Annotated in this window: 169 protein-coding genes, 6 tRNA genes and 5 pseudogenes (1 of these 180 running past the window's edge); 108 read left to right on the top strand and 72 right to left on the bottom strand. The window is 72.1% G+C overall.

Annotated features, from left to right (window positions below; translation table 11 throughout):
• The 5 genes from ACEZDG_RS11000 to ACEZDG_RS10980 form a co-directional block, all read right to left on the bottom strand.
• Nucleotides 1–207 carry the 5' end (the start) of an ATP-dependent Clp protease proteolytic subunit gene (locus tag ACEZDG_RS11000; RefSeq protein WP_380506251.1) on the bottom strand. Its footprint begins 456 nt before the window's first position, so the window shows 207 of its 663 coding nt (coding positions 1–207); its start codon is at nucleotides 205–207; its stop codon lies beyond the left edge, outside the window.
• An 82-nt stretch (nucleotides 208–289) separates the two neighbouring features.
• Complete coding sequence (locus ACEZDG_RS10995; RefSeq protein WP_380506918.1) at nucleotides 290–913, bottom strand: ATP-dependent Clp protease proteolytic subunit; 624 nt, start codon at nucleotides 911–913, stop codon at nucleotides 290–292.
• A gap of 289 nt (nucleotides 914–1202) precedes the next feature.
• Nucleotides 1203–2627, bottom strand: a complete 1425-nt coding sequence (tig, locus tag ACEZDG_RS10990) for a trigger factor (RefSeq protein WP_380506248.1) — start codon at nucleotides 2625–2627, stop codon at nucleotides 1203–1205.
• Between the two features lie 281 nt (nucleotides 2628–2908).
• A complete protein-coding gene (locus tag ACEZDG_RS10985; protein WP_380506245.1) occupies nucleotides 2909–4498 on the bottom strand; it encodes an MDR family MFS transporter in 1590 nt (529 codons plus the stop codon).
• 153 nt (nucleotides 4499–4651) lie between these two features.
• Nucleotides 4652–4725 (bottom strand) — tRNA-Pro (locus ACEZDG_RS10980).
• A 189-nt stretch (nucleotides 4726–4914) separates the two neighbouring features.
• Between ACEZDG_RS10980 and ACEZDG_RS10975 the strand changes: the two genes are divergently transcribed.
• Nucleotides 4915–4985, top strand: a tRNA-Gly gene (locus ACEZDG_RS10975).
• Nucleotides 4986–5054: 69 nt separating this feature from the next.
• Here ACEZDG_RS10975 and ACEZDG_RS10970 read toward each other — a convergent pair.
• The 5 genes and pseudogenes from ACEZDG_RS10970 to ACEZDG_RS10950 form a co-directional block, all read right to left on the bottom strand.
• The gene (locus ACEZDG_RS10970) at nucleotides 5055–5285 is read right to left on the bottom strand and encodes a hypothetical protein (protein WP_380506242.1); all 231 of its coding nucleotides are present in this window, start codon (nucleotides 5283–5285) and stop codon (nucleotides 5055–5057) included.
• Nucleotides 5286–6250: 965 nt separating this feature from the next.
• Entirely contained in the window at nucleotides 6251–6814 is a 564-nt protein-coding gene (locus ACEZDG_RS10965; RefSeq protein ID WP_380506239.1) for a hypothetical protein, read from the bottom strand.
• Nucleotides 6815–7099: 285 nt separating this feature from the next.
• Entirely contained in the window at nucleotides 7100–8182 is a 1083-nt protein-coding gene (locus ACEZDG_RS10960) for a helix-turn-helix domain-containing protein (RefSeq protein ID WP_380506236.1), read from the bottom strand.
• A gap of 30 nt (nucleotides 8183–8212) precedes the next feature.
• The gene (locus ACEZDG_RS10955) at nucleotides 8213–8857 is read right to left on the bottom strand and encodes a hypothetical protein (RefSeq protein ID WP_380506233.1); all 645 of its coding nucleotides are present in this window, start codon (nucleotides 8855–8857) and stop codon (nucleotides 8213–8215) included.
• A 639-nt stretch (nucleotides 8858–9496) separates the two neighbouring features.
• Nucleotides 9497–10365: pseudogene (locus ACEZDG_RS10950) on the bottom strand (hypothetical protein).
• Nucleotides 10366–10590: 225 nt separating this feature from the next.
• Here ACEZDG_RS10950 and ACEZDG_RS10945 point away from each other — a divergent pair.
• Nucleotides 10591–11349: a DUF6348 family protein gene (locus ACEZDG_RS10945; RefSeq protein WP_380506230.1), complete on the top strand. Its 759-nt coding sequence runs from the start codon at nucleotides 10591–10593 to the stop codon at nucleotides 11347–11349.
• A 22-nt stretch (nucleotides 11350–11371) separates the two neighbouring features.
• Here ACEZDG_RS10945 and ACEZDG_RS10940 read toward each other — a convergent pair whose 3' ends face one another.
• The 6 genes from ACEZDG_RS10940 to ACEZDG_RS10915 all read right to left on the bottom strand — a co-directional run bounded on the left by ACEZDG_RS10940 (nucleotide 11372) and on the right by ACEZDG_RS10915 (nucleotide 15973).
• Complete coding sequence (locus tag ACEZDG_RS10940; RefSeq protein ID WP_380506227.1) at nucleotides 11372–11569, bottom strand: hypothetical protein; 198 nt, start codon at nucleotides 11567–11569, stop codon at nucleotides 11372–11374.
• Between the two features lie 253 nt (nucleotides 11570–11822).
• On the bottom strand, nucleotides 11823–12980 hold the full coding sequence (locus ACEZDG_RS10935) for a PP2C family protein-serine/threonine phosphatase (protein WP_380506224.1): 1158 nt from the start codon (nucleotides 12978–12980) through the stop codon (nucleotides 11823–11825).
• Between the two features lie 165 nt (nucleotides 12981–13145).
• A complete protein-coding gene (locus tag ACEZDG_RS10930; RefSeq protein WP_380506221.1) occupies nucleotides 13146–13958 on the bottom strand; it encodes an Fpg/Nei family DNA glycosylase in 813 nt (270 codons plus the stop codon).
• A 12-nt stretch (nucleotides 13959–13970) separates the two neighbouring features.
• Nucleotides 13971–14456 carry a ribose-5-phosphate isomerase gene (locus tag ACEZDG_RS10925; protein WP_380506218.1) on the bottom strand — a complete coding sequence of 162 codons (486 nt, stop codon included), beginning with the start codon at nucleotides 14454–14456 and terminating at the stop codon, nucleotides 13971–13973.
• 64 nt (nucleotides 14457–14520) lie between these two features.
• The gene (locus tag ACEZDG_RS10920; RefSeq protein ID WP_380506215.1) at nucleotides 14521–15132 is read right to left on the bottom strand and encodes a biotin transporter BioY; all 612 of its coding nucleotides are present in this window, start codon (nucleotides 15130–15132) and stop codon (nucleotides 14521–14523) included.
• A gap of 205 nt (nucleotides 15133–15337) precedes the next feature.
• Nucleotides 15338–15973: a DsbA family oxidoreductase gene (locus ACEZDG_RS10915; RefSeq protein WP_380506212.1), complete on the bottom strand. Its 636-nt coding sequence runs from the start codon at nucleotides 15971–15973 to the stop codon at nucleotides 15338–15340.
• 206 nt (nucleotides 15974–16179) lie between these two features.
• On the opposite strand from ACEZDG_RS10915, the gene pepN (ACEZDG_RS10910) reads away from it, so the two are divergent.
• A complete protein-coding gene (gene pepN, locus ACEZDG_RS10910) occupies nucleotides 16180–18846 on the top strand; it encodes an aminopeptidase N (protein ID WP_380506209.1) in 2667 nt (888 codons plus the stop codon).
• A gap of 156 nt (nucleotides 18847–19002) precedes the next feature.
• Nucleotides 19003–20625, top strand: coding sequence for an outer membrane protein assembly factor BamB family protein (locus ACEZDG_RS10905; protein ID WP_380506206.1), 1623 nt, complete (start codon nucleotides 19003–19005; stop codon nucleotides 20623–20625).
• On the opposite strand, the gene ACEZDG_RS10900 is transcribed toward ACEZDG_RS10905, so the two are convergent.
• Complete coding sequence (locus tag ACEZDG_RS10900) at nucleotides 20618–21271, bottom strand: alpha/beta hydrolase family protein (RefSeq protein WP_380506203.1); 654 nt, start codon at nucleotides 21269–21271, stop codon at nucleotides 20618–20620. The genes ACEZDG_RS10905 and ACEZDG_RS10900 overlap by 8 nt on opposite strands.
• 67 nt (nucleotides 21272–21338) lie before the next feature.
• Between ACEZDG_RS10900 and ACEZDG_RS10895 the strand changes: the two genes are divergently transcribed.
• A complete protein-coding gene (locus tag ACEZDG_RS10895) occupies nucleotides 21339–22067 on the top strand; it encodes a WXG100-like domain-containing protein (protein ID WP_380506200.1) in 729 nt (242 codons plus the stop codon).
• A 76-nt stretch (nucleotides 22068–22143) separates the two neighbouring features.
• On the top strand, nucleotides 22144–24738 hold the full coding sequence (gene pepN, locus ACEZDG_RS10890) for an aminopeptidase N (RefSeq protein ID WP_380506197.1): 2595 nt from the start codon (nucleotides 22144–22146) through the stop codon (nucleotides 24736–24738).
• A gap of 48 nt (nucleotides 24739–24786) precedes the next feature.
• On the opposite strand, the gene malQ is transcribed toward pepN (ACEZDG_RS10890), so the two are convergent.
• A complete protein-coding gene (malQ, locus tag ACEZDG_RS10885; protein ID WP_380506194.1) occupies nucleotides 24787–26964 on the bottom strand; it encodes a 4-alpha-glucanotransferase in 2178 nt (725 codons plus the stop codon).
• 178 nt (nucleotides 26965–27142) lie between these two features.
• Between malQ and ACEZDG_RS10880 the strand changes: the two genes are divergently transcribed.
• A complete protein-coding gene (locus ACEZDG_RS10880; protein WP_380506190.1) occupies nucleotides 27143–31018 on the top strand; it encodes a beta-N-acetylglucosaminidase domain-containing protein in 3876 nt (1291 codons plus the stop codon).
• Complete coding sequence (locus ACEZDG_RS10875) at nucleotides 31015–31383, top strand: YrdB family protein (RefSeq protein WP_380506187.1); 369 nt, start codon at nucleotides 31015–31017, stop codon at nucleotides 31381–31383. The genes ACEZDG_RS10880 and ACEZDG_RS10875 overlap by 4 nt, the downstream gene beginning before the upstream one ends.
• Before the next feature lie 47 nt (nucleotides 31384–31430).
• On the opposite strand, the gene ACEZDG_RS10870 is transcribed toward ACEZDG_RS10875, so the two are convergent.
• On the bottom strand, nucleotides 31431–32000 hold the full coding sequence (locus ACEZDG_RS10870; protein WP_380506184.1) for an HNH endonuclease: 570 nt from the start codon (nucleotides 31998–32000) through the stop codon (nucleotides 31431–31433).
• A gap of 246 nt (nucleotides 32001–32246) precedes the next feature.
• Here ACEZDG_RS10870 and ACEZDG_RS10865 point away from each other — a divergent pair, with 246 nt between their 5' ends.
• The 7 genes from ACEZDG_RS10865 (at nucleotide 32247) to ACEZDG_RS10835 (ending at nucleotide 40640) form a co-directional block, all read left to right on the top strand.
• On the top strand, nucleotides 32247–33317 hold the full coding sequence (locus ACEZDG_RS10865; RefSeq protein WP_380506181.1) for a mechanosensitive ion channel family protein: 1071 nt from the start codon (nucleotides 32247–32249) through the stop codon (nucleotides 33315–33317).
• Nucleotides 33318–33547: 230 nt separating this feature from the next.
• Nucleotides 33548–34744, top strand: a complete 1197-nt coding sequence (locus tag ACEZDG_RS10860) for an ROK family transcriptional regulator (protein ID WP_380506178.1) — start codon at nucleotides 33548–33550, stop codon at nucleotides 34742–34744.
• An 83-nt stretch (nucleotides 34745–34827) separates the two neighbouring features.
• Complete coding sequence (locus ACEZDG_RS10855; protein WP_380506176.1) at nucleotides 34828–36207, top strand: ABC transporter substrate-binding protein; 1380 nt, start codon at nucleotides 34828–34830, stop codon at nucleotides 36205–36207.
• A gap of 89 nt (nucleotides 36208–36296) precedes the next feature.
• Entirely contained in the window at nucleotides 36297–37265 is a 969-nt protein-coding gene (locus ACEZDG_RS10850) for a carbohydrate ABC transporter permease (protein ID WP_380506169.1), read from the top strand.
• Between the two features lie 35 nt (nucleotides 37266–37300).
• Entirely contained in the window at nucleotides 37301–38197 is an 897-nt protein-coding gene (locus tag ACEZDG_RS10845) for a carbohydrate ABC transporter permease (protein WP_380506166.1), read from the top strand.
• Nucleotides 38197–39495, top strand: a complete 1299-nt coding sequence (locus ACEZDG_RS10840; RefSeq protein WP_380506163.1) for a 6-phospho-beta-glucosidase — start codon at nucleotides 38197–38199, stop codon at nucleotides 39493–39495. The genes ACEZDG_RS10845 and ACEZDG_RS10840 overlap by 1 nt, the downstream gene beginning before the upstream one ends.
• 86 nt (nucleotides 39496–39581) lie before the next feature.
• Complete coding sequence (locus ACEZDG_RS10835) at nucleotides 39582–40640, top strand: N-acetylglucosamine kinase (protein ID WP_380506915.1); 1059 nt, start codon at nucleotides 39582–39584, stop codon at nucleotides 40638–40640.
• 76 nt (nucleotides 40641–40716) lie between these two features.
• Here the strand turns inward: ACEZDG_RS10835 and ACEZDG_RS10830 are convergent, their stop codons facing one another.
• The gene (locus ACEZDG_RS10830) at nucleotides 40717–41091 is read right to left on the bottom strand and encodes a cupin domain-containing protein (RefSeq protein WP_380506160.1); all 375 of its coding nucleotides are present in this window, start codon (nucleotides 41089–41091) and stop codon (nucleotides 40717–40719) included.
• Nucleotides 41092–41202: 111 nt separating this feature from the next.
• Between ACEZDG_RS10830 and ACEZDG_RS10825 the strand changes: the two genes are divergently transcribed.
• From ACEZDG_RS10825 to ACEZDG_RS10765, 13 genes are all read left to right on the top strand, one after another.
• Nucleotides 41203–41652, top strand: coding sequence for a MarR family winged helix-turn-helix transcriptional regulator (locus tag ACEZDG_RS10825; RefSeq protein WP_380506157.1), 450 nt, complete (start codon nucleotides 41203–41205; stop codon nucleotides 41650–41652).
• Nucleotides 41653–41735: 83 nt separating this feature from the next.
• Nucleotides 41736–42434, top strand: coding sequence for a hypothetical protein (locus ACEZDG_RS10820; protein ID WP_380506154.1), 699 nt, complete (start codon nucleotides 41736–41738; stop codon nucleotides 42432–42434).
• Nucleotides 42435–42545: 111 nt separating this feature from the next.
• The gene (locus tag ACEZDG_RS10815) at nucleotides 42546–43892 is read left to right on the top strand and encodes a hypothetical protein (RefSeq protein ID WP_380506151.1); all 1347 of its coding nucleotides are present in this window, start codon (nucleotides 42546–42548) and stop codon (nucleotides 43890–43892) included.
• 17 nt (nucleotides 43893–43909) lie between these two features.
• The gene (locus ACEZDG_RS10810) at nucleotides 43910–44857 is read left to right on the top strand and encodes a glutamate ABC transporter substrate-binding protein (RefSeq protein ID WP_380506148.1); all 948 of its coding nucleotides are present in this window, start codon (nucleotides 43910–43912) and stop codon (nucleotides 44855–44857) included.
• A 79-nt stretch (nucleotides 44858–44936) separates the two neighbouring features.
• The gene (locus ACEZDG_RS10805) at nucleotides 44937–46247 is read left to right on the top strand and encodes a hypothetical protein (protein WP_380506145.1); all 1311 of its coding nucleotides are present in this window, start codon (nucleotides 44937–44939) and stop codon (nucleotides 46245–46247) included.
• A 34-nt stretch (nucleotides 46248–46281) separates the two neighbouring features.
• Entirely contained in the window at nucleotides 46282–48936 is a 2655-nt protein-coding gene (locus ACEZDG_RS10800) for a serine/threonine-protein kinase (protein WP_380506142.1), read from the top strand.
• A 393-nt stretch (nucleotides 48937–49329) separates the two neighbouring features.
• Nucleotides 49330–50388: a PP2C family protein-serine/threonine phosphatase gene (locus ACEZDG_RS10795; RefSeq protein WP_380506138.1), complete on the top strand. Its 1059-nt coding sequence runs from the start codon at nucleotides 49330–49332 to the stop codon at nucleotides 50386–50388.
• 3 nt (nucleotides 50389–50391) lie between these two features.
• On the top strand, nucleotides 50392–51768 hold the full coding sequence (locus ACEZDG_RS10790) for a vWA domain-containing protein (RefSeq protein ID WP_380506135.1): 1377 nt from the start codon (nucleotides 50392–50394) through the stop codon (nucleotides 51766–51768).
• 85 nt (nucleotides 51769–51853) lie between these two features.
• Complete coding sequence (locus ACEZDG_RS10785; RefSeq protein WP_380506132.1) at nucleotides 51854–52834, top strand: FHA domain-containing protein; 981 nt, start codon at nucleotides 51854–51856, stop codon at nucleotides 52832–52834.
• Between the two features lie 29 nt (nucleotides 52835–52863).
• The gene (locus tag ACEZDG_RS10780; protein ID WP_380506129.1) at nucleotides 52864–53268 is read left to right on the top strand and encodes a globin; all 405 of its coding nucleotides are present in this window, start codon (nucleotides 52864–52866) and stop codon (nucleotides 53266–53268) included.
• Nucleotides 53269–53378: 110 nt separating this feature from the next.
• Complete coding sequence (locus ACEZDG_RS10775) at nucleotides 53379–56777, top strand: FtsX-like permease family protein (protein WP_380506127.1); 3399 nt, start codon at nucleotides 53379–53381, stop codon at nucleotides 56775–56777.
• Nucleotides 56774–59533: an ABC transporter permease gene (locus ACEZDG_RS10770; protein WP_380506124.1), complete on the top strand. Its 2760-nt coding sequence runs from the start codon at nucleotides 56774–56776 to the stop codon at nucleotides 59531–59533. Before ACEZDG_RS10775 ends, ACEZDG_RS10770 begins: the two co-directional genes overlap by 4 nt.
• Entirely contained in the window at nucleotides 59530–60528 is a 999-nt protein-coding gene (locus ACEZDG_RS10765) for an ABC transporter ATP-binding protein (protein WP_380506121.1), read from the top strand. The genes ACEZDG_RS10770 and ACEZDG_RS10765 overlap by 4 nt, the downstream gene beginning before the upstream one ends.
• A 7-nt stretch (nucleotides 60529–60535) precedes the next feature.
• On the opposite strand, the gene ACEZDG_RS10760 is transcribed toward ACEZDG_RS10765, so the two are convergent.
• Both ACEZDG_RS10760 and ACEZDG_RS10755 read right to left on the bottom strand, forming a co-directional pair.
• Complete coding sequence (locus ACEZDG_RS10760; protein WP_380506118.1) at nucleotides 60536–61684, bottom strand: dihydrofolate reductase family protein; 1149 nt, start codon at nucleotides 61682–61684, stop codon at nucleotides 60536–60538.
• A gap of 40 nt (nucleotides 61685–61724) precedes the next feature.
• Nucleotides 61725–62525 (bottom strand): alpha/beta hydrolase family protein, encoded by an 801-nt coding sequence (locus ACEZDG_RS10755; protein ID WP_380506115.1) that lies wholly within the window; start codon nucleotides 62523–62525, stop codon nucleotides 61725–61727.
• Between the two features lie 173 nt (nucleotides 62526–62698).
• Between ACEZDG_RS10755 and ACEZDG_RS10750 the strand changes: the two genes are divergently transcribed.
• Together ACEZDG_RS10750 and ACEZDG_RS10745 are read left to right on the top strand one after the other, a co-directional pair.
• Complete coding sequence (locus tag ACEZDG_RS10750; protein ID WP_380506112.1) at nucleotides 62699–64291, top strand: CYTH and CHAD domain-containing protein; 1593 nt, start codon at nucleotides 62699–62701, stop codon at nucleotides 64289–64291.
• A gap of 25 nt (nucleotides 64292–64316) precedes the next feature.
• On the top strand, nucleotides 64317–64766 hold the full coding sequence (locus tag ACEZDG_RS10745) for a YchJ family protein (RefSeq protein WP_380506109.1): 450 nt from the start codon (nucleotides 64317–64319) through the stop codon (nucleotides 64764–64766).
• A gap of 160 nt (nucleotides 64767–64926) precedes the next feature.
• Here ACEZDG_RS10745 and ACEZDG_RS10740 read toward each other — a convergent pair whose 3' ends face one another.
• A complete protein-coding gene (locus ACEZDG_RS10740; RefSeq protein ID WP_380506106.1) occupies nucleotides 64927–65280 on the bottom strand; it encodes an SCO5918 family protein in 354 nt (117 codons plus the stop codon).
• A 308-nt stretch (nucleotides 65281–65588) separates the two neighbouring features.
• Here ACEZDG_RS10740 and ACEZDG_RS10735 point away from each other — a divergent pair, with 308 nt between their 5' ends.
• Both ACEZDG_RS10735 and ACEZDG_RS10730 read left to right on the top strand, forming a co-directional pair.
• On the top strand, nucleotides 65589–65792 hold the full coding sequence (locus ACEZDG_RS10735) for a cold-shock protein (RefSeq protein WP_034088259.1): 204 nt from the start codon (nucleotides 65589–65591) through the stop codon (nucleotides 65790–65792).
• Between the two features lie 130 nt (nucleotides 65793–65922).
• On the top strand, nucleotides 65923–66528 hold the full coding sequence (locus ACEZDG_RS10730) for an acyltransferase (protein ID WP_380506101.1): 606 nt from the start codon (nucleotides 65923–65925) through the stop codon (nucleotides 66526–66528).
• 15 nt (nucleotides 66529–66543) lie between these two features.
• Here the strand turns inward: ACEZDG_RS10730 and ACEZDG_RS10725 are convergent, their stop codons facing one another.
• Nucleotides 66544–67179: an NAD(P)-dependent oxidoreductase gene (locus ACEZDG_RS10725; RefSeq protein ID WP_380506099.1), complete on the bottom strand. Its 636-nt coding sequence runs from the start codon at nucleotides 67177–67179 to the stop codon at nucleotides 66544–66546.
• Between the two features lie 119 nt (nucleotides 67180–67298).
• Here ACEZDG_RS10725 and ACEZDG_RS10720 point away from each other — a divergent pair, with 119 nt between their 5' ends.
• The 3 genes from ACEZDG_RS10720 to ACEZDG_RS10710 all read left to right on the top strand — a co-directional run bounded on the left by ACEZDG_RS10720 (nucleotide 67299) and on the right by ACEZDG_RS10710 (nucleotide 71890).
• Nucleotides 67299–67946: a TetR/AcrR family transcriptional regulator gene (locus tag ACEZDG_RS10720; protein ID WP_380506096.1), complete on the top strand. Its 648-nt coding sequence runs from the start codon at nucleotides 67299–67301 to the stop codon at nucleotides 67944–67946.
• Between the two features lie 204 nt (nucleotides 67947–68150).
• Nucleotides 68151–69608: a ricin-type beta-trefoil lectin domain protein gene (locus tag ACEZDG_RS10715; protein ID WP_380506093.1), complete on the top strand. Its 1458-nt coding sequence runs from the start codon at nucleotides 68151–68153 to the stop codon at nucleotides 69606–69608.
• Nucleotides 69609–69643: 35 nt separating this feature from the next.
• A complete protein-coding gene (locus tag ACEZDG_RS10710; protein ID WP_380506090.1) occupies nucleotides 69644–71890 on the top strand; it encodes an RICIN domain-containing protein in 2247 nt (748 codons plus the stop codon).
• Nucleotides 71891–71945: 55 nt separating this feature from the next.
• Here the strand turns inward: ACEZDG_RS10710 and ACEZDG_RS10705 are convergent, their stop codons facing one another.
• The 6 genes from ACEZDG_RS10705 to ACEZDG_RS10680 all read right to left on the bottom strand — a co-directional run bounded on the left by ACEZDG_RS10705 (nucleotide 71946) and on the right by ACEZDG_RS10680 (nucleotide 76438).
• Nucleotides 71946–72242: a hypothetical protein gene (locus tag ACEZDG_RS10705; RefSeq protein ID WP_380506087.1), complete on the bottom strand. Its 297-nt coding sequence runs from the start codon at nucleotides 72240–72242 to the stop codon at nucleotides 71946–71948.
• Between the two features lie 129 nt (nucleotides 72243–72371).
• Nucleotides 72372–72722, bottom strand: a complete 351-nt coding sequence (locus ACEZDG_RS10700; protein WP_380506084.1) for a type II toxin-antitoxin system PemK/MazF family toxin — start codon at nucleotides 72720–72722, stop codon at nucleotides 72372–72374.
• Nucleotides 72719–72979: a hypothetical protein gene (locus tag ACEZDG_RS10695; protein WP_380506081.1), complete on the bottom strand. Its 261-nt coding sequence runs from the start codon at nucleotides 72977–72979 to the stop codon at nucleotides 72719–72721. Before ACEZDG_RS10695 ends, ACEZDG_RS10700 begins: the two co-directional genes overlap by 4 nt.
• Nucleotides 72980–73020: 41 nt before the next feature.
• Nucleotides 73021–73863, bottom strand: a complete 843-nt coding sequence (locus ACEZDG_RS10690; RefSeq protein WP_380506913.1) for a transglutaminase family protein — start codon at nucleotides 73861–73863, stop codon at nucleotides 73021–73023.
• A gap of 5 nt (nucleotides 73864–73868) precedes the next feature.
• Complete coding sequence (locus ACEZDG_RS10685; RefSeq protein WP_380506911.1) at nucleotides 73869–74840, bottom strand: alpha-E domain-containing protein; 972 nt, start codon at nucleotides 74838–74840, stop codon at nucleotides 73869–73871.
• 11 nt (nucleotides 74841–74851) lie between these two features.
• The gene (locus ACEZDG_RS10680) at nucleotides 74852–76438 is read right to left on the bottom strand and encodes a circularly permuted type 2 ATP-grasp protein (protein ID WP_380506078.1); all 1587 of its coding nucleotides are present in this window, start codon (nucleotides 76436–76438) and stop codon (nucleotides 74852–74854) included.
• An 81-nt stretch (nucleotides 76439–76519) separates the two neighbouring features.
• On the opposite strand from ACEZDG_RS10680, the gene ACEZDG_RS10675 reads away from it, so the two are divergent.
• The 5 genes from ACEZDG_RS10675 (at nucleotide 76520) to ACEZDG_RS10655 (ending at nucleotide 79139) form a co-directional block, all read left to right on the top strand.
• Nucleotides 76520–76592 (top strand) — tRNA-Ala (locus tag ACEZDG_RS10675).
• An 11-nt stretch (nucleotides 76593–76603) separates the two neighbouring features.
• Nucleotides 76604–76675, top strand: a tRNA-Ala gene (locus ACEZDG_RS10670).
• A gap of 22 nt (nucleotides 76676–76697) precedes the next feature.
• A complete protein-coding gene (locus ACEZDG_RS10665; protein ID WP_380506075.1) occupies nucleotides 76698–78047 on the top strand; it encodes an SDR family NAD(P)-dependent oxidoreductase in 1350 nt (449 codons plus the stop codon).
• 71 nt (nucleotides 78048–78118) lie between these two features.
• A tRNA-Trp gene (locus ACEZDG_RS10660) sits at nucleotides 78119–78191 on the top strand.
• Between the two features lie 108 nt (nucleotides 78192–78299).
• On the top strand, nucleotides 78300–79139 hold the full coding sequence (locus ACEZDG_RS10655; protein WP_380506073.1) for a hypothetical protein: 840 nt from the start codon (nucleotides 78300–78302) through the stop codon (nucleotides 79137–79139).
• Between the two features lie 44 nt (nucleotides 79140–79183).
• Here ACEZDG_RS10655 and ACEZDG_RS10650 read toward each other — a convergent pair whose 3' ends face one another.
• Both ACEZDG_RS10650 and ACEZDG_RS10645 read right to left on the bottom strand, forming a co-directional pair.
• Nucleotides 79184–79984, bottom strand: a complete 801-nt coding sequence (locus ACEZDG_RS10650) for a heavy metal-binding domain-containing protein (RefSeq protein WP_380506070.1) — start codon at nucleotides 79982–79984, stop codon at nucleotides 79184–79186.
• Nucleotides 79985–80010: 26 nt separating this feature from the next.
• Nucleotides 80011–81465, bottom strand: a complete 1455-nt coding sequence (locus tag ACEZDG_RS10645; RefSeq protein ID WP_380506067.1) for an MFS transporter — start codon at nucleotides 81463–81465, stop codon at nucleotides 80011–80013.
• A gap of 296 nt (nucleotides 81466–81761) precedes the next feature.
• Between ACEZDG_RS10645 and ACEZDG_RS10640 the strand changes: the two genes are divergently transcribed.
• Complete coding sequence (locus tag ACEZDG_RS10640) at nucleotides 81762–84236, top strand: lamin tail domain-containing protein (protein WP_380506064.1); 2475 nt, start codon at nucleotides 81762–81764, stop codon at nucleotides 84234–84236.
• Between the two features lie 34 nt (nucleotides 84237–84270).
• Here the strand turns inward: ACEZDG_RS10640 and ACEZDG_RS10635 are convergent, their stop codons facing one another.
• On the bottom strand, nucleotides 84271–85476 hold the full coding sequence (locus ACEZDG_RS10635) for a hypothetical protein (RefSeq protein WP_380506061.1): 1206 nt from the start codon (nucleotides 85474–85476) through the stop codon (nucleotides 84271–84273).
• Between the two features lie 86 nt (nucleotides 85477–85562).
• Between ACEZDG_RS10635 and ACEZDG_RS10630 the strand changes: the two genes are divergently transcribed.
• From ACEZDG_RS10630 to ACEZDG_RS10600, 7 genes are read left to right on the top strand one after another with little or no spacing between them, the layout of a single operon-like run.
• Entirely contained in the window at nucleotides 85563–88880 is a 3318-nt protein-coding gene (locus tag ACEZDG_RS10630) for a DUF4132 domain-containing protein (RefSeq protein ID WP_380506058.1), read from the top strand.
• Nucleotides 88877–92197: a DUF4132 domain-containing protein gene (locus ACEZDG_RS10625; protein WP_380506055.1), complete on the top strand. Its 3321-nt coding sequence runs from the start codon at nucleotides 88877–88879 to the stop codon at nucleotides 92195–92197. Before ACEZDG_RS10630 ends, ACEZDG_RS10625 begins: the two co-directional genes overlap by 4 nt.
• On the top strand, nucleotides 92194–93354 hold the full coding sequence (locus ACEZDG_RS10620) for an ATP-binding protein (RefSeq protein ID WP_380506052.1): 1161 nt from the start codon (nucleotides 92194–92196) through the stop codon (nucleotides 93352–93354). The genes ACEZDG_RS10625 and ACEZDG_RS10620 overlap by 4 nt, the downstream gene beginning before the upstream one ends.
• Nucleotides 93354–95771 carry a DUF5682 family protein gene (locus tag ACEZDG_RS10615; RefSeq protein WP_380506050.1) on the top strand — a complete coding sequence of 806 codons (2418 nt, stop codon included), beginning with the start codon at nucleotides 93354–93356 and terminating at the stop codon, nucleotides 95769–95771. Before ACEZDG_RS10620 ends, ACEZDG_RS10615 begins: the two co-directional genes overlap by 1 nt.
• Nucleotides 95768–96178, top strand: coding sequence for a hypothetical protein (locus ACEZDG_RS10610; RefSeq protein ID WP_380506047.1), 411 nt, complete (start codon nucleotides 95768–95770; stop codon nucleotides 96176–96178). The genes ACEZDG_RS10615 and ACEZDG_RS10610 overlap by 4 nt, the downstream gene beginning before the upstream one ends.
• Entirely contained in the window at nucleotides 96073–96930 is an 858-nt protein-coding gene (locus ACEZDG_RS10605; protein WP_380506044.1) for a VWA domain-containing protein, read from the top strand. Before ACEZDG_RS10610 ends, ACEZDG_RS10605 begins: the two co-directional genes overlap by 106 nt.
• A complete protein-coding gene (locus ACEZDG_RS10600) occupies nucleotides 96927–98957 on the top strand; it encodes a hypothetical protein (RefSeq protein WP_380506041.1) in 2031 nt (676 codons plus the stop codon). Before ACEZDG_RS10605 ends, ACEZDG_RS10600 begins: the two co-directional genes overlap by 4 nt.
• 160 nt (nucleotides 98958–99117) lie before the next feature.
• On the opposite strand, the gene ACEZDG_RS10595 is transcribed toward ACEZDG_RS10600, so the two are convergent.
• A complete protein-coding gene (locus ACEZDG_RS10595; RefSeq protein WP_380506038.1) occupies nucleotides 99118–99426 on the bottom strand; it encodes a hypothetical protein in 309 nt (102 codons plus the stop codon).
• Between the two features lie 314 nt (nucleotides 99427–99740).
• On the opposite strand from ACEZDG_RS10595, the gene ACEZDG_RS10590 reads away from it, so the two are divergent.
• Complete coding sequence (locus ACEZDG_RS10590) at nucleotides 99741–100448, top strand: hypothetical protein (protein WP_380506035.1); 708 nt, start codon at nucleotides 99741–99743, stop codon at nucleotides 100446–100448.
• Nucleotides 100449–100514: 66 nt separating this feature from the next.
• Here the strand turns inward: ACEZDG_RS10590 and ACEZDG_RS10585 are convergent, their stop codons facing one another.
• Nucleotides 100515–109001 (bottom strand): polymorphic toxin-type HINT domain-containing protein, encoded by an 8487-nt coding sequence (locus ACEZDG_RS10585; protein ID WP_380506032.1) that lies wholly within the window; start codon nucleotides 108999–109001, stop codon nucleotides 100515–100517.
• Nucleotides 109002–109419: 418 nt separating this feature from the next.
• Between ACEZDG_RS10585 and ACEZDG_RS10580 the strand changes: the two genes are divergently transcribed.
• The 6 genes from ACEZDG_RS10580 to ACEZDG_RS10555 all read left to right on the top strand — a co-directional run bounded on the left by ACEZDG_RS10580 (nucleotide 109420) and on the right by ACEZDG_RS10555 (nucleotide 118035).
• Complete coding sequence (locus tag ACEZDG_RS10580) at nucleotides 109420–113172, top strand: ricin-type beta-trefoil lectin domain protein (protein ID WP_380506029.1); 3753 nt, start codon at nucleotides 109420–109422, stop codon at nucleotides 113170–113172.
• The gene (locus tag ACEZDG_RS10575) at nucleotides 113169–113702 is read left to right on the top strand and encodes a LamG domain-containing protein (RefSeq protein WP_380506908.1); all 534 of its coding nucleotides are present in this window, start codon (nucleotides 113169–113171) and stop codon (nucleotides 113700–113702) included. The genes ACEZDG_RS10580 and ACEZDG_RS10575 overlap by 4 nt, the downstream gene beginning before the upstream one ends.
• 176 nt (nucleotides 113703–113878) lie before the next feature.
• Nucleotides 113879–114715 carry a hypothetical protein gene (locus tag ACEZDG_RS10570; protein ID WP_380506026.1) on the top strand — a complete coding sequence of 279 codons (837 nt, stop codon included), beginning with the start codon at nucleotides 113879–113881 and terminating at the stop codon, nucleotides 114713–114715.
• A gap of 20 nt (nucleotides 114716–114735) precedes the next feature.
• On the top strand, nucleotides 114736–115587 hold the full coding sequence (locus ACEZDG_RS10565) for a hypothetical protein (protein ID WP_380506023.1): 852 nt from the start codon (nucleotides 114736–114738) through the stop codon (nucleotides 115585–115587).
• A gap of 141 nt (nucleotides 115588–115728) precedes the next feature.
• Nucleotides 115729–117408 (top strand): class I adenylate-forming enzyme family protein, encoded by a 1680-nt coding sequence (locus tag ACEZDG_RS10560; protein WP_380506021.1) that lies wholly within the window; start codon nucleotides 115729–115731, stop codon nucleotides 117406–117408.
• Nucleotides 117409–117489: 81 nt separating this feature from the next.
• A complete protein-coding gene (locus ACEZDG_RS10555) occupies nucleotides 117490–118035 on the top strand; it encodes a YbaK/EbsC family protein (RefSeq protein WP_380506018.1) in 546 nt (181 codons plus the stop codon).
• 19 nt (nucleotides 118036–118054) lie between these two features.
• Here the strand turns inward: ACEZDG_RS10555 and ACEZDG_RS10550 are convergent, their stop codons facing one another.
• Both ACEZDG_RS10550 and ACEZDG_RS10545 read right to left on the bottom strand, forming a co-directional pair.
• The gene (locus ACEZDG_RS10550) at nucleotides 118055–119629 is read right to left on the bottom strand and encodes a Na+/H+ antiporter (protein WP_380506015.1); all 1575 of its coding nucleotides are present in this window, start codon (nucleotides 119627–119629) and stop codon (nucleotides 118055–118057) included.
• Between the two features lie 109 nt (nucleotides 119630–119738).
• Nucleotides 119739–120200: a MarR family winged helix-turn-helix transcriptional regulator gene (locus ACEZDG_RS10545; RefSeq protein ID WP_380506012.1), complete on the bottom strand. Its 462-nt coding sequence runs from the start codon at nucleotides 120198–120200 to the stop codon at nucleotides 119739–119741.
• Between the two features lie 59 nt (nucleotides 120201–120259).
• Between ACEZDG_RS10545 and ACEZDG_RS10540 the strand changes: the two genes are divergently transcribed.
• The 9 genes and pseudogenes from ACEZDG_RS10540 to ACEZDG_RS10500 all read left to right on the top strand — a co-directional run.
• Nucleotides 120260–120421: a hypothetical protein gene (locus ACEZDG_RS10540; RefSeq protein ID WP_380506010.1), complete on the top strand. Its 162-nt coding sequence runs from the start codon at nucleotides 120260–120262 to the stop codon at nucleotides 120419–120421.
• Nucleotides 120422–120691: 270 nt separating this feature from the next.
• Entirely contained in the window at nucleotides 120692–121093 is a 402-nt protein-coding gene (locus ACEZDG_RS10535) for a chorismate mutase family protein (RefSeq protein WP_380506007.1), read from the top strand.
• A 21-nt stretch (nucleotides 121094–121114) separates the two neighbouring features.
• On the top strand, nucleotides 121115–123223 hold the full coding sequence (gene pabB / locus ACEZDG_RS10530; RefSeq protein WP_380506004.1) for an aminodeoxychorismate synthase component I: 2109 nt from the start codon (nucleotides 121115–121117) through the stop codon (nucleotides 123221–123223).
• Nucleotides 123220–124185 (top strand): prephenate dehydrogenase/arogenate dehydrogenase family protein, encoded by a 966-nt coding sequence (locus ACEZDG_RS10525; protein WP_380506001.1) that lies wholly within the window; start codon nucleotides 123220–123222, stop codon nucleotides 124183–124185. The genes pabB (ACEZDG_RS10530) and ACEZDG_RS10525 overlap by 4 nt, the downstream gene beginning before the upstream one ends.
• Nucleotides 124178–125890, top strand: a complete 1713-nt coding sequence (locus tag ACEZDG_RS10520) for a class I adenylate-forming enzyme family protein (protein WP_380505998.1) — start codon at nucleotides 124178–124180, stop codon at nucleotides 125888–125890. Before ACEZDG_RS10525 ends, ACEZDG_RS10520 begins: the two co-directional genes overlap by 8 nt.
• A 5-nt stretch (nucleotides 125891–125895) precedes the next feature.
• On the top strand, nucleotides 125896–126525 hold the full coding sequence (locus ACEZDG_RS10515; protein WP_380505995.1) for a mycothiol-dependent nitroreductase Rv2466c family protein: 630 nt from the start codon (nucleotides 125896–125898) through the stop codon (nucleotides 126523–126525).
• Nucleotides 126526–126636: 111 nt separating this feature from the next.
• Nucleotides 126637–127980 (top strand): ATP-grasp domain-containing protein, encoded by a 1344-nt coding sequence (locus ACEZDG_RS10510; RefSeq protein WP_380505993.1) that lies wholly within the window; start codon nucleotides 126637–126639, stop codon nucleotides 127978–127980.
• 1 nt (nucleotide 127981) lies between these two features.
• Nucleotides 127982–129271: an MFS transporter gene (locus ACEZDG_RS10505; RefSeq protein ID WP_380505990.1), complete on the top strand. Its 1290-nt coding sequence runs from the start codon at nucleotides 127982–127984 to the stop codon at nucleotides 129269–129271.
• 28 nt (nucleotides 129272–129299) lie between these two features.
• Nucleotides 129300–130289, top strand: a pseudogene (locus tag ACEZDG_RS10500) (histidinol-phosphate transaminase); the annotation flags it as partial.
• 69 nt (nucleotides 130290–130358) lie between these two features.
• On the opposite strand, the gene ACEZDG_RS10495 reads toward ACEZDG_RS10500, so the two are convergent.
• Genes ACEZDG_RS10495 through asnB form a run of 9 tightly spaced genes read right to left on the bottom strand, consistent with a single transcriptional unit; the run spans nucleotide 130359 to nucleotide 139815 of the window.
• Entirely contained in the window at nucleotides 130359–131528 is a 1170-nt protein-coding gene (locus ACEZDG_RS10495) for an FAD-dependent monooxygenase (protein WP_380505987.1), read from the bottom strand.
• Complete coding sequence (locus tag ACEZDG_RS10490) at nucleotides 131525–132262, bottom strand: SDR family oxidoreductase (RefSeq protein WP_380505984.1); 738 nt, start codon at nucleotides 132260–132262, stop codon at nucleotides 131525–131527. The genes ACEZDG_RS10495 and ACEZDG_RS10490 overlap by 4 nt, the downstream gene beginning before the upstream one ends.
• A 38-nt stretch (nucleotides 132263–132300) precedes the next feature.
• The gene (locus ACEZDG_RS10485) at nucleotides 132301–132645 is read right to left on the bottom strand and encodes a hypothetical protein (RefSeq protein WP_380505981.1); all 345 of its coding nucleotides are present in this window, start codon (nucleotides 132643–132645) and stop codon (nucleotides 132301–132303) included.
• A complete protein-coding gene (locus ACEZDG_RS10480; protein ID WP_380506905.1) occupies nucleotides 132615–134525 on the bottom strand; it encodes an anthranilate synthase family protein in 1911 nt (636 codons plus the stop codon). Before ACEZDG_RS10480 ends, ACEZDG_RS10485 begins: the two co-directional genes overlap by 31 nt.
• Entirely contained in the window at nucleotides 134525–135148 is a 624-nt protein-coding gene (locus ACEZDG_RS10475; RefSeq protein WP_380506902.1) for an isochorismatase family protein, read from the bottom strand. The genes ACEZDG_RS10480 and ACEZDG_RS10475 overlap by 1 nt, the downstream gene beginning before the upstream one ends.
• A 55-nt stretch (nucleotides 135149–135203) precedes the next feature.
• Nucleotides 135204–135977 (bottom strand): 2,3-dihydro-2,3-dihydroxybenzoate dehydrogenase, encoded by a 774-nt coding sequence (locus ACEZDG_RS10470; protein ID WP_380505978.1) that lies wholly within the window; start codon nucleotides 135975–135977, stop codon nucleotides 135204–135206.
• 15 nt (nucleotides 135978–135992) lie between these two features.
• Complete coding sequence (locus ACEZDG_RS10465) at nucleotides 135993–137168, bottom strand: 3-deoxy-7-phosphoheptulonate synthase (protein WP_380506899.1); 1176 nt, start codon at nucleotides 137166–137168, stop codon at nucleotides 135993–135995.
• Nucleotides 137169–137221: 53 nt separating this feature from the next.
• Nucleotides 137222–137968: a DsbA family oxidoreductase gene (locus tag ACEZDG_RS10460; protein WP_380505975.1), complete on the bottom strand. Its 747-nt coding sequence runs from the start codon at nucleotides 137966–137968 to the stop codon at nucleotides 137222–137224.
• The gene (gene asnB / locus ACEZDG_RS10455) at nucleotides 137968–139815 is read right to left on the bottom strand and encodes an asparagine synthase (glutamine-hydrolyzing) (RefSeq protein WP_380505972.1); all 1848 of its coding nucleotides are present in this window, start codon (nucleotides 139813–139815) and stop codon (nucleotides 137968–137970) included. The genes ACEZDG_RS10460 and asnB overlap by 1 nt, the downstream gene beginning before the upstream one ends.
• A gap of 247 nt (nucleotides 139816–140062) precedes the next feature.
• Between asnB and ACEZDG_RS10450 the strand changes: the two genes are divergently transcribed.
• Nucleotides 140063–141160 carry a transaldolase family protein gene (locus ACEZDG_RS10450; RefSeq protein WP_380505969.1) on the top strand — a complete coding sequence of 366 codons (1098 nt, stop codon included), beginning with the start codon at nucleotides 140063–140065 and terminating at the stop codon, nucleotides 141158–141160.
• Here the strand turns inward: ACEZDG_RS10450 and pabB (ACEZDG_RS10445) are convergent.
• A complete protein-coding gene (gene pabB / locus ACEZDG_RS10445; RefSeq protein WP_380505966.1) occupies nucleotides 141132–143291 on the bottom strand; it encodes an aminodeoxychorismate synthase component I in 2160 nt (719 codons plus the stop codon). The genes ACEZDG_RS10450 and pabB (ACEZDG_RS10445) overlap by 29 nt on opposite strands.
• Nucleotides 143291–144022 (bottom strand): 50S ribosomal protein L11 methyltransferase, encoded by a 732-nt coding sequence (locus ACEZDG_RS10440; protein WP_380505963.1) that lies wholly within the window; start codon nucleotides 144020–144022, stop codon nucleotides 143291–143293. Before ACEZDG_RS10440 ends, pabB (ACEZDG_RS10445) begins: the two co-directional genes overlap by 1 nt.
• A gap of 209 nt (nucleotides 144023–144231) precedes the next feature.
• On the opposite strand from ACEZDG_RS10440, the gene ACEZDG_RS10435 reads away from it, so the two are divergent.
• Nucleotides 144232–146205 carry a helix-turn-helix domain-containing protein gene (locus ACEZDG_RS10435; protein WP_380505960.1) on the top strand — a complete coding sequence of 658 codons (1974 nt, stop codon included), beginning with the start codon at nucleotides 144232–144234 and terminating at the stop codon, nucleotides 146203–146205.
• On the opposite strand, the gene ACEZDG_RS10430 is transcribed toward ACEZDG_RS10435, so the two are convergent.
• Complete coding sequence (locus tag ACEZDG_RS10430; RefSeq protein ID WP_380505957.1) at nucleotides 146178–147344, bottom strand: IS701 family transposase; 1167 nt, start codon at nucleotides 147342–147344, stop codon at nucleotides 146178–146180. The two genes, ACEZDG_RS10435 and ACEZDG_RS10430, sit on opposite strands and share 28 nt — an antisense overlap.
• A gap of 404 nt (nucleotides 147345–147748) precedes the next feature.
• On the opposite strand from ACEZDG_RS10430, the gene ACEZDG_RS10425 reads away from it, so the two are divergent.
• From ACEZDG_RS10425 to ACEZDG_RS10395, 7 genes are all read left to right on the top strand, one after another.
• Nucleotides 147749–149047 carry an MDR family MFS transporter gene (locus ACEZDG_RS10425; RefSeq protein ID WP_380505954.1) on the top strand — a complete coding sequence of 433 codons (1299 nt, stop codon included), beginning with the start codon at nucleotides 147749–147751 and terminating at the stop codon, nucleotides 149045–149047.
• 9 nt (nucleotides 149048–149056) lie between these two features.
• Complete coding sequence (locus ACEZDG_RS10420) at nucleotides 149057–150355, top strand: ATP-grasp domain-containing protein (protein WP_380505951.1); 1299 nt, start codon at nucleotides 149057–149059, stop codon at nucleotides 150353–150355.
• A complete protein-coding gene (locus ACEZDG_RS10415; protein WP_380505948.1) occupies nucleotides 150352–151545 on the top strand; it encodes an ATP-grasp domain-containing protein in 1194 nt (397 codons plus the stop codon). Before ACEZDG_RS10420 ends, ACEZDG_RS10415 begins: the two co-directional genes overlap by 4 nt.
• Nucleotides 151542–152234 carry a serine O-acetyltransferase EpsC gene (epsC, locus tag ACEZDG_RS10410; protein WP_380505945.1) on the top strand — a complete coding sequence of 231 codons (693 nt, stop codon included), beginning with the start codon at nucleotides 151542–151544 and terminating at the stop codon, nucleotides 152232–152234. Before ACEZDG_RS10415 ends, epsC begins: the two co-directional genes overlap by 4 nt.
• Nucleotides 152231–153505 (top strand): ATP-grasp domain-containing protein, encoded by a 1275-nt coding sequence (locus ACEZDG_RS10405; protein ID WP_380505942.1) that lies wholly within the window; start codon nucleotides 152231–152233, stop codon nucleotides 153503–153505. The genes epsC and ACEZDG_RS10405 overlap by 4 nt, the downstream gene beginning before the upstream one ends.
• Nucleotides 153502–154455 (top strand): PLP-dependent cysteine synthase family protein, encoded by a 954-nt coding sequence (locus tag ACEZDG_RS10400; RefSeq protein WP_380505939.1) that lies wholly within the window; start codon nucleotides 153502–153504, stop codon nucleotides 154453–154455. The genes ACEZDG_RS10405 and ACEZDG_RS10400 overlap by 4 nt, the downstream gene beginning before the upstream one ends.
• An 87-nt stretch (nucleotides 154456–154542) precedes the next feature.
• Complete coding sequence (locus tag ACEZDG_RS10395) at nucleotides 154543–158553, top strand: amino acid adenylation domain-containing protein (RefSeq protein ID WP_380505936.1); 4011 nt, start codon at nucleotides 154543–154545, stop codon at nucleotides 158551–158553.
• A gap of 63 nt (nucleotides 158554–158616) precedes the next feature.
• Here ACEZDG_RS10395 and ACEZDG_RS10390 read toward each other — a convergent pair whose 3' ends face one another.
• On the bottom strand, nucleotides 158617–159468 hold the full coding sequence (locus ACEZDG_RS10390) for a helix-turn-helix transcriptional regulator (protein WP_380505933.1): 852 nt from the start codon (nucleotides 159466–159468) through the stop codon (nucleotides 158617–158619).
• 325 nt (nucleotides 159469–159793) lie between these two features.
• Between ACEZDG_RS10390 and ACEZDG_RS10385 the strand changes: the two genes are divergently transcribed.
• The 6 genes from ACEZDG_RS10385 to ACEZDG_RS10360 all read left to right on the top strand — a co-directional run bounded on the left by ACEZDG_RS10385 (nucleotide 159794) and on the right by ACEZDG_RS10360 (nucleotide 167092).
• Complete coding sequence (locus tag ACEZDG_RS10385) at nucleotides 159794–161797, top strand: FAD/NAD(P)-binding protein (RefSeq protein WP_380506896.1); 2004 nt, start codon at nucleotides 159794–159796, stop codon at nucleotides 161795–161797.
• A gap of 533 nt (nucleotides 161798–162330) precedes the next feature.
• A complete protein-coding gene (locus ACEZDG_RS10380; RefSeq protein ID WP_380505930.1) occupies nucleotides 162331–163806 on the top strand; it encodes a class-II fumarase/aspartase family protein in 1476 nt (491 codons plus the stop codon).
• 137 nt (nucleotides 163807–163943) lie between these two features.
• On the top strand, nucleotides 163944–164657 hold the full coding sequence (locus ACEZDG_RS10375) for a WXG100-like domain-containing protein (RefSeq protein ID WP_380505927.1): 714 nt from the start codon (nucleotides 163944–163946) through the stop codon (nucleotides 164655–164657).
• On the top strand, nucleotides 164657–165685 hold the full coding sequence (locus tag ACEZDG_RS10370; protein WP_380505924.1) for a hypothetical protein: 1029 nt from the start codon (nucleotides 164657–164659) through the stop codon (nucleotides 165683–165685). Before ACEZDG_RS10375 ends, ACEZDG_RS10370 begins: the two co-directional genes overlap by 1 nt.
• The gene (locus tag ACEZDG_RS10365; protein ID WP_380505921.1) at nucleotides 165678–166112 is read left to right on the top strand and encodes a hypothetical protein; all 435 of its coding nucleotides are present in this window, start codon (nucleotides 165678–165680) and stop codon (nucleotides 166110–166112) included. Before ACEZDG_RS10370 ends, ACEZDG_RS10365 begins: the two co-directional genes overlap by 8 nt.
• Nucleotides 166109–167092, top strand: a complete 984-nt coding sequence (locus ACEZDG_RS10360) for a hypothetical protein (RefSeq protein ID WP_380505918.1) — start codon at nucleotides 166109–166111, stop codon at nucleotides 167090–167092. Before ACEZDG_RS10365 ends, ACEZDG_RS10360 begins: the two co-directional genes overlap by 4 nt.
• Nucleotides 167093–167103: 11 nt before the next feature.
• On the opposite strand, the gene ACEZDG_RS10355 is transcribed toward ACEZDG_RS10360, so the two are convergent.
• On the bottom strand, nucleotides 167104–169221 hold the full coding sequence (locus tag ACEZDG_RS10355; RefSeq protein ID WP_380505914.1) for a restriction endonuclease: 2118 nt from the start codon (nucleotides 169219–169221) through the stop codon (nucleotides 167104–167106).
• 260 nt (nucleotides 169222–169481) lie between these two features.
• Nucleotides 169482–169554, bottom strand: a tRNA-Arg gene (locus tag ACEZDG_RS10350).
• A gap of 479 nt (nucleotides 169555–170033) precedes the next feature.
• Here ACEZDG_RS10350 and ACEZDG_RS10345 point away from each other — a divergent pair.
• The 6 genes from ACEZDG_RS10345 (at nucleotide 170034) to ACEZDG_RS10320 (ending at nucleotide 176237) form a co-directional block, all read left to right on the top strand.
• Nucleotides 170034–170930 carry a single-stranded DNA-binding protein gene (locus ACEZDG_RS10345; protein WP_380505912.1) on the top strand — a complete coding sequence of 299 codons (897 nt, stop codon included), beginning with the start codon at nucleotides 170034–170036 and terminating at the stop codon, nucleotides 170928–170930.
• 128 nt (nucleotides 170931–171058) lie between these two features.
• Nucleotides 171059–172723, top strand: coding sequence for an energy-dependent translational throttle protein EttA (ettA, locus tag ACEZDG_RS10340; RefSeq protein WP_380505909.1), 1665 nt, complete (start codon nucleotides 171059–171061; stop codon nucleotides 172721–172723).
• Nucleotides 172724–172842: 119 nt separating this feature from the next.
• Nucleotides 172843–173265 (top strand): acyl-CoA thioesterase, encoded by a 423-nt coding sequence (locus ACEZDG_RS10335; RefSeq protein WP_380505906.1) that lies wholly within the window; start codon nucleotides 172843–172845, stop codon nucleotides 173263–173265.
• Nucleotides 173266–173270: 5 nt separating this feature from the next.
• On the top strand, nucleotides 173271–174026 hold the full coding sequence (locus ACEZDG_RS10330) for a hypothetical protein (protein ID WP_380506893.1): 756 nt from the start codon (nucleotides 173271–173273) through the stop codon (nucleotides 174024–174026).
• 166 nt (nucleotides 174027–174192) lie between these two features.
• Nucleotides 174193–175350: a DNA polymerase III subunit beta family protein gene (locus ACEZDG_RS10325; protein WP_449341730.1), complete on the top strand. Its 1158-nt coding sequence runs from the start codon at nucleotides 174193–174195 to the stop codon at nucleotides 175348–175350.
• 185 nt (nucleotides 175351–175535) lie between these two features.
• Entirely contained in the window at nucleotides 175536–176237 is a 702-nt protein-coding gene (locus ACEZDG_RS10320; protein WP_380505900.1) for a class I SAM-dependent DNA methyltransferase, read from the top strand.
• A gap of 52 nt (nucleotides 176238–176289) precedes the next feature.
• Here ACEZDG_RS10320 and ACEZDG_RS10315 read toward each other — a convergent pair whose 3' ends face one another.
• Nucleotides 176290–177945 (bottom strand): bifunctional aspartate transaminase/aspartate 4-decarboxylase, encoded by a 1656-nt coding sequence (locus ACEZDG_RS10315; RefSeq protein ID WP_380505897.1) that lies wholly within the window; start codon nucleotides 177943–177945, stop codon nucleotides 176290–176292.
• 76 nt (nucleotides 177946–178021) lie between these two features.
• Nucleotides 178022–179725, bottom strand: coding sequence for an aspartate-alanine antiporter (gene aspT, locus ACEZDG_RS10310; protein WP_380505894.1), 1704 nt, complete (start codon nucleotides 179723–179725; stop codon nucleotides 178022–178024).
• A 289-nt stretch (nucleotides 179726–180014) separates the two neighbouring features.
• Between aspT and ACEZDG_RS10305 the strand changes: the two genes are divergently transcribed.
• The 3 genes from ACEZDG_RS10305 (at nucleotide 180015) to ACEZDG_RS10295 (ending at nucleotide 185081) form a co-directional block, all read left to right on the top strand.
• Nucleotides 180015–181079 carry an AAA family ATPase gene (locus tag ACEZDG_RS10305; RefSeq protein WP_380505891.1) on the top strand — a complete coding sequence of 355 codons (1065 nt, stop codon included), beginning with the start codon at nucleotides 180015–180017 and terminating at the stop codon, nucleotides 181077–181079.
• Nucleotides 181080–181182: 103 nt separating this feature from the next.
• Nucleotides 181183–183030, top strand: a complete 1848-nt coding sequence (locus ACEZDG_RS10300; RefSeq protein ID WP_380505888.1) for a vWA domain-containing protein — start codon at nucleotides 181183–181185, stop codon at nucleotides 183028–183030.
• A gap of 299 nt (nucleotides 183031–183329) precedes the next feature.
• Nucleotides 183330–185081 (top strand): bifunctional 3'-5' exonuclease/DNA polymerase, encoded by a 1752-nt coding sequence (locus ACEZDG_RS10295; RefSeq protein ID WP_380505886.1) that lies wholly within the window; start codon nucleotides 183330–183332, stop codon nucleotides 185079–185081.
• Here ACEZDG_RS10295 and ACEZDG_RS10290 read toward each other — a convergent pair.
• Nucleotides 185027–185386, bottom strand: a complete 360-nt coding sequence (locus ACEZDG_RS10290) for an ArsR/SmtB family transcription factor (protein WP_380505883.1) — start codon at nucleotides 185384–185386, stop codon at nucleotides 185027–185029. The two genes, ACEZDG_RS10295 and ACEZDG_RS10290, sit on opposite strands and share 55 nt — an antisense overlap.
• Nucleotides 185387–185480: 94 nt before the next feature.
• On the opposite strand from ACEZDG_RS10290, the gene ACEZDG_RS10285 reads away from it, so the two are divergent.
• The 4 genes from ACEZDG_RS10285 to hrpA all read left to right on the top strand — a co-directional run bounded on the left by ACEZDG_RS10285 (nucleotide 185481) and on the right by hrpA (nucleotide 191873).
• Nucleotides 185481–186458, top strand: coding sequence for a quinone oxidoreductase family protein (locus tag ACEZDG_RS10285; protein ID WP_380505880.1), 978 nt, complete (start codon nucleotides 185481–185483; stop codon nucleotides 186456–186458).
• Nucleotides 186459–186559: 101 nt separating this feature from the next.
• Complete coding sequence (locus ACEZDG_RS10280; RefSeq protein ID WP_380505877.1) at nucleotides 186560–186886, top strand: DUF4190 domain-containing protein; 327 nt, start codon at nucleotides 186560–186562, stop codon at nucleotides 186884–186886.
• 58 nt (nucleotides 186887–186944) lie between these two features.
• Nucleotides 186945–187427 (top strand): GNAT family N-acetyltransferase, encoded by a 483-nt coding sequence (locus tag ACEZDG_RS10275; protein WP_380505875.1) that lies wholly within the window; start codon nucleotides 186945–186947, stop codon nucleotides 187425–187427.
• 30 nt (nucleotides 187428–187457) lie between these two features.
• On the top strand, nucleotides 187458–191873 hold the full coding sequence (hrpA, locus tag ACEZDG_RS10270) for an ATP-dependent RNA helicase HrpA (RefSeq protein WP_380505871.1): 4416 nt from the start codon (nucleotides 187458–187460) through the stop codon (nucleotides 191871–191873).
• 1 nt (nucleotide 191874) lies between these two features.
• Here the strand turns inward: hrpA and ACEZDG_RS10265 are convergent, their stop codons facing one another.
• On the bottom strand, nucleotides 191875–192339 hold the full coding sequence (locus ACEZDG_RS10265) for a MarR family winged helix-turn-helix transcriptional regulator (RefSeq protein WP_380505868.1): 465 nt from the start codon (nucleotides 192337–192339) through the stop codon (nucleotides 191875–191877).
• 141 nt (nucleotides 192340–192480) lie between these two features.
• Here ACEZDG_RS10265 and ACEZDG_RS10260 point away from each other — a divergent pair, with 141 nt between their 5' ends.
• The 3 genes from ACEZDG_RS10260 (at nucleotide 192481) to ACEZDG_RS10250 (ending at nucleotide 196114) form a co-directional block, all read left to right on the top strand.
• Nucleotides 192481–193548, top strand: a complete 1068-nt coding sequence (locus ACEZDG_RS10260) for a hypothetical protein (protein WP_380505865.1) — start codon at nucleotides 192481–192483, stop codon at nucleotides 193546–193548.
• A 632-nt stretch (nucleotides 193549–194180) separates the two neighbouring features.
• A complete protein-coding gene (locus ACEZDG_RS10255) occupies nucleotides 194181–195038 on the top strand; it encodes a MerR family transcriptional regulator (RefSeq protein WP_380505862.1) in 858 nt (285 codons plus the stop codon).
• A gap of 95 nt (nucleotides 195039–195133) precedes the next feature.
• Complete coding sequence (locus ACEZDG_RS10250) at nucleotides 195134–196114, top strand: aldo/keto reductase (RefSeq protein ID WP_380505859.1); 981 nt, start codon at nucleotides 195134–195136, stop codon at nucleotides 196112–196114.
• 66 nt (nucleotides 196115–196180) lie between these two features.
• Here ACEZDG_RS10250 and ACEZDG_RS10245 read toward each other — a convergent pair whose 3' ends face one another.
• Complete coding sequence (locus ACEZDG_RS10245) at nucleotides 196181–196468, bottom strand: GlsB/YeaQ/YmgE family stress response membrane protein (protein WP_380505856.1); 288 nt, start codon at nucleotides 196466–196468, stop codon at nucleotides 196181–196183.
• Nucleotides 196469–196540: 72 nt separating this feature from the next.
• A complete protein-coding gene (locus tag ACEZDG_RS10240; RefSeq protein ID WP_380505852.1) occupies nucleotides 196541–197710 on the bottom strand; it encodes a PP2C family protein-serine/threonine phosphatase in 1170 nt (389 codons plus the stop codon).
• 151 nt (nucleotides 197711–197861) lie between these two features.
• On the opposite strand from ACEZDG_RS10240, the gene ACEZDG_RS10235 reads away from it, so the two are divergent.
• The 3 genes from ACEZDG_RS10235 to ACEZDG_RS10225 all read left to right on the top strand — a co-directional run bounded on the left by ACEZDG_RS10235 (nucleotide 197862) and on the right by ACEZDG_RS10225 (nucleotide 201342).
• Nucleotides 197862–198659, top strand: a complete 798-nt coding sequence (locus ACEZDG_RS10235) for an SGNH/GDSL hydrolase family protein (protein WP_380505849.1) — start codon at nucleotides 197862–197864, stop codon at nucleotides 198657–198659.
• Nucleotides 198660–198841: 182 nt separating this feature from the next.
• Nucleotides 198842–199054: a heavy-metal-associated domain-containing protein gene (locus ACEZDG_RS10230; protein ID WP_380505846.1), complete on the top strand. Its 213-nt coding sequence runs from the start codon at nucleotides 198842–198844 to the stop codon at nucleotides 199052–199054.
• Between the two features lie 8 nt (nucleotides 199055–199062).
• Nucleotides 199063–201342 (top strand): heavy metal translocating P-type ATPase, encoded by a 2280-nt coding sequence (locus ACEZDG_RS10225; protein WP_380505843.1) that lies wholly within the window; start codon nucleotides 199063–199065, stop codon nucleotides 201340–201342.
• A gap of 231 nt (nucleotides 201343–201573) precedes the next feature.
• Here ACEZDG_RS10225 and ACEZDG_RS10220 read toward each other — a convergent pair whose 3' ends face one another.
• Nucleotides 201574–202863, bottom strand: a complete 1290-nt coding sequence (locus ACEZDG_RS10220; protein ID WP_380505840.1) for a citrate synthase — start codon at nucleotides 202861–202863, stop codon at nucleotides 201574–201576.
• Between the two features lie 165 nt (nucleotides 202864–203028).
• Nucleotides 203029–205263, bottom strand: a complete 2235-nt coding sequence (recD2, locus tag ACEZDG_RS10215) for an SF1B family DNA helicase RecD2 (protein WP_380505837.1) — start codon at nucleotides 205261–205263, stop codon at nucleotides 203029–203031.
• 146 nt (nucleotides 205264–205409) lie between these two features.
• On the opposite strand from recD2, the gene ACEZDG_RS10210 reads away from it, so the two are divergent.
• A complete protein-coding gene (locus ACEZDG_RS10210; protein ID WP_380505834.1) occupies nucleotides 205410–205898 on the top strand; it encodes a glutathione peroxidase in 489 nt (162 codons plus the stop codon).
• A gap of 49 nt (nucleotides 205899–205947) precedes the next feature.
• On the opposite strand, the gene ACEZDG_RS10205 is transcribed toward ACEZDG_RS10210, so the two are convergent.
• A complete protein-coding gene (locus tag ACEZDG_RS10205) occupies nucleotides 205948–206304 on the bottom strand; it encodes a DUF2218 domain-containing protein (RefSeq protein WP_380505831.1) in 357 nt (118 codons plus the stop codon).
• A 184-nt stretch (nucleotides 206305–206488) separates the two neighbouring features.
• Between ACEZDG_RS10205 and ACEZDG_RS10200 the strand changes: the two are divergent.
• Nucleotides 206489–206701 (top strand): annotated as a pseudogene (locus tag ACEZDG_RS10200) (MarR family winged helix-turn-helix transcriptional regulator); the annotation flags it as partial.
• A gap of 88 nt (nucleotides 206702–206789) precedes the next feature.
• Here ACEZDG_RS10200 and ACEZDG_RS10195 read toward each other — a convergent pair.
• Nucleotides 206790–207836 carry an EamA family transporter gene (locus tag ACEZDG_RS10195; RefSeq protein ID WP_380506890.1) on the bottom strand — a complete coding sequence of 349 codons (1047 nt, stop codon included), beginning with the start codon at nucleotides 207834–207836 and terminating at the stop codon, nucleotides 206790–206792.
• Nucleotides 207837–208010: 174 nt separating this feature from the next.
• On the opposite strand from ACEZDG_RS10195, the gene ACEZDG_RS10190 reads away from it, so the two are divergent.
• Entirely contained in the window at nucleotides 208011–208811 is an 801-nt protein-coding gene (locus ACEZDG_RS10190; RefSeq protein ID WP_380505828.1) for a trypsin-like serine peptidase, read from the top strand.
• A gap of 25 nt (nucleotides 208812–208836) precedes the next feature.
• Nucleotides 208837–209778 (top strand): LysR family transcriptional regulator, encoded by a 942-nt coding sequence (locus ACEZDG_RS10185; RefSeq protein ID WP_380505825.1) that lies wholly within the window; start codon nucleotides 208837–208839, stop codon nucleotides 209776–209778.
• Between the two features lie 37 nt (nucleotides 209779–209815).
• Here ACEZDG_RS10185 and ACEZDG_RS10180 read toward each other — a convergent pair whose 3' ends face one another.
• Nucleotides 209816–210577 (bottom strand): ZIP family metal transporter, encoded by a 762-nt coding sequence (locus ACEZDG_RS10180; protein ID WP_380505822.1) that lies wholly within the window; start codon nucleotides 210575–210577, stop codon nucleotides 209816–209818.
• A 380-nt stretch (nucleotides 210578–210957) separates the two neighbouring features.
• On the opposite strand from ACEZDG_RS10180, the gene ACEZDG_RS10175 reads away from it, so the two are divergent.
• A complete protein-coding gene (locus ACEZDG_RS10175; RefSeq protein WP_380505819.1) occupies nucleotides 210958–211890 on the top strand; it encodes a hypothetical protein in 933 nt (310 codons plus the stop codon).
• A 63-nt stretch (nucleotides 211891–211953) separates the two neighbouring features.
• On the opposite strand, the gene ACEZDG_RS10170 is transcribed toward ACEZDG_RS10175, so the two are convergent.
• From ACEZDG_RS10170 to ACEZDG_RS10160, 3 genes are all read right to left on the bottom strand, one after another.
• Nucleotides 211954–212397, bottom strand: coding sequence for a DUF6278 family protein (locus ACEZDG_RS10170; protein ID WP_380505816.1), 444 nt, complete (start codon nucleotides 212395–212397; stop codon nucleotides 211954–211956).
• A gap of 29 nt (nucleotides 212398–212426) precedes the next feature.
• Complete coding sequence (locus ACEZDG_RS10165) at nucleotides 212427–213890, bottom strand: restriction endonuclease (protein ID WP_380505813.1); 1464 nt, start codon at nucleotides 213888–213890, stop codon at nucleotides 212427–212429.
• Between the two features lie 224 nt (nucleotides 213891–214114).
• Nucleotides 214115–214759, bottom strand: a complete 645-nt coding sequence (locus ACEZDG_RS10160) for a helix-turn-helix domain-containing protein (protein ID WP_380505810.1) — start codon at nucleotides 214757–214759, stop codon at nucleotides 214115–214117.
• A gap of 83 nt (nucleotides 214760–214842) precedes the next feature.
• Here ACEZDG_RS10160 and ACEZDG_RS10155 point away from each other — a divergent pair, with 83 nt between their 5' ends.
• A complete protein-coding gene (locus ACEZDG_RS10155; RefSeq protein ID WP_380505807.1) occupies nucleotides 214843–216171 on the top strand; it encodes an MFS transporter in 1329 nt (442 codons plus the stop codon).
• On the opposite strand, the pseudogene ACEZDG_RS10150 reads toward ACEZDG_RS10155, so the two are convergent.
• The 5 genes and pseudogenes from ACEZDG_RS10150 to ACEZDG_RS10130 all read right to left on the bottom strand — a co-directional run.
• Nucleotides 216171–217541, bottom strand: a pseudogene (locus ACEZDG_RS10150) (hypothetical protein); the annotation flags it as partial. The gene ACEZDG_RS10155 and the pseudogene ACEZDG_RS10150 overlap by 1 nt on opposite strands.
• 248 nt (nucleotides 217542–217789) lie before the next feature.
• On the bottom strand, nucleotides 217790–218149 hold the full coding sequence (locus ACEZDG_RS10145) for a hypothetical protein (RefSeq protein ID WP_380505804.1): 360 nt from the start codon (nucleotides 218147–218149) through the stop codon (nucleotides 217790–217792).
• Nucleotides 218150–218336: 187 nt separating this feature from the next.
• Entirely contained in the window at nucleotides 218337–222266 is a 3930-nt protein-coding gene (locus ACEZDG_RS10140; protein ID WP_380505801.1) for an ABC transporter ATP-binding protein, read from the bottom strand.
• A 92-nt stretch (nucleotides 222267–222358) separates the two neighbouring features.
• Nucleotides 222359–222811 (bottom strand): PPOX class F420-dependent oxidoreductase, encoded by a 453-nt coding sequence (locus ACEZDG_RS10135; protein ID WP_380505797.1) that lies wholly within the window; start codon nucleotides 222809–222811, stop codon nucleotides 222359–222361.
• 378 nt (nucleotides 222812–223189) lie between these two features.
• Entirely contained in the window at nucleotides 223190–223783 is a 594-nt protein-coding gene (locus tag ACEZDG_RS10130; protein ID WP_380505794.1) for an SACE_7040 family transcriptional regulator, read from the bottom strand.
• A gap of 88 nt (nucleotides 223784–223871) precedes the next feature.
• Here ACEZDG_RS10130 and ACEZDG_RS10125 point away from each other — a divergent pair, with 88 nt between their 5' ends.
• The 4 genes from ACEZDG_RS10125 (at nucleotide 223872) to ACEZDG_RS10110 (ending at nucleotide 230000) form a co-directional block, all read left to right on the top strand.
• Nucleotides 223872–225503 (top strand): carboxyl transferase domain-containing protein, encoded by a 1632-nt coding sequence (locus ACEZDG_RS10125; RefSeq protein WP_380505791.1) that lies wholly within the window; start codon nucleotides 223872–223874, stop codon nucleotides 225501–225503.
• A 15-nt stretch (nucleotides 225504–225518) separates the two neighbouring features.
• Nucleotides 225519–227639, top strand: a complete 2121-nt coding sequence (locus ACEZDG_RS10120; protein ID WP_380505788.1) for an ATP-binding protein — start codon at nucleotides 225519–225521, stop codon at nucleotides 227637–227639.
• Nucleotides 227639–228667 (top strand): hydroxymethylglutaryl-CoA lyase, encoded by a 1029-nt coding sequence (locus ACEZDG_RS10115; RefSeq protein ID WP_380505784.1) that lies wholly within the window; start codon nucleotides 227639–227641, stop codon nucleotides 228665–228667. Before ACEZDG_RS10120 ends, ACEZDG_RS10115 begins: the two co-directional genes overlap by 1 nt.
• A 145-nt stretch (nucleotides 228668–228812) precedes the next feature.
• The gene (locus tag ACEZDG_RS10110; protein ID WP_380505781.1) at nucleotides 228813–230000 is read left to right on the top strand and encodes an acyl-CoA dehydrogenase family protein; all 1188 of its coding nucleotides are present in this window, start codon (nucleotides 228813–228815) and stop codon (nucleotides 229998–230000) included.
• 63 nt (nucleotides 230001–230063) lie between these two features.
• Here the strand turns inward: ACEZDG_RS10110 and ACEZDG_RS10105 are convergent.
• Nucleotides 230064–230501: pseudogene (locus ACEZDG_RS10105) on the bottom strand (universal stress protein); the annotation flags it as partial.
• Nucleotides 230502–230686: the final 185 nt, after the last annotated feature.

Here is a 230686-nt window from a genome sequence, read left to right as displayed (position 1 = left end):
GATCAGCTGCGCCATGATGTCGTTCGCGGAGATGTCGTCCACCTGGGATCCCAGGAAGATGATGCGCTCCTCGAACAGCTTGGCGTACGGGTCGTACTCGCGGACGCCCTGCGAGGTGCGCTCCACGAAGCGCGGGACGATGTAGCGTCCCTCTGCGCGCATGTCCGCCACACGCCCGCGGGCGCTGGACAGGCTGGGGATGTTCATTACGGTGTGCCTCCGGGAGCGTTCGAGACGGCTCAAGTCGCGGTCGTTGACGGTTTTCAGCGGGCTGCGGCGTGGGCCGGAATCAGGTGGCCGCGCCGGTGCCGCCGCCGCCGGGGACGTCCGCGGCGCTGTACATGATGGCGTCGATCAGGCCGTACTCCACGGCTTCCTGCGGCTGGAACCAGCGGTCGCGGTCCGAGTCCTTGGTGATCTGCTCCACGCTCTGGCCGCTGTGCTGGCCGATCAGCTCCGCCATCCGGTGCTTGAGCCGGATCAGCTGCTGGGCCTGGATCCGGATGTCGGTGGCGGAACCGCCGAGGCCGGCCGAGGGCTGGTGCATCAGGATCTCGGCGTTGGGGAGCGCGAAGCGCTTGCCCTTGGCACCGGCCGTGAGCAGGAACTGGCCCATCGAGGCGGCCATGCCCATGGCGATGGTGACCACGTCGTTCTTGATGTACTGCATGGTGTCGTAGATCGCCATGCCCGCGGTGACCGAGCCACCGGGAGAGTTGATGTACAGGTAGATGTCGCGGTCCGGGTCCGCGGCGAGCAGCAGCAGCTGAGCCGTGATCTTGTTGGCGATCTCGTCGTCGACCTGCTGGCCGAGGAAGATGATGCGCTCGTTGAGCAGCCGGTTGTAGACCTGGTCGCCCAGACCGCCGCCGCCGATGTCACCGGCGGCCTGGGGCGCCATAAGGCCGGGCATCTGGAACTGGGGAGTCGTCACGTAATCCACCCGCTCATTGTGTTCGGACGGCTGAATCGTCCGCCGTCACTGCGTCTCTTACGAAGGTCTGCTACGAAGATCGGTCCTCGGGTACGACGGGTATTGATGGACCGACAGTCACCCTGCCCCTCGTACAAAGGACCCTAACGCGCAGGCAGGGCCTGGCCATCCCCTACACAGAACTGTTCGCTGTGAGCGCAGGGTCACCGAACACGGCGAAGGGCCCGGACGCGAGCGCGTCCGGGCCCTTCCAGAGTGCGTGCCGGGATCAGGCCTCGACGGTCTTGGCGGGGGCCTCGTCGGCGGTCTCGCCCGAGGTCTCGTCGGACGCGGCCTCGGCCGGGGCGTCGGCTGCGTCCTCCTCGTCCTCGTCGTCCTCGAAGTCGATGACGTTGCCCTCGGTGTCGACGACCTTGGCGGCCTCGACGACCACCGCGAGCGCCTTCCCGCGGACGACCTCGCCGACCAGCAGCGGCACCTGGCCGCCCTCGACGACCTGCTGGGCGAACTGGTCCGGCGTCATGCCGGAGCCCGCCGCACGGCGCAGCAGGTGCTCGGTGAGCTCCTCCTGGTTCACCGCGAGCTCCTCCTTGGACGCGATGGCGTCCAGGACGAACTGGGTCTTGATACCCTTCTTGGCCTGCTCGACCAGCTCCGCCTCGAACTCCTCGGCGGTCTTGCCCTGGAGCTTGAGGTAGCCGTCCAGGTCGATGCCCATCTGCGGCAGCTGGTGGTGCTCCAGGTTGTGCTTGCGGGTCTCCACCTCGTCCGCGAGCAGCTTCTCCGGGTACGGCATCTCGACGAGCTCCATCAGCTTGTCGAGCACCCGCTCCTGGGCCTGGGTGGCCTGGTCGAACTCCTTCATCCGGACCAGCCGGGTGCGGGAGTCCTCCCTGAGCTCCTCCAGGGTGTCGAACTCGCTGGCGAGCTGGGCGAACTCGTCGTCCAGCTCCGGGAGTTCCTTTACCTGGACGGTGGTCAGGCTGACCGTGACCTCGGAGTCCTTGCCCTCGGCGGTGCCGCCCTTGAGCTCGGTGGTGAAGGTCGCGGTGCCGCCGGCCTCGAGGCCGGTCAGGGCCTCGTCGATGCCGTCCAGCAGGCGGCCGGAGCCGATCTCGTAGCTGACGCCGGTGGCGGTGCCGTCGTCGGGAACCTCACCGTCGACCTTGGCCTCCAGGTCGACGACCACGACGTCGCCCTCGGCGGCGGCGCGCTCCACGGTCTTCAGCGAGGCGAAGCGGTCGCGGAGCTCGTTCAGCTTCTCCTCGATGTCCTCGTCGGACACGGTGATCGGGTCGACCTCGACCTCGATACCGGTGAAGTCCGGCAGGGTGATCTCGGGGCGGATGTCCACCTCGGCGGTGAACTTCAGGTCGCCGCCGTCGGCGATCCGCTCGACGCCCTCGAGGCCGTCGATGTCCGGCTGACCGAGCACATCGAGCTTGCTCTCGTCGACAGCCTGGGTGTAGAAGCGCGGCAGGGCGTCGTTGACAGCCTCTTCCAGCACGGCCGCCCGGCCGAAACGCTGGTCGATGACGCGAGCCGGGATCTTGCCCTTGCGGAAGCCCGGAACCGTGACCTGCTGGTTGATCTTCTTGTACGCCGCGTCGAGGCTGGGCTTGAGCTCCTCGAAGGGCACCTCGACGGTGAGTCGAACCCGGGTCGGGTTCAGAGTCTCCACGGCGCTCTTCACGGTTGGGTCTCCTTGGGGGCTTTGCGGTCGGGGTGTCCGCCGCACACCCGTTTCCAAGGGCGCACGGCGAGACGGGTGATAGGTCAGAGGCGACATCGCCCGCCGGGGTGGGTGGACGCTGAGCTCGCTCCTCGCCCTCGGGCGGCCGGTCCCTCGTGTGCGTTTCCTCCGGCCGGACCCCGGATTTCCCGGGGTATTTCCTGAGGTCGTGCACACGCAGACAGCCACCAGCGGTCCATCCTACCGGTACCACAATCTGCATTGGTCCCAGCGGGAGCAGGCTACGCGGTGGGGGCCGGTTCCCTGGTGCTTTCGGCGGTCCCGGGGAGGACTTCCTCGGCTGCGGGCGGGGCTTCGGCCTCGGCTTCGGCCGGGGCGTCGACCGGGGCGCTGTCCCCGGCTTCGGCCGGGGCTCCCGCCGGGGGCTTGCGGACCATGGTCGGGGCGGCGTCGCGGTCGGAGATGAACAGGGCCACCACCGCGGCCACGGCCGCCAGGCCGGAGGCCACCAGGAAGGCGGCGTGGTACGCGGTCAGGTTCGCGGTCGGCGTACCGGCCGCCGTGGTGGTCACCGTGCCGATGCCGGCCAGCACCGTGCCGAGCAGGGCCACCCCGATCGCCGAACCCAGCTGGCGCTGGGCGTTGAACAGCGTCGAGGCCCGTCCGGTCGCGGCCGGCGAGACCGTGGCGAAGGCGGCGGTCTGCGCGGGCATGAACACATGCGCCATGGAGAAGCCGGTGCCGAACATCAGCGCCCGGGCCGCCCAGACGCTGGTCTCCGGGGTGAGCAGCGACATCAGCGCCATGCAGAGGGCCACACCCGCGGCTCCGCCCGCGATCAGCCGGCTGGGCCCGAACCTCGGGTAGAGCCGGCTGGCGATCTGCGAGGCGATCATCACGCCGATGGCCTCGGGGAAGGTGTTCAGGCCGGTCTGGAAGGCGCTCGCGCCGACGGCGTTCTGGTAGTAGAGCGGGAAGAGGTAGAGCATCCCCAGGAACGCGGCCCCGGAGATCAGGCTGACCAGGTTGGTGGTGCGGAACAGCCGGTCCTTGAAGAGCCGCAGGTCCAGCATCGGGTCCTTGATCCGCAGTTCCACCAGGACCAGGCCGACCACGGCGGCGAGGCCCAGCAGCGCGGCCGTCAGGATCCTCGGCGTGCCCCAGCCCTGGTCGGCGCCCTCGGCCAGGGCGTACATCACCAGGCCGAAGCCCACCGCGGCGAGCAGGAAGCCGGCCGCGTCGAAGCGCCCGGCCCGCTCGGACCGGAAGTCGGGGAGGAAGAGCAGGCCGAAGGCCATCGCGGCGATGCCGATCGGCACATTGACGATGAAGACCCAGTGCCAGGAGAAGGCGTCCACCAGCCAGCCGCCAAGCACCGGGCCGAGCGCGGGCGCGACCGCGGTCGGGATCATCAGCACCCGGGTCGCCCGCATCCGCTCCTGCTGCGGGAACGCGCGGAACAGCATGGTCATCCCGACCGGGGTCAGCATGCCGCCGCCGGCGCCCTGCACGATCCGGTAGAGGCTGAGCTGGTCCAGGCTGTTCGCGGTGCCGCAGAGCAGCGAGGCGACGGTGAACAGCGCCAGCGCGAACAGGAACACCCTGCGGGTGCCGAACCGGTCCCCCATCCAGCCGGACAGCGGCACGAACACCGCCAGGCTGACCAGGTAGCCGACGTTCACCACACCGACGGAGGCGGCGTCCACGCGGAACTGGTTCCCGATGGAGGGCAGCGCGACATTGACGATGGTGGTGTCCATGATCGACATGAACAGCGCGGCGACGAAGACCACCGCGACGGCGGTCTTGGGCGCAATGCGGGGGCGGAGGCTCGGACGGCGTGCGGGCGTGGGCGTGGGCGCTGCGGGCATGGGTGCGGGTCACGCCTTCCTGGGTGGGTGGTGACGCGCCGCGGAGAACAACACCTGACTGCTCAGTTATTCCGCTGTTCCGCTGTTCCGCTGTTCCGCGGGCCGGCCCAGAACACGTACAAGGCCCCACCGGTACCCCGGCAGGGCCTTCCGTCGGGGTGACCGGATTCGAACCGACGACCTTCCGCTCCCAAAGCGGACGCGCTACCAAACTGCGCCACACCCCGCACCGCCCAGATGCAGCACCCGTGCTCGTCGAACCGGCGCTGCCCGTGCCTGGACGACACGTAGCGTACATGCAGAATGCCGGCCCACCGTCCGCTTTTCGCCGGGATCCGCCACGCGATCAACCGGCGTGCATCCGCCCGCCCCAGTCCGCTACTCTGTTCCTCGAACGCGCTTCTTCGGCGCGCTCCGCGGGCGTAGCTCAATGGTAGAGCCCCAGTCTTCCAAACTGACTACGCGGGTTCGATTCCCGTCGCCCGCTCCGAACGGTTCGGCCCCAGCTCAGCGACATGATCGCTGGACTGGGGCCGATCTTCGTTTCCGGTCCCACCTACTCCCGGCGTGCCCGTTCCGAGGCCGCCATGGTGTTGCCGGTGTGCCGAGGATCGTGGAAGTGCAGGCCCTTGATCCCCACGTCCCAGCAGGCCCGACGCCACACCCGGTTGAACTGGTTCTGACGCGGGGTGCCGCCCTTGGCCCCGAGGAAGACGCGCCCATCCCTGCCCGATTCGGTGAAGGTGGCCATGTGCTGGCGCAGCGCCGCCATAGTCGCAGCGGGCACGACCACGTCCGGAAGTCGGCCCGGCCCTTGGGCAGCTTGGTGATCTGCTTTCCGCTGCTCAGCTCAGCGACGGTGGAGCGGATCCGGACGCTCCCGGAGCCGGTTGATCAGTGGGCTCCTGCTCCACGAGGCGGCATGACGTGACCGTCCTTATCGTCGGTGAACCGATCCTGGCCTGCTCAACGAGGACTACGCCATAGGCAGCCCGAGAACGGCAGTGGTCATCGACGGAGCTGGCACTCCAGCAGCGCTACCCACGGGCTGCATCCACGGAACAGCTTGGTACGCAAGGCAATTGGGTACGGAGCCGCATCGGTTTGCGGTCAACGGGACGGACAGCTTGGGGGAGCTGCCTCAGCGAAGCGATCGAGCACACCGCGTTCCGGCACTCCGGAACGTGCGATCCCGGCGACCCGATGACCCCCTCAGCCACCATCGCCATGTGCCGTTCAGACGGGCAGTACCTCGAATGGCTCGTTCTGTCTGACCCGAAAGCAGCACCGCGAAATGGTCGGCAGGTTGGAAGGCCTGAGCCCGACGGAGCGTCTCCACGCTCTCGTTCGCGCCCAGCGGGAAATGATGAACGTCCAGGACGGCTACTGGGTGGCGGCGGCCGATCCGAAAGCGGCCAGTGAAGCAATCACCGGGACGATCCCATTGGCCGAGCTGTCCTGGGGGCTGCCATCCCGCCTGCCGTCGTCCCAGGCAGACGGGATGGCAGCGGGGAGGAGTGTGGTCCCGGTGGGGATCTCTACCCGTTCGCCTCAATTCGGACGCCGCTCTGCCGGGGCTCTGCTGGCGCCAATGTGCGTAATGATCCGCTGGTCGACTGCGGGGAGGTGAACGATCACTCTAGATCCATTGGCGAGGAGGACCATGACATCTCTGGCTTCGGTGTCGAAGCGGTCGTCGTCCTGATGCTGCGTGCGGCGGAAGGGCAATTGCATTAGAAAGCACCTACCTACTTAGGTCTTCAGTGTGAGCAGCTCGCCGACGCCCAAGGTCAAGACCGCGATCGCGAACTCGCCAGCTCCTACGACCAGGGTCGCACGCTTCTTGTCAATGACTTGGTAAAGATTTCGTGCGACCATGTTCTTCTCGTTCCGGTACAGCTGCAGCAGAAGGTCGTGCCCTTCCAGCCGCTCCCACTGCCTAATTAGGTCCGCATCAATGGCCTGAAGACTGCCCTTCCGGTAGGTGCGACCTTGGTCATCCACGATCTTCTTGCCACCATAGAGGCAAGCTGCGAGCGTCACCACGCTCAGTACGACCATCAGACAGGCAACCCATCTAGTCAGCGCCACAGCCCCCGCGTCCAGGGCGATGACGAGGAAGACCCCTTCGAAAGCCATCAGTGCAGTCGCTGCCCAGTAGATGGCCGCGAGCGTGGACGCTTGATTCGCCCGCTCGTCGCGTAGCTCCTGCCACAGATCGCGAAAGATCGTGATGGCCTCAGCAGGCAGCGCAGCATTCTTGCTCGCAGGCTCCTCTTGGGCGCGCGCTCCAGTTGCGTCCTCGTCGGGCCCCATACATCCACCGTCCAACGAGAGCACTCATCCCGCCACCGGAGTCGTCGATCCCGCCAAGACGGCTTCGTTCACTGCCTAGGGCCACCCCTGGGCCGTATGAGGTCAACCGAGGGCGCACAACGATGAAAATTGGCGCCCCCGCAGGTCCGGAGGATGATCGGCGATTGCATCGCAGATCAGCGATCCGGCCCGTCACTTCTTCAGCTTCTGGGAACGGCGTGGGGTGACGGCAGCCGAATTCCCCAGCGGGCCAGGAACGTCGACTGCCAACTCGCAAGGGAATATTCAGACAAGCCTCAGGCTGGCACGGCCAATAGCAGACGGCTCACCGTTGCCCTCTAGGGCAATGGGGACAAGACCGAATACATGTAGATTCATCTCGTCGATAGTCAAGTTCAAGTCTCCCGCCATTTCAGCAGGATGAATACCTTCGGCACGCAGAGCTGAAAATACCTTAGTTAGCAACTGGGACGTTTCACGCGTAATTCCATTAGGCTCGCCGCTTCGATACCCCATCTGCGACAGCTGTTTTGCCATTGTCCTGTATCCCCAGTCTGAGATTAGGCTCATATCCCTCAGGCGATAAGCCAGGGCGACAGCGGCAACTTTCCACCTGAGCTTGGCACTCAAAACTCTTTTCGTATCAGCGTTATACAACATCTGCGCCAGAAGTCCCGCGCGTGGCATCAAAAATGCAGAGGCGAATTGCTGAGCCTCTTGCTCTGCTTCTGGCCCATGCGGAATCCTGTGCTCCGAATGCAAGACGAGATGCCCCAGCTCATGCGCCGCGTCAAATCTTCCACGCTCTCCACTTTTGGCAAGGTTCAAAATAATGAAAGGTTTTAGCCGCTCCCAACGGAAGGAGAAAGCATCGACCCCAGAGCAGTCAGACGCGAGCGAGAAGACACGCACTCCGTGACTCTCAAGCAGGTGGACCATATTCGTGATGGGCGCCTCCCCCAAGCCCCAGAGGCCACGGACTCTCTCGGCTGCCTCCTCAGGACGGCAGCGCGGAAGGGTCGGGACGTCGGCCATTGGAAGGTCAAAGCGCTTCTCGATCCAACTGTTGATTTCGATTGCGATTCGACCCGCACCACGCGCCGCATCCCGATCAAGCGCACTCATCTTAGAAAGAGCTCGGAAGCTAATCGCGTCAACGGGAATCTCTTCCATGTCGTCGGCGCAGAGAAATGAGGTCGGGATTTCTAGTGCCTCGGCTAGCAGCTTGATGGTGTCGGAAGAGGCCGCCTTATGCCCATTCTCGAACGCCGTCAAGCTGCGTACCGAAATCCCGGACTTCTGAGAAAGCCGAGCCAGAGTCATGCGCCGCCTCTTTCGCGCAAGCACGAGTCGCGAAGAAGTTAGCATGCCTTACCATCTCCAGATCTTAAGTAGTAACTAAACGGCTCCCTTGAATGCCACCGGAACCTCAACCGGAATTTCTTCAATTACTTGGTCGAGCTTCCTGATGTCGAACTCGGGACCGGTGAACGGATTATCCGGCAAAATTATGCGTTCCCGCCAGGTATCGACAAACTTGCCGTGCATCTCTACGGGCAAAGATAGCTCAAAAGTGAGCCCTTCGCGAGTCGACTTGTAGAGGAGGAACCATGTAGGAATCGCGTTGATATCCTGCTTTGATTCTTCTCGGCCGGGAATTGAGAACAGCGGAAGCTGCTCGAAATTGAACTGCACGAGGCGAGCCACCGCAGGACCCTTGGGGTTCTTGGTCCTGACTTCACCGGTCCAACTGGCGGACTCATCGCCCACCAGTCCCGATCCACTTCCAGCAGTGATCGCAAATTCACCTGACGGATGGATCGTCCGCAGGATCTGCTGCGCATTGCTGTAGCTCCACCCCTGCGGCAGCAGTCGCTCCCGAAGCAGCCGATTGCTGCGGGACCAGAAGGTGTAGCCGGCCATGCCCGGCGAATCCAGGTCGGTACAGACGCGGGCCTCGGAAGACGCGCCACTCAAGGGCATGTGGATGTCGTCCACGACAAGGCCGAGCCGACGCAGCCGCTCGATGGCATCGAGTCCCACGTGACACACGGGTTCCATGTGACCTCCCAACTGACTAGGTTCCAAAAATCGTACCTCATCCGAGGGCCGATTTTTGGAACCCGGCATATCGAACACTAGTTTGAAGCACTGTGATCGTCAATCCTCCGAGAACGCAGACTGCACTGGCCACGAAGTCGGAGGCTGCCCGACCACTGCGTCAATGATCGTTAGAGATGCGATGGCGACAGGCGACACCACTACACGACGCTTCTTGTGGACGTTCTGAAGCCTCCAGTGGCCCTCCCCGGCCCGTACGCGGCAAGGGTGGACTCCACGCACGGGGATCAACAGGGGCCGCCTAGGGCACCATAGAAGAAGTTGAAGCCTTTCCCCGCCCAGCGGTGCGCCTTCCACGGGACTTCTGACCTCTCGTGAGCCGTGCCACGTACGTGCCATGTCAGGCGGGAAGCTGCGGGGAACCAAAGGAACCCAGATGGCGAACGAGGCTCCGCAGCTGGGCCAGCGGGTTGCCAGCTCAATCGGGATCTTGACCCGAACTCTTCCAAACTGACTACGCGGGTTCGATTCCCGTCGCCCGCTCCAGTAGGTGAAGTGCCAGGTAGGAGCCGGTGTCCGCAGCTTGCGGGCACCGGCTCCTGTTGCGTTCGGGGGTAACCGCTACTGCTGGAAGAGGTCGGCGGTGGTTGTTGCGGTGAGGGCGTGGTCGAGCCAGGTGCTGAGTTGGGCCGGGTCGGTGCAGGCGGTGATGCGGTCGTGGTCGGCGGCGGAGAGGGTGATGCCGCGCTTCTGCAGGATCAGCAGGATTCCCTCGGCGAGGCCCTCGGCGCGGCCTTCGGCGCGGAGGCGTTGTGAGGTCTCCGAGCGGAAGAAGGAGAGGTCGACGGACATCAGGTTCCTCCAGGTCTGTGCGGCCGGGCAGTGCCGAGGCCGAGTTCGGTGAGCTCGGCGAAGATCCTCGCGGTCTCCTCGTCGATGGTTTTCAACGCGGCGGCCAGCGCTTTCAGTATGGCACCCGCGTTCGCGTCCCTACCATGCGTGATCACCGAGAATGTCGCGAGCGGGATGTCCTCGGCGGCGGTGGCCGGATCGGTGATGACGGGGACGTTGTGCGGCCCCAGGACCAGCGGGCGCACCGTGAGGGTGGGCCACTCGGCCGGGCCGATGGTGATCGGCTCGGCGGCCCAGGCGGCGGTGGACCTGTCCTGGCAGACGATGAGCAGCACCGGAGGCAGTCGGTACTTCGCATAGAGGTGGGCCAGATAGTAGGCCCAACTGCCCGGTTTGTCCGGGTCTTTCTTGCCCTGGGCCTCGACGGCGAGGAGGTGGCTGCCGCTCGACGCGGTGTCGACCTGGAGCAGGGTGTCGACGCGTCGCTCCAGCGGTTTGATCTCGGTGAGGTCCGTGGGCAGGAGCGACACCGCCACCGGGTCGGGGAACGGGATCCCGAGTGTGCGGAAGGCCCGGGCGAAGATCCCCGGGTCCTCCTGGAAGATGCGGTGCATCGCCTCATGGGATGAGCTGACCATGGTTGGAAGGCTAGGGAGCCGCAGCGGGCAGCATCCTGGAGATCGACAGCTGGCGCTCGATGGGATGGTTTTTCGGGCTCGTTCGTTGACGGGTGGGGCGGGAGTGGGCGGGTCCGGTGTGGGACTCGGGTTCATCCGGTGGTCGAACGCCGGTACGCTCCGGGGGCGGTGAAGCGTTCACCGCAACTACACATTTGGAGACTCTCCTTGCGCGGCCCGCAGCGGATGAAGGTCATACAGCGCAGCGTGGTGCGGGAGATGGCCTGCCTGGGACTGGAGTTCCAGGTGGAGGGCAGTGTCGTGCGCGGGCCCGGGACGACCGCGGTGGCGGTGCGGGAGCACGGCGGGCACGGCGAGGGGCATGTGGATCTCGGCTATGTGCTGCGGCTCGGCGAGGGCGAGGGCCCCGTGGTGTGGGACTGCACCGCCGGTCTCGGCCGGACCGAGGAGGAGCAGCTGCAGAACGCCGTGCGGATGTGGCGGACCACCACCGCCTCGGCGGTGGTGGAGCTGCTGGAGCGGCGCGGCGTGCACGGGGAGCACTTCGGGCCCGGCGCGGTCGGCGGGGTCGCGGGCTGGCACGCGATCCAGGGGCCGGCCTGCGTGTTCGGCTTCCGCAGCGGGCCGTTGGGCGACTGGGTGGCGGAGCACCAGCTGCTGCCGGCGGTCGCCGACGCGGTGCTGCCGTACCTGACCGACCCGGCGGTGAACGGGGTGAAGTTCTTCTTCGGCGGCCGGGAGGGCGACGAGGTCGCCGAGGTACGGGTCAACGGCGAGCCGGTCGCGGCGGCCTCGGCCGCGCTGCGGGCGATGCCGTGGCCCCGGGGCGAGCGGCTGGCGTGGGTGCGCAGCTTCGTCCTGCTGGCCGCGGATCCCGAGGAACTGGCCGGAATCGAACGGTTGGTTACGGCCCGGCGGGCGCGCTGGGGCGCCCCCGGAACGGCGCTGCTGCGGCGATGGGTGCGGCAACAGCAGCAGCGGTGAAGGGACCTGCTACTTCGTCAGGCTACTTCGTCAGGCTGTTGATCGTGGTCGCGAGCTGGTTCAGGAAGTCCTGAATCGGCGTCGCGGCCGAAGTCTTCGCGAGGAAGAATCCGAACAGCGCGGCCAGTATGGCGTAACCGAGCTTCATGCTCTTGTTCCGGATGAAAACGATCAGAAGGATGCCCAGCAGGACAACGGCCGAGACTGAAAAGGTCGTCACTCTGTTCCACTTCCTGGTTCAAGACGTGCTCGGGGCCCGGGCCACCCGGCAGGCCGGTCCGCCGCGCCGATCTCCGGCACTGCCCCTCCCTCCCCACGCCCGACCCTCAGTGTCTCCGGAGCGAACGGCTCCGTAAAGCACTTCCGGGACAATGCTCACCTGGTGATCCCTATCCGGCCGATATTGGCCGAACACCGCCCGGAGATCTTGGTGGCGATGGTACAGGTGTGCTGAACTGTGGGTTGAGGGACGGTTATTCACGCCAGATCAACAGCAGCGCCCGGTCATCGTTGAGATCCTTCGCCACGGTCTCGATCAGCCGCCAGGCGGTGCCGGTGAAGGTGGTACCGACCAGCCGGTCTGCCTCCCCCATCAGCCGGTCCATGCCCTCGGAGAGGTCCCGTCCCGGCTCCTCGACCATGCCGTCGGTGCAGAGCATCAGCACGTCGCCGCGGGCCAGCCGGCCGCGCAGGCCGGTGAACTTGGCGCCCTCGAAGATGCCCAGCAGCGGCCCCTCGGCCTCCTTGGTCTCCCAGTGGCCCTTGCCCATGCAGCGCTGCATACCGGGAAGGTGACCGGCCGACAGCAGTTCGTACTCGCCGGTGTCCAGGTCCAGAACCAGGTGCACGGCGCTGGCGAATCCTTCCTCCCATTCCTGGCGCAGCAGGTAGCCGTTGGCGGCCGGGAGGAAGTCGTGCGGGGGCAGTGAGCCGAGCAGGCCGCCGAAGGCCCCGGAGAGCAGCAGGGCCCGGGAGCCGGCGTCCATGCCCTTGCCGGAGACGTCGGCGAGGACCGCCTCCAGTACCCGGCTGCCCTCGCCGGTGCGGGCGGCGACCAGGAAGTCGCCGGAGAAGGACTGGCCGCCGGCCGGACGCAGCGCCATCTCGGCGTGCCAGCCCGAGGGCAGCAGCGGGATCTGCGACTGGACCTTGAGCCGCTCGCGCAGGTCGAACAGCATGGTGCCGCCGCCGCGCCAGGGCACCCCGACCCGGCTGCGGAGCTGAGCCACCAGCAGTCCGCCGGCCCCCACCGCGCCGACCACCAGGACGCTGCCGGGAGTGACCCGTCCGGCGCCGAGGCGGTACGGGCCGAGCAGCGCGGACTCGACCGCGAGGGCCGAGGCGGCGGCGGTGTAGAGCAGCACCAGGCTGCTGGGACGCAGCAGCAGGGCGCCCGCGAGCACCGGCAGCACCAGCATGGTGGGCGGGCACCAGATCGGGCTCAGCAGGGTGACCAGAGTGATCAGCGGCACCAGCGCGAACAGTGCGGCGAAAGCGAACCAGTCGGAGGCGTCGCCGCGGAAGTAGTCGACGGCGGAACGGCGCACCTTGCGGCGGCCCCGGTAGAGCGCCCTGCGCCCCCGTGCCGCAAGTGTCTCCCGCGGGGGTCCCCCGGGCGCTCTGCCTGCCATGCCCGCTGACCCTACCGAGGAGAGAGGCCATGCGTCGATGGCAGCCCGGAGGATGGTCCGTCGCCGGGGCTTGTTCGAGGCCGTGTTCGGGGCCTTGCTCCGGGCCTTGTTCAGGGTCACCTGCGGACTCCCCCCGGGGGCCGTGGTCCAGCGCTGGGGCCGACCTTACCCGGGCGGCTGGCAGGCCGGGCACCAGAAGAGGTTGCGGCCGGCGTGGGTCTCGGTGCTGACCGGGTGTCCGCAGACCAGGCAGGGCTGGTGGGCCCGCCGGTAGACGTACACCTCGCCGCCGTGGGCGTCCTCGCGGGCGGCCCGGCCCATGGCCTGCGGCATGTGCTCGGGGCGGACGGTGTCGATCCAGCCGTCGCGGACGCCGTCCCGCATCAGGACGGTCAGGTCGGCCCAGATCCCGTCCCACTGGGCCCGGCTGAGGGACCGTCCGGGCATCCGGGGGTCGAGGCCCTGCCGGAACAGCACCTCGGCGCGGTAGATGTTGCCGACGCCGGAGAGCACCTTCTGGTCCATCAGCAGGGCCGCGACGGTGGTGCCGCTGCGGCTGATCCGCTGCCAGGCCGCGTCCCCGGTGTGGTCCGGCCGCAGCGGGTCGGGGCCGAGCCGCTGGTGCACGGCCTTCTTCTCGACCTCGCTGATCAGCTCGCAGGTGGTGGGGCCGCGGAGATCGGCGTAGTGGTCGTCGGTGGCTATCCGCAGCCGCAGTTGGCCGACCGGGGCCGGCGCGGGCCCGTCACCGAAGCGGACCTTGCCGTAGAGGCCGAGGTGGACATGGATCCAGCCGACCGCGGCGAAGCCGAGGAAGAGGTGCTTGCCATGGGCCTCGGTGCTGGTCAGCGCCTGGTTGTCGAGCCGCCGCGCCGCCGCGGCGAAGGGCCCCTGCGGGCTGGAGACACGCACCGGCTCGCCGCCGAACAGCTGTCGGTACTCGGCGGCGAGCCGGTGCAGGGTGTGGCCTTCGGGCATGGGGTGTCGGACTCAGCCCTGCGGGTGGTGGGCCGGGATCGGCGGGAGTTCGCCGGTCGTCTCGTACTCGCTGATCATGTCGATCCGGCGGATGTGGCGGGGGTCCTCGGAGAACGGGGTGCCGACGAAGACCTCGACGAACTTGGTGGCCTCGTCCAGGGTGTGCATCCGGCCGCCGATGCTGATGACGTTGGCGTTGTTGTGCTCGCGGCCGAGCTCGGCCGTCTCCGTGCTCCAGGCCAGTGCGGCGCGGACGCCCTTGACCTTGTTGGCGGCGATGGCCTCACCGTTGCCCGAGCCGCCGATGACGATGCCCAGGGCGTCGGGGTCGGCGGCGGTGCGCTCGGCGGCGCGGAGGATGAACGGCGGGTAGTCGTCCACCGCGTCGTAGACGAGCGGGCCGCAGTCGATCGGCTCGTGTCCGGCGCTGGCCAGCCACTGGACGAGGTGCTGCTTGAGTTCGTATCCGGCATGGTCGGATCCCAGGTACACGCGCATGGTCGCCAGTGTGGCACGAGCGGACTGAGCAGGGCGTCCGGGGCCTCCGGTCGGCCCTGCTGTGTCAGCCCCTGCGCCCGGCGAGCTTCCAGACGGCGGGGAGCAGGCCCATCGCCAGCACGATCTTGAGGCCGTCGCCGAGCAGGTACGGGTAGAGCCCGAGCGAGGCCGCCTTGCCCAGGCCGACGTGCAGCGACGCGGCCAGGTAGGGCACGCCGACGGCGTAGACGGCGAGGTTGCCCAGCACCATCGCGACCGCGGTGCGCAGCGGGCTCCGGTCGGCGCCGCGCCGGGCCAGCTCGCCGACCAGGGCGCCGGCCAGCACGAAGCCGATGACGTAGCCGAGGGTCGGGCCGGTGCCGGAGCTGCCCGCGGCGAACCAGGGCAGCCCGGCCAGGCCGGCCAGCAGGTAGAGCGCCAGCGAGGCCACCCCGCGGCGGGTGCCCAGGGCGGTGCCGACCAGCAGCGCGGCCAGGGTCTGGCCGGTCACCGGCACCGGCGAGCCGGGGACCGGGACGACCAGCTGGGCGGCTATCCCGGTGAACGCCGCGCCGCCGACCACCAGGGCGAGGTCGCGGGCGCGGCCGCGGGCCCGGGTGGAGGCGGGGAGCAGGTCGGCGAGGACGGCGGCCGGACGGGTGCCCGGGCGGGCGGCAGCGGCGGTGGCGAGGGTCATGAAGGGTATCTCCGCAGGTCGGGCGAGGGTGTGAACGACTGTGAACCTATCGGCTGCCGCGTCGGCGCGGGTATGGCGTTTCCCACAGAGCCGCAGGTCGGTGCGTTGGATGGTCCGCCGGTCGGACCGGTGGACGCGCCCGGCCCCCGCAGCGGACGGCGCTGCGGGGGCCGGGCGGGGGCGGGCCGCGGGGCCTGCGGAGGTGCTACTCGAAGCTGGGGCCCGCGGTGCGGGTGCGCTTGATCTCGTAGAAGCCGGGGGTGGAGGCGACCAGCAGGGTGCCGTCCCAGAGGCGGGCGGCGGCCTCGCCGCGGGGGGTCGGGGTGACCACCGGGCCGAAGAAGGCGACCCGCTCGCCGGTCGGGCCGGGGACGGCGATCACCGGGGTGCCGACGTCCTCGCCGACCAGGGTGATGCCCTCCTTGTGCGAGGCCTTCAGCGCCTCGTCGTACTCGGTGGACTCGGCGGCGTCGGCCAGCTCGACCGGCAGGCCCGCGTCGGCCAGGGCGGCCTCGATGGTCTCCCGGGTGCGGGGCTCGGCGTTGTTGTGGAACCGGGTGCCGAGCGCGGTGTAGAGCGCGCCGAGCACCTCGTCGCCATGGGCCTGGGCAGCGGCGATGCAGACCCGGACCGGGCCCCAGGCCTCCTTGAGGAACGTGCGGTACTGCTCGGGGATGTCCTTGTCGGCGTTGAGCACGGCCAGGCTCATCACATGCCACTGGACGGTCACCGGGCGCTGCTGCTCGACCTCGAGCATCCAGCGGGAGGTCATCCACGCCCAGGGGCAGAGCGGGTCGAACCAGAAGTCGGCGGTGACGGGGGTGGTGGACGTAGCGGACATGAAGTCCTCCGGGACGAGGGACGGGCAGACGCTAGGGGCGAACACGGTCGTGTCGCCGCGCATTCCCTGCTGGTCGGGGGGTCGGCCGGTTCTCGCGGGGCTGGTTGCGGGCGGCCCGTGAAAAGATGCCGGGAACGACTTGACCGACGGCCGGGGCCCTCACCCGGTCGCGCCGAGCCGCAGAGCCGTACGTAGGGAGAACCGCAGTGCCCGGGACCAATCTCAGCCGCGACGAGGCCCGCGAACGGGCCCGCATCATCAGTGTGGACAGCTACGAGGTCCACCTCGACCTGCGTTCGGCCCTGCAGCCGGTCGGAGCGGGCGAGGGCGCGGGTCGGTTCGCCTCGCGGACGGTGCTGCGGTTCCGCTGCTCCGAGCCCGGCGCGGACAGCTTCGCGGACCTGCTGGCGCCGGCGGTGCGCAGCGTGGTGCTGAACGGGCGCGAGCTGGACCCGGCCGAGGTGTTCGACGGCTCCCGGATCGCCCTGCCCGGGCTGGCCGAGAGCAATGAGCTGGTGGTGGACGCCGACTGCGCGTACAGCCGAACGGGTGAGGGCCTGCACCGGTTCACCGACCCGGTCGACAAGGAGACCTATCTCTACACCCAGTACGAGCCCGCCGACGCCCGCCGGGTGTTCACCACTTTCGAGCAGCCCGACCTGAAGGGCCCGTTCAGCTTCACGGTGACCGCGCCCACCCACTGGCAGGTGTTCTCCAACTCCCCCGCCGGCGGCGACCCGCAGCTGGTTCGGGACGGGCTGACCTGGAGCTTCGCGCCGACCCCGCGGATCTCCAGCTACATCACCGCGATCGTCGCCGGGCCCTACCACGTGGTCAGGGACCACTACAGCCGGGTGCTGGACGACGGTCGGCGGCTGGAGATCCCGCTCGGCGCGCTGTGTCGGGCCTCGCTGGCGCAGTACTTCGACCCGGACGAGATCTTCACCGTCACCAAGCAGGGTCTGGACTTCTTCCACCGGGAGTTCGACTACCCCTACCCCTTCGGCAAGTACGACCAGGCGTTCGTCCCCGAGTACAACCTCGGCGCGATGGAGAACCCGGGCCTGGTGACCTTCCGTGAGGAGTACGTGTTCCGGTCCAAGGTGACCGAGGCGGCCTACGAGGGCCGGGCGAACGTCATCCTGCACGAGATGGCGCACATGTGGTTCGGCGACCTGGTCACCATGCAGTGGTGGGACGACCTGTGGCTGAAGGAGTCCTTCGCCGACTTCATGGGCGCGTTCGCGCAGGTGGAGGCCACCAGGTACGGCGCGGGCTGGATCACCTTCGCCAACCGCAGGAAGACCTGGGCGTACCGGCAGGACCAGCTGCCGACCACGCACCCGATCACCGCGGACATCCGCGACCTGGAGGACGCCAAGCTCAACTTCGACGGCATCACCTACGCCAAGGGCGCCTCGGTGCTGAAGCAGCTGGTGGCCTATGTGGGGCGCGACGCGTTCTTCGAGGGCGCACGGCGGTACTTCAAGCGCCATGCGTACGGCAACACCACGCTGGCCGACCTGCTGGCCGTGCTCGCCGAGACCTCCGGCCGCGGGGCCGGGGCCATGGCCGAGTGGTCCCGCGCCTGGCTGGAGACCGCCGGGCTGAACACCCTGACGCCGCAGGTGGTCACCGACGCGGCCGGGACCATCACCTCGTTCGCGGTGCTGCAGGACGCCGTGGAGGCGTACCCGACGCTGCGCCCGCACCGGATCGCGGTCGGCCTCTACGGCAGGGACGACAACGGCGCGCTGGTGCGCACCCACCGGGTCGAGCTGGACGTGGCCGCCGGGCCCAGGACCGAGGTGCCGGAGCTGGTCGGCCTGCCGCGTCCGGAACTGGTGCTGGTCAACGACGACGACCTGACGTACTGCAAGATCCGCTTTGACGAGGTGTCACTCGACGCGCTGCGGGAGGGGCTCGGGGACATCCAGGACCCGCTGGCCCGGGCGCTGTGCTGGTCCGCGCTGTGGAACCTGACCAGGGACGGGCTGATGCCGGCCCGCGACTACCTGGACACGGTGCTGCGGTTCGCCGGGCGGGAGAGCGAGATCGGGGTGCTCCAGTCACTGCAGGCGCAGGCCGGGGCCGCGCTGGACGTCTACGTGGCGGACGGGGAGGGGCCCGGCGGCGTCGGGGCGCGTGAGGAGTGGGCCGCGCGGCTCGCCGAGGGCGCCCTGGCGGAGCTGCGCGCGGCGCGGCCCGGCAGCGACCACCAGCTGGCCTGGGCCCGGTTCCTGACCCAGACCGCCAAGTCCGACGCGGACCTGCAGCTGGTCGAGGGCCTGCTGGCCGGGACGGCCCGGATCGACGGCCTGGACATCGACCAGGAGCTGCGCTGGATGCTGCTGCAGACGCTGGCCGCGGCGGGCCGGGCCGACGAGGAGACGCTGGCGCTGGAACTGCTCAGGGACGACACCGCGAGCGGCCGGCGGCTGCAGACCGTGTGCCTGGCGGCACGGCCCACGGCGGCGGCGAAGGCCGAGGTGTGGCGGCTGGTCGTGGACTCGGACGAGCTGCCGAACGCCCTGGTCGAGGCCAGGATCAGCGGGTTCCAGTCGGCGGGGCAGCGGGCGCTGATCGCGCCGTACACCGAGCCGTACTTCGAGGTGCTGGAGAAGATCTGGGGCGAGCGGTCGATCGAGATCGCGATGCGGATCGTCAGCGGGTTGTTCCCGCGACTGGTCACCACGGCCGAGACGCTGGCCAGGACCGACGCGTGGCTCTCCGAGCACGAGGCGGCTGCGCCGGCGCTGCGGCGGCTGGTGCTGGAGGGCCGGGACGACCTGGCGCGGGCGCTGCGGGCGCAAGCGTGCGACGCACGGGGGGCGGGAGCGGGAGCGGGGGCCGCGTCGGCCCGGGACCGGTAGGCGCCTGCGGCGGGCCTACGATGGCCTCCGCATTGTCATTCGCATTGTCATTGTCGGCAGTGTCGGGTTGAGGAAAGGCGTGTACGGGGGATGTCGGAGAACACGGCGGGGGCCGCGGGTGGCCCGCCTGCGGAGCAGTATCCCTATCGGCAGACGGTGACTGACGGAGCGTCGGCGGCCCCGCCGCAGGCGCCTCCGGCGGGAGCGGTGCCCCCGGTCGGGCCCGGCTATGTGCCGACCCAGGCGTACCCGCAGGCGTCGGCACCGGGGCAGGCGCCTCCGGCGGGGCCGGGGTATGTGCCCACGCAGGCGTACCCCCAGGCGCAGCCGCCTCCGGCGGGGTACGCGCCGCAGGCGGCCTCGCCCGGGCAGGGGTACGCGCCTCCCGGGCAGGGGTACGCGCCGACGCAGGGGCCGCCCGCGCAGGGGTACCCGCCGCCGTACGGCGGGTACGGGCCGGCGCAGGGGGGTTATCCGCAGCAGCCGGTGGGCTACCAGCCACCGCCGCAGGCGTACCCCCGGCGGGGGCCGGGGAAGGGGGCGGTGTTCGGGATCGTGGCCGGGGTGGTGATCCTCGCCGTCATCGCCACGCTGGTGATCGCACTGTCCAACAAGACCAAGAGCAACGACAGCGCCGGCGGCCCGACCCTGGCCAAGGCCTGGAGCGTCCCCTCGTCCGGGAGCGACGACCGGATCCTCGGCTCCTGGCTGACCGCGACCACCGTGATCCGCGCCAGCAGCGGGGACGGTGTGGTCGCCTACGACCTCACCACCGGCCGCAAGAGCTGGACGCTGACCCCGCCGGCCGGTGCCGCCACGCCCTGCGCCATGTCGCAGGGCGTGAACGCGTCCGGCATCGGCGCCATGGCCTTCGGCACCAACGCGGAGTCCTGCACGTACTTCGCCGCGGTGGACTCCGCCACCGGCAGGATCCTCTGGAAGCTCAACCTGACCAACAGCGACCACCCGGTCGCCACCTCGGCGACGGCCCTGATCCAGGGCTCGGTCGCGACCGTGCTCAGCCTCGGCCGGGCCGGCGGCTTCGACGCGAAGACCGGTAAGCAGATCTGGGTCAACCCGTCCCGCGGCTCGTACTGCAACGAGGAGTCGTACGGGACGACCGGCGTGGTCGTCGTCGAGGACTACTGCGCCGACGCCAGCCCCAAGCAGACCATGACCGCCCTGGACGCGAGCACCGGGAAGCGGCTCTGGCGGCGGACCGAGACCACCACCGCGGTGGAGAGCTACATGCTGAACGCCAGCCCGCTGGTGGCCCAGCTGTCCTCGGAGCTGAACGGCCCGGTCGACGTCTACAGCAGCAAGGGTGTGCCCACCCCGCTGGACATGACCGGCTTCTCCGTCAGCAGCGACAGCGTGACTCCGGTCAAGGCGGCCGGCAACACCCTGGTCGTGCAGAGCGGCGAGGACCTGGAGAGCGCCGGCTCGGACAGCACGGCCGGGCAGGTCATCGCCTTCAACCTGTCCACCGGGCAGCAGCTGTGGCGCTACAACGGGGAGAGCGGGCACGGCGCGGTGCTGGCCCGTACCGCGAGCGACGGCAAGCTGTACGCGCTCTCCACCGGCACCTACAGCGGCTCGCCGCACTTCGTCCGGCTGGACCCGGTGACCGGGAAGTCGACGGTCCTGGGCGCGCTGCCCTCGGGCACCGACGGCTGGACGGTCAGCGGCGGCACCCTCTACGCCCTGCCGGGCGGCGGACTGCTGGTGCTCAACTCGTTCGGGAGCGCCGAGGTCCCCGCCGTGGAGGCGTTCAAGTAGCGGCAACGTCCAGGGCCCATTCCGCCACCGCGTCGGTGATCTGCCGGAGCAGGTCCTCGCCGCTGATCGGGGCGGACTTGGGTACCGCGAAGGAGTGGTTGCCGTACGGCAGGGCGAGCAGCCGTTGGTGGGCGCCCAGCGGCGGGAAGGCGTCGCCGCCGCCGAAGGGGTCCGCCGCGCCCTGGACCACCAGGGTGGGGGCCGGGCAGCCGAGGAGTTCGGCGGCGCGGCTGCGTTCGGGGCGGCCCGGCGGGTGCAGCGGGAAGGCCAGCGCCAGCACCCCCGCCGCGCCGGTGGCGGCGGCGGTGCGGCAGGCCACCCTGGCGCCGGCGCTGCGTCCGCCGACCAGCAGCGGCAGCCCGGCCGGGAGCTCGGCGCGCAGCGCGGCGACGGTCGGCAGCCAGCCGGCGTCCAGGGTCTTCGGGGCCGGGGCGAGCTTGCGGCCGGCCAGCCGCCAGGGCTGCTCCACCAGGGCCACGGTGATCCCGAGCGGGGGCAGGGCGGCGGCCAGGGCCGCCAGGTCCGGGGCCTCGATGCCGCCGCCGGCGCCGTGGCCGAGGGCCAGCGCGGCGCGGGTCCGCTCCGCGGGGGCGGACAGCAGGGTGCAGCGGGCGTCACCGGCGGGGGTGCTTACGAGCAAGTGCATGGGCCGACCCTAATGCGCTGTACTAGCCTGGCCGCGACGTGTGCATCCGATTGGCCGAGGGGGCGCTGTGGCGATCGAACTGCCGGGTGAAGTGGTGTCCTTCCTGCAGTTCATCGGGGTGAACTGGCCTCGGGTGAACGAGGACAAGGTGCATGAACTCGCCACGCACGTGCGGGACTTCGCCACAAGCATCGATCAGACCCACCAGGACTCCACGGCGACCGTGAAGGGGATGGCCGAGCACTACCAGGGCGCCTCCTACGAGGCGCTGCTGGCCAAGTGGGCGCAGCTGTCGAACAGTCATATGACCGAGCTGGTGTCGGCCTGCCACGTGGTGGCGACGGCGCTGGACGCGGCGGCGGACGTGGTCGTGGCCATGAAGCTGGAGGCGATAGCCGAGCTGGTGGTCCTCGCCGCGAGCTTCGTCGCGGACCAGGCGGCCTCGGTGCTCACGCTGGGGCTGGCGGAGGCCGCGGAGGTGCTGATCGTCGAGGCCGCGGAGAAGGTGATGGACTTCCTCGAGCAGCAGCTGGAGCAGTACATCATCGGCGAGGTGATCGAGGCCGCGATGGGGCCGCTGATCGAGACGGTCGGCAACGCCGTCAGCGGTCTGGTGTTCCAGGCGGCCGAGGGCGCGCTGGGGGTCTCCGCCGGAGCGGGCGGCGCGGGGGACGGCTTCTCGATCCATCCGCAGATGCTGGTGGTGCACGCACAGACCATGCACGGCCACGCCGAGACGGTGGCCGGGCACGCCCAGGCCTTCCAGGCCCGGCTGGCGGGCGTCAGCTTCGAGTGAGCCCGGTACGACATGGGAGGATGCCGAGAAGCGCGTAGCAAGCGTGCGGCAAGAGTCAACGAAGGAGTCACGCAGCGTGCCTGGCACCAATCTGACCCGTGAGGAGGCCCGTACCCGGGCTGCACTCCTCCACGTGGACGCGTACGAGATCGAGCTCGACCTGAGCACGGCCCCCGAGGGCGGTACGTTCCGGTCCACCACCGTGGTCCGTTTCACCGCCGGTACCCCTGGCGCGTCCAGCTTTGTCGACCTGGTGGCGCCGACGGTGCACGAGGTCGTCCTCAACGGCACCGCGCTCGACCCCGCCGAGGTCTTCCAGGACAGCAGGATCGCCCTTCCGGCGCTCGCGGCGGAGAACGAGCTGCGGGTGGTCGCCGACTGTGCGTACACCAACTCCGGTGAGGGACTGCACCGTTTTGTCGACCCGGTCGACAAGGAGACCTATCTCTACACCCAGTTCGAGGTCCCGGACGCGCGCCGGGTGTTCGCCAGCTTCGAGCAGCCGGACCTCAAGGGGACGTTCCGGTTCACCGTGACCGCCCCCACCGGGTGGAAGGTGATCAGCAACGAGATCTCCCCCGAGCCCGAGCCGGGCCCGGTGGCCGGCACCCAGGTGCACCGCTTCGCGGCGACGCCCCGGATCTCCAGCTACATCACCGCGCTGATCGCCGGCCCGTACGTGGGCGTGTTCGACGCCTACGACGGCCCGGACGGGCAGAGCGTGCCGCTGGGCATCTACTGCCGGCCCTCGCTGGCCCAGTACCTGGACGGCGAGGCGATCTTCGAGGTCACCAAGCAGGGGTTCGACTACTTCCAGGAGAAGTTCGACACCGTCTACCCCTTCAGCAAGTACGACCAGCTGTTCGTGCCCGAGTTCAACGCGGGCGCGATGGAGAACGCGGGCGCGGTCACCATCAGGGACCAGTACGTGTTCCGGTCCAAGGTGACCGACGCGGCGTACGAGGGCCGGGCCGAGACGGTCCTGCACGAGCTGGCGCACATGTGGTTCGGCGACCTGGTCACCATGGAGTGGTGGAACGACCTGTGGCTGAACGAGTCCTTCGCCACCTTCACCTCGGTGCTGTGCATGTCCGAGGTGGCCGGCGGGCGCTGGCCGCAGGCCTGGACCACCTTCGCCAACTCCATGAAGACCTGGGCGTACCGGCAGGACCAGCTGCCGTCCACCCACCCGATCATGGCGGAGATCAACGACCTGGAGGACGTGCAGGTCAACTTTGACGGCATCACCTACGCCAAGGGCGCCTCGGTGCTCAAGCAGCTGGTGGCGTACGTCGGTCAGGACGCGTTCTTCGCGGGTGTGCAGGCGTACATGAAGCGCCACGCCTGGGGCAACACCCGGCTGTCCGACCTGCTGGGCGCGCTGGAGCAGACCTCGGGCCGCGACCTCAAGGCCTGGTCCACGGCCTGGCTGGAGACCGCGGGCATCAATGTGCTGCGTCCGGAGCTGGAGCTGGACGCCGACGGTGTGCTGACCTCGTTCAGCATCCGCCAGGAGGCCCCGGCGCTGCCGGCCGGCGCCAAGGGCGCGGCGGTCCTGCGTCCGCACCGGATCGCGGTCGGCATGTACGACCTGGACGAGAGCGGTGCTCTCGTCCGCGTCGAGCGGATCGAGCTGGACGTCGAGGGCGAGCTCACCAGCGTGCCGGTGCAGGCGGGACGCAAGCGTCCGGCCGTGGTGCTGCTCAACGACGACGACCTGTCCTACGCCAAGGTGCGTCTCGACGCCGAGTCGCTGGCGAACGTCACCGCGCACATCGCCGACTTCACCGAGTCGCTGCCGCGCGCCCTGTGCTGGGCCTCCGCCTGGGACATGACCCGCGACGGCGAGCTGGCCGCCCGCGACTACCTCTCGCTGGTGCTCAGCGGCATCGGCCGGGAGTCCGACATCGGCGTGGTGCAGTCGCTGCAGCGGCAGGCCGAGCTGGCCGTGCACCTCTACGCGGACCCGGCCTGGCAGGCCGAGGGACTGGCCGCCTACGCCGACGCCGCACTGGAGCTGCTGCGCGCCGCCGCGCCCGGCAGCGACCACCAGCTGGCCTGGGCCCGGGCGTTCGCCTCGACCGCGCGCACCGAGGAGCACCTCGCGGTGCTCAGCGGGCTGCTCGACGGCAGCGCGCCGATCACCGGCCTCGCCGTGGACGACGAGCTGCGCTGGGCCCTGCTGGTCCGGCTGTCGGCGACCGGGGTGGCCGACGAGGAGGCGGTGCTGGCCGAGCTGGACCGGGACAACACGGCGGCGGGCCAGGCGCACGCCGCGACCTGCCGGGCGGCCCGGCCGACCGCGGCGGCCAAGGCCGAGGCCTGGGCCTCGGTGGTGGAGGCCGAGACGCTGACCAACACCGTCCAGGAGGCGGTCATCGGCGGCTTCGTGCAGACCGACCAGCGGGAATTGCTCGCCCCCTACACCGCGAAGTACTTCGCGGCGATCAAGGGGATCTTCGAGGAGCGCTCGCACGAGATGGGCCAGCAGATCATCGTCGGGCTCTACCCCTCGGTGCAGGTCGAGCAGGCCACGCTGGACGCCACCGACGCCTGGCTGGCCTCGGCCGACCCGGCCCCGGCGCTGCGGCGGATGGTCGTCGAGGCCCGCTCCGGCGTGGAGCGGGCGCTGCGGGCGCAGGCCGCGGACCGGCTCGCGGCCCAGCGCTGACGCACCGTGCGGTGCGGGCCCACGCAGCAGCGGCCCGCACCGCACCGGTCAGTCCCGTTCCGGGGTCTCGTTCATGACGGTGGCCAGGGCCGCGGTGCGGGGGGCCGCGGTGAGGTGCTCCAGGTCGGTGGGGCGGCCGGTGGCGTCGGCCAGCGGGAGCCGCCAGTTGGGGTACTCGGAGGAGGTCCCCGGCAGGTTCTGCGGGCGCGGGTCGCCGAGGGCGTCCGGGAGCCAGACGCCGACCAGTTCCGCCGGGGTGCGCAGCAGGAAGCGGTGCAGCGCCGCGACGGCCTCGGGCAGGCCGTCGCCGGCCACGGGTTCGGCCAGGTCGGCGGCCGGGCCCTCGCCGTAGGGGGAGACCGAGAGCAGCCCCTGTCCGGCCAGCTCGCCCAGCCACTCCTCGACGTCGGACTCGGCCTCGGCCTGCTCCTCGGCCAGCGGCCGGGCCAGCAGCCCCAGCCGGTGCCGCAGTTCGACGTGCTCGCCGCTGAGCCGGGCCGCGGTGCTGGGCAGGTCGTGGGTGGTGAGGGTGGCCAGGCACTGCTCGCGCCAGCGCTCCGGCGGCAGCGGCGTGCCCTTGGCGTCATCGCCGTAGTCGCGTTCGAACCAGAGCACCGAGGTGCCGAGGATGCCGCGCTCGGAGAGCTGCTCGCGGACCCCCGGCTCGACCGTGCCCAGGTCCTCGCCGATCACGATCGCCCGGGCCCGCTCCGCCTCCAGGGCCAGCACCCCGAGCATCGCCTCGTGGTCGTAGCGGACGTAGGTGCCCTCGGTCGGCGGGCGGCCCTCGGGCACCCACCAGAGCCGGAACAGCCCCATCACATGGTCGATCCGCAGCGCGCCCGCGTGCCGGACCACTCCGCGCAGCATCCCCGCGTACGGGGCGTAGCCGGCGTCGGCCAGGGTGTCCGGGCGCCACGGCGGCAGGCCCCAGTCCTGGCCGTGGGCGTTGAAGGCGTCCGGGGGCGCGCCAACCGAGATGCCGGTGGCCAGGCAGTCCTGCAGCGCCCAGGCGTCGGCGCCCTCGGGGTGGCAGCCGACGGCCAGGTCGTGGATCAGACCCACCGTCATCCCCGCACCGACGGCGGCGGACTGCGCCGTGGCCAGCTGCTCGTCGACCAGCCAGCTGAGCCAGCGGTGGAACTCGACCCGTCCGGCCAGGTCGGCCGCCGCGCGGCGGACCGCGGCGGAGCCCGGGTCGCGCAGCCCGGACGGCCAGGAGTGCCAGGCCGGGCCGTGCACCTCGGCCAGCGCGCACCAGGTGGCGTACCGGTCCAGGGCGGTGCCCTCGCGGCGCAGGAACGCCTGGTAGCCGGCCTCCCGGCCGGGGCTGCGGGGGACGCCGTGCAGGACCGTCAGCGCCTCGTGCTTCAGCGCCCAGGTGGCGTCGCGGTCGATCAGCCCGTCGCTGAGCAGCACCGCGTCCCGCAGCGCGGCGCCGCGCTGGGCCAGCGCGGAGACCCGGGCGTGGTCGGCGGGGGCCAGGTAGGGGTACTCGGGCACGGCCTCGATCCGCAGGTGCACCGGGTCCGCGTAGCGGCGCGAGGAGGGACGGTACGGGGACGGGTCGCTGGCGTACCCCGGCGTCGCGGGGACGCCCGCGTGCAGCGGGTTGACCTGGACGAAGCCCGCGCCGTGGGTGAGCCCGGCCCACTGGGCCAGGTCGGCCAGGTCGCCGAGGTCGCCCATGCCCCAGGAGCGCTGCGAGAGCACCGAGTACAGCTGCGCCAGCACGCCCCAGCTGCGCTTCGGCACGCCCGGCAGCCGGGCCGGGGCAACCAGCAGCGGCGCGGCGGAGGCGCGGTCGTAGCGGCGGGCGCAGAGGGTGTGCCGTCCCGGCGGGAGGTCGCCGGGGATCCGCCCGGTAGCGGGGTGCCGGTCCAGGCTGCGGGCCGGGCTGCCGTCCTCGAACTCGATCCAGACCTCGGTGTCCCCGGGGACGGTGAGGTCGTGCGCCCGTCCTTCCCTGGTGGTGATGTGACGCGGCAGCAGCCGGGTGGACCGGCGCTGGTACAGCCGCTCCAGGGCGCCCGCCGCGGCGTCCGGGGTGGAGGCGTCCACGTCCAGCGCGGCCAGCACCGCGACCAGGGTGTCGGCGGCGATCGGCACCGGCCCCTCGGGGCTGTCGCGGACGGTGTCGACGCCGTGCGCGCGGGCCAGTTCCACCAGGGCCTGCGGCTGGCCGGTGGCCGCGGGGTCGGCGGGCGGCTGGGACGTTGTGGCCACGGGGGCTCCTCGGCGCGAGGGGGGCGGACGGCAGGCTGGGATGCTCCTACCCGGATCGGGGGTGCTCTGACACCGGCCATTGGGGTGGGCCCGGGTGTCACCACTTCGTTGACAGTGGACATACCTCTCTGATGGTCTTAGCGCACGCCCGCACCACCTGTCGCACCGAGGAGACCGCGTGGACCACCGGCCCTCCCTCCCCGCCTCCGCCGGCAGCGGTCTGCGCCGCCGACTGGAACAGCATGCGGCGCGCACCGCGCGCAGGATCGCACCGGAGGCCGCGGACCGGCTGATCGCGGAGTTCAAGGCCAGGGTGGGTTCAGCCGCGACGGCCCCGCAGCCGGCGCAGGGCCGCAGGCGGGGGCGGGCGCTGCGGGCCAGCGCGGCGCTGACCGTGGCCGCGGTGGTGGGCGGGATGGTGACCGGGACCCAGGGCTCCTTCGCGGCGGCCCCGGCGGCCGGGCGGGTCGGCGCGACGTCGACACCGGGCCCGGTGACGGTCCCTCAGGTGTTTCCGCGTCCGCAGACGCAGACGGCCTACGGGCAGGCCGTGGCCGTCCCCGCGGTGGTGACCCTGGTGGCCGCGCCGAAGGCGGACCCGGGGGCGCTGGCGGCCGTGCGCGAGGTCCTCACCGCCGCCGGGGCCCAGCGGGTGGACGAGTCCTCGGACGCGGCGCCGAGCGGCCGGCCGGCCGCCGGGAGCCTGACCGTCTACGTCGGCGGACTGGCCGAGGGCGCCGGCGGCGGTACCGACCGCGCGCTGCGCGACCTGGCCTCGGCCGGGGGCCACGAGGCGCCGCTCAGCCCGTCCGGACTGCCGGACGGCGGCTATGTGCTGGCCGCGGGCCGGACCGGGAGCGACGGCGCGGGCGCCGTGGTGCTGGCCGGGGTGGACGCCGCCGGGACCTTCAACGCGGCCCAGTCGCTGCGGCAGCTGGTGGTCAGCGGCGGGCAGGGCTCGACGCTGCCGGGGGTGCGGATCACCGACTGGCCGACCACCCCGGTCCGCGGCACCGAGGAGGGCTTCTACGGCACGCCGTGGACGCCCGCGCAGACCCTGGACGAGATCGGCTTCCTGGGCCGCACCAAGCAGAACTTCTTCCTCTACGCCCCCGGCGACGACCCGTACCGCAGCAGCCGCTGGCGGGACACCTACCCGGCCGCCCAGCAGGCGCAGCTGCGGGCCCTGGCCCGGCAGGCGGCGCTGAACCACGTGACGCTGGGCTACGGTCTCGCTCTCGGCGGCTCGGTCTGCTTCACCTCGGCCAAGGACCAGCAGGCGCTGCTGGACAAACTGGACGCGCTCTGGGGCCTCGGCGTCCGCTCCTTCCAACTGCAGTTCCAGGACAGCAGTTTCACCCACTGGCACTGCGACGCCGACCATGCGAGGTACGGGACAGGACCAGCCGCCATGGCCCGGGCGCAGAGCGACCTGGTGCAGCTGGTGCTGCGCCGGTTCAGCTCCAAGCACCCGGACGCGGCCCCGCTGTCGGTGCTGCCCACCGAGTACTACCAGGACGGCGCCACCCCGTACCGGACCGCGCTGGCGCAGCGGCTGGACCCCTCGGTCCAGGTCGCCTGGACCGGGGTCGGGGTACAGCCGACGAGTATCACGGGGGCTCAGACCACCGCGGCCGGACAGGCGTTCGGGCATCCGCTGGTGACCCAGGACAACTACCCGGTCAACGACTCCAACCCGGACCGGCTCTACCTGGGCCCCTACCTGGGCCGGGAGCCCGGGGTGGCCACGGGTTCGGCCGCGCTGCTGGTCAATGCCATGCAGCAGCCGCTGGCCTCGCGGATCCCGCTGTTCACCGCGGCCGACTACGCCTGGAACCCGTCCGGCTACGACGCCGCCTCCTCCTGGCAGGCGGCCACCCGGGACCTGGCGGGCGGCCGGCCCGAGGCCGCCGCCGCGCTGGCGGCGCTGGCCGGCAACAGCGCCTCGCCCGCGCCGGACGGAACCGCCGCCGCGGGCACCGTCCCTGACGGGCAGCAGGAGTCGGCCTACCTCCGTCCGCTGATCGCGGACTTCCGGCTCGGCCAGGGCACCCCGGCCGCGAGCGCCGCGCTGCGGGCCGCGTTCACCACCATGGCGACCGCCCCGCAGGTGCTGGCCTCCGCCGACTCCGGGGTGGGTGGCGAGGACGGCCCCTGGCTGGCCCAGCTCGCGGTCTACGGGCGGGCCGGGCAGGCGGCGGTGGACATGCTGACCGAGCAGCGCTCCGGCCAGGGCGCCAAGGCCTGGTCGGCCCAGGTCTCGCTGCGCAGGCTGGTGGCGCGGCTGGCCCAGTCGGACGTCACCGTGGGCGCGGGTGTGCTCGACCCCTTCCTGAAGCACGCGCTGGCCGAGGCGGCCAGCTGGGCCGGTGTCGGCGGCGGCCAGATCGTGTCGAGCAGCAGCATGGGCACGGCGCAGGACCACGACCCGGCGCAGATGGTCGACGGCGACGCCGCCAGCTACTACTGGAGCGACGCCCCGCCGCAGGTCGGCGACACGGTCGGGATCGACCTGGGCAGTGTGCAGCCGGTGGCCTCGGTCACCGTGCGGATGGGCGGCGGGGACGACAGCGTGGCCGCCGACGACTACCTGCACCAGGCGGTGCTGGAGTACTCCTCCGGGGAGGGCGGCTGGCACCGGGTGGCGGTGTACCGGGACCAGAAGGTGGTCACCGCGACGCTGCCGTCCGGCACCACCGCCCGCTACCTGCGGCTGCGGGCGACCGCGACGCAGACCAGCGCGGTGGCGGTGCGCGAGTTCTCGGTCTCCGCGCCGACCAGCAGCACCGCGACGGTCACCGGCGGCCCGGTCGGCCGGCCGGGCTACCCGATCGGCAATGTCGCCGACGGCGACCTCAACACCGCGTACCGGGCGGTGGCCCCGCCGCAGGCCGGCGACGCGCTGACGATGACGCTCGGCACCGCGCGGCCGATGGACCAGGTGCTGGTGCTGACCGATCCTGACGTGGTCTCAGCGGGCTGGGTGGAGGTGCACCGGGTGGGCGGGGCCTGGGTGCGGGTCGGCGCGCTGTCGGCCGGCTACACCGACCTGCCGGTCGACCCGCGGGTGCCGGTGGACCAGGTGCGCCTGGTCTGGGCCGGCGGCGGCGAGGCGCCGGTGGTGCAGCAGATCGTGCCCTGGTACGCGGACGCGCCCACGGCGGCGCTGCAACTGCCGCAGCAGAGCGTGGACCTGGAGATCGGCGGCGCGCCCACCACGCTGACCGGCGACCTGCAGGCGCTGGGCGCGAGCGGCGCCAGCGGGACGGTCGCGGCGGTGCTGCCCAAGGGCGTCAAGGGGCTGACCGTGGGCGTCCCCGGGCCGGTGGCCCTACCGCGCGGCGGCCGGCTGACCCTGCCGCTGGTCTTCCGGGCGGCGGCCGGCACCGCGCCGGGGACCTACCCGGTCACCGTCGTCTTCACGGCCGGCGGGCAGACGGTGACCCAGGCGGTCCAGGTGCACGTCTATCCGCGCACCGACGGGGCGGACCTGGCGCTGGGCGCCACCGCCGGCTCCTCCGGCGACGAGACGCCCGACTTCCCGGCCTCGGCGGTCAACGACGGCCTGCCCGACACCCGCTGGTCCTCCCCCGCGAAGGACGACGCCTGGGTGCAGCTGGAACTAGCCCGGCCGGCCACCGTCGGCGAGGCGGTGCTGCACTGGCAGGACGCCTACGCCGCGCAGTACCGGATCGAGACCTCGGCCGACGGGGTCACCTGGACCACCGCCGCCACCGTGCTGAACGGCGCGGGCGGCGACGAGACGGTGCACTTCGACGCCCCTGACGTGCGCTACGTGCGGATGCAGGGGGTGCAGCGGGCCACCCGCTTCGGCTACTCGCTGTTCGGCATCGAGCTCTACGCGGTGGCCGGCACTACCTCGGTCGGCACGCCGGTCAGCATCGACCCGCCGCCGTCCGGGCTGCCGACCCCGCCGGCGGGCGGTGTGCCCAGCGCCCCGGCGACCGGTGCGCCGACCGCGCCGGCGGGTCCGGTCGCCACGGCCGAACCCACCGTGCCCGCCGATCCGCTGAGCCTCGGGGAGCCCGAGTGATCCCCAAGCCGCTGCACCTGGTCAACGAGGGTCTTGCCTTCCTGCTGGAGCTGCTCGCCTTCGCCGCGCTGGCCTGGTGGGGGTTCGAGACCGGCGGAAACCTGCTGGTCCACCTGGTGCTGGGGATCGGCGCCCCGGCTGCGGCGATCGTGCTGTGGGGGCTGATCGCGGCCCCCAAGGCCCGCTGGCAGGTGCCGCTGCCGGGGGTGCTGCTGCTGAAGGCGGCGGTGTTCGCGGGCGCGGCGCTCTGCCTCGACGCGGTCGGGCACCCGGCACTGGCCTGGGTGTTCGCGGCGGTCGCGCTGGTCAACACGGCGGTGGCGACGGTGGACCGGAACGCGCTGATGCACGAGCGGCGGGCCTGACGTACAGCACCCTCCGGTCCTGCTGGGGCAGGTCGGAGGGTGTCGGATCAGGCGGACAGGGGCTCTGCGGTGGCCTCCCGTGGAGGGACGTCGGGGGCGACGTGGGAGACCTCCTCACGGGAGCCGTAGGGCTCCAGGTAGGGGCGCCAGCGGGGGTCCCGGTGGCCGGTGCCGATGATCCGCCAGGCGAGGCCGCTGGGCGGGGCGGGTGGCCGCTTCATCCGCCAGCCGAGGTCGGCGAGATGGCGGTCGGCCTTGACGTGGTTGCAGCGGCGGCAGGCCGCCACCACGTTGTCCCAGCGGTGCTGGCCGCCGCGGCTGCGCGGCACCACGTGGTCGACGCTGGTTGCGACGCCACCGCAGTACACGCACCGTCCCCCGTCGCGAGCGAACAGGGCGCGGCGGGTCAGCGGAACGGGACCACGAAAAGGGACCCGCACGAAGCGGGTCAGACGGACGACGGAGGGCGCCGCGAGGGCGCTGGTGGCACTGTGCATGTAAACCCCGGAGTCCTCAAGGCTGACAGCCTTCTTGTCGAGGACCAGAACGAGGGCGCGGCGCATCGATACGACGCCCAGTGGCTCGTACGACGCGTTGAGGACCAGGACATAGGGCACGAAGGCCTCCCTTGACGCCGACGGCGCGTGGCTCGCGCCGGGACGGGCACGCAGTCCGGACTGGACTTCGTGCCGGTCACACATGAATCGCTTGCGATCTCCACCAGTGTCGCCGTATGCCTCCCCGCGGCGCCACCAATCCCGGAGAACAGGACCCGTGTGTCCTGCCACACAGTTCATGCCCACGATCTTGGCCGATTGCACTTCCCGTCAGGGACACCTGCCCGCCCCCGATAGGCTGACGGCATGGCTACCACGACGCCCTCCCCCGCCCCGTCGCTCGGCGACGCGACCAAGAGCGCAGGTCAGGCCGCCGGCTACCTCAGCAGTCACTGGGAATCATGGGTGACAGGGACGGTGCAGATCGCCCTCATCCTGGTGATCGCCCTGGTGCTCCGGGCCGTGATCCGGACGATGATCAGCAAAATGGTGGCCCGAATGGCCCAGGGCCACCAGCACAACCAGCCGGCCCTGATATCAGGACTGATCGAGAACGCCGAACGGCGCAAGCAGCGGTCCCAGGCGATGGGGTCGGTGCTGCGCAGCGTCGCCTCCTTCCTGGTGCTCGGCACCGCCGCGCTGACCGCGCTGTCCGTGCTCGGCATCGACCTGGCGCCGCTGCTGGCCAGCGCCGGGGTGGCCGGGGTGGCGATCGGCTTCGGCGCCCGCAACCTGGTGACGGACTTCCTGTCCGGGGTGTTCATGATCCTGGAGGACCAGTACGGGGTCGGCGACGAGATCGACACCGGGGTGGCCTCGGGCAAGGTGCTGGAGGTCGGGCTGCGGGTGACCAAGCTGCGCGGCGCGGGCGGCGAGATCTGGTACATCCGCAACGGCGAGGTGAAGCGGATCGCCAATATGAGCCAGGGCTGGGCCACCGCGACGGTGGAGGTGCCGCTCGGGTACCACGAGGACCTGGCCAGGGTGCAGGAGCTGATCCTGCGCGCGGCCGAGGACATGGCCAAGGAGGAGCCCTGGAGCGAGCAGCTCTGGGAGCCGGTGAAGGTGCTCGGCGTGGACACGCTGGGCGCGGAGACCGTGGTGGTGCAGGTCGCCGCGAAGACCATGCCGGGCAAGGCGGTGCCGGTGGCCCGGGAGCTGCGGCAGCGGATCAAGACCGCGCTGGACGCGGGCGGGATCCGGATCGGCAAGGTCGCGGACGTCCCCGCCGCGCGCGGCGACTCCTCGTCCACCGGGGAGATCGCGGCCCCCTCCGCACTCGCCGACCCGACGTCGGCGCAGTCGCGCGCGGCCACCGCGATCGTCCTGCCGACGGCTCCGCCCGAATCCGCCTCGCGGCAGCCGGGGCACGAGTAGTCGTTCTTCGCCCCCATCGCGCAGCGCCCCGCTTCGGCGGGGCGCTTTTGCGTGCAGCTAAGTAACGCTTCGGTTTCCGAGGGGGGCTGGGGCGATCAGGGCATTGACAGGGTCTTGGCGGCGGCCTTACGTTCCTCCACACCGTTAGGAAAGTTTCCTATTAGTTCAGGTGCGGGGCTGCCAGACTGTCCCCCGCATCCATGAGTTCGGCGTGAGGAGTGTTGAGGCAGATGACCGCCGCAGGCAACGGCAATCCCGGGCAGCCAGGCACACCCAGCCTCCTGCGCGCCATCAACGACCGGGCGGCGCTGGAGCTGCTGCTGGAGCAGGGACCGCTGTCCCGGAGCCAGCTCGGCGGCCTGACCGGGCTGTCCAAGCCGACCGCCTCGCAGCTGCTCGCGCGACTGGAGAGCGCCGGCCTGGTCGTCCCGGTCGGTACCACGGCCGGACGCCCCGGCCCCGGTGCACAACTGTACGAGATCAACCCGGAGGCGGCGTTCGTCGCCGGGCTGGACGTCAACCCGGCCCGGATCCGGGTCGCCATCGCCGACATCACCGGCCAGGTCGTCGCCGAGCACCGGCAGCCCACCCCGGGGCGGCAGGCCAGCGGCACGGTCGAGCGGGTCCGCGAGGCGGTGGACGCCGCGGTGTCCGCCGCCGGACTCCAGCGGCAGGCGCTGCGGCAGATCGTGATCGGCACCCCCGGCGCCCTGGACGCCACCACCGGCAAGCTGCGCTACGCCCCCCACCTGCCCGGATGGCATTCGTCCCGGCTGCTGGAGGAGCTGGCCGAGGGCCTCGGCGTCCCGGTCGCGCTGGAGAACGACGTGAACCTGGCGGCGGTCGCCGAGCAGCGGGTCGGCCAGGCGGTCGGCGTGGCGGACTTCGTCCTGCTCTGGGTCGAGGACGGCATCGGCGCGGCCATCGTGCTGGGCGGCAAACTGCACCGGGGCCACACCGGCGGCGCGGGCGAGGTCGGCTACATGCCGCTGCCCGGCGCCCCGGTGGTCAAGAACGTCCGCCGGGAGAACGCCGGCGGCTTCCAGCAACTGGCCGGCGCACCCGCCGTGCTGGCGCTGGCCAGGGAGCACGGCATCACCGCGCGCACCGCGGCCGAGGCCGTGGGCCGGGCCGCGGAGGCGGCCGAGCAGGGCGACGACCGGGTGCTGGCGGTGCTGGCGCACCGGCTGGCGACCGGCCTGGCCGCGATCGTGGCCGTGGTCGACCCGGAGCTGGTCCTGCTCAGCGGGGACATCCCGCAGGCCGGCGGCGAGCGGCTGCGGGCGCTGGTCCAGGAGGAACTGACCGGACTGGCCGTACCCAGGCCACGGCTGCTGATCAGCAGCGTCCAGGGCTCGCCCGTGGTCGTCGGCGCACTGCAGTCGGCGCTCAGCACCGCCAGGGAGCGCGTCTTCACCACCCACTAGGACCACCACCACAACCCCCACAGAACGTCCCGGACCGGCGCCAGCGCCGGGCCGCGGATCAGCACACCCAATGGAGGAAACCCGTGACGACCTCTCCCTCCGAGAGATTCCGCAATGTGCGCCTCGGCCGCGCCACCGCGGTACTGGCCTGCACCGCCGCTCTCACGCTCACCGCGGCGGCCTGTACCGGAAGCAGCAGCAGCACCGGCAGCAAGGGTGACGTCGGCAGCTCCGCCGCCCCGGTGACGATCACCTTCTGGCACGGCTGGAGCGCCCCCAACGAGCTCAAGGCGATCAACACCAGCATCGCCGCGTTCGAGAAGGCCAACCCGAACATCAAGGTCAAGGCGGTCGGCAACGACACCGACGACAAGGTGAACCAGGCGCTGCGGGCCGGCGGCGCCAACGCCCCGGACGTCGTCTCCACCTTCTCCACCAACAACGTGGGCCAGTACTGCAGCAGCCACGCGTTCGCGGACCTGACCCCGTTCATGAAGGCGGACGGCCTCGACCCGGTCAAGACCTTCCCGAAGTCGATGCTGGACTACACCAACTACAAGGGCGACCAGTGCGCGCTGCCCCAGCTGGGCGACGCCTTCGGCCTCTACTACAACACCGACATGTTCAAGGCCGCCGGCATCGCCTCCCCGCCGAAGACCCTGAGCGAGTTCGACGCGGACGCGGTCAAGCTCACCAAGGTGAGCGGCGACAGCTACAGCCAGCTCGGCTTCATGCCGAACTTCCACGGCTACGAGACCCAGTCCGAGCACCTGCTCGGCCAGTGGGGCCCGACCTACTTCACCTCGGACGGCAAGTCCAACGTCGCCAAGGACCCGGCCTTCACCCAGATGCTGACCTGGCAGCAGGGCCTGGTGAAGCAGCTCGGCGGCTTCACCAAGCTGGAGAAGTACCGCAACACCTTCGGCGACGAGTTCAGCGCCAAGAACCCGTTCGAGACCGGCAAGGTCGCGATGGCGATGGACGGTGAGTGGCGGGTCTCGATGATCAAGGGCGACGCCCCCGACCTGCACTACGCCACGGCGCCGTTCCCGGTCCCGGACGCGCTGGCCAGCACCTACGGCCGCGGCTACCAGACCGGCACCATCATCGGCATGAACGCCAAGAGCACCAAGCAGGCCGCCGCCTGGAAGTTCCTGAAGTTCATGACCACGGACACCCCGATGCTGGTCCAGTTCGCCAACGCGATCTCCAACGTGCCGAGCACCTTCGACTCGCTGAAGGACCCGGCCCTGGACCACTCGGCGCAGTTCCAGACCTTCCTGGACATCGCCAACAACCCCAACACCAACACCACCCCGGCCACCGTCAACGGCGGCAAGTACCTGACCTCCATTCAGAACTTCGAGTACGACTTCGAGTCCGGCAAGGTGAAGAACCTGCAGTCCGGTCTGAGCGGCCTCGCCACCACGATCGACAACGACCTGGCCCAGGCCGGCCAGTAGTCCCGGAGCAGCACGGGCCGGTGTCCGCGAGGGCACCGGCCCCCTCCCCCGCCCCTCCCTGCTCGTCCTGACCTGGTGGTGACACTCAGATGGCAACCCCACAGAGCGCTGTGCGCCTGCCGGTTCCGCCCGCCCTGCGCCGCAAGCGCCGCAAGGAGCTGTCGACCGCGGTCGGCTTCCTCTCCCCCTGGCTGATCGGCTTCGCGGTCTTCTTCGCGTACCCGCTGATCGCCACGGTGTACTTCTCGTTCACCCACTACACCGGTTTCGACGCGCCGGTCTGGGTGGGCCTGAAGAACTACACCTATGTCCTGACCAAGAACGCGGACTTCTGGCAGGCCGCCCGCAACACGGCCTGGCTGGTCGTGGTGATGGTGACGCTGCGCACGCTCTTCGGGCTCGGCATCGGCCAGCTGATCATCAAGGTGAAGAGCGGCGCGGGCTTCTTCCGCACCGCGTTCTACCTGCCCTACCTGGCCCCGCCGGTGGCGGCGACCATCGGCTTCGCCTTCCTGTTCAACCCGGGCACCGGACCGGTCAACCACTTCCTCGGCGAGGCGGGCCTGCCGCAGCCGGGCTGGTTCACCGACCCGAACTGGTCCAAGCCCTCGCTGGTGCTGCTCACTCTGTGGGGCATCGGCGACCTGATGGTCATCTTCATGGCCTCGCTGCTGGACGTCCCGCAGGAGCAGTACGAGGCGGCCTCGCTCGACGGCGCGTCCGCATTCCAGCGCTGGCGCTACGTCACCTTCCCCAACATCACCCCGATCATCATGTTCGCGGTGGTCACCGGGGTGATCCAGACCATGCAGTTCTACACCCAGGCCATCGTCGCGGGGCAGGTCGCCTCCGGCGTGGTCGGCAACTCCGGGCAGCCGTTCCAGCCGGGCTACCCGAGCGGTTCCACCTGGACCCTGCCGCAGCTGGTCTACAACGTCGGCTTCCAGAACTTCGACTACGGCTCGGCCTGCGTCATCTCGATCATTCTCTTCGTGGTCGCGATGGCCTTCACCACTCTCCTCATGCGCCGCCGTTCCGGTCTCATGGGCGAGGACTGAGCACTGTGTCCACCGAAAGCAGAGGTGTTCCCACCATGACCGACACAGTCGTCCGGTCCCGCAGCGGCGTCCAGTCCAGCTCGACCGCGGCCTTGCGCCGCAGCAAGCGGCAGCGCCGGCTGGAGTGGATCGCGGTGCACTCGGTCGCCATCACCGTGGCCCTGATCTTCATCCTGCCGTTCGTCTTCCTGTTCCTGACCTCGGTGATGACCGACGACCAGGCGCTGACCACGGACTTCTGGCCGCACCACTGGGTCTGGAGCAACTACCGGACGGTCTTCAACGTCCCCGGCTTCGGCACCTGGTGGAAGAACACCATCGAGTACGCCGTGCTCGGCACCGTGCTCACCGTGGTCTCCTCGGTACCGGTCGCCTACGCGCTGGCGAAGTTCCGCTTCCCCGGCCGCCGGCTGGCCATGCTGCTGGTCATCTCGATGATGATGCTGCCGCCGCAGGTCATCATCATCCCGATGTACCTGTTCTGGGCCAAGCAGATGCACCTGGACGGCACGCTCTGGCCGCTGATCATCCCGATGGCCTTCGGCGACGCGTACTCCATCTTCCTGCTGCGCCAGTTCCTGCTGACCATCCCCAAGGAGTACCTGGACGCGGCCAGGGTCGACGGCTGCGGCGAGCTGCGGACGCTGATCAAGGTCGTGCTGCCGATGGCCAAGCCGGCCATCTCCGCGGTCGCCCTGTTCCAGTTCTTCAACTGCTGGAACGACTACTTCGGACCGCAGATCTACGCCTCCGACAACCCCGCGGCCTGGACCCTCTCCTACGGGCTGCAGTCCTTCCACGGGGCGCACCAGACCAACTGGAACATGACGATGGCCGCCACCCTGCTGGTCATGGCACCGGTCATCATCGTCTTCTTCTTCGCACAGAAAGCCTTCATCGAAGGCGTGACACTGACAGGGGTCAAGGGCTGATGAGCCGCACCACCGCACCTTCAGGCTCCGGCCCGCTCAAGCTCGTCGTCGTCGGCGGCGGGTCCACCTACACACCGGAGCTGATCGACGGCTTCGCCCGGCTGCGGGACTCGCTGCCGATCGGCGAGCTGGTCCTGGTCGACCCGGCCGCCGACCGGCTCGAGCTGGTCGGCGGGCTGGCCCGGCGGATCTTCGCCAAGCAGGGCCACCCCGGCCTGATCACCACCTCCACCGACCTGGACGCCTCGGTGCAGGACGCCGACGCGGTGCTGCTGCAGCTCCGGGTCGGCGGACAGGCCGCCCGCGGCCAGGACGAGACCTGGCCGCTGGAGTGCGGCTGCGTCGGCCAGGAGACCACCGGCGCCGGCGGCCTGGCCAAGGCGCTGCGCACGGTCCCGGTGGTGCTGGACATCGCCGAGCGGGTGCGCCGGGCCAACCCGGACGCCTGGATCGTCGACTTCACCAACCCGGTCGGCATCGTCACCCGGGCCTTGCAGACCGCCGGGCACAAGGCCGTCGGCCTGTGCAACGTGGCCATCGGCTTCCAGCGGAAGTTCGCCGGGCTGCTCGGGGTCGCCCCGGAGCGGATCCAGCTGGACCACGTCGGACTGAACCACCTCACCTGGGAGCGCGGGGTCCGCCTGGACGGCCGGGACGTGCTGCCGGAGCTGCTGGAGAACTTCGGCCCCGCCATCGCCGCGGACCTGGAGCTGCCGCTGTCGCTGGTGCGGCAGTTGGGCACGGTGCCGTCGTACTACCTGCGCTACTTCTACGAGCACGACAACGTGGTCGCCGAGCTCAAGGTCAAGGGCTCGCGGGCGTCCGAGGTCGCCGCGATCGAGAAGCAGCTGCTGGAGATGTACGGCGACCCGGCGCTGGACGAGAAGCCCGAGCTGCTGGCCAAGCGCGGCGGCGCGTTCTACTCCGAGGCGGCGGTCAACCTGGTCGCCTCGCTGCTCGGCACCGGTTCGCCGGCAGGCGCGGTCCAGGTGGTCAACGTCCGCAACGACGGCACCCTGCCGTTCCTGGCCGACGACGCGGTGATCGAGGTCCCGGCCACCGTGGGCCGCGACGGCGCCGTGCCGCTGGCCGTGCCGACGGTGGAGCCGCTGTACGCCGGGCTGATCGCCCATGTCACGGCGTACGAGCAGCTGGCGCTGACCGCGGCCCTGCACGGCAGCCGGGACCGGGTGTTCCAGGCCCTGCTGGCGCACCCGCTGATCGGCCAGATCGATCTCGCGGACCAGTTGACGGACCGTCTGATCGCGCACAACCGCGAGCATCTGGCATGGGCGTGACGGCAACTGGCGAACGGTCCACGGGGAAAGAAAGCGACAATGCGTTGACGCACATTCAGGGTGGTCCGGACTCGGTCGGCAATCCGATCGGGTCCGGCAGCACCGGCGCCGTCGGACAGGAGCTGGTGCTCGGCGTCCTGGCCATCGACGCCGGGAACAGCAAGACCGACGTGGCCCTGGTCAGCGCCGAGGGCCAGGTGCTCGGCACCGCCAGGGGCGGCGGCTTCGTCCCGCACCAGATCGGCTCGGACGCCGCGGTGGCCGCGCTCGCCCCGCTGGTGCTCGCCGCGGCGGCGGAGGCCGGGTTCGACCTCACGGCCGGTCAGGGCCCGCTGGCCACCCATGTCTCGGCCTGCCTGGCGAACGCCGACCTCCCGGTCGAGGAGCAGCTGCTGCAGGAGCTGATAGCGGGCTACGGCTGGTCGAAGACCACCGTGGTCGCCAATGACACCTTCGCGCTGCTGCGCTCCGGCACCGACGCCCCGCGCGGGGTGGCGGTGGTCTGCGGCGCCGGCATCAACTGCGTCGGCCTGCTGCCGGACGGCCGCACCGCGCGGTTCCCGGCGCTGGGCATGATCACCGGTGACTGGGGCGGCGGCGGCGGACTGGCCAACGAGGTGATGTGGGCGGCCTCCCGGGCCGAGGACGGGCGCGGCCCTGACACCGCGCTGGCCGCGGCCGCGGCGGCGCACTTCGGGCTGCCGAGCGCGAGCGCGGTGGCGGAGGCGGTGCACCTCGGCGCGATCGCCGACGCCCGGCTGCACGAGCTGGTGCCGGTGCTGTTCGCGGTGGCCGAGGCCGGGGACCCGACCGCGCTGGCGCTGATCGACCGTCAGGCCGAGGAGATCGTCCGGCTCGCGGTGGTCGCCCTGGGCCGGCTCGACCTGCTGGACTCGCCGGCCGACGTGGTGCTCGGCGGCGGCGTCCTCGCCTCCCGGCAGCCGCTGCTGCTGGACGGCGTCAACGCACGGCTCGCGGCGGACGCCCCGTACGCGGTGCCGCGCATCGTGACCACCCCGCCGGTGGTGGGAGCGGCCCTGCTGGGCCTGGACCACCTCGCCGCGGCGGGTCTGAGCAGCACGCCCGGAGCACAGGAGCGCCTGCGCGCCTCCTATGCGCTGCGGCGTGCGGCACGCGCTGTCTGAGGGGGCGGCGCGAGCCTTCGAGAAGGGGTCCGGCGGGGTGCACTCCCGCCGGGCCCTTCGTTCGTTCTCTTGCTGCTCAGTTCGCCCAGGGCGGGGTGAGGGTGCTGCCGTCGGGGAGGGTGGCGGTGAGGCCGACGCTGGTGGTGACCCAGGTGGTGGCCGTGTCGGTGCCGAGGTTGTCCAGGCCGAACAGGGATCCGGCCGGGACGATCACGGTGTCCCCGGCGCCCAGGTCGGCGGACTCCCCGTCGATGGTGAAGCGGAGCGCGCCGGACAGCACATGGATCACCTCCTCATGGCTGACGGTGTGCGGCACCCCGACCGTCCCGGCCGGGACCTCGCCCTGCCAGGCGGCGATCTGCCGGCTCCCGGTGCCGGAGTTGGCGTGGGCGGTGAAGCGGACGCCGTGGATCTCATGGACGACGGCCTGGTGGCCGCGGACGTAGGGCATGGGGATGCCTCCTTCGAAAATGGTCAAGCTGCTTGTCTTTCCCTGGAGACAGTCAAGCTGCTTGTCCATTTTTAGTCAAGTGGCTTGTCCATGTATGGAAGACTGCGCACCATGGACACCAGCGGCGACATCCACGCCCTCCCCTATCTGCTGCTCGCGCTCAACGGCGAACTCGTCGCCGGGATCCAGGCCGGCACCGCGGCCCGCGGCTTCGACGACATCCGCCCCGTGCACGGCTACGCCTTCGTCCGCATGAGCGGGAACGGCGCCACCGTCAGCGCGCTCGCCGAGTACCTGGGCTTCACCAAGCAGGCCGCCAGCCAGCTGGTCGAGGAGCTGATCGGCAAGGGCTACGTCGAACGGCTTCCGCACCCCCGCGACGCCCGGGCCCGCCTGATCGTCCTCACCGAACGCGGCCGTGCCTGCACCCGCGCCGCCGACGCGGCGGCTGCCGAGACCGTCCGCCCCTGGATCGACGCGCTGGGCCAGGACCGGTTCCACGCCCTGGTCGCCGATCTGGCCCGGCTGGACCCCCGGGGGCCGATCCGCCCCGGCTGGTAACCCGTTGCCGAGCGGCCCCGAAGACGCGATGATCAGGCGTTCTTACCAGTTGTCAGATGAACGCCAGGGGACATTCCACCGTTATGCGCCGCTCCGTCCGTACCCTCGCCGCCGGCTCCGCACTCGCAGCGGCACTGCTGACCGCGAGCTGCCAAGCCAAGGAGCCAACCCCGACTCCCACCCCGACTCCCACCCCGGCCACCACCCCGGCCGCGACCACCACCACGGCCGCACCGGTCACCGCCGCCGCGCTCCCCACCGGGCCGGTCACCGCCGCGCAGCTGGTCGCCGCGCTGCCGCCCCGGCCCGCCGGGGCCAAGGCCTGGGCCGGACGCGGCGGCCCCAGCGGCGCGCTGACCCAGAAGCAGTACCTCACGGTGGAGTTCGGGGCGGCCGAAGCGCCGAAGGCACTGGCCGCCGAGCGGCAGCTCGGGCTGCGGTCCGGAGCCCAGCGGGCCTGGCAGCAGCGGAACGGGACCCAGGTGCTGGTGACCTTCGGCGACTACCGGGACCGGACCGGGGCGAAGGCCGCCTACCTGCAGATCGAGGCCGCCCTGGAGCAGGACGACGCCGGGGCCACCGACTTCACCCTGCCCGGCGCCGCCGACAGCTACGGGATCGGCACCGCCGCCGGGAGCGAGCTGCTGGTGCTGGCCGGGAGCGAGCTGCTGCACGTCGAGGTCAAGTCGCCGGACTCGGTGGGCACGGCCAAGGCGGTGGCGCTGCAGGCCTACGGCAACCTGTGCCGGCTCTCCGACTGCACCGCGGGCAGCACCAGCTGATCGTCACAGCTGGGCGACGAAACCTCAAGATCCACGCAAGTCCCGTGTGGATGTCACAGGGGTTGGCCATACTGCTCCCAAAGGCCGCAGCAGGGGAAGGGGGCGCGACTGATGGCGACGCCGGTACAGGCCAACCGTCCGGAGTGGGACAGGGGCGGAGGGACGGCCGTGCTGCCCGCGCCGCGGGCGCGGCGGGGTCCGCGCAGCACGCCGCCGCGGCGGCTGTGGACCACCGGCTCCCTGCTGGCACTGCTCGCGGTGCTGTTCGGCGCGCTGACGGTGACCCAGGTGGTGCAGAGCTCCGCCGCGGCCTCCAGCGTGGTGAACCACAGCCAGCCGCTGAGCGACGACGCGGCCCAGATCTTCCACTCGCTCGCGGACGCGGACACCACCGCGGCGACCGGTTTCCTGCAGGCCGGCAATGAGACCAGGGCGGTGCAGCAGCAGTACAGCGCCGACATCAAGACCGCCTCCACGCTGCTGGCCCAGGCCGCGGCGAGCACCTCGCCGTCCGACCCCGGGCAGAAGCAGATCCAGCTGCTCAACGCCCAACTGCCGGTCTACACCGGCCTGGTGGAGACCGCGCGGGCGGATGACCGGCAGGGCCTGCCGCTCGGCGGGGCCTATCTGCGCTTCGCGTCCGGGCAGCTGCAGGACACCATGCTGGTCGAGGCGCAGTCCCTCTACACCGCCGAGACCGCGCGGCTGCACCGGGACTACAGCGACGCGCAGGCGCTGCCCTGGGCCGCGATCGGCCTCGGGCTGATCACCCTGGCGGCCCTGGTCTGGGCCCAGGTGCGACTGTTCCGCCAGACGAACCGGGTGCTCAACGTCGGCCTGGTACTGGCCACCGGGGCCACCGCGGTGGCGCTGCTGTGGCTGGTGACGGCGCAGAGCCTGGCCGCGTCCGACCTCAGGGCGAGCAACACCAGGGGCGCGGCGCCGCTGCAGGTGCTGAACGAGGCGCGGATCAAGGCGCTGCAGTGCCGCGGCGCGGAGAACCTCAACCTGGTGGCCCGCGGTTCCACCGACGCCTACGAGACGGCCTGGAGCAAGGACAGCGCGCAGCTCGCGGGCAGCAGCGGCTTCCTGGCCGAGGCCACCTCGATGACCGGCGCCGACCCGGCCGCGCAGCAGACCGTCAAGGCCGCCGCCGCCGCGTTCACCACCTGGCAGCAGCGGCACGACACGGCCAAGACCGCCAATGACAGCGGCGACTACACCAAGGCCGTGGACACCACCATCGGGTCCACCCCGAACACCACCAGCGCGGCCTTCAGCCAGCTGGACGCCCAGCTGAACAGCGCGATCGACCGCGAGCGGGCCAACTTCCACACGCTGGCCGGGAACGGACGCGACGACACCGCGCTGCTGGCCGAGGGCGCGGGAGTACTGGCGCTGGTCGCCGCGGCCGGTGCCCTGCTGGGGATCAACCGCCGAGCGGCGGAGTACCGATGACGAGGGGGGCGAGGGTCGTGACACGGACCAGGGTGGCGGTACTGGCGGCCGGGGGCCTGCTGCTCGGCTCGGTGCTGCTGCCGGGGAGCTCCGCGGCCGAGCCGCGGAACACTCCGGCGGCGGCCCGGGCCGGCATCCGGCTCGTGCCCGAGGACGCCACGTGCGCTCCGCAGCAGCTCAACACCAGCCTGACCCCGAGCAGCTCCGACGCCGGTCCCGACGTCCAGCGGATCATCAAGCGCGGCAAGCTGATCGCCGGCATCGACACCAACAGCTACCTCTGGGGCTTCCGCAATCCGACCGACGGCAGCCTGCAGGGCTTCGACATCGACCTGGTGCACGCCCTGGCCAAGTCGATCCTCGGCAACGCCGACGCGGTGGAGTTCCTGGCCGTGCCGACCGCCAACCGGGTCTCGGCGCTGCAGCAGGGCCAGGTCGACGTGGTGGTGCGGACCATGACCATCTCCTGCGACCGGCTGTCCCAGGTGGCCTTCTCGGTGCCCTACTTCAACGCCGGGCAGGAGATCGTGGTCCCCAAGTCCTCCTCGATCACCGGGTTCAACGACACCCTCAAGGGCAAGAAGGTCTGCGCGGCGACCGGTTCCACCGCCGCCGACATGCTGAAGGACCCGGCCAAGAACCACGGGGAGACGGTGTTCCCGGTGGCGAACCAGCTGGACTGCCTGGTGCAGATGCAGCTCGGCAACGTCGACGCCACCATCACCGACAACGCGCTGGGCGCGGGCCAGGTGGCCCAGGACCCGACCATCCACCTGGTCGGCGGACCGCTGGACCAGGAGGTGTACGGGGTGGCCATGAAGCTGGGCTCGGACGACCTGGTGCGCCGGGTCAACTACGTCCTCAAGGACTACTTCACCGGTCAGTGGACCGCCGAGTACCAACGCTGGCTGACGCCGCTGGGCAGCACGCCCCCGCCGGCGCCGGTGCCGCACTTCGCGAACTGATTCATTACCCGAACGGACGCCGATCTGACAATCTGACGACCAGGAAAAGAAAGCACCGAGCGAGACGAATGGCGGGCGGATGGCGCTGACAGGACCCAACGGTCCGGTGATGACCCGGGAGGAGGTGGACCGTACCCTGACGCGCCTCGGCGCCGAGCGGGACGCAGTCGAGGCCTCGCTGCTGGCACTGCAGGACCACCCGGGCCGCCGGCTGCTGGAGGGCGCCGAGCTGTCAGGACGCACCCGTGAGCGCTGGTCCGAGGCCGAGCCCGGCCTCGGACTGCTCTGGTCGATGTTCGACACCTACTCCGAGGCCCTGGCCGCCGCCCGGGCGGTCCGCTCCCGCCGGGCCCGCCCCGGCCAGTCCGAGCTGTACGAGATGACCGAGCTGCTGCGCGGACGCGGCGTCACCGTCTCGGCCGGGCAGCTGCCGCAGGGCGGCCTGCACATCACCGGCAGCACCAGGATGAGCGAGCAGGTCAGCCTCACCGAGCTGGTCGAGCGGATGAACACCTGGTACGGGCGGATCATCGAGGTGGCCTCCGCCGCCGACGCGGTCTGGACCGCGCTGCCGGCCCGGATCGACCTGCTCTCGGCCGAGTTGGGCCGGGTCCGGGCGCTGGCCCGCTCGGTCGGCGTGCACCCCGGCGAGCACCCGGCCGGGGACGCGCTGGAGGAGATGGCCAAGGAACTGGCGGCGCTGCGCGGCGAGGTCGTCGCCGACCCGCTGGCGTTCTGGGTGCCGAGGCCCGGTGCCGGAACCGGCGCGCCGGGCGGCTCCGGTTCCGCGCCGGGCACGGTCGACACCGGCCGCTACGACCGGGCCGCCCGCACCGTGGACGGCCTGCGGGTGCAGCTGGAGGACCTGCTGCGGCTGCGCGACGACGCCGACGAGCGGCTCGAGGGCATCGGCGAGACGCTGGCCCGCGCCGACGCCACCCTGGCCGAGGCCAGGCGGGCCCGCGGCGAGGTGCTGGCGAAGATAGCGTCCACCGAGGTCCCGGCCGTACCGGGACCGGCCAGCGCGATGCGGGAGCGGCTGGCCCAGGCCGACCAGCTGCGCCGGCACGGGCAGTGGCACCGGCTCGGACCGCTGCTGGACACTCTGGAGGGGGCGGCGCAGCGCGAGCTGCAGCGGGCCAGGGAGTCACTGACCTCGGTGACCGCGCCGCTCGCGATACGCGCCGAGCTGCGCGGCCGGCTCGACGCCTACAAGGCGATGGCGGCGCGGCTCGGGGTCTCCGAGGACCCGGAACTGATCGAGCGTTACGACCAGGCACGGCGGATGCTCTGGAGCGCACCGTGCGACCTGCGGGCGGCCGAGTACGCGGTGATGCGCTATCAGCAGACCCTCCGGCCCACGGCCGGACCCGGCAGGAACTCAGTATGACCACCGAGGCAGGAACGACAGGGGGACGGCAGGGATGACGGCGACGACGGGCACACCGTGCACACGGCCCGACTGCGGCGGCAGCGGAGTGATCGACGCGGACGGCTACTGCACCGAGTGCGGCCTCGCACCCGCCGCGGTGCCGGCCCAGGCAGCAGCCCAAGCGGCGGCACCATGCACCCGCCCCGACTGCACCGGCAACGGGGTCATCGACGCCGACGGCTACTGCACCGAGTGCGGCCTCGCACCTGCGCCGGTCCAGGCCCAGCCGCTGGGCAGCGTGCCCGCGCAGGCGTCCGCCCGCTCGACCAGCACCTCCCGAGGGTCCTCCCGTTCGCTCTCCGGGCGCTCCCGCTCCACCCGGACCGGCTCGGCGCGCTCCTCGGTCTCGGTGCGCAGCACCCGCGGCAGCACCTCGACCTCCAGCCGGGGGGCGCTCGGCGCCGGGCTGGTGACGGTCCCTCCGGTGCCGCGCCCCGACCCGCGCAGCATGGTGCTGGTGAACCCCGAGGTGCCCGAGCGCAAGCGCTACTGCAGCAAGTGCGAGGCCCCGGTCGGCCGCTCCCGGAACGGCAACGTCGGCCGCCCCGAGGGCTTCTGCACCAAGTGCGGCACCGAGTACTCGTTCACCCCCAAGCTCTTCGCAGGCGACCTGGTCGGCGGCCAGTACGAGGTGGTCGGCTGCCTGGCGCACGGCGGCCTGGGCTGGATCTACCTCGGCATCGACCGCCGGGTCAACGACAAGTGGGTGGTGCTCAAGGGCCTGCTGGACACCGGTGACGAGGAGGCCCTCGCGGTCGCCATCGCCGAGCGCCGCTACCTGGCCGAGGTGGACCACCCCAACATCGTCCGCATCATCAACTTCGTCGAGCACCCGGACACCCGCAAGGGCACCGTCGACGGCTACATCGTGATGGAGTACGTCGGCGGCAAGTCGCTCAAGGACATCGCCGACGAGCGGCGCGGCCCGGACGGGCGGCGCACCCCGCTGGCGGTGGAGCAGGCCATCGCCTACGCGCTGGAGGCGCTGCCCGCGCTGGGCTACCTGCACAGCCGGGGGCTGGTCTACTGCGACTTCAAGCTGGACAACGTGATCCAGTCCGAGGACCAGCTGAAGATCATCGACATGGGCGCGGTGCGCCGCCAGGACGACGACGGCGCGATCTACGGCACCATCGGCTACCAGGCCCCCGAGATCGCCACCGACGGCGTCTCCCCCGCCTCCGACCTCTACACCGTGGCCCGCTCGCTGGCCGTGCTGACCTTCGACTTCCAGGGCTTCTCCACGGTCTACCGGGACACCCTGCCCGGGCCCGAGGACGTCGAGGTCTTCGCCCAGTACGAGTCCTTCTACCGGCTGCTGGTCCGGGCCACCGACCCCGACCCCGACAAGCGCTTCTCCTCGGCGCAGGAGATGGCGGAGCAGCTCACCGGCGTGCTCCGGGAGATCCTGGCGCTGCAGGACGAGCGGCCCCGTCCCGCCCTTTCCACCCTGTTCGGCCCCGAACTGCGGGTGGTGGACACCGAGTTGGTCGGCCCGGCCAGCTTCGACGCACCGGGCCGCACGGCCCGCGGCCGGCGCGACCGGACCACGGCGCAGCCGGCTGCCCCGCTCCCGGTACAGGCCGCGCCGCCCGCCGCCCCCGCCGCACCGGTGCCCACCGCCGGCGGCGCGGTCCGCACCGCGACCCTGGTCGGCGTCCCCGCGCTCGGGTTCGCGCCCGGCACCGCGCCGCAGGTGCTGCCGCTGGACGCGCGGCAGTCCGCGCTGGCGCTGCCGGTCCCCCGGATCGACGCCGCCGACCCCAACGCCGGGTTCCTGGCCGCGCTGATGGCCACCGCGCCCGCCGACGTCATCGCGGCACTGCGGTCCGCCCCGGTCAACTCGGTCGAACTGCGGCTGCGGGAACTGCGCGCCCTGGTCGAACTGGGCGACCTGGCCGCCGTGGACGCCGCCCTGAGCAGCCTCTCCGCCGACCACCCCGACGACTGGCGGGTGGTCTGGTACCGGGGCCTCGCGGCCCTGGTCGCCTCCGGCACCAGCTCCGGCCCCGACCCGCTGGCCGCGGCCCGCGCCGCCGCCGACTCCTTCGACGCCGTCTACGACGCGTTCCCCGGCGAGGCCGCGCCCAAGCTGGCGCTCGGCCTCTGCGCCGAGGCGCTGGGCGAACGGGAGGACGCCGCCGAGTTCTACCGGCTGGTGTGGACCACCGACCGCGCGTACGTCAGCGCGGCGTTCGGCCTGGCCCGGGTACGGCTCGCGGCCGGCTACCGGGTCGGCGCGGTGCAGGCGCTGGAGTCCGTGCCGGAGACCTCCAACCACTACGTCGCCGCGCGGGTCGCCGCGGTCCGGGCCCGGCTGCGCGAACGCTCGGCGGCGGAGCCGCTGCGGAGCGACCTCGACGCCTGCGCCACGCAGCTCGGCGGGCTCGGCCTGGACGCGCGGCGGCGCGAGGAACTGTCCGTCGAGGTGCTGGGCAAGGCCCTCGGCTGGGTCCTCGCCGGACGGCCCGACGGGCCTGCGGGCGCAGGACCGATTCTGCTGCTGGGGCATCCGGCCGAGGAACGGGAACTACGGTTCGCACTGGAGCAGTCGTACCGGGTACTGGCGCGTCTCGCGGAACAGCCGGAGAAGCGGATCGAGTGGGTGGAGCGGGCCAACCGCACCCGGCCCAGGACGTGGGTGTAAGCGCAGATGGATCAGTTGACCCTTTCCTGTCCGAACTGCGCGCAGCCGGTCGGCGAGTCGGACCGCTTCTGCGAAGGCTGCGGTGTGGACCTCCGTTCCCAAGCCGCCACCGCTGCAGGCCCGGGCGGTCGCGCGGGCGCGCCTGGCGGCGCAGGCCCCGCGGGCGCGCCGGGCTTCCCCTCCGGGGCGGCACCTGCGGTGGGCCACGCGGCAGCGATCGGCGCCGCAGGCGCACCCGCCGGGGTGGGGGGTGGCATACCGCCTGTGCCTGGGGGGATTCCGCCGTTGCCTGCGGGGCCACCGCCCGGCGGCGGGGCTGCGGCGGATCCTCGTGGGGGGCGGCACGCCGTACCGCCGCAGGCGCCTGCCGAGCCGGGGAGCACCGGCGACTTCGTGCTGGCCGCACCCTCCGGCCTGCTGGTGAGCGAGACGGACGACGAAGAAGAGGACCACGCGCCGACCGAGCCCAACCCCGTCATCCCGCCACCACCCCCGGGCAACGGCCCGGTCTGCGTGGGCTGCGGCGCCCACCGCATCGACGCGGACGGCTACTGCGAGGGCTGCGGCCGGGCCCAGCCCCGGCCGAGGGACCATCAGGAACGCGCGCTCGCAGGCGTCACCGGGGTCAGCGACCGGGGCCACCGGCACCACCGCAACGAGGACGCCTTCGCGGTCGCGGCCACCTCCCGTCCCGGCGGCGTCCCCGCCGTGGTCGCGGTGGTGTGTGACGGCGTGTCCTCGGCGACCCGTCCTGACGAGGCGTCACAGGCCGCCGCCGACACGGCGAGCGAGCACCTGCTGGAGTCGCTCGAATCCGGCGCCGACCCCAAGTCGGCGATGCACGACGCGATCATGGCCGCGGCCCAGCGCGTGGAGGACCTGGCCTCGGAGGGCCCGCGCGAGCCCAGCCGCAACTCCCCCGCCTGCACCATCGTCAGCGCCGTCGCGGTCGGCCCGGAGGTGACCCTCGGCTGGGTGGGCGACAGCCGGGGCTACTGGTTCCCGGACGCCCGGTCCACCTCGGAGCGGCTGACCCTGGACGACTCCTGGGCGGCCCGGATGGTCGAGGCCGGCCTGATGGGCGAGGCCGAGGCCTACGCGGACCCGCGGGCGCACGCCATCACCGGCTGGCTGGGGGCGGACGCGGTGGAGGTCGAGCCGCACACCCTGGTGTTCACGCCCCCCGCCCCGGGCGTCGTGCTGATCTGCACCGACGGCCTGTGGAACTACTGGGAGGCCGCCGAGGACCTGGCCGCGATCGTCCCGGCGGACGCCCGGACCCGGCCGCTGGAGGCCGCGCGGGAACTGGTCCGGTTGGCCTGCGAGCGCGGCGGGCACGACAACATCACCGTGGCCGTCCTCCCCTGCCTCCCGATCAAGGCGCCATCGTCCTACACACCGACCGAGCTCTCGCTGCCCGTCCTGGGCGCGGGAGAGAAGCGGGAGAGCTGACCCATGGCCAGGCTCACGAAGTCCAACCTGCCCCAGTTCGCCGTCGACATCTTCCAGAACGAGTACCTGGCGGAGGGCGCCCGCGAGGTCAACGCGATCGTCACGGTCACCGCGACCGGCGGCGGCACCAGCGGCTCCACCAGCGCGTCCGTCAGCGCCTCCGTCAGCTCGCAGTCGGCCGCGGCGGCCCTGAGCGACGGCCCGGACGCCGCCGTGGTGATCATGGTCGACTGCTCGGGGTCGATGGACTACCCCGCCGCGAAGATCCACGCCGCCCGCGAAGCCACCGCCGCCGCGATCGACGCGGTGCGCGACGGAGTGGCCTTCGCCGTGATCGCCGGGACGCACGAGGCCAAGGAGGTCTACCCGGGCTCCGGCCAGCTCGCGGTCTCGCACCCGGGCAGCCGGGAGGAGGCCAAGCAGTCGCTGCGCCGGCTCACCCCGGGCGGCGGCACCGCCATCGGCACCTGGCTGAGCAAGGCCGACCAGCTGTTCCTGTCCCGCCGGGACATCTCGATCCGGCACGGCATCCTGCTCACCGACGGCCGCAACGAGCACGAGAAGCCGGCCGACCTGCAGCGCACCCTGGACCGGGTGCAGGGCCACTTCACCGCGGACTGCCGCGGCGTCGGCACCGACTGGGAGGTCGAGGAGCTGCGCCGGATCTCGTCCGCCCTGCTCGGCACGGTCGACATCGTGGCCGACCCGGCCGGCCTCGCCGACGACTTCCGGTCGATGATGGAGAACGCCATGGGCAAGGAGGTGGCCGACGTCGCCCTGCGGGTCTGGACCCCCGCCAACGCCTCGGTGAAGTTCGTCAAGCAGGTCGCCCCCGCCGTGGAGGACCTGACCGGCCGCCGCAAGGACACCGCGCCCCGGGCCGGGGACTATCCCACCGGGTCCTGGGGGGACGAGAGCCGCGACTACCACGTCTGCATCGAGGTCCCCTCGGCCGCCGTGGGCAGCGAGATGCTGGCCGGGCGGATCAGCCTGGTGGTGCCGCAGCCGGACGGGACCAGCGAGGTGCTGTCGCAGGGCCTGGTCAAGGCCGTCTGGACGGACGACATCTCGGCCTCGACCAAGATCAGCCCGCAGGTCGCGCACTACACCGGGCAGGCCGATCTGGCGAATGCGATCCAGGAGGGCATGGACGCGCACCGGCGCGGGGATGTCGACAATGCGACCTCCAAGCTGGGCAAGGCCGTCCAGCTGGCACACGAATCGGGCAATGAGGACACCTTCCGGCTCTTGGCCAAGGTGGTGGACGTGGTCGACGCGAAGGAAGGTACCGTTCGATTCCGTAAGAACGTCAGCGAGGCCGACTCGATGACGTTGGAGACACGGTCGACGAAGACCGTACGCGTCAAGAAGACTCCGTAATCCGCGAGCGCGACGAGACGTAGCGACACAGAGCAGCAGGCCACCCGGCCGGGCGCTGCACCCACGAGCCAGAGGGGGGCTCCCCATGCCGATCTGCCCGCAAGGTCATGATTCGCCGACCGCCGACTACTGCGACTACTGCGGTTGGCCGATAGCCGAGCAGGGGCAGCAGCCTGCTCAGCAACAGCAGCCTCAGCACCAGCACCAGCAGTGGGGAGCCCCGGAGCCGGCGCCGCAGACGGCCGGGCTGGAGATGTGCCCGATCTGCGCCACGCCGCAGACCGGCCGCTACTGCGAGGAGTGCGGGTACGACTACGACCTCGCGTCCCCCTCCCGCCGCGCCCAGCAGCAGCCGCCGCAACCCCAGCAGGGTTACGGCCAGCCCCAGCCCCAGCAGGGCTACGACCCCGGCTACGGCCAACCGCAGCAGCAACCCCAGCAGGGCTACGGCCAGCCCCAGCAGCAGCCCGGCGGCTACCGGCAGCCCACCCAGCCGCCGGCCCCCGCCGCCCCCTCGCCCCCGTACGGGGTCGCGGCCGGGACCTACGGCGGGGTGCAGTACTCGACCGGCGACACCAGCGGCGGCTTCGGCACCGACTTCCTGCTGCAGCCCCCGCAGGAGTCCCAGCCGGGCCAGCAGTCCCGGCCGGTCGGCCGGGGCACCTGGGTGGCGACGGTGGCCGCCGACCGCGACTACTTCAACGACATGATGGCCCGCAGCGGCCCCGACGCGGCCGGGCTGTACTTCCCGCCGTACTCGCAGGACCGCCGGGTGCCGATGACCGGGCGCGGCCAGCTGCGGATCGGCCGGCGCAGCCACCAGCGCGGCACCGTCCCGGAGATCGACCTGTCCACGGCGCCCGAGGACCCGGGGGCCTCGCACCAGCACGCCCTGCTCCAGGAGCAGCCGGACGGCGGCTGGGTGGTGATCGACCAGGACTCCACCAACGGCACCACCCTCAACGGCGCCCCGGACGCGCTCCCGGCCCACGTCCCGCACCCGCTCAAGGACGGCGACCGGATCCACGTGGGCGCCTGGACCACCATCACCGTCCACCACGCCTAGGACTCACCGCAGTCTGGGAGGATGAGGCCGTGGACCAGATCAAGCGGGGAACGGTGCAGACGGAGACCTTCTACGAGCAGGTCGGCGGGGAACCGACGTTCCGGCGGCTGGTGGGGGCGTTCTACCAGGGTGTGGCCGGGGATCCTGAGCTCCGGGCGATGTACCCGGAGCAGGACCTCGGCCCCGCCGAGGAGCGGCTGACCCTGTTCCTGATGCAGTACTGGGGCGGTCCGCGCACCTACAGCGACAACCGGGGCCACCCCAGGCTGCGGATGCGGCACGCGCCGTTCACCGTGGACCGCGCGGCGCACGACGCCTGGCTGCGCCACATGCGGGCGGCGGTGGACGGGCTGGGGCTGGCCGAGGAGCACGAGCAGCAGCTGTGGGACTACCTGGTCTATGCCGCCGCTTCGATGGTCAACACCCCGGACTGATCCCAGCAATCCTGTTCATCCCCAGGAAACCCTTCCGCCACCACTGGCCCCCGTGACAGGATCGCCCGCGAACAGCACGCGGGGGCGGAACGGGAGTACGGGGGAACACGGTGGTCGGCTATGTGCTGCTGCGGCTGCGCGCACACCGGCTGCTGCTCGCCGCCGCCCTGCTGACCGTGCTGCTGACCACCAGCGTGCTGGCCGCGCTGGCCGGGTTCACCTCCTCGGTGGGCGACGCCGGGGTGCGCCGGACCCTGGCCACCACCGACGCCGCCGGGACCCCGCTGCTGCTCCACCGCAGCCTCGGCTACCAGGACCGGGCCAAGGCCGACGCCGAGGCGAGAGCGGTCGCCGCCCGGGCCTTCCCCGGGCTGCCGACCGCGATCCGCTCGCTGGCCCAGTCCGACCCCTACAGCCTGCCGACCCCGGGGGCCGGCAACGACCCCGACGTGACCGTGCTGGGCAGTCTGGACCGGTCCCGGCTGCGGCTGGTCAGCGGCAGCTGGCCCGGGGCGGCGGAACCGGGCGGGCCGGTGCCGGTGGCGGTGCCGAGCACGGTGGCCGCGCGCTTCGGCAGCGACGGCGCGGCGGTGCGGCCGGGGACCGAGCTCACCCTCAAGGACCGGGTCGGCGGCGGCCCGCTGCGGATCCTGATCACCGGCAGCTACCGCCCGGCCGACAGCACCGACCGCTACTGGCAGCTGGACCCGCTGGCCGGCAAGGGCTCCTCGGGCAGCGCCGCCGGATCGACCTACGGGCCGCTGCTGGTCGACGACGGCTCCTTCGGCAGCGGCGCGGTCCCCGAGTACCAGGCGAGCTGGCAGCTGGTCCCCGACTTCAGCACCCTCGGCAGCGACCGGCTGGGCCCGCTGGCCGACGCCAACCGGGCCGCCGTGGCCCGGCTGTCCGGCGCGCAGGGGGCGAGCAGCGGCTTCACCGGCAGCACCCTGCTCCCCGACCTGCTCACCCAGCTCCGCGGCAGCCTGGTGGTGGCCCGCTCCACCCTGCTGGTGGGCGTGCTGCAGCTGACCCTGCTGGCGCTGATGACGCTGCTGCTCGCGGCCAGGCTGCTGGTCGAGGAGCGGGAGGACGAGAACGCCCTGCTGCGGGCCCGCGGCGCCGCCCCGGCCCGGCTGGCCCGGCTGGCCGCGCTGGAGGCGGTGCTGCTGGTCCTGCCCGCCCTGCTGCTGTCGCCGCTGCTCGCCGGACCGCTGATCCGGCTGCTCGGCAGTTACGGTCCGCTGGCCTCGGCCGGGGTGCGGCTGGACGGCCCGCTGCCGGCCTCCGCCTGGTGGGCCGCGCTGGCGGCGGCCTGCGGCAGCGCGCTGGTGGTGGTCGGCCCGACCCTGGTCCGGGCCAGGAGCTGGTCCGAGCAGAAGCGGCGGCGGACCCGGCGGGCCACCCTGCCCGGGGTGCTGCGCGGGGGCGCCGACCTGGCCCTGGTGGCACTGGCCGCCGCCGCGTACTGGCAGCTCGCGCACGGCTCCGGCAGCGGGGCGCTGAGCCAGGACAGCCAGGGACGGCTCGGGGTGGACCCGGTGCTGGTGGTCGCCCCGACGCTGGCGCTGTGCGCCGGGACGGTGCTGGCGCTGCGGCTGCTGCCGCCGGCCGCCCGGCTGGCCGAGCGGCTCTCGGCCCGGGGCCGGGGCCTGCCCGCGGCGCTGGTCGGCTGGCAGGTGGCGCGCAGGCCGCAGCAGGGCGCGGGACCGGTCCTGGTGCTGGCGCTGGCGGCGGCGATCGGCACCCTGGCGCTGGGCCAGAGCGCGACCTGGCAGCGGTCCCAGGCCGACCAGACCGCCTTCAACACCGGCGGCGACATCCGGGTGGTCAGCGGCGGCGGCCCCAGCTTCGGCCAGGGCGGCGGCTACAGCGCGCTGCCCGGGGTGGCCTCGGTGGTGCCGGTGGGACGCCAGTCGGTGTCGCTGAGCGGGGACCGGCTCGGCGAGCTGATCGCGCTGGACACCCGGACCGAGGGCGGCCGGTACCCGCTGCGTCCCGACCTGGCCGGGCCGGACGCCGCCGCGCTGCTGGCGCCGCTGGCCGACCCGCCCCGGCCCGCCGCCGCGCTGGGCATCGCCCTGCCCGGCCGGCCGCACCGGCTCACCCTGGACGTCAGCGCCGCGCTGACCGCCCTCCCGGGCGCCGCGCCGCGGATGTCCACCCCCACCGACGACCTCACGGTCGAGCTGACCGACCGCTTCGGGCTGCCCTCCCCCGACACCGAGTTCGACCTGCCGACGGACGGCCGCACCCACCGGCTCAGCATCGACCTCGACGCCCTGGCCGGGGGCGGCGTCCCGGCCTATCCGCTGACTCTCAGCCGGATCACCCTGTCCACCCCGGTGTCGGACGCCGGGCCGGTCACCCAGGTGTTCACCGTGCACGCGGTTCAGGCGGACGGCGCCACCGCCGCCTTCCCGTCCGGCCTGGCCTGGGCCGCCCAGGCCGATCCCGGGCAGCCCGAGAGCGCCGTGGCCGCCGACGGGACCCCGGTGGTGCCGCGCTATCGCCCGGGCAGGGTGACCGGCACCGGGGGCGACGCGACCGCCCCGCTCACGCTGACCCTGGACAGCGGGCAGTTCGACGCCCGGTACGGCTCCGGCGCCCCCACCCCCGAGGCAGTGGTCCGCCCGGCCCAGGCCGACCAGCCGCTGCCGCCGCTGAACGGGGTGGCCGACCGGCGCTTCCTGGAATCCAGCGGCGCGAAGGTCGGCGACATCGTCCCGCTGCCCTCGGGCCAGGGCACGGTACGGGTGCGGATCGCCGCCGTGGTCACCGCGCTGCCCGGCACCGGCGCCGCGGCCGAGCAGGGCCTCGGCAGCTCGGCGCTGGTCCGCAGCAGCGGCTACGGCAGCACCGACCCGGCCGCCTACGGCGGGGCGCTGCTGGTGGACCTGGCCGCCTACGACCGCCGGGCCGAGCAGGCGAACGCCACCCTGCTGAGCCCCAGCGAATGGTGGCTGAACACCGGCTCCGACCCGGCCGCCGCGCGGGTCTCCGCGGTGCTGCGGGCCCGGCCGGGCGTCCAGGCCGTGTTCGACCGCGCCCGGATCACCTCGGCGCTGCGGCAGGACCCGCTCGGCACCGGCCCCGAGGCCGCGCTGCTGGCCGCCGTGGCGCTGGCCGTGGTGCTGGCCTCGGTCGGCTTCGGCGCCGCCGCGGCCGGGGCGGTCCGGCGGCGGGCCGGGGAGATCGCGGTGCTGCGGGCGCTCGGGGCGCCGCGGCGGCTGATCGCCCGCAGCACCGCCGCCGAACTGGCGCTGCCGGTGCTGATCGGGGTGGGCGTGGGCCTGGCCCTCGGTGAGGTGCTGACCCGGCTGGTGGTGCCGCTGCTGGTGCTCACCCCGCAGGGGACGCAGCCGGTGCCCGGGGTCCGGGTGCTGCTGCCCGGCGGGCAGCTGTGCCTGCTGCTGGCCGCCATCGCGGCCGTACCGCTGCTGGTCGCGGCGGTGGCCGGGCTGCGCGGCGGCGACCCGGCGCAGCGGCTGCGCCGACCGGAGGAGACATGAGAGGCACCACCCCGCCCGCGCTGGCGCCCTGGACCCTGACCCGGCTGCGCAGCGCCCGCGGCGCGGCGCTGGGGCTGGCCCTGCTGGTGCTGGTCTCGGCCTTCCTGGCCGCCGCGCTGCCGCTGGCCCTGGACCGGGCCGGGGACCGCGCGCTGCGGCAGATCCTGGCCGGGACCGACCCCGCGGGGCACGGGGTCGAGGCACGGGCCGAGTTCGGCGACAAGGGCCTGCCGGTCGCCGACCCCTCGACGGTCAGCCCGGCGCTGCTGGCCGCCGCCCGGGGCGAACTGCTGCCGCTGCTGCGCCGATCGCTGCCGGTCGATCCGGCGGAGAGCAGCTACGGCCTGCACAGCAATGGCCTCAAGGACACCCTCACCGACCCCGGGCTGCCGGTCATCGACGGTCCGGCGCCGGTGCTCACCCTGGACTGGCAGCCGGACCAGGCCCAGCACACCGCCATGGTGTCGGGACGGCTGCCGGCCGACCCGCGCGGCCAAGGCCCGCTGGAGATCGCGGTCAGCGCGGACACCGCCCGCACCCTGGGGCTGCACCTGGGCCAGCTGCTGCACCTGCGCCCGGACCAGGCCGGTCCGGTGCAGCTCAGCGTGGTCGGCATCTACCGCCCGCTGGGCCCGGGCGACACCTACTGGACCGGGGAGCCCGGGCTGCTGAGGCCCGGGCTCGACACCACGCCCTCGCCGTACAGCCTGCAGTACTGGCACGCCGAGGCACTGGTCTCGGCCGGCGCCTTCCCGCTGCTCAACAGCCTGCGCAGCGGCATGGAGGCGTACTGGTGGTTCCCGGTCGCCGACGGCGCCCTCACCGCGCACGCCGTGCCCGCGATCCAGACCCGGCTGGCCGGGCTGCTGACCGGACCCGGGGCGGCCGAGGCGCAGAACCTGCCCATGATCTCCGGCGGGGTCGCCCTCAGCAGTTCGCTGCCGGTGCTGCTGACCCGCTTCACCGACCAGGACGACGCGCTGACCCCGGTGCTCACCGTGGGCGCGGCCGGGACGGTCGGGGTCGGCGCCGCGGTGCTGCTGATGGCGGCCGGGCTGGCCGCCGACCGGCGGTCCCGGGAGCTGGCGCTGCTGCGCGCCCGCGGCGGCAGCATGGGCGCGCTGGCCAGGCGGCTGCTCGCGGAGACCCTGGTCTGCACCACGACGGGCGCGGTGCTCGGCACCGCGCTCGCCCTGGCCCTGCTGCCGAACGGACGGCACGGCACCGCCCTGCTCGCCGCGCTCGCGGTCTGGGGGCTGACCACGCTCGCGGTACCGCTGCGCTCGCTGGCCGCGCACCGCGGGGTCACCGCCGCCGGACGGCCGGAGGAGCTGGTGTCGCAGCGCCCGTCCCGGCGCCGGACCGTGGTCGACCTCACCGTCCTGGTCGCCGCGGTGGCCGCGGCGACCGCGGTGCGGCGGCAGGGCTTCGCCCCCGGCGGCGGGGTGGACCCGCTGCTCAGCGGTGCCCCGCTGCTGCTCGGGGCGGCCGGCGCGCTGCTGCTGATCCGGCTGTACCCGTGGCCGCTGCGGCTGGCGGCGCGTCCGGTGGCCCGGCGGCGCGGGGCGGTCGGCTTCCTCGGCCTGGTCCGGGCCGGACGCGGCTCCGCCGTCGCGTCCGCGCTGCCGCTGCTGGCTGTGCTGCTGGCGCTGACCGTCGCGGTCTTCGGCACCGAGGTGCTCAGCGGCATCGGCAGCGGCCGGGACCGGGCGGTCGCCGCCCAGGTCGGCGCGGACGCCCAGATCGTCTCGGAGCGCTCCCCGCTGCCGCCCGCCCTGGTCGCCGCGGTCCGCCGCAGCCCGGGGGTGCGCTCGGTGCTGGGCGTCCAGCACAGCGCCGACGAGCCGCTCACCGTGCACGGCAACCGGGACGTGTTCGACCTGTACGGGGTCGACCCGGCCGGCTACGCCCGGCTCTCCGGCGCGGACCGGATCGGCCGCTTCGACCCGGCGCTGCTGCGCTACTCCGGCAGCGGCCCGCTGCCGGTGCTGGCCTCGCCCGCGCTTGCGGCGGCGATCGGCCCCGAGCCGATGGCCATGGACGACCAGTTCGGCACCTACCGGATCAAGGTGGTCGGTGTCCTGGACAGCACCCCGTTGGTGAGCAGCGGGGAGTTCATGCTGGTCTCGGGTGCGGCGCTGGCGGCGCTGCCGCCGAGCAGCGTCCACAACGCGCTCGACCCCGCCACGCTGCTGCTCCAGGGCCCGGTGGACGGGAAGGCGCTGCGCGCCGCCGTCGCCAGGACCGCGGGCGACGTGTCGGCCGATGTGCTGGTGCGCTCGGAGCTGCGGGCCCAGCTGGACCACTCGCCGCTGCAGGCCGCGCTGGTCCCGCTCTACGCGGCGACGGTGCTGGCAGCCGCCCTGCTGAGCCTGATGGCGGTGCTACTGTCCTTGCTCCAGGCGGCTCCGGCCCGGTCCTCGCTGCTGGCGGGGCTGCGCACGATGGGGCTGACGCCGGGTCAGGGCTACCGGCTGATCCTGGTGGAGTCGCTGCCGCAGATCCTGGCGGCGGTGGTGGTCGGCACCCTGCTGGGCCTGGCGGCGATCCCGCTGTTCGGCCCCTCGGTGAACCTGGCCGCCCTGGTCGGCGACACCGGCACGGCCCCGGCGGCGGGGCTCCGGGCCGAGGCGCTGCCGCTGCTCGGCCCGGGCCTCGCCCTGCTGCTGCTCGCGGTGGCGGTGGTCCTGCTGGAGGCCGCGGTGATCGGCAGGCGTCAGATCAGCACAGTACTGCGAGCGGGGGACCAGCGTTGAACGACCAGCCAGCCACCGAATCCACCCCGGCCGGATCCACCCCGGCCGAGCCCACCCTGGCCGAGCTCCGCGGACGGGTCAGCGCCGAGCGCGACCGCCCCGCCTACGGGCACGACGCCGTGATCGCCTGCGACCGGCTGGTCCGGATCTTCTCCTCGGACGGGGTGGAGGTGCAGGCCCTGCAGGGCCTGGACCTGACCGTGCCGCAGGGCGAGCTGATGGCCCTGGTCGGCGCGTCCGGCAGCGGCAAGTCCACCCTGCTGCAGATCCTGGCCGGTCTGGACGTGCCCACCGCGGGCAAGGCCACGGTGGCCGGCCGCGACCTGCTGGCGATGAGCGGCAAGGACCGGCTGGCGTACCGGCGCGAGGTGGTCGGCTTCGTCTGGCAGCAGACCGCCCGCAATCTGCTGCCGTTCCTGACGGCCCGGCAGAATGTGACGCTGCCGATGCAGCTGAGCGGCGGCAGCGGCGGCAAGCTGCGCCGGGCCCGCGCCGCGCGGTCCGGTGAGCTGCTGGACCTGCTCGGCGTCGGCCACGCCATGGACCGCCGTCCTGACCAGCTCTCCGGCGGCGAGCAGCAGCGGGTCGCCATCGCCGTGGCGCTGGCCAACCAGCCCTCGGTGCTGCTCGCCGACGAGCCCACCGGCGAGCTGGACTCGGAGACCGGCGCCCAGATCTTCGAGGCCTTCCGCACCGTCAACCGCGAACTCGGCGCGACGGTGGTGATCGTCACCCATGACCTCATGGTCGCCGGGGAGGTCCGCCGCACCGTCGCCATCAGGGACGGCCGCACCAGCTCCGAGGTGCTGCGCCGGCTCGCCACCGACGAGCACGGCGCCGAGTCGGTGGAGGAGCGCGAGTACGCCATGCTCGACCGCACCGGCCGGGTCCAGCTGCCGAAGCAGTTCCTGGAGGCGCTGGGCATGGAGCACCGGGTCGAGGTCTCGCTGGAGCCCGACCACGTCGGCGTCTGGCCGGAGCAGCAGGAAGACTGACCCGGCCTCAGCCCAGCTCCAGGTAGGAGTTCACCGCCCGCGCCGCCGGGGCGAGTTCGGGGCACTCCAGCACGGTGATCCCGGCCTGCTCCAGCAGTTCCACGCCCTCGCAGTCGGCCACGAACAGGGCCGGCTCGCGCCAGGCGATGACCACCCGGCGCAGCGCCGAGGCCCGGACCAGCTGGGCGCAGGGCACCGGGTGCGAGGAGCGCCGGCTGCAGGGCTCCAGGGTGCTGTAGAGGGTGGCCGTGGCGAGCCGGGGGTCGGCCGGGTCCAGCTTGGCCAGCGCCGCCTCCTCGGCGTGCACCGCCGGGTCGCCCTGCTCCCGGGAGTGGCCCCGGGCCAGCTCGGTGCCGTCCTCGGCGACGATGATCGCGCCGACCGAGTAGGCGGTGACCGACGGCGGGCAGCGGCGCGACTCCTCGACCGCCTCCGCCAGCCAGTGCCGGTCGGCGGCGGTCAGCGGGGGCCGGCGCACCAGGTAGCGGAGCAGCGCGGTGTCACCCAGCATCCGGGTCTCGGCCAGGGTCATCCGGTGCCGCGGGTCCTGCGGGAAGGCCCCGGCCAGGACGAAGCGCGGGGCCGCGTCGTCGCCGACGAAGAAGGGCGCGACCGCGAGCTGGATCTCGTCGACCAGACCCGCCGTCAGGAACAGGGTGTGCACCGCTCCCCCGCCCTCCACCATCAGCCGGCCGACGCCGCGGGCGCCGAGGTCGTCCAGCACCGCGCCCGGGTCGAGCGCCGCGCCGGTGCCGACCACGTCGGCCAGGCCGTCCAGGCGTTCGGCCAGCTTGGCGGCGGCGGTGTCGGGGGCGTAAGCGACCTTGGCGCCGCCGTGGTGCCAGAAGCGCAGCGCGGGGTCCAGGTCGCCGCTGCCGGTCAGCGCCACCTTCAGCGGGTACGCGGGCAGCCCCCTCGCCTCCCGCTCGGCCCGCCGCTCGGGCGAGGCGACCAGCAGCCGGGGGTCGTCGCTGCGCAGCGTCCCGGCGCCGACCAGGACCGCGTCGCTGTCGGCCCGGAGCTGGTCGACCCGGTCGAAGTCCTCGGGCGAGGAGAGCAGCAGCCGTTCGGGGCCGCGGTCGTCGATGTGCCCGTCGATCGACATGGCGACGCTGAGCACGACATACGGGCGGCGGTCTGCGGAAACGTCGTTCATGAGGGCAACCCTGCCACAGCCGGCCGCGGTGCGGCCGGGCTCAACGGACGCCGACCGGCAGCCGGACCCCCGCCGCCTCGGCGATCAGCCGGGCCGTGGTCTCGCCGGCGCGCAGGGCGTGCTCGGCGGTGGCGCCCCGGCAGCGGCCCAACCCGCGGTCGTACTCGGCCATGACCACGCCGGAGTGGTCCGAGTCCGACTCGGTGAGGGTCACCGGCCAGTGCCGCCGGCGCAGTGCGGCGGCGAACTCGCGGGAGCGGGCGACGTCCACCACCGCGTCGGCGGTGCCGTGGTGCAGGTGGACCGGGATCGGGGTGGCGGCGGAGCAGGTCAGCTCCTCCATCACGGTGGGGTGCATCAGTTCGTCCTCGGAGCGGTAGTTGCTGCCGAGCCCGAGCACGGCCAGCGGACGCCAGCCGTCGGTGCTCGCCGCGGACGGCCGCAGCGCGGTCGCCAGCGCGGCCCGGCCGCCGAGCGACCAGCCGGCCAGCACGATCCGGCCGGGGTCGCCGCCGTACTCCACCGCGCGGCGGCGGGTGTAGGCGAGGGATTCGCGCAGCTCGCCCCAGCCGCCGTCGGCCGCGTCGGTGCGCCAGTCCGGGACCAGGACCAGCATGCCGTGCCCGGCCACCGCGGTGGCCAGCGAGGCCAGCACCGCCCGGTTGTCGGCGGGGCGGCCGTGCCAGAGCAGCACGGTGGGCAGCAGCGGCCTGGCGGGCAGCCCTTCGCCGGGCCGGCGGCCGCCGGGAGGCGCGGCCGGACGGTAGACGTCCAGCAGCTGCCCACTGGGGCCGTAGCGGAGGCCCCGCCGTACCGCCACGCGTTCCGCGAGTTCGTTCATGTAGACCTTCTCCTCCGCTGGGGCCCTGCTGAAACGCCGAGGCCCTGCTGAAACGGCAGCGACGGGACGAGCTTGCGGGGACGCACTGGTGCCCGAGCGTCCAGGAAGGACCTTGAGGGACGGCGCATGGCGGGCTCGGGCTCGGGAAAGGGAGGGGCATGAGGGCTGGACACATGGAGAAAGAACGCAAGTTCGACGGCAGCGGCGACGCGGCACTCCCCGTCCTGGACGGGATACCCGGTGTGGCGCAGATCACTGACGCGGAACCGGAGGATCTGGACGCCGTCTACTACGACACCGCGGACCTGCGGCTGCTGGCCCGCGGGGTCACCCTGCGCCGCAGGACCGGGGGACACGACGCCGGCTGGCACCTCAAGCTGCCGGTCGGCCCGGACGTCCGCAGCGAGACCCGGCTGCCGCTGAGCGCGGGCGCGCCGGGCCGGGTCCCGCGCGAACTGGTGCTGCGCACCCGGGCGCTGACCCGCGGCGGGGCGCTGACCCCGGTGGTGCACCTGCGCACCCACCGCCGCCGCAGACTGCTGCTGGACGGCCGGCAGCGGTCGCTGGCCGAGATCGCCCAGGACACGGTGTCCGCCCAGGTCCTGGCCGCGGAGCGGCTGCGGCCCAAGGACGCGGCGCCGCTGGTCCCGGCCCAGCGGGGCAGCGGGGCCGAACCGGGCCGCGGCGGCGGCAGCAGCACCGTGGTCACCGGCTGGACCGAGGTCGAGGCCGAGCTGGTCAAGGGCGGCACCGAACTGCTGGACGCGGTGGAGCGCCGCTTCGCCCAGGCCGGACTGCGGCGCTCCACCAGCCCGTCCAAGCTCGCCCGCGCGCTCGGCCGGCCGGATCCGGGCCCCGGCCCCGACGCCCCCGAGCAGCCGGCGCCCGGTTCGATCGGGGCGGCCGTGACCGCGCTGCTGCGCGAGCAGTCCGCCCAGCTGCTGGCCCTCGACCCCGCGGTGCGGGCCGACGAGCCCGACGCGGTGCACGCCATGCGGGTCGCCGTCCGGCGGCTGCGCAGCACCCTGCGGATCCACCGGCGGCAGTTCGCGGAGGAGCCCGCGGGGACGGTGGCCGCGGAACTGCGCTGGCTCGGCACGGTGCTGGGCGAGGCCAGGGACCAGGAGGTGCTGGGCGCGCTGCTGGCGGCGCAGATCGCCGAGCTGTCCGCCGAGGAGTGCCCGGGGCCGGTCGGGGAGCGGGTGGGCAGCCGGACCGCGGCCCAGTACCGCAGGTCCTGGAAGCGGGCCAGCAGCACCCTGGACGCCCCCCGCTACTACGCGCTGCTGGACGCGGTGGAGGCGCTGGCGGCCCGGCCGGGGCTGCGCCCCCGGGCCCGCGGCAGCGCGGTCGGCGCGTTCGAACGCACCGTCCGCAGCGAGCAGCGCCGGGTCGACCGGCGGATCGCCGGGGCCAGCGCGACCCCCGCCGGACCGGCCAGGGACGCGGCCCTGCACGAGGCCCGCAAGGCCGCCAAGCGGGCCCGCTACGCCGGCGAGGGCGCCGTCGCCTGCGTCGGCAGGCCGGCCCGGCGGCTGGCCCGGCGGATGAAGGCGGTGCAGGAGCTGCTCGGCGTCCGCCAGGACGCGCTGCTGGCCTGCGCGGCGCTGCCGGGCCTGGCCAGGACCGCGCACCTGGCCGGCGAGGAGGGCTTCGGCTACGGCGTGCTGTACGCGCGCCAACGGGCCGCCATCGCCCAGGTCGACCGCGACCTGCCCGCGGTCTGGCGCGCCGCCTGCGAGCGGAAACTCACCCGCTTCCGCTGAGTTTTCACTGAGGCACAATCGGGGCATGGCCCGACGCAGCAAGACCACCCCCCGGCGTGCGCCGTCCGCGCCGGCCGCCGCCGATTCCCCCTGCCCCTGCGGGCGCGACGGCAGCCGCTACCGCGACTGCTGCGGTGTGTTCCACGCCGGGACGGCCGCCGCGCCGACCGCGGAACTGCTGATGCGCTCCCGCTACAGCGCCTTCGCCGTCGGCGACACCGGCTACCTGCTGCGGAGCTGGCACTCCCGCACCCGCCCGGCCGAGCTGGAGCTCGATCCGGCGCAGCGCTGGGTGCGTCTGGAGGTCCTGGGCGCCACCGAGGGCGGGCCGTTCCACGTGGGCGGCACGGTCGCCTTCCGGGCGCACTGGAGCGAGCCCGGTCGTTCGGGCGTGCTGGAGGAGAACAGCAGGTTCGTCCGCGAGGGTGGCGCCTGGACCTACCTGGAGGCGCTTCCGGACACCCCTGGCGCCTAGGGGGTGTCTGACGGATCTCCGCGGCGTCGCGGCGCCCGGCACGCACGCTCGCCGCGTTGCCGAACCGCCCTGGTAGCTCCGCTACAAGGGCGCTCCGGCGCCTTGCGACCGCACGCACCGGACACCGCTCCTTCACCCGCGGAGATCCGTCAGACACCCCCTAGAGCTGCTGCTCCGGCGCGCTGAGCGGCCAGACCTCGGCGTCCGAGTCCAGCATCATCGAGGGGCCGCCGCCGAGCCCGGCCTCCGGCGCGGGGGCCGGTTCGGGCGCGGCGGGGGCGGGAGCCGGGTTGCAGGTGAAGCCGAGCCGCTGCATCGCCCGGACGACGTCGGCGGCGCTGAAGTCGCGCCGGTCCTGCTTGGTGATCATGGCTCCGACCTGCTTGATCGGATAGGTGCGCCGTCCGATCCGGACCGACTCGCCGGTGACGGGCTCGGCCTTCACATCCTTCATGAGGGCAACCACCTCGGGCGCCTGCAGATAGAAGGAGCAGCCGGCGATGGTGACGCGCATCGTGCCTCGCAGTCGGGGGAGGAAGGGGGTGGGGAGGACGTGGGGGGTGGCGTCCGCTGTCAAGCCTTGCACAGCGCGACCCGGACGGAAAGAACGGCCGGTCCGGCGCGGCGTGTGCTAGCTTGGAGAACGTTGCAGTTGTGGTTCCCATGAACGTTGTGTGCGCCTGCCGGGTTGTGACCCCAGGCGCACTTTTGTTTTTCCGGTCTTTTGTGTCACCTGTCGCATGCCGGAGCGGGTCGATCATCGCGGCGACTCGGATCCCGCACAGTGTGGGCTCCGAACTCTGCCCCATGAAGGAGACAGACATGGCTACTGGCACCGTGAAGTGGTTCAACGCGGAAAAGGGCTTCGGTTTCATCGAGCAGGACGGCGGCGGCGCCGACGTCTTCGCCCACTACTCGAACATCAACGCCCAGGGCTTCCGCGAGCTGCTCGAGGGCCAGAAGGTCGAGTTCGACGTCACGCAGGGCCCCAAGGGCCCGCAGGCCGAGAACATTCGCCCGCTCTGAATTGACAGGAAAGGCCCCCACCGCCCTCCGGGTGGTGGGGGCCTTTCTGATTTCTCCGGCTCGTGCCTCCGGCAGCGGATCGAACATCTATGCTCGCGGGACCACGTCTCACTCCGAAAGGCGTCCACGAGTGAATTCCAGGGTCCAACCCTCCGCCCAGGTCGACGAGCGTGCCGAGATCGGCGCCGGGAGCAGCATCTGGGACCTCGCCCAGGTCCGCGAGAACGCGCGGCTGGGCGAGAACTGCGTGGTCGGCCGCGGTGCCTATGTCGGTCCCGGGGTGCGGATCGGCTCCAATGTCAAGATCCAGAACTACGCCCTGGTGTACGAGCCGGCGGAGCTGGCCGACGGCGTCTTCATCGGGCCCTCGGTGGTACTCACCAACGACCACAACCCGCGTGCGGTCGACCCGTCAGGGAAGCTGAAGGGCAGCGCGGACTGGGAGGCCGTGGCGGTCACCGTCGCCGAGGGCGCCTCGCTCGGCGCGCGATCGGTCTGCGTGGCCCCGGTGCACATCGGCCGCTGGGCCCTGGTGGCCGCCGGGTCCGTAGTGACCCGGGACGTGCCCGACTTCGGCCTGGTGGTCGGGGTCCCGGCGCGCAGGATCGGCTGGGTCGGCCGGGCCGGCGTCCGGCTGGTCGAACGCGCGGACGAGCCCGGCGTCTGGGAGTGCCCGCAATCGGGCGCGCTGCACGACGAGAAGGACGGCGTCCTCACCGAGCGCACCCCCGGGTAGCGGTTCGCAGAGCGCCTAGTAGGCCACGCCGACCGGCTGCCGGAAGGTGGCCGGGTCGTCGACCATGGCCAGCATCGCGTGGGCGGTGTCGGCCCGGGAGATCGACATCCCCTTGGGCACGGCGCCGCCGACCACCGTGCGGTAGCTGCCGGTGGACGGCTTGTCGGTGAGCCGGGGCGGGCGGACCGAGGTCCACTCCGCCGGGCTGTCCCGCAGCAGCGCCTCCATCTCGGCGAGGTCCGCGTACAGGCTCTTGAGGACCACCCGGATCAGCGGGGTGCCGACGTAGCGCAGGAACAGGGACTCGCCGTCGGGGATCGGGGCCAGCGGAGCGGCGCTGACTACGACCACCCGGCGGACCCCGGCCGCGTCCATGGCCTGCAGCGCCCCGGCGGTCCCGGCGGAGGCGATGCCGACCGCCTTGCGCCCGCGCGGCCCCAGCGCGGACAGCACCGCGTCACGGCCGGTGACGAAGGGGACCAGGGCCCAGGCGTCGGTGGGGTCGGCGGTGACCACCCGCAGCGCCGGGTGCTCCAGCGCCAGCCTGGACTTCTCCCGGACCACCGCGGTGACGTCATGGCCCGCGGCGAGGGCCTGCCGCACGATCTGGCCGCCGATGCCGCCGGTCGCGCCCAGGACGGTGAGTTTCATAGCTGCTCCTCGCGGGGTACCACGTGCGGAAAAGGTGGGTGAGTACTTACTCACCCCTCTAGAGTGAGTATTCACTTACCCTTGCGTCAAGCCCCTGCTGCCGAGGAGACCGGACCCACGTGACGCGCAGCGCCTCCACGCCCCCCTCCACGCCCCCCGCCGCACCCACCCGCGAGCGGATCCTCGACGCCGGGTCGCAGCTGATGCGCACCATCGGGCTGATCCGGGCGACCACCAAGGAGATCGCCCGCGCGGCCGGCTGCTCCGAGGCCGCCCTCTACAAGTACTTCGCCGGCAAGGAGGAGCTCTTCGTCGCCGTGCTGCACGAACGGCTCCCCCCGCTCGGGCCGACCCTGGCCGAGGTGTTCGAGAACCCGGGCGACCGCAGCACCGAGGACTGCCTGGCCGAGATCGCCGCCCAGGCCACGCTCTTCTACGAGGCCAGCGCGCCCATCGCCGCCTCGCTCTTCGCCGACCCCGCGCTGATGCAGCGTCATATCGAGCACCTCCACCGGCTCGGCGTCGGCCCGCACACCCCGCTCACCGCCCTGGCCCGCTATCTGCGGCTGGAGCAGGACCGGGGCCGGATCCGCCGCGACACCGATCCGGACGCCGCCGCCGCGCTGCTGCTCGGCGCCTGCTTCCAACGGGCCCTGCTGGCACCGTTCCTGGACCGGAAGCCGGAGCCGCTGGAGACCTTCGCCGCGACGCTGGCCCGCACCCTGGTCGGCGGCCTCTCCGGCAGAACTTCGCCACTGCCGTCCTGAGCTGCCAGAACGGTCTTCTCCACCACAATGGTCTGCACCAATTGTGGGCCAGACCATTGACGCGGGCATGCGACATGAGTTCAATCAAGACTTGAACAAAGGGCGCAGAGAGCGCTCCCCCGGCGTGAGCGCCGTCGGCGGGCCCCATTCCCGCCCGTTCTGCGTACCCGGACGCACCCCCACCGTCCCCAGGAGGACACCGCCATGCCTCGGTTCAGCATGCCCAGATCCCGGGCCTCACGTGCCCGCGCCGCGCTCGTCGCGGCGATCGTCCCGCTCGCCTCGGCCGGAATGCTGCTCGGCGGCAGCACCGCCGCACACGCCGCCGCCAACCCCGGCCCGGGCTTCCCGGCCCACTACGCCGCGCCCTATGTCGAGACCTGGAACTCCGCCTCGGCACTGACCAACGCGTACAACGCCACCGGCAACAAGTACTACACGCTGGCGTTCATCATCAGCAACGGCGGCTGCAACGGCCTGATCGACGGCAACGTCTCGCTCAGCGACCCGGGTTGGACCAGCGCCATCAACACCCTGCGGGCCAACGGCGGCGACGTCATCGCCTCCTTCGGCGGGGCCTCCGGCACCGAGCTGGCCCAGGCCTGCACCTCGGTCTCCTCGCTCCAGGCCGCCTACAAGACGGTCATCGACACCCTCAACCTGACCAGGATCGACCTGGACGTCGAGGGCGGCCCGCTGGACGACACCGCCGCCAACGACCGCCGCAACCAGGCGCTGGCCAACCTGCAGGCCCAGTACGCCGCCGCGGGCAAGACCCTCTCGGTGGACTACACCCTGCCGGTGCTGCCGACCGGGCTGCTGTCGGACTCGCTGAGCCTGCTCAACAACGCCAAGAGCCACAACCTGAACGTCAACCTGGTCAACATCATGACCATGGACTACGGCAACGCCCAGAACATGGGCACCGCCGCCACCAGCGCGGCCACCGCCCTGCACACCCAGCTCGGCCAGATCTGGACCACCAAGACGTCCGCCCAGCTCTGGGCCATGGAGGGCAACACCCCGATGATCGGGGTCAACGACTCCACGGTCGAGGTGTTCAGCACCGCCAACGCGTCCACCCTGGAGAGCTTCGCCGCCGCCAACGGCATCCAGGAGCTGTCCTTCTGGGCGCTGGGCCGGGACCAGGCCTGCTCCGGCGGGTTCTCCGGCGCACCCACCAACTGCAGCGGCACCTCGCAGAGCCCCTACCAGTTCACCAACACCTTCAAGGCGATCACCGGCGGCGGCACCACCCCGCCCCCGCCGCCGCCGGCCGGCTCCGGCGCGATCACCGGATACGGCGGCAAGTGCGTGGACGTGGCCGGGGCCAACAGCGCCAACGGCACCGCCGTGCAGCTGTACGACTGCAACGGCACCGCCGCGCAGAGCTGGAGCGTCGCCTCCAACGGCTCGCTGCAGGCGCTCGGCAAGTGCATGGACGTCACCGCGGCCGGCACCGCCAACGGCACCACCGTGCAGCTCTACGACTGCAACGGCACCGGCGCCCAGGTCTGGCAGCACCAGAGCAACGGCACCCTGCTGAACCCGGCCTCCGGCAAGTGCCTGGACGCCACCGGGCCCAGCTCGGCCAACGGCACCCGGCTGCAGATCTGGACCTGCGCCGGCTCCGCCAACCAGCAGTGGAACCTCCCCAGCTGATGCCACGTCACCACCTACCCAGGAGCACCTCCACGATGGCACAACGACATGTGCGAGTGCGGACCGTCGCAGTCGCCGGAACAGCACTGTCGGCCCTGGTCGCCGGCGGACTGGCCTTCGGCCTCGGCCCCTCGGCCGGGGCGGCCACGCCCGCCGCCGTGGTCTCCGGGACCAGCTACACGGTCGTCAACAGCAACAGCGGCAAGTGCGTGGACGCCCGCGCCGCCGCGACCGCCAACGGCACCGCGGTGCAGCAGTACACCTGCAACGCCACCGCCGCGCAGAACTGGGTCTTCACCGCCACCAGCGGCGGCTACTTCCAGGTCGGCAGCGCCCCCAGCCCGGCCCAGGTGTGGGACGTCACCAATGTCTCCACCGCCGACAGCGCCCCGATCCAGCTGTGGGCCTACGGCGGCGGCAACAACCAGCAGTGGCTGCCGGTCGCCGAGTCCACCGGCACCTACCACTTCGTCAACCGCAACAGCGGCAAGTGCCTGGACGTGCCGGCCGCGTCCACCGCCGACAGCACCCAGCTGCAGCAGTACACCTGCAACGGCACCGCGGCGCAGTCCTTCACCCTGAACGGCGGCGGCACCACGCCGCCGCCCACCTCGCCCCCGCCGACGTCACCCCCGCCCAGCGGCGGCGCGCCGGACCTCGGCCCGAACGTGCTGACCTTCGACCCGTCGCAGTCGGCCTCCTCGATCCAGAGCCAGATCAACAGCGTCTACAGCTCGCAGGAGACCAACCAGTTCGGCGGCCAGCGCTACGCCCTGCTGTTCAAGCCGGGCACGTACAACGTCAACGTCCCGGTCGGCTACTACACCCAGGTGCTCGGCCTCGGGCAGAACCCGGGCCAGGTGACCATCACCGGCGGCGGCGTCAACGCGGACGCCCAGTGGGACGGCGGCAACGCCACCCAGAACTTCTGGCGCTCGGTCGAGAACCTCACCGACAGCCCGTCCAACGGGCAGGTCAAGTGGGCCGTCTCGCAGGCCTCGCCGATGCGCCGGGTGCACGTCACCGGCAACATGATCCTCTCGGACAACGGCGGCTGGTCCAGCGGCGGCTTCCTCAGCGACTCCAAGGTCGACGGCCAGGTCAACTCGGGCACCCAGCAGCAGTGGCTGTCCCGCAACGACCAGTGGGGCAGCTGGACCGGCTCCAACTGGAACATGGTCTTCGTCGGCGACACCAACGCCCCGGCGCAGAGCTTCCCCACGTACACCACGGTCGCGCAGACCCCGGTGGTCGCCGAGAAGCCGTACCTGTACATCGACTCCTCCGGCAACTACCAGGTGTTCGTCCCGTCCGACCGGACCAACGCCAGCGGCATCACCTGGGGCAGCGGCAACACCGCCGGAACCTCGCTGCCGATCAGCCAGTTCTACATCGCCAAGCCGGGCGACAGCGCCGCGACCATCAACGCGCAACTGGCGGCGGGCAAGAACCTGCTGTTCACCCCGGGCGTGTTCCACCTCACCAGCCCGATCAACGTGACCCGCGCCGACACCGTGGTGCTGGGCCTCGGCCTGGCCACGCTGGAGGCCGACAACGGCACCACCGCGATGACCACCGCCGACGTCAGCGGCCTCCGCATCGGCGGGCTGCTGTTCGACGCCGGCACCACCAACTCCCCGGTCCTGCTGCAGGTCGGTCCGACCGGCAGCAGCGCGGACCACTCGGCCGACCCGACCGTGCTGTCCGACATCTTCGCCCGGATCGGCGGCGCGGCGGTCGGCAAGGCAACCGTGAGCGTCCAGGTCAACAGCAACAACACCATCGGTGACGACTTCTGGCTCTGGCGCGCCGACCACGGCAGCGGAGTCGGCTGGACCTCCAACACCGCCCAGAACGGGCTGGTGGTGAACGGCGCCAACGTCACCATGTACGGCCTCGCGGCCGAGCACTACCAGCAGTACGCGGTGCTCTGGAACGCCAACGGCGGACGCACCTACTTCCTGCAGAACGAGCTGCCCTACGACCCGCCCAACCAGTCCAGCTGGATGAACGGGAGCACCAGGGGCTACGCGGCCTACAAGGTCGCCGCCAATGTCACCACCCATGAGGGCTGGGGGCTCGGCGTCTACTGCTACTTCAACGTCAACAGCTCGATCGTGGCGGACCACGCCATCGAGGTGCCCCAGGTCTCCGGGGTGAAGCTGCACGACATGGTCACCGTCTCGCTCGGCGGCGTGGGCACCATCAGCCACATCGTCAACAGCAGCGGCGGGCCGTCCAACTCCAGCAACACCGTGGCCGACCTGACCAGCTACCCGTAACCGACCGCGCGGAGGCGGAGGGCGGGCCGGCAGCAGCCGGCCCGCCCTCCGGCGTTCACCCGGACTCGTACTTCTTCATCCCGGCCTGAACGTCGTCGAGGTTCATCACCGGTACGAAGGCCACCTTGGCACCGAGCTGCTGGAAGAACGGCTCGGCGATCGAGGGAATGTCGGATGGCTCCTGCAGGTCGAACACCACGTACCCGGTGCGCTGCCCGTCCTTTGCCCCGAAGTACGCGGCCTCGGGGTGGATCCGGTCGAAGACCGACATGAGGATCTCGGGCAGCTTGCCGTCCGTGATCGACTTGTTCCCCTTCTCGGTGTCCATCTGGACCGTCATCAGTACCCGCATGGTCCTCACCTCTCAGGAACTGGACACACCCATGCCCGTACCCCATGCTCCTCGGGTCCCGGAGCAGCCGCATCCGGAGCGGGTATTCCGCATTTCCCGGTGTCAGCCGGTGAATTGGGACCAGAAGTCTCAGCGGACGTCGAGCATCCGCACCAGGACGGTACGGACCTCGGCGACCTCGTCCGCGGTCAGCCGGCCGATGGGCCGACCGTCGAGGCGACCGGCCGAGAGGGTCCGGACCTGCTCGGTGATCGCCCAGCCGGGCTTGCGCAGCGAGTCGATCCGGACATGGTGCTTCCAGCCGGGGCGTTCGACCGTGGTCAGCGGCAGCACGGTGACGAGCTGCCCCGCCGTCAGCGCGAGATGGAACGCGGACGACACCACGACCACCGGGCGCTTCTTGGCCTGCTCGCGCCCCTGGGTGGGATCCAGATCGGCCCACCACACCTGCCAGGGCTCGACCGGTACGGCCGGGCTCACGCGGCCGGCCCGTCCCAGGTGTCGGCGACCGGCGCGTCGGCCTGACCCCACTCCTCCGCCTCGCCCAGGTACTCGGCCCAGCCCGCCGGGTCGGCCTCCCGGTAGGCCGTCACCGCGGCGACGCAGGTGAGCTGCCAGTGCTCGTCGAGGAGGCGGTTGATGGTCTCGTCGGCCGTGGCCCGGCCATAGTCGTCGGCCGCCACCTGCATGACGCGTTCACGCGTGCTCTCGCTCACCCTTATCATCGCAGTACCCATACAGGACAGTATACAGTTCCGTATACACGTGGCAATCGGCGCTACTGGAGGCGGACGAACTCCACCTCCACCCGGGGCATGCCGCCGGCGGCGCCGCGGTAGACGCCCTTGTGCGGGGGCACGTCGCCGTACTCGCGACCGCGGCCGACCACGACGTGGGACTCACCGGCCCTGGTGCCGTTGGTCGGGTCGTGGCCGATCCACTCGCCGGCCCAGTACTCGACCCAGGCGTGGCTCTGCCCGGCGACGGACACCAGCGGGTCGGCGTCCGGGTCGGGGTGCAGATAGCCGGAGACGTAGCGGGCCGGGATGCCGACCGCCCGCAGCAGCGACGCGGTCAGATGGGCGAAGTCCTGGCAGACGCCGACCTCCAGCTCCCAGGCCTCCTGCGCCCCGGTGTAGACCCCGGTCGCGCCCTGGGTGTAGACGACGTGGCCGCGGACCAGCTCGGCGACGGCCGCCGCCGCGGTGTGCGCGTCGAGGCCGTCCGCGGCGTCCAGGGCCCGGGCGACCGGCTCGCCGCCCAGGGTGGTGCGCGGGGTGGCCGCCAGGAACTCGGCCAGCGCGGTGGACCCGCCCCGCTCCCGGATCTCCCGCCGGGCCGGCGGCACCGGCAGCGGGGCCGGCGGGGAGGTCTCGACCATGCTGGTGGCGGTCACCGAGAGCCGGGTGTGCGGTTCCGGCAGGTCGAAGACGGTCACTTGGGTGCCCCAGTAGTCCCAGTAACTCCAGGTGGGGGCAGCCGGGTTGACGGTGATCCGGGCGTCGAGCACGGTCTGCGCGGGGAGGGTGAGCGGGGTCATCCGCACCTCGTTGTAGGAGGAGGCGGCCGTCCCCTCGTACGCCGCTACCGTCTCGTGCCTGATCCGGAGCCTGCGGCCCATGTCGATCACGCTCCCTCCATCGACCACTCGACGGGTCCGTCGTACGGGAAGAACCGTTCGGCCACCGCCCGGGCGGCGTCGCCGCAGGCCTGCTGGAGGTCGCGGAGCAGCAGCGGCAGCCCGTCGGCCCCGGAGCCGCCGAGCTCCCTGGTGTCCAGGTACTCCAGCCGGGTGCGCATCCGGCCGATCGGCAGCCGGGCCGGGTCGGGACGGCCCCACTGGCCGCCGGACGGGACCCCGGCCAGGGCCGGGCTGCCGAGTTCGGCGAGGCAGTCCTCGGCGGTGGTGAGCGCGTGCAGCACCGAGCGCGGGAAGCCCCGGTCCAGCAGCAGGAACTCGGCCACGCCGACCTTGTCGCCGGCGGCGCCGTGGGTGCGCATGAAGGCCTCGTCGGCCCCGCTGGCGCTGAGCAGGGTGGGCCAGTCCGGCGCGTGCACGGCGGCCAGCACCCGGACCGCGAGCAGCCGGGCGGTCATGTCGACCCGCTCCAGGCTGCGGCCGAGCAGCACGAAGCGCCAGCCGTCGTCCCGGCTCATGGTGGAGTCGGCGAGCCCGAAGAACAGCGCGGCCCGGCGGCGGACCAGGCCGAGGTAGGCGTGCGGCCCGCTGCGCCGGGCGGCCAGCCGCTGCTCGGCGAGCTGGTGCCAGGTGGAGTTGAGGCACTCCCACATCTCGGTGGAGACCACCTCGCGGGCGGACAGTGCGTTCTCCCGGCCGGCCCGCAGGGCGCCGTCGATGGATCCGGCGCTGGAGGCGTCGAAGGCCAGCCGGTCCAGCACGGTGCCCATGTCGCAGGGCTTGCCCTCCTCGGCGGCCAGGCCGAGGATCGCGTGCAGCGAGCGGCAGGCGGCGTCCTCGTCGCTCCAGGGGTCCTCCAGCAGCCGGTGCAGGTAGGCGTCGAGGATCCGGGCGGTGTCGTCGGCGCGTTCGACGTAGCGGCCGAGCCAGAACAGCGACTCGGCGATGCGGCAGAGCATGGTGTCGGCGGTCACTGCTGCTGGGCCCCCTGTTCGGTGACGGAGGGTGCGCCGGGCCCGAACTGACGTGGCGTCACTCCGTCGGCCGCGGCGAACCCGTGCTGTTCGTAGGAGGGTTGTGGCGCGGCCGGCACGGCCTCGCGCGGGGCGCGCGGCCCGGGCAGCACCCAGGTGTCCTTGGAGCCGCCGCCCTGGCTGGAGTTGACGACCAGATTGCCCTCGCCGAGGGCGACCCTGGTCAGCCCGCCGGGGAGGAGCCAGATGTCGTCCCCGTTGTTGACCGCGAACGGACGCAGGTCGATGTGGCGGGGCGCCACCCCGTCATAGCCCTCGGCGGTGCCGGTGAGGGTGGGCGAGGTGGACAGGGCGACCGGGCGCTGGGCGATCCAGCCCCGCGGGTCGGCCCTGACCTGCGCGGCCAGCCGGTCCAGGACGGTCCGGTCGGCCTGCGGGCCGATCACGATGCCCTTGCCGCCGGCCCCGTCCACCGGCTTGAGCACCAGCCGGTCCAACTGGTCCAGCACCGCTTCGAGTTGGCCGGGCTCCTCGGGCCGGAAGGACTCCACGTTGGGCAGCGCGGGCTCCTCGGCCAGGTAGTAGCGGATCAGGTCGGGGACATAGGTGTAGAGCAGCTTGTCGTCGGCGATGCCGTTGCCGACCGCGTTGGCCAGGGTGACATTGCCCGCGTGCGCGGCGGAGAGGATGCCGGGGCAGCCGATCACCGAGTCCGGGCGGAAGTGCAGCGGGTCGAGGAAGTCGTCGTCCATCCGCCGGTAGACCACGTGCACCGGGGTCTCGCCCCGGGTGGTGCGCATCCGGACCCGGTTGCCGGAGCAGACCAGGTCCCGGCCCTCGACCAGTTGCACGCCCATCAGCCGGGCCAGCAGCGCGTGCTCGAAGTAGGCGGCGTTGGCGACACCCGGGGTGAGCACCACCACCACCGGGTCGGTGACTCCCTCCGGCGCGCAGGCCCGCAGCGCGCCCAGCAGCCGCTGCGCGTACTCGTCCACCGGGCGGACCGGCTGCTCGGCGAAGAGCGAGGGCAGCACCCGGGTCATCACCCGCCGGTTCTCGATCACATAGGAGACCCCGGAGGGCACCCGGACGTTGTCCTCCAGCACCCGGAAGCCGCCGTCCTGGTCCCGGACCAGGTCGATGCCGGCCACGTGGATCCGAACGCCGCCGGGCGGCTCGATCCCGTGCGCGGCCCGGTTGAAGTGCTGTGAGGAGTAGAGCAGCCGGTACGGGACCACGCCGTCCTTGAAGGCCCGCTGGTGGCCGTAGGCATCGGCGAGGAACGCCTCCAGGGCGCGTACCCGCTGCTGGACGCCCCGGACGATGGTGTCCCATTCGACCGCGTCCAGGATCCGTGGCACCAGGTCGAGCGGGAAGGGGCGCTCCTCCCCGCCGAAGGAGTAGGTGACGCCCCGGTCGGTGAAGGTCCGGGCCATCTGGTCGGTGCGGAAGCGCAGCTCGTTGGCGTCCAGCGACTGGAGGGCGGAGAAGACCGCTCCATACGCGGGACGTACGATGCCGGGCCGTTCGAACATCTCGTCCCACGCGTCCGCAAGCGTGTACGAGTCGAAGATATCCGCCATGACGTGACGGTAGGGGCGACCCGTTTCGTTGGAATGACGGGAACACTTCCGTTTGCGTACAGGTACGATCCTCGACAATGCCCGGACGTAGCGCAGAGGCAGGCGCGGTGCCTTCGCATGGCGCAGTACGCCGGTTCGAATCCGGTCGTCCGGGCAGTCGCACGCGGGACCGTAGCGCAGAGGCAGGCGCGCCTGCATGGCATGCAGGGCACGCCGGTTCGAATCCGGCCGGTTCCCACCGAACCACCAGGGGGGCGGAATGGACGGGCAGGTCGGCGCGGAGGAGTTGGAGGCCTACTCCCGCACCGTGCGAAAGCTGCGGGCCCTCCCGGTCGACGACCTGGTCCGGCTGCATGCCGAACGGGTCGCCGAGTCCTTTGTGAACGAGGGCCGACGCCGCCGGCGGCAGACCCGCAAGGACGGCATACGGGCCGAGGACGCCGCGGTCCGGGCGGCCACCGGCACCGGCGCGGCCGACCGCCGCGAGGACGCGCCGCTGGCCCCGGCCGCCGCCCCGGGCAGCAGCGTGGGCGCCTACCGGCAGTCCCGGCGCTGCTACGTCTGCAAGAGCACGTTCAGCACCGTCGACGCCTTCTACCACGCGCTCTGCCCGTCCTGCGCCGCCGAGAACCGGGAGCACCGCGAGGCCGGCACCGACCTCCGCGGGCGGCGCGCGCTGCTCACCGGCGGCCGGGTGAAGATCGGCTTCCAGCTGGCGCTGATGCTGCTGCGGGACGGTGCCGAACTGACCGTCACCAGCCGCTTCCCGCAGGACACCGTGCGCCGCTTCCGGGCCGCCCCCGGCAGCGCGGAGTGGCTGGACCGGCTCACCGTCGCCGGCATCGACCTGCGCGACCCGCGCCAGGTCCTCGGCCTCTGCGAACAGTTGCGCAGCGAAGGGCGCCCGCTCGACATCCTGGTCAACAACGCGGCGCAGACCGTACGCCGCGCGCCCGGCGCGTACGCGGTGCTGGCCGCCGGGGAGCGCGAGCCGCTGGAGCCGCACGGCCCGCGGCTGCTGGAGGCGCCCGGCTTCCGGACCGGACGGGAGCTGGCCCCGGCCCGCCGGGAGCAGTCCGCGCTGGCGCTGCTCACCGACGAGGCCGGGCTGCTGCCCGACACCGCGCCGGAGAACTCCTGGTCGGCCCGGCTGGGCGAGCTGGACCCGGCCGAGCTGCTGGAGACCCACCTGGTCAACGCGGTCGCGCCGACCCTGCTCTGCGACCGGCTGCTGCCGCTGCTGCTGGCCTCCCCGCACCCGCGCCGCTACATCGTCAATGTCACCGCGGTCGAGGGCCGCTTCGCCGTGCGCAACAAGACCGGCGGCCATCCGCACACCAATATGGCCAAGGCCGCGCTGAACATGCTGACCCGCACCAGCGCCGAGGAACTGGCCGCCCAGGGCGTCCACCTGTCCAGCGTGGACACCGGCTGGATCACCGACGAGAACCCGGCCCCGAAGAAGGCCAGGATCGCCGAGCACGGCTTCCGCACCCCGCTGGACATCGTCGACGGCGCGGCCAGGGTCTACGACCCGATCGTCCGCGGCGAGGCCGGCCGTCCGGTGTCCGGCGCCTTCCTCAAGGACTACCGCGTCGCCGACTGGTGACGCGGCATCAGCGCGACTTCGGCGGGCATGGCCCGGTCACCCGTTCCGCCGGTAGAGTCCCCAGCGGCGGCGGGGCCGTAGCGCAGAGGCAGGCGCATCGGTCTCCAGAACCGGAACACGCTGGTTCGAATCCAGCCGGTCCCCGTCGCTCTCCCCGTCTTCGAACAGCCCGGGCTCCAGCGGCTCCGGCCCGGCGACGGCGCCCGCTGTGGCGATCAGCTCGGGGAGTGTGCCGGTGAAGGTCGGCAGCAGTTGCGCGAGCACGGCCCAGGCCTCGGCGTGGCCGCCCAGGTGCTCCCGCACCTGCGGCGCCAGCAGCTCGCGGATCTGCACGCCCTCGGCCGTCCCGGACCCCGTGAACGCGCCCAGCACCATCAGCGCCTCGTGCGCGGACCGCCGCTCGACATAACCGCGGACGTCGGCCAGGACGCCCGCCTGCCGCAGCCGGTGGGTGAACTTCGGGTGGCTGCCGAACTGCTCGCGCAGCGCGGGCGGGCAGGTCAACTGGCAGGCCAGGGCCCAGCGCGCGTAGCCGGGCAGCGGGTCCTCCCGGTCGGCGCGGGCGACGGCGTCCCAGTCCCCCGGCTCCGCGCTGCCCGGCCGGTCGCGCCGCACGGCGCCGGCGAACTGCCGCGCCCGTGCCAGCTGCCGGGCCGCGCCCGCGGCCCGCAGCAGCGGCAGCAGTTCCTGGACCGGCAGCTCCTCGGGCAGGTCGAGGGCGGGGTGGTTCGGGACGCGCTCCCAGCTCCCCCGCAGGGACGGCGCCAGCGCCACCGGCTCGGTGCGGCCGGGACCGAACGGCACACCGTTCAGGATGTCCCGGCGGATCGCGTCGCCCAACTCGCGCACGTCGAACGCCACGGCGTTCCACTCCGGCTCGTCGCAGCGCAGCACCCACAGCCAGACCGCGAGCGGCGGCTGCGACCGCAGCAGCCCGCGCAGCCCGCCCGCCGACGCCGGCTTCACGCCGAGCGCGCCCAGCCGGGTCGCGGCCCGCCGTGCCTGCGCGGGCTCGGCCAGCTCCAGCAGGCAGGCCAGCGTCCGCCCGTCCCCGATCGACCCGTTCATGCGACGCGTCCCCCCTCCGAATGATCCGAAGGGTATCCAGCGGGCCGGACCCGGCGCACCGGGGATTCTCAGCGCAGCGGCATGGTCAGGTGCGGCTGGACCGGGACGGTGTCCGGGCGGATCCGGTTGACGGCGGTGCCGGTGGCCAGGAACTCCAGGGCGTGCTCCCCCCAGAAGCGGTGGTCGTCCACGCTGGTGCCGACGATGCCGTCGGCGCCGATCTGCTGGCCCTCGTACTGCATCCGGGACATCGCCAGTTCGCGGGCGTCGTAGATGGCCTGGGTGAACAGCGGCAGCTCGGTGTTCACCCCTGCCTGGGACAGGGTCTGACGGAGCGTCTGGTGCGCCACGTGGTAGACGCAGGTGCCCAGGACCAGGCGGCGCGGCAGCCAGCCGTGCTGCCACAGGGTCCAGAAGTCCTGGCCGGACAGCGAGGTGGTGAAGGGCTTGCCGTCCGGGTTGCGGTAGGGCTGGCCGTCGGTGCTGCGGATGGCGGTGCCGACCGCGACGAACTCGATGACGTCGCCGAAGAACTGGTAGTTCATCGGCCGGAGCACCACGCCGATCACCCCGTCCGCGCCGAGCTGCGCCGCCTCGGCCTCCATCCGCGACATCGCCAGTTCGCGGGCGGTGTACATGGCCTGGCTGAGGTAGCCGAGCTCCTGGCTGACCTTCCAGCCCGCGTTCTGCACACCCACGTGGTAGACGCTGCTGCCCATCACCATGCCCAGCGGCTCGAATCCGGCCTGGGTGACCAGGACGAACTCGTTCACCGAGAGGTCGGAGGTGAAGCAGGGCTTGCCCTGCTGGGACTGCACCAGCCGTCCCTTGGCGGTCTCGGGCAGCGGCGCGTACAGAGGTGTGGTCATGGGGCGCAGGATAGTGGGTGGCCCGCTCAGCCGGTGCGGGACGATCTGCTCTTCACGGGACTCATACCGGTCGGCACCCGGCGCACGGCGTCGCCCGCGCCGGTGCTGAGCCGCAGCGCCCCGGCCGTCGCGCCGAGGATGAGCAGGGCCAGCAGCACGAAGGCCGTCCCGTAGCTGACGGCCGCCGGCGAGAGCCCGGGGAACAGGCGGGCGGACGGGCCGGTGAGCGACTGGCCGATCCGCAGCGCCACCGTCGCGGCGACCACGCCGAGCCCGGTCGCGGTCTGCTGCTGGGTCGCGGCAAGGGTGTTGGCGTCCCGCATCAGCTCGGCCGGGACGTCGCTGAAGGCGATCACCGAGTAGCAGGTCAGGCCGAGCGAGCGGGTGGCCCCGCTGGCCGTCGCGACCAGGGCGATCACCGGCAGCGGGGTGCCGGCGGTGAAGAAGGCGCAGGCCACGACCGTGGCCGCCATCCCGGTGGTGGCGGTGAGCAGCAGCGGCCGGAAGCCGAAGCGGTTCAGCAGGTAGGTGGTGCCGGGCTTCATCCCGATGTTGCCGACGAAGACGAACAGCACCATCGCCCCGGACTTGACCGGGCTCCAGCCGAAGACGGTCTGGAACAGCAGCGGCAGCAGGAACGGGATCGCGCCGACCGCCACCCAGAACAGCGAGCCGGTGGTGGCCGAGGCCCGGAAGGTGGGCACCCGCAGGGTGCGCAGGTTCAGCAGCGGGTGCGGGGTGCGCAGCAGATGGCGTACCGCGGCGGCCAGCACCAGCAGTGAACCGGCCAGCACGGCCAGGGCCGCGGTGAGCCCGGAGCCGGCCGAGACCAGGTGCCCGGTCCAGGTGAGGCCGCCGAGGCCGGCGCAGGTCAGCAGCACCCCGGCCCAGTCCAGCGGCGCCGGGGCGGACCGCGGTTCGGCGGTGATCAGCCGCCAGGCGGTGGCGAAGGCGGCCACGCCCAGCGGGATGTTGACCAGGAACAGCCAGTGCCAGCTGAGGTAGGTGGTGATCACCCCGCCCAGCAGCGGCGCCAGCACCGGCGCCACCAGCGCCGGCCAGACCACATAGGCGATGACCCGGGGGATGTCCTGCTTCTCGGTCCTGGACAGCACCACCAGCCGCCCGACCGGGACCATCATCGCCCCGCCGACGCCCTGCAGCACCCGCAGCGCCACCAGTTCACCGAGGTTCCCGGCCGCCGCGCAGCCCAGCGAGGCCAGCGTGAACACCGCGATGGCGCTGAGGAAGACCCGCCGGACGCCGTAGCGGGCGGTGAGCCAGCCGCTCAGCGGTATCAGCACGGCCAGGGTCAGCAGGTAGGCGGTGACCACCAGGCCGACCGAGGTGGGGCTGGTGTGCAGCGAGGCGCCCAGCTGCGGGGCGGCGGTCGACACGATGGTGCCGTCCAGCATCTCCATGAAGAAGCAGCCCGCCACCAGCAGGGCGGTCCGGCGATGCCGCGGCGTTATCGAGGTCATGGCCCCAAGGCTCCCGCTCCGTTCGCCCGGGGTCCAGCCCGTCCCGGAGCGGCTGCTGACATACCGCCAGATAATGGACCATTTCGCCCCCGCGATCCACGCGCGTTGCCAATGCGCGTAGACGAAGCGCGTAGACCGGCTCCCACCAGTGACGATGAGTTGATCTAGAACTCGGTGGTTGCAGTATTCCCAAGTGACATGCAGGGTTCATCCAAGGCGTCCATGATGACTCCTGATAACGGCTCAGAACCCTCACTGAATCTCCGCCCAAGCCAGGTATCAGGTCTAGGAGGACCGTGTCCAGATCCCGTTCCCGCTCCCGAGTGCTGCTCGCCGCCACAGCAGCGGCAGGGACCATCGCCGCCATAGCGCTGGCCCCCACGGCCAACGCCACCTCCTCCACCGACGTCGTGGTCAACGAGGTCTACGGCGGCGGCGGCAACTCCGGCGCCACGCTGAAGAACGACTTCATCGAGCTGCACAACAACGGCAGCACCCCCGTCGACCTCAGCTCCTGGTCGGTGCAGTACATCTCGGCCGCGCCGGGCGCGACCACGACCTGGCAGGTCACCCCGCTCACCGGTGCCATCGCCCCGGGCGGCTCGTACCTGGTCCAGGAGGCCGCGGGCACCGGGGGCACCGACAGCCTGCCGACTCCGGACGCCACCGGCGCGGTCAATATGAGCGGCACCGCGGGCACGGTCGCCCTGGTCACCTCGCAGACCGCGCTGACCTGCAAGACCACCGCCGACTGCGCCGCCGACGGCAGCATCCACGACCTGGTGGGCTACGGCACCGCCATCGTCCACGAGGGCTCCGCCGACGCTCCGGCCACCAGCAACACCACCTCGGACTCCCGCAACGCCAGCAGCGCGGACACCGACCAGAACGGCACGGACTTCAGCGCCGGCACCCCGAGCCCGGCCAACTCGTCGAGTGTGCCGACCTCGCCGACGCCGACCCCGTCGTCCAGCGACAGCGGCACGCCCACCCCGACGCCCACGGCCACGCCCGGTCCGCTGCGGATCCACGACATCCAGGGCACCTCCTGGGTCTCCCCGCACAACGGCGACAGCGTCACCAATGTCCCGGGCATCGTCACCGCGCTGCGCACCACCGGCTCCAAGGGCTTCTGGATCCAGGACCCCAACCCGGACGCCAACCCGGCCACCAGCGAGGGCGTGTTCGTCTACACCTCCTCCGCGCCCACCGTCGCCGTCGGCGACTCGGTGCTGGTCTCGGCCAAGGTCTCCGACTACTACCAGCTGGCCTCGGGCGACACCCTGAGCACCACCTCCAACCTCTCGGTGACCGAGCTGGCCACGCCCACCGTCACCGTGCTGAGCAGCGGCAACGCCCTGCCCGCGCCGATCGTGCTGAGCGCCGCCAACGTCCCGGACACCTACGCGCCGGACCTCGGCGGGGCCAACATCGAGAGCACGCCGATCACCCCGGCCCGCTCGGTGCTTGACTACTACGAGTCCATCGAGGGCATGCGGGTCGAGGCCGACAACGCCCGCGTGGTCGGCCCGTCCGACCAGTACGGCGAGCAGTACGTCACCGTGAAGCCCACCGAGGCGGTGACCTACCGGGGCGGCAGCGAGCTGCTGGCCGAGAACGCCACCCCGAGCGGACGCCTCGAGGTGGTCGCGGACAACGGCAGCAACCCCGAGGTCAGCGTGGGTGACACCTTCACCGGCGCGACCGTCGGCACCATCGACTACTCCCAGTACGGCGGTTACGTGCTGGCCGCGTCGAGCCTCGGCACCGTGCAGGCGGGCAACCTCGCGCCGGTCGCGGCGAAGCCGACCACCAGCAGCAAGCAGCTCTCCATCGCCACCTACAACGTGGAGAACCTGGCCCCCGGCGACGCGGCCACCAAGTACCAGAAGCTGGCGTCGGGCATCGTCACCAACCTGGCGAAGCCGGACATCATCGCGCTGGAAGAGGTCCAGGACAACAGCGGCGCGACCGACGACGGCACCGTCGCGGCCGACCAGACCATCAACAAGCTCACCGCGGCGATCGTCGCGGCCGGCGGCCCGCAGTACAGCTACCGCTCGATCGACCCGGTCAACGACAAGGACGGCGGCCAGCCCGGCGGCAACATCCGGGTGGTGCTGCTCTTCAACGACGCCCGGGTCAGCTTCGTCGACAAGGGCGCGAGCACGGTCAACCGCTCGACCACCAGCACCCAGGTGGTCTCCAACGGCGGCAACCCGGACCTCACCCTCTCCCCCGGCCGGATCGACCCGACCAACCCGGTCTGGAACTCCAGCCGCAAGCCGTTGGTGGCCGAGTTCGCCTTCGGCGGCAAGACGGTCTTCGTGATCGCCAACCACTTCGACGCCAAGCTCGGCGACCAGAGCCAGGACGGCCGGTTCCAGTTCCCGGCCCAGTCCTCGGCGCTGCAGCGCTCGGGCCAGGCCCAGGTGGAGCACGACTTCATCCAGCACATCCTGGACATCAAGAAGAAGGCCGACGTCGTCGTCCTCGGCGACCTGAACGACTACCAGTTCAGCCCGGCCCTGGCCTCGCTGCGCACCGGCACCTCGGACGGCACCGGCCCGGCGATCCTGACCGACCTGATCACCACGCTGCCCGTCAACGAGCAGTACACCTACGACTACGAAGGCGTCTCGGAGGTGCTGGACCACATCCTCACCGCCCCGGGCATCACCGACCCGGTCTACCAGGTGGTCCACGTCAACTCGGAGTACGCGAACCAGACCAGTGACCACGACCCGCAGGTCGTCCAGTTCCGGCCGTAACCCGGTCGTTTCCCGGGGCGGGCGCCCCCTCCGTTCACCACGGAGGGAGCGCCCGCCCTGCTGCGTCCGCCGTCCCGCTGCCGCCGCTGCCGCCGCTGAGCCGGTCCGCCAGCAGGCAGGCGGCCAGCACCGTCAGCACGAACACGGCGAACCCCCGGAGCGCGGTGGCCTCGTAGTAGGCGTCGGCGACCGCGGACACCGCCGCGTACCCGGCCAGCAGGCCGAGCACGGCGGCCCCGGCCAGGGTCAGCAGCAGTCGGACCGACGCCGTGGCCCGCAGCGCCAGCCAGGCCGCGGTCAGTGCCAGCACGGCCACCGCGCCGAGCGCGACCCACGGGGTGCCGAAGTTGACCGCGTAGCGCACGGCCAGGGCCGGGGCGAAGAAGAGAACCAGGAACCAGCGCAGCCCGGACCCCACTGCGGCGACCGCAGGGCCGGGCGGCGCGCTCGGCCGCAGCCGGCGGGCGAGCGTACGGCAGCCGACCAGGATCATCAGGGCGACCGCCGCACCGGGGAGTTGATGGCCCAACAGGCCGAGGTTGTAGAGCAGCACCGTCCCGTACAGCACCAGCACCAGATAGCCGAGCGCGCCCGCGGCGCCGCAGAACAGCAGCAGTTCGGCGGCCGACGACGCCCGGCCCGGCTCCGCGGCCGTCCCCTGTTCCCGTCCCGCTATCGCGGCGATCCACAGCGGGGTCACGACGGCGGAGACCAGCCTGAGCCCGATGTCCCAAGCGGTGTAAGGGCTGTGGAAGAACCACTCCACCGCGCAGAACACCACCGTGTAGGCCACCGCCGCGCAGCCGAGCAGCGGCGAGCGGGCCACCCGCCGGTACAGTCCGGCGTCGAGCCAGCGCAGCGCCGAGAGATAGGCGAGCAGGCCGAACGGCAGCTCCAGGGTCGCCTGCACCCGCAGCACGCTGGGCGCGAGCAGCCCCGGCGCGGGCCAGACCGCGGCCAGACGGCGGATCAGACTGCCCCGGTCGGTCTCGAACCAGCCGGGGGCCAGGTACCGGGTGACGAACGACGGGTCACCGCCGTGCACCCGCAGCACATAGACCGAGACCAGCACCTCGTTCAGCAGGATCAGCCCCACCACCAGCGCGAGCGCCGCCTCCGGACCGCCCGCGGTCCACCACCGGCGCCGGCCACCGCTGCCCGACGCCCCGCGCCGCCAGATCAGCGAGCCGGCGGCGGAGCCGACGACGGTGGTGTCCACGAGGACGGAAACGATGGTCATGGGGGGCCACCCTAGGGGGTCTGCCTGTCAGTGCCGGAGGCTACGGTTCCGACATCCGATCAGGGAGGTCGGGGGGAGGATCCATCATGAACACCGTCATGGACGAGGACACGTTCACGCTGCCCAGCAGCTGGCACCGGCAGTTGCACCCCCGACGCGGCGGCGTCGCCCGGAAGGTCACCCCGCGCGGCGACGAGGCGTTGCGCGGCTGCGAGCAACTGCTCACCGAGAACGACCTCGTGGTCACTCATGCGCTTGCCAATGCGGCCAGTGACACCGCACTGGTGGAGGCCGCCCGTGCGCACCGCGACGGCACTCCCAATCCGCTCGGCGCCGCCGTCGTCGCCCTCGCCGCGCAGGGTGAGAGGTACGAACCGTTCGCGGACTTCTGGGTGACCAGGTACGGACTGCCGTTCGCCGCCTGCGCGGTGGCCGAGCTGTTCGAACTCCACATCGACCTGATGGGCTCCAGCACCTCGGTCAAGCGTCTCGCCGAGGGTCAGCGGTCGGCGACGATCAACCGGCGTCGCCCGGTCGCCGACCGCATGCGCGCGCTGATCGCGGCCACCGACGAGGAGTCCTACCGGGCCACCGTGACCGCGCTGGGCGCGCACCGGGACGGGATCCGCCGCCGCGTGGTCGTCGCCTACCTGCTGCCCAGCGAGACGGAGTGGGTCACCGAGGCCTGCGCGCAGCCGGGTCCTCACGGTCAGCTCGACGACATCATGACGCTGATGCTGCTGTCCTCGGTGAGCACCCCGGAGCAGCGCTCGCTGATCACCTGGCCGCTCCGACTCGGTTGGGGCGACTGGTCGCTGGCCACCTTCGCCACGCTCGCCGAGGGCCTCGGCACCGATGCCGCCCCGGTGATCGGCCAGGCGCTGGACACCACCTACCTGTCCGGCGACTACCTCAGGACCGTCTCCTCGGTGCTCGCCGAGATCCCCGGTGACGAGGCCTTCGGCCTGCTGCTGGCGCGGATCCAGGACCGGCACGTCCGCGCCGCGCTGTCGGTGTCGGCGAAGCGCCAACCCCGGCGGGCGCTACGGCTGTTGGCCGCGGCGGCCGGCGCACCCAGCGTCGAGACCGCGAAGCCGGCCAGGGAACTGCTGCTGCACGTCATGGCCCACCGCGAACTGGCGGAGGCCGCCCTGACCGAGCTGGCCCCCGAACTCGCCGCAGCCGTCGCCCCGCTGCTCGTCCAGTCCGCGCGGATCGCCGAGGCTCCGGTCGAGGCGCTGCCGCCGCTGCTGGTGAGCCCGCCGTGGACCCGCAGGCGCAAGGCGGCCAAGCCGCGCGTCCGCACCGGCCTGACTCCCCGTCAGGAGCAGCCGCAGGTCGCCTGGGCCGTGGGCGAACAGCAGGACTGGGCCGTCGACCGCTCCTGGCACATGCACCAGTCCCCCCGGCCGGACTGGGACACCCAGATCGAGGCCGTGCGCGCGGGCAGACTGTCGTGGTACCTGGCCGTCCAGTTCTTCGTGGACGGGCCGGCCGAGCGGGTCCGGCCGCTGCTCGCCGACTGGGATCCCGGGGAGAGCTGGGACGCGGTGAACATCCTCCGGCCGATCGTCGCCAAGCACGGCGTACTGGCCCTGCCGCCGGTGCTGCGGGCGGCGGTCCGCAACCCGGCGTCGGCCGGTGTCCTGCTGCTGCCGTTCCTGGACCTCGACACGGCCCGGCTGATGGCCGAGTGGCTGGTCCGGCTGAAGTCCGCAGGGCAGACCGCACGCGGCTGGTTCGCCCGGCACGGGCTGCCCGCGGTGGCGCTGCTGGTGCCGGACGCGGTCGGTCCGGCCGGTGCCGACCGCAGGCGCGCCGAGGCCGCACTGCGGCTCGCCGCCGGACGGCACGGGGCCGAGGCCGTCCGCGCGGTGGCCGCCGAGTACGGCGCCGAGGCGGGCGGGATCGTCGGCGAACTGCTGTCCGCCGACCCGCTGGAGGCGGTGCTCCCGGCCCGGATGCCGGTGGTCGGCGAGTGGGCCGAGCCGGCCCTGCTGCCGCAGATCACCCTGGCCAAGGGCGGTGCGCTGCCCGAGGAGTCGGTGCGGCACGTGTTCACCGTGCTGGCGCTGTCCAAGCCGGGCGACCGCTACGCGGGGCTCGACGTCGTGCTGGAGTCCTGCGACCGCGAGTCGCTGGCCGAGTTCGCCTGGGGCCTGTTCGAGGGCTGGCGGAAGGCCGCGATGCCGCCCAAGGACAGCTGGGCGCTGCAGGCCCTGGCCTGGTTCGGCGACGACAGCACGGTGCGCCGGCTCACCCCCGTGCTCCGGGCCTGGCCCGGCGAGGGGATGCACCAGCGGGCCACCGAGGGCCTCGACGTGCTGGCCGCCATCGGCTCGGACGTGGCGCTGATGCACCTGCACGGGATCGCCCAGCGGGTGCCGTTCAAGGCGCTGAAGACCAGGGCCCAGGAGAAGATCGCCGAGATCGCCGAGACCCTGGGGCTGACCGGCGATCAGTTGGCCGACCGGCTGGTCCCCGACCTCGGTCTGAACGCCGACGGCAGCACCGTCATCAACTACGGCCCCCGCAGCTTCACCGTCGGCTTCGACGAGCAGTTGCGCCCCTATGTGCTGGACCAGGACGGCAAGCGCCGCAAGGACCTGCCCGTGCCCGGGGCCAAGGACGACGCCGAGCGCGCACCCGCCGAACGCAAGCGCTTCGCCGCCCTGAAGAAGGACGTCCGCACCATCGCCACCGACCAGGTGCGCCGCCTTGAGGCCGCCATGGTCACCCAACGCGCCTGGTCGGCGGCCGAGTTCGACGAGCTCTTCGTCCAGCACCCGCTGGTCTGGCACCTGGTCCGCCGCCTGGTCTGGCTGGCCGACCACAACGGCACGGTCCAGTCGTTCCGCGTCGCCGAGGACCGCAGCTGCGCCGACGCCGAGGACAACGCCCTGACACTGCCTCAGGACGCGACCGTCCGGCTGGCCCACCCGCTGCTGCTCGACGGCGGCACCCTGGCCGCCTGGGCGGAGCTCTTCGCCGACTACGAGATCCTGCAGCCCTTCCCGCAGCTCGGCCGCGCCGTCCACACCCTGACCGAGGAGGAGGCCGAGACGGGTCGGCTCAGCCGCTTCGAGGGTGTCACCGTCCCGGTCGGCAAGGTGCTCCGGCTGCAGCAGCGCGGCTGGGAGCGGGGACAGCCGCAGGACGCGGGCGTGGAGTGCTGGATCTCCCGGCAGGTCGCCGAGGACCGCTTCCTGGTGATCGACCTGGATCCCGGCATCCCGGTCGGCGCCGTGGCCGACCTCGGCGACCAGACCCTGGCCGCCGTGGGCCTGGCGGCCCAGCCCGACAGCTACTGGCGCGGCCGGAACGACACCCTGAGCCTGCGTCCGCTCAGCCCGGTGCTGGCCTCCGAGCTGATCGCCGACCTGACCGAGCTGGTGGCGAAGTGACCGTCACGAACTTCACCCTGCCGGTCAGGTGGCACCGGCTGCTGCACCCCCGGCGCGGAGGCATCACCCGGGCGGTGACCTCGCGCGGCAAGGGCGCGCCGAGCACGGTCGGGCAGTGGATCGAGGCGCAGTCGGACTGGTTGGACCGGGTGCTCGGCGACCCGGGCAGCAGTGCCGCGCTGGTGCGGGCCGCCACCGCGCACCGGGCCGGCGACAACGACCCGCTGGGCGCGGCGGTGCTGGCCGCCGCCGTCCTGGGCGAGGACCGCAAGGCGGTGCCCTCGGTGTTCGTGGACGCCTGGGTGGCCGAGCACGGCCTGCCCTTCGCCGCCCGCGCGGTGGTGGAGCTGTTCGACCTCCAGGTCAGCGGGCTGTACCGGTGGGGCTTCCGCAACGGCAACCCCGGCGTCCGCCTGCTCGGGGCACGCAACGAGGAGAGCGTGATCGAGGCGCACCGACCGGCCGCCGACCGGCTGCGGGTGCTGCTGGCCGCCGCCGACGAGGCCGCCTACCTGGAGGTCGTCGCGGCGCTGCGCGACTGTCGCAGCAGCGATCGGCGGCGGGTGATCGTCTCCTACCTGCTGCCGACGGAGACCGCGTGGGCGACCGAGTGCTGCGTCCCCGCCGACAGCTACAGCATGGGCGACTGGGCGCTCCGCTCGCTGCTGCTCTGCTCGCTGGACTCCGCCGAGCAGTGGGAGCTGCTGGCCCTGGACGACTCGGAGAACCGGCCGGTCTGGCCGGACTGGACCGTCGCCGCCCTCGCCACCATCGCCGAGGGCGTGGGCACCGCGGTCGTCCCGCTGATCGCCGACTCGTTGGGGCTCTACAACAGCTCGGCCGGCCAGCGGAAGCTGATGTTCGAGTTCCTCGGCGAAGTACCCACCGACGAAGCCTTCGGCGTTCTGCTCGACTGCACGGACCACAAGTACATCCGCCCCGCCCTGTGGTCCGCCGCCCAGCGCTTCCCCGAGCGCGGCCTGCGGCTGCTGGCCGGGACGAAACAGTCCGCCCTGGTCGCCGAACTGCTGGCGCTGCATGTCGAGGCCCACCGGGACCTCACCGCAGCCGCCCTGCCCGGTCTGGAGCCCCGGCTCGCGGCCGTCCTCGCCCCGCTGCTCGCCGTCCCCGCCGCGCCGGCCCAGGACGGGACTCCGGCCGCCGCCGTCCCCGAACTGCTGCGGAACCCGCCGTGGACCTGGCAGCCCAAGGCCGTGAAACCCCGGGTGGTGAAGGGCCTAACCGCATCGTCCGACGTTCAACTGCGGTGGCTGACGGGTGAGCGGGAGTCCTGGCAGCTCCCGCTGATCCGGCGCCTCTCCGGCATCCCGTCGGGCGGCTGGGACGGCCAGTTCGACCGCCTCCGCGGCGGCAGTCTCAGCTGGCACGAGCACGCCGAGCTGTTTGTGCTGGGCCCGGCCGACCGGGTGCTCCCGCTGCTGGCCGACTGGGACCCGAAGGGACTCTGGGGTGTCGCGGACGTCCTCAGGCCGATCGTCGCCGAACACGGCACGGCTGCGCTGCCCGCGCTGCGGCGGGCGGTGGCCGCCGACTCGCTCAGGACCGGTGTGCTGCTGCTGCCGTTCCTGGACCTCGGCACGGCCAGGCTGATGGCGGACTGGCTGCTCCGGCGCGGAACCACGTCCGGCACCGCCCGCGGCTGGTTCACCCGGTACGGGCTCGCCGCCGCCGCGCTGCTGGTCCCGGACGCGGTCGGGCCCGCCGGGGTGCTCCGGCGGCGGGCCGAGAACGCGCTGCGCTTCCTCGCGCTCCAGCACGGCGCCGAGGCCGTGGTCGCCCTGGCCGCCGTCGAGTACGGCGCGGAGGCAGGGGCGGTGGTCGCCGAACTCTCCGCCGCCGACCCGCTGGTGTTCACCCTCCCGGCCCGGCTGCCGGTGCCCGGCGACTGGGCCGACCTCGCCCTGCTGCCGCCGATCGCCCTGGTCGGAGGCGGTGTGCTGGCGCCGGAGGCGGTGGGCCATGTGTGCACCATGCTGGCGCTGTCCAGGCCCCGGGAGCCCTACGCCGGGCTGGCCACCGTCCTGGAGTCCTGCGACCGCGCGTCGCTCGCCGCCTTCGGCTGGGCCCTGTTCGAGGGCTGGCGGAAGGCGGCGATGCCGGCCAAGGACGTGTGGGCGTTCCACTGCCTGGCCTGGATCGGCGACGAGACCACACTCCGGCAGTTGGCGGGAGTGATCCTGCAGTGGCCGAACGAGGGCTCGCACCAGCGGGCGGCGCAGGGCCTCGAGGTGCTGGCCGAGATCGGCAGCGTCCCCGCGCTGATGCAGCTGCACCGGATCGCCCAGCAGCCGCACTTCCGCTCGCTGAAGGCCAGGGCCAGGGAGAAGCTGGACGAGGTGGCCGCGGCGGTCGAGCTGACCCAGGATCAGCTGCTGGACCGGCTGGTGCCGCAACTCGGCCTCGACGCGGACGGCAGCACCGTCCTCGACTACGGTCCGCGCCGCTTCACCGTCGGCTTCGACGAGCAGCTGCGCCCCTACGTCCTGGACCAGGACGGACAGCGCCGCAAGGACCTGCCCGCGCCCGGGGTGAAGGACGACCCGGTGCGCGCACCCGCCGAGCGCAAGCGCTTCGGCGCGCTCAAGAAGGAGGTCCGCAAGGTCGCCGCCGAGCAGACCCGGCGGCTGGAGGCGGCGATGACCAGCCGTCGTGCCTGGACCCCGGCCGAGTTCCAGGAGCTTTTCGTCGACCACCCGCTGAGCCGGCACCTCGCCCGCCGCCTGGTCTGGGTGTCCGACAGCACCGCCTTCCGGATCGCCGAGGACGGCAGCCTGGCCGACCTGGCCGACACCCTGCTGACCCTGCCGCCGGACGCCGTGGTCCGGCTGGCCCACCCGCTGCTGCTCGGCGACGCCCTGGCCGGGTGGGCCGAACTCTTCGCCGACTACGAGATCCTGCAGCCCTTCCCGCAGCTCGGACGTCCGGTGCACCGGCTCACCGAGGAGGAGGCCGCCGGCACCGGGTTCGGCCGCTTCGAGGGCCGGACCGTCGCCGTGGGCAAGGTGCTGGGCCTGCAGCGGCGCGGCTGGGACCGCGGCGAGCCGGGCGACGGCGGGGTGGAGACCTGGGTTTCCCGGCAGACCGCCGACGGCCGCTACCTGGTGGTCGCGCTGGACCCGGGCATCCAGGCCGGTGCCGTGACCATGCACGGCGACCAGACGCTGACCAGGATCTGGCTGGGCGAGACCCCGACCGACTACTGGGAGGGCCACACCCGTGCGCTGACGCTGGATCAGCTGGATCCGGTGACCGCCTCCGAAGTGATCTCCGACCTGACCGAACTGGTGACGACATGACGACGACCGTGGACACCGGGCAGTGGCAGCGCCCGCCCGCCGAGCTGCGCTACGCCGAGGAGCTGGCCGCGCTGCGTGCCGAGGACCGCGATCCCCGGCCGCCGGGCTGGGAGTTGAGCCTGCGGGCGGCCAGGCGGTTCATCGTCGGCGACGCGGCGGCCGGGATCAGCCGCAAGTTCGTCGGGGCGCCGTCCCTGGTGGACCGGGCGCTGGTGGCGCTGGCCACCAGCCGCGGGCTGATGCTGGTCGGCGAGCCGGGAACGGCGAAGTCGCTGCTGTCGGAACTGATCGCGGCGGCGGTCAGCGGCACCTCCACGCTGACCGTCCAGGGCGGCGCGGCGACCACCGAGGACCAGATCAAGTACTCCTGGAACTACGCGCTGCTGGTCTCCGAGGGGCCGTCCACCCGCTCGCTGGTCCCGGCGCCGATGCTGCGCGGGATGTCCGAGGGGAAGATCGTCCGCTTCGAGGAGATCACCCGCTGCCCGCTGGAGGTGCAGGACTCGCTGCTGTCGCTGCTCTCCGAGCGGGTCGTGGCAATCCCCGAACTCGGCGGGCAGGACGGCATGGTGTTCGCCCGGCAGGGGTTCAACATCATCGCCACCGCCAATACCCGCGACCGCGGCGTCAATGAGATGAGCGCCGCGCTCAAACGCCGGTTCACCTTCGAGACGGTGTTCCCGATCGCCGACTTCGAGGTGGAACTCGCCCTGGTCGAGGCCGAGGCCGGGGCGCTGCTGCGCAGCTCGGGCGTGCAGGCCGCGCCGTCCCGGGACGTGCTGGAGGTGCTGGTGTCCACCTTCCGCGAGCTGCGCGCGGGCACCGGCGGCAGCGGCGGCAGCGGCGGCTACGGGCCGGGGAGCGGCAGCGGGCCGGGGGCCGGCGGCGGGCAGGGGGCCGGCGGCGACCGGCTGACCTCGGTGATGAGCACCGCCGAAGCCGTGTCGGTGGCCCACGCGGTGGGCGTGCGCGGCTGGTTCCTGCGCGGCGAGCCGGGCAACGCCGCCGACGTGGTGGCCTGCCTGGCCGGCACCGCCGCCAAGGACAACCCGGAGGACCTGGCCCGGCTGCGCCGCTACCTGGAGCAGCGGACCCCGCGGCGCCACGGCGCGGCCTGGCAGGAGCTGCATGCCGCGCGGCACCTGCTGGACGACTGATGGACCGCACCGTCTCCTTCGTCTCCTTCGTCTCCTTCGTCGGCGTGCGGCACCACTCGCCCGCCTGTGCCCGGCTGGTGAGCCGCACGATCGAGTCGCTGCGGCCCGCGTTCGTGCTGGTGGAGGGCCCGTCCGACCTCAACGGCAGGCTGGACGAGCTGCTGTTGGGCCATCAGCTCCCGATCGCGGTGTTCAGCCACTACCGCGACGCCGAGCGCACCGCCACCTCCTGGGCGCCCCTCTGCGACTACTCGCCGGAGTGGGTGGCGCTGCGGGAGGGACGGGCGGCCGGGGCCGAGGTCCGCTTCATCGACCTGCCGTCCTGGCACCCGGCCTTCGCCGACCGCAGCAACCGCTACGCCGACGCGGAAGCACGCTACGCCGAGGCCACGGCGCGGCTCTGCGCGCAGTTCTCGGCCGACTCGGTGGACGCGCTCTGGGACCGGCTGTTCGAGGTCGAGCCGGAAGCGGGTCTGGCCGAGCGGCTGGCCGCGTACTTCGAGCTGGTCCGGGGCGACGCGGACGCCGACGACAGCGACCGGGCCCGCGAGCGGTACATGGCCTGCTGGGTCAGGGCCGCGGTGGCGGCGGCCGAGGGGCGTCCGGTGCTGGTGGTGACCGGCGGCTTCCACCGGCCCGCGCTGCAGGCGCTCTGCGCCGAGGAGGGGCGCGGTGAGGAGGGGGCCGGTTCGGACTGGCCCGAGGTGCCCGCGCCGCCGGCGGGGGCGGTCGGCGGGAGCTTCCTCGTCCCCTACTCCTTCCGGCAGTTGGACGCCTTCGCCGGATACCAGTCCGGGATGCCCTCCCCCGGCTACTACCAGCAGCTCTGGGACCGGGGCGCGGAACAGGCGGCGGACGGGCTGCTGCGCGCGGTGACCGATCGGCTGCGGCGGCGCAAGTACCCGGTGTCCACGGCCGACCTGGTCTCGGCGCGGGTGCTCACCCGGGGCCTGTCGCTGCTGCGCGGCCATCCGCAACCGTCCAGGACCGACGTCCTGGACGGCATGGCCAGCGCCCTGATCGCGGACGACCTGGACCAGCCGCTGCCCTGGACCGGACGCGGCCGACTCGCCCCCGGAGCACACCCGGTGGTGGTGGAGATGGTCGCCGCCAGCAGCGGCGACCGGGTCGGCCGACTGCACCCGGACACACCCGCACCACCGCTGGTGCACGAGGTGACGGCGCAGCTGACCCGGCTGGGTCTGGACCGGACCGGGCCGGTCGCCCTCGACCTGATGAGCGCCGACGACCTGACCAGGAGTCAGGTGCTGCACCGGCTGCGCCTGCTGTCCGTGCCCGGATACCGCCGGGTCGCAGGTCCGGCCCATGGCGCCGACCCTGTCTTCGGTGAGCGCTGGGAGCCGGAGACCCCCGGACCCCAGGCCCGCGAGGCGGCGCTGATCGAGGCTGGCGCCTACGGCCCGAGCCTGGCCGAGGCCGCGGTGGCGCTGCTCGGCGAACGGTCCCGCAACGCCGCCTCGGCCGCCGGTGCGGGGGCCGGTCCCGAGGCCGCTGCGGGGGCCGGTGCGGACGGCCTGGCCGCGCTGCTGTTCGATGCCGTGCTGTGCGGGGCCGGGCAGCTCTCCGGCGAGATCCTGGCCGCGTTGGAGGCCGGGGTCCATGACCTGCGCGACCTCGGCACCCTCGGTACCACCCTGGCCACCGCCCTCGGCCTGTGGCGGCACGACCGGGTCTACGGGGTCGCCCGCAGCCCGCTGCTCGCCGCCGTCGTGGACGGCGCGGTGACCAGGGCGATGTGGCTGGTCGAGGGCCTGCACGGCGGCTCGGGCAGCGGCGCCGGCGCCGGTTCGGGCGCCGATCCGGCCAGGCTGCGCGCGCTGGCCGCGGTCCGGGACGCCCTGCTGCACGCCGCCCCGCTGCTGTCGCTGACCAGGGAGGACGCCATCGGCCTGGCCCTGCGGGTCAGCCGCGACCCGGCTGCCCCGGCCGACCTGCGCGGCGCGGCGGTCGGCCTGGTCTGGACCCTCGGCGGGACCGGCGACCAGGCCGCCGCCGTCCGTGCCGCCGCCGACCCGCGCACCCTGGGCGACTGGCTCGCCGGGCTCTTCGCCCTGGCCCGCGACGAGATCAGCGCCACCACCGGCAGCGGCACCAACGGCGACGCGGGTACGGACGGTGCGGAGTCCGTGATCGACGTGCTCGACGGCATCGTCTCCGAGCTGACCGAGGCCGAGTTCCTGACCGCGCTGCCCGCGCTGCGGCTGGCCTTCGGCTACTTCCCGCCGCGCGAACGCGAGCGGATCGCCCAGCGGCTGCTGGACCGGCGCGGTCTGCGCGGCTCCGCCCGCGCACTGCTGCGCACCGGGGCCGACCCGCTGCTGATCGCCCGTGCGAGATCCCTGGAGGACGACGTGACCCGGCTGCTCGACCAGTACGGACTGCGAGGCAGCTCATGACCCCGGCAGCCCAACCGCCGGACGCCGCCGAGCTGGGGCCCGGCCTGGAGCGCTGGCGGCTGATCCTCGGCGCCGCCGCCGAGCGCCGCACCGGTCCGCTCGGCGCCGAGGCCGCCGCCAGGGACGCCGCGCTGGAGTGGCTCTACGGCCGCGACCCCGACCACGAGGCCCGTGGCGTCCGCCGCACCCCGCCCACCCGCGAGGGCGGCCAGGGCCCGTCCCCGGTCACCGCCGTGGACTGGCTGGACCAGATCCACCGGCTGTTCCCAAGGAGACGATCGAGCGGCTGGAACGGGACGCGGTGGAGCGCTACGAGCTCCACGAGATCGTCACCGATCCCACCGTGCTGGAGCGGATCGAGCCCAGTCAGACCCTGCTCCGCGCCGTGCTGCGCACCAAGCACCTGATGAACCCGCAGGTCCTGGCGCTGGCCCGGCGGATCGTGGACACCGTGGTCCGGCAGCTGATGGAGCGGTTGCAGCCGGAGCTGCGCCGCGCCTTCACCGGGACCCGGGCCCGGCAGGCCAGTCGGCACGCGCTCGCCCGTGACTTCGACTTCCAGCAGACCGTCCGCGCCAATCTGAAGCACTACCAGCCGGACCAGCGCCGCCTGCTGATCGAGCACCCGCACTTCCACTCCCGGACCCGGCGGCATCTGGAGCAGTGGCAACTGGTGCTGCTGGTGGACCAGTCGGGGTCGATGGTCAGCTCGGTGATCCACTCCGCGGTGACCGCCGCCTGCCTGTGGAACCTGCCCGGGCTGAAGACCCATCTGATCGCCTTCGACAGCAATGTCGTGGACCTCACCTCGGACGTCACCGACCCGGTGGAGCTGCTGATGCGGGTCCAGCTCGGCGGCGGCACCGACATCGCCAGGGCCGTCGACTACGGCGCCGGCCTGATCGACAACCCGCGCCGCTGCGTCTTCGTGGTGATCAGCGACTTCTACGAGGGCGGCGACCAGTTCCGGCTGGTCCGCACGGTCCGGGCGCTGGCCGAGCAGGGCACCACGGTGCTGGGCCTGGCCGCGCTGGACGAGGAGGCCGAACCGGCCTACGACCGGGTGCTCGCCGGCCGACTGGCCGAGGTCGGCGCGCACATGGGCGCGATGACGCCGGGTCAGCTGGCCGAGTTCGTCGCCGAGAGGCTGGGCCGATGACCCCGACCCGCAACGACCTGCTCGCCCTGGACCCGGACACCCTGGCCGCCATGGCCAACCGCGGCCTGGTGAAACGCGCCGCGAAGGAACTGGACGCGGGCGGCGGCCCCGAGCTGGACTGCGACCCGGACGGGACGGTCCGCGGCAGCTTCCCCGACGGCGCGCGGACGGTGCTGCCGCCCGGCGCGGGGCTGACCTCGGCGGCCTGCGACTGCGGTGCGCCGGGGGTGTGCCGACACCGGATCGGCCTGGTCCTCGCCTACCAGCGCGCGGCGGCCCGTGCGGCGGCCCATCCGGTGGCCGACCGGTCGGCTGACGCACCCTCGGAACCGCCGCCCGTCCTGGACTGGTCGCCCGGCGGTTTCACCGACGAGGCGCTGACGCTGGCCGTGGGCACCCGCGCGGTGGCCAACGCGCGCCGCACCCACGACCGCGGCTACACCGCGCGGCTGCACCGGCCGAGCGCCGGGCAGCCCGCCGCCTGGGTCGAACTCCCCAGCTGCACCGTCCGCTTCCCGGTTCCCGGGGAGCTGGGCCATGTGATCACCGACGCCGCGACCGAGCTGCGCGGCGAGGTCACCGCCCTGGCCGTCTGGGCCTTCCGGGCCGCCGACGGCACCGGCGCCGTCCAGGTGGACGTGGGCGGCCGGGCCGCGACCGCGCCCCCGACCGGCGCGCTGGACGCCGCGACCGCGCTGGTCGACGAGCTGCTGCTGGAGGGCGCGGCACACGCGGGCCCGGTACTGGTCGGCACCCTGCGCCGGGTCCGGGACGACCTGGCCGCCGCCGCACTGCACTGGCCCGCCGGGGCCCTCGGCGACGCCGCCGACCAGTTGGAGGCGTACGCCGCCCGCAGCGCCCGCTACCGGGCCACCGCCTACGCCGACGCCCTCGGCGAACTGCACGCCAGGCACCGGGCGGCGGCCCGTCCGGGCGGAGCGGCGGCCTCGCAGGTGCTGGCCTCGCAGGTGTTGGGCTCGCGGGAGAGCGGGACCACCGCGCTGCGCCGGGTCCGGCTGACCGCGCTGGGGTGCCGGGTCGGCGGGAGCGCGCGGGAGCCGGTCGCCGAGGTGTTCCTCGCCCACGGCGGGATCGTGCTGGTGCTGCGGCGCAGCTGGGCGTCCGCCGCGGCCGAGCCGCCACAGGCAGGCCAACTCGCCTCCCGGCGGCTGCTCGGCACCACCCTGGGCGCGCTGGCGGTGTCCAACCTGGTCAGCGAGAGTGTGACCCGTTCGGCCAGCCGGGCCCTGGTCGTGGGCCGCAGCCGGGTCGCCGCCACCAGCGTCACCCCGCTCGGCGCGGCCTGGTCCGAACTGCCGCCGCCGGTCCTGGTGCGGGATCTGGCCGCCTACGCACGCGGCCTGGACGGGCTGCCGCCGCGGCTGCTCCGGCCCCGGGTGGAGGCCGAGAACCTGCATGTGGTGGAGGTCGCGGAGACCGGGCCGATCGGCTACGACCCGGCACAGCAGCGGCTGGAGGCCCGGATCACCGACCCCGCGGGCCATCCGGCGACGGTGTCCGCCACCTACAACCCGCTCTGCCCCGGTTCGCTGGACGCGCTCGCGGAGGCCCTCGGGACCGGCGGCGTGCGCTACCTCAGCGGCTCGCTGACCCGGTCCGGCGGCGGCATCATGATCGCCCCGGTCGCCGTGGGAACGGCCGACGGCGGCGTGGTAGTCCCCGACCTCGCCCCGTCCGGCGCCGGGACGGAGTTGCCCACCGGCGACCGGGGCCCGTTGGGCGACCCGGTCAGCGCCGCACTGGACAGCGCGCTCCACGCCCTGGCGGACGCCGCCCACCAGGGCCTGCGCCGACTGCGCCCAACCACCCTGACCGCCCTGGACGACGCCGCGAACGCGCTGGCCCGCATCGGCCTCACCGACTCGGCAGCGCTGCTGCGCGAGCTGGCGACGGCCACGCGATCTGATGCAACGTCACTTCTGGCCAGAACGTGGGTAGAAGCCCAGATCCGACTGACCGTCACCACCGAACTCCACCACGAGAGCGGAGCCGGCAGCAACGGTTGAGACCGTTGAGACCAACCCGCCACTACACGTGCGGGCGCTGGCCGCGCTCCTAGCGCGGCGGGTACTGGTTGGCGCCGGGCAGGATGGGCGCTGACGGGAGGGGCCGGGGACCACAGCGCGCGCTGTGGTCCCCGGCCCCTCCCGCGTTCCGACGGACGGCTCAGTCGCGCTGAGCGCGGCGCTTGAGGCCGACGAAGACGGCGCTGCCGGCACCGACCAAGGCCAGCGCGATGCCCGCCAACACTCCGGTGCTGTTGCCGCCGCCGGTGCTGGCGAGCGAGCCCCCGGCGGAAGCGGTGGGGCTGGAGGGTGCGGTGGCGGCGCTGGACGGAGCCGCCGGCGTGGCGGAGGCCGTGGTCGGTGCTGCGGAGACGGTGGTCGGACTCGACGAGGGCGCCGGGGCCGAACTGCCCGAGGCTGAGGCGGAACGGATCCCAGCACCCGGCTGCACCATTCCCGTGTCCATCATCTTTGATATTCATCGGTCGACATCCAGCGTCCAACCGCTACCAGACCATCTCCACCGCCGTGGACCAAGATCGGCGTAGTCCCGGCCAGTACATACTACGTGTGGGTGGTGGCGACAGTTAGGTCGTTGGTCTGATGAGTGCCCGGAAAGTCGCGGATGGCAGGGATAACATTGTTGTTGCCAGTCGCAGTGCGCAGGGTCATTCCGAGCTTGAAGTTGCCGGCGTCGATCCACGCACGGCTACTCGTGGGGGCCTGCCAGCTCAAGACGGACCCTAAATACCCAGAGGGGACCCAGTGTCGTATAATTTGAGCATGGAAGAACTGCTAAATCCCAAGGGCGACAGCATTCGTCGCTTCCTAGAGCGCTGGTACGGCGTAGCAGATAGTGGCGAAAATACCGCCTCCTCTAGAGCTCAGGAAATTCCTCATGAAATAGTTAATTGGCATGAGGCGGCCGCATCCGCGGGGGCAAAGGCCACCTTTCAAGATCACCCGATAGCACTTGCAAACCTCGAGCGATCCGATGACGGGATGATCATCTTCTGGGTCGAGAACCAAAATGGCTACTACTGGGCTATCGACCCAGTCCGAGAAGAGCGCGAAGTATTCTGCCGAGAGGACGCATCGAGCGTATGGCGTAACACCGGGGAGAAGCTCGACCTTTTCCTCCTGCACTGCACTGTCCGTGAAGCCATTATCGGGGCAGAATCTAAGTTCTCCGCAGTGGTGCCAACATCAGCCCTCCAGGGCTGCCTGGTCGGATTCTCCCCTCTGCCATTTCGCCCTCTCGAAAATGAGAACCCTTCCACCCGGCTACTATGCAGCAGCGATGCCTTGGCCAGGGTAAGTCCGCCGCCAGTCGGATACTCGCACGGAGGCGAGGAAAGTTGGCTTCTATCCATTGCTGCAACTTCCGAAAGTAATGTTCGCAAGTATCGCACAAGCCTAGAGTGCTACATTCCCCCCGGGGCGGGGCGCCCACATCCTGCCGAAGTTTCCATCGAGGATATTCCCTTCTAATAATTGGCAAGCATGAAGCCCGCCAGCGAGGCTGTCGTGACCTCGCTGGCGGGCTCTTTTTCTATCTCACTTGGAGTTCCCAGTAAATTTCATTGGCCGCCCACCCGGCGACAATACCCACATTTCTGCCCCGCGCGGCAGTGCATCCTCGATAGGCACGCCAAAATTATAAGCTCGTCCGTCACAGTACGGGCAAACACCCTTCGGGTGATTGATATAGAGGACACCCTGCTCGATATCATTCAGGCGCATGTAGGCCGCAGCCTGCATCTCGACGTGATGGAAGTTTTCGTCCGTCATTCCTGGAACGCGGCGAATGTCGTCAATGAAGCCCCCCTTTCCCGACCCACTTGCGAAGGGAACTTCATCAACCTGAATATCGAGAACACCGGATGTCACATGATCCATGGACGCGGCTGCAGTTTTGCACGCATCTCCGCTGGTGTTATGGACTAGGACTGGCGTATTTCCAGCCATCACATAGTACGTGTGTAGCTGCTGGACAGTGAGGTTCCAGCGGTCGGCCGTGCCAGGCGTGGCCTTGGTGGCAACTACGGTCGGATGCTGGCCATGGGTGCTGGCGAGGTGGTCGTGGGGCTTGAGATGGTCGGCTCGGGTCCAGGTCTGGGTGGTGTCGTCCCAGAAGGGGTGGTTCGCGGTGGTGTGGATGACGGAGGTGTGGCCGTGTCCGTCGTTGACGGTGACGTCGAGGAGATCGGCGTCGTGGTTGATCCAGACATGTTGGACACTGCGTCCACCCACCTCTTTGCCCGTGTCAGGATCGGCAGCCTCAACCTTGTCGCCGTCTTTGATCTTTGCGATGGGCTCAGTGCTGCCGTCGGCCATGAGCACGGGGGTTTCCGGAGCAAAGCTGCACTTGCTGCCAGTCTCAGCAGGGGAATTATCGTCCGTGGTGGCGCTTGGCGGCAGTGAGTCATCCACGGGACCCGGGGGAGCTTTTGGATCGGTCCTTGCTTTAAGCCCCTCTGGATGCATTCCTTCGTGGCTGACGAGTGATCCTTCTCCTGGAACACAGAGTCCTGAATGGCATGCGGCTACGTTTTGTCCCAGTGCCGTCCACACTGTGGGATCACATTGGATCTTCAGCGCATGGCAGGCCTGGTGCGCGTAGAGATATCCCGTGTACGGAGACATGGCGCCACCGGACGTATACGCGTTAAAGCAGCTCAAGCCACTGCCGTAGTAGGTTTCCATCGAGCTCTGAGAACAGTCTGCCCGGATTTCCTTGTAGACCTCGTTCTCGAACTCATCGGCATATTTCCAGTTATCGGGAACGCTGATTGTCCCGATGTGGTCATGGCCGTCGCATTCGCCGTAGCACTCTCCGGCCGCGGTGGATGTGCTTCCGGGGTCGCCGCAGACGGCTGCGCAGGAATTCGGCAGGCTCGTGCCGGGCGGTTCTGGGCTGTCGAGCCCGTCACATTGGTCACGGGGGCAGAGCCCACTCGCATCACTGCTTGAAGCAGGGTTGTCGCCGGCATACGTGTAGCCGCCCATTTGGTTGGGGTCGCCGGCTTCGAAGACGGGGTCGGGGGTGAGGAAGCGGCCTTGGGTGGGGTCGTAGGTGCGGGCACCGAGGAGGTTGAGTCCGGTGGAGGTGTCAGCGGGTTGGCCGAGGAAGCCGTGGTTCTCGTCGGTGCTGATCCAGGTGCTGGGCTGGGTGCCGCGGGCGTTGCCGTAGGGGTCGTAGTAGCGGCGGGTGACGGCCAGCGTGCTGGCGTCGATGGTGGTTTCGGCGGTGCCCTGGGCGTTGGCGATCTGGTAGGCCACGGTGCCCGCGCTGGTACGGGTGATGGTGGTACCCAGCGAACTGGGGTAGTTGCGCAGCGCGGTCCAGGACTTGTTGGGGACGTTCTGGGTGATCTGTTCGGCGCCGCCGAAGAGGTAGAGGATGCGGGTGGTGTCGGTGGTGCCAGTGGCGGTGGTTTGTTCGAGCAGGTTGCCGGTGGCGTCGTAGAGGTACTTGCTGGTCTGGGACGTGGCGTTGCCGGTGGGGGTGGTGACGGAGGCGGTTCGGCCCTCTGCGTCGTAGGTGAAGCTCTGCTGGGTGCCGGCCAGGACGGCGGTGCCGGTGGCGGGCAGGGTGAAGGTCTGTCCGCCGTGGCCGCAGTCGTAGATGATCTGCTTGGTGGCCGGGGCCTGGTTGGCGGCGGGGTCTGCCAGGCAGCGGCCGGACTTGACCTGGACCAGGGTGCCGCCGGTTGTGGCCTTCCACTGCTGGGCGGTGTCGCCCGCGACGCAGGTGGTGATGTCGACCTGGGTGCTGTTGGCGGTGGCTTCCCCTACGGTGTCCAGGCACTTTCCGCTGATTTTGACGGTGCCGTCGGTGCTGGTGGTGTAGGTCTGGCCGCCTGAGCCGCAGCCCCACTGGATCTGCACGGTGCCGTCGGTGGTAAGCCCGGAGGGGTCGGCCAGGCACAGTGCGCCGCCGGCGGTGGTCTTGATGCCAGAGACGATCTCGCCGCTGGTGGTGGCGGTGCGGCTGACGGTGTTTCCGGCGTTCTTGCCGGTGGCGGTGTCGGTGTAACTGGGGGTCAGGGTGGCAGTTCCCAGGCCCGGGTTGCTGGTGGTGATGCTGGTGGCCTGGTTGGGCAGGGCGGCCGTGACGGTACCGTCGGAGCCGGGGTAGGCAATGGTCTGGGTGGTGTCGTTGGCGGCGTTGCCGGTGGTGCTGTGCTTGACCATGCTGGTGCGGTCGCCCAGCAGGTCGTAGCTGTAGGACTGCCAGTAGGGAGCCGGGCCGCCGATCGTGGTGGTGGTGATCGGTGCAGTGGCGGTGGTGGTCGGGGTGCTGGTGGTGCAGCTGCCGACCGAGCCGACGGTGGGGTCGTTGACGCCCGGGTCGGTGGTGCCGGCGGTGTCGCTCCAGGCCTGGGTCAGGCGCTGCATCGAGTCGTAGCTGAAGCACTGGGTGTCGTGGGTGGTGCTGTTCTGGATGTCGTCGATCGCGGTGATCTCGCCGGCTTGGTTGTACCGGTAGTGGACCGTGTCCGCCGGGGTGGGGGCACCCTGGAGGGATGTCTGGGTGCTGGTGAGGCGGCCGGTGGTGGGGTCGTAGGAGCCGAAGGTGACGACCTGCTTGTTGCTGAGCAGGGTCTGGTAGTTGGCCTGCAGGACGTGGCCGAATTCGTCGTAGACGTTCTGTGCCAGGTAGTTCGCGGGATTGGTGCCGATGGTGCCGCCGAAGCCGTTGAGCAGGCCGGCTTGGGTGTAGCCGTAGTCGACGGTCTCGGCGGGCAGGTTGCCGTCGGCCTGGTAGGTGGTGGATCCCAGCAGTCCGGTGGTGGGGTCGTAGCTGGCGGCCTGGGTGTAGGTGACGGTGCCGCTGGTGGGTGCCGTTGACTGGCCGGCGGCGGCGAAGCCGTCACTGGCGGGGATCGTCTCGGTGGAGCCGAGCGGCTGGTAGGCACTGTTGTAGCCGGTGACGGCCTGGGTGTAGGCGGAGCCGGTGGTGCCGCCTACGTAGCGGGTGGCGGAGGTGGGGTAGCCCTTGGCCAGTGAGTCGTAGTTCCAGGCGGCCAGTTCGTTGGTGCCGGACTCGGTGGCGGACTTGGCCAGGTCGTACTCGGCGACGGGGCGGCTGTCCCAGTCGTAGGTGTAGCCCAGCTTCTGCCCGCGTGCGTCGGTGGTCTGCAGCAGATTGCCTACGTCGTCGTAGCTGTCGTACGTGGTGGTGCCGGTGTTCGGGTCGGTCTGCTTGGTGGGCTCGCCCAGCAGGTCGTAGGTGTAGCCCCAGGTGTTGCCTGCCGAGTCGGTGACCGAGGCGAGCTGCCCGGCCGGGTTGTAGGTGTAGCTGGAGGTGGCGTCGGCCTCGGGGGCCTGGTTCGAGGTGTTGCTGGCCCACACCGAGGTGCCGGCGCTGTTCTTGACGACGAGGTTGGCGTCGTTTTGCAGTTGCAGCTTGGCGCCGGTGGTGGCGGTCAGGCCGGTGGTCCATTTGCTGGTGCCGGCGGTGGTGTAGACGGCGAGGTTGCCGTCGGTGCCGAAGACGGCGTAGGCGCCGTTGTTGCCGTTGGTACCCGTGGACCACAGTGCCTTGCCGGTGGTGAGCGAGCTCAGGACGAGGTTGCCGTCGGCCTGCATGGTCAGCCGCACGCTGTCGGACATCAGCGAGGTGCCCGAGGGGATGACGCTGCCGCCGGTCAGGGTGACCTGCGGGTTGGTGTTCTGCACCACCGTCTTGGCTGTCTGGCCCAGGGCGTTGGTGAAGGACTGCGTGGTGGGGCCGCCGGCCGGGGATGTGCTGGTGGTCTGGTCCACGCCGGGGTAGCTGGTGGTCGACTGCCACTGCGGGAGCGCGTAGTGCCACAGGGTGGAGGCGGTGGCGCGGCCCTGTCCGTCGTAACTGGTGCTGGTCTCCGAGGGGATCTGGTCCTCGTTGGCCGCGAACAAGGTGGTGGAGGGTGGGTTGTTCGCGTCGGAGTAGGTTCCGTAGGAGACGGTGGGCCAGCCGTGGGAGTCGTAGAAGGTGTCCGCGATCAGCCGCCCGTTGTCACTCTTGGCTGACGGTGTCTGGACCTGGCGTGGTTGCAGCATCCCGTCGTAGATGCTGACGGAGGTGCTGTAGGTGCCGTCCATGCGCAGGGTCTTGGTGCTCACGGTGCTGGGCGCACCGGGGCTGGACACGGTTCCGCCGGGGGCGATCTGGTAGGAGAACACCTCGTCCGGGGCGCTGGGGTAGGCCGACTTGGGGCTGGTGAGAGGAGCGACCCGGCTGGGCAGCCATACCGCGGTGCGCCGCCCCAGCGCGTCATAGGTGACGTCGGTGATGCGGTTGTTTGCGTCCACGGTCTGCGTGGCCAGGCCGCGCAGCGGATCGAGGGTGGAGGAGGTGGTCCAGCCCTGCGAGTTGGTCGACTTGACCGTGACCGCATTGGTGTTGCCACCGGCGCTCGACCAAGGCGGGGTGAAGGCGGTGGTGGTGGCCAGGCCCGCGGGCTTGGCGCCGGTGGGGTCCAGGGTCAGAGTCTGGGTGATGCGGCCCCCGCCGTCGTAGGTCATCGCCCCGGTGGTGCGCCACTGCTCGGTGCTGCCGCTGTAGCCGGTGGCGATCCTGGTCGCGGTGGCACGGCCCGTGATTCCGAGCTGGCCGAAGGCGGGCAGGGGGGCCAGGGTGCCGTCGCCGTCGTAGTAGATCTGCTTGTCCGACAGCAGCGTGGTGCTGGTGGCTGCCGCGCAGTGGCCGCTGACGGTGGTGACCTGGTCCGGGTAGGAGAGCATCAGCGCGTTGCCGGAGGGTGGGGCGGCGTAAGTGGTGGTGGCGCAGTTCTCCTGCAGCGGCGTGGCGGTCCCGGTGAGTCTGTCGTCCTTGGCCTGGGCGTCGACGGTGGAGACCCGGGCATTGCTGTCGTAGCTGACCGTGGTCTTGGTCTGGCGCCAGGTAGTGCCGTCCGCGAGCAGCGCGTACGTAGTGCCGGTGCTGGCCGTGATCCGGCGCGAGACCAGCGGAGGCAGCGTGGACAGGGCGGGGGCGGTACCGGTGTTGTCGGTGGTGTTCCAGTCGGTCCATGGGCTCTGGGGCACGCTCGCGGTCTGCGTGAGCGTGGGAGCATTGTTGATGGTCATGGCGTCGACGGTGCCGCCGGCCTGGGTGTAGGTGTCGGTCTCCAGGGCGGTGCCGGCCAGCCAGTTGCTGTCGGTGGTGCTGCCGCCGGCGGAGTCGGCGACGGCGATGCTGCGGCGGGTGCCGTCGGCCTTGTAGTCGCCGTCCATGCCCTGCAGGTAGGTGGTGGTCTGCTGGGTGATCACGTCGGGGGCGGTGCCGGTGCGCACGCTCACGGTACGGAAGCCGCGGAACTGGTCCCAGGTGCGGTACTGGTCGTCGGTCTGTGCGGAGTCGTCGCGGTGCCAGGCCGGGGCGCCGTAGGTGTAGTCGGACTCCTGGGCCGGGGAGCCTGCCGCCACGGCCTTGTTGGTGTCCGGTATGTAGAGAGCGGAGATGGTCAGGTCGCTCACGAAGACCTGACTGACGGTGATCTTGTTGAACCAGTCCTGGACCGGCAGGGACTGGCCCGGTGGGGCCCAGTAGACCGGGTAGCAGGAGTGGGTGTTGCTGTCCGCAGTGGAGAAGGACAGGGTCAGACCGGTGCAGGGAGTGGTGTTGTACTCCACGCCGATCTGCTCGCCGGTCTCGGTGTGGATCGAAGAGATCCGCGGCCGGTACAGCGGTGGGGCAGCGGGGTTGGAGTCGTTGACCCGGTTGTCGATCTCGGTGCCGGTGAAAGAGACCGGGTTGACGGTGAGTGCGGACCCTGAAGCGTCGTAGCCGGTGTGGGTGAGCTGCTGCAGCCACATCACTGCCTGCAGTTGGCCGGCGTCCTTGGGGTCGATGCTGGTGCCGGTGATCGGGTCGACCACGCCGCCGGCATCGGAGTAGAGCTGTCCGAGCTGGTAGGAGTCGACCTTGGTCAGGCCTGTCCCGGCCACGTTGACCTTGGTGGTGATCGAGTCCAGGCGGGTGGTGGTCCAGAACGTGGGCGCAGAGGTGATGCACACGTTCGCCGGGACAGTGGTGGACCCCGACGGCAGGGTGGTGGTGTCGGTGGAGTCGCAGTTCAGGTCGTAGGGGACGTCGGGCCAGTGAGTGGCGTTGCTGTCGCTGATGGCGGCGGTGCAGTCGAAGTCGGACGTGGTCTGACAGCGCTGCTTGGAGGTGAAGACCACCTGTGCGGCCGGGGTGCGGCCGGCTATCGCGTCGGCGATCTGGTAGCCGTAGGAAATGGAGGCCAGCGCCCCGCCGCGAGTGTATTTCGTCAAGGTGCCCGAGCCGTTGCTCGCGGCGACCTGACCGCCCCCGAGGTCGTAGTAGTTGCTCTGCGCGGAATAGTCGTAGCGCTGAACGAATCCGGTGGGCGAGACGGTGAAGTCCAGATTCCAGCGCCATCCCTCCGCGGAGGAGCACTGCGAGGCCTTGCCTGCGGTGGAGTTGTAGCACGGGTCGCCCGTCACCGGGTGCAGGACCGGTGTGCCCCAGGCGGAGTTGGTGGAGGCATCGGCAGGGCTGGACTGCATGCTCCCGGCCGCGCCCGCGCCGGTGGGCGCGTGGTCGGCCCCGAAGTAGGCGGCCGCACCGTCGGTGGTCAGCACCCGGTAGTAGACGCCCTGGTACAGGCCGTTACTGGCACCCGTCAGTTCCTGCACGATGGTGCCGTCGTCACCCTGCAGCTTCCACTGCTGGATCTCATTGGTCTGGCCGGTGGCGTTGGCGACCGGCACCAGCACCCCGGAGTGGGAGCCGAAGGAGACGGTTGCGTTGTCCCCGCCCCAGCACTGGTCCCCGGAGCCCTTGAGGATCTTGTTGCCGGAGGAGTCCAGCAGAGACCCGCAGGAGCGGTAGGTCCGTTCCACGAAGCCGGGCTGGTAGTCCCACCCGTCACCCACCCACGAGGCCTGGGAGTTGCGGGCGGAGGTCTCGCCGTCCACCGACTGTGAATCGTAGGACAGGCCCACAGCGGGGGTGTTGCCGCCGACCGCGGCGGGCACATCGATCGGGTAGGAGTACGTGTAGGCCCCGGTGGCCGAGGTCTGCCAAGTACCCGACGGGTTCAGCGAGGTGGCCGCGAAGTTGCCCTGCGACCCGGCATCGCCGGAACTGATCTCCACCATGGTCATCGACGACGAGGCCGAGGACCCCATCGGCGCAAGAGCGCCCTGCGCGAGGGAACGCGGCGCGACCCCACTGCCGCTCACGCTTCCGGTGCCCAGCACCAGGTTCCCGGTGAGCTGGTCGGCCCCGGCCCGGTTGGTGAACGCCAGCGGCGTGCGGGTGCGGCACGCCGTCAACTGCGGGGTGGTCAGCGCGCAGGCGGGGACCTGGAAGGCCTGCAGGCGCGAGCCGTAGCCACCGCCGTAGGCCGTGGCCAGCGCCGCGTAGTCGATCACGACCTGGACCGGCGCTGCACCGGTCTCCCCGTCCGCGCGGGCCAGGCCGAGCAGCATGCCGTTCGCGCCCGCGGCCAGCGTCTGGGCATGCGAGGCAACCTGCACGCGCACCTGGGACGGACTGGATGCGCCACTCCTGGCGCGCGAACCGGGCTTCGGCGCTGACGCGGGGGCGACCCACACCGGCAGCCCGCCGGCCTTGACCGGACCGGTCACCGTAACCGCCTGCGGTGCGGGACTGCCCGACGGGGCCCACGCCGAGGGGGACGCGGTGGCACTGGCGCTGGCCGTGCTGCTGGGGGCAGTTGAGGCACTGGAGGAGGAGGTGGGCACGGGGCGCGTCAGGGCGACGGTGCTGGTGCCGGCGGCCGGCCACTGGGGGACGGTGGGCTGGTAGCGAGACAGTGGCTTGGCGGCCTTGGGCTGCTTGCCGCTGGTCCCGGTCAGCTTGTGACTGCCGACGGCGGGGGTGGCGGGGAGGGTCTTCGGGCTCCAGATCTTGCCGGTGAAGTGGTAGCCGGGGATGTTCTGGGCCACCGCCAGCGGCGTGGTCAGGGCCAGTACGGCTATCGCGGCGGTCGCAGTCGTGGCCGTCCTGCCCCACACCCTGTGCCGCGCGCCCGTGAACCAGCGCTGCTTGTTGCCGCCCATCGCGAACCCCCCACAAAAGCCGCAGCCCTGAGGGACCGCCGTGCACATGACCAGCCCACATGGATGACCAGAGGGAGGCTATTGATGCGAGCCGGGCAGCGCCATACCCTATCCCGGCGTCACGACCTGCCGAAACGTCAAGTGTGTGTCTTATGTGTCCGTTCTGTGCGGATGCAAACGATCGTATCCCTCGGCAAACCGGACACTGTGCGCACCAGCCGGCCAACTGTGATGTGAGTGATCTCACTACGGCTCTGCCGCCCCCGACCGGAGGACTTTCTGCATCATGCTGTCCACTTTTGCCCGAAAGCACCCTGAGCGTTGGCATCTGACCTCCCGTTGGGCACTTGCACCCGCGCTTGCCGCGCTGCTGCTGTCCGGTGCCGCAGTGCCCGCGTTCGCCGACACCGGGTTGCCCATGGCTCCCGACCCCGCCCCGACGGCCGGCCCCGCACCCGTGGAGACCGGGCCGCCCACCGGGCCGATCCCGATCGCGTTGGCCCAGGCCGCCTCCAGCGGACAACCGGTGGTCGTGGACGCGCAGACCACCCAGACCCACCAGTTGACCGCCAATCCCGACGGCACCCTCAGCGCGGTCGACAATCCGCTGCCGGTACGCGTCAAGCAGCAAGGCGTCTGGGTGCCGCTCGACGCAACCCTGGCCCAGAACAGCGACGGCAGCTACAGCCCCGCCGCCACCCCCAGCGGCATCACCCTGTCCGGCGGCGGCGCCGGCCCGCTGGCCACCCTGACCGACCCGGCGGGCCACACCCTGTCCTACAGCCTCCCGTTCACTCTGCCGAGCCCCACCGTCACCGGCAGCACCGCCCTGTACAGCTCTGTGCTCACCGGCGTGGACCTGTCCGTTTCGGTCACCGACCAGGGCGGCTTCAGCGACGTCCTGATCGTCCACGATGCCGCCGCCGCCGCAGACCCCGGCCTCGCCAAGCTCACCCTGGCCGCCTCCACCCAGGGCCTGACGCTCTCCACCGACACCGCCGGTGACCTGGCCGCCACCGCCGCCGACGGCAGCCTCTCCTTCACCGCGCCCAAACCGGTCATGTGGGACTCCTCGACCACCGGCTCCACGTCCACCGGTACCACTGCGGCGGCGCGCTCCCGGGCCCTGTCCCCCGCCACCACCGACACAGCGGACGCCACTGCCTCGTCCGCATCCGGCCCCGGCACCGGCGCGCAGGTCGCGCCGGTCGCCATGACCGTCACCCCCACCGCGGTCACTCTCACCCCCAACGCTGCCCTGCTCTCGGGCACCGGCACCAGGTACCCGGTGTTCGTCGACCCGTACACCAACCCTGCCCCCGCCGTCAGCGGCAACTACGACGAGGTGTACTCCAGTAGCACCTGCTCCAACTCCCCGCAGTTCAACGTGCCGCAGAGTCAGGGAGAGGGGGTGGGCTACCAGTTTTCAGGTGGCGCGTGCGGCAGCGGCCTGGAGCGCTCCTACTACACCTTGTCCCTGGCAGGCATCCCCGCCAGTGCCGTGGTCCAGAGCTCCAAGGTCACCGCCCCGGACACCTACGCCGCCAGCTGGGACTGCGCCCACCACCAGCCGGTCACCCTGCACACCACGGGGTCGATCAACTCCACCACCGACTGGAACAACAAGCCGGGCACCAACGACGGCACCTACGCAGCGGTGCCCACCACCGTGCTCAACGGGAAGAACCCCAACTCCAGCTGCAGCGGCGCCGACGCCGTCTTCACCGTCACCAACCAGGTGACCAAGCTGCTGGCCAACGGTGTCAGCTCCTGGACCCTCGCCTTGTTCGGCGACGAGTCCCAGACCAGTGGCAATGACAACTACCTGCGCTTCTCCACCAAGATCAGCATCAACACCGTCTTCGACGTCCCGCCGGACACCCCCAGCAACGTGCACACCGTGCCCGACACCTCGCTGCCCGGGGCCGGATGCAACAACACCAGCACCGGCTGGATCGGCGCCGTCGGCGCCAACAGCCTGTCCTTCCTCGCCAACAGCAGGGCCGAGATCTTCGGCGAGAAGGCCGCCCTCAACCTCGACGTGTGGGACAACAACCTCGACAACGGCAGCGGCGGCGCCACCGTCAAGCAGCTGAGCACCACCAGCTACACGATCACCGACGCCGGGGGGACAGCCAGCCAGCAGAGGTCCTTCACACTGCAAGACGGCCACACCTACGGCTGGGGCGTCCAGGCCGTCGACGACAACAACCCCGCACACCTGACCTCCCCCTGGGTCTCCGAGTGCCACTTCGGCTACGACGCCACCCCGCCGACCACCTCCATCGTCGGCGACAACCCCTCCTTCCCGCGGATCGGCAACGGCGCGGGCAACCCGGTCCAGTACGCCGGAGCCGCCACCACCTTCGCCGTCACCGCCACCGACCCGCTGCCCGCCGACACCTGCACCCTGGGCACCTGCGCCGCCAGCGGCATCGGTGGCTTCATCTGGCGGCTGGACACCCAGCCCACGCCCATCAACCACACCGGCTCGGTCATCGCCCCCACCAGCACCGGCACCGACGCCGGTGGCGACCCCACCGCAAACGCCACTATTTCCCTCACCCTGGCCAGCTGGGGCGTGCACACCCTGTACATTGCCGCCCTCGACAAGGCCGGCAACCCCTCCCAGAACTCAGCCAGTTACACCTTCTACGTGCCCTGGAACCCCAGTAAGAAGATCATTCCCGGGGACGTCAACAACGACGGTGTCGCGGACCTGCTCGCCACCACCCAGACCGGCGACCTCGACCTGATCCCCGGAGGCGCCAACCCCGACGCCGCCCCGCAACTGGCCTCCACCAAGGCCCAGACCCCCGGCTACGCCAGCAATCACACCGACACCTGGAACAACTACTGGCTCGCCCACCGCGGCAGCCTGGTCGGCGGAGCCGTCGACGATCTGTTCGCGTTCAACCACGCCACCGGCCACCTGTACGCAGTCCTCAACGACTTCGCCCCCACCGGCACCGCGACCTTCTCCGGCAACCAGGCACCGATCGACTTCAGCAACAGCAAGCCCCCCTGCGCGACCACCGACACGACCCGCTGCAGCACCGGCACCGCCGGCGCCCAGTACGACCAGACCGACTTCGCCAACGTCAAACAGATCGCCGCCCCAGGCGACGTGTACAACACGGGCACACCCACTCTGCTGACCGCCGAGACCATCCCCGGCACCAGCATCCAGCACCTGTGGCTGTTCAACACCAAGACCGGCCCCGCCCTGCTCAACCCGGTACTCCTCGGCACCGGCGACTGGTCCCACTTCACCCTGATCACCCCCGGCACAGTCGGCACCAAACCCGCCCTGTGGGCCCGCGACAACACCACCGGAACCCTCTACAGTTTCGACCTCACCCCCGACCCGGCCACCGGTCTGCCCCCGCTGCTGACCGCCCCCACCACCACCCTGCAGTCCGCCCTGCTCCCGGCCACCGGCCACCTGTGTGCCGACGACTCCAGCAGCAGCGCCACGGACGGCACCACGGTCGACATCTACACCTGCAACAACACCGCCGCCCAGACCTGGACCCTGCGCGCCGACCACACCGTCCGGGTGCTGGGCAAGTGCCTGGAGGCCAGCGGCGGCGGCACCGCCAACAGCACCCCCATCGACCAGACCACCTGCACCACCAGCACCGCCCAGCAGTGGACCCAGGGCAGCAACGGCTCCCTGATCAACACCGCCTCCGGCAAGTGCCTGGCCGACCCCGCCGCCACCACCACCATCGGCACCCAGCTCATCCTGTGGACCTGCAACGGCGGCAACGAACAGAACTGGGCAGCGCAGACCGGAAGCCTGCCCGCTCCCGCCGACCCGGCCACCCTTCCCCTCACCCTGCCCCCGCCAGCTACCCCACCATCGCCTCCCCCGGCGACGTCAACAGCCCCGCCGGCGACCCCGACGGCAATCCCGACCTCTACACCGTCGACACCGCCGGCCAACTCACCGAATACACCGGCACCACCCCCACCACCGGCGGCGTCGCCGCCTTCACCACCAACCCCACCAGCCTGGGCACCATCACCAACACCGCCACCAACTGGTGGAACCTCAACGACAACACCGGCACCACCGCCCACGACGCCGTCAACGGCCTCGACGCCAGCCTCTCCCCCGCCGCGGCCTGGGCCACCGACGCCACACGCGGACCCGTACTCAACCTGAACGGCACCACCGCCTACGCCGCCACCACAGGCCCCGCCGTCGACACCAGCACCAGCTACACCGTCTCCGCCTGGGTCAAACTCAACTCCCTGACCGCCAACTCCACCTTCGTCTCCCAATCCGACAACCCCACGACCAACCAGGCCAACGGCCTCCAGCTCTACTACTCCGCCACCGCCCAGACATGGGCCTTCGCCCGCTGCAACACCGACGCCGGATGCACCACCTTCACCGCCGCCTACGGCGGAACCGCCACCACCGGCGCCTGGACCCACCTCGTCGGCGTCTACGACGCCACCGCCGAAACCCTCACCCTCTACATCAATGGCCAACTCGCCGCCACCACCCCCTACACCGGCACCAACTGGAACGCCACCGGCCCCCTGCAAATCGGCCGACGCCTCTATACCGGCGCCTACGGCGAATACGCCAACGCCAAAATCAGCGACATCCGCCTCTACAACACCGCTCTACCCCCCGCCGACGCCGCCGCCCCCGGCGACAACACCACCATCACCGCACTCCAATAGCCCTACAACCCAGTGGGCCTTCCCCAGGACCATCCGGGGAAGGCCCGGGACAGCACGTCTACCTCGACCGCCACCCCGCGCGGCCTGCCTGGCTTCTGACAAGCCCGGCAGGCCGCGCCACGGCCAACACCTCAGACCGCCAGCCACCGACCGACCGCGACCACCGGGAAGCCCCCATGAGACGCCGCACCGTCCTGCCCGCCGCGACGACCACCGCGCTGCTCGCCGCCGCCCTCCTGCTGCCCACTACCGCGACCGCCGCCACCGCCCCGACCCCGGGCACCTCCACCAGCGCACCCGCCGCGGACGCAGCCCCGGAGATCACCGGCTTGTGGGCCACCCAGGCCGACCACGGCTACGTCCTCCGCGCCACCGCCCAGGGCACCGTCGACCACATCACCTTCGTGCTCCGCCAGTACAACGCCACCACGGGCGCAGTCGGACCCAAGATTGGCATCACCGTCAGCCAGCCCTCCACCGAGGGCAGCTGGCAGACCACCGCCCCGCTCCACCTGCCCCACGGCGACTACGACTTCTCCGTCTACGCCTACGCCCCCGACGGCACCCCCAGCCTGCAAACCGGCGGCGGCCCCCCGATCCCGATCAGGCCCCTTCCGGTCTTCCACAACACCGTCTTCAGCCCCGGCCCGCTGACCTACATGTCCCCCACCGAGACCGTCACCGGCCAACTGACCACCTACGACCCCGACTCCGGCGATACCGGCACACCCTGGACCGGCCCCATAACCGTCCAGGCCACCGCCGGTCACCCCCAGGACACCGGCAATACCGCCGGCACCCAGGCCATCGCCGCAGACGGCAGCTACCGCATCGACATCCAGCCCGAGCCCAACCCCAGCGGCGACGAATCCGTCAGCTGCAGGCCATCCTCCCCGGCCTGCCCTGCCCCGGCTGCGCGCCCGATGCCGTCACCGGCCCCACCGCCACCGTCCCGGTCCAACGCAACCAACCCACCCGCCTGCTCCTGGACCACCCCACCAACCCGGGCCTGACCGCCGGCACCCACACCACCGTGACCGGCACCGTGCAGTACCAGGACAGCACCGGCTGGCACCCCGTGCCCCATGCCTGGGTCTACCTCGGCGGCGACGGCACCTGGTCCGCCACCCAGACCCAGACCGACGCCGACGGCCGCTTCACCTTCCCCCTGACCGTCCCCACCGCCCCCACCAGCTGGCCGGTCTACGTCGTCAACAACGGCGGCATGAGCCAGTACCTGACCTCCGTCCAGGCCAGCTACGCCATCACCTCGGTCAACCAGCAGCCCACCCTCACCCTCGCCGGCGCCAGCATCGACGCCCACGGCAACCTGACCTTCACTCAGGCCGCCCACAGCACGAACAACGTCCTGCCCAGCGGACACACCTACCTGCAGCAGTCGCCCGACGGACACACCGGCTGGACCACCATCGCTACCCTCCCGGCCGGTACCACCGCCCCCACCCGCCGCACCCTGCGCGTGACCAACCCCCACGGCTACTGGCGCCTCACCACCCCCGCCACCACCGGCTACACCGCCGCCACCAGCAACACCATCCACACCTTCCGCTACCAGACCCGCCTCACCGGCGGACCCACCACCACCTACGCCCACACCGGCCAGCACGTCACCTTCACCGGCCGTCTGCAACAACAGGGCTACGGCCCCTGGACCAACACCGCCGGCGCCACCGTCCAGATCGTCTACCGCCCCTACGGCACCACCCGCTACTACACGGTGGCCACCGCCCACACCAACAGCCAGGGCACCTTCACCACCACCGCCAAGATCACCGGCAGCGGCACCTGGTACCTCTACTACCAGACCGCCGACCAATGGCACATCGACGCCACCACCACCGGCACCTACATCCACCTCCGCTGAACCGCTCCCGCTTGATTGACACTGCGATGAGCTGCTTCCGTCCGTAAAAGTGGTCGAGGTCCAATCCCGGACCCTTCCCGGACCTGGAACGCCTTGCGAGACTGCTGCGGTGACGTCCCTTCAGCTGAAAGGTCGATCCGCATGAAGCTGCTGCCCCCGGGAATGCCGGCGACCCTGGACTACCCCGACTGCGCCGTGGGCGACATCCTCGCCGGGACCGCCCGCCGCTTCCCCGACCGGATCGCGGTGCGGGACGGCGAGGAGTCGCTGACCTACGCGGAGCTGTACCAGCAGGCGCTGCGGATGGCGCGGGGCCTGCGGGAGCGGGGCGTCGGCCCGGGCGAGGTGGTGGCGCTGCACCAGCCGAACTCGCTGCGCTACACCCTGACCTACTACGGGGTGCTGCTGGCCGGGGCGGTGGTCTCCCCGCTCAGCCCGATGCTGCCCGCGGCCCTGCTGGCCGAGCAGGTGGCCGAGGTACGGGCGGTCGCCGCGATCACCCATCCCGCCGTGGCCCCGCTGCTGGCCGCCTCGGGCGCGGAGCTGCGCTTCACCGCCGAGGTACCGGCCACCCACGCGGCGCCGGGAGCGTCCGCCGTGCTGGAAGGGAACGTCCCCTTCGCCGAGCTGATCAGCACCGCCGCCGCACCTGAGGCACCCGCCGCTCGGCCCGCGCCGGGCGACCTGGCCCATCTCTGCTTCACCGGCGGCACCACCGGGCGCTCCAAGGCGGTCATGATCACCCACCGCAGTGTGGTCGCCAACGCGCTGCAGATGGGCTGTTGGCGGGCGGCGGCGCTGCCGCGGCTGGACCGGGAGGGCGGCCTCTACCTGGAGCAGGTCCCGGCCGCGATGGACCCCTCCACCGTCCCCCTCGGCGGGGCGACGCTGCTGGCGGTGGCCCCGATGTTCCACGCCATGGGCCTGGTCACCCAGAACATCAGCACCCAGTCCGCCGCCACGGTGGTGATCGCCGGGCGCTTCGAACCGGCCCGCTACCTGGCCGACCTGGAGTACTGGCGGGCGACCAACCTCAGCGGCTCGCCCGCGCTGTTCCACGCGCTGCTCGCCGCCCCCGGCATCCACAAGGCCGACCTGTCCTCGGTGCGGCAGGTCAGTTCCGGCGCGGCCCCGCTGGACTCGGTGACCATGTCCCGGCTGCGCGAACTCTTCCCGCAGGCGGCCATCAGCGAGGGCTACGGCCTGACCGAGGCCACCATGGGCCTCACCGCCCACCCGCCGACCCCGGACGCGCCGGCCCCGATCGGCAGCGTCGGCGTCCCGGTCTACGACACCGAGGTCGAGATCCGCGACCTGGTCACCCGGGAGCCGCTGGCGCAGGGCGAGATCGGCGAGGTCTGGGCCCGCGGACCGCAGCTGGCCCAGGGCTACCTGAACCACCCCGAGCTGACGGCCGAACAGTTCGTCGACGGCTGGCTGCGCACCAGCGACCTGGGCCGGACCGACCCCAACGGCTGGCTGTTCCTGGTCGGCCGAGCGAAGGACATGCTGATCCACAACGGCTACAACGTCTACCCGGGCCCGCTGGAGGACCTGTTGCACCGTCACCCCGCGGTCGCGGTGGCGGCGGTGGTCGGTGTGCCGGACCCGAGCGCCGGGGAGAACCCGGTGGCCCATGTGGTGCTGCGGGCCGGCTACGACCCGTCACCGGAGCTCGCGGACGAGCTGATCACCCATGTGGCCAGCCGGGTCGCCCCCTACCAGCGGGTCCGCTCGGTGCACTTCCGCGCGGAGCTGCCGGTGTCGGCCGCGGGCAAGGTGCTCAAGACCGAGCTGCGCCGCTCCCTCGCCGCCGAGTAGCGGGCGCCGGGAGCGGGCCGCCGAGTAGCGGGCGCGGAGCAGCGCGGAGTAGCACCGGTCCGGATCTGCTTTGATGTGGCGATGAATACGGAGCTCACCGTCCACCCCGCACTGAAGCAACCGGAACTGCTGGCCGCCCCGGTGGCCGCCGCGCTCGGCGGCTGGGCCGCGCAGGCCGCCGCCGAGGTGGAGGTCGCCGGGATCGACGCCGACCTCGCCGACACCGCCGCCTTCTGCGCGCAGTACGGCGTGGCCCTGGCCGACTCCGCGAACTGCGTGGTGATCGCCGCCAAGCGCGGCAGCACGACCACCTATGCGGCCTGCCTGGTCCTCGCCACCACCAGGGCCGACGTCAACGGCCTGGTGCGGCGGCACCTGGACGCCAGGAAGGCGTCCTTCGCGCCGATGGACGCCGTGCTGGCCGCCACCGGCATGGAGTTCGGCGGGATCACCCCGATCGGGCTGCCCGCGGAGTGGCCGGTCCTGGTGGACGCCGCGGTCGCGGCGCACCCCCGGGTGGTGGTGGGCTCCGGCATCCGGGGCTCCAAGCTCTGGCTCCCGGGACGGCTGCTGGCCGAACTGCCCAACGCCCAGGTCCTGCCCGGCCTCGGCACCCCGCTCGGCTAGCGCGTCCGGGGCCAGCCGCTCAGCGGTTGTCCAGCGCGGCGTCCTCCAGGTCGAGGTCGCGCTGCAGCCGGCGCCGGGTGGTCTCGCTGACCCGGTGCTCGTCGTACAGCCGGCGCAGCTCCGCCCCCTGCAGCGCGACGATGTCGCGGCGCAGGTCCCGGTACGCGACCAGCAGCGGTATGCCGTCCGGGCTCACGGCGGTGCCCGGGTCCTGCTCCTCGGCCTCCTCGGCCTGGTCGAGCCGGGCCTCCAGGTTGCGCCGCGCGCGTTCCAGGGCCGGGCCCGGGGCGCTCTCCAGGTCGGTCAGCCGGTCCAGATGGGCCAGCCCGGCCTCGGCCAGTGCCTTCCGGGCACGGGCCTCCTCCCGGGCGCTCTGCCCGGGTGCGACCGCGAGCCCGGAGCGGTTGACCACCCCGGCCAGGCTCAGCCCCTGCACCACCAGGGTGAACACCACCACCGCCGTGGTCAGCACCAGCACCAGCGGACGCCCCGGCAGCGGTTGCCCGCCGTCGGCCACCAGCGGGATCGACAGCGCGGCGGCCAGCGGCATCACCCCCCTGGTCCCGGCCCAGGTCACCACGCCCGCCACCCGCAGCGAGGACAGCCCGCGGTCGGGCTTCACGGTGGCCGAGAGCGGCAGCATCCACAGCACCCGCAGCGCGATCAGCACCAGCGCGACGGCCAGCGCCTGCAGTGGCCAGCCGCCGCTGCCGCCGGGCAGTTCGCGGACCAGCGTGGGCAGTTCCAGGCCGACCACGGCGAACACCACGCTCTCCAGGCCGAACACCACCACCGCGTAGACGGCCTCCAGTTGCAGCCGGATCCGGGCGTCGGTCAGCCGGTGCCCGGAGCGGCCGAGCAGCACCCCGGCGACCACCACCGCGGTCACGCCCGAGGCGTGCGCCGACTCCGCCAGCACATACGCACCGTAGGGGGTGGCCAGCGCGATCACCGTCTCCAGCACCGGGTCGGTGGTGCGGCGGCGGATCAGCGCGACCAGCCCCGCCACCGCCGCGCCCACCGCGCTCCCGCCGCCGGCCAGCAGCACGAAGCCGCCCACCGCGGCCTGCCGGTCGACCGCGCCGCCGGCCACCGCGACGCCGAGGGCCACCTTGAAGAGCACCAGCGAGGTCGCGTCGTTGAACAGGCTCTCCGCCTGCACCAGCACCTGCACCCGCCCGGGCAGCGAGAGCCGGCGCCCGAGCGCGGTCACCGCGACCGGATCGGTGCTGGCCAGCACCGCCCCCAGCACAAAGGCCATCGACCCGGTGAGCGGGGTGAGCACGGACGCCAGCACGCCCACCACCGCGGCCGAGGCCAGCACCAGGCCGAACGCCAGCACCGCGACCGGCCGCCACACGGTGCGCAGGTCACGCAGCGACAGTTCCTCCGCGGAGGCGTAGAGCAGCGGTGGCAGGACCACCAGGCCGATCGTCTCCGGCGCGATGTGCAGCGCCGGCACCCCGGGTATCAGCGCCACCCCGACACCGGCCAGGACCAGCAGCGACGGCGCCGGCACGCTCCAGCGGCGGGCCCCGGTGGCCACTGTCGTGCCCAGCACCACCAGCAGTAGGACAAGCCCGACCGCGTGCATCCGCGCACCTCTGATCCACTACCGGGGGCGCTTCCACAGGCCGTGTCAGACCATCCCCCGCGCCGACCAGACTTCCCGGCACACCGGCAGCAACGTTATCAAGCCATCGTCAAGAGAGGACCGACGCTTGGGCGAGGTCGCGCAGGGCCTCGCGGAACTGGAGGTAACGGGCCGGGCCGAGGACCTCGGCCTGCCGCTGTTCGAAGACGGCGATGACCTCGTGGGCGGTGGCGAGTTCGGCCTGGCCGCGCTCGGTGGGGACGACGAGTTTGGCCCGGCGGTCGCTCGGATCGGGGCGGCGGAAGGCGTAGCCGAGGGCCTCCAGCTCGTCCACGATCGTGCCGATGACCTGCTTGTGCTGGCCGGACAGCCGGGCGAGGTCGCTGGCCCGCACGCCCTCGGGCCGGAGGTGCGCCAGCACCGAGCCGTGGCGCGGGCCGATGTCGGTGAAGCCGCGCGCGGTGAGAGTGCGCCAGAGTTCACGCTCGAAGTCGCGGTTGAGGCGGGAGATGAGCACCCCCAGGTCGTAGTCGGGATCGGCATCCGGATAGTCACTAATCTTGACTGTCATGAGAGGTGACTATACACTCATACTTGTTGGCAGACACGCCGAACCGGAAGGACCGAGCCATGTACACCTCGCTGCACTCCGAAGTTGCCCGCGCATCTGTCGACCAGAAGCTCGAGCACCTGCGCTCCCGCCAGTTCACCGCCCGCACCGCGCTGTCCGACGGCTCGCCCGAGCGCGGCGTCCGTCGGCCCCGCTTCTTCCGGGCCCGCCCGCACAGCTGATCCGAACCCGCAGCCCGCAGCTGATCCGACCTCACTTCGAACGACCCGGTCCCCCGCGGACCGGGTCGTTCGGCGTGTCCGGCCGACCCCGCGCCTTACCGCAATGCGCCGACCCGAACCGTCGCCGCGCTTTCCGCCGCCCTTCCGCCGACGGCAGAGTCGTTGGCACGGAACGGCGCCGGGTTGCCGGGGCGACGTTCCGTCCAGACCCCACCAGCGCGTTGTGCCCCGGCGCAGGCGAGAGGACGGCCCATGATGAACAGGGCGGCTGTGGCAGCCCATACCCCCACGCCCGAGAGCCGGACGCCCGAGAGCCGGACGGCCCGGAGCCTGACGGCCGTTGCCCCGGACGAGCTCGAGGCACTGCGGTCCGAGCTCGACCGCATCGACGTCTCCCTGCTGGACGCGCTCCGCCTCCGCATCGCCTGCTGCGTGGAGATCGCTCTGGTCAAGCGCACGCACGGGGTGCCGATGATGCAGCCCCACCGGATCGGCGTCGTCCAGCGGCGCGCGGCCCGCTACGCCGAGGAGCACGGACTCAGCGCGGAGTTCCTGCGGCGTCTCTACGACCTCGTCATCGCGGAGACCTGCCGGGTCGAGGACCTGGTGATCGACGGCTCCCCCGCCGTCCCCCGTACCGACACCCCCCGTGCCGAGCCACCCTCCACGTGAGCCACGGAAAGCGAGCCTGACATGCGTACGCTACTGATCGACAACTACGACTCCTTCACCTACAACCTCTACCAACTGCTGGGCGAGGTGAACGGGACCCCGCCGGTCGTCGTCAAGAACGGGGCCGACTGGGCCGACGTCGACCTGTCCGCCTTCGACGGCATCGTCATCTCCCCCGGGCCCGGAAGCCCGGACCGGGAGCGGGACTTCGGGATCAGCGCGCAGGCCATCCTGACCAGCGGCCTGCCGGTGCTCGGGGTCTGCCTGGGCCACCAGGGCATCGCCCACCTGTTCGGCGGCGTGGTCGCCCACGCCCCCGAGCCGGTGCACGGACGGATCTCGGCGGTGCACCACACCGGCGAGGACGTCTTCGCCGGGCTGCCCTCCCCCTACGACGTGGTCCGCTACCACTCGCTGGCCGTGCAGGAGCTGCCGGAGGTGCTGGAGCCGCTGGCCTGGACCGCGGACGGCATCCTGATGGGCCTGCGGCACCGCACCCTGCCGATCTGGGGGGTGCAGTTCCACCCCGAGTCGATCAGCAGCGAGTACGGGCGCGAGCTGCTCGCCAACTTTCGCGACCTGGCGCTGGCCCACGCCGCCGCCCCGGCTCCCGCCGCCGTCGCCGCCGGCAGCGCCGCGGCCGGGCCCGACTACCGGGTGCACAGCCGCAGGCTGCCGCTGCGCCCCGACGCCGAGTCGGCCTACCGCGAGCTCTTCGCCGAGTCCGCGCACGGCTTCTGGCTGGACAGCAGCGCGGTGATCGACGGGCTCTCCCGGTTCACCTTCATGGGCGACGGCAGCGGCCCGCTGGCCGAGTACCTGACCTACCGGGTCGCCGACGGCGCCGTCGACGTCGAGTACGCCGACGGCCGCAGGGAGCGGGTCGAGCAGCCCTTCTTCGACTACCTCGCCGACCAGTTGAGGGTCCGTCAGGTACCCACCCCGGCCGGGCTCCCGTTCGACTTCAACCTCGGCTACATCGGCTACCTCGGCTACGAGTTGAAGGCCGACACCGGCGGCCGGGCCGCCTACCGGGCGGAGACCCCGGACGCCGCGATGCTCTTCGTCGACCGCCTGGTCGCCCTCGACCACCAGGACGGCGCCTGCTACCTGCTGGCGCTCAGCGCCGGATCCGACAGTTCGGCCGCGGAGGCCGCGGAGGCCGCGGAGCTCTGGCTGGACCGCACCGCCCAGCTGCTGCGTTCGCTCCCGGGCGCGGACACCGACAGCGAGCCGGCCGAGTTCGCCGGGATCGGGATGACCGACCCGGCCGTAGCCGGGATCGCCGAGCTGCGGCACGACCGCAGCGCCTACCTGGACCGGATCGCGGACTGCCTGACCGAGATCTCCAACGGCGAGTCCTACGAGATCTGCCTGACCAACACGGTGCACCTGCACACCCGGATCGACCCGCTGCGCACCTACACCCACCTGCGCCGGATCAGCCCGGTGCCGTACGGGGCGCTGCTGGACTTCCCCGGCGTCGCGGTGCTCAGCGCCTCCCCCGAGCGGTTCCTGACCATCGGTACCGACCGGGTGGCCGAGTCCAAGCCGATCAAGGGCACCCGCCCGCGCGGCGCGAACCCGGCCGAGGACGAGGCGCTGCGGCTCGACCTGCTCGACAACGAGAAGGACCACGCCGAGAACCTGATGATCGTCGACCTGCTGCGGAACGACCTCAACACGGTCTGCGAGGTCGGCTCGGTGCACGTGCCCAAGCTGTTCGCGGTGGAGACCTACGCCCCGGTGCACCAGCTGGTCTCCACCATCCGCGGCACGCTGCGGTCGGAGGAATCGGCGGTCAGCGCGGTCCGGGCGTCCTTCCCCGGCGGCTCGATGACCGGCGCGCCGAAGCTCCGCACCATGGAGATCATCGACCGGCTCGAGGAGGGCCCGCGCGGGGTCTACTCCGGATCGATCGGCTGGTTCTCGCTGAGCGGGGCGGCCGACCTGAACATCGTCATCCGGACCCTGGTCGCCACCGAGGAGGGCGTCAGCTTCGGCGTCGGCGGCGCGATCATCGCGCTCTCGGACGCGGCCGGCGAGTTCGAGGAGACCGTGGTCAAGTCCCGGTCCGTGGTGACCGCGGTGGCCGAGACCTCGGCCCAACTCGCCGGGGCCGGGCTGTGAGCGCGGCCGAAGCGCTCCCGGACGGGTTCCCGGTCGGCGCGCGGTTCACCGTGGTCGGTGGCGCGGGCGCGGTGGGCCGGCTCTTCGCCGAGCGGTTGTGCGGCTCGGGCGCCGAGGTCACCGTGGTCGACCTGGCCCCGGCCGCGCCGCCCGGAACCTGCCCCGGCATCCGCTACCTGCAGGGCGACCTGGGCGCGGTGGACGAGCGGCTGGCCCACGAACTGGCCCGCGCCGACGCGGTGGTGCTGGCCGTCCCGGAGCTGATCGCCTACGAGTCGGCCGGCAAGCTCTGCGAACTGCTCGGTCCGCGGACGCTGCTGGTGGACACCCTGTCGGTCAAGGGCCCGCTGGTCGAGGCCGTCCGCGCCGCCGCGCCGACCCGCGAACTGGTGGGCCTCAACCCGATGTTCGCGCCCGCGCTGGGCTTCGAGGGCCGTCCGGTCGCCGCCGTGGGTCTCAACTCAGGTGCGCGCTCCCGGCAGTTGCTCGCCCTGGTCGGGCGCTGGGGCGGACGGGTGGTGCCGGTCGCCGCGGAGGCCCACGACAGCCTCGCGGCGGCCACCCAGGCGCTGCCCCACGCCGCGGTGCTGGCCCTCGGCCTGGCCCTGCCGGCGCTCGGGATTGACATAGTCGAACTCGCTTCGGTGGCCCCTCCGCCGTTCACCACCATGCTGGCACTGTTGGCGCGGATCTCCTCCGGCAACCCGGAGGTGTACTGGGACATCCAGTGGGCCAACCCGCAGGCCGGCCAGGCCCGCACGGCACTCGCCGACGGGCTGCGCACCCTCTCCGAACTCGTCAGGAACGACGACGGGGCGGGTTTCGCCGAGGCGCAGCAGCGGCTGCGCGGATACCTCGGCAGCGAGCTCGACCGCTACACCGCTCACTGCGCCCAGCTGTTCACCGTGCGCGAGTCCACGTCCACTGCTCACGTCCCCACTGGAGGAAACACCGATGACTGACGTCTCCGTCTCCGTCTTCTCGCACGAGACCGTCCTGACCCTCGGACAGCGCGCCCGGCTCGCCCAGGACCCGCGCGTGGGCGGCGGCAACCTGCTGAAGTCCGCCATCGCCGCCAACCCCAACCCGCACCTGCCGTTCATCCACACACTCAAGCCGATGACCAACACCGAGGGCGAGGAGCAGAGCTCGTGGAGCCTGCTCGACCTCGACTGGCTGGCCCAGAGCTGGGCGGTCTGGTACGTGGGCAAGGGCGTCGGCCCGCGCGACCGGGTCGCGGTGTTCCTGGACGACTCCTTCGCCTACCACGTGCACTTCTACGCGCTGGCCCAGATCGGCGCCATCGCGGTGCTGATCAACAGCAACGCCTCGGCCGAGATCGCCACCTCGCTGATGGAGCAGACCAACCCGGTCGGCCTGTTCGTCAGCCAGGACCGGCTGGCCATGCTCCCCGACGTCATGCAGATCAAGGGGATGACCTGGACCCAGGTCGCCGAGGAGCTGCCCGCTCCCGAGGGCGCCCCGCTGCCGGAGGTCTCCCGCTTCCGCCACGCCCCGGTCGACCCGGTCGCGATCCTGCACTCCTCCGGCACCACCGGCATCCCGAAGCCGACCATCCACACCCACCGCTCGATCGTGGCCGGCCCGCTGTTCCGCCTGATCGACCACAAGGAGCAGCCCGGCGCGGTGATGATGACCTCGCTGCCGCAGTCGCACCTCGGCTGCGTGGCGTACACCACGTACGCGGTGCTCGGCGGCACCCCGCTGGTGGCCGGGTTCGACCGGCCGGGCGAGGAACTGGCCGAGGCGGTGGCCGAGTTCAAGCCCACCCAGGTGATGTCCTTCGCCCACGCCTACTCCGAGCTGGCCGCGCTGGACCTGGCCCCCGGGGTGCTGGACTCGGTCAACGTCTGGATCTCCATCGGCGACGCGGTGCACCAGGCGCACATCAGGAAGGTGCTCGGCCGCCGCAGCCCGGACCTGCCCGCCGCCGCCTTCTACGACCGGCTCGGCACCACCGAGCTGGGCTGGGGCGTGCTGCTCAAGATCCGCACCATCGACTCCGAGCGCAACGACCGCAACGCCGGCAAGCCGGTCGGCGTGGCCGACGTGGTGGTGCTGCGCAAGGACGGCTCGATCGCCAACGTCAACGAGGTCGGCCTGCTCGGCGCCCAGGGCCCGGCGATCACCCCCGGCTACTGGAACGGCTCCGACATCACCTACCGCTCGATGCTCTCCGGCTTCTGGCTGACCGGCGACATGGCCTACCGGGACGCCAACGGCGACCACTTCCTGGTCGACCGCGCGGTGGACTGCATCGAGTCCCCCACCGGCACCGGCTACTCGGTGTTCATGGAGGAGGCCCTGCTGCACGACCTCACCGAGGTCGACGACGTCGCGGTGATCGCCGGCAAGTACGGCGACCAGTCCGTCGCCGTCGCCGTGGTGACAGTGGCGGAGGGTAGCGTCGTCGAGGCGCAGAAACTGCTCGACCAGGCGAACGACGCGCTCACCAAGGCCGGCCAGCCGGTCCTGGCGATCCTGGACATCGCGCACTCGCACGAGGACTTCCCGGTCGGCGTGACCGGAAAGGTGCTCAAGCGGTTGCTCCGTGAGAAGTACGCCAACCTGCCCGCGTACGTGGCCGCGGCCAACCCCAAGTACGTCGCCGCGGTGCCCTGCCCGAAGGAAAGCAAGGAAAGCTGAGAACCATGTCGATCACCGAGCCCACCGCCGACCGGCGTCCCACCGTCGACTTCTACTTCGACCCGGCCTGCCCGTTCGCCTGGATCACCTCCCGCTGGATCCTGGAGGTCGAGCAGCAGCGTCCGCTCGACCTGCGGTTCCGGGTGATGAGCCTGTACGTGCTCAATGAGAACCGCGAACTCCCGGACTGGTACCGCGAGTTGGTCAACAAGTCGATCGGCCCGGTCCGGGTCGCCATCGCCGCGGCCGAGCAGCACGGACCCGAGGTGCTGCGGGACCTCTACACCGCGCTGGGCAACCGGATCCACAAGAAGAAGGAGAAGGACTTCGACCTGGTCGTCCGGGAGGCGCTGGCCGAGGTCGGCCTCCCGGCCGAGCTGGCCGGGGCCGCGGCGGACACCTCGTACGACGAGGCCGTGCGCCGAAGCCACCACCAGGGGATGGACCCGGTCGGCGAGGACGTGGGCACGCCCACCATCCACATCGACGGGGTGGCCTTCTTCGGCCCGGTGCTCAACTCGATCCCGCGCGGAGAGGAGGCCCTGAAGGTCTTCGAGGGGGTCCGGCTGCTGGCCGGCTACCCGGACTTCTTCGAACTGAAGCGCACCAGGACCGGTTCCCTCAACTTCGACTGAGCGCACAGCGCCATCCAGCACAGCGCGGGCCGCTCCGTTCACCCACCACGGAGCGGCCCGCTCACGTCTGCACCCCATGTACCCGAAGGATGTACCGAAGGAGCCAGCACGATGAACGACACCGCCCTCTCCGCCGACCCTGCCAGAGCATTCATCCTGACCGGCTCCTTCCTCGTGGTCGGTCGCTTCCCCCAGTATCTGCGCGAGCTCAGCGAGCGCGGCCTGACCATCCTGCTGATCACCGGGGAGACCTGGCGGGAGCAGGCCCAGGCCGCACTGAAGGACCCGGAGCACCCGGCCTCGGTCATCGCCGAGGTCGCCTTCGTGGACGGGGCGGTGGGACACGAGGGCTCCTTCGTGGCCGGCGCCGTGGCCGCCGCGAGCGGCTGGCGGCAGCGGTACGACATCGTCGGCGCCTTCGCGGTCGGCGAGACCATGGTCGAGCCGACCGGCCTGCTGGCGGACGCGCTCGGGCTGGCCGGCCCCGGGCTGCGGGCCTCCCGGGCCTGCCGGGACAAGGCGCTGCAGCGCTGGTACCTGCCGCAGTTCAGCCCGGCCTCGCTGGTGCTGCCGGCCGGTCAGCGGCACACCGTCGCGCTGGACCAGGTCACCTTCCCGGCCGTGGTCAAGCCGGTGGGCCGGCACTCCAGCTCCGGGGTGGCCATGGTCGAGGACCAGCAGGCCCTGCGCCGCCAGCTGGAGACCTACCCGGACTACGAGACCGTGCTGGTGGAGGCGAAGGTCGTCGGCCAGGAGTTCTCGGTGGAGAGCCTGCTCCAGGACGGCGAGGTGGTCTTCTCCTCGGCCACCCGCAAGGACACCAATGACTCGCACACCTGCAGCTTCGTCGAACTCGCACACACCATCCCCAACGACAGGACCGAGGTCACCGCCACCCTGCTCGCCGCCAACGCGGAGGCCCTGCGCGGCCTGGACTTCAGGGACGGCATCGCCCACGCCGAGTGGCGGATCGACGCCGAGGGCCGCCCGTTCCTGATGGAGGTCGCCGCCCGCCCGGCCGGTGACGGCATATCAGCCCTCTACCACCTGACCCACGGACGGCCGTTGGAGCCCGAGGTGGTCCGGATCGCGCTACGCGAGCCGGCGGGCTACCCCGCCGCCCGGCGGATCGGCCGCCAGGTCTACCTGGAGCACGACGCCGGGATCTTCGACGGGGTGACCGTCGACTGGCCCGGGGTGGAGCCGGTCTGGGCCGAGGAGGGCGAGGTCTGGCCGGAGGTGCTGCCCGGTGCCGCCGACGAGCCCGCAGCGCTGCGCTCGGTGATGGTGCTCAAGCCGATCGGCACCGAACTCGGCCCGCTGCGGAGCTCGGAGGACCGGGTGCTCTCCTTCCTGATCGACGCGCCCACCGCGGCCGAGCTCGACGCGGTCGAGCAGCGGGTGCGCGCGGCGATCACCCTGCACGTCTCGCCCGCGACCGGCGGGGAGGCATGACATGGCCGCGCGGCAGAGCGCGGACGCCGCCGAGGCCCGCGCGAGCGTCGGATCCACCTTCCGGGAGTCACCGGCCGCGGTGAAGGCGCTGCTGGCCGGGGTCTTCATCAACCGCCTGGGCGGCTTCCTCACCATCTTCCTGGTGCTCTACCTGACCTCGCTGGGCTACTCGGTGGCCCGCGCCTCGCTGGGCCTCGGCGCGTACGGGCTCGGCGCGGTGGTCGGGGTGCTGATCGGCGGGGCGCTGGTGGACCGGCTCGGGGCCAGGAACACCACCGTGGTCAGCATGAGCGGCGCCGCGGTGCTGACCGCCTCACTGCTGTACCTGCACGACTATCCGCTGCTGCTGGCGGTCGCCGCGCTGGCGGGGCTCAGCGGGCAGATGTTCCGGCCCGCGTCGGCCACCCTGCTGTCCGAACTGACGCCCGAGGACCGCCAGGTGATGGTCTTCGCGATGTACCGCTTCGGCCTGAACCTGGGCGCCACCGCCGCGCCGCTGGTCGGCTTCGCCCTCTACGACCTCGGCCGGCAGAGCTACGCCCTGCTGTTCTGGGGCGAGGCCGCGGTGGCCCTGGCCTTCGCCCTGCTGTCCTGGCGGGCGCTGCCGGCCCGGGCCTCCCGCCCGGCGGTGGCGGCCGCACCTTCAGAGCCGGATGTGAACCGGCACGGCTACCTCGCCGTCCTGCGCGACCGGCGCTTTGTGCTCTACCTGGTGGCCGCGCTGGTGCACACCGCCGTCTACGCCCAGTACCTGTCGACCCTGCCGCTGGACGTGGCCCACTCCGGGCTGAGGATCGTCTGGTACACGGTCGCGGTCTCGCTCAACGGCCTGGTGGTGATCGTCTTCGAGCTGCTGGTCACCAAGGTCACCCAGACCTGGCCGTTCAAGCTGTCCATCGGCCTGGCCTTCGCCCTGCTGGGGCTCGGTGTGGCCTGCTACGGGCTGCCGATCGGACCCGCCGTCATCATCGCCGGCACGCTGATCTGGTCGCTCGGCGAGATCATCGGCGGCCCCAGCATCTTCGCCTACCCGGCGATCGTCGCGCCCGCGCAGCTGAAGAGCCGCTATCTGGGCAGCTTCCAGTTCGTCTTCGGCCTCGGCAGCGCGCTCGGACCGATGATCGGCGGCTGGCTCTTCGTCCAACTCGGCCACGGCGTCTGGCCGGTGCTGGCCTGCGGCTCGGCCGTCGCCACCGCGCTGGTGCTCTGCGCGGTACGCACCCCCGCGGTCGCGGCGGAGGCGGAGGAGGACCCGGCCGAGGTCACCGCCCCCGCCGCCGCGGCGGCCTAGCCGTCCACCCACGAAAGGACCCTGATCCGTCATGTACCGGCTCTCCGCCAATGAGGTCCCCTTCCCGCCGCTGCCGTCGGTCCTGGCGACCGCACGGGAGGAGGCGGGCCTGCTCAACCGCTACCCGGAGCGCTGCTCCGAGACCCTCGCCGCCAGGATCGCGGCCCGGCACGGCGTGCCGGTCGAGCACGTCGTCCCCGGCATCGGCTCGGTCGGGGTCACCCAGCAGCTGCTGCGGGCCCGGGCCGGCCGGGGGGACGAAGTCCTCTACGCCTGGCCCTCGTTCGAGGCCTATCCGGATCTCACCGCGATGGCCGGCGCCGACGCGGTGACCGTCCCGCTGGACCAGGACGCGACCCACGACCTGGCGGCGATGGCCGCCGCGATCACCCCGCGCACCCGGGTCGCCATCGTCTGCAACCCCAACAACCCCACCGGCACCGTGGTCCGCCGGGCCGAGCTGGAACGCTTCCTGGACGCGGTGCCCGCGCGGGTCCTGGTGGTGCTGGACGAGGCATACCGCGAGTTCGTCCGGGACGAGGAGGTGCCGGACGGGCTCTCGCTCTACCGCGACCGCCCCAATGTGCTGGTGCTGCGCACCTTCTCCAAGGCCTACGGCCTGGCCAACCTCCGGGTCGGCTACGCCGTGGCGCACACCGCCGTGGCGGACACCCTGCGGGCGCAGGCGCTGTCGTTCGGGGTGACCGGGGTGGCCCAGGCCGCCGCCGTGGCCTCGCTGGAGCCGGCCGCCGAGCGGGAGCTGTTCGCCCGGGTCGACCAGGTGGTCAAGGAGCGCGACCGGGTGCTCACCGGCCTCCGCGACGCGGGCCTGACGGTGCCCGAGACCCAGGCCAACTTCTGCTGGCTGGGCCTGGGCGAACGCGCCGCGGCCTTCGGCGCGGCCTGCGCGGACGCCGGTGTGGCCGTCCGGACCTTCCCCGGCGTGGGCGTACGGGTCACCGTGGGCGAGCCGGAGGCCAATGACATCCTGCTGCGGGTGGCTTCGCAGTTCGGCTGAACACACGACACACACGTCAGGGGCTCGGGGATCATCTCCCCGAGCCCCTGACGTGTGTGTCGATCCGGCTCAGACCCGCGTCCCGTGCAGCCATGCCACCTCGTCCTGCAACTCGTCGACGGACAGGCCCGACAGCAACGCGTTCCGCGCCACCGCCGCCGCCCCCGCCGGGTGGTAGAGCCGCTCGCCCATCGCCCGGGCGACCAGCACCGCACGCGCCGTCCGCTCACGCCGGACCGCGTTGTACTTCTCCAGCCGCTGGACCACCGACTCCGGGTCACCGCCCGCCAGTTGCTCGCCCAGCACCACCGCGTCCTCCAGTGCCATGCAGGCGCCCTGGGCCGCGTACTGCAGCATCGGGTGCGCCGCGTCACCCAGCAGGGCCACCCGGCCGTCGGTCCAGTCTGGCACCGGGTCGCGGTCGCAGAGCACCCAGGTCCGCCACTCCCGGCCCAGTTCCAGCAGCCGTCTGGCGACCTCGCCCGGCTGCGGGAACTGCGCCAGGACCTGGCTGCGCGGCACCGGCAGCCCGGCCACCGCCGTGGTGGCGCCGTCGTCCCGGGTGGCCGCCAGGTTGAGGAAGCGCCCGCTGCCGATCGGGTAGTGGACGAAGTGCCAGCGCGGCCCGGCCCAGAGGGTGACCGCGTTGCTGCGCAGTTCCTCGGGCACCCGGGCCATCGGCACGATGGTGCGGTAGATGGTGTGCCCGGACACCCGCGGCTCACCGTCGCCGATCAGTTTGGCCCGCACCGCCGAGCGGATGCCGTCCGCGCCGACCAGCAGGTCGCCGGCGAAGCGCTCGCCGTCCCAGGTCACCGCGGTGACCCCGTAGGGGGTCTGACGGTACGTCATGACATCCTGACTGCCGATCAGTTCCACACCGGGCTCGGCGCGGCAGGCGGTCAGCAGCGCCGCGTACAGGTCGCCGCGGCTGACCACCGCGTAGGGGTTGCCGAAGCGCTCCCGGTAGCGGCCGGTCAGCGGCAACGAGGTGACCCGGGCGCCGGTGGTGCCGTCCATGAACCGCAGTTCGTTGATGTGCACGGCGGCGGACCTGACCCGGTCGCCGACGCCGAGCCGGTCCAGGGCGTGGAACGCGTTCGGCCCGAGCTGGATGCCCGCGCCCAACTCGGCGAACCCGCCCTGCCGTTCGAGCACGGTCACGGTGTGACCGTGGCCGGCCACGGCGAGGGCGGCGGCCAGGCCGCCGATGCCGCCGCCCGCGACGATTGTCTTCACAGCGTTGCCGCCTTTCTGTCCAGGACCAGGTCGTGGCCGATCAGGAAGCCGGAGTCGTCGGAGCACAGCCAGACCACGGTCTCGGCCACCTCCTCCGGCGTCGCGCTCTTGCCCTGCGGGAAGGAGGGGTGCTCCGGCGCCGCCTCCCCCGGCTCATGGCCGGGGCCGGGGCTGATGGCGTTGATCCTGATCCCCCTGGCCGCGTACTCGCCCGCGGCGGTACGGGTCAGCGTGGCCAGCGCGGCCTTGGACGCGGCGTACGCGCCGAGGCCGGGCAGCAGCCCGTTGCTGGCCAGGTTGCAGGCGGTGTTGACGATGACGCCGCCGCCGTGCCGTTCCATGTGCGCGATCTCGTGCTTCATCGCCATCCACACCCCGGTCAGGTTGGCCGCGAGGGTGCGGGTCCAGTCGGTCTCGCAGATGTCGGCGACCGAGGTGGGCGGGAAGGTGACGGTGGCGTTGTTGAAGGCGATGTCGATGGTCCCGTAGCGGCGCACCGCCGCGTCCACCATCCGGGCCGCGGCGTCGGAGTCGGGGTCGGTGATGTCGGCGAGGACGTAGCAGCCCTCGCCCCCCTCGTCGTGCAGGAGTTTGACGGTGCCCTCCAGATCCTCACTGGGCGGGCCGGCCAGGACCACGGTCGCGCCGTTGCGGCTGAACGCCAGTGCGGCGGCCCGGCCCAGGCCGTCTCCGGCCCCGGCGATCAGGGCGACTTTTCTGCTGAATAGGGACACGGAGCTCTCCTGTTTCACTGGAGCCGGATGGCGGGTGGTCAGTTCGCTGGGACGCCGGCGAAGACCAGGCCCAGCTGGGTCAGGTCGGCGCCGCTGTGGATTCCCTCGACGTTCGCTTCCACGTCGAAGGCATAGCTGTGGGTGGGCGGGTAGCCGATCAGCTCGGTGGCCCGGGGCGGCATCGGGGCCTGTGCGTCCTCGACGGACTCCCACAGGAAGACCGCGCCCCAGCGGTTGGCGAACGGATCGGAGATCCAGCTCTTCAGCCGCAGCCCCTGGTACCGGGTGAACGGCTCGATGCCCTCCTCGCGCAGGAAGACCCGGAGCGACTCGATGCTCTGCGCCGACTCGCTCAGATCCCACCAGCAGACAACAACATGCATGATTCCCACACCTCCGTGATGAGTGCGCTGACAATGCGGACGCCGTCCACGGTGAGTACCGATTCGGCGTGGAACTGCATGGACGCGAAGCCGCGTCCGCGCAGGGCGTGCACCTCTCCGTCGACCGGGTCGCGGCTCACCTCGACCGGGCCGTAGCGGTCCGAACGGACCCGGTCCCGGTCGCTGCGGGCGGCGAAGGTGTTGTAGAAGCCGACCCGCTCGGTCCGGCCGAAGAGGTCGATCTCGCGCTGCGCCCCCTGCATCGGGACGTCCCGGCGGACCAGGTCGAGGCCGAGCATGGAGGCGAGCACCTGATGGCTCAGGCAGATGGCCAGGAACGGACGTCCCTGGTCGAGCAGGGTGCGCATGGTCTCCCGCAGCCGGGACACCTTCGGCGAGGAGCACTCCCGGGGATCGCCGGGCCCGGGGCCCAGCACCACCAGGTCGAACTCCTGCACCGAGTACGGCTCGTCGAACCGACGCACCGTCACATCGAGTCCGAGGGACGTGAGTTGGTCGGCCATCATGGCGGTGAAGGTGTCCTCGGCGTCCACCACCAGCACCCGGCGTCCGGCCAGTTCCGACGCCGCCGCCGTTGCCGTCGGCAGCGGGCGCCGGCGCGCCAGCCAGTAGTCGGAGATCCCCCGGTTGCGGGCGGCCAGCGCGGCCCGGACCCGGGGGTGCTCCGCGAAGCGCGGGGCGGGCGGCCCCGCGGGCGGGTCCAGCAGCCCGGCCGCCTTGGCCCGGGTCTCGGCGGCCTCGGCCCACGGGTCGGAGTCGCGGACCAGGGTGGCCCCGACTCCGATCCGGACCGCTCCGCCGTGGAAGTCGGCGGTGCGGATCAGGATGGCCGAGTCCAGCCGCCGCCCGCCGAGGGCGTCCCGGCCGATCAGCGCGGCGACCCCGCCGTAGTAGCCGCGGCCGGCCGGTTCGTGGCGGGCGATGACCCGGCAGGCGCTCTCCAGCGGGCTGCCGGTCACCGTCGGGGCGAACAGGGTCTCCCTGAGGATCTCCCTGACGTCGCGTTCGGTCCTCCCCTCGATGAAGTACTCGGTGTGGGCGACCCGGCCCATCTCCTTGAGGAAGGGCCCCGAGGCCCGGCCGCCGCCCTCGCAGATCCTGGCCATCATCTTGAGTTCCTCGTCGACGACCATGTAGAGCTCGCCGACCTCCTTGCGGTCGGCCAGGAAGTCCAGCACCCCGCCGAGGGTCGGGCCCTCGGGCGGGTAGCAGTAGGTGCCGCTGATCGGGTTCATCACCGCGGTCCCGCCGGCCAGGCTGAGGTGCCGCTCGGGCGAGGCGCCGACCAGGATCCGGTCCCCGGTGTGCACCAGGAAGGTCCAGTACGCGCCCGACTCCGCGGTCAGCAGCCTGCGGTAGAGCGCCAGCGCGCTGCGCAGCGGACTGCCGGTCAGCTCGGCCACGAAGGAGCGCCTGAGCACGAAGTTGGCGCCCTCGCCCCGGCCGATCTCCTCGCTGACGATCCGTCGGACCAGTCCGGCGTAGGTCTCGTCGTCGGTGTCGAAGGCCCCGGCCCCGATGTCCGGCGGCCCCTGCGGCAGCCGGGCCAGCAGCTCGGCGAGCGGCAGCAGCCGCTGTCCGGAGACGCTCATCACCAGCAGCGGCTCCCCGTCGTCCGGCGCGGTGAAGCCGCGTTCGGCGATCTGCCGGTACGGGACCAGCACCAGCAGTTCGTGCGGCCCGGCGCCGGACGGCCGGTCCGGGACCGGCAGTTCGGCCAGGGTGTCCGCCGTGGACACCTCGCCCACCAGCAGGTCCACCAGACCTGGCCCGTTCGCCTCGGGCCGGTGCAGCAGCGCGTACGCGGGCGGCTGCGGCCCGAGCACACGGTCCAGCGGGTCCAGCGGGTCCGGGGTGATCACGCCGCTACCCCCGCTCCGGCGAGCGCGGCCAGCACCTGCCCGGTCGTGGTGACCGAGGCGCAGCGCCGGGCCGCGTACTCCAGCGCCATCCGGTGGTCGTCCGGCGTGAAGTCGGCGACCGCGTCCGCGAGCAGGAACGGCTGGATGTCCTGGGTGAACGCGTCGCAGGCGGTCATCAGGACCCCGACGTGGGCGTAGACCCCGCCGATCAGCAGCTGGTCCCGGCCCGCGGCGCGCATCCGTTCGCGCAGGTCGGTGCGGGCGAAGGCGCTGTAGCGCCACTTGGTGAAGGTCCAGTCCCCCGGGCCGGGGGCCAGTTCGCCGACGATCCTCCGGTCCTCGGCGGAGGTGGTCATCCCCGGGCCCCAGAAGTCCCGGAGCAGTCCGCGCTGGTCCTCCGTCATACCGCCCGGCTGCGCGGTGTACGCGACCGGGACGCCCAGCTCCGCGCAGTGCGCGCGGAGCCGGACCAGGTTGTCGAGCAGGCTCCGGCGCAGCGCCGAACCCGCCGGGAACGGCGCCAGGAAGTAGCGCTGCATATCGTGGACGAGCAGCACCGCCCGGGCCGGGTCGACCGTCCAGCACGCCGTGTTGGCGGGCAGGTCGGCCGGTCCCGGCATCGGGTAGGGCGCTATCGGTGGGAGACCCACTGTGGTCCTCCAGGAGAGGGGTCGGTCAGACGCCGAGTGCGGCGCCGCCGTCGACGGTCAGGTCGTGCATGGTGATGTGGGCCGCCTGGTCGGAGAGCAGGAAGACCACCGCGTCGGCGACGTTCCTCGGGGCGGCCAGCCGCCCCAGCGGGATGCCGACCCGGTACGCGTCCGCGTTGCCGCGGATCGAGGCGGCCGGCCCCGGGCCGCCGGGCTGGAACATCGCGGCCAGCATCGGCGTGTCGGTGGAGCCGGGGGCGACCAGGTTGCAGCGGATGCCGTACCTGGCCACCTCCAGGCCCAGGCACTTGGTGAACATGGTGGCCGCGGCCTTGGACGCGGCGTAGGCGGACATCTCCACCCGGGCGGTGCCCGCGGCGTTGGAGGCGACGGTGACCACCGCGCCCCGGCAGCGGGTGACCATCCGGTTGACCACGGCCCGGGAGACGAAGAAGACCCCGGTGGTGTTCACCGCGAAGGTGAGCGCCCAGTCCGCGTCGGTCAGCACGGTGGCCTCCGAGAGCCGGAGCACCCCGGCCGCGTTGACCAGGTAGTCCAGTGGGCCGAGATCCTCCTCGACCTGTGCCACCACCGCCTCCACCTCGTTGCTGGAGGTGACGTCGACCGCGAAGGCCCGGACCGTGAGGCCCTCCGCCTTCATCCGGTCGACCACGTCGTTCAGCCGCAGTTCGTCCCGGTCCAGCGCCGCCACGATCGCGCCGCGCTCGGCCAGCACCCGCACCACGGCCTCGCCGATACCGCCGGCCGCCCCGGTGACCAGGGCCACTTTGTTTTCCATATCCCTACCTCCGCATCATCCGCGCCAGACGGAGACGAGCTCCGCTGCCTGGTCCGGGTTGAGCCTCGGGTCGCAGAAACTCCGGTACCTCTCGCCGACCCGGTGGACCTGGGACGCGTCGGCGACGCATTCGGTGACGTCGTCCGGGGTGGTCTCCAGGTGCAGGCCCCCGGCGACGCCGCCGGCCAGGGCCACGGCCTCCCGGAAGGCCCGCACCTCCCCGGTCAGGGTCTGCAGGTACCGGGTCTTGAGGCCGCCCGGGCCCGGGACGGTGTTGCCGTGCATGGGGTCGCAGAGCCAGATGACCGGGTGGCCGGCCGCCTTGACCGCCGCCACCAGCCGGGGCAGCCGCGAGGCGACCGCCCCGAGGCCCATCCGGGAGATCAGGGTGAGCCGCCCGGGCTCGCGGCCCGGGTCGAGCCGGGCGCACAGCTCCAGCAGGTCGTCGACGGTCATGGTGGGGCCGACCTTGCAGGCGACCGGGTTGGCCACCGCGGCGAGCAGCGCGACATGCGCGCCGTCCACCCGGCGGGTGCGCTCGCCGATCCAGGGCCAGTGGGTGGAGCTGAGCAGCGCCCGGCCGTGCTCGTCCCGCCGGACCTGCGGGAGTTCGTAGTCCAGCAGCAGCGCCTCGTGGCTGGTCCACACCTGCGGGTCGGTGAGCAGCCGTTCGGCCGAGTCGCCCCAGCCGAGGTGGTGCAGCACCTCGCGCGCGGCGCGGTGTCCGGCCAGCATCCGCTCCGGGTCGGCCCGGCGGGCCTCCGGGTCGGGCTCCGGACTGTTCACCATGTGCCCCCGGTAGACCGGCAGTTCGAGACCGCCGACCCACTCGGTGGGCTGCGAGCGCGGCTTGGCGAACTGCCCGGCGATCCGGCCGACCCGGAGCACCGGGCGGTCGGCGGCGAGTTCCATGACGTCGGCCAGCTCCTCCAGCACGGCGGCCTTGCGGGCCACCTCGCCGGCGGTGGCGTCGGCCGGGTTCTCGGCGCAGTCGCCTATCTGCATCACCACGGCGTCGCCCAGGGCGACCCGGGCCAGCAGCAGCCGCAGCGCGAGCACGTCCTCCGCGCGGACCAGCGGGGTCCGGCAGCGGAGTTCGTCCAGCACGTGGTCGTGCCGGGCCGAGCCCCAGTCGGGCTGCTGGGACGCGGGCCGCAGCCGGAGCCAGGCGAGGTCTCCTTCCGGCCACAGGGTGTGGAAGGCCTCGATCGGGATCGGGGAAAGGATCGGGGAAAGTGCGGTGGTCACCTGTCGTCTCCGTTCGGTTCGGCGGCTCGGCCGACGGGAAGGCGCCGGTCGCCTGCGGCGTGGTCGGCGAAGGCGCGGACCAGCTGCTCGGCCCAGTCGGTGCGGTACTCGTCCAGGCGGGGGAAGCCGCCCTGGTCCGGGTCGCCGGTCCAGGCGTAGCGGACGCCGGGGTTGTGCAGGCCCTCCGGCGGCAGCAGGCCGTGGGAGGCGAAGAGGTGCGGACTGCCCTGGACCCCGGGGCCTTTGGCGGTCAGCCAGTCCTGGTGCACCGCGGCGCTGCCCGCCCCCTCGGCCAGGGCCGAGGCCAGGGCGTCCGCGTCGACCGAGGGGCACTCCCCGGCGATGTCGAGGATGACCGGGCGCAGGCTGACGCACCGGCTCTCGGTGTAGTAGGCGTGACGCAGGGCCGCGTCGAGTTCGTCGCTGCCCCGCAGGCCGCCGACGTCGGGGTGCTTGGCGGCCTGGACCGCCTCCATCGGCGGCAGCGTGGTGACCGGGTACTCCCAGTCGCGGCCGGCCCAGAGCCGCCAGCCGAGTTCGGGGCGCCGCGCCGCGATGGCCACGATCTCGGACTCGACGATGTGCTTGGGCGTGGGTTGGCGGTTGAACAGCTCCAGCGGGAAGGCCCGGTGGTCGATGGGCAGCGGGACGCCGAGGCGGGCCGCGGTGGACCGCAGGGTGTGCAGCGCCGCGGTGGCCCAGGGGCAGCCGAGGTCGGACCAGACAGTGAGGTGAGCGTCCATCAGGTCACCACGCGGACGCCGTAGTCGGTGACCCAGGCGTTGAACTCCAGCAGCCGTTCCAGCACCGCGCGGGCGCTCCAGGGCCCGCCCACGCCGTAGCTGCCGACCGGGGCGTCGAGCAGCACCCGGACCTCCTCGGCCGAGACCAGCCGCAGCACCGGCGCGGCGGGGTCGCGCAGCACCTGCTCGAGCCGGGCCCGCAGCGCCACCTCGTAGCGGGAGTCCTGGGTGGACGGGTAGGGGTTCTTCTTCCGGTCCAGCACCGAGTCCGGCAGCACCCCGCGCATCGCGGCCCGGAGCAGGCTCTTCTCCCGGCCGTCGAAGGTCTTCATCGCCCAGGGGGTGTTGAAGACGTACTCCACCAGCCGGTGGTCGGTGAACGGGACCCGGACCTCCAGGCCGACGGCCATGCTGATCCGGTCCTTCCGGTCCAGCAGGAAGTTCTCCCAGCGGGTCAGGTTGAGGTAGCCGACCTCGCGCATCCGCGCCTCCAGGCCGGTCTCCCCGGCCAGCCGGGGCACGTCCTCCAGCGCCTCGGTGTAGCGCTGCTTGACGTACTCGCCGAGGCCGAGCCGGTCCCAGAGGCCGAGGGCGCGCAGCGCGCCGATGCCGCCCGCCTGCTCGAACGGGTGGTGCCAGGGGAAGGTGTCCGCGTGCACGGCCTCCGGGTCGTGGAACCAGGTGTAGCCGCCGAACAGCTCGTCGGCGGCCTCGCCGGAGAGCGCGACCGTCATCCGCTGCTTCAGCGCCCGGCACAGCAGCAGCAGCGAGTACTCCATGTCGCCGGTGGAGACCGGCAGGTCCTGGGCCCGCAGCACGGCCGACCTGACCCCGTCGTCCAGCAGGTCGGCGTTGTCCAGCTCGACCACGATGTGCTCGGCGCCGACATGGGCGGCAACCTCGACCGCGTAGGGGGTGTCCGGGTCCTCCCACTGGACGTTGCGCTCGAACCTGGCCTCGTGGCCGGCGAAGTCGACCGAGAAGGCCTGCAGCGCGGCCGGGCTGCCCTGCCTGGCCAGGGCCCCGGCGGCCAGCGCGGTGACCGCGCTGGAGTCCAGGCCGCCGGAGAGCAGGGTGCCCACGGTGACATCGGCCACCAGCTGGCGTTCGACGATGTCCTCCAGCAGGCTCCGCACGGTGGCCACGGTGGTGTCCAGGTCGTCGGTGTGCTCCTGGGCCCGCAGCTTCCAGTAGCGGCGCTCGGTCAGCCCGTCCCTGCCGTAGCGCAGCACGGTGGCAGGACGCAGTTCGCGCATGCCGCGGAAGACCGCGTGGCCGGGGGTCTTCACGATGCTGAAGACCTCGCGCAGGCCCTCGGCGTCGACCACGGCCTCGGCGTCCGGGTGCTCCAGGATCGCCTTGGGCTCGGAGCCGAACAGCAGCCCGTCCGCGGTCGGGTAGTAGTAGAGCGGCTTGACCCCCATCCGGTCGCGGACCAGCAGCAGTTCCTCGACGCGCGGGTCCCACAGGGCGAAGGCGTAGATGCCGTTGAGGCGCTCGACGAACTGCTCGCCCCACTGCAGATAGCCGCGGAGCACCACCTCGGTATCACTGTCGGTGAGGAACTCCTGTCCCAGCGCCCGGAGTTCGGCACGCAGCTCGCGGTAGTTGTAGACCTCCCCGGTGTAGCTGAGGACGGGCAGCCCGTCGCCCGCGGACATCGGCTGGCCGCCGCCCTCCAGGTCGATCACAGCCAGCCGGCGGTGCCCGAGGGAGGCATGGGTCGAGATCCACTGGCCTGCCGCGTCGGGCCCCCGGCAGACCAGGGTCGCGGTCATCGCCGCAGAGGGCGTGATGTGCTCGGTCAGATCACGCTGGTAGCAAACCCAGCCGGCGAGGCCACACATAGGGATTGGTTCCAATCTGCGGAGGGCGGGAGGTCAGGACTGGTCGAGGACGGTCAGGACGTGTCAGCCGCCTACCGAACTATCCGACGGGCGTGCGAAATCGCCCCATGGACGCCCGCGCACTTCGTCACCTGGAGGGCCCGTCGGGCCACGACCTGACCAAGTAGTGGATCAGCGTTTCGGAGGTCTCCCACCTCCCGGATAACGTCGGGCACGGTGCGGCAGAATGATCGAGAGGAGTCGCTTCATGTCCATCGACCTGTTGAAGCAGTTGCAGTCCGAAGGCGTCTCCCTCTGGCTGGACGGAGTGACCAGGAACCAGTCCCTCTCCGGGGAGTTCGCGACCCTGGTCCGGGACCGGCGGATCACCGGCGCGGTGCACGCCCCCGACGTGCTCGCCGACGGCCTGCACGAACGGGGCTACCACCGGCAGTTGATCGACCTCGCCGCCCGCGGCGTCGACCCGGCCACCAGCGCCCGGCAGCTGCTGGCCGACGACCTCCGGCTGCTCTGCGACGCACTGGCCCCGGTGCACACCGCCGCCGACGGACGGGACGGGCTGGTCAGCGCGACTGCCGCGGCCGTCCCGCTGCAGGCCGCGGCGGCCGAGGCACGGGCCCTGCACTGGGCCGTGGACCGTCCCAACGTCCTGGTCCGGGCCCCGGCCGGCGGGGCCTGGCTGCCGGTGGTCTCGGAGCTGCTGGCCGACGGCATCGGCGTGGACGTCGGCCCGGTGTACTCCCCCGAGCGCTACGGCGAGGTGGTCGACGCCTACTTCGACGGCCTCGAACGCGCCCGGCTGAACGGCCGGGACCTGTCCGCCATCCCCTCCGTCGCCACCTTCCCGCTGGGACAGCTGGACGCGGCCCTGGAGCACGCCTTCGACCTGCTGCGGCGGCCGGGCCCGGCGCCGCTGCGCCACCGCATCTGTACCGCGGTGGCCCGGCTGGCCTACCGGGAGTTCGACCTGCGCTACCGCAGCGACCGCTGGCGGGCCCTGGCCGCGGCCGGCGCCCGGCCGCAGCGGCTGCTGTGGTCCGGCACCGAAGCCATCGGCCCGGCCGGACCCGACACCCGCCATGTCGACGGCTTCGTCGCCTGGGGCGTGGTCAGCAGTGTCTCGCTACGCACCCTGGAGGCGGTCGCCGACCACGCGCTGCTGGAGGGCGACACCCTGTCGGGGCGTCACATCTCGGCCGAACGCGATCTGGCGAACCTCTCCTGGCTCGGCGTCTCGCACCAGGACCTGGCCCGCCGGCTCGAGGCGGACCATCTGGAGCAGTTGACCGTCTCCTGGTCCAAGCTGCTCCAGCGGGTCACCGACGAGCTGGAACGGCGTCGCTGACCAGGCCGCTCACCAGCCCGGGCAGCAGTCCCGGCACCCGGCCCGGGAACTCGGCGCCGACCAGGTCCAGCAGCGGGGCGGCCTTGACCGCCGTCTCCTCCCACTCCTCGGCCGGATCGGACAGCGCGATCACCGCGCCGCCGGTGCCGTAGCGGACCCGGCCCGGGGTGACCACGGCGGTACGGATGACCACGCTCAGGTCGGCGGCGCCGCTGAGCGAGAAGTAGCCGATCGCACCGGAGTAGATCCCGCGCGGCCCCTGCTCCAGCCGGTCGATCAGCTCCATGGTCCGCCGCTTGGGCGCCCCGGTCATCGAGCCGGGCGGGAAGGCCGCCCGGACGCACTCGGCCGCGCCGCTCTCCGGACGCAGCCGCGCCCGGACCGTGCTGACCAGCTGGTGCACCCGCTCGAAGGTGCGGACCTGGAACATCCCGGCCACCTCCACCGTGCCGGACTCGGCGCAGCGGCCCAGGTCGTTGCGGACCAGGTCCAGGATCATCAGGTTCTCGGCGCGGTCCTTGCGGTTGACCGCCAGGTCCTGCCGCAGCGCCCGGTCCTCGGCGGCGGTGCGGCCCCGGGGCCTGGTGCCCTTGATCGGGCTGGACTCGGCCACCCCCGAGGCGGACACCCGCAGGAAGCGCTCGGGCGAGGTGCTCAGCACCGAGACCGCCCCGAACTGCAGCAGCGCCCCGAACGGAGCCGGGCTGATCCGGCGCAGCCGCCGGTAGGCCTGCCAGGGGTCGAGCTCGGCCCGGACCTCCAGCTGGTTGGTGAGGCAGACCTCGTAGGTCTCCCCCGCCGCGATCTCCTGCTGGCACTCCGCCACCAGGTCCAGGTAGCGGTCCCGCTCGTGCCGCAGCCGGACGGCTCCGGCCTGGACCGGCTGCGCCGGCGCACCGGGCAGCCGGACCGCCGGTGCCCGCAGCCGGGACTCGGCCGACTCCAGCCAGCGGCGCGCGGCCTCCTCGCTCCCGGCCGCGCTGCCCTCCTCGGCCAGGGCCAGCAGGTGCGCGGTGCCGGTGGCGTGGTCCACCACCACGGCGCGGTCGGTGAAGACCAGCACCGCGTCGTCCTCCTCGGAGCGGTGCTGGTTGGCGCCGCCGCACTGGGCCTTGAGCCCGTAGCCGAGGTAGCCGACCCAGCCCAGGGCGAACGGTCCCGGCAGTTCGGGCAGCCGGGTGTCCAGGGTGCGCAGGTCCTGGTCGAGCCAGTCCAGGAAGTCCCCGGTGACCAGTTCCTCGCCGTCGGCGGAGGTGATGGTGACGGTGCCGGTCCAGGTGTCGGCGCGGGCCGTCCGGGCCAGCGGCCCCGACCCGTCGCCCATGATCGAGAACCGGCCCTCGGCGCTGTCGGCGGCGCTGGAGTCCAGCCAGAAGGCGTGGTCCCCGCCGCGGAACATCCGGTCGTAGAGCTGCTCCTCGTCCAGGGCCAGCGGCACCGCCCGGGTCAGCACCCGGAGCCGTCGGGCCGGTGCGGGCTCCGCGACCGGCGCCTCGGCCGGCCGCGCGGGCTCCTGCCGCCGGGGGGCCGCGAGCGGGCGTCCGCGGCGGCCGTGCTCCGCCTCGGCCAGCCGGACGAAGTTGCCGACCAGCCCGCCGCCCTGCTCGGAGCAGGCCGACTCGGGGTGGAACTGGACCCCCCACTGCGGGCGGTAGCGGTGCCGCAGGCCCATCAGCAGGCCGTCGGCGGTCCAAGCGGTGGGCTCCAGCTCCGGCGGCAGGCCGGTCACGGTGAGCGAGTGGTAGCGCACCGCGGCGAAGGGGGTGGGCAGTCCGGCGAAGAGGTCCTGGCCCCGGTGGTGCACCTGCTCGACCCGGCCGTGCACCGGTTCGGGGGCCCGGGCCACGGTGCCGCCGTGCAGGTGGGCCATGCCCTGGTGGCCCAGGCAGACGCCCAGCGTGGGCAGTTCGCCGTGCTCGACCAGCTCGGTGCAGAGGCCGAAGTCCTCGGCCCGGTCCGGGCGGCCGGGTCCGGGCGAGAGCACCACCGCGTCGAAGCCGGCGAGCATCCCGGGGCGCCAGTGCGGATCGTCGTTGCTGAGTACGGTCGGCTCGTCGCCGGTCACCTCGGCGAGCAGGTGGAAGAGGTTGTAGGTGAACGAGTCGTAGTTGTCGACCAGCAGGATCCGCATCAGCCCGCCACCACCTCGAACAGCTGGTGCACGATCAGATCCGCGCCCTCGAGCACGCTGGTGCTCTTCAGCAGCCGCAGCCGGCAGCCGGTGGCCGAGGCGATGGCGCCGAGCGCCGCCAGGTCGCCGCGCGAGCTGAAGTGCAGCAGCACCCGGCCGCCCTCGGTGGTCCAGTTCCGGGCCTCGGCCAGGTAGCGCCGGTGCGCGGCGTAGCCGGGGTCGACATAGGCGCGCTCGTGGACCGCGCGGTACTCGAAGTCGGTCGGCGCCAGGACGTAGTTGGAGCTCCAGACCACGGTGTCGAAGCGCTCGTCCGGGCCGAGGCCGGAGAAGAGGTCGCTGTGCAGCGACCTGACCCGGTGGGCGACGCCGTGGCGCTCCGCGTTCAGCGCGGTGTTCTCGACCGCGTGGGGGTTGATGTCGGCGGCGACCACGGTGCGGCAGTGCCGCAGCGCGGCGCTGACCGCGATGACGCCGGTGCCGGAGCCGATCTCCAGCAGCGTGCCGGTGAGGGTGACGGGTGAGGGTGCGGTGATACCGAGCAGCTCCAGAGCAACGGCGGTGCTGGCGTGGTGCGGCGGGGCGAAGACCTGGTCGAGCAGGTCCCAGTCGCGTCCGGCCAGACTGAACACCCGCGGACGTACGGCCTCGGTACGCGACCAGCGGCTGCGTTCGAGTGAACCCAGGTAACTTCTGACATCCGAGCCCTGCTGCGTCAGCAGACTGCTCATGTCGGCCTCCCCCATAAGAGTGTGATCACCTGGCGGTACACGGTGTCCCCGTGTCGCGGCTCACTCTTGTGGAGGACTCGTCTCCTGCATAAGGTGACGCGGCAACAGAAGGGGGCCGGTACGCGGTGGCCGCGACACCAAGGCGCCCTTTGTGAGAGCATGTCAGCGCCTCTGCGAGAGTCAGGGCAGCCGACGGGGAGGGTCGCAGAGTGGACTCCAATGCGCCGCGCGCGGCAGTCGACGCTCTGATGATGCTGGAACTCCTGGCCAAGGGGGTTCCGGCCAGTGAGTTCGACCGACTCGTGGACGAGGCCCGGCGGTCCGCCCCTCCGGCCGAGGAAATGCAGCAGCTGCTGCGGGCCCGGGATCTGGCCCTCAACGTCCGTGCCCTGTTCGCCCGCCGCCAGCAGCGGGAGAGCGGCCTGGCCGCCCTGGTCGACACCGCGCGCGACCTCACCCAGCCCTATGAGCTGGACGCGCTGCTCAAGGTGATCGCCCGCCGGGCCCGGCAGCTGCTGAACCTGGACATGTCCTGGATCAGCTTCTACGACCACGAGGCCGGCGACGGCTACGTCCGCACCGCGGACGGCCACGCCACGGCGCTCACCGTGGGCCTCCGAATACCCGCCACCGCCGGTGCGGGCAGCGAGGCCCGGCGGAGCTCGGCCCCGCTCTGGACCCCCGACTACCTGACCGACGCCAGGATCCACCACTCCGAGGTCCTGGACGAGGTGGTCCGCGAGGAGGGCCTGAGCGCGCTGATGGCGGTGCCGCTCCGGCACAATGAGGCGATCTTCGGCGTGCTCTACGTGGCAGACCGGCAGATACGTTACTTCACGCCGGACGAGGTCGCGCTGATGAGCTCGCTGACCGACCTGGCCTCGGTCGCCATCGAACGCACCCAGCTGCTGGACCAGATCCACGCCCAGGTCACCGAGTTGGAGCACGGGGCCTCACAGGTCCGGTCCGACCTCAGCGACGCGCAGCGGGTGGCCGAGGCCCATCTGCGGCTCACCGACCAGATGCTCGGCAGCGCCGACCTCGGCGCCCTGGTCGCCCTGGCCGGCGACGCGCTGGACAGCGCGGTCTGCGTACGCGGCACCGGCGGCGAGGAGCTCGCCTGCTTCGGCCAGCTGCCCGCCCTGGACGAGGCCAAGGTGCTGCGGGCCTCGATCGACGCCAGGGTCAGCCGGGAACCGGTCCGGATCAGCGGCACCCCGGCCGGCAGCGGCGAGTCCGGCGAGTGCTGGGTGCTGGCCCTCGGGGTCAACGGCGACGGCCTGGGCACCCTGCTGGTCACCCCGCACCGGCCGCTCACCACCGGCGGTAGACAGTTGCTGCGCCTCACCGCCGGCACCGCCTCGGTCGCGCTGGCCATGCACCGCACCGCGGCCATCGCCGAGAGCCAGGTCAGGGACGAGTTCCTGGACGACCTGCTGTCCGCGCCGCGCCAGTCCACCCAGCAGATCCAGGCCAGGGCCAGGCGGATCGCCGTCGACCTGGACCGGCCGCACGTGGTCGTGGTGGCCCGCCCCGAGTCCGGCTCCCCCGGCCGGGCCGCGGTCTGGGCCTCCTCCTACGCCTACCGCACCGGCGGGCTGCGCAGCGTACGCGGCGGAATCATCGTGCTGCTGCTGCCGGGTGACGATCCGTCGGTCGCCGCCAAGGCGGTGGCCCAGGAGCTCGCCCCGCTGCTCGACCAGCCGGTGACCGTGGCCGGCGCGGGCCCGTTCTCGGGAGTGGAGGGGGTCCACCCGACCAGCGCCGAGGCCCTGCGCTGCCTGGACGCGCAGACCGCGCTGGGAGCGGCCGGCACCAGCGCCACCGCACGTGAACTCGGGTTCCTCGGTGTGCTGTTGAGCGAGAGCAATGACGTGGTCGGCTACATCAGGCAGACCCTCGGCCCGGTCCTGGACTACGACGCCCTGCGGGCGACCAATCTGATCGAGACCCTGGAGGCGTACTTCGCCTCCGGCTCCAGCCCCACCTATGCGGCGGAACTGCTGCATGTGCACCCCAACACGGTCTCCCGGCGGCTGGAGCGGATCTCCGAACTGCTCGGCCCGAACTGGCAGAAGCCCACCCAGGCACTGGAGATCCAGCTGGCCCTGCGGCTGGAGCGGACCAAGCAGAGCCTGACCGACCCCGAGCGCACTCACGCCGCACGGCCCCGGCGGTCGTAGCCCGCGCCACTGCGGCGGGCGGCCAGCACAGCGACGGCATGGGCGACCGAGGCCAGCGTGGCGTGCCGGTGCCAGCCCTCGTAGCAGCGCCCTTCGAAGTCCATCAGACCGACCCGGCCGGAGACCTCGGCGAAGTCCAGCTCCACCCGCTGCGCCAGCTTGGCGGTGCGCAGCAGCTGGCCCCAGGTGGCCTCGTGCCAGTTGCTGAGCCAGAACCGCTGTGATCCGGCCCGCAGGTCGGTCCACTCGCCCAGCAGCAGCAGCGGCGTGCCGGGCCGCCCGGCCAGCCGCACCCGCACCGCCGCCACCATGCTGGTACGGCTGCCGCCGCCGCTCGGGTCCTGCCACTCGACCGGACGCCAGCGGGTCCTGGCCAGCTGCAGCAGGTGCGCGGCGGTGAACTCGGTCCCGTGCCGCGGCACGGCGAGGTCGGCCGCGATCAGCCGGGTGGTGGCGCCGATCCCGGCCGTGAAGGTGAGCCCGGACTCGTCCAACAGCCTTGTCCCGACCCCGAGTTCGGCGTCGGCGAGGTCCAGCACCACCGGGTGCGGCCGGGCCGCGTCGCGGGAGGCGGTGGCCGCCGCCGCGTCGATCGCGCACTCGACCGGGCTGAGCCAGCGGGCGTCGGCGGGGATCTTCGCCCGGCGGCGCAGCTCGGGGTCGGCCATCCAGCGGTCCGGAAGGTGCAGCCGCCAGTCGATCGGGCAGCTCACCGCGTCCGAGGCGGCCCAGACCCCGTAGGCCTGCTGGCAGTTGACCGCCTGCCCGAACTCCGGGACGAAGCGGCGCTCCACCCCGACCGAGTGCTGCCCGGCCTTGGGGATCACCATCGGGCGCAGCACCCAGGCCTGCGGTCGCACCTCCTCCTCCACATAGTCGGCGAGGGCCGCCCGCACCTGTGCGTAGTCCCAGGTGGACGCGGAGATGAAGTGGTGCAGGCTCTGCTCGGCGGCGGTGCTGCCGAGGTGGCCGGCGATATTGCGCATCGACTTGCGGCCGGGGGCCGACAGCAGCCCGTGCAGGTACTGCTCGGCCTTCCCGCGCTGGTCGCGACGGCTGAGCGAGGGGAACACCCGGTCGCAGAGGACGGCGGCCTGTTGCGGGACGGTGGTCTCCAGGGAGGCGAATGTCGTGGTCATGATGTCCTCGTCCAATCGGCCCCCGGTGGGGCAGCGGCTCGGGAGTGGCAGGCGAGAAGGCTGCTGATGCCCCACTCTGGGCCGCCGCCGGGCCCGTACATCAGGGGGTGCTGTCACCCTCTTGGGGGTCCGCGAGTGTGCTCCGGCCACCACCCCCGGCCGGAACGGCCGGTGAAAGCCCCGTTCGTGGCGCTTCCGGCGGCCCCGGGTGGTGGCCGGACCCCCATCCGCCCGGATCCGCCCCCCCGACGGGCCCTCGGCGCACCTGACGAAGTCAACCGGGGGCGCTGTCCGGTACCGGGCCTGCCGCACAGAGTGTGCGTTGGGCGAGGTCCCTGCCGCGGCGGACCGATCCCCGTTCCGCCGTCTGCTTCCGGCCGCCACCGCCCCTTTGGAGACCGACCATGCCCCAGCCCCACTCCCGAGCGTCCTGGCGGTACACGGTCGCCATGCTGGTCGACGCCACCGGCAGCGGAATGTACCTCCCGCTCTCGCTGCTCTACTTCCACTACGTCACCGGGCTGCCGCTGCCCGCCGTCGGCGCCACGATGACCGTCGCGGCCCTGCTCGGCGTGGTCAGCAACCCGCTGGCGGGCATCCTGGTGGACCGCTACGGCGCCCGCACCGTGGTCATCGGGGGCTATCTGCTCCGCTCGGCCGGGTTCGGCGGCTACCTGCTGGTCCACAACCAGGTCGAGATGTTCCTGGCGGTGGTGCTGGTGGCGTTCGGCGACCGCACCTTCCCGCCGTCGATCCAGGCGCTGATCTCCGAGATCGCCCAGGGAACCGCGAGGGACCGGCTGATCGCCCGTCAGAAGAGCCTGCGCAACGGCGGACTGGGCATCGGCGGCCTCACCGCCAGCGTGCTGCTGGGTGTCGGCCACAACAGCTCCTACCACCTGGTGGTGGGCCTGGACTCGGTCAGCTTCGTCCTGGCCGCGGTGCTGATCGCGACCGTGCCCTCGGTGGTGGCCCGGACCCGCGGGGCGGGCCGGCCCAGCCGCAAGGGCGGCTACCGCACGGTGGCACGGGACCGCTCCTTCGTCCGGCTGACCCTGATCAACGCGCCGCTGGCGCTCTGCTACATGACGCTGAGCATGGTGCTGCCGGTCTATCTGACCCAGACCCTGCGCACCTCGACCGGGGTGCCGGGCATGCTCTACGCCCTCAACACCATCGGCATCGCGGTGGTGCAGATCCCGCTGACCCGGCTGGTCATCCGGCGGGCCAGGACCAGGACCGCGGCGCTGGGCGGAGCCGTGTTCGCCCTCTCCTTCCTGCTCTTCGCCTCCTCGGCACTGCTGCCGGGACAGGGACCGCTGCTGGGCTGCCTGTTCCTCGCCACCGCGCTCTACACCACCGGCGAGCTGCTGCACTCCCCGGCCACCTCCGCGCTGGCCACCGGCACCGCGCCGGCCGAGCTGCGCGGTCGCTACATGGCCTTCTACCAGCTGTCCTGGGCGCTGCCGAGCGCCGCCGCACCGACCCTGTTCACGGCGGGCCTGGCGCTCTCCCCCACCGGCCTGTGGCTGCTGCTGGCCACCCTCGCCTCCGGCTCCGCGCTGGCGCTGCTGCGGATGGAGCACCGGCTCCCCGAGGCCGCGGTCCGGCCGTGGACCCGCGACGCCGTCCCGGCAGCGGTCGTGCCCGCCGCAGTCGTTCCCGCACCCACCACCGTCTCGCCCGTCGGCAGCCGTAGCTAAGGAGCGTTCATGCCCCCGCACATCCTCATCGTCGGCGGAGGTCGGCGACTGCACGACGAGATCCGTGCCGCCGCCGCCGGAGTCCGCACCACCACGATCTGTCGGATGTCCGTGCTGCCGAAGATCAACAACCCGCAGCGCAACGCCCGTCTGATCGCCATGAGCAATGACGCCACCCTGGACGAGTGGCTGGCGATGGCCGAATTCCTGCACACCCAGGACCCGTTCACCGCCGTCGCCGCCTGGAGCGAGGTCGACCAGGAGAAGGGCGCGGCCATCGGCGAGCGGCTCGGCATCGACGCCCCGGACCGGGAGACGGTCCGGCTGGTGAACGACAAGGCCGCGATGCGGCACCGGCTGGCGCTGCTCGGCCTGGACGACACCCGGGTGCGCTCGGTCAGCACCGTCGAGGAGGCCAGGGCGGCCGTCGCCTTCACCGGGCTGCCGTGCGTGCTCAAGCCCGACTCGGCCTCCGGCAGCCGCGGCGTCTCGGTGCTGCGCGACCTCGGCGAGCTGGAGGCCGCCTGGGAGTGGGCCCGCGCCGCCGAACCCGAATCGACGCTGCTGGTCGAGGAGTTCCTCAGCGGCACCGAGTACAGCGTGGAGGCGATGAGCGAGGGCGGCGCGCACCGGGTCGTCACCATCACCGGCAAGTTCAGCGACAGCGAGCACCGGGTCGAGGAGGGCCATGTGGTGCCCGCGCTGCTCCCGGCCGCGCAGGCCGCCGGGATCGCCGACTTCGTGGAACGGGCGCTGAGCGCGCTCGGCGTGGTGGACGGGGTCACCCACACCGAGATCATCGAGACCAAGCGCGGCCCGCGGATGGTGGAGACCCATCTGCGTCCGGCCGGCGGCTGGATCCCGCTGCTGGTCCGCGACGCGCTCGGGGTCGACCTGCTCAGCCTGCTCGCCGCCCGCACCGTGGACCAGTCGGTGCTGCAGCGGCTGCCGGGCGAACGGAGCGGGGATCCCGAGCCGGAGCCGAAGGACCAGCTCTGCGCGGCGATCTGGTTCATCCAGCCCGAGACCGGCAGCGAGGGCGAACTGCTCAGCCTCTTCGGCGTGGAGCACGCGCTGGACACGCCCGGGGTGGTCGAGGTGCAGGTGCTGGGCCGGCCCGGCGACCGGATCGGCACCCTGCGCTCCAGCGGTACCCGGCTGGCCATGGTCCGCGCGATCGGCCCGGACCAGGACAGCGCGGTGGCCGCGGCCCGCGAGGGCGCCTCGCGGATCCGCGCCGTGGTGGTCCCGCCCGCCGAGGCCGGACCGCTGGACGGCGAACTGCTGACGGGAGGGAAGCTGCGATGAGGATCCTGATGGTGATGCCCTACCGGCAGTTCCTCGGCCAGGCCAGGGCAGAGGGGTTCAGCACGGTCGCCCTGTGGGATCCGGCGCTGGAGTCGCCCGGCTATCTGCGCGAGGTGGCGGCCGGCGCCGAGGCCTATCTGACCACGGACTTCGGCGACACCGCCGGGCTGCGCCGGGTGGTCGCCGAGACCGCCGCGAAGCACCGGGTGGAACGGATCGTGCACCTGGGCCGCGAGGAGACCATGCTCCCGGTCGCCGAGGAGGCCGAGCGGCTGGGCCTGGCCGCCAACCCGTCCCGGGCCGTGGCCCGGCTCAACGACAAGTCGCTGTTACGCCGGCTGCTGGCCGAGCACGGCCTCTCCCCCGTGGAGGTGCGCCGCTTCGACACTTCGGACCAAGTCCGGTCAGCACTGGGCGAGTTGACCCTTCCGGTGGTCGCCAAGCCGACCGCGCTGGCCGGCAGCCGCGGGGTTCGGCTGATCAGCGGCCCGGCCGACCTGGCCGCCTGGGAGCGGTCGCTGGCCGGGTACGGCTACCGGGGCCCGGTGCTGGTCGAGGAGTACCTGCGCGGGCCCGAGTACAGCGTGGAGACCCTCAGCGCGGAGGGCCGGCACCAGCTGGTCGGCATCACCGCCAAGGAGGTCACCGCGCCGCCCACCTTCGTGGAGACCGCGCACACCCACCCCGCGCCGCTCCCCGCCGCCGACGAGCGGGCGATGGCCGAGCTGGTGACCCGGATGCTGGACGCGGCCGGGCACCGCTTCGGCCCGGTCCACACCGAGGTGGTGCTGACCGGCGCCGGGCCCCGGGTGGTGGAGTCGCAGACCCGTCTCGGCGGCGGCCGGATCCCGCTGCTGGTGCAGCTCTCCCGCGGCTACGACCTGGAGCGGGCGGTCTTCGCGGCACTCGCCGGACGCCTCGAACCGGCCGGTCCGGCCCGCGGGGTGGCCCGGATCGAGTTCTTCGACTTCCGTCCCGGGACGGTGGTCTCGGTCTCCGGGGTGGAGCAGGCCGGGGCGCTGCCCTTCGTGCATGAGCTCTCGGTCCCGTTCGAGCCGGGCGGACAGGTCCCGGTGACCGTGGACGCCAAGACCCGGCACGGCCACGTCGTGGTCACCGCACCCGACGTCGGCGCCGCCGTCGAACGGTGCGCCCAGGTCCGACAACTGATCCGGCTGGAGACACGATGAGAACCACGCCCCGCCCGACCGAGCCCCGTCCGACTACGGCCCACCGCCTGACCGACCTGCTCCGCGAGGACCTGCGGACCATCAGGGAGCGCGACCCCTCCGTGCGCAGCACGACCGAGGCCGTGCTGCACCCCTCCTTCACCGCCCTCGCCCTGCACCGCCTCAGCCACCTGGTGCACACCCACGACCACCGGACCCTGGCCCGGCTGCTGGCCACGGCCTCCCGCCTGGTCACCCAGATCGAGATCCACCCCGGCGCCCAGCTCGGCCGGCGCGTCTTCATCGACCACGGCTCGTCCGTCGTCATCGGCGAGACCGCCGTGGTCGGTGATGATGTGACGCTGTTTCACCAGGTCACCCTGGGTTCCGTGGGCTGGTGGCACGACGCGGAACGGCCGCCGGGCAGCCCCCGGCACCCGACCGTGGAGGCCGATGTGATCCTCGGCTGCGGCGCGACCGTGCTCGGCCCGGTGACGGTCGGCCGGGCGGCGGTGATCGGCGCCAACGCGCTGGTCGTCAAGGACGTGCCGAGCGGAGCCCGGGTGCTCTCGCCGATCGCCGCGGTCCAGCTCCCCGCCGTGCCGGGGCCCGCGACCCTGCCGCAGCTGCCCGACCTCACCCTCCCGGAACTGACCGTTCCGGACCTCGCCGTCCCCCATCTCGCCGTCCACTCAAGGAGCATCGCATGAGCCACCTGGGCATACTCGAGAGCAACCTCTCCGGTTCCGGATTCGACTGCCTGCGGGCCGCGTACGACCTCGGCCACCGGGTCACCTTCTTCACCCGCGACCTCGACCGCTACCTGGAGGTCCCGGGCGCCCAAGCCTTCTTCGACAAGTACGTCGAGCGGATCGAGCACTGCGAGACCAACGACGACTCCCTGCTCTCCAAGAGCGTCGACGCCATCGCCCTGACCGACCCCTTCGACGCCTTCCTGACCGTCGCCGAGTACGACGTGGTGCTGGCCGCCCGCACCAGCGCCCGGCTCGGGCTGCCCACGGTGTCGGAGTCCTCCGTCGCCAAGGCCCGTGACAAGGCCCGGATGCGGGAGACCTGCGCCGCGGCCGGGGTGCCGATGCCGGACTTCCGCATCGTCTGGTCCGCCGCCGAGGCCGCCTCGGCCGCGCGGGAGGTGGGGCTGCCCTGCGTGGTCAAGCCCGCCGACGAGACCAGCAGCGCCGAGGTCAGCCGCTGCACCACGGCCGAGCAGGCCGCGGCCGCCTTCAACCGGATCCTGGCCAGGACCGAGACCACCCGGGGGCAGGACTGCTCCCCCTACGTGATGGTCGAGCAGTGCGTCTTCGGCCCCGAGGTCAGCGTCGAGGTGATGGCCGAGGGCGACCGCTTCCGGGTGCTCGGCGTCACCGACAAGAGCCTGGCCGGGCAGGACCGCTTCGTCGAACTGGCCCATGTCTTCCCCAGCGCGCTGCCGCCGGAGCAGGCGCAGGCCTGCGCCGACACCGCGGTCCAGGCGCTGCGCGCGGTCGGCTTCGACCTGGGCCTGGCCCATGTGGAGGTCAAGACCGACGGCGAGGGCGCCAAGCTGATCGAGATCAACCCGCGCCCGGCCGGCGGCCGGATCACCGAGCTGGTCGACCTCTCCTTCGGCATCTCCACCCTGGAACTGGTGGTGCGTCAGTACTTCGGCGAGTCGGTGCTGGACACCATCCCGGAGCAGCCGGTCGCGGGGGCGGCGATCCGCTACCTGACCGCCTGCCCCGGCACGGTGAGCCGGGTGGCCGGGGTCGAGTCGGCGGAGGCCATGGCCGGGGTGCGGGAGGTGCTGGTGAAGGCCCACCCGGGCGACACCGTCCGTCCGCTGGCCCGCAACGGGGACCGGCTCGGCCATGTGCTCGCCGTCGCCGACCACCCCTACACCGCCGCGCGGGTGGCCGAGGCCGCCGTGCACGCGATCGCCATCCACACCGGGACCGGCCCCGCGCAGGGAGACGTCCGATGAGCCTGCTGGACCTGCCCCAGCGCGGCGCGCTGCGCGTCGCCGACTCGCTGGACCAACTGGTCGGCGCCACCCCGCTGCTGCGGCTGCGCGCCCCCGGATTCGCCCCCGACGTAAGGGTGCTGGCCAAGCTGGAGGGCTGCAACCCGCTCTCCAGCAGCAAGGACCGGGCCGCGCTGTGGATGCTGGACGCGGCCGAGGCGAGCGGCGAGCTGCTGCCCGGCGGCACGGTGGTCGAGGCCACCTCCGGCAACACCGGGATCTCGCTGGCCTCGCTGGCGGCGGCCCGCGGCTACGCCTGCCTCATCGTGATGCCCGACAACGCCACCAAGGAAAGGATTCTGACGGTCCGTCTGCTCGGCGCCGAGGTGGTGCTCACCCCGGCCGAGACCGGCTTCAGGGGCGCGGTCGAGCGCGCGGCCGAACTGGCCGCGGCGACGCCCGGCGCCTGGATGCCGCGCCAGCACGAGAACCCCTACAACATCCAGGCCCACTACAGCAGCACCGGCCCGGAGATCTGGGCCGCGCTGGACGGCAGGCTGGACGTCATCGTCGCGGCCGTGGGCACCGGCGGCACCCTCACCGGCACCGCCCGCTACCTCAAGGAGCAGTCGGACGCCGTCCGCTGCGTGGCCGTGGAGCCGTCCGACTCGCCCGTCCTGTCCCAGGGCTGGGGCGGCCGGCACGGCATCCCCGGCCTCAACGGCGGCTTCCTCGCCGACACCACCGACGTGACCCTGGTCGACGAGGTGGTCACGGTGACCGACCTCCAGGCCCGGGAGACCGCGCTCGGCCTGGCCCGCTCCGCCGGGCTGCTGGTCGGCATCTCCTCCGGGGCCGCCGCCCACGCCGCCTTCGTCCTGGCCCGCCGCCCGGAGAGCTCCGGTCTCACCATCGTGACCGTGCTGCCGGACTCCGGCGAGCGCTACCTCAGCGTCCTCGGCAGCGAGTGACAGCTGCCGCTGGGCCTGACCCTCCGTCTGCCCCTCCGCGCCCTGCCTTCCGCGCCCTGCCCTTCCGAACCGTCCGGGGAGAGAACAGTGAATGCGACAGAATCCGAACCGTCGGCACTCCAGCCGCCGGACCACAGACGCCTTACCGACCTGCTCCGCGAGCAGGTCCAGGCCCGTCCGGACGCCACTGCCGTGGTGTACCAGGACGCCCAGCTGAGCTACCGTCAACTCGACGACGCCGCAACCGGACTGGCCCAGCACCTGCGCCGGCTCGGGGTCTCCGCCGACTCCTGCGTGGGCCTGTACGCCGAGCCGTCGCTGGAGCTGATGACGGCGGCCTGGGGCATCCTCCACGCCGGCGGCGCCTATCTGCCGCTGTCGCCGGAGTACCCCGAGGAGCGGCTCCGCTTCATGATCGAGCACAGCCGCGCCTCGGTCGTCGTCGCCCAGGAGCACCTGGCCGAACGGCTGGCCGACCTGGCCCCGCACGGCACCCTGGTGGTCACCCTGGACCCCGGGCTCCACGCGGCGGACAACGGCGCGGCCACCGTCCCGGGCATGCCCGACGCCCCGGCCGCGGTCGACGCCCGGGCCGTGGCCGGCGCTCAGAGCGTGGCCGACGCTCCGGCGGACGACGGCGTGGCCGGCCCTCCGGCGGACCTCGCCGAGGGTGTGGGACCCGACGACCTGGCCTACGTGATCTACACCTCCGGCAGCACCGGCAAGCCGAAGGGGGTGATGATCGAGCACCGCGCCATCGTCAACCAGATGCGGTGGATGGGCGAGGCCCAGGGTCTCGGTCCCGGCCGCAGGGTGCTGCAGAAGACCCCGATGAGCTTCGACGCCGCGCAGTGGGAGATCCTCGCCCCGGCCTGCGGCGCCACCGTGGTCATGGGCCGCCCTGGCGTCTACCGGGATCCGGAGGCGCTGATCGAGACGGTGCTCGCGCACGAGGTGACCACGCTGCAGTGCGTGCCGACGCTGCTGCAGGCGCTGCTCGACACCGAGCGGCTGGCCGGCTGCTCCTCGCTGACCCAGGTGTTCAGCGGCGGTGAGGCGCTCTCCCGGCGGCTGGCGGTGCAGTTCACCACGGAACTCGCGGACTGCGACCTGATCAACCTGTACGGGCCGACCGAGTGCACCATCAACTCCTCCGCGCACCAGGTCGACCCGGCCACCGTGGGCGACGGCCCGCAGTCGGTGCCGATCGGCGTACCCGTCCGCGGCACCCAGTACCGGATCCTCGGCCCGAACGGGCTCCCTGTGGCGCCCGGCGAGATCGGCGAACTCCAGATCGGCGGCGTCCAGTTGGCCCGCGGTTATCTGCACCGCCCGGACCTGACCGAGGAGCGGTTCGTCACCGACCCGCTGCACCCCCGCCCGCACCACCCCGACGCCCGCTTCTACCGCACCGGCGACCTGGCGTACTGGAACTCCGACGGCACGGTGCAGTTCGCCGGCCGCGCCGACAACCAGGTCAAGTTGCGCGGCTACCGGGTCGAGCTGGACGAGATCGCGCTCACCATCGAGGAGCACGACTGGGTCCGGAAGGCCGCCGTCATCGTCAAGGACGACCCGCGCACCGGCTTCCAGAACCTGCTCGCCGCGGTCGAACTCAACCCGCGCGAAGCCCTGTTGATGGACCAGGGCAACCAGAGCGAGCACCACCGCTCCAAGAGCAGCAAGGTGCAGGTCAAGGCCCAGCTCTCGAACCCGGGCGTGCGCGAGGAGGACGACCTGATCGGCCGTCCGGCCGTGGAGCTGCCGGGGGCCGAGGCCACCGCACGGCAGCGGCGGACGGTCTTCGCCCGCAAGACCTACCGCTTCTACGAGGGCGGCCCGGTCAGCCGCGACGACGTGCTGCGACTGCTCGGCGGGCAGGCGCAGGGCTCCTCGCCGACGGAGGTGTCCCAGCTCTCCCGGGACCGCCTCGGGGAGCTGCTGCGCTGGTTCGGCCAGTACCAGAGCGAGGAGCGGCTGCTGCCGAAGTACGGCTACGCCTCCCCCGGCGCGCTCTACGCCACCCAGCTCTACCTGGAGCTGGGCGGGGTCGCCGGGCTCGACGCCGGGCTGTACTACTACCACCCGGTCCAGCACCGACTGGTGCTGATCGCCGCGGCGGACGGTGCCCCGACGGACGGCCCTGCGAGGTTCAAGGTCCACTTCGTCGGGCGGCGCCGGGCCATCGAGCCGGTCTACCGGACCAATGTGCAGGAGGTCCTGGAGATCGAGGCCGGGCACATGGTCGGCCTGTTCGAGGCGGTGCTCCCGGACTACGGCCTGGACATCACCCCCGATGCCTGGGCCCCGTCCCTGCGCGGCCGGCTCGGCTGCGCCGAGGACGACGTCTACCTGGGCAGCTTCGCCCTGGTGCCGTTCGCCGGGCCCCGTCCCGACGACGCCAGCGACCTCTACGTGCAGTCCCGCCCGGCCATGATCGCCGAGCTCCCGGCCGGTCAGTACCGCTACCACGAAGGCGAGTTGGAGCGGATCTCGGACGAGATGATCATGAAGAAGCACGTCATCGCGATCAACCAGCAGGTCTACGAGCGGTCCAGCCTCGGCATCTCCATCATCAGCCGGGCCCACGAACCCTGGCTGCAGTACATCGAGCTGGGCCGCCGGCTGCAGCGGCTGCAGATGAACGACGTCGGCCTGGGGTTCATGGCCTCCGGCTACAGCTCCCGCGGCGGCCAGGACCTGCCGTCGGCGCGCCGGATCGCCGGGATCCTGGCCGCCCGCGGCGAGGACGCACCGGTGTCCTACTTCTGCGTCGGCGGCCGGATCAGCGCCGAGCAGCAGGCCAGCGAGGGCATGCGCGAGGACGCCGTTCACATGCGCGGCCCGACCGAGATCATCAAGGACGACCTGGCCAACTTCCTGCCCGACTACATGCTGCCGAACCAGGTCGTGGTGGTGGACCGGCTGCCGCTCTCCGCCAACGGCAAGGTCGACACGAAGACCCTGGCCGCCTCGGACGCGCTGAACCGCGCCCTCGCCTCCCGTCCGTTCGTCGCCCCGCGCACCCCGACCGAGGAGTTGCTGGTCGAGCTCTGGGGCCGGGCGCTGAAGTACGAGGACGTCTCGGTCCGGGACGACTTCTTCGAGGGCGGCGGCAACTCGCTGATCGCGGTGGCGCTGATCAACCGGATCAACCGCGAGTTCTGCTGCTCGCTGCCGCTGCAGGTGCTGTTCGAGTGCCCGACCCTGGAGGAACTGGCGCTGCGGATCGACGCCGGCGCCTCCCGCCAGTCCTCCCGGCTGGTGCGGCTGCAGGACGCGGGAGCACGCAACCCGGTCTTCTGCTGGCCGGGCCTCGGCGGCTACACCATGAACCTGCGCGCCCTGGCCGGACGGATCGGCATCGACCGCCCGTTCTACGGCGTCCAGGCCCACGGCATCAACGAGGGCGAGACCCCGTACGCCACCATCGCGGAGATGGCCGCGGCCGACATACGGGCCATCAGAAAGCTGCAGCCGGAAGGCCCCTACACCCTGTGGGGCTACTCCTTCGGGGCCCGGGTGGCCTTCGAGACGGCGCACCAGCTGGAGCAGGCCGGCCAGCGGGTGGAGAACCTCTTCCTGATCGCGCCCGGCTCGCCCAGGATCGGTCCGCACGACGACGCCCTGCACGGCCTGGCCGAGGAGGGCTGCCACCGGGCCTATGTGACGCTGCTCTTCTCGGTCTTCGCGGCCGGGATCGAGGGGCCGATGCTGACCGAGTGCCTGGAGGTGATCCGCAGCGAGGAGGCGTTCATCGCCTTCATCGGGGAGAAGTTCCCCGGCCTGGACTCGGACCTGACCCGGCGGATCATCCGGGTGGTCCGGCAGACCTTCGAGTTCGAGTACTCCTTCCGCGAGCTGCTGGAGCGGACGATCGAGGCACCGGTGACCATCTTCAAGGCCAGGGGCGACGACTACTCCTTCCTGGAGGGCAGCAGCGGGTACTCGGCGCAGCCGCCCCACGTGGTCGACCTCGACGCGGACCACTACAGCCTGCTCAAGCGTCCCGACCTGGACGAGCTGGTGCGGATGATCCGCCGCCAGTCCGAGCGCGGCTTCGCCACCGCCGCAGCGGGTGCCGGCGCCCGGAGCTGAGCACACGTGGGGGGCCGGGCACTATTGCCCGGCCCCCCACGTGCTGCTCGATCGGCGCAGCGGCTACGCGGCCTCGTCGGCCGCCCGTCCCAGCAGATATCCCAGCTGAATCCGGTTCTGCGCGCCGAGTTCCTGCTTGATGTGGAACACATGCGCCTGGAGCGAGCGCTCGCTGATGGCGAGACGCCTGGCTATCGCCTTGTCGGAAAGCCCCTCGATCAGCAGCCGCTGAATAGCCGCGCGAATAGCGGGAATCACCCTCGGCGCCGCGTCGGCGGCCCGCAGTGGAATGAAGGGGAACTGCCCTGCCCTGGTCCATGAGAATTCGAAGAGATCCACAAGAAAACGCACGGTCGCCGGATCGGTGATACGCGCCGCACAGGCACTCCCGTCATTCGCGGGAATAAAGGCGGTGGACCGGTCGACAATGACCAGGGGGCCGAACAGTTCATCCAGGGTCCGCACCCTGGCCCCGTAGGCGGTGATCATGCGGACGTCGTTCTTGGCCTGCTCGTCGAACTGCGCGGTGTGCTGGTAGAGGGTGCGCATCTCGACCCCCTCGCGCAGCCGTCCGCGCAGGCCCGGCGGCAGGCCGCCAAGCGGACCGTCCGTCTGCGCGCCGCCCGGCTGGGCCGTCAGCAGTTCCTCCCTGGCGCCCGCCACCGCGGCGGCGACGGCCAGGTTGACCTCGGAGGTTCCGTACAGGTAGGAGATGCCGACGCCCTCGGCCCGGGCCTCGCCGAGCAGTTCGCCGGACAGTCCGCCCGGCTGGCCGGCTGGTAAGGCAACCGACTCGTCCATCGCCTTCCGGGACAGCTCGGCGAGCACCTCGCCGAGGTCGCGGAGCATGGCCCGGTAGGGCTCGCGCCGGGTCGGGCCGGACGTCTGCGCTGCGCCGGGAATCGTCTGGGACATACGTCACTCCGTCAGGATCGCGTCCGTACGGCACAACTGGCCGGTGCCTCGCTATCAGCCTGCGAGCCGACGCCGCCGGCAACCACAGGACGGCGTCCACTCCGTCAGGTCCACCGCCCCCGGCCGGACCGACGACCCCGGCGGAAATGCCCGGTAATCCATCCTGCGGATTTCCGCACTGCCGCTTCCCGAGCCTTGGCCGGTCTTTTCCCGACCGCATGGCCACTGGCAGATTCGAGGGGAGATCGCTCGCCGCTCGACGATTCCCGGGCCGATCTCCTTTCCCTTTCTTCCAGCGGAGTGGAGAATCCCCTTGAACAGCAGCTTGCAGCCCCGGAAGCTCGATGTCTGCATTGTCGGCGCGGGACCGCGCGGCGTATCGGTGCTGGAACGCCTGTGCGCCAACGAGCGGCACTCCCCCTCCGCCGACCACGTCACGGTCCATCTCATCGACCCCGCCCAGCCCGGTTCCGGCCAGGTCTGGCGCACCGGCCAGTCCCGCCACCTGCTGATGAACACCGTCGCCTCCCAGGTGACCGTCTACACCGACGAGAGCGTCGACATCGAAGGGCCGATCTGCGGCGGCCCCAGCCTCTACGCCTGGGCCCGGCAGCTGCTCGCCGAGAACAGCAAGGCCGACCCCGACCCGGCCTTCGCCGGCTACGACGACGGAACCCTCGCCGAGGCCCGCGACCTCGGCCCGGACAGCTACCCCACCCGCGCCTTCTACGGCCTCTACCTCACCTGGGCCTACCAGCAGTTGACCGCCACCGCACCCGACCACGTCACCGTCGTGGCCCACCGGACCCGGGCCACCGCCCTGGACGACGACGAAGCCGGCACCCAGACCGTGCGGCTCGCCGACGGCACCGTCCTGGCCGGGTTGGACGCCGTGGTGCTCGCCCAGGGCCACGTCCCCGCCGAACCGACCCGGCAGGAACGCGAACTGACCGCCTTCGCCCGGCGGCACGGCCTGCGCTACCTGCCCCCGGCCAACCCGGCCGACCTCGACCTGTCCGCCGCCGCGCCCGGCCAGCCGGTGCTGCTGCGCGGCCTCGGCCTCAACTTCTTCGACCACATGGCGCTGTTCACGGTCGGCCGCGGCGGCACCTTCGAGCGGGTCGACGGGGCGCTGGTCTACCGTCCGTCCGGCCGCGAACCCAAGCTCTACGCCGGATCCCGGCGCGGCATCCCGTTCCACGCCCGCGGCGACAACCAGAAGGGCGCGCACGGCCGTTACTTCCCCCGGCTGCTCACCCCCGCACTGATCGCCGAACTGCGCGCCCGCGCCGAGCAGGGGGCACGGATCGACTTCTCCACCGAGCTGTGGCCGCTGATCGCCAAGGAGGTCGAGAGCGTCTACTACGGCGCGCTGCTGGTGGCCCAGGGCCGGCAGACCGAGAAGGCCGAGTTCGTCAACCGCTACCTGTACGCCCCGGCCGGCACCCCCGAGCGCTACCTGCTGCACTCCTACGGCATCGCGCCGGAGCAGCGCTGGACCTGGACCAGGCTGGGCCGCCCCTACGGCGACCGGACCTTCGCCGACCAGGCCGACTTCCGCGGCTGGCTGCTCGACTACCTCCGCAACGACCTGGCCGAGGCCCGCGGCGGCAACATCGACAGCCCGCTCAAGGCCGCCCTCGACGTCATGCGCGACCTGCGCAACGAGATCCGGATCGCGGTCGACCACGGCGGCCTGGACGGCTACTCGCACCGCGAGCACCTGGAGAGCTGGTACACCCCGTTCAACGGGTTCCTCTCGATCGGCCCGCCGGCCTCCAGGATCGAGGAGATGATCGCCCTGATCGAAGCCGGCGTGCTGGAGGTCGTCCTCCCCGGCACCCGGTTCCTGCCGGACGAGGCCAAGGGCGCGTTCGTCACCGTCAACGGTGACGCGGTGGCGGGCGAGCAGGTGCGCGCCAACGTCCTGATCGAGGCCCGGCTGCCGGAGCCGGACCTGCGCCGCACCGCCGACCCGCTGCTGCGCCACCTGCTGGAGACCGGCCAGTGCCGCGCGTTCACCGTCCCCGGCTACGACGGCCAGCGCTACGAGACCGGCGGTCTCGAGGTCAGCGCCCGCCCCAACCGCGTGGTCGACCACGCGGGCCACGTCCACCCGCGCCGCTTCGCCTACGGCGTCCCCACCGAGGCCGTCCACTGGGTCACCGCGGCCGGCATCCGACCCGGCGTCAACTCGGTCACCCTGGTCGACTCCGACGCCATAGCCCAGGCCATCCGCTCCCTCCCGACGGCCCTCCCGGCCGCCCTCCGCATCGCCCGAAACGCCGCCCACCACCCCACCTTCACCCAGGCCGAGGCCGTCGCATGACACCCGCCGTGCCCGCCACCCCCGCCCCGCCTACGGCACCGGCCCAGCCCGAGGCGGGGCCGGTGGCGGGCCCGGCGGAGGTGGCGGGGATGGCAGGCGCGGCGGAGATGGCAGGGGTGGCGGCACCCGCAGGAGCGACAGCACCCGTGGCCCCTGCGGGGCTGACGGGTGCTGTCAACCTCGTAGACTCCGTCAGCCCAACAGGGCCTCTTGGCCCTGACCTGCTCGTTGCCCCCGCAGGGTCTGTTGATCCCTCAGGCCCCGCCAGCCCCGCAGGCCCTGCCTACCTCCCAGGGCCCGCCGATCCCGCAGGGCTCCTCGTCCCCGCAGGGCTCCACGTCCCCGCAGAGCTCCTCGCCCCGGCAGGGTCCGTCGACGCCGCGGACCCCCTCGGCCCCGCGCTCGACCTCACACCCAGCCACACGGAACTCGCGCCCGCCCGCACGGGCCTCACCCCCGCCGGCGCCGAACCCACCCATGCCCTCACCGGACCTACCCCCGCCCGCACCGGGCTCCCCCGCGGCGGCGGGGCCGTGGACTCCGGCCTGCTCTCCCCCGTCCGGGCCGGCACCCCCGTCGAGGCCGCCGTCAGCGACGAAGCCTGGCTGCAGGCCATGCTCGACGCCGAGGCCGCCCTGGCCCGGGCCCAGGCCCGCCTGGGTACCCTCCCCGCCCACGCCGCCGAGGTCATCACCCGTACCGCCAAAGCCGAGCGGCTGGACCTGGTCGCCCTGGCCCACGCCGCCCGGGAGACGGCGAACCCGGTGGTCGGCCTGGTCCAAGCCCTCACCAAGGAAGTCGCCGCAGCTGACCCCACCGCCGCCGACTACGTCCACCGCGGCTCCACCAGCCAGGACGTCTTCGACACCGCCGCGATGCTGGTCGCGGACCGTGCCCTCCGCCTCATCACCGCCGACCTGCGCCGCAGCGCCCACGCCCTGGCCGTGACAGCCGCCGCGCACCGGGACACCCCGATGGCCGGCCGCACCCTCACCCTGCACGCAGTGCCCACCACCTTCGGACTGAAGGCCGCAGGCTGGCGCAGCCTGATCCTCGACTCGGCAGAGCGGATCGACCGACTGCTGGACGGCGGCCTCCCGATCTCCCTGGGCGGCGCGGCCGGAACCCTGGCCGGCTACCTGGAATACGCCCGAATCGACGCCTCCCCCACCGACCCCGTCAACACCACCAACCTCATTCACCCCACCAACCTCGACATCCCCACCAACACCCCGACCCCAGCCGGTCCCCCTCCCTCTCCCGACCCCACCGCCTACCTGAACGCCCTGACCGCCGCCTACGCGGCGGAAACCGGACTCGCCGTCCCCCTCCTCCCCTGGCACGCCCTCCGCACCCCGATGGCGGACCTCGCCGCCGCCCTCGCCCACACCACCGGTGCCCTCGGCAAACTCGCCGCCGACGTCCAGGTGCTGGCCCGTACCGAGATCTCCGAGGTCGCCGAGCCGGCCGTCGCCGGCCGAGGCGCGTCCTCGGCGATGCCGCACAAGCGCAACCCGGTCCTGGCCACCCTGATCCGCTCCGCTGCCCTGCAGGTCCCAGCCCTGGCCATGGCGCTGACCCAGTGCCTGGTCACCGAGGACGAACGCGCCGCAGGCGTCTGGCACGCGGAGTGGCTGCTCCTGCGCGAGTGCCTGCGCCTGGCCGGCGGCGCCGCGCACACCGCCGTGGAACTCACCGAGGGCCTCACCGTCAACTCCGCACGCATGGCGGCCAACCTGGACCTGACAGGCAGCCAGATCACCTCCGAACGCGTAGCCGTGGTCCTGGCCCCCAGCCTCGGCAAGGCAGCCGCCAAAGCCCTGCTCACCGAGGCGTCCATCACCGCCACCGCGACCGCCCGCCCCCTGGCCGATGTCCTGTCCGAGCTGCCTGCCGTCAAGGCCCTGCTCACCCCCGCCCAACTCACCACCCTCCTGGACCCCACCCACTACACAGGCGCCGCCGCCCCCCTCACCGACCAAGCCCTCACCCGCCCCTCCCACCCGTAACCCCACCACCTGGCCGGACGCCCGTCCCGCCGGACGCCCGCCCCCCGTGCCACCCACCGGCACCAACGCCCGGTAAGGTCCATGTCCGACCACGAAGAATCATCCAGGCGCGCCGCAGCGCACACGGGGGGCGAATCTTGGCTGTCGACGACCTACCGGGCCCGGTCGTGACCTTCCTCAACGTCATCGGCGTCCCCTGGCCGTACCTCAACGAGGACGAGGTACGCCGCTTCGCCGGCATGGTCAGGCAATTCGGCCAGGCCGTGGAGCGCACGCACCAGGAGGCCACCACCGCCATAGCGAACTTCGCGCAGGCCTACCAGGGTCCGGCGACCCGGCGGATGCAGTCCGGCTGGACCCAGATGTCCGAGCAGCACACCCAGGAACTGGTGGAGGGCTGCCACGTCCTCGCGGAGGCGCTCGACGTCGCGGCGGACTACATCATCGCCCAGAAGGTCGAAGCGCTGGCGGAGCTCATCGGCATGGCGGCGACGTTCGTCGCCGACCAGGCGGCCTCCGTGGCCACCCTCGGACTGGCCGAGGCCGCCGTTCCGCTGATCATCGCCACCGGCAAGAAGCTGCTGGAGACGCTGAAGCAGCTGATCATCCAGCACATCATGGGCGAGGTCATCGAAGCTGCCGCCAAGCCGCTCTTCGCCAAGATCGAAAAGGCCATGTCCGGCCTGGACTGGTCGCAGACCGGCTCCGCCGACAGCGCCGACGCGGGCGACGGCTTCTCCATCGACCACGGCACCGCCGGCGCGCACCTCCAGGTGCTGAGCGGGCACGCGGAAACCCTCCGCGGCCATGCGACGGTGCTGCGCAGCGGCATGGCCGGGCTGGCCTTCTGATGGCCGGGGGCGGAGAGGAGAAGGCGGTCTTCCACGCGCTGCGGACGGACGCGGAGAAGTCCCTTCCGAAGATCGCGGAGAAGCACGCCGGAGTGGTCGACTCGGCAGTGGAGAAGGGCACCAAGAACCTGGCCGAACACGCGGCCAACGAGAAGGACATCGCCGAGGGCTTCCGCTCCGCCATGCCCAAGGACGATCCGGTGACCGCCCCGAAGCCGTCCGCAGGCGTCCCCGGCGAGGCAGCGGTCCCGGGCGCGTCCCCGTCCCGGATCACCCAGGCCCTGGACGCTGGCCCCAGCCCCGCCACCCTCGACGCCGCGGCGCCCCAGCTCGGACGCGACGCCCTGCACGACGGCGAGGACTTCAACACCCAGATCGACCAGGAACTGAACGCCCGCGGCCTGGACCGCGCCGAGCACGACCGGCTCCGCACCTCCCCCACCAACGACCTCACGGACGAGCAGATCCAGCAGGTCGTGGACGTCCGCAACAGCATCAAGATCGCCGACGGCCAGGTCGTCACCAAGGTCCTCGGCCCGGACGTGGCCAAGTCCTACCTGGAGAACGCCGACCACCTCCCCAACGGGAAGAAGTTCGACCCCAGCCTGTTCGGCGGCTCCATCGCCCGTGGCACGGACACGGCCGCCCTCACCACCCCTTCCGAGCTTCGCGACGCCCTCGCTCTCGACGACAAGGGCGCAGGCTGGACCCCGATCCCCGAAGGTGCCTCGCATGCCTACCAGTTGCGTACGCACGCACCGGACAACCTTCCGGCCTCGACGACCTTCGGCGCGGTGGACGATCCTGCTGTCGCCCAGCACGTCGCCGACCTGGCCGGGGCGAGCGGCGGACGGGCCTGGCAGGATCCCTTCACCGGAACGGGGTACACGGGCGGAGGAATCCCCGAGTGGGACGCCAACCCCACCGCATTTCTCGGACGTGCTGAGATCTGGAGAATGACTCCGGACGGTGGGGAATCCCTGGCCGGCTACTTCGACGGAACAAGGTGGACGAAGACCGATGGCTGATGCGCGCCCCTACCGACCAGGCCAGCATGTCGAGTACCAGGGCTATGCCTACCGGTGCTTCGGAGACAGCCGCTCGCCGATGATCACAATCTGCCTGGACGAGGGCGACCCGGTGCCGGAAGGCCTGGAGCCCGACCCTGGGCGATCCGACGGCTTCTACCTCGTGGACCCCCGCGACGTCACCGCCTGGTACTCCTCCCGCTGGACCTTCCGCTGGAAGGGTGAACTGTTCTCCAGCGGCGGAGTCCGCGACGGCGAGATCAACGGCTACTACCAGGGCACCAAGGGGTCAGCCTTCGCCGACGCCTACCTGACCCGGATGGGTGCCATCGAGTACGAGGGTGACTTCCCCCTGGAGGAAGTCACCGACATCACCGAGGAGCGCTTCGATCTACTGGCCTCCTGGAAGGAAAAGCACCCGGAATGACCACCCCGACCACCGCCGGGCTGTCCCCCCGCACCATCATCCAACTGCCGATCACCCGCCGGCTCGCCGAACAGTACCTGGGCAACACCGTCGTCCCGGGTACCTTCGAGCCGTCCCGGCTCTGGGGGCTCTGCTCGCGCCTGGTGGACGTGATCGACGCCCGGTCGGGGGCGCAGGCCCGGGCTTACCACGGACTGGCCGACGCCGAGTCCGAGTTCCCAGTGGGCGACGGCCTCTTCGTGCTCCGCTTCCAGGCGCACTGGCCGGCCCTGTTCCGGGCCTCCTTCGGCGGCCAAAGCACTGCTGGCGCAGCCCGGCTCGGGTCCACCCTGGTCCTGCCTGAGCCCTTCCTCGGCACCGGCTACACCAAGTACGCACCGGTCGCCGTCCCCGAGTACTGGCTGGAGCTGACCGAGGTCCCGGTCGGCGCCGAGCTCTGGCACCTCTCCGAGGACAACGCCGAGAACAGCAACGAGGACGGAACCGACAGCTGGGCTGTCGGGCTGGCCCGCTACCCGGGCCGCTACACCGGTTGGCAGACCTTCCCCGCCGCCGAGCAGCTGGGCCTGCCCTCCGGCCCGGCCGCCCCCGCCCCGGCGGGCAGCATCGCCCGCGGCCCGGTCGCCACCTTCCAGGGCGCCCCCTACCTCGCCGACTTCGGCCCCAACCCGGGCGAGGCCACCGTCTACCGAATCGCCGAGGACGGCACGACGATGTCCCGTCCACTGGAGTTCAGCCAGGTCGACGCCCTGTCCTACCGCAGACTGCTGGCCTCCTGGCGCGGCAGCCGCTTCGAACTCCTGGCGAACGCCAACGGACTCGCCTCCCTCGCCCTCACCAGCGGAAACGCCGAGGAGGCCGCCCAGTTGGGCCTCCCCTCCGCCGGCCGCCACGCCTGGCGCGCCCAGGTGCCGGTGGACGACCTCAGCGAACTGACGGAAGAAACCCGCCAGATCACCGCCCCACAGCCCACTCCCTGACGCTCCGTCACCTACGACACGCTGATGCCGTACTCCTGCACCAGGCCCTCAAGACCGCTCGCGTATCCCTTGCCTCCCGCGACGAAGTCCCAGTCACCGCCGCCCCGCCGCCTGAAGGATCCGAGCACCAGAGCGGTCTCACCCGAGCGTCCGTCAGAGACCGGCAGCCGGTCCAGCTCAGCCCCAGTGGTGTCCAACAGCCTGATGGTCGCGTCGGTGAAACCGGACAGATCCGCCTGCGGATTGACCGCTGGATCAACCGCGGCGACCAGGACCAGCCGGTCGGCCGCCACCGGCAAGGCGTCGAACGCCACCCGAATCGCGGCCTTGTCCGGCGAACTACTCGCCACCGCGCGAACCGAACCGTCCGGAGTCCCCGGGTTGTTGAAGAAGACGAAGTGGTCGTCGCTCAGTACCCGGCCCCCGCGGCACACCAGTGCGCACACATCCAGGGCGACGCGCCCCGACCAGGACATCCCCAGCACGTTGTGATCAGCGTCCGGCTCAGCCGCCCCCGGCGTCGTACGCTCCACGGATGCCCCGCCCCCGGCCTGGCCCAACCGCCCCCGCAGCCCATGGCTGTGCAACAGGTCGACCAGTTCACCCCCCGACACCAGTTCCAGCGGCTTGCCACTGGCGAACCCGTACGAACCGGGACCGAAGCCGGACGTGGTGACCAGCACGCCCTTGTTGGCGCCGGCGTCCTGCACGGTGCCGAACAGGTCGCGGACCGCCGTCGGAGGCACGGTGTTGCGGTACCGCTTCACCTGCACCACGATCCTGCCGCCTCGGATCGGCGTGGGGTCCATCGCGTCGACGTCCACCCCGCCGTCGTTCGAGCGCTGTGTCATCACCGCCTGCATCCCCATGGCACGGAACAGATCGGCGACGAGCGACTCGAACGCGATCGGATCCATCTCGTACAGATCCGGCTCCTCATCACCCCCGTGCGAGGCGACGCCGCTCCCGACATCACCCGGCACCCGCCCCGGACGCACCGACGCACGTTGGTCGGGACGCGTGGACAGCTGTCCCCGAAGCCCGTCGACCAGGCAGTCCACGGCGTTCACCTGCTCCAGGTTCAACCCGCCGAAGGCCGAGCGATCAGCCATCACCGTGGCCAGGAAGACCTGGGCCCGTCGGCCGGTGGCCGGGTCGTGGTCGTCCACAAATCCGTTCAGCGCAACCGAATCCAGCACGCCGAACTCATCCGCCGCGAAAAGCTCCCGCAGCGTCAGCAGGACGCACTGCGCCAGCACATCCCGATACAGCGCCCGCCGTTGCGCAGTCGGACGGGCCGTCTCCTTGTCCTGGTCAGTGCTGGGCACATACCGCACGGACTTCATCTCCGGAACGACGTCGTACCTCGGCAGCTCCCAGTTCAGCACCAACTGGCGAGCAGCCGAGTCGTACCCGGCGGTCACCTGACGCGGCATATCCGCAGGCCAGGCCGCAGAGGAGTACAGAGCCGCCGAGAAGTACTCCACCACCGTGTCAGGCTCCCCGCCGCGAAGCGCTCTCGCCATCCCCGCGATGCCCTCGTTGTGCCGCCGAATCTCCGTCAACTGGGCCTCGGCCCACCGGTCGTACTGCTGCCGGTAGGCCGCCAACTGCTGCAGCCGCTGCCCCTCCGCAGTCTGGGCCGCCCGCAGGTCCCGCTCGAACCGCCCCCGCGCCTCCTGCTCCGCCTGAGCCTGTGCCTGCGCCCGACGGCCGATCCCGAGCGACCAGCCCCCGCCCTGAACCGGAACCTGGTACTGCCCCGGATCCGGCATCGGCACGGGTACGGCAAGCCGGCCGGGGGCGAACGCCTCAAGCTGCTCCGCCCGGACCAGCAACGCCGTCCTGAACGCGGGCCCGCGACAGCCGGCCGCCAACAGACCGGTCAGGGCCTGGACCCGCGCGTCCAGTTCCTCCGTCCGCCGCCTGGCGTCCCCGTCCCTGTGCTGCCGGTACGCAACCTGCCGCTCGCGCTGACTGCGGGCGAGGTCACGCTCGTAGGCCCGCTGCTGTCGCTCCTGCTCACGCTGATGCTGCGCTTGCGCCCGACGCTGCGCCTCCACCTGCCGCTGCTGCTGACGCTGCGCCTCGGCCCAGGTGCCGATCAACCCGTTGGAGCGACGACTCATCCGGTACAGGCCCTCCCCTCGGGACACCAACGTCCCGCATACCGCACCGCTGGCCCCACAACCAGCAGTAATGGGAAGACTCTAGTCCGTAGTCCCAGACCAGCCGACAGAAGATCCCAAATGCCCAAGGACCAAGCCGCCCCCGCCGACAGCCCGCAGCGCTCCCCGAACAAACACCCCAGCCCGAAGCCCTCGGCCCGTCTTCCAACCCCCGACTCGACGCAGACTGGCCCAGTCATTCCCGCTGGCCAGATAGGTTGTGCCCCCAGCAGGACTCGAACCTGCGGCCAAGTGCTTAGAAGGCACCTGCTCTATCCGCTGAGCTATGGGGGCGGGACAGGGTGCCTGGTGGTGCCGTGGCTGGATCCCGTCGAGGGACAGGATAAGCGCGGGCTGGCTCTGTGCCGGGCGCGCCAGCAGGGGTGGTGCGCAACATTCCCCCCGATGGAGCGGTCTGATAATCGCAGGTAGGGTCCGTGCGCGCAGCGGTGCGGGGGCAAGGAGGGCGGGCTGTTGTCCACTCGTTACGGCGCTGCTGCCTCAGCCGTTATGGATTCGGCAAGGTTCCGGGGATGTCCGAGAACAGTCAACTGACCTGGGCATTCAGCGCTGCTGGGGATCGGCCCTATGCCGGAAGTACACCCTATCGAGTGGCGAAGCTTTCCACAGGGCCGGGTTTGTCCACAGGCGGCCCCTCTGCGTCATCCGGCGTGCCCGCACCGCCGCAGGCTGGGTACCAGGCACCGGCGGTACTCGCCGGGAGCGACCGGACGTTCCCGCAGGGGAACGGGATGTGATGTGGGGGCAGGGCTATGAACGGCACGATGGTGACGCTGGTCGGCCATGTGATCTCCGAGGTGCGGTACGCCACCACGGCGGGCGGCGTACCGGTGGCGAGCTTTCGGCTGGCGGCGACCGACCGTCGGTTCGACCGGCAGCGGCAGATGTGGGTGGAGGGCGACACCAGCTTCTTCACCGTCTGGTCCTGGCGCTGGTTGGCGGAGAACGTCCTCAGCTCGGTCGGCCGTGGCGATCCGCTGCTGGTGACCGGCCGGATGCGGGTCAGGGAATGGGACAACGGCGAGGGGAACCCCCGGGGCGTGGCGGCGGAGATCGAGGCGACAGCCATCGGGCACGACCTGTCCCGGGGTACCTCCGCGTTCCGGCGCGCCGTGCGGGGGCGTCCCGAACTGGTGGCCAGGGCGTCGTCCCGCGCGGTCGACGACGGGACGGGGCCGGATCGCCCGGTCGGCACCCCGGGCGAGCGGGAACATGAGCGTGACCGGGATCGGGGTCGTGCTGGGGACAGAGATCGTGACCAGGATCGGGACGGGGAGCGGGAACGGGAGAGGCACGAGATTCCGGGGGTCGAGCCGGTGGTCCCGGTTCCTGGCATGGTGCCCGTGCCCGTCCCGGTGCCGGTCCCAGTCCCGGTGCCAGTCCCAGTCCCGGTGCCAGTCCCAGTCCCGGTGCCGGCTTCGGTCCGTACCTCGTTCCCGGCCCAGGTCCCCGCCCTCGCCCCCGCCTCGAACCCGGATTCGCGTCTGGCTCCGACTCCGGCCCCGATCCAGGCTCAGGGCTTGCCCCCGGCCCAAGACCGCCTCCCGGCCTCCGCCATGTCCTCCGCCCCCGCCCCCGTCCCGGTGCTGGTCGGGGCGCAGTCCCGGCCGGAGGCCGGTGCTGGCAGCGGCCCTGGAGCCAGCGGCTGACCCACGGGCGACCTGCGGCTGACGGCCGGCTCACACCTTCCGCCGCACCGGGATTCGGGCCTCGGGCCCCGGTGCGGCACAATGGAAGGCTGTAACCAACACCCCTCTACGACGCCGGACGGTTCCTCTTGGCTGAGTACATCTACACCATGCGCAAGACCCGGAAGGCGCACGGCGACAAGGTCATCCTTGACGACGTCACGTTGAGCTTCCTGCCTGGCGCGAAGATCGGCGTCGTGGGCCCCAACGGCGCGGGCAAGTCCACCGTGCTGAAGATCATGGCCGGGCTTGAGCAGCCCTCCAACGGCGAGGCCTTCCTCTCCCCCGGCTACACCGTCGGCATGCTCCTCCAGGAGCCCCCGCTGGACGAGACCAAGACGGTCCTGGAGAACGTCGAGGACGGGGTCAAGGAGGTCAAGGGCAAGCTCAACCGCTTCAACGAGATCGCCGAGCTCATGGCCACCGACTACTCGGACGCCCTGCTGGAGGAGATGGGCAATCTCCAGGAGGAGCTCGACCACGCCAACGCCTGGGACCTCGACGCCCAGCTCGAGCAGGCCATGGACGCCCTCGGCTGCCCTCCCGGCGACTGGCCGGTGACCACCCTCTCCGGTGGTGAGAAGCGCCGCGTCGCCCTGTGCAAGCTGCTGCTGGAAGCCCCCGACCTGCTGCTGCTGGACGAGCCCACCAACCACCTGGACGCCGAGTCGGTCAACTGGCTGGAGCAGCACCTCGCCAAGTACGCCGGCACCGTCGTAGCCGTCACCCACGACCGGTACTTCCTGGACAACGTGGCCCAGTGGATCCTGGAGCTCGACCGCGGTCGCGCCCTGGCCTACGAGGGCAACTACTCCACCTACCTGGACACCAAGGCCACCCGCCTCAAGGTCGAGGGACAGAAGGACGCGAAGCGCGCCAAGCGCCTGCGTGAAGAGCTCGAGTGGGTCCGCTCCAACGCCAAGGGCCGCCAGGTCAAGTCCAAGGCCCGGCTCGCCCGGTACGAGGAGATGGCCGCCGAGGCGGACAAGATGCGGAAGCTGGACTTCGAGGAGATCCAGATCCCGCCGGGCCCGCGTCTCGGCAACATCGTGGTCGAGGTCACCAACCTCTCCAAGTCCTTCGGCGACAAGCTGCTGATCGACGACCTCAGCTTCACCCTGCCCCGCAACGGCATCGTCGGCGTCATCGGCCCGAACGGCGCCGGCAAGACCACCCTGTTCAAGATGCTGCTCGACCAGGAGAAGCCCGACTCCGGCACGGTCCGCATCGGCGACACGGTCAAGGTGTCGTACGTCGACCAGAGCCGCGCCAACATCGACCCCAAGAAGACGCTGTGGGCCGTCGTCTCCGACGAGCTGGACTACATCAACGTCGGCCAGGTCGAGATGCCGTCCCGCGCCTATGTCTCGGCCTTCGGCTTCAAGGGCCCGGACCAGCAGAAGCCCGCCGGGATCCTCTCCGGCGGTGAGCGCAACCGCCTCAACCTGGCGCTGACGCTCAAGGAGGGCGGCAACCTGCTGCTCCTCGACGAGCCCACCAACGACCTGGACGTCGAGACCCTCGGCTCGCTGGAGAACGCGCTGCTGGAGTTCCCCGGCTGCGCCGTGGTCATCTCCCACGACCGGTGGTTCCTGGACCGGGTCACCACGCACATCCTCGCCTACGAGGGTGACTCCAAGTGGTACTGGTTCGAGGGCAACTTCGAATCCTACGAGAAGAACAAGATCGAGCGTCTCGGCGCCGACGCGGCCCGTCCCCACCGCGCGACGTACAAGAAGCTCACTCGCGGCTGACCAGCGCGACACCTGCCCGCAATACCGCCGGGGCAGGCTTGGGAGCAGGATCCCCTGCTTGACCCCCTGCTCGAATTCCCCGCAAGCCCGCCCCGGTCCTCGGACTCTGGAGACTCCCCGTGCCTCGCCACATATACGCCTGTCCGCTGCGGTGGTCCGACATGGACGCGTTCGGACACGTCAACAACGTGGTCTTTCTGCGCTACCTCGAAGAGGCACGGATCGACTTCACCTTCACCAACGCCGGTGAGGCCGGAGAGAAGGCGTTCTCCGAGGGCTCCGTCGTAGCCCGCCACGAGATCGACTACCTCCGGCCGCTCGTCTACCGGCCCGAACCGATCACCATCGAGACCTGGCTGACCCGTCTCGCCAACGCCTCCTTCACCGTCGCCTACGAGATCAAGGACCCGGACATCGTCTACGTCCGGGCCTCCACGATCGTGGTTCCCTACGACCTGGCAGCGGCCCGTCCGCGTCGGCTGACCGCCGGCGAGCGCGCGTTCCTGGCCGACTACCTGGAACCCGCCACGGTGGCTGCGTGACCACGATGACCGCGCTGCACCTCGCCGACCCCAGGGAATCCGCCGACCTCGGCGCGTTCCTGGTGAGGCTGCTGCGGTACGACAAGGCCGCCGCGGTGCGGCTGCAGACGGCGAACGGCGCGCTGGCCGTGTTCGCCCGGCTGCCGCTGGGCGAGAGCGGCCCGCTGGTGATCCGTACGGTGGCGCTGCTGCCGCAGGAGGCGGACGGACTGGATCTGACCGTGTCGGCGGGCCTGCTCCTGGACGGCATCGACGAGACCGAAGCGGCGAGCAAGGCTGGGGTCGAGGCCCCAGCCCCAGTCCCGACGGTGACCGTCCCCGGGGCGAGGCAAGGGACCAGCCTCGGGACCGATGCCACGACCACGACCACGACCGCGGCCGGGACGCTGACACTGCCCGCGCCGATCACCGGCCCGGCCTGGGCCGGGCTGCTGCCCCCGCGTACGTCCTGGGAGTTCGTCGCCGACCTGGCCACGGGTCGGCTGAACGCGGCGGTCCAGGCGGCGGTGACGGAGTTCCGGCAGGAGAGCACCGACCCCGACGGTCTGGCCGAGGCGATCTGGTCCCGTCAGGTGCACCCCAGCGGACTGACCATGCGCGCCCTGCACGCCGCCCACCTGGTCGGCCTGCTCCGGCAGTCCGAGACGGTGGCCCTGCACCGGCATCCGGCCTGGCTGCGGCTGACCGCCCCGCGCGGCTCCGTGATCATCCGCCGGGCCCCGGCCATAGGCTCCGGCCTCGGCCTGACACCGACCCGCTGACGTCCCGGCCCCTCGCCCGCCGACGAGCGATCCACCCACCCGGCACCCACTCGAACCCACGCCCACCCATGCTGACCAGCCGAAACGCAGTCCCGCTTGACCCTCGACCTGGTCGAGGCCCGAGAGTCCATGACGTGGAGAGCACGTGGTGCGGGTGATGAGCGAGATGTACGGCATCGGCGAGATGGCTCGCGACAGCGGGCTGACGATCAGCGCCCTGAGGTTCTACGACGGGGCCGGCGTCCTCGTCCCCGCGTGGGTCGACCCGGACACCGGCTACCGCTGGTACGGGCCGGGTCAGCGGCAGGAGGCCCGGCTGCTGGCCAGGCTGCGCCGGGTCAACATGCCGCTTGCGGACATCCGGCTGGTCCTGGCCGGGTGGTCCAGCCAGGACACCGCGCTGGTCAGCACGCTGCTGGACGCACATCTGCTGCGCCTGGAGGACGGGCTCGACGACGCGCGCCGCGAACTCTCCACGGTCCGAGAACTACTCGCGCTGAGGGAGCACCCCATGAACGCCACAGGCACAGACACCACCGACACCGCACAGGGCAGCACGCCCCTGCGGCTGACCTTCGCCGCTCCCGATCTGGCTGCCGCCCTGGACACGGTCCGCTTCGCGGTAAGCGGCGACCCGGACCTCCCCATGCTCGGCGGGGTCCACATCGACATCGACGGCGCGGAACAGGCCCTGCGTCTGGTCGCCACCGACCGCTACCGGCTGGCCGTGGCCCAACTGCAGGCCGAGACCGCACCCGGCACCGCGCAGCAGGTCATCGTCCCCGCCGCCCTGGTCGACGCGATGCGTGCGCTGCTGACAGCCGAGGGCGAGGCCGTGCTGACCCTGGACAGCGACGGCAGCATCACCCTCGACGTCGCCGGCAGCCGGGCCGCCGGAGCCTGCCTGGACCATGACTTCCCGGACTACCGCAGGCTCACCCGGCTCCCGGCCGGCCGACGGGTCGCGGTGGACGTGGTCGCGCTGCGCGAGCTGCTGACCACCGGCCCCACCCGGCGCGGCCCGGACAGCGCGGATGTCGACATCTCGCTCCTGGCGCTGACCCCCGACGGCGCGCTGACCGTGGTCGGGGACGCCGACAGCTGTCACGCCGACGACACGGGCAGCGACTCCGCTGACCCCACCAACCCAGGCGACCGCATCGCCGTGAACCGCGAGTTCCTGCTCGACGCCCTCGCCGCCTCGGCCCGGGACCGGCTGGTGCTGGAGTTGGGCGGCCCGGTCGCCCCGCTGGCCGTCCGCCTCCCCGAGGGCGAGGACCAGAACCGCTTCTCGCTGCTGATGCCGATCCGCCTCACGGACTGACAGCACCGCACCAGCCCCGGCCAGTGCCACGCGCAGCGCCTGCCCGGGACAGACCAGACCCCCGGCCCCGGCCCGGGCCCGTCCCCGACCAACCCAGCCCCGCCGGGCGCCCGCCCTGACCGCTCGCCCCGCACCCGCGGAAAACCCGTCGCGCCGCCCGCTCTCGTCCGCGCAGAATCACCGGCATGGTGAACTTCGCGGACGTGGACCGGCGCAACTACCCGATGGTGGACGTGACCACCGGCTACGGCCAGTGGGTGGAGACCTATGAGCAGACCGTCGAGGACATCATGGACCTCGCTCTGCTGGACGCGTTGACCGTCCCCACCTGGCACGCCGTCCAGCGGGCCGTCGACCTCGGCTGCGGGACCGGGCGCACCGGCGCCTGGCTGCGCAGCCGAGGTGTCCCGGCGATCGACGGGGTGGACCTCACCCCGGAGATGCTCGCCGTGGCGCGTGCCAAGGGTGTGCACGACCGCCTGGTCACCGGGGACATCCGGGACACCGGTCTCGCTGCCGGCAGCTACGACCTGCTGGTGTCGTCCCTGGTGGACGAGCACCTGCCCGACCTGCTGCCGCTGTACCGGGAGGCGGCCCGGCTGGCCGCGCCCGGCGCGCTCTACGTGCAGGTGTCGTTCCACCCGCAGTTCATCCTGGCCACCGGGATGCCCACGCACTTCACAAGCGCCGGGGGCGAGCACATTGCCATCAGCACCCATGTGCACCTGATCAGCGAGAACATCACGGCCGGGCTGCAGGCGGGCTGGGAGCTGGTGGAGATGCGCGAGGGTCTGGTCGACGACAGCTGGGTCGCGCTGAAGCCCCGCTGGGAGAAGCACCGCAACGTCCCGGTGTCGGCGGCGTTCGTCTGGCGGCGCAGGGGCTGACCGCCAACCCCTGCGCCCCATCGGGCAGGTACTCCATCCGCCCGACGCTCCGTCAGCCGGAGACCGAGACCCGCCACTCCTCCTGGTAGTCCGCGAAGATCTCCTTCAGGTGGTGGCCGATCTTCAGATAGTCCAGGTCGTCCAGGTTTGCCAGCGACACCCTGACCGACCACTCGGGCCCGTCGAATCCGCCGCCGTTGAGCAGCACCACGCCGGTCTGCTCGGCCAGCCGGAACAGCGGCTCCACCGGCTCGTAGGTCGCCAGCAGGTAGTCGGCAAACGCCTTGCCGCCGACCCGCTCGGCCTCGGCCAGCAGGTCCAGCTCGATGTAGTAGCCGGCCCGCTGCGGGTCGTCGGCGATCCTCATCCCGGATCCCTCCAGCAGCAGGTCGAGCCGCTGCCGGACCACGGACTGCACCTTGGCCTTGTACTCCTTGCCCTCCGGCAGCAGCGCGAACAGCGAGAACAGCATCATCTGCACCTGCTGCGGCAGGCTCAGCCCGGCGGTGTGGTTCAGCGCGACCTGGCGCGAGTCGGCGACCAACCGGTCGATGAAGCGGATGCTGTCGGGCTCCAGCGTGAGCGTCCCGTAGCGCTTGCGCAGCCGGTCCCGCTCGGCCTCGGGCAGCGCCGCGATCTGCTGGTCGATGACGTTGTCCCGGTTCAGGCCGATCACGCCGAGCCGGTGCCCGGTGCAGCCGTAGTGCTTGGAGTAGGAGTACACCAGCACGGTGTTGCGGGGCAGTTCGGCGGCGATGGTGCGGAACCCGTCGACGAAGGTGCCGTAGACGTCGTCGGTGACGATCAGCAGCCCGGGGTTGGTGGTCTCGACGATGCTCTTGATCTGCGCGGTCACCCGGGCCGAGAGCGCCAGCGACGGCGGGTTGCTGGGGTTGACCAGGCAGACCAGCCGGACGGACGGGTCGGCCAGCTTGGCGACCTCCTCCTCCGGGTAGCGCCACTCGCGGACGCCGGTCTCGCTGAAGTTGGACGCTTCCACCCGCACCACGTCGAACTCGTAGGTGTCGAGTTCCGGGATCTCGATGTAGGGGGTGAACACCGGCACCATCAGGGCGATCCGGTCGCCCTTTTTCAGCACCCCGTTCTTCATCAGCGAGTCGAAGATGTAGCACATGGCGGCGGTGCCGCCCTCGGTCGCGAACAGGTCGAGCTCGGCCCCGGCGGGCGGCCGGGAGTCCATCAGCTCCTCCTGCAGGTAGCCGCGGACGATCTGCTCGCCGTGCACCAGCATCCGGTCCGGCACCGGGTAGTTGTCGCCGATGATGCCGTCGGTCAGCTCGTGCACCCAGGCGTCGCGGTCGAAGCCGAAGCGGGTGGTGGCCAGCTCCACGCAGTCCCTGAGCAGGGCGATCCCGGGCAGCTCGGGGTGCGAGGCGGCGTAGGCGTCGAAGCGCGCGGCGCTGCCGTGCAGCTCGGGCATGCCGCCGAGGTTGTCGGCGGTCCAGACCCGGCGGCTCTCGGTGAGGGCGAACGCGCCGAGCGCGAAGTACGCCTCGCGCGGCCCGGTGGCGACCCAGTTGGGGTTGCCGCGACCGGCGTTGAGCATGGCCTTGGTGCTGCGGCCCTTCTGCGCGGGCTGTCCGGCCTGGTACTTCTCGGCGAGGGCGATGAACTCGCCCTTGAGCTCGAACGGGCTGAGCTGGGAGAGGCGGTGCATCTCCGCGCGGGTCACGGTGGTCTTGGGCACAGGAATCTCCAACGGTGTGTCAGGTCAGCGAAGCGACAGGCAAAACAGAGGGCAGAACGGCGGACGGGCCAGAGGGTCAGGCGAGGAGAGCGACGATGATCGCGCCCCAGATGGTGAGCAGCACGTTCCCGACGGCGTACGGGATGGTGTAGCCGAGGGTCGGCACCTGCGACTCCGCCGCCTCGCCGATCGCGCCGATCGCCGCCGTCGTGGTCTGCGACCCCGCGACCACGCCCATCAGGATCGGGGTGCGGATCTTCAGCACGTAGTGCCCGAACAGCAGTCCGACGATCAGCGGGATCACCGTGGCGACCGCGCCCCACAGCAGCAGGCTCCAGCCGGCCGTCGCCAGGCCGCTGCTGAACCCGGGCCCGGCGTTGATGCCGACGATCGCGACGAACATGCACAGCCCGAGCGTGTCCATGAACCACTGCGCCCCCGGCGGGACGTTGCCGTACGTGGGGTAGCGACCGCGGATCCAGCCGAACACCAGGCCCATGATCAGGGCGCCGCCGGAGGTGGACAGGCTGATCGGCACCCCGCCCGCGGTGAGCGCGGGGATGCCGATGCAGCCGCCGAGGAAGATGCCGAGGCCGACCCAGATCATGTCGGTGGCGAAGCTGGTCGGCACGGGCTTGCCGATGGCCTGCCCGGCCGGGTCGACCAGCCGCTTCGGTCCGGTGAGCACCAGCGTGTCGCCCCGGTCGATGGTGGAGTTCAGCCGGTACGGGAACTCGCTGCCGGAGCGGTAGATCTTCTCGATGAAGACGCCGACCATCAGCGGCTCGGCCCGCAGCTGGGCGACGGTCCGTCCGATCTGCTCCTTCTCGGACACGACCACGTGCAGCGTCTCGGTCTGGTAGCCGAGCAGTTGGACGTCGTCCGACTCGGGGCCGATGTGGCCGACCGGGTCGAAGGAGACCAGGTCCTGCCGCAGCGCGCTGACCGCGAGGACGTCCCCGTCCGCGATCACGGTCTGCTGGTCGTGGTCCAGGATGACGCCGTCGCGGCGGATCCGGGTGAGGTAGATCCGCCGACCCAGCTGCTTCTGCTGCTGCTCGAAGTCCTCGATGGTGCGGCCGACGATGCCGGGGACGGTGACGGTGAAGGCCCGCAGCACCACCTCGTAGTAGCCCTCGCCGAGGTCGGGGTTGCCGCTGGGGACGTCGAGTTCCTTGGCCAGGGCGGCGCTGTCCCGCTTGAGGTCGCTCTTGAGCAGCCGGGGCGCGATGTTGGCCAGCAGGATGGCGCAGAGGATGGTGCCCAGCGGATAGGTGACGGCGTAGGCGACCGGGACCAGGTTCTGCTGGGCGCTGATCTCATGGGGCGTCAGGCCCGGCAGGTTGCCGATGGCGTCCTGGGCGACGCCGATGACCGCGGACTGGGTGAGCGCGCCGCCGAGCAGCCCCGCGCCCAGGCCGGTGCCGTAGCCAAGCATCTCGGCGAAGCCGTAGCAGACCAGGAGCCCGGTGACACAGACCACCAGGGCGACCGCGGCCTGCGGCAGCCCGTCCTTCTTCAGTCCGCGGAAGAACTGCGGGCCGACCTTATAGCCGAGGGCGAACAGGAACATGATGAAGAAGACCGACTTGACCGTGCCGTTGACGGACACATTGGTGGCCCAGCCGGCGAAGAGCCCGGCGATGAGGCAGCCGGTGACGGCGCCGAGGCCGATGGCCCGCCAGTGCAGTCTGCCGACCAGGAAGCCGACGGCCACTGTCAGGAAGATCAGCAGTTCCGGGTAGGGCTTGAAGATGTGGTCGGTGAGCCAGTCCACCACGGAAGTCGGCCGCCTCTCAGTTCTGTCGCTCGGGGCGCCGGTCCGACGACCCGGTTCGACAATAAGCTGCCTTATGTCTTATATGTCCGCATTGACCGGCGCTGCGGCTCCCGTGGCGTGCCGCCCGCGCCCCGCGCCCGTGGCGTGCCTGCCCGTACCCGTGGCGTTCCCGCCCCGCCCGTGGCAGCACCGGCGCCCCCGAAAACCAGGTGCGCCCCCTCCCCCGGCCCCTGGACACTGAGGTCTCCCCCAACTGCCCTTGTCGAATGTCGAATGCCGAAGGAGTCCTGTGCAGGGAAATGTCACCGTGTCGCCCGCCCAGGTCCCCGAGCTGCTGCTCGGCCTGGCGACGGTCCGTCCGGTCTTCCTCTGGGGCGCTCCCGGCATCGGCAAGTCCTCCCTGGTCCGGCAGTTCGCCGACTCGCTCGGCCTGCACTGCGTCAGCCTGATCGGCACCCAGCTCGCTCCCGAGGACCTGATCGGGGTCCCGCAGATCACCCCCGAGGGCCGCTCCCGCTTCTGCCCGCCCGAGTCGATCGCCCGCGACGAGCCGTACTGCCTCTTCCTGGACGAGCTCAACGCCGCCACGCCCGACGTCCAGAAGGCCTTCTACTCGCTGATCCTGGACCGCCGGATCGGCTCCTACGAGCTGCCGCCGGGCAGCATCGTGATCGGCGCCGGCAACCGCGCCACCGATGGCGCGCTGGCCCGCCCGATGGCATCCGCGCTGGTCAACCGGCTTGCCCACATCCACCTGCGGGCCAGCACCAGTGACTGGATGACCTGGGCGGCCGGCCATGGCATCCACCCCTGGATCACCGACTACCTGGTCGACCGGCCGGACCACCTCTGGTCCGCCCCGCCGAAGACCGAGGAGCCGTTCTCCACGCCCCGCGCCTGGCACATGCTCTCCGACGCGTTGCACTCCTTCGGCCCGACCCTGGACGAGGACACCCTCAAGGTGCTCGCCCACGGCATGCTGACGCCCGCCCACGCCGTCTCCTTCTGCGGCTACGCGAAGATCGTCCGGCACTCCTTCGGCCTGGAGGCGATCCTCAAGGGCGACGCCTCCTGGCCGAAGCGGGTCGAGGACCGCGACCTGCTCTACTACCTCGCCGACGCCTTCCGGGGCCGTCTGGTCAAGGAGCTCCCGACCAGCAAGGAGCACGCCTCGGCCGGCGTCCGGCAGACCGCCTACCGGGCCAAGTCGCTGCTGGTGCAGCTCGCCGAGATCTCGGTCGAGGTGGCCCAGACCGTGATCGCGGACGGGCCCGACGGCAACCCGGTGCTGCCGTCCTGGTTCCTGATCGAGGCCGCCCGCGACCTCCCCCGCCTGGTCGAGGCCCGCCGATGACCGGCCCCCGCCCGCCCGGCACCCGCCCGAGCACCGCCCGCCCGCCCGGCACCCACCTCTGCGACCCCCACCCGACCGCCCCCCGCCCCAGCAAGCAGCCGCGATGAGCACCCGTCAGAAACCCTCCGCCGGCGCCCCGAAGGAGGACCCGGCCGCAGCCGCCTTCGCCGCCGGAATCGCGCTGCTCAAGCGCAACCCCGCGCTCGCCGCCGTCCCCTTCTCGGTCTGCGCCGCCAAGGACACCGCCGCCCATCCCACCCTGCACCCCGGTCTGACCTGCGGTCACCACCCCGCCGCCGGCTGGGCCGTGATCAGCTCCAACGGTGTGCTGCACCACAACCGGCGCCGCCGCGCCGAGCCCGAGGAGTGGGCCTGGGCCCTGGCGCACAGCGTGCTGCACCTGGGCTTCGGCCATGTCCCGGCCGCCCGGGGCCTCCGCACCCAGCCGGACGAGTTCGAGCTGGCGGCGCGCTGCGCCGTGGTCAACCGCTTCCTGGCGACCTTCACCATCGGCCGCGCCCCGGACGACCTGCCCGCGCAGTACCCCGGCGACGACGAGGAGCAGCTGGCCGCCCGCTGGCGCCGCACCGGCGTCCCGGCCGCGTACACGCACTGCGGAGTCGCCGCAGGCGTCCCCGACCAGCTGCTGGTGCCCTGGGCCCGCTCGGAGCAGGACCCCGAGGACTGGACCGCCGCCTTCGCCCACGCCCTCACCCGGACCGTCTCCGCCGCGATGGACGTCGCCGCGGGCCGCCGCGACCTGCTGTCCGGCGAGCGGCTGCCGCAGCGGCCCTGGGAACGCGCGCTGAACTGGTTCGTCTCCTCGTACCCGCTGCTCGGCGGGCTCGCGGCCGGGATGACCCTGGTCGCGGACGCCGAACTGGCCCGGGCCCACGGCATCTCGGTCGCCGCCGTCAACGCGGAGGCCGGGGAGATCTACCTGAACCCGCTGCGGCAGTACAGCGACGAGGAGTGGCGCTTCATCCTGGCCCACGAGATGCTGCACGCCGCGCTGCGCCACGGCGAGCGCACCGGCGGCCGGGATCCGTACCTCTTCAATGTCGCCGCCGACTACGTGGTCAACGGCTGGCTGCTGGAGATGGGCGTCGGAATGATGCCCGAGGGCCTGCTGCACGACCCCGAGCTGCGCGGACTCTCCGCGGAGGAGGTCTACGACCGGATCGTCCGGGACCAGCGGCGGCTGCGCCGACTGGCCACCCTGCGCGGCAAGGGCCTCGGCGACATCCTCGGCGAGCCGCTGCACCGGCTGCCGCCGGGCGGCTTCGTCGACCTGGACGAGTTCTACCGGCGCGGGCTGCAGCAGGGCTTCGAGCTGCACACCCGCGAGCGCGGGCTGCTCCCGGCCGGGCTGGTCGAGGAGATCCGCGCGCTGGCCCAGCCGCCGCTGCCCTGGGACGCCCGGCTGGCCCGCTGGTTCGACGAGTTCGTGCCCCGCCCCGAGCCGGTCCGCTCCTACGCCCGCCCCTCCCGCCGCCAGGCGTCCACCCCCGACATCCCGCGCGCCGGACGGTACTTCCCGCCGGAGGAGGTCCCCCGCTGCACCTTCGGGGTGCTGCTGGACACCTCGGGGTCGATGAGCCGGATCCTGCTCGGCAAGGCGCTGGGCGCCATCGCCTCCTACGCGGCCTCCCGCGACGTGCCCGCCGCCCGGCTGGTGATGTGCGACGCGGCGCCGTTCGACGCCGGCTACCTGCCGGTGACCGAGATCGCCGGGCGGGTACGGGTCCGCGGACGCGGCGGCACCGTGCTGCAGCCCGGCATCGACCTGCTCCAGCGCGCCCCGGACTTCCCGGCCGAGGCCCCGCTGCTGATCATCACCGACACCGACTGCGACGTGCTCCGGGTCCCGCGCCGCGAGCACGCCTACCTGGTCCCGCGCGGCGCGACCCTGCCGTTCACCCCGCGCGGCCCGGTCTTCCACCTCAGCTGACCCGGAGCCGGGCTCCCGGCGCCCGCGCCCGGCCTCAGCGGCGGAGCTTCCACACCAGCAGTCGGATCAGGGAGACCACGCTGACCACCACCCCGACCCCGACGCTGAACGCCATGCACCCCGCGATAATCCAGAGCGGTGTTTCCATCGTCCGACCCCCGTAGGACTTCCCCGCACGTCGGCCTCGCGGCCGCTGTCAGTGCTCACCACTGTCAGTGCCCAGTGGTACGTTCCGCAGAATAGGGCCGCGTACCGGACGGCACCACAACCACTTCGGACCAGCGGGAGAGGACCAGCAGGTGCCAGCACGGGTCGCGGTCGCGGCGGACCAGGACGGCCCCGGCGGACGGCTGCAGCCGCTCGCCGAGGACGGCACGCCGCTGGGCGAGCCGGTCAGGGTCCGTGACCTGGCCGCCGCCGTCGCCGAACACGAGGCCGCCGAGGCCCCGCGCTGGGTCTGGGCCGCCACCGACGAGGTGTACGGACGGCTGCTGCCCCGGCTGCCGGCCTCCCGGCTGGCCCGCTGCCACGACGTGAAACTGGTCGAGCCGCTGCTGCTCGGCCAGGAGGACCGCTACGGCCAGCCGCGCTCGCTCGGCGCGGCCTGGGCCCGGCTGCACGGCCTGCCGGTCCCGGCCGACCTGCCGGAGGGCTCCGCCGCGTCCGACGCCGACCAGGACACCCTGTTCGCCCCGGACCGCACCCGGCTGCCCCCGGGCGCGGACCCGCTGCAGGCCCTGGTCGCCGTGCACGCCGAACAGCAGCGCCGGATCGCCGCCACCGCCGAACCGGGACGGATCCGGCTGCTCTGCGCGGCGGAGTCGGCCGGCGGGCTGGTCGCCGCCGAGATGGCGTTCGATGGCCTGCCCTGGAGCGCCGAGGTGCACGACCAGCTGCTCTACGACCTGCTCGGCTCCCGACCGGGCGGCGGCGGCCAGCCGGCCAAACTCGCCTCGCTCTCCTACGAGTTGCAGCAGGCCCTGGGCGGCAAGCCGCTCAATCCCGACTCACCCGGCCAGGTCCTGCGCGCCTTCGCCGAGCAGGGCATCAGCCTGACCACCACCCGCAACTGGGTGCTGCGCGACCTGGACCACCCGGCCGCGCCGCTGCTGCTGCGCTACAAGGAGCTGTCCCGGATCCACGCCGCGCACGGCTGGGCCTGGCGCGACACCTGGGCCAGGGACGGCCGGTTCCGGCCCGAGTACGTGGTCGGCGGGGTGGTGTCCGGGCGCTGGGCCAGCCGCGGCGGCGGCGCGCTGCAGATCCCGCGGATCCTGCGGGCGGCCGTGGTGGCCGACCCGGGCTGGCGGCTGGTGGTCGCGGACGCCGGGCAGTTGGAGCCCCGGGTGCTGGCGGCGATGTCCAACGACCCGGGCATGATCCGCGCGGGCGCGGCCGGCGACCTCTACGCGGGGCTGGCCGCCGACGCGTTCAAGGGCGACCGGGCCCGGGCCAAGCTCGGCCTGCTCGGCGCGATGTACGGGCAGACCAGCGGCGAGACCGGCCAGCTGGTCGCGGTGCTGCGGCGGCGCTTCCCGCAGGCCATGGGCCTGGTGGAGGCGGCGGCCAGGACCGGCGAGTCCGGCGGGGTGGTCCGCTCCCAGCTGGGACGGGTCTGCCCGCCGCCGTCCGCGAGCTGGCTCGACCTCACCGAGGGCGCCGGGCCGGCCTCGGACACCGGGGACGACAGCGCGGCCCGCGACACCCGCTCCCGCGGGCGCTTCACCCGCAACTTCGTGATCCAGGCCAGCGCCGCCGACTGGGCTCTGGCCCTGATCGCCGGTCTGCGCCGCCGCCTCGCCGCGATCCCGGTCGCCACCGACGGCGACCGGCCCCGGCTGGTCTTCTTCCAGCACGACGAGGTGATCGTGCACACCCCGGCCCAGCTCTCCGACGCCGTCCGCACGGCCGTGGCCGACGCCGGCGAGGAGGCCCGGCGGCTGGTCTTCGGGGCGACCCCGGTCCAGTTCCCGCTGGACACCCATGTGGCCGAGAGCTACCTCGACGCCAAGGGCGGCAGCGACGACGAGGACGAGGACGCGGACGGCTGACCCAGCGTCAGCCCCCACAGCCCGGGGAAGGACTGCTCCACCTCGTCCCGGCGCAGCCGGTTCACCCGCCGCGCCCCGGCGTCCCGCTGCTCGACCAGGCCGGCCTCCCGCAGCACCGTGAAGTGGTGGCTCAGACCCGCCTTCCCGACCGGGACGTCGAAGCTGCCGCAGGCCCTGGACCAGTCCTCGCTCTCCGCGAGCTGTCGCACGATGGCCAGCCGCACCGGGTCGGCGAGGGCCGCGAACACGGCCTCGACCGGCACGTCGTGCGGGTCGTTGTGCTGCGGTGCGCTGCGCTGGCCCATGGCGGCTCTCCCGGACGTCCCTTGAAGTGTTCGATGAAATGCGTACACTCATGGGTGTTCGCTTTTCGTCAAACAGTCTAGCCGGGAGTCGGCCATGCGCGCAGTAGTCGTCGAGGAGTTCGGCACGCCGGAGGTGCTGCGGCTCCGCGAGCAGCCGGAGCCCGTGCCAGGACCCGGCCAGGTCACCATCACCACCGCCTACGCGGGGGTCAACTTCGCCGAGATCCTGGGCCGCTCCAACGGCTACCGAGTCAGCAGCCTGCCCTTCGTCCCGGGCCTGGAGGCGGCCGGCCTGGTCCGCGCCGCGGGCGAGGGGGTGACGGAGCTTCAGGTCGGGCAGCCGGTGGTCGCCCTGCTGTCCGGCGGCGGCTATGCCGAGACCGCCCTGGCCGAGGCCGCGCAGACCTTCGCCGTCCCGCAGGGCCTGGAACTGCGCGAGGCCGCCGCGCTGCCCTCGGTGCTGCCCACCGCCTATGCGCTGATCCACCACGCCGGACGGCTCCGCGCCGGCGAGAGCCTGCTGGTCCAGGGCGCCGCGGGCGGCGTCGGCAGCGCGCTCGGCCAGGTCGCCCGCATCGCCGGGGCCAGCAGGATCTACGGCGTGGTCTCGCACCCCGACAAGGTGAAGTACGCCCTGGAGCTCGGCTACGACGAGGTCTTCGTCGGCACCGACTTCGACCGGCAGCTGGCCGAGGCCACCGGCGGCCGGGGCGTGGACCTCGCCCTGGACTCGGTCGGCGGCGACACCTGGCAGCGCAGTGTGGCCTCGCTGGCCCGCTACGGCCGCGCGGTCGCCTTCGGCAACGCGGGCGGGGCCGCGCCGTGGACCGCGACCTTCGCCGACCTCGCCCCCAAGGCGCTGAGCGTGTCCGCCTTCAGCATCCTCGGGCTGGCCGCCGCCGACCCGGCGGCCCTGCGCGCCCTGACCACCGCCGCGTTCGCACTGGCCGCGACCGAGGGCGTCCGGCTGCCGGTCACCGCCGAGTTCCCGCTCGCCGAGGCGGCCGAGGCCCACCGGCTGGTCGAGAGCCGCAGCAGCACCGGCAAGCTGCTGCTCGCCGTCAACCCCTGAGGGTGCATCACCGACCGGCCGGGGCATGGTCGGCGCCGCCGGGGGCAGCCGAGAGTCAGCACCGGCCGCAGCGGCCGGCCCCCGACCGGAAGGCCCGTCCCATGCCCCGCCTCGACCGCCCCTGGCAGCAGCGGATGCAGCAGCGTCCGCGCAGCGCGATGTTCAGCAATGTGCAGGTCTCCGAGGACACCGCCCGCGGGCTCTCGATCGCCGGCATGGTCTGCGGCATCCTGGCGATCTTCGCCGTCCCCTACCTGCTCGGCCCGATCGCGCTGGCCCTCGGCGGCATCGTCCTCCAGGGCGCGCCGGGAGTGCGCGGCAACCACCGCGGCATGGCGCTCTGCGGCTTCATCCTCGGGATCGTCGCGATAGTGATCTTCATTCTCTCGCTGATCACCGGCCTGTTCCAGTACGGCGCGGGCTGGTAGCGGGAGCAGACCGCGGAAGCCACCACTGATGCTCCGCCGGACGGGCATAATCCCGTGCGTGATCAACACCGCCCGCCTGCGCCTCGAACCCGTCTCCACCGGAGCCGCGGGGCAACTCGCGTACGGCGGCGACGGCGGCTGGACCTGGCTCGGCGGCGGCCCCGAGGAGGGGACCCGCGGCATGGCGGGCATCGTGGCCCGCGCCGCCGAGGTGGGCTGGCACCGACCGCCGTGGGGGCTGTACGTGGTGGTCCACCCGGCGGACGGCCTGGCCATCGGCAGCGTCGGCTTCCACGGGCCGCCGGACCCGGGCGGCTGCGTCGAGATCGGCTACGACCTGGTGCCCGCCGCCAGGGGTTTCGGCCTGGCCACGGAAGGCGTGAAGGCGCTCACCGCGTTCGCCTTCACCCACCCCGCGGTACGCAGCGCGCTGGCGGTGACCAGGCCGGACAACACGCGCTCGCAGCGGGTGCTGCTGCGCGCGGGGTTCGTCCGCGGGCCCGACCAGGAGGGGCTGCGGCGATATCGGGTCGACAGGTGAGGGGGCTGCTTGCGTAGGGTGGGGAGTGCAATGGGTACCCCGCAGAGCTCCGCCGCCGTCGACTCCTCGTCAGTCGCCCCCCTCACTCCCGCCTCGCCGGACGCCCCCGCGCCCCCCGAACGCCCCGAGGACCAGTCCCCCCGCACTGACGCACGCCCGGACACCCCCGCCCGCGCCCCCCGCAGACGCGGAGGCCAGAACCGCCGCGGAGCCGCGCAGCGCGGCGCAGCGGCGCAACCCGGCACGGACCCGAGGGACACCGTAGCCACCGAGGCCCAGGCAGGCCCGCAGGGCCGCAGCCGCGGCGCCGGCGTCGAGCGGTCCGCGGAGCAGGAGCAGGACCACAGCGCGGCAGCGCCCCGCGGGGAAGGGGCTCGCACCGCCGGAGGCGCCCGTGGCCGCGGGCGCGGCCGAACCCGCGCCACCACCGCCCCCGATGCCACCGGCACCGACGACGCCACCGCCCCCGCGGACCCCTCCGCGCCCCGCGGCATCCCCCTCTCCGACCTGGTCGCCAAGCTGTCCACGCTCACCCTCCGTGACGAGGAGCGTCTCGGCCGCCGCCTCGAGGGCCTGCGCAAGCTGCGCGAGCCGGAGAAGCGCGACCGCGCCCAAGCCGCGGTCGCCGCCGAGATCGAGGCGGCCACGCTCCGGACGGAGAATCGTCGGGCCTCGATCCCGACCCCGACCTACCCGGAGTCGCTGCCGGTCAGCGCCCGCCGCGAGGACATCCTGGCCGCGATCAGGGACCACCAGGTCGTGATCATCGCCGGTGAGACCGGCTCCGGGAAGACCACCCAGATCCCGAAGATCTGCCTGGAGCTGGGCCGCGGCGTCCGCGGCCTGATCGGCCACACCCAGCCCCGCCGGATCGCCGCCCGTACCGTCGCCGAGCGCGTCGCGGAGGAGCTGGGCACCGAGCTGGGCGAGACCGTCGGCTGGAAGGTCCGCTTCACCGACCAGGTGGGCCCGGACACGGCCGTCAAGGTGATGACGGACGGCATCCTCCTCGCCGAGATCCAGAACGACCGGCTGCTGCGCCAGTACGACACCCTGATCATCGACGAGGCGCACGAGCGCAGCCTCAACATCGACTTCATCCTCGGCTACCTCAAGCAGCTGCTGCCGAAGCGTCCGGACCTGAAGCTGGTGATCACCTCCGCGACCATCGACCCGGAGCGCTTCGCCGAGCACTTCACCGACGCCCGTACCGGTGAGGCCGCCCCGATCATCGAGGTGTCCGGACGGACCTTCCCGGTGGAGGTCCGCTACCGCCCGGTGATCGAGGAGGGCGAGGAGGGCGAGGAGGAGCCGGACGCGATCGACCGCGACCGGGACCAGGTCCAGGCGATCTGCGACGCGGTCGACGAGCTGAGCCAGGAGGGCACCGGCGACATCCTGGTGTTCCTCTCCGGCGAGCGCGAGATCCGGGACACCGCCGACGCGCTGGAGAAGCAGAACCTCCGCCTGACCGAGGTGATCCCGCTCTACGCGCGCCTCTCCTCCGCCGAGCAGCACCGGGTGTTCCAGCCGCACACCGGCCGCCGGATCGTCCTGGCCACCAACGTCGCCGAGACCAGCCTCACCGTCCCCGGCATCCGCTACGTCATCGACCCCGGTACCGCGCGGATCTCCCGCTACAGCCACCGCACCAAGGTGCAGCGGCTGCCGATCGAGGCGGTCTCGCAGGCCAGCGCCAACCAGCGCAAGGGCCGCTGCGGCCGTACCTCGGACGGCATCTGCATCCGGCTGTACTCGGAGGAGGACTTCCTCTCCCGTCCCGAGTTCACCGACCCGGAGATCCTGCGCACCAACCTGGCCTCGGTCATCCTGCAGATGACCGCCGCCGGGCTCGGCGACATCGCCGCCTTCCCGTTCCTGGAGCCGCCGGACCGCCGCAACGTCAAGGACGGCGTGGACCTGCTCCAGGAGCTGGGCGCGCTGGTGACCACCACCAAGGTCAACACCCTCACCCCGCTCGGCCGCAAGCTGTCCGCCCTCCCCGTGGACCCGCGCCTCGCGCGGATGGTGCTGGAGGCGGAGAAGCACGGCGTGGTCCGCGAGGTGATGGTGATCACCGCCGCGCTGTCGATCCAGGACCCGCGCGAGCGCCCGGTCGAGAAGCGGGCGCACGCCGACCAGCTGCACGCCCGTTTCACCGATCCGACCTCGGACTTCCTCACTTACCTCAACCTCTGGCGCTATCTGAGGGACCAGCAGAAGGCGCTGTCCTCAAGCCAGTTCCGCCGGATGTGCAAGTCGGAGTTCCTGAACTACCTGCGGATACGCGAATGGCAGGACATCGACGCCCAACTGCGCCAGGTGGCCAAGTCGCTGGACATCACCATCGGCCACCCGGCCGACGAGGTGGACGGCGACGCCGTGCACCGCTCCCTCCTCGCCGGGCTGCTCTCGCACATCGGCCTCAAGGACGCCGAGAAGCAGGAGTACTTCGGCGCCCGCAGCGCCAAGTTCGCCATCTTCCCGGGATCGGCCCTCTTCAAGAAGACGCCCCGCTGGGTGATCGCCGCCGAGCTGGTGGAGACCTCGCGCCTCTGGGCCAGGATCGCCGCCAAGGTCGAGCCCGAGTGGATCGAGGAGCAGGCCGCCCACCTGCTGAAACGCAGCTACAGCGAGCCGCACTGGGAGAAGGACCGGGGCCAGGTCGTCGCCTTCGAGAAGGTGACCCTGTACGGGGTGACCCTGGTCGCCCAGCGCAAGGTCGGCTACGGCGCGATCGACCCGGAGCTGTCCCGCGAGCTGTTCATCCGGCGCGCCCTGGTCGAGGGCGAGTGGCGCACCCACCACCGGTTCTTCCACGACAACCGCAAACTCCTGGATGAGGTCGAGGAGTTGGAGAACCGGGCCCGCCGCCGCGACATCCTGGTGGACGAGGAGACCCTGTTCGACTTCTACGACCAGCGGATCGCCTCCGACGTGGTCTCCGGCGCGCACTTCGACAGCTGGTGGAAGAAGACCCACCGCACCCGTCCCGACCTGCTCACCTTCACCCCGGAGCTGCTGGTCAACGACAACGCGGCGACGGTGACCGAGCGCGACTACCCCTCGGTCTGGCGCCAGGGCGACCTGGAGCTGCCGCTCACCTACCAGTTCGAGCCGGGGGCGGAGGCGGACGGCGTGACCGTCCACATCCCGCTGACCCTGCTGAACCAGGTCCGGCCGATCGGCTTCGACTGGCAGATCCCGGGCCTGCGCGAGGATCTGGTGACGGCGCTGATCCGCTCCCTCCCCAAGGCGCTGCGCCGCAACTTCGTCCCGGCCCCCGACTACGCCAAACGGCTGATGCAGGGCCTCGGCAGCCGTGACCCCGCCACCGCCTCCACCGAGGACAAACCGCTGGTGGAGCTGCTGGAGTGGCAGCTGCACCGGCTCCGCGGGATCCCGGTCCCGCGCGACAGCTGGGGCATCGACGCGGTCCCGGACCACCTCCGGATCACCTTCCGGGTGGTGGACGACAAGAACCGCAAGCTGGGTGAGTCCAAGGACCTGGAGACGCTCAAGCTCGACCTCAAGAGCCGGACCCAGGCCGCCATCGCCGAGGCGGCCGGCGGTCTGGAGAAGCGCGGCCTGACCGACTGGACCATCGGCGAACTGCCGGACGTCTTCGCCCAGAAGCGCGGCGCCCAGACCGTGAAGGGCTACCCGGCGCTGGTGGACGACGGCGCGACCGTCTCGGTCCGGCTGCTGGACACCCCGCGGGCGCAGCAGCGGGCGATGCTGGCCGGGACCCGGCGGCTGCTGCTGCTCGGCATCCCCTCCCCGGTGAACTCGATCCAGGGCCGCCTGGGCAACGGCGCCAAGCTGGCGCTGGCCGCGAATCCGCACGGCAGCACCGAGGCGCTGTTCGCGGACTGCCTGCAGGCGGCGGCCGACAAGCTGATCGCCGACGCGGGCGGACCGGCCTGGGACGAGGAGTCGTACAAGCGGCTGCGCGACGCGGTCAGGGCCGACCTCTACGAGGTCACCGCCGACGCCGTGGTGAAGACCGCCAACATCCTGGCGGTGAACCACCGGGTGGCGGAGCGCCTGAAGGCCATCGGCAACAGCCTGGCCATGCTCACCGGCATCACCGACGTCCGGGCGCAGCTCGCCGAGCTGATCCATCCGGGCTTCGTCGCCGAGACCGGCCACCGCCGCCTGCCCGACCTGCTGCGCTACCTCAAGGCGATCGAGCGCCGGCTGGTGAAGCTCCCGGACGACCCGCACAAGGACCGGGACCGCACCAGCGTGATGCTCAGGATGCGGGACGCCTACGACGAGCTGCTGGCCGTGCTGCCGCCGGACCGGATGGACGAGGAAGGCACCGTGCAGATCCGCTGGATGCTGGAGGAGCTGCGGGTCAGCCTCTGGGCCCAGCCGCTGGGAACCCCCTACGCGGTGTCCGAGCAGCGCATCCTGCGGGCGATCGACGCGATCAGGGGCTGACTCAGGGGCTGACCCGGTCGGCCGGTGCCTCCAGCACCGGCCGCAGCCGGGCCAGCAGCCCGTGCAGCACGATCCGCTCCTCGTCGCTGAGCAGATCCAGCGCCTGGTGCGTGGTCTGCATGTCGGCGCGTACGGCGTGGATCGCGGCCGTCCCGGCCTCCGTGGCCAGGACGATCTTGATCCGCCGGTCGGTGGGGCTCACCTCGCGCCGGACCAGGCCGCGCGCTTCGAGCCGGTCCACCAGACCGGTCACATTGGAGGCGTCGCAGACCAGCTGCTCGGCGATGCCGCGCATCGGCAGCGGCTTGCGCACCAGCACCGCGAGCGCCTTGGCCTGCACGGACGTGAGCCCGTGCCGCGCGGCGACGGCGGCGAAGTCCTGGAAGTAGGCGTTGCCGATGGCGGCGAACTCCTCGATGAGGCTCGCCTTGGTCGGCACGACGGCGGGTGCGGCAGTGCTGTTCATGTGTACGAGACTACGGCAACAACTTGACATCATCAATGATTCAGGTCCTAGCCGAACCCGCTGCGCCCTCCCCCGCCCTGTCCGGGGCCGGGCCCGGCGGATACTCTCCTCTGCACCGTCAGCCGCGGGGGGAGCTGAAACATGGGCAGTACCTGGAGCACGGCCATCGCCGGCCGGGCCCGACGCCGGCAACTGGGCTGGGTCGGCAGCGCCGCGCTGATAGTCGTCGGCATCATCGTCTTCGTCCCGGCCACCGGTGACAGCCCCACCAACAACATCTCCTTCGCCGCCGCACTCCCGCTCTGGCTGCTCGCCCTCAGCTGGCCGGTCTGGCGGGCCCCGGCCCGTGCCCTCCCGGACGGGCTGGGCCGACGCCGCCGGCACCGCCGGATCTGCTGGCGGACCTCGATCGTGCTGCTGTTCCTGGCCTCCTTCGCGCTGATCGCCTGCGCCTACTGGGGCTGGCGCCGCGACTACGGGCCGCTCCCGCAGGAGGCCCTCTACGCCAACGCCGCGGACCTCTGCGGCAACCTCACGCTCTGGCTGTCCCTGCTGGCGCCGGTCCCCGGCCTGCTCGACGCCCCGCTCTGGCGGCTGCACCCGGCCGGAGCCCGGCGCGAGGCCCTGCTCGGCGCGATGGAGGAGGCCCTGGGCCGGCCCACGCGCTACCGGAAGGTGCCCGAGGACCAGCGCCCCGGGCCCGGGTTCGACCGCGACGCGGGCTGGCTCGGCCGCCCCCGCCCGGTGTTCGCCCGGCAGCCGGACCCGCTGCGGGGCGACCCGCTGACGATCCGTCCGGTGTCACCGGTCCGCACCCGGGGCGACAAGTCCGAGGTCCGCACCGAGCCCCGGTTCCCGGCCTGGCAGCAGCACGGCGCCATCAGCTGGGACGGCCGCGCCCTGTTCTTCACCGACGCCCGCCAACGCCACCTGCGGGTCCCGATCGGGGAGGCCGCGGAGCTGGTGCAGGTGCGGGAGAGCCGCGAGTACGGCCCGCTGGATGAGCTGATGCTGCTGGACCCCGAAGGAAAGTACCTGGTCAGGATGCCCGCGACGGGTTTCCGGCGGCATGAGGCGGCAGCCCTGGCCGCCGCCGCCGGCCTGCCCTTCGCCTGCTACGAGCTCGGCAGCTCCGACGAGAGCGGCGCCAGCCTCCACCTGCTCCTCTTCCCGGCCCGCCGCGGCGCCCGGATCTTCCGGATCCGCTGAACGTCTCCTGGGAGGACAGGCCCCCGATGTATGCCTTCCGTGCCCTGCGCTACGCCCTCGGCTCTGGCCACGCGCGCTGCGCCGCGGCGTCCAGGTGGCCGAGGCGGTGGAGGAGCGGGCGCGGAAGGCGCCGCCGACGGCCCGTCCGCTGCTGGTCGATCCCGACCAGGGCGCCTTCGGGCGCCCCGAGCCGAACTACCGCGCCGCGGCCGGCGAGGCGATCCGGCAGGCCCGCAGCCTGCGCAGCACCGGGTGCGTGCTGCACTGGGACGGCCGAAGGCTCGCCTACAGCGAGACCCCCTCGGGGCGCACCCATATGGTCCCGGTGTCCGGCCGCCCTGCCCTCGCCGGAGTGGTCGACCGGAGAATCCGGCCGGTCGCCGAGATGGTCTTCGTCGAGTGCAGCAGTATGGCGTACGGGAGCGGGGGCGATCCGCTGCTCCTGGACGACCGGGGCTACCGCTTCCTGGCGCTCCGCTGCGACAACCACCGCTACCTGGAGGCGGCCTACGTCGCCGAGGCCGCCGGGATCCCCTTCGCCGCCTACGACCTCGGCCCGGTCCTGGGCCCTCTTGACCCTGCCCCTGGGTCAGACCCGAGGCTGGGGCCACCCAGAGGAAAGGTGCAGCACCGTGCAACCGACCCCGCCGCCGCGGACCGAGGACCCGCTCCTCAGCATCGGCGTGTTCGCCCGCCGCTCCCGGCTCTCGCACAAGGCCCTCCGGCTCTACGACCGGCAGGGGCTGCTGGTCCCGGCCGACGTCGACCCCGCCAGCGGCTACCGCCGCTACCGGGAGAGCCAGCTCGCGACGGCCCGGCTGATCGTGCAGCTGCGACGGCTGGACATGCCGCTGGCCGCAGTCGCGGCCGTGGCCGCCGCCCCGGCGACCGAGGCCGCCGCACTGGTACGGGCGTACTGGGACGGCGTCGAGCGGGAGTTCGCCGGCCGGCGCTGGCTGGCGCTGCACCTTTCCGCGCAACTGTCCGGCAGTCCATCGGAAGCAGGAGATTCGAAGATGTTCACCATCGAGGTGCGGGACGTCCCCGCCCAGCAGGTACTGACCGAGCAGCGCCATGTCACCGCCGCCGACCTGCCGCGCTTCATCGGCGAGGCGATGGGGCGGCTGATCGCGGCTGCCGAGCCGTTCGGCGGCATGGCGGGCCCGGGCCTGGCGATCTACCACGGCGAGGTCAACGAGGACAGCGACGGACCGGTCGAGATCTGCATCCCGGTCGCCGTCCCGCCCGGCGCGGACACCACCCGGGTCGCGCTCCGCGAGGAGCCCGCGCACCGCGAGGCGTACACCAGGATCAGCAAGGCCCAGGTCGCCTTCCCGCAGATCCTCTCCGCCTACGACGCGGTCAGCCACTGGCTCACCGCCGAGGGCAACCGGGCCAGCGACTCCCCCCGCGAGGTCTACTTCGCCGACTGGGACGCGGCGGGCCCGGAGGACCCGGTCTGCGACATCGCCTTCCCCATCGGCGAGTGAGCGCTTGGCCGGTGCTTGACTTCGAGTGCACTCCAAGGGGGAGGCTGGGGCCAGCAGTCGACGGACGACCGCAGCCTCCAGGGAGATCAGCGATCATGCGCAGCACCGCACTCGGCAGCAAGGGCCCGCAGGTCGGCGCCATCGGACTGGGCTGCATGGGGATGACCCATGCGTACGACCCGGCGGGCCGGGACGACGCCGTCTCCGCGGCCGTGGTCCGGGAGGCCGTCGAGCTCGGCGTGACGCTGATCGACACCGCCGACGTCTACGGCCCGTTCACCAACGAGGAACTGGTCGGCAAAGCCCTGGCCGAGGCTCCCGGCGGCGGCCTGCGGGACCGGGTGGTGCTGGCCACCAAGGTCGGGCTGACCTTCGCCGGCGGCAACCTCGGCTCCACCGGCGACCTGGTCCGCAACGGCCGCCCCGAGCATGTGCGCGCGGCGATCGACGCCAGCCTGCGGCGACTCCGCACCGACCGGGTGGACCTCTACCAGCTGCACCGGGTCGACCCCGAGGTCCCGATCGAGGAGACCTGGGGCGCCCTGGCCGAGGCGGTGGCCGCGGGCAAGGCGCTGCGGATCGGCCTGTCCGAGGTGTCGGTGGCGGAGATCGCCCGGGCCCAGGCGGTGCACCCGGTGGCCTCGGTCCAGTCCGAGCTGTCGCTGTGGACCCGGGACGCGCTGGCCGAGGTGCTGCCATACTGCGAGCGCGAGGGCATCGCCTTCCTGCCGTTCTCGCCGCTCGGACGGGGCTTCCTGACCGGCAGCATCGGCTCGGTGGACGACCTCCCGGCCGACGACTGGCGCCGTACCCTGCCCCGGTTCCAGGCCGGGGCGGTGGCCGCCAACCAGGCGCTGGTGCAGGCCGTGCGCACGATCGCGGAGCGGCACGGGGCCACCCCGGCCCAGGTCGCGCTGGCCTGGGTGCTGGCCCAGGGGCGGTACGTGGTCCCGATCCCCGGCACCAAGACGCCGAAGTACCTGGCCGACAACGCGGGCGCGGCCGAGGTGGCGCTGACGGCGGAGGACCTGGCCCGGCTGGACGCCCTCCCCGCCCCCACCGGCACCCGGTACTGACATCACTGACATCGCGCCAGGCGGGCAGGCCTGGCGCGATGTCAGCGGGGGTGCGGTGAGGGGCGGTCAGGTCCTGCTGGCCGCATTCCCGCCGCCGCGCACCCTGGGCCAGACCGCCGAGCCCGCGGCGACCACCACCAGTGCGCCGATCAGCTGCAGCAGGTGCCGGATCCAGTCGATGCCGCCGGTGTGCCTGACGCCGAGGCCGGAGGCGATCCAGTTGCCGAGCAGCGCGCCGACGATGCCGCAGAGGACCGTCAGCCAGATCGGGATGTCCTGCTTGCCGGGAAGGATCATCTTGGCGATGACGCCCAGTACGGCACCCACGATCACAATCCAGATGATCTGAAACATGTGCGCTCCTCACAGTGGCCGTTGACCCAAGGGTCAGCCCGCCGGGCCGAAAGCGCATGTCGGCGCACCCGGTCAGGGCGGGAGCGGGCCGGCGCCGCCGCGGGCCAGCAGCAGCAGGACCGCGTCGTCGCGCAGTTCGCCGCCGGTGTGCCGGAGCAGGTCCGCGTAGACCCGGGCGACCGCCGCCTCGGGGTCGGCGGCGCTGCCCGCGACCAGGTCCGGCGCCCGCTCGGTCAGCGGGTAGAACGGGCCCTCGCCCCTGCGCCTGGCCTCGATCACCCCGTCCGTGCAGAGCAGCAGGACGTCGCCCTCCAGGAACGGCACGTGCCAGGTCTTCGGGGCGCCCATGGCCAGGTGGGCCAGGCCGAGCGGCACCCAGGGGTCGGGCGGGTCGAGCAGCGCGGTGCCGCCGTCCGGGGAGACCCGCAGCGGCGCGACATGGCCGCAGTGCAGCAGTTCCACCGTGTCGGGCTCGCGGAAGCCGACCAGCAGGGCGGTGGTGAACTCGCCGCTGGGGACGTGCCGCAGCATGCTGGCCTCCAGCCTGAGGGCCACCCCGGCCAGGTCGTCCTCGTCGAAGGCGGCCTCCCGGAAGGCGCCCAGCACCACGGCGGCGGCCTGGACCGCGGCCAGGCCCTTGCCGCGCACATCGCCGATGATCGCCCGTACGCCGAACGGGGTGTCCAGCACGCCGTAGAGGTCGCCGCCGATCTTGGCGGCGTCGGCCGCGGAGACGTAGCGCGCGGCCAGCCGGATGTCGCCGACCCGGGGTCCCGGTGGACGCAGCAGCGCCATCTGGGCGGCCTCGGCGACGCTGCTGACGGCGACCAGGTGCCGGGTCCTGAGGATCCGCAGGTGCGAGATGACCACACTGGCCGCGGAGAGCGCGATGAAGGCGATCAGGGTGCCGTAGTAGAGCCGGGTGTCGGCGGGCTCGTCCAAGCCGTCGTAGCGGCTGAGGGCGATCAGCACGACCAGGCCGAGGCCGCTGGTCGCCACCACCTCCAGCGGGAAGAGGGTCAGCGCGGCCAGCGGCGGGACCACCGAGATCAGCGAGGCCAGGTAGGCCTGGCGCCCGGCCAGCACGTCCACCACGGCGATCAGCATGATCACGCCGAGCGGGGTGATCATCCGCACCCACAGCCGGGCCTGCAGCAGTTCGGCGGAGTCGTACTTGATCGGGGACGTGGACACGGGGCTGCTGCCGCGGTGTTCCGCCCGGTCGCCCCGCTGCCGTCTCACAGCTGCGAATCTATCCGAACCATCAGATATCCGACACAGGCGACTTGACCGTTCGCCCCGAGCTATTCCCTTGCCGCCCGTGGCTCATCTCACCCCCGGCAAGGGGCACCTACGGTGGCGTAGGTCACTTCATGAGGTGAAGTATTTCGCCATGCCTGCGCAGACACCGCCATCGACGCCCACGTCCTACGTCGCCCTCGGGGACAGCTTCACCGAGGGCCTCAACGACCCCGACCCGGACGGCGGCTTCGCCGGCTGGGCCGACCGGCTGGCCCGGCTGCTCGCAGAGACCCGCCCCAGGACCGACAGCGGCCACTACGACTTCCGCTACGCCAATCTGGCCGTGCGCGGACGGCTGCTGGACCAGATCGCCGCCGAGCAGGTGCCCGCCGCCGCCCGGATGGAACCGGACCTGGTCAGCTTCACGGCCGGCGGCAATGACATCCTGCGGCCCGGCAGCGACCCGGACGAGGTGGCGGAGCGGTTCGAGGCGGCGGCGGTCCGGTTGCGCGAGTCCGCGGGGACCGTGCTGATCTGCACCGGCTTCGACACCAGGGACACCCCGGTGCTGCGGCACCTGCGCGGCAAGATCGCCACCTACAACGCCCATCTGCGGGCCATCGCCGACCGCAACGACCTGGCCGTCGCCGACATCTGGGCGCTCCGGGCCGTCCGCGACCGGCAGGCCTGGAGCGAGGACCGGCTGCACCTGTCCTCCGAGGGGCACCAGCGGGTCGCCCTGCTGGCCGCCCGGGCGCTCGGCCTGCCGACCGAGAACCCGGACGCGCCCTGGCCGGACGCGCCCGTGCACACCCCCGCCGAGCTGCGCCGGGAGAACCTGCACTGGGCCAGGGAGCACCTGCTGCCCTGGGTCGGACGGAGGCTGCGCGGCGAGTCCTCCGGCGACCTGGTCGAGGCCAAGCGCCCGGAGCTGCTGCCACTGCGGTGAGCCGTCGGCGGTGAGCCCGTCGGCGGGGTCCGTCGGCGTTTCCCGGGGCGAATGGCCGCACAGCGCGCCCCTCTGGTTACTCTCTGTACCGTCATGCTCCGCCCTCTCGGCGGGGAATACCCCCTAGGGGTATGATGGTTCCAGAGCAGCAGCGCCACGAAACGACCTTCCTGGAGGAAGTCATGTCCACTGCCGTCTTCACCGTCTCCGGCATGAGCTGCGGCCACTGCGAGAAGTCGGTGAGCGCCGAGCTCAGCTCCCTTCCCGGCGTCACCGAGGTCAGCGCCGACGCCAAGGCCGGCACGGTCACCGTCGCCTCGGAGCAGCCGCTGGCCGAGGACGCGGTCCGGGCCGCCGTCGACGAGGCCGGCTACCAGCTCGTCGGCCGGGCCTGAGCGATCCGATGACCAGCACCGTGACCCCCGCAGCCGGGCGACCCGGGCCGGCCCCCGCCCGGGTGGAGCTGGCCATCGGCGGGATGACCTGCGCCTCCTGCGCCGCCCGGATCGAGAAGAAGCTCAACCGGATGGACGGCGTCGAAGCCACCGTCAACTACGCCACCGAGAAGGCGAGCGTCAGCTACGCCCCCGGGCTGACCGTGGACGACCTGATCGCGACCGTCGAGCGGACCGGCTACACCGCCGAGGCCCCGCAGCCGGCGCCGGAGGCCGGGGCCGGGGCCGCCGGCGGGCAGCCTCCGGACGAGCCGGCCGGGCTGCGGCAGCGGCTGCTGGTGACGGTGCTGCTCAGCGTCCCGGTGGTGCTGCTGGCCATGGTCCCGGCGTTCCAGTTCCGCGACTGGCAGTGGCTGTCCTTCGCGCTGACCGGTCCTGTGGTGGTCTACGGCGGGCTGCCGTTCCACCGCGCCGCCTGGACCAACCTCCGGCACGGCGCGGCCACCATGGACACCCTGGTCTCGCTCGGCACCCTGGCGGCCTTCGGCTGGTCCACCTGGGCGCTGTTCCTCGGCAGCGCGGGGATGCCGGGGATGACCCACGGCTTCTCCCTCTCGCTCTCCCGCGCCGACGCCGGCTCCACCCTCTACCTGGAGACCGCGGCGGGGGTGACCGCCTTCATCCTGCTGGGCCGCTATCTGGAGGCCAGGGCCAAGCGCAGCGCCGGGGCCGCGCTGCACGCGCTGCTGTCCCTGGGCGCCAAGGACGCCACCGTGCTGCGGGACGGGCGCGAGGTCCGGGTGCCGGTCTCGGCGCTGGCCGTGGGCGACCTGTTCGTGGTCCGCCCGGGCGAGAAGATCGCCACCGACGGCGTTGTCGCCGAGGGCAGTTCGGCGGTGGACACCTCGCTGCTCACCGGCGAGCCGGTGCCCACCGAGGTCTCCCCGGGCGACCCGGTGACCGGCGCGACCGTCAACTCCGGCGGACGGCTGGTGGTCCGCGCCACCGGCGTCGGCGCGGACACCCAACTGGCCCGGATGGCCCGGCTGGTGGAGCAGGCGCAGAACGGCAAGGCCGCCGCCCAGCGGCTGGCGGACCGGATCTCCGCCGTGTTCGTCCCGGTGGTGCTGGTCATCGCCCTTGCCACGCTGCTGTGCTGGCTGTTCGTCAGCGGCAGCGCCACCGAGGCGTTCACCGCCGCGGTGGCCGTCCTGATCATCGCCTGTCCGTGCGCGCTGGGCCTGGCCACGCCGACCGCGCTGATGGTCGGCACCGGGCGCGGCGCCCAACTGGGCATCCTGATCCGGGGTCCCGAGGTGCTGGAGTCCACCCGCGCGGTGGACACCGTGGTGCTGGACAAGACCGGCACGGTGACGACCGGTCAGATGGCGCTGCAGGCCGTGCACACGGCCGAGGGCGGTGCCGAGGCCGCCGCGCGGGCGCTGCGGCTGGCCGGGGCGCTTGAGCACGCCTCCGAGCACCCGATCGGCCGCGCCGTGGCCGAGGCCGCGGCAGCCGCGGCGGACGGCCCGCTGCCGCCGGTCGAGGGCTTCCGGAACCTCCCGGGCCGCGGTGTCGAGGGCCTGGTCGAAGGACGGGCCGTGGTCGCCGGGCGGGAGCAGCTGCTGGCCGACCGGGCACAGCACCTGACAGGCCCGCTACGGGCCGCCAAGGAGGCCGCCGAGGCCGACGGGCGCACCGCGGTCGTAGTGGGCTGGGACGGGGTCGTACAGGCCGTCCTGGTGGTCTCCGACGTGGTCCGGCCGACCAGCGCCGAGGCGGTGCGCCGACTCCGGGCGCTCGGGCTGACCCCGGTGCTGCTGACCGGGGACAACCGGGCGGCGGCGGTGAGCGTGGCCCGCGAGGTCGGCATCGAGCCCGGACAGGTGGTCGCCGAGGTGCTGCCGGAGGACAAGGCCGCCGTGGTGCGCCGGCTGCAGAAGGCGGGCCGGACCGTGGCGATGGTCGGCGACGGGGTCAACGACGCCGCCGCACTGGCTCAGGCCGACCTCGGCCTCGCCATGGGGACCGGCACCGACGCCGCGATCGAGGCCGCCGATCTGACCCTGGTCCGCGGTGATCTTCGAACGGCCGCGGACGCGATCCGACTGTCCCGACGGACCCTCGGCACCATCAGGGGGAACCTGTTCTGGGCCTTCGGCTACAACGTCGCGGCCCTGCCGTTGGCGGCGTTCGGGCTGCTCAACCCCATGATCGCGGGAGCGGCGATGGCCTTCTCCTCGGTCTTCGTGGTGAGCAACAGCCTGCGTCTGCGGCGCTTCCGATGACGTCACGTCAGCATTACTCTGCGACATGAGAGCGGAGTCACAGGGGACCGGCGTCACTTCACTCCCCCAGTTATGTGTTACAACACGTGAACCGGGGTTCCGGCGGACCCCGTAAGTCGGCCTCCGTCGCTGGGTGGCCGACGGCGCACGGCGCGGCCGGGGGGTGGTTGAGCGGCCTCCCCCTACGGTCCGCGCCGTGCGTGTTTTCCGGGGCGTTTCTCCGGGCTCCGCTCAGCGCTCCGACAGGGCGACGTAGTCGCGGGTGTCGATGCCGGTGTAGATCTGCCGCGGGCGGCCGATCTTGTTGCTCGGGTCCGTGATCATCTCCTGCCAGTGGGCGATCCAGCCCGGCAGTCGTCCGAGGGCGAACAGCACGGTGAACATGCTGGTCGGGAAGCCCATCGCGCGGTAGATCAGGCCGGTGTAGAAGTCCACGTTGGGGTAGAGCTTGCGCGACACGAAGTAGTCGTCGGTGAGCGCGTGCTCCTCCAGCTTCAGCGCGATGTCGAGCAGCTCGTCGGCCTTGCCCAGCTGGTCCAGCACGTCGTGGGCGGCGCTCTTGATGATCTGGGCGCGGGGGTCGAAGCTCTTGTAGACGCGGTGGCCGAAGCCCATCAGCTTCACCCCGTCCTCCTTGTTCTTCACCTTGCGGATGAAGGCGTCGACGTCGCCGCCGTCGTTCTTGATCGCGGTCAGCATCTCCAGCACCGCCTGGTTGGCGCCGCCGTGCAGCGGGCCCCAGAGCGCGTTGATGCCGGCCGAGATGCTGGCGAACAGGTTGGCCTGCGAGGAGCCGACCAGCCGCACGGTGGAGGTGGAGCAGTTCTGCTCGTGGTCCGCGTGCAGGATCAGCAGCTTCTCCAGGGCGCTGACCACGACCGGGTTCAGCTCGTAGTCCTCGGCCGGCACCGCGAAGGTCATCCGCAGGAAGTTCTCGACGTAGCCGAGGTCGTTGCGCGGGTAGACGAAGGGGTGGCCCTGGGCCTTCTTGAAGGCGTAGGCCGCTATGGTCGGCAGCTTGGCGATCAGGCGCACCGCGGAGAGGTCCCGCTGCTCGGCGTCGAAGGGGTTGTGGCTGTCCTGGTAGAACGTGGACAGCGCGCTGACCACGGAGGACAGCATCGCCATCGGGTGCGCGTCGCGCGGGAAGCCCTGGTAGAACCGCTTGACGTCCTCGTGCAGCAGGGTGTGCTGGGAGATGTCCCGCTGGAACGCGGTCAGCTCTCCCTCGGTCGGCAGCTCGCCCTTGATCAGCAGGTGGGCGGTCTCCAGGAAGGTGCCCTGCTCGGCGATCTGCTCGATCGGGTACCCGCGGTAGCGCAGGATCCCCTTGTCGCCGTCGATGTAGGTGATCGCCGATTTACAGGCCGCGGTGTTGCCGAAGCCGTTGTCCAGCGTGGTCAGACCGGTCTGGCCGAGCAGCTTCGAGATGTCGAAGCCCGCGCTGCCGACGGTGGCGTCCACCACCGGGTACTCGTACTCGTCGCCGTGGTAGCTGAGTACTACAGAGTTGTCGCTCACGTGTTCCCTCACCAGCGAAATGGACCTCTTCAAGGGGTGCCCTGACTCCCTACACTGTCCCCCATTTGCCGTACAAACGTGCAGGCAGGGTGCTCCAAAAGAGCCAGGACCCACAAAAAACAAGCCTTCGAACGTTCACTTCTTAACAGCAGATCGACAGCCGGGTCAGCCGACCCGCAGCCGGTGATCCAAAGCCGTATGCCTACGACCTGCGGAAACAGCGCGGACCGCCTGGGCCAGCGCGCGTCGCGACCCCACCAGCACCACCAGTTTCCTGGCCCTGGTCACCGCCGTGTAGAGCAGGTTGCGCTGGAGCATCATCCAGGCGCTGGTGGTGACCGGGATCACTACGCAGGGGTACTCACTGCCCTGGGAGCGGTGGATGGTCACCGCGTAGGCGTGCGCCAGCTCGTCCAGCTCGTCGAAGTCGTAGGGCACCTCCTCGTCCTCGTCGGTGAGCACGGTGAGCCGCTGCTCCTCCAGGCTCAGCGCGGTGACCACGCCGACCGTGCCGTTGAAGACGCCATTGGCCCCTTTGTCATAGTTGTTGCGGATCTGGGTGACCTTGTCGCCGACCCGGAAGGTACGCCCGCCGAAGCGGCGCTCGGGGACGTCCGGGCGGGACGGGGTGACGGCGGCCTGCAGCAGGGTGTTGAGGTTCCCGGCCCCGGCCGGGCCGCGGTGCATCGGGGCGAGCACCTGGATGTCCCGGCTCGGGTTCAGCCCGAACCGGGCCGGGATCCGGCGGGCCACCACGTCCACGGTGAGCCCGGCGGCCAACTCGGTGTCCTCCTCCGGGAACAGGAAGAAGTCGGCCAGGCCCTCGGTGATCGGCTGCACCCCCTCGTTGATCCGGTGCGCGTTGGTGACCACGCCGGACTGCTGCGCCTGCCGGAAGATCCTGGTCAGCCGGACCGCGGGAACCGGGCTGCCGGGCGCGAGCAGATCCCGCAGCACCTCCCCCGCGCCGACCGAGGGCAGCTGGTCGACGTCGCCGACCAGCAGCAGGTGCGCGCCCGGCGCGACCGCCTTGGCCAGCTTGTTCGCCAGCAGCAGGTCCAGCATCGACGCCTCGTCCACCACCACCAGGTCGGCGTCCAGCGGCCGGTCCCGGTCGTAGGCGGCGTCCCCGCCCGGCTTCAGCTCCAGCAGCCGGTGCACGGTGGAGGCCTCACAGCCGGTCAGCTCGGCCAGCCGCTTGGCGGCCCGGCCGGTCGGCGCCGCCAGCACGATCTTCGCCTTGCGGGCCTTGGCCAGGGTGACGATGGAGCGGACCGTGAAGGACTTGCCGCAGCCGGGGCCGCCGGTGAGCACCGCGACCTTCTCGGTCAGCGCCAGCTTCACCGACTGCTCCTGCTCGGGCGCAAGGTCGGCCCCGGTCTGGCCGCGGAGCCAGGTCAGCGCCCTGGCCCAGTCGACCGACGCGAAGGCGGAGAGCCGGTCCTCCGGCGTCCGCAGCAGCCGCAGCAGCTGGCCGGCCAGGCTGATCTCGGCCCGGTGGAACGGGACCAGGTAGACCGCGCGGACCGGCTCCCCGCCGTCCACCTCGGGCGGCAGCAGCTCGCGGACCACGCCCTCCTCGACCACCAGCTCGGCCAGGCACTCGATCACCAGGCCGACCTCCACCGCGAGCAGCTTCACCGAGTCCGAGATCAGCTGCTCCTCCGGCAGGAAGCAGTTCCCCTGGTCCGAGCCCTGCGACAGGGCGTACTGCAGCCCGGCCTTGACCCGCTGCGGGCTGTCGTGCGGGATGCCGACGGCCTGGGCGATCCGGTCGGCGGTGAGGAAGCCGATGCCCCAGACGTCGGCGGCGAGCTTGTAGGGCTCCTCCTTCACCACGCCGATGGAGCCGTCGCCGTACTTCTTGTAGATCCGGACGGCGAGGGAGGTGGAGACGCCCACGCTCTGCAGGAAGATCATCACTTCCTTGATCGCCTTCTGCTCCTCCCAGGCGGCGGCGATCATCTTGGTCCGCTTGGGACCCAGCTTGGGGACCTCGATCAGCCGCTCCGGCCGCTGCTCGATCACGTCCAGGGTCTCGGTGCCGAAGTGCTCCACGATCCGGTCGGCCAGCCGCGGGCCGATGCCCTTGATCAGCCCCGAGCCCAGGTAGCGGCGGATGCCCTGGACCGTGGCGGGCAGCACGGTGGTGTAGTTCTCGACGGTGAACTGCTTGCCGTACTGGGGGTGGCTGCCCCAGCGGCCGTGCAGCCGCAGGCTCTCGCCGCACTGCGCGCCGAGCAGCGCGCCGACCACGGTCAGCAGGTCGCCCGCGCCGCGGCCGGTGTCGACCCTGGCGACGGTGTAGCCGGTCTCCTCGTTGGAGTAGGTGATCCGCTCCAGCACCCCGGTGACCTCGGCGAGTTGGACCTGCGGAGTGCTCGCCTGCGGAACCGCCATGTCAGATCCCCCTTCGCCCGGACCATGCAGAGGAACCGTACCGCCGGGGTCCGACAGGCACGGAATGTCCGCCCGGTCCGGGAAGATCTCGTGAAAGGGTGCTGTTGTCGCCGACACACGACTGTGTTCCCTCACGGAGGTCCCGCATGAGCCTGTACGACATCCCGCTGCGCACCCTGTCCGACGAGCCGACCACGCTGGGCGCCTACCGGGGCAAGGCCGTGCTGCTGGTGAACGTCGCCTCCAAGTGCGGCCTCACCCCCCAGTACGCGGGCCTGGAGCGGCTGCAGCAGCAGTACGCCGCGCGCGGCTTCACCGTGCTCGGGGTGCCCAGCAACCAGTTCGCCGGACAGGAGCCGGGCACCGCCGAGGAGATCGCGACCTTCTGCTCCACCAGCTACGGCGTGTCCTTCCCGCTGCTGGAGAAGACCGACGTCAACGGCGAGGCCCGGCACCCGCTCTACGCCGAGCTGACCAAGGCGACCGACGCGGACGGCGAGGCCGGGGACATCACCTGGAACTTCGAGAAGTTCCTGCTCTCCCCGCAGGGCGAGGTCGTGGGCCGCTTCCGCCCGCGCACCGAGCCGGAGGCGGCCGAGGTGGTCGCGGCGATCGAGGCGCAGCTCCCGGCCTGAGCCGGGGCCCGGTCGGGTCGGATCCCGACCGGCTCGGCTCGGCGTCGGGTCAGGCGGCGCCGCCGGGGGCATGGGCCGGGGCGTCCTCCTCGTTGCGCTGGACGCTGCCGGCCTCGCCGCTGTCGCGGTGCCATTCGGCGACGAGTTCGTCCTTGGTACCGAAGCGGACCAGGTGGCGGCCGACCACGCTCTCCAGGTTCTCGAGGTTCCCGGCCTCGCCCTCGACGGCGAGCAGCAGGGCGCCGGGTTCGGCGGTGAGCGTGGCGGTGCCCATGGAGAAGGCGAGCGAGCCGAGCCCGGTCTCCTCGTCCCAGCTGCTCTCGATCTTGCGGCCGAAGTGGGCGGCGAGCTGCTTGGCGTAGCGGTGCGGGCGGTCGGTGCTGACACGGGCTTCCGAGCGGGGCATGACTGACCTCCAGTAGAGTCTGACTTAGGACAGCCTAACGGAAAATGTGAGCTTGGCTCTCTATTTTTCTCCGGCATCATCACCACCCCTCCAGAACCCCGTCGGAACCCCCCCCGCCAGAACCCCCGCAGGAGCCCCCGTGAGCAGCCCCGTCCCCGCCGAGGTCGAGCTGGCCGACGCCGTCATGCGGGCGGCCAAGCGGATCCGCCGGGGGACGTTCCACCAGCTGGCGCCGTTCGGCATCAACCCGTCCCAGGGGCGCGCCCTGGAGGTGCTGGCACGGGGGGCCGGCCACGGCGACCGGATGATCCGGCTGAACCAGCTCGCCGAGCGGCTGCGGATCGCCCCGCGCTCGGTCACCACGGTGGTGGACGCGCTGGAGACGGCCGGGCTGGTCGAGCGGGTCCAGGACCCGCAGGACCGGCGGGCGATCCTGCTCCGGCTGACCGCGGCCGGCGAGCAGACGGTCGACCGGATCGGCCAGGTCAGGCAGCAGGTCGCCGAGGAGTACTTCGGCGCGGTCGGCCCGGAGGACCGGGCCGCGCTGCTGCGGCTGCTGCGCGGGGCGGACGAGGCGTACGAGCGGGCTCATCCGCACCACCAGCACGGGCACCACCATCCGCACGAGCACCACCAGGGCTGACCGCGCCGGCCGTCCGGCCGGAGGTCGGCCCGAAGGAGGCCAGCCCGATGCCGGCGATCACCAGCAGCGCCGCGCCGCCGGCCAGCGGGGTGATCGGCTCGTCCAGCAGCAGCCAGGCCGAGGACATCCCGAACACCGGGACCAGCAGCGAGAACGGCGCGACCACCGAGGCGGCGTGGTGCCGCATCAGATACCCCCAGGCGCCGAAGCCGAAGAGGGTCGAGATCCAGGCGACATAGAGCAGCGAGCCGACCCCGGCCAGGTCCAGCGACCGCAGCGCGGCCAGGTCGGCGTGGCCGCCCTCGAACAGCAGCGAGAGTCCGAGCAGCGGCAGCGGCGGGACCACGCTGACCCAGACCATCCACCGGAAGACATCCGGAGGGGCCGCCCGACGGGTGATCACATTGGACAGCCCCCAGGCCACCGCCGCCGCGACGACCAGCGCGAACGCCCCCATCGGGCCGCTTCCGCCGGCCCCGGAGCCGGCCTGGTCCAGCGCCGCCACGGCGATGCCCGCGACGCCGATGCCGAGCCCCAGCAGTCGCCTGCCGCGCACCCGCTCCCCCAGCAGCAGCGCCGCGAAGACGGCGGTGAACACCGCCTGGCTCTGCAGCACCAGCGAGCTGAGCCCGGCCGGCATCCCGGCCCGCATCCCGATGAACAGCAGCCCGAACTTGACCACCCCGAGCACCACCCCGACCGCCAGCACCCACCTCCAGGCCACCCTGGGCGGCCCGACGAAGAAGACCGCGGGCACGGCCGCCACCAGGAACCGCAGCGCGGAGAAGAACAGCGGCGGGAAGTGCGCCAGGCCGATGTCGATGACGGTGAAGTTGACGCCCCAGACCGCCGCGACGGCGACGGCCAGGGCGAGGTGACGGGGCGGCAGGGCGGAGAGGTGCTTGGGCATGCGGCGATGATGGCGGGGCTTCATTGTTGAGCACCAGCAAATTGTTCTTCAATAATCCGTTCAGAGTTGCTGAACAATGGAGCAGAGCATCCCGTCACCCGCTTGCCTCTGGACGGTGGCGACCGCTCGTACCCTGCCCAAGGATGCGTACATATGACGCATCGTTCGCTTGCGCTCGCCGCCCTCGTCAGCGCGGGGCTCGGCCTGGCCGCTCTCTCCGTCCCGGCGGCCTCCGCCGCCGCCCGACCCTCCTCGGCCCGTCCCGCTTTCGCCCTTCCCGCCTCGGCGCCCTTCGCCGGCACACCCCGGGTGGGCGCGCTGTTCACCACCGGCGCCGGCGGCAGCCTCGGCCACCACTTCTGCTCGGCCTCGGTGGTCGACAGCCCGGGGCACAGCCTGCTGGTCACCGCCGCGCACTGCGTGGTGGCCCCGGGCAGCGGCCGGGCGCGCAGCGGCCTGGTGTTCGTCCCCGGCTACCACAACGGCGTCAAGCCCTACGGGCAGTGGCGGGTGACCCGGGTCGTCGCCGACGCCAAGTGGTCCCTGCACGGCGACACCGACTTCGACGTGGCGTTCCTGACGGTGGCTCCGGGCGCCAAGGGCCGGAAGCTGCAGGACGTGGTCGGCTCCGAGGCGATCGCCTTCAACACCGCCCGCAGCGGCCCCGCCGTCGCCGTCGGCTACCCCAGCAGGACCGAGCGGCCGGTCCACTGCGACAGCACCCTGCGCGGCTTCGGAACCGCGCAGCTGGAGTTCGACTGCCCCGGCATGCCCGGCGGCACCAGCGGCGGACCGCTGCTCACCGGGGCCGGCGCGAGCGGTGGCGGTCGCGGCACGGTGGTCGGCATCATCGGCGGCTACCAGGAGGGCGGGCTGACCCCGGACATCTCCTACTCGCCCTACTTCAGCGCGGGCATCGCCGCCGTCTACCGGGCGGCGGCCAACCAGCGCTGAGGGTCGAGCGCATAGCATCGCCCGCATGATGGATCTCGGGCGCCTGCGGGCGCTGCACGCCGTCTCGGTGCACGGCTCGGTCGGCGCGGCGGCGGCTGCCCTCGGCTTCACCCCGTCCGCGGTGTCCCAGCAGATCACCAAGCTGGAGCGGGAGACCAGGACCACGCTGCTGGAGAAGCGCGGCCGGGGCGTGGTGCTCACCGACGCCGCCAAGGAGCTGGCCGGCGCCGCCCAGCAGGTGCTGGCCCTGGTCGAGCAGGCGGAGGTGTCGCTGGAGCAGCGCCGGGGCGCGGTGTCAGGGCGGCTGTCGCTGGCCGCCTTCGCGACGGCCGCGCGCGGCCTGCTGCCCGGGGTGCTGGCGGCGCTCTCGGCCCGGCACCCCGACCTGGAGCTGCGGCTGCTGGAGAGCGACCCGTACCTGATGGCCGATCTGGTGGCCAGGGGCGAGGTCGACCTGGCGGTGGTCCAGGACTGGCCCAACACCCCGCTGGCGGTCCCCGAGGGCGTCGCCCGGCTCTCCCTCGGCGAGGACCCGGTGGACGTGCTGCTGCCCGCCGACGACCCGCTGGCCGCGCTGCCGCTGCTGAACGTACGGGACCTGGCCGGGCGGCCCTGGACCAGCGTCCCGGCCGGGAACATCTGCCACGACTGGCTGATCAGGACCATGCGGGAGGCCGGCGAGGAACCGGACATCCGCTACCAGGTCGGCGAGTTCGAGACGCAGATCGCGCTGATCGCGGCCGGGCTCGGGCTCGGCCTGGTGCCCCGGCTCGGCCGCGGGACGCTGCCGCCGCAGGTGGTGGCGCGGCCGGTGCACCCGGCGCCCACCCGCCGGGTCTTCGCGCTGTGGCGGCAGCACGCCTCCCGGCGCCCGGCCATCACGGCGGCGCTGGAGGCGCTCCGGGAGCAGTGGCCGCACCGCGACTCCGCGCCGGCCCCGGACACCGGCGTCGCGGCCGGTGGCTGATCGGACAGCAACTGATCAGATACGGGCTGATCCGGCGTCAGCTGGCGAGGCCGATGACCAGCCACATGAAGCCGGTCCCGGCGATGGTGCAGAGCAGGGTGGAGCGGGAGGGGTGCGGGCTGTGCGCCTCGGGCAGGATGTCCGAGGTGGCCAGGTACATCAGGAAGCCGGAGAAGAAGCCCAGGTAGAGCCCGACCACATGCTCGGGGATGACAAACAGCAGGGTGATCCCGGCGCCCAGCACTGGGGCCAGCGCGTCGCAGCCGAGCAGGATCAGCGCCCGGCGGTTCCCGTTCCCGTAGAGCTTGGTGATCGTGTAGGTGTTGAAGCCGTCGGCGAAGTCATGGGCGATGACGGCGATGGCGACCACCGTCCCGAAGCTGTCGCCGACCTGGAAGGCCGCGCCGATGGCGAAGCCGTCCATGACGCTGTGCAGGCAGAGCGCGGAGGCGGCGGCCAGGCCCAGCTTCTCGCTGCGGCCGTGGGAGTGCCCGACCGGGTGCCCGGCGTGCTGGTGCTCGGCGTACTCGGACTCATGGGCCCGGTGGATCGCCACCGAGCGCTCGACCACGTGCAGCACCAGGAAGCCGAGCACGAACATCAGCAGTCCCTGGGCGACCCCGAACAGCTTGCCCGGCGCGGCCTCCAGCGCCTCGGGCAGCAGGTCGAAACCGACCACTCCCAGCATCAGACCCGCGGCCAGGCCCAGCACCAGGTGCCGTTTGTCCCCGACCTTTCCGGCGACCAGACCGCCCAGCAGGGTCATCAGAAAGGCCCCAGCGGCCACCAGCACCGGCATCCCGCACGCTCACTCTCGCTTGTGTCCCGCCACGCGCGTCCGGATCTTTCCCGTGCGTCACGCCCAGCACACGGTAATGATAATGCTTGTCGTTTAACCGGATGCCGGGGGTCCTTCACCCGTAGGAATGACGAGGGCCGGCCGAAACGGGAGCGGACGGGAAGGGGGAGGGCGGCGGCGCCCTGCCCAGTCGCCGCCGCCCTCGGAGAGGCCCAACCCGCGCCCTCCCGACCATCGTGCGCGACCCCGCGCTCCCGCGCGCCCCGGGCTGCGCCGGACGAGTGCCGTCCGGTCCCCTTACCGAGGTCGGCCCCGCTGCGTACGCTGTGGTCGTGCGGTTGCCGGGGGGCAGCCGCTGGGTTGACGGGGGCGGGGCTGCGATGCGTGACCTCTCGGCGGGCGACGGAAGCAGCGGTACCAGCGGTAGACATACCGGCCCCTGGGCGGGCCCGGTCCTGCTGCTGACGCTGGGTCTGCTGCTGGGATCCTCCGGCTGCGCGGCCAAGGACGCCGAGACGGACGGGAGCGGCCCCGGTTCACAGCGGGTCAGTTTCCTGCCGGGCGAGCCGGTGTCGACCACCCTGCCCGTCGGCCCGTCCGGCGCCACCGCCACGGCGTCGGGCACCGCGAGAGCCACCGCCGGACCCACTCCGCGTCCGACGGCGACCGCCGCCAGGCAACTGAAGCGCACGCCGGGCGCGAGCCCGGCCACGCGCGCCTCCGGCCGGACGGCGCAGGCCCGCCGGGCGCCTGCCGCCACCGGCTATGACGCTCGCCTCGGTGCCGAATCCGCCGCCGGCTCCGCGCCGGACTTCCTGCCGCTCGGCGCCTGCGCCGCCGCCGATCCGTCCGCCGGAGCCGGGGCGTACCAGCAGGTCCGCTGTGATGCCCCGACCGCCACGGCCACGGTGGTCGGCCGGTTCCCGGCCGGCGGGTCCGTGGCGGCCTGCCCGCCAGCGACCGACTTCGCGCTGCAGCTCACCACCACGAACGGGAGCGGAGGTGGCAGCGGGACGGCGGCGCGGCCCAGCGGAATCGCCTGCCTGCGCAACCTCCACGGCCCGCACCCGGGCGACCCGGGCGGAGGCGGCGGGATCGGCATCGTCCCGGGCGACTGCCTCTACCTCGCGGACGGCACCCGGGTCCAGGAGACCGCCTGCGACGGCAGCGGCCCGCACGCGCCCGACTACAGGGTGAACAGCCTGGTCGCCAGGGAGAGCGACTGCCCTGCGGGCACCGGCGGCTACATCGCCGTCCGCAACCCCGGCGCGGCGGAGCAGACCGCCTGCGCGGTGCTGCTGCACCACGGCTGAGCCGCAGGGCTGCCGCGACCACAGAGCCGCCGCGGAGCCGGCGCGGAGCCGTCTGAGCGGGAGTCAGCCGCTGTACACCCGGGCGTACTCGGCCGCCAGCTCCGGCGAGCCCTCCGCCGCCCAGGCCTCGCCCATCGCCACGGTGTCCACCTCGCGCCCGTTCGCCAGGACCACCCTCGGGCTGCCGTCCGGCAGCAGCTCCCACTCGGCCCCCGGCACCGTCCGCACCATCACCGTGCCGAGGTAGAGACCGGCGTCGTGGCCGAGCCACTCGGCGGCGTCGGGGTCGTCCCGCCAGACGGGGACCAGCTGGTCCAGCGCCCGCAGCGAGGCGGCCGAGTCGTCCAGCCGCAGCCCCGAGTCGAGGGCCCGCTCGCGCAGCAGCGCGCACTCGGAGAACATCTCCCCGAGGCTCCCGGGTACGTCCGTCCCGGCGCCGTAGCGGACCGGGCCGGCCTCGGCCGCGTCGCGCCGAGTACGCCATCTGTCGAGGAATGCGAAGCCCATGCGACCAGACTGACAGCAACAGGCCGGTATTACCCTCCCAGTTCGGCCCCGAGATGGGCCCGGACCAGAGAACGGAGCTCACCGCCGTCGATCAGCCGCAGCTGCGGCAGCGACGCGGCCGCGACCACCGCGTCGACGTCGAAGCTCCCGGTGGTGGCCCAGATCCCGCAGTCGGCCTGCTCGTCCGCGACGACCTCGGCCACGTCGCGCACCGCGTCGGCCCGCACCGTCGAGGGGCGGCGGGCCGCGAAGACCACGTGGGGGGCGTCGGCGAACTCCCGGCCGTCGCCCTGCGCCACGGCGAGCAGGCCGTCCCGGCCCTGCAGCCGCAGGTCCCAGTCGTCCAGGCCCAGCAGTTCGAACAGCTCGGTGATCATCGCGGTGAACTCGCCGGGTGACAGGTCCTCAGGAGCGGGCGGCCCCGAGCGGCCGATCGCGAAGGGCGTCACCGGGGTGGGGCCGAACGGGTCGTCGGAGAGCACCGAGGGCAGCGCGCACAACCTCTCCACCGCCTCGGCGCTGCCGGCCGGGAGCAGCGTCCCCGCGAACAGGTCGGCCCGCCGCGCGTCCACGCTGACCAGGCAGGACTCCCCCGCCTCGGCGGTGACGGCGCGGCCGTTGAGGACGATCCCGTCGAGCCGGGACTCGGTGTCCGCGGCGAGCAGCGCGTCCAGCGCCCGCAGCACCAACCGGGCCAGCAGCTGGTGGTAGCGGGCCAGGGTCTCCGCCCGGGGGCGCTCCACCGCGTCCACTCCCCCGTCCGGCGCGACCTGGAACCGCAGCGCCGAGGGCACCACGGTCGGCCCCGGCAGCACCAGGTCGACCACCGCGGTCCGGGTCAGCTCGCGGTAGGAGACCCGGGCCGGGACCTCCAGGCCCGGCAGCCGTCCGGCCGCCGCCAGCGCGCGTTCCAGCACCGACTCGACGGCGGCGGGGCGGCCCTCCTGGTAGGCCAGCCGGTAGCCCTCCAGCCGCTCGTTGTACTCGCGCACATTGCGGGCGCGCTGTTGCTCCTCCTGCTCATGGGTCAGCCGGGCCTCCTCGGCCCGGAGCCGCAACTCCTTCTCCTGGACCCGGTACTCGCGCAGGGCGCGCTGGTGCCGCAGCCGGGCGGCGGCCAGTTCCTGCTGGTAGGGGCCGCTGAGCAGCGGGCGCCCGGGCGCACCGGCGGCAGCCTGGCCCGGATCGGGGGCGTAGTCGGTCCAGCGCGGCGGCTCGACCACGGCGTCGGCAGGGAGCGGACGCGGCTCGTAGGGGCGGCGCAGGGCGTCGAAGTCCACGGCGGGGGACGGCTCGGCGGCCAGGGCGAGCAGTTCCTCAAGCCGCTGCTCGGCGTCCTCGGCCACCTCGGTGTACTGCTTGGCCAGGTACGCCCGCCCGCCGCCCGCCGCCGCCCTTGTCCGAGGCCCCCCGGGCCACCCCTCCTGGCCTGCGCCGCCCCCGCCTGCGCCCCCGCCGGACCCGTTCCACCCGTCGCGCCCGCCTGCCACCATCGCCGCTCCCCCGTGCCCCGATCGCCCCTGCGAAGGGCCAAGCATCTCATCAGCCAAGCCGTGCATCCGGTCCAACAGATCGTCCAGGTGCGTGAGCGGCCCCTCCTCGTCCTCGTCCATCCCACCTGCCTCTCTGGCCCCCGGATCAACTGGGACGGTCCATAGTGCCCGAAAGGTGCGGTTCCGGTCATTGGGGTGGGGGGGAATGGCGAGATGACGACGGATCAGCCGGTCGCCGACTCGCTCTCGCTGTAGACCGCGAGCAGGACGTTCAGCAGAACCCCTTCCTCCTGGTCCGGGCCCTCGAGGAACTCGTCCACCAGTCCGGCCAGCCGGTCCCGGAACTCGACAGCACGCTCCGCAGGGAGCCTGACGTCGCCCAGCACCATCAGCGGCCTCCGATAGGACTCCTCGGGCGGGGCCTCGGCGTTGTTCTCGATCCGGCCGGTGCGCGACGCCGTCAGGAAGCGGTCGCGGTAGCTGCCGATCGCGGCGCCGAAGGCCGCGGCGGCGTCGTCCGCGTGGTCGGGCCGGCCGAGCAGGTCCCGACTGAGCTGCAGGTCGGCCTGGGCGGCGACATAGCGCTGCTCAGTGATGCCGGAGACCTGCCGGGTCTCGGCGACCCGGAGCAGGCCGCGCTCCTCCAGGTGCTTGATGTGGCGGTAGAGCTTGGTCTGCGGTTCGCCCAGTTCGGCGGCCAGTTCCTTGGCGGTCCACCCACGCAGGCCCCGGCCGGTGCGGCCCATCATCAGCTGAAGGATGGTCACCCGGACCGGGTCGGCCAGGGCCTTCAGGGTCTCGATGTCATCGACGATCCGCAGGCCGGGCTCGGGGGCCGGGGCGGGAGTCACGGCGGAGGTTGGCTTCATGGCTCACCATCTTGCCAGCTGCTCACGAATGCGCAATCATTCACCCAAGAGTGAATGCTCTCTAGAGGGTGAGCATTCATGCCATGGGGAGGACTGTTATGCCCGGCACCGCCGTCCAGACCGAGACCACCGCCGACATCGCCACCTTGATACCGCCGCTGCGACGCAACTGGCGCTTCCAGACCCTGTGGCTCGGCTCTACCGCCGCGCTGACCGGCATCTTCGCCACCGACATCGCCTATCCACTGGTGATCCTCGCGCTCACTGGCTCCCCGGCCACCGCCGGACTGTTCGGCTTCGTCCAGGCCGCCGCGACCGTGCTCTGCGGCCTGCCGGCCGGACAGCTGGTCGACCGCTACGACCGCCGCCTGGTCCAGGTCACGGCGGAGTCGGTACGGGTGCTCGCCACCGCGAGCATCGCACTGAGCTTCGCGCTGGGCCGGGTGACGCCGACTCAGCTGATGATCGTCGGCGCGCTGGTCGGCGCGGCCCAGCCGTTCGTCGGCGCGGCCAGGATGCTCACCGTGCGCAGCGTGGTCGCTCCCGAGCAGCTCACCGCCGCCCTCACCCAGGACGAGATCAGGGGCAGCGTCGCGGAACTCGCCGGTCCGCCGCTCGGCGGCCTGCTCTACGGTCTGGCCCGGCTGCTGCCGTTCCTGTTCAGCACGGTCGGCTTCGCCCTCTCGCTGGTCTCGGCCCTGGTCGTCCGCACCGACAACGCGGGGGCCGCCGCCCGACGCAAGTCCGTCGCCGGGGCGGAGGACGGGGGCATCTTCGCCGGGATCAAGGCGCTGTGGCGGGACCGCACCGTCCGCGCGGTCGTGGTGCTGCTCTTCTTCCTCAACGCGTCCGGGGCCCCGCTCAGCCTCGCCGCCGTCTACCGGCTCACCCAGCAGGGCGCGCCGTCCTGGGGCATCGGCTTGGCGATGACCGGTTCGGCACTCGGCGGACTGGCCGGCGCGGGACTGGTCCGCACCCTGCACCGGCGGTTCCGCCCCGGTGTCCTGCTGCTGGGCGTGGTGGCCTCGGTGGTGCTGCTGGTCGTGCTGCTCGGCCTGGTCAGCGGGCCCTGGATGATCGCCCTGGTGCTGTTCGGCACGATGCTGGGGATCCCCTCGATCACCGTCCTGCTGGACGTGCTGATCTTCCGCCAGGTCCCGGACGAGGTCCGCGGACGCACCCTCACCTCGGTGATGACCGTGATGGGCCTGGGCATCCCGCTCGGCACCGGCAGCCTCGGCCTGCTGCTCCAGTACGTGGGCGGCACGGGCGCGATGGAGGTCCTGGCCGCCGTCCTGGCCTGCGGCACCGCCTGGGCCGCGCTCCAGCCGGGCCTGCGAGCAGCCCGCTGGCCCGCGGACAAGGCGGAGGCCGGGGCTGGGGCCGGGGGCGCGACCGGGTCCGCGACCTGACCGGCCCGGTGGGCCACCACCGCCAGCGGGAGCGCCACCAGCAGCAGCACCGAGCCGAGCACCCAGCCCATCGCGGTGAACCCGGCGTGCACCGCCAGCAGCGTCCCGGCGATCGGCCCGCAGGCCACGCCCAGGGAGGAGGCGGAGCCCGCCAGTACGGCCCAGCGGCCCCCGGCGTCCAGCCGGGCCGCGAGGGCAAGCAGGTAGCTGAGCACAAAGGGATAAACGGAGTTCCAGGCGATCTCGCCGGTCGCGAAGGGCAGCGCACTGTGCGCGGTGGCGCTCAAGGCGACGCAGCCGCTGATGGCGGCGGTGCCAAGGCCGATCGGCAGTGCGCGACCGTACCGCGGGCCCAGCGACCCCGCGGCGACGGTCCCCAGCAGCCCCGCGCCGAGGGCGGCAGCGAACACCAGGCCGAGCAGCGCCTCGGAGAGGCCCGCCCGGTCCAGGCCGATCCGGCCGCTGACCCCCCAGAGCGAGTTCTGCGCCAGCGACCAGAGAAACATGCCCACAGCCAGCACGCCGCCCGCCGCCCGGGCCGGCCGAGGCGGACGGCGGGCAGTGACAGGCTGGTCGGCGCTGCCGGGCCGGCGGTCGACGGTGGGCCGTTCGGCGGCGCGGGGCCGACGGGCGGTGGCGGGCCGGTGGCCGGTAGCAGGACGGCGGGCGACTGGCTGACGGGCGGTTCCGGCCTCGGCGCCGGGCCGGCGGCGGCGGAAGGCCGCCGCGCCGAGGCCAGCCGTGGCGGGCCGACAGGCGGTGCCAGCCTGGCGGGCAGGGAGGCTCCGGCCAGCGACGGCCGCGGCGCCTTGCCGACCCGCGCCCGGCCGACCCGCACCGAGGCGGCCGGTGCCGCACAGGGCGAGGGCGCCCCACGCGGCGACGCAGGCGAACGGCAGGCGGTGCGAGCCGCCGAGGTGAGGCACCGTCAGGTAGAGGGCCCCGGCGACCGCCGAGGTGGTCAGCAGGCCCAGGACCGAGACCCGGTGCGGGTCGCGCCCGGCCGCGGCGCCGGCCGCGGCGACCGCGGTCGCCGTCCCGGAGCCGAGTCCGCCGAGCAGGCAGCCGGCCAGCAGCAGCGGCAGTTCCCCCGCCCCCGCCGCGGCGGCCAGGGCGAAGCCGGCGACCAGCAGCCCCAGGCCGATCCGGGCGAGCCGAACGGCGCCGACCGCGGCAACCCTCGCGGCCAGCCCGAACCCGGCCCCGGCCGAGGCCAGCAGCATCGCGCTGCCGATCCCGCCGGCCTGGGTGGGCGTCAGACCGAAGTCCGCCCCGATCCGTCCGACCAGCGTCGGCAGCAGGTACGGGGCGAGGTAGCCGGAGGAGAAGAGCGCCACCAGCGGCGGCGTGGACGGGGTGCGCCTGGACATGGCGGCGGCCTCGCGGTTCGTGCGTGGGCGGACTGCTGGAGAGCGCCCTTGAGCGTGAACCACGGGAGGTGCGCAGAGAGGTTGTACCAAACCGCACAGGGTCCACAAAAGAGCCTTTGAGCTGCCCAAACACTCCGTTGCCAGGCTGTGGCGGCGCCGATGCGAATCCGAAACCGGAATCATCACATCCGCATCGACGCACGGCAGTGCTGCCGCGACACCCCGCGACCGGCCTGGGAGACGACCGGTCAGACGTCGATGCGTTGCAGGATCTGGGTGAACTCGTCGGACTCGATCAGGCCGGTGAGGACCTGGGTCATGCTGCTGATGCCTGGATCACGGACGATCAGGCCGTCCGAGCACCAGAAGTAGCGGCCACCCAGGACTTCCCCGCTTTCGGCCCACCTCGCCATGATGATCCCCACTTGCTCGAGGGTGATGATGGTCGCGCTCCAGCGGGATCCGTCCTTGAGGTCCACAAAGACGTCGACGTTGTCCACAGACTCCAGGTCCTCGCCGGCGTTCGGCAGGAATGAGGCCTCGAAGTGCTCCGTACGGACCCGGTACCAGGGTTCGTCCCAGTGGCCCGGCTGTGTGCTGCTGCTCATCCGGCGAGTGTGCCTGGCCGAACCGCCCCGCTCAACCGCATTCTCCTGGCCCCGACTTCCGGCCGGGACGGGGTTCACCGAGCGGTGTCGTGGGGCAGGATGCTCCAGCGCCTGTGGCCGGGCCTGCCCAGGGTCGGTGCGCACGGATCTGTGGAGCCGCTATCCGGTGCGCACCGACTCGCGGAAGCTACCGCACCGTCGCCGGTTCCTCCTCGCCTGCGAAGGCGCGCCAGAGGCGGGCGTAGGCGCCGTCCAGGGCGAGCAGTTCGTCGTGCGGGCCGTCCTCGACGATCCGGCCGTGGTCAAGGACCACCACCCGGTCGGCGCGGGCGGCGGTGCTGAGCCGGTGCGCGATCACGATGGTGGTGCGGCGGCCCCGGCCGTCGTCGCGCTGGGCGAGCCGGTCCGCGGCGCGGTTGACCGCGGCCTCGGTGGCCAGGTCGAGCGCCGCGGTGGCCTCGTCCAGCAGCAGGATGTCCGGGTCGACCAGCTCGGCCCGGGCCAGCGCGATCAGTTGGCGCTGGCCCGCGGAGAGGTTGCGACCGCGTTCGCTGACCCGGTGCAGGTAGCCGCCGCTCAGCCCGGCGATCATCTGGTGCGCGCCGACCGCCCGCGCCGCCGCCTCCACCACGGCGTCGTCCGCCTCGGGGCGGCCGTAGGCGATGGCGTCACGGACCGTCCCGGCGAAGAGGTAGGCCTCCTGCGGGACCACGCCGAGCCGGTGCCGGTAGCCGGCCAGGTCCAGTTCCCGCAGGTCCATGCCGTCGACCCGGACCGCGCCGCCGGTGACGTCGTAGAACCGGGCCAGCAGCTTCACCAGGGTGGACTTGCCGGCGCCGGTCTCGCCGACCAGGGCCACCGTCTGCCCGGCCGGGATCCGCAGGTTGACGTCGGCGAGGACCTCGGGCTTCCGGGCGCTGCCGGTGACCGGCTGCACCGCGTCCCCGAGGGTGTTGTACGCGAAGTGCACCCCGTCGAAGTGCACCTCGCCGCGCAGCCGTCCGACCGGTTTGGGGTCCGCCGCCGGCGGGGTCGAGGTGGGGGTGCGCAGCAGCTCGCGGATCCGGCTGAGGCCGACCGCCGCCTGCTGGTAGCCGTCGAACACCTGCGAGAGCTGCTGCACCGGCGAGAAGAACAGATCGATGTAGAGCAGGTAGGCGACCAGCGCGCCGGTGGTGAGCGTGCCCGCGGAGACCCGGTGCGCGCCCTCGATCAGCACCAGCGCCGCGGCGACGCTGGACAGGAACTGGACGAAGGGGAAGTAGAGCGAGATGTAGAGCTGGGCCCGGGTCCGGGTGATCCGGTAGTCGTCGCTGCGCTCGGCGAAGCGGGCCCGGTTGCGGTCCTCGCGCAGGAACGCCTGGACGATGCGCATCCCGGCGACGTTCTCCTGCAGGTCGGCGTTGACCGTGCTGACCTTCTCCCGGGCGATCTTGTAGGTGGCGGAGGACTTCTTCCGGAACACCAGCGTGGCGACGATCAGCACCGGCAGTACCGCGAACACATACAGCGCGAGCTGCGCGTCCAGTACCAGCAGCACCACGAAGATCCCGAAGAAGGTCAGCAGGCTGACCACCGCGGTGACCACACCGGTCTGCAGGAAGGAGCTGAGCGCGTCGACGTCGGTGGTCATCCTGGTCATGATCCGGCCGCCGAGCTCGCGCTCGTAGTAGTCGAGTCCGAGCCGCTGCAGATGGGCGAAGATCCTGATCCGCAGCGAGTAGAGCACCCGCTCCCCGGTGCGTCCGCTGACCTGGGTCTCCGCCGCCTGGACCACCCAGTCGAGCAGCACCACGGCGAGCGCGGTGAGCGAGGCCGCCAGCACGGCGCCGGAGGCGGCCTTGGTGACGCCCTCGTCGATGCCGTGCCGGATCAGGATCGGCAGCGTGAGCGAGGCCACCGCGTCCAGCGCGACCAGCAGCAGCGCGAACAGCAGCGGCCGGCGGAACGGGGCCAGCATCCGGCCGAGGTTGAACTGCGGGTCGGGACGCCGGGCCTGGTCCAGATCGATGTCCGGGGTGCCGTCGGCCGGGGGCAGCGCGGCGACCCGGGCGAGCAGTTCCGGAGTGGCCGGCATGCCGCCCAGGGTGTTGTGCATGCCGGGGCCGCCCTGCGCTCCGGGGGCGCCCGCCCGCTGCTTGCCGCCGGTGCGCAGCAGTGCGTCGGCGTCGGGCTCGGGGAAGCGCTCGCGGTCCCACAGCTCGGGGGTGGTCCCGCTGCCGGGCACCCGCTGGGCCCGCTGGTCCCCGGTGCCGACGGCGGCCACCGGGTCCGCCTCGCGGACGTCCCCGGCCAGGGCGTCGGGGTCGGTCAGCAGGGAGCGGTAGAGCGGACAGCGGGCGTCCAGCTGCTCGTGCGTCCCCACGTCCACCAGCCGTCCGCGGTCCAGCACGGCGATCCGGTCGGCCAGTTGGAGGGTGGAGCGGCGGTGCGCGATCAGCAGGGTGGTGCGCCCGTTCATCACGGTGCGCAGCGCCTCGTGGATCTCCGCCTCGACCTGGGCGTCGACGGCGGAGGTGGCGTCGTCCAACAGCAGGATCCGCGGGTTGGCGAGGATGGCCCGGGCCAGCGCGACCCGCTGCCGCTGGCCGCCGGAGAGGGTCAGGCCCTGCTCGCCGACGACGGTGTCGTAGCCGTCCGGCAGCTCCCGGACGAAGCCGTCGGCCTGGGCCGCGCGGGCGGCCTCCTCGACCTCGGCCCGGCTCGCCTCCGGGCGGCCGTAGGCGATGTTGGTGTGCACCGACTCGGAGAACAGGAAGCTGTCCTCGGGGACGATGCCGATGGCCCCGCGGAGCGAACGCAGCGTCAGGTCGCGGACGTCGTGGCCGTGGATCCGGACGCTGCCGGAGGTGGCGTCGTAGAAGCGCGGGACCAGCATGCCCACGGTGGACTTGCCCGAGCCCGAGGCGCCGACCAGGGCCACCGTCTCGCCCGGGGCGAGGGCCAGGGTGAGGCCCTGCAGCACCGGCTCGGCGGTGCCGCCGTAGGTGAAGTCGACCTGGTCGAAGGCCAGCGCGGGCACGCCGTCCAGCAGTTCGGTCTCGGCCGGGTCGAGCTCCTGCGCGCCGTCCCGCTCGGTGACCACCGGGCGCTGGTCGATCAGCTGGAACACCCGCTCGACGCTGGCCCGGGCCTGCTGACCCATGGTCAGCAGCATGGTGAGCATCCGCACCGGGCCGGTCATCTGGGCGACATAGGTGGAGAAGGCGACGAAGGTGCCGAGGGTGACCTCGCCGCGGACCGCCAGCCAGCCGCCGAGGGCCAGCACCGCCACCTGGCCGAGCGCGGGAATGGCCTGCATGGCGGGGCTGTAGCGGGCGCTCAGCCGGATGCTGCGCAGCCGCATCGCGAACAGCCGGCGGCTGGCCCGCTCCAGCCGTCCCAGCTCCTGTTCCTCCTGGCCGAAGCCCTTGACCACGCGGACGCCGGAGACCGCGCCGTCGACCGCGCCGGCCACCGCGCCCGCCTCCTGCTGGGCGGTCCAGGTCGCCGGGAACAGCTTCTTCCGGCTGAGCTGGGCGAACCACCAGAGGGCCGGGGCCATGGCGATGGCGATCAGGGTGAGCAGCGGCGACAGGAACAGCATCACCACGATCGACAGCAGGAACAGCAGCAGGTTGCCGGTCATCATCGGCAGCATCGACAGCAGGCCCTGGATCAACTGCAGGTCCGAGGTGGCCCTGCCGACCACCTGGCCGGTGTCCAGGTTGTCCTGGCGGGTGCCGTCCAAGCGGGAGAGCGAGTCGAACAGGTCCTGGCGCAGGTCGTGCTGGACGTCCAGGGCGAGCTTGCCGCCCCAGTAGCGGCGGACCAGGGTCGCCGCGAAGACCGCGACGGCGGCGAGGATCAGCGCGATCGCCCAGGGGGCGAGCGGCTTGGTGTGGGTGGTGATCACATCGTCGATGATCAGACGGGGAATCAGCGGGACCAGGGCGCTGATCCCCATGCCGAGCAGCGAGGCGCCGAAGGACAGCAGCACGTTGCGCCGGTAGCGCCAGCAGTAAGCGCTGAGCCGGCGGAGCCAGCCGGGGGGCGCGCTGCCGCTGTTGTCGTCCTGGGTGGAGTCGTCCTGGGTGGAGTCGTCGGTGCTGGTGGGAAGCTTTTGAGCCTGCGGCATATTTAGCGATGCTAACTGTCTAGAAGGGAGGTCGTCCACTGAGTTCCGGGACCGCTCGGAGACCCCCGGCGGCCACTGCCGGCCACTGCCGGCTACTGACCGGCCCAGCCGTAGACGCGCTCGACCCGCAGCCGGATCACCAGTCGGCGGTCGGCCACCATCGCCGCCCGGTACTCGTCCCAGTCCGGGTGCTCCCCCAGGATCAGCCGGTAGACCTCGACCAGTTCGTCCACCGTGGCGTCGCCGGGATCGGCGGCCACCGGCGTCAGTTCGACGGTGCCCTCGGCGACGGCGTAGGCCCGCTGGTCCGGCTGGGTCACGTAGTAGCTGCCGCGTGGATCGCGGCGGAGATTGGCGACCTTGGCCCGGTCGGCGGTGCTGGAGATGCGGAGCAGTCCGGTGGCCGGATCGTAGGTGTGGCTCACATTGGAGAGCTGGGGGCGCCCGTCACGCTTGAGCGCCACCAGTGCACCCCCGCGCGCCTGGGCGATGAGCTGCTCAAGGCTCTTCTGCTGCGGGGTCTGCTGAGGGGTCTGCTCTGACATGGTTCGGCCTCCCGGTCGCCTGCGGGTGTGACAGTCCGCAACTCTCAGCGTCCAGGCTCCCCCGATCTGTTCCCGGCCGCACCGGCCCAGGGCAGCGGCCAGGCCCGCCTTTGGTCCTAGGACTTACGGGGGCGGCGGGCAGGCCGGGCGAGCGGGCGGGCTGCTGGGCGGGCCAGGCGAGCGGACGGCGAGGCCAGCAGGCCGGGCAAGCAGTCGGCCTGCCGGACGAGTCGGCGGGCTGCTGGGCGGGGCGGCGGCCGGGCCAGGCGGGCGGCCCGTCGGGCGGGCGGCCCGTCGGGCGGGCGGGGCAAGCGGCGAGCCGGGCTGGCGGGCTGGCCTCGCGGGCGCTGCCGGGTCGGCCGACGGGCCGACCTGACCCTAGGTCCGGGGGCGCACCGTCGCGCCGGCGCCGAGCGCGCCGAGGGCGAGCCGGTGCAGCAGCAGGGCCATCGCGCCGCGGTCCGCGGTGGCGCTGTGCGGGGTGGAGTTGAGCAGGCCGAACACCGCGTGGACCGAGGCCCGGGCCTCCTCGCCGAGCCCGGGGAAGGTGTCGCGGGCGACGCCCACCCACAGTTCCACGTACTGCCGCTGCAGACTGCGGACCTGGTGCCGCTCCGTGTCCGGCAGGTGCAGCAGCTCGCGGTCGTGCAGGGTGATCAGCGCGCTCTCGTCCAGGGCGAAGTCGATATGGCCCTGGAGCAGCGAGTCCAGCGCGGCGCGGGGGTCCGGGGCCTCGGCCACCCGGCGCCGGCCCTCGTCCAGGAGCCGTTCGCTGATACCGACCAGCAGGTCGGCGAGCATCGCGTCCTTGCCGGGGAAGTGCCGGTAGAGGCCGGGGCCGGAGATGCCCACGGCCTTGCCGATCTCGTCGACGCCCACGCCGAGGAAGCCGCGCGCGGCGAAAAGACGTGCTGCTTCGCGGCGAATCTGCTGGCGGCGCGGGTTCTCGACGGGGCGCGGCGGTGTCGGCATCCAGCCATCCTAGACAGCGGTGTTATCCGGCGTTAACGTGGCCAGCAGGAAGTTAACGTTCGTTAACTGCAAAGGAGCCCCTGGCCGGATGACGCTCGCACCTGCACCCGCACCTGTCCTGGACACAGGGGCGGATCCGCACTCCGCCGCGTTCCAGGCCAATGACGCCGCCCAGCGCCGGCTCGTGGACGAGCTCCGCGTCCGGCTCACCGCGGCCGCGGAGGGCGGCGGCCCGCGCGCACGGGAGCGCCACACCGCCCGCGGCAAAGTGCTGCCGCGGGACAGGGTGGACACCCTGCTCGACCCCGGCTCGCCCTTCCTTGAGCTCTCCCCGCTGGCCGCCGAAGGCCTCTATGGCGGGGACGCCCCCGCCGCCGGGCTGATCACCGGCGTCGGCCGGGTGGCCGGACGCGAGGTGGTCGTGGTCGCCAACGACGCCACGGTCAAGGGCGGCACCTACTACCCGATGACCGTCAAGAAGCACCTGCGGGCGCAGGAGATCGCCCAGGAGAACCGCCTTCCCTGCCTCTACCTAGTTGACTCCGGCGGTGCCTTCCTGCCGATGCAGGACGAGGTCTTCCCGGACCGGGACCACTTCGGCCGGATCTTCTTCAACCAGGCCCGGCTCTCCGCCGCGGGCATCCCCCAGCTCGCCGCCGTACTCGGCTCCTGCACCGCGGGCGGTGCCTACGTCCCGGCCATGAGCGACCAGGCCGTGATCGTCCGCAACCAGGGGACGATCTTCCTCGGCGGCCCGCCGCTGGTGAAGGCCGCCACCGGCGAGGTGGTCACCGCCGAGGAACTGGGCGGCGGCGAGCTGCACTCGCGGACCTCGGGCGTCACCGACCAGCTGGCCGAGAACGACACCCACGCCCTGGCCATGCTGCGCACCATCGTGGCCGGACTCGGCCCGCGCACGGCCCGGCCGTGGCCGGTACGGCCCGTTGAGCCGCCCGCGGTCGACCCGAGCACCCTCTACGGCGCGGTGCCCGCCGACCCGCGCACCCCCTACGACGTGCGCGAGGTGATCGCCCGTCTGGTGGACGGCAGCCGCTTCGCCGAGTTCAAGCCCGAGTACGGGCCCACCCTGGTCACCGGATTCGCCCACCTGCACGGCCATCCGGTGGGGATCGTCGCCAACAACGGCATCCTCTTCTCCGAGTCCGCGCTCAAGGGCGCGCACTTCATCGAGCTCTGCGACCAGCGCGGCATCCCGCTGGTCTTCCTGCAGAACATCTCCGGCTTCATGGTCGGACGGCAGTACGAGGCCGGGGGCATCGCCAAGAACGGCGCCAAGATGGTCACCGCCGTGGCCGGCACCCGGGTCCCCAAGCTGACCGTCGTGATCGGCGGCTCCTACGGGGCGGGCAACTACTCGATGTGCGGCCGGGCCTACTCACCCCGCTTCCTGTGGATGTGGCCGGGAGCCAAGATCTCGGTGATGGGCGGCGAGCAGGCCGCCTCTGTCCTCGCCACCGTCCGCCGGGACCAGTACGAACTGCGCGGCGAGGACTGGCCGGTCGAGGCGGAGGAGGAGTTCCGCCGCCCGGTCCGCGAGCAGTACGAGCAGCAGGGCAACGCCTACTACGCGACCGCCCGGCTCTGGGACGACGGCGTCATCGACCCGCTGGACACCCGCACCGTGCTCGGCCTGGCGCTCAGCGCCTGTGCCAACGCGCCCCTGCCCGAGCCGCGCCCCTACGGCGTTTTCCGCATGTGACGAAGGGTCACCTCCATGTTCGACAGCGTGCTTGTCGCCAACCGCGGCGAGATCGCGGTCCGCGTCATCCGTACCCTGCGACGGCTCGGCGTGCGCTCCGTCGCCGTGCACAGCGGTGCCGACGCGGACAGCCCGCATGTCCGGGCCGCCGACACCGCCGTACTGCTGGGCCCCGATCACGGGCCCGGTGCGGCCTCCTCGGCCGAGAGCTACCTCCATATCGAGCGGATCGTCGAAGCAGCACGGCGCAGCGGCGCCCAGGCCGTGCACCCCGGCTACGGATTCCTCGCCGAGAACGCCGGCTTCGCCCTGGCCTGCGCCGAAGCCGGTCTGGTCTTCATCGGTCCCTCCCCCTCCTCCATCTCGCTGATGGGCGACAAGATCCACGCCAAGGCGGCGGTCCAGGCTGCCGGGGTCCCGGTGGTCCCCGGCAGCGAGGGCGACGCCCTGGACGACGCCCAACTCCTGGACGCGGCACGGGCCATCGGCCTGCCTGTCCTGCTCAAGCCCTCGGCCGGCGGCGGCGGCAAGGGCATGCGCCTGGTCCGGGACGCCGAGGCGCTGCCCGAGGAGATCGCCGCCGCCCGCCGCGAGGCCAGGACCTCCTTCGGCGACGACACCCTGCTGGTGGAACGGTGGATCGACCGCCCCCGCCATATCGAGATCCAACTGCTGGCCGACACCCACGGCAACGCCGTCCACCTCGGCGAACGCGAGTGCAGCCTGCAGCGGCGACACCAGAAACTGATCGAGGAGGCCCCCTCGGTCCTGCTCACCCCCGACATCCGCGCAGCCATGGGCGAGGCCGCCGTACGCGCGGCCAGGGCCTGCGACTACGCGGGTGCGGGCACCGTCGAATTCATCGTTCCCAGCAGCGATCCCTCCTCGTACTTCTTCATGGAGATGAACACCAGGCTCCAGGTGGAGCATCCGGTCACCGAACTCGCCGTCACCGCCGACGGGGCCCGGCTCGACCTGGTCGAGCAGCAGCTCCGGGTCGCGGCGGGCGAGGCACTGGCCTTCGGCCAGGAGACGGTGGCATTCCAAGGCCACGCCATCGAGGCGCGGATCTGCGCCGAGGACCCGACCCGGGGATTTCTGCCCACCGGCGGCCGGGTGCTGCTGCTGCGCGAACCGGGGGGCGAAGGGATCCGGGTCGACTCCGGACTCGCCCCTGGTGTCGTCGTCAGCAGCAGCTACGACCCCATGCTGTCGAAAATCATCGCTCACGGACCCGACCGGGCCACCGCTCTGCGAAGGCTGCGCGCCGCCCTCGCCGAGACCCGGATCCTCGGGGTCACCACCAATGCCGGCTACCTTCGCCGGCTGCTCTCACAGCCTGATGTGGTCGCGGGTCGCCTCGACACCGGCCTGGTCGAGCGCCGCCCCGAACTGACTCTAGCAACGACCACCGACGATCCGGCCGACTCTTCCACTTCGCCTGTGGATAACCTCGCGGACCTGGTGCTCGTCGCCGCCGCGCTGGCCCGGCAGCGGGCACTGGCGCCGGCCCCCGACCCGGAGGGCTGGAGCGACCCCTTTGCGCAGCCCTCCGGCTGGCGCACCGGCGGACAGCCCGCCTGGACCCGGCACCAACTGCGGTTCCCCGGCGGCGAGCCAACCGCGGTCGCCGTCCGCCCCGTCCAGGCCCCGGACCGGCTCGCGGGCCCGGACCGGTCCCAGGACGCGTCCAGATACGAGGTCCAAGTGCGCGAGGGCGCACCGTTCACCGCACGCGCCGTGGTCGACGGAGAGCAGTTGCGGCTCACCGTCCACGGCGTCACCCACAGCTTCACACAGGCCACTGACAATGCCGTCCAGTGGCTGTCCATCGATGGTGACAGCTGGGCCGTGCACCCCCACGATCCGCTCGAACAGCTCGCCCTCGGCGCCGCCGGCGCGGGCGCGGCGGCACTCAACGCACCGATGCCGGGGACCGTGACGGTCGTCAAAGCAGCCGTGGGCGATTCGGTGACCAAGGGTCAGCCGCTGCTGATCCTGGAGGCGATGAAGATGGAGCACGTCATCACCGCCCCCTATGACGGCACTCTCGAACAGCTGCGGGTGGCTGCGGGCGGAACCGTCGCCATGGACGAACTGCTCGCCGTGATCACTCCGACCGAGGAGGCCTCCTGATGACCGATCAAGAACCCGGCGTGACGGAATCCGACGCGGCGGGACCTGGCACGGTGGAACCGAACGCCGCGGAACCCGGAGTGACCGAGCTCGGGCTTCCCGACCGCACCCCGCTGCCCGGACTCCCCCGCAGCGTGCGGATCCACGAGGTCGGGCCGCGCGACGGCCTGCAGAACGAGTCGGCCACCCTGCCCCCGGCCGTCAAGGCCGAGTTCATCACCCGGCTCGCCGCGGCCGGTCTGCGGACGATCGAGGCGGCCAGCTTCGTCCACCCCGCCTGGGTGCCCCAACTCGCGGACGCCGAGCAGCTGTTCCCGCTGGTCGGCGGGCTGCGCCAGCAGTATCCGGGGCTGCGGCTGCCGGTCCTGGTCCCCAATGAGCGCGGCCTCGACCGGGCGCTGGCACTCGGCGCGGCCGATGTCGCGGTCTTCGCCAGCGCCACCGAGACCTTCGCCCGGCGCAACCTCAACCGGACCGTCGAGGAGGCGCTGCAGATGTTCGCCCCGGTGGTCCGGCGGGCGACCGAGGCCGGGGTGCCGGTCCGCGGCTATCTGTCGATGTGCTTCGGCGACCCCTGGGAGGGCCCGGTCCCGGCCGCCCAGGTGGTCGAGGTCGGACGCAGGCTGCTGGACCTGGGCTGCGACGAGCTGAGCCTCGGCGACACCATCGGCACCGGCACCCCCGGGCAGGTCGCCGCGCTGCTGGACGCGTTCGCCGCCGCCGGCGTCGGCCCCGAGCGGCTCGCCGTGCACTTCCACGACACCTACGGCCAGGCCCTGGCCAACACCCTGGCCGCGCTCCAGCTCGGCGTCAGCACGGTCGACGCCTCGGCGGGCGGCCTCGGCGGCTGCCCGTACGCCAAGAGCGCCACCGGCAACCTCGCCACCGAGGACCTGGTCTGGATGCTGCACGGCCTCGGCATCGAGACCGGCGTCGACCTCGGCGCCCTGGCCGCCACCAGCAGTTGGCTGGCCGCGCACCTGGGCCGCCCCAGCCCCTCCCGCGCCGTCCGCGCGCTCACCGGCTGAACCGCCCGGCCGAGCCCGCTTACCCGTACCCCATTACCCGTACCCGCTTGCCCGAGCCCACGCGCCTGGTCCCACTCGCCCGACCCGCCCGGCCACACCCCCGGCCGCACCGATCGCCGTACCCCGGCTGAAGGAGAGACCGCAGATGCTCGACCACCGCCTCGCCCCCGAGCACGAGGAACTGCGGCGCACCGTCGCCGAGTTCGCCCGTGATGTCATCGCGCCCAAGATCGGCGAGTACTACGAGCACGAAGAATTCCCCTACGAGATCATCCGCGAAATGGGCCGGATGGGACTGTTCGGCCTGCCGTTCCCCGAGGAGTACGGCGGCATGGGCGGCGACTACCTGGCGCTGTGCCTGGTGCTGGAGGAGATCGCCCGGGTCGACTCCTCCGTCGCGATCACCCTGGAGGCCGCGGTCTCGCTCGGCGCGATGCCGATCCACCGCTACGGCACCGAGGAGCAGAAGCGCACCTGGCTGCCGCGGCTGTGTTCGGGCGAACTGCTCGGCGCCTTCGGCCTGACCGAGCCCGAGGGCGGTTCGGACGCCGGGGCGACCAGGACCACGGCCCGCTACGACGCGGACACCGACGAGTGGGTCATCAACGGCTCCAAGTGCTTCATCACCAACGCCGGCACCGAGATCACCGGTCTGGTCACCGTCGCCGCACTCACTCTTTCGAGCGAACTGGACGAGCAGGGCTCGCCACGGCGGGAAATCTCCACCATCATCGTGCCGACCGGAACACCGGGTTTCTCGGCCTCGAAGAAGTACTCCAAAGTCGGCTGGAACGCCTCGGACACCCGGGAGCTCTCCTTTGCCGACTGCCGCGTCCCGGCCGCCAACCTCCTCGGTGAGGCAGGCCGTGGTTACGCCCAATTCCTGCGCATCCTTGACGAAGGCCGTATCGCGATCGCTGCCCTGGCCACCGGCCTGGCCCAGGGGTGTGTCGACGAGTCGCTGAGCTACGCCGCGCAGCGGCGGGCTTTCGGCAGGCCCATCGGATCGAACCAGTCCATCCAGTTCAAGATCGCCGACATGGAGATGCGCGCCCACACCTCACGGCTGGCCTGGTACCACGCGGCCTCGCTGCTGGTGCACGGCGAGCGCTTCAAGAAGGAGGCCGCGATTGCCAAGCTCTTCTCCTCCGAGGCCGCGGTCTCCAACGCCCGCGAGGCCACCCAGATCCACGGCGGCTACGGCTTCATGAACGAGTACCCGGTCGCCCGGTTCTGGCGCGACAGCAAGATCCTGGAGATCGGCGAGGGCACGTCAGAGGTCCAGCGCATGCTGATCGCCCGCGAACTGGGCATGAGCGACAGCCGGCCCTGAGGCCCCGAGGCCGACCGACGCATCAACAAGCCGACCGGCCCTGAATCGAACCGACCGGAAAACCTACGGAATCACGACCACCGGTCGGTTGGCCCGACGGGCCAGCCGACCGGCCACCGAGCCGAAGAGCCGCCCCAGGAAGCCGTGCGTGCCGCCGACCACGATGGCGTCGGCCGCGTACTCCCTGGCGACCTCCTCCAACTCGTGGCAGATGTCCCCGCCGCGCTCCACGAGTACCCAGGGCACGTCACCGAGGAAGTCGGAGCAGGCCAGTTCCAGACCGAGCACCTCGGTGCGGTGGTCCGGCACGTCCACGAACACAGGAGGCTCGCAGCCGGCCCACACCGTGGCCGGGAGGCGGTTGGCGACATGCACGATCACCAGGCCGACCCGCGAGCGGCGGGCCATGCCGACGGCGTACGCCAGCGCCCGCTCGCTGGAGACCGAGCCGTCGAAGCCGACGACAACACCATGGAGGAAGGCAGGGTCACAGGGGCGGACGGTCTGCGACTGCAACTCAAAACTTGGCATGGAGGATGTGGATCCCGTCGGGGCATCGGGGCGGGACTTGGGCAGCCCGGGGCGCTTCACCGGCGGCTCGGTGGGGCGGGCCGCGGGGTTGCCCTCGGTGGGCTCGGGAAGCTCATAACCAGCCATGGCTATGGTCGTTTCGGCGAGGTGGGATA

Source organism: Streptacidiphilus alkalitolerans (genome assembly GCF_042511045.1).
Lineage (GTDB): Bacteria > Actinomycetota > Actinomycetes > Streptomycetales > Streptomycetaceae > Streptacidiphilus > Streptacidiphilus alkalitolerans.
The sequence above is the reverse complement of the archived record's forward strand: the minus strand, read 5'-3'. Positions and strand labels throughout refer to the sequence as shown.

Excerpts from the sequence above, each read along its gene's own strand:
- ACEZDG_RS10235 (WP_380505849.1), top strand. The coding sequence starts at position 197,862 with ATGCCTGCGCAGACACCGCCATCGACGCCCACGTCCTACGTCGCCCTC.
- ACEZDG_RS10355 (WP_380505914.1), bottom strand. The coding sequence starts at position 169,221 with ATGAGTCGTCGCTCCAACGGGTTGATCGGCACCTGGGCCGAGGCGCAG.
- ACEZDG_RS10155 (WP_380505807.1), top strand. The coding sequence starts at position 214,843 with ATGGGGAGGACTGTTATGCCCGGCACCGCCGTCCAGACCGAGACCACC.
- ACEZDG_RS10320 (WP_380505900.1), top strand. The coding sequence starts at position 175,536 with ATGGTGAACTTCGCGGACGTGGACCGGCGCAACTACCCGATGGTGGAC.
- ACEZDG_RS10760 (WP_380506118.1), bottom strand. The coding sequence starts at position 61,684 with ATGAACGACGTTTCCGCAGACCGCCGCCCGTATGTCGTGCTCAGCGTC.
- ACEZDG_RS10715 (WP_380506093.1), top strand. The coding sequence starts at position 68,151 with ATGCCTCGGTTCAGCATGCCCAGATCCCGGGCCTCACGTGCCCGCGCC.
- ACEZDG_RS10755 (WP_380506115.1), bottom strand. The coding sequence starts at position 62,525 with ATGAACGAACTCGCGGAACGCGTGGCGGTACGGCGGGGCCTCCGCTAC.
- ACEZDG_RS10230 (WP_380505846.1), top strand. The coding sequence starts at position 198,842 with ATGTCCACTGCCGTCTTCACCGTCTCCGGCATGAGCTGCGGCCACTGC.
- ACEZDG_RS10170 (WP_380505816.1), bottom strand. The coding sequence starts at position 212,397 with ATGGGCTTCGCATTCCTCGACAGATGGCGTACTCGGCGCGACGCGGCC.
- ACEZDG_RS10430 (WP_380505957.1), bottom strand. The coding sequence starts at position 147,344 with ATGACCACGACATTCGCCTCCCTGGAGACCACCGTCCCGCAACAGGCC.
- ACEZDG_RS10250 (WP_380505859.1), top strand. The coding sequence starts at position 195,134 with ATGCGCAGCACCGCACTCGGCAGCAAGGGCCCGCAGGTCGGCGCCATC.
- ACEZDG_RS10405 (WP_380505942.1), top strand. The coding sequence starts at position 152,231 with ATGAGCCACCTGGGCATACTCGAGAGCAACCTCTCCGGTTCCGGATTC.
- ACEZDG_RS10370 (WP_380505924.1), top strand. The coding sequence starts at position 164,657 with ATGGCCGGGGGCGGAGAGGAGAAGGCGGTCTTCCACGCGCTGCGGACG.
- ACEZDG_RS10550 (WP_380506015.1), bottom strand. The coding sequence starts at position 119,629 with ATGCACGCGGTCGGGCTTGTCCTACTGCTGGTGGTGCTGGGCACGACA.
- ACEZDG_RS10540 (WP_380506010.1), top strand. The coding sequence starts at position 120,260 with ATGTACACCTCGCTGCACTCCGAAGTTGCCCGCGCATCTGTCGACCAG.
- pabB (WP_380506004.1), top strand. The coding sequence starts at position 121,115 with ATGCGTACGCTACTGATCGACAACTACGACTCCTTCACCTACAACCTC.
- ACEZDG_RS10165 (WP_380505813.1), bottom strand. The coding sequence starts at position 213,890 with ATGGTGGCAGGCGGGCGCGACGGGTGGAACGGGTCCGGCGGGGGCGCA.
- ACEZDG_RS10110 (WP_380505781.1), top strand. The coding sequence starts at position 228,813 with ATGCTCGACCACCGCCTCGCCCCCGAGCACGAGGAACTGCGGCGCACC.
- ACEZDG_RS10615 (WP_380506050.1), top strand. The coding sequence starts at position 93,354 with ATGGACCGCACCGTCTCCTTCGTCTCCTTCGTCTCCTTCGTCGGCGTG.
- ACEZDG_RS10145 (WP_380505804.1), bottom strand. The coding sequence starts at position 218,149 with ATGAGCAGCAGCACACAGCCGGGCCACTGGGACGAACCCTGGTACCGG.
- ACEZDG_RS10120 (WP_380505788.1), top strand. The coding sequence starts at position 225,519 with ATGTTCGACAGCGTGCTTGTCGCCAACCGCGGCGAGATCGCGGTCCGC.
- ACEZDG_RS10965 (WP_380506239.1), bottom strand. The coding sequence starts at position 6,814 with ATGGGGCCCGACGAGGACGCAACTGGAGCGCGCGCCCAAGAGGAGCCT.
- ACEZDG_RS10995 (WP_380506918.1), bottom strand. The coding sequence starts at position 913 with ATGCCCGGCCTTATGGCGCCCCAGGCCGCCGGTGACATCGGCGGCGGC.
- ACEZDG_RS10280 (WP_380505877.1), top strand. The coding sequence starts at position 186,560 with ATGCCCCGCCTCGACCGCCCCTGGCAGCAGCGGATGCAGCAGCGTCCG.
- ACEZDG_RS10925 (WP_380506218.1), bottom strand. The coding sequence starts at position 14,456 with ATGCGCGTGTACCTGGGATCCGACCATGCCGGATACGAACTCAAGCAG.
- ACEZDG_RS10505 (WP_380505990.1), top strand. The coding sequence starts at position 127,982 with ATGGCCGCGCGGCAGAGCGCGGACGCCGCCGAGGCCCGCGCGAGCGTC.
- ACEZDG_RS10920 (WP_380506215.1), bottom strand. The coding sequence starts at position 15,132 with ATGACCCTCGCCACCGCCGCTGCCGCCCGCCCGGGCACCCGTCCGGCC.
- ACEZDG_RS10850 (WP_380506169.1), top strand. The coding sequence starts at position 36,297 with ATGGCAACCCCACAGAGCGCTGTGCGCCTGCCGGTTCCGCCCGCCCTG.
- ACEZDG_RS10510 (WP_380505993.1), top strand. The coding sequence starts at position 126,637 with ATGAACGACACCGCCCTCTCCGCCGACCCTGCCAGAGCATTCATCCTG.
- ACEZDG_RS10830 (WP_380506160.1), bottom strand. The coding sequence starts at position 41,091 with ATGCCCTACGTCCGCGGCCACCAGGCCGTCGTCCATGAGATCCACGGC.
- ACEZDG_RS10860 (WP_380506178.1), top strand. The coding sequence starts at position 33,548 with ATGACCGCCGCAGGCAACGGCAATCCCGGGCAGCCAGGCACACCCAGC.
- ACEZDG_RS10560 (WP_380506021.1), top strand. The coding sequence starts at position 115,729 with ATGAAGCTGCTGCCCCCGGGAATGCCGGCGACCCTGGACTACCCCGAC.
- ACEZDG_RS10740 (WP_380506106.1), bottom strand. The coding sequence starts at position 65,280 with ATGCGCGTCACCATCGCCGGCTGCTCCTTCTATCTGCAGGCGCCCGAG.
- ACEZDG_RS10115 (WP_380505784.1), top strand. The coding sequence starts at position 227,639 with ATGACCGATCAAGAACCCGGCGTGACGGAATCCGACGCGGCGGGACCT.
- ACEZDG_RS10610 (WP_380506047.1), top strand. The coding sequence starts at position 95,768 with ATGACCCCGGCAGCCCAACCGCCGGACGCCGCCGAGCTGGGGCCCGGC.
- ACEZDG_RS10555 (WP_380506018.1), top strand. The coding sequence starts at position 117,490 with ATGAATACGGAGCTCACCGTCCACCCCGCACTGAAGCAACCGGAACTG.
- ACEZDG_RS10160 (WP_380505810.1), bottom strand. The coding sequence starts at position 214,759 with ATGAAGCCAACCTCCGCCGTGACTCCCGCCCCGGCCCCCGAGCCCGGC.
- ACEZDG_RS10630 (WP_380506058.1), top strand. The coding sequence starts at position 85,563 with ATGAACACCGTCATGGACGAGGACACGTTCACGCTGCCCAGCAGCTGG.
- ACEZDG_RS10800 (WP_380506142.1), top strand. The coding sequence starts at position 46,282 with ATGACGGCGACGACGGGCACACCGTGCACACGGCCCGACTGCGGCGGC.
- ACEZDG_RS10815 (WP_380506151.1), top strand. The coding sequence starts at position 42,546 with ATGGCGACGCCGGTACAGGCCAACCGTCCGGAGTGGGACAGGGGCGGA.
- ACEZDG_RS10790 (WP_380506135.1), top strand. The coding sequence starts at position 50,392 with ATGGCCAGGCTCACGAAGTCCAACCTGCCCCAGTTCGCCGTCGACATC.
- ACEZDG_RS10470 (WP_380505978.1), bottom strand. The coding sequence starts at position 135,977 with ATGGAAAACAAAGTGGCCCTGGTCACCGGGGCGGCCGGCGGTATCGGC.
- ACEZDG_RS10710 (WP_380506090.1), top strand. The coding sequence starts at position 69,644 with ATGGCACAACGACATGTGCGAGTGCGGACCGTCGCAGTCGCCGGAACA.
- ACEZDG_RS10840 (WP_380506163.1), top strand. The coding sequence starts at position 38,197 with ATGAGCCGCACCACCGCACCTTCAGGCTCCGGCCCGCTCAAGCTCGTC.
- ACEZDG_RS10325 (WP_449341730.1), top strand. The coding sequence starts at position 174,193 with ATGTACGGCATCGGCGAGATGGCTCGCGACAGCGGGCTGACGATCAGC.
- ACEZDG_RS10585 (WP_380506032.1), bottom strand. The coding sequence starts at position 109,001 with ATGGGCGGCAACAAGCAGCGCTGGTTCACGGGCGCGCGGCACAGGGTG.
- ACEZDG_RS10300 (WP_380505888.1), top strand. The coding sequence starts at position 181,183 with ATGAGCACCCGTCAGAAACCCTCCGCCGGCGCCCCGAAGGAGGACCCG.
- ACEZDG_RS10620 (WP_380506052.1), top strand. The coding sequence starts at position 92,194 with ATGACGACGACCGTGGACACCGGGCAGTGGCAGCGCCCGCCCGCCGAG.
- ACEZDG_RS10865 (WP_380506181.1), top strand. The coding sequence starts at position 32,247 with ATGGCTACCACGACGCCCTCCCCCGCCCCGTCGCTCGGCGACGCGACC.
- ACEZDG_RS10960 (WP_380506236.1), bottom strand. The coding sequence starts at position 8,182 with ATGCTAACTTCTTCGCGACTCGTGCTTGCGCGAAAGAGGCGGCGCATG.
- ACEZDG_RS10520 (WP_380505998.1), top strand. The coding sequence starts at position 124,178 with ATGACTGACGTCTCCGTCTCCGTCTTCTCGCACGAGACCGTCCTGACC.
- ACEZDG_RS10600 (WP_380506041.1), top strand. The coding sequence starts at position 96,927 with ATGACCCCGACCCGCAACGACCTGCTCGCCCTGGACCCGGACACCCTG.
- recD2 (WP_380505837.1), bottom strand. The coding sequence starts at position 205,263 with ATGGCGGTTCCGCAGGCGAGCACTCCGCAGGTCCAACTCGCCGAGGTC.
- ACEZDG_RS10650 (WP_380506070.1), bottom strand. The coding sequence starts at position 79,984 with ATGACCACACCTCTGTACGCGCCGCTGCCCGAGACCGCCAAGGGACGG.
- ACEZDG_RS10545 (WP_380506012.1), bottom strand. The coding sequence starts at position 120,200 with ATGACAGTCAAGATTAGTGACTATCCGGATGCCGATCCCGACTACGAC.
- ACEZDG_RS10645 (WP_380506067.1), bottom strand. The coding sequence starts at position 81,465 with ATGACCTCGATAACGCCGCGGCATCGCCGGACCGCCCTGCTGGTGGCG.
- ACEZDG_RS10985 (WP_380506245.1), bottom strand. The coding sequence starts at position 4,498 with ATGCCCGCAGCGCCCACGCCCACGCCCGCACGCCGTCCGAGCCTCCGC.
- ACEZDG_RS10900 (WP_380506203.1), bottom strand. The coding sequence starts at position 21,271 with ATGCACTTGCTCGTAAGCACCCCCGCCGGTGACGCCCGCTGCACCCTG.
- ACEZDG_RS10825 (WP_380506157.1), top strand. The coding sequence starts at position 41,203 with ATGGACACCAGCGGCGACATCCACGCCCTCCCCTATCTGCTGCTCGCG.
- ACEZDG_RS10680 (WP_380506078.1), bottom strand. The coding sequence starts at position 76,438 with ATGGCGGATATCTTCGACTCGTACACGCTTGCGGACGCGTGGGACGAG.
- pabB (WP_380505966.1), bottom strand. The coding sequence starts at position 143,291 with ATGCGGATCCTGCTGGTCGACAACTACGACTCGTTCACCTACAACCTC.
- ACEZDG_RS10225 (WP_380505843.1), top strand. The coding sequence starts at position 199,063 with ATGACCAGCACCGTGACCCCCGCAGCCGGGCGACCCGGGCCGGCCCCC.
- ACEZDG_RS10945 (WP_380506230.1), top strand. The coding sequence starts at position 10,591 with ATGAAGGTCATACAGCGCAGCGTGGTGCGGGAGATGGCCTGCCTGGGA.
- ACEZDG_RS10485 (WP_380505981.1), bottom strand. The coding sequence starts at position 132,645 with ATGCATGTTGTTGTCTGCTGGTGGGATCTGAGCGAGTCGGCGCAGAGC.
- ACEZDG_RS10805 (WP_380506145.1), top strand. The coding sequence starts at position 44,937 with ATGGCGCTGACAGGACCCAACGGTCCGGTGATGACCCGGGAGGAGGTG.
- ACEZDG_RS10845 (WP_380506166.1), top strand. The coding sequence starts at position 37,301 with ATGACCGACACAGTCGTCCGGTCCCGCAGCGGCGTCCAGTCCAGCTCG.
- ACEZDG_RS10360 (WP_380505918.1), top strand. The coding sequence starts at position 166,109 with ATGACCACCCCGACCACCGCCGGGCTGTCCCCCCGCACCATCATCCAA.
- ACEZDG_RS10185 (WP_380505825.1), top strand. The coding sequence starts at position 208,837 with ATGATGGATCTCGGGCGCCTGCGGGCGCTGCACGCCGTCTCGGTGCAC.
- ACEZDG_RS10125 (WP_380505791.1), top strand. The coding sequence starts at position 223,872 with ATGACGCTCGCACCTGCACCCGCACCTGTCCTGGACACAGGGGCGGAT.
- ACEZDG_RS10930 (WP_380506221.1), bottom strand. The coding sequence starts at position 13,958 with ATGCCCGAAGGCCACACCCTGCACCGGCTCGCCGCCGAGTACCGACAG.
- ACEZDG_RS10440 (WP_380505963.1), bottom strand. The coding sequence starts at position 144,022 with ATGAGCAGTCTGCTGACGCAGCAGGGCTCGGATGTCAGAAGTTACCTG.
- ACEZDG_RS10705 (WP_380506087.1), bottom strand. The coding sequence starts at position 72,242 with ATGCGGGTACTGATGACGGTCCAGATGGACACCGAGAAGGGGAACAAG.
- ACEZDG_RS10130 (WP_380505794.1), bottom strand. The coding sequence starts at position 223,783 with ATGCCGACACCGCCGCGCCCCGTCGAGAACCCGCGCCGCCAGCAGATT.
- ACEZDG_RS10180 (WP_380505822.1), bottom strand. The coding sequence starts at position 210,577 with ATGCCGGTGCTGGTGGCCGCTGGGGCCTTTCTGATGACCCTGCTGGGC.
- ACEZDG_RS10475 (WP_380506902.1), bottom strand. The coding sequence starts at position 135,148 with ATGCCGGGACCGGCCGACCTGCCCGCCAACACGGCGTGCTGGACGGTC.
- ACEZDG_RS10140 (WP_380505801.1), bottom strand. The coding sequence starts at position 222,266 with ATGCCGCAGGCTCAAAAGCTTCCCACCAGCACCGACGACTCCACCCAG.
- hrpA (WP_380505871.1), top strand. The coding sequence starts at position 187,458 with ATGGGTACCCCGCAGAGCTCCGCCGCCGTCGACTCCTCGTCAGTCGCC.
- ACEZDG_RS10205 (WP_380505831.1), bottom strand. The coding sequence starts at position 206,304 with ATGCCCCGCTCGGAAGCCCGTGTCAGCACCGACCGCCCGCACCGCTAC.
- ACEZDG_RS10665 (WP_380506075.1), top strand. The coding sequence starts at position 76,698 with ATGGACGGGCAGGTCGGCGCGGAGGAGTTGGAGGCCTACTCCCGCACC.
- ACEZDG_RS10420 (WP_380505951.1), top strand. The coding sequence starts at position 149,057 with ATGCCCCCGCACATCCTCATCGTCGGCGGAGGTCGGCGACTGCACGAC.
- ACEZDG_RS10135 (WP_380505797.1), bottom strand. The coding sequence starts at position 222,811 with ATGTCAGAGCAGACCCCTCAGCAGACCCCGCAGCAGAAGAGCCTTGAG.
- ACEZDG_RS10175 (WP_380505819.1), top strand. The coding sequence starts at position 210,958 with ATGCGTGACCTCTCGGCGGGCGACGGAAGCAGCGGTACCAGCGGTAGA.
- ACEZDG_RS10690 (WP_380506913.1), bottom strand. The coding sequence starts at position 73,863 with ATGGGCCGCAGGCTCCGGATCAGGCACGAGACGGTAGCGGCGTACGAG.
- ACEZDG_RS10345 (WP_380505912.1), top strand. The coding sequence starts at position 170,034 with ATGAACGGCACGATGGTGACGCTGGTCGGCCATGTGATCTCCGAGGTG.
- ACEZDG_RS10285 (WP_380505880.1), top strand. The coding sequence starts at position 185,481 with ATGCGCGCAGTAGTCGTCGAGGAGTTCGGCACGCCGGAGGTGCTGCGG.
- ACEZDG_RS10725 (WP_380506099.1), bottom strand. The coding sequence starts at position 67,179 with ATGAAACTCACCGTCCTGGGCGCGACCGGCGGCATCGGCGGCCAGATC.
- ACEZDG_RS10570 (WP_380506026.1), top strand. The coding sequence starts at position 113,879 with ATGAGACGCCGCACCGTCCTGCCCGCCGCGACGACCACCGCGCTGCTC.
- ACEZDG_RS10915 (WP_380506212.1), bottom strand. The coding sequence starts at position 15,973 with ATGTCCGCTACGTCCACCACCCCCGTCACCGCCGACTTCTGGTTCGAC.
- ACEZDG_RS10450 (WP_380505969.1), top strand. The coding sequence starts at position 140,063 with ATGTCCATCGACCTGTTGAAGCAGTTGCAGTCCGAAGGCGTCTCCCTC.
- ACEZDG_RS10365 (WP_380505921.1), top strand. The coding sequence starts at position 165,678 with ATGGCTGATGCGCGCCCCTACCGACCAGGCCAGCATGTCGAGTACCAG.
- ACEZDG_RS10390 (WP_380505933.1), bottom strand. The coding sequence starts at position 159,468 with ATGTCCCAGACGATTCCCGGCGCAGCGCAGACGTCCGGCCCGACCCGG.
- ACEZDG_RS10685 (WP_380506911.1), bottom strand. The coding sequence starts at position 74,840 with ATGCTCTGCCGCATCGCCGAGTCGCTGTTCTGGCTCGGCCGCTACGTC.
- ACEZDG_RS10425 (WP_380505954.1), top strand. The coding sequence starts at position 147,749 with ATGCCCCAGCCCCACTCCCGAGCGTCCTGGCGGTACACGGTCGCCATG.
- ACEZDG_RS10265 (WP_380505868.1), bottom strand. The coding sequence starts at position 192,339 with ATGAACAGCACTGCCGCACCCGCCGTCGTGCCGACCAAGGCGAGCCTC.
- ACEZDG_RS10190 (WP_380505828.1), top strand. The coding sequence starts at position 208,011 with ATGACGCATCGTTCGCTTGCGCTCGCCGCCCTCGTCAGCGCGGGGCTC.
- ACEZDG_RS10415 (WP_380505948.1), top strand. The coding sequence starts at position 150,352 with ATGAGGATCCTGATGGTGATGCCCTACCGGCAGTTCCTCGGCCAGGCC.
- epsC (WP_380505945.1), top strand. The coding sequence starts at position 151,542 with ATGAGAACCACGCCCCGCCCGACCGAGCCCCGTCCGACTACGGCCCAC.
- ACEZDG_RS10935 (WP_380506224.1), bottom strand. The coding sequence starts at position 12,980 with ATGGCAGGCAGAGCGCCCGGGGGACCCCCGCGGGAGACACTTGCGGCA.
- ACEZDG_RS10635 (WP_380506061.1), bottom strand. The coding sequence starts at position 85,476 with ATGACCATCGTTTCCGTCCTCGTGGACACCACCGTCGTCGGCTCCGCC.
- ACEZDG_RS10400 (WP_380505939.1), top strand. The coding sequence starts at position 153,502 with ATGAGCCTGCTGGACCTGCCCCAGCGCGGCGCGCTGCGCGTCGCCGAC.
- ACEZDG_RS10595 (WP_380506038.1), bottom strand. The coding sequence starts at position 99,426 with ATGATGGACACGGGAATGGTGCAGCCGGGTGCTGGGATCCGTTCCGCC.
- ACEZDG_RS10785 (WP_380506132.1), top strand. The coding sequence starts at position 51,854 with ATGCCGATCTGCCCGCAAGGTCATGATTCGCCGACCGCCGACTACTGC.
- ACEZDG_RS10260 (WP_380505865.1), top strand. The coding sequence starts at position 192,481 with ATGGGCAGTACCTGGAGCACGGCCATCGCCGGCCGGGCCCGACGCCGG.
- ACEZDG_RS10695 (WP_380506081.1), bottom strand. The coding sequence starts at position 72,979 with ATGGGTACTGCGATGATAAGGGTGAGCGAGAGCACGCGTGAACGCGTC.
- ACEZDG_RS10750 (WP_380506112.1), top strand. The coding sequence starts at position 62,699 with ATGGAGAAAGAACGCAAGTTCGACGGCAGCGGCGACGCGGCACTCCCC.
- ACEZDG_RS10460 (WP_380505975.1), bottom strand. The coding sequence starts at position 137,968 with ATGGACGCTCACCTCACTGTCTGGTCCGACCTCGGCTGCCCCTGGGCC.
- ACEZDG_RS10290 (WP_380505883.1), bottom strand. The coding sequence starts at position 185,386 with ATGGGCCAGCGCAGCGCACCGCAGCACAACGACCCGCACGACGTGCCG.
- ACEZDG_RS10590 (WP_380506035.1), top strand. The coding sequence starts at position 99,741 with ATGGAAGAACTGCTAAATCCCAAGGGCGACAGCATTCGTCGCTTCCTA.
- ACEZDG_RS10820 (WP_380506154.1), top strand. The coding sequence starts at position 41,736 with ATGCGCCGCTCCGTCCGTACCCTCGCCGCCGGCTCCGCACTCGCAGCG.
- ACEZDG_RS10580 (WP_380506029.1), top strand. The coding sequence starts at position 109,420 with ATGGCTCCCGACCCCGCCCCGACGGCCGGCCCCGCACCCGTGGAGACC.
- ACEZDG_RS10330 (WP_380506893.1), top strand. The coding sequence starts at position 173,271 with ATGACCGCGCTGCACCTCGCCGACCCCAGGGAATCCGCCGACCTCGGC.
- ACEZDG_RS10735 (WP_034088259.1), top strand. The coding sequence starts at position 65,589 with ATGGCTACTGGCACCGTGAAGTGGTTCAACGCGGAAAAGGGCTTCGGT.
- ACEZDG_RS10770 (WP_380506124.1), top strand. The coding sequence starts at position 56,774 with ATGAGAGGCACCACCCCGCCCGCGCTGGCGCCCTGGACCCTGACCCGG.
- ACEZDG_RS10245 (WP_380505856.1), bottom strand. The coding sequence starts at position 196,468 with ATGTTTCAGATCATCTGGATTGTGATCGTGGGTGCCGTACTGGGCGTC.
- asnB (WP_380505972.1), bottom strand. The coding sequence starts at position 139,815 with ATGTGTGGCCTCGCCGGCTGGGTTTGCTACCAGCGTGATCTGACCGAG.
- ACEZDG_RS10210 (WP_380505834.1), top strand. The coding sequence starts at position 205,410 with ATGAGCCTGTACGACATCCCGCTGCGCACCCTGTCCGACGAGCCGACC.
- ACEZDG_RS10515 (WP_380505995.1), top strand. The coding sequence starts at position 125,896 with ATGTCGATCACCGAGCCCACCGCCGACCGGCGTCCCACCGTCGACTTC.
- ACEZDG_RS10745 (WP_380506109.1), top strand. The coding sequence starts at position 64,317 with ATGGCCCGACGCAGCAAGACCACCCCCCGGCGTGCGCCGTCCGCGCCG.